A 230,686-nucleotide genomic window follows, 5' to 3' on the forward strand; every position below is an offset into this window, starting at 1 on the left:
GTTCGCCGATGCGCAGCGACTTGCCTACGCCGATCGTGACCAGTACGTTGCAGACACCGAATATGTGTCGGTGCCGGTTCTGGGTATGCTGGATTCGGACTACTTAGCATCTCGTGCCGCGCAACTCAAAGCTGGGAAAGGCTTGCCGGTGGTTGAGCCTGGTGATCCATGGGTATATGAGTCGCGGGCGGCGAGCTATTATGGCAAAGACGCCACCGAAGATATGGCGGGCACCACGCACTTTGTGGTGGTCGATGGGGATGGTAACGTGGTGTCCATGACTGCTAGTGTGGAAAGTATTTTTGGATCTGCGCGCATGGCCGGCGGCATGTTTTTGAATAATCAACTCACTGATTTTTCCTTCCAGCCGCGTGATGAGCAAGGCCAGCCAATAGCCAATCGTGTGCAGCCAGGTAAGCGACCTCGTTCCTCGATGTCGCCGACCATTGTGTTAAATCAAGCGGATGAGTTTGTTATGGCCACCGGCTCGCCAGGCGGTAATTCCATTATTGCATACACTGCCAAGACCTTGGTTGGTGTGTTGGGCTGGGGTTTGACGCCGCAACAGGCGGTTGATCTTCCAAACATGGTCGCACGCGGTAACAAAGTACGTATTGAGCGAGAGCGTGCCAGCGCCGAGTTGGTGGATGGATTGCGTGCTATGGGGCTGACCGTTGCCGAAAGTGAAGGTGAGAACTCCGGACTGTCTGTGGTGTTAAAGGATCAGAACGGCGCCCTTCACGGCGGTGTGGACCCGCGCCGTGAAGGTGTGATCGAGCGTGTGGTATTTGATCAATAAGTGAACTTACTCTGCGTCGGCAGATTCTGGAAATTGCTTAGTGAACTTCTCTTCCAGATCTTCGATGTCCGAGATCAATAGTGCCGGTATCGCAATGATGCCGGCGATGACACCGCAGGCCGCAATAAACAACACGGAATAAAACGGTCCCAGGCTTTTGGCAATAATGACCTTACCTGCCACCACGCCAGCGCCGATTGAAATCACAATCAGGTACACAGCGGCATAGCGACGAATAACCGAGTAAACGCCGAACATAACAAGTAATGCACCAACGATGCTGCCGAGATAAATTAAAAAAGTCATTGAAGAGCCTCCATGCTGTCGAACAGCGGTTTGGTTGAGTCGATGTGTTCCCAAACGAGTGGCCAGTATACCGTGAGTCCAAGTTGACAACTAGTTGACGATTCCGCGCTGGTGCAAAAATGAGAGCAGTCGTGTGCGGATTTCATTGTCCACAGTGGTGTTTGGCCACAGGGCATAATAGGGAATTGGGGTCACTTGCCAGCCTGGTAACACCTCGATCAGAATACCCTGTTCTATTGCGTTGGTCACCATCTGTGCTGGTGGCGTACATAGGCCCATACCCGCAACGCAATATTGCGTCATCGCGACCACACTATTGACGGTGAGCCGGCTTCGGCCGCGAATTGCTTGAGTCTCCCCCTCAGGACTGGTCAGAGTGCGTTCCAATGGCATCATGCCAAGTTGTACCCAGTCCCACTGTGCCAGATCGTGCGGCGATGTCGGCGCTGCTTGATTGTCAAAATATGCTTTGCTGCAAACCAGTGTGCGTGGTATCTGCCCAAGTCGGCGTGACTTCAGGCTGCTGTCTTCAAGTTGACCAGCGCGAATCGCCAGATCTACACCACGACCGATCAGGTCGGTTTGTTGATCTGAATACTCAAGGTTCAAGTATACGCTGGGATGCTGTACCAGAAAAGCCGATAAGGCCTCGTTCAATGCAGACTCCAACAATGCTGACGTGATCGAAATGGAGAGGCGGCCACGTAACTCATGCTGAGATTGGTTTATGGCGTTCAGACCTCGACTGGCTGCGTCGAGCATAATTACTGCGTGGCGATACAAGGATTCCCCCTCGGCGGTTAAGGAGAGTTTTCGAGTTGATCGGTACAGTAAGGTGGTCTGTAGCCTTTTTTCTAAGGCAGTAATGGTGTAACTCACCACAGAGGGCGATAGGTTCAGTTGCTTAGCTGCAGCACGAAAGGTGCCATGTTGAACCGTGGTGGCGAAGATTGCCATGGCACGTAAATCGTCTATCATTAGTCAAATAATTGGAACAGTAAAACCAAATTGTACTGAATAGTATTGCTAATAGCGGCACCATATACTGAGAAAACCTGAATTGTTCGTGGTGCTTGTCCATGTTTGCCAGTATTTTGTCAATGTCGTTGTTCGCCTTGCTGATGTCGGTGTCACCGGGTCCAGTGAATTTGATCGCATTGAGTACCGGCACACGAACTGGGCTACTCTCCGCAGTACCGTTCGTCTTGGGTGCGACGCTGGGGTTTACCTTGCTCTTGATCGTGGTTGGGCTTGGGTTGTATGGCTTAACCGGTGACTCGCCCGTTGTGCGGTTCATCTTATCCCTAGTCGGCGCTTCGTATTTGGTGTACTTAGGGCGTCTGATTTATGCTGCTGAGCCCGCAGCGAGTAAGCATCAGGTGGTGTCGAAAGGCTTTGTAAGCGGGGCGTTGTTGCAGTGGCTGAATCCAAAAGCATGGAGTGCGAGTGCCAGTGGTGTCGTTATGTTTGAATTAGCGGGGTCAGCATCCAAGTTGGCACTGTTTGTCGCCTTGTATGCCCCGATCTGCTTGCTGGGTATTGGTGTTTGGGCATGGCTGGGGGCGCGACTGCGACAGCGACAACTGCCTGAATCGGCGATGCTTCGGTTAAACCAAGCGCTTGGTTTATGTTTAATGGTTCTGGCCTTACTCTTGGTGATAAATCAATTACTGGAACTGTTGGGCTAATCTGATTCAGATGCTGTGACTGTTTGATTTAAGCTACTCCACTCGGCGACCAAGTTAGCGATGTCTCGAAACAATAAAACACTGTCTCTGGATGCGCCAGGGAGCTTCGATTCCCGCGCTAGGATGCCTAGATAGTTATATTCCGTATCCCAAAATGGGTAAGCGCCCCATGCGCCGGGACTGGAGTAGCGATACGGAGCCAGACAATTGAATGTCTGTGCCACGCATTCAAGCCACACACCGTACCCGTAGTGCCAGTCTTCTTGATACGACGAGCGGCTCGGGGAATTGACGATCTCTGCATTCGTCAGTCGATCAGTGAGTAGTAGCGACGTACTATTCTGATTAAGTACCTGGCCACCTGAAAGCGCCTTCAAGAACGCGAGATATTCTTCAGCCGTCCAAATCATGCCGCCGGCCAGGCGCGGGTTGGCGGTAGATGGTTTCGCATAACGTGAAGTTTGAAACAGCTGGGTTTCGGATTTAAAACGATTAAAAACAGCGTGCCAGTCCTCGACACCTAATGCCGTAATCAACATGGCGCCAGCCACTTGCATGTGCGCAGAACCGTAGTAGAACTGGGTGCCGGGTTCCCGCGGGCTGGGGTTTAGCCCAGGTATTTGTTCAACACACTCAGCGAATTGGGTGAATGGGTTGTTGATGCAGTCTGGCGCATTATTCAAGCCGGAAGTAAAGCTGAGTAGCTGACTCAGCGTAATCTCAGCAAGGTTTCCGTTGCTCGGCCAGTAGGGCAGGTAGGTTTGTGGTGTGTCTTGTAGATTGATCAGCTTGCGTTCTGCGTACCATAGCACCACGGTCGCGGTAACCAGTTTGGACGTCGATGCGGATTCTGTTTCAGTGTCTGGGCGATACTCGCCCACGCTGTGTACAAGACGGTGACCACTGGGCGCTTCCAACATGATCGTGAAGGGGGCGAGGTCACTGGCCTGGTTAAGTCGCATACGAATCTGTTGCTCTAACTCGTCACTGCTGGTGCCGCCGGACGGGTCGGTTAGCAGTAACATGAGAGTTGGTATCAGTGATTTCAGCATGGTCTGTCACCGCGGCAGCGTCGTGTATTTCTCATGATACGCAGAACCATCCTTGCATCCTGCGCAAAAAGCCGAGGCAAAAAAAAGCGCAGCCTTGATTCGCTGCGCTTTTTAGTTTCCCTATTCGGACAAAGTAGAGACCGTTTTATGCGGCAATGTCTTCCGCCGTTTCGTAGGTCATGAGGTATTCAAAGGCGGCCAACGATGCTTTTGAACCTTCGCCCATGGCGATCACGATTTGTTTGTACGGTACTGTCGTCACATCACCGCAGGCAAAGATGCCGGGCTCGGAGGTATTGCACTTCTCGTCAATAATCACTTCGCCGTACTGCGTCATGTCGACCAAATTTTTTGCAAACTGACTGTTTGGTACTAAGCCGATTTGCACGAACACACCAGCGAGGTCCAAGGAATTAACTTCTTCAGTCGCGCGATCTATGTATTCAATCGAGCTAACCTTGCCGTCGGTTGCATTGATTTGTTTGGTCGCAACGTTCTTAATAATGGTGATGTTGTCACGTTTTTCTGCTTGTTCAATCAGTACCTGATCCGCTTTAAGTTGCGGTAAAAATTCAAAAACAGTGACTGATTTGACAATCCCAGCCAGGTCGATGGCCGCCTCAATGCCGGAGTTGCCACCGCCAATGACTGCGACGTCTTTGCCTTTGAAGAACGGGCCATCACAGTGTGGGCAATAAGCAACGCCGTTACCGATGTTCTCTTTCTCTCCGGGTACACCGAGTTCTCTCCAGCGTGCGCCAGTTGCCAAAATCACGGATTTACTGGTGATCGCTTCGCCTGAAGACAGTCGAATTGTCTTAACGTGGCCTTTGTCGATGGATTTAACTCGCACGTGTTCCTTGATGGTGATTTCGTAGTCATCAAGATGTGCCTGCATATTACCAGCGAGCTCTGGTCCGGTTGTTTTGGGTACTGAGATTAGGTTCTCAATTCCCATCGTGTCTTTGACCTGACCACCCAATCGTTCAGCAACCAGTGTTACAGCCAAGCCTTTACGGGCGCTGTAAATTGCGGCTGCGACACCAGCTGGGCCACCACCGATCACGGTCACGTCTTGCAGCGGCAGTTGTGGCTCGTCACTGGCTTGTGTCATGGCCGGAAACTTTTCGATCAGTTTGTTGACCAGGTCAGCAACCTCAACTTTGCCGTTCGCAAACAATTCACCGTCAAGGTACACCGAGGGTACGCCTTGGATATCACGTTCGTCGATCAAGTTCTGGAATAATCCACCGTCGATCATCTCTGTCGTGATGTTCGGATTCAGTAGAGCAAATTGGTTGAGTGCCTGTACGACATCGGGGCAGTTGTGACAGCTCAAGCTGATAAAAACTTCAAAATGCACTTTCTCATCCAAACGCCCAATCATGGATTGCAGATTGGCGTCTAGTTTCATTGCGGTGCCTGAAGCCCACAAGATGGCCAAGATTAGCGAGTTAAATTCGTGGCCGCTGGGAATGCCTGAGAACTGGACGCCGGTATTAACATCAGTCTCGAGTGCAAAAGTGATTGGACTGCGCAGGCCAGCATCGCGCTCGTCCAGTGCCAGATTGTCGGAAACATTGGCAATCTGACTCAGAAAATCAACCAGTTCAGCACGTTTTGAGTGCTCACCAGTTTGCAACACGAACGTGACCTTATTCTGCATATTCGCGGTGTAGGTTTTCAGAGCATTTAAAATATCGTCGTTTAACATGGTCAATTCCTCGTAATTCGGTCATGTCTGGCCGGGCGCCTCGCCCGGCCAGCAAATTCGGCTGTTGCCGTTTAGATTTTGCCTACTAAATCTAATGATGGCGCCAGAGTGGCTTCACCTTCTTTCCATTTAGCAGGGCATACTTCGCCTGGATTGTTGCGGACGTATTGGGCCGCTTTTACTTTGCGCAACAGGTCATCTGCGTCACGGCCAATGCCTTCAGCAGTGATTTCCATTGCTTGGATGATGCCGTCTGGGTCAACGATGAAAGTTGCACGGTCAGCCAGACCAACGCCAGGACGCATTACTTCGAAGTTGTTGGTAATTACGCCGTTCGGGTCACCCAGCATGGTGTATTCGATTTTGCCGATCGTGTCAGACGCGTCGTGCCATGCTTTGTGTACGAAGTGCGTGTCAGTTGATACTGAATATACTTCGACATCACGGCTTTTCAATTCAGCGTATTTGTCTTGCACGTCACCCAGTTCAGTCGGGCAAACGAATGTGAAGTCGGCAGGGTAGAAGAAGAATACGGCCCATTTGCCTTCCACGTCTTTCTCGGTTACTTCGACAAACTCACCGTTTTTGAACGCTTGAGTAGTAAACGGTTTGATTTTGGTATTGATTAACGCCATTTTGATTTCTCCAAATACTGCAGTTTTAAGTTAACAATTAAATTTAATTTTTCGGATCGAATGGGGTCTGAAGCGTTTGACTCAGACGGCTTTACAGATCAGCCGGTGTGTCAGTTGCACGACCTCGAAACCGAATGGATGAGTGAATAATACGAGAAGATAAACAATTTACAAAATTGATTGATTTGATCATCATGTTCAATATTATAGATTACTGAAGTCCTTAAACAAGACGTAAACTGGTTGTCAGTGTCACATATTGGCATCACAGTCAGATAAATACGTTCAGCAACAGGTACCTTTAATATGGTCTCATTGAAGCAAATCAAATACGCCCTAGCGATCCAGAAGCATTTGCACTTTCGCAATGCCGCGGAGGAATGTGCAGTATCACAATCTGCCCTGAGTACGGCCTTGTCGGAAATGGAACGCGTTTTGGGTTTTGTAATTTTTGAGCGCGACAACAAGAAAGTGTTGGTGACACCTATTGGTGAACAATTCTTATCTAAGGCTAAAGCGATCCAATTACAAGTTGATGACCTCATGTCGTTGACCCAGTCGCGCGGGGCAGTATTAAGTCATCCAATGACGGTCGGGATAATCCCGACCATCTGTCCTTACATCCTGCCTAAGGTATTGCCTGCGTTGAGCACGCAGTACCCGGATTTTCAATTCAACGTGGTGGAAGAGCAGTCTGCTCAGCTGATTGATATGCTGCGTGATGGCGAGCTTGATGCGGCTATTCTGGCGTTGCCGTACAAAATCGACGGTTTACTGACCTTCGAGTTCTGGAAAGAAGACCTGTTTTGGATAAGTCATAGAGAGATGATCAGTCACAAGAGTGACGTGGTCACCGCCAAAGAGCTTGAGAGCAAGGGTTTGATGTTACTGAAAGATGGTCATTGTTTGAAAGACCAAGCCCTAAGCGCGTGTCGCATTGGCAGTGATAAAGCGCAAAGCCTCAGTGCTACCAGCTTGAGTACCTTGATTCAGCTGGTGATTGGCAAGGTCGGCACTACCTTAATACCCGAAATGGCCCTGGAGCAGTTGGTGGCGACGAATCCGGATCTGGTGGCCAAACGTTTGGCCGAGCCGGGCCCGCATCGGCGTATCGCTTTTGTGGTTCGACCTAACTACCCGAACTTGCACAACGTTGAAGCGCTTATGGATCTATTCAAAAAGCAACTCGCCAAAGCAGCCGAACACTAAGGTGTCGGATTGGTAACGGCTTGACGCTTGATGCGTCGTCCACCGATGATGACTTCACGAATCTCGGCCAGTTGACGGATGTCTTGAGTTGGATCACCGTCGACTAACAGCAGGTCTGCTTGTGCTCCGACGCGCATAACGCCGAACTTTGGTGACATGCTTTGAGTGAGATATTGTGCCGGGTCTGAGGTGGCGGATCGAATCACTTCGGCAGGCGACATGCCTGCGCTAACCAAGGTGTTCAATTCTCGATGCAGACTGGCACCCGGAAACACGCCCGATTGCGCGTCGCTGCCAGCGAAGAGGAGCATACCCGCTTGATGCAGGCGTGCAACATTGTCACGCCTGACATCGATGGTCGACGCCATCAATTCGCCCCAACTACGAAACGGACCAGGATCGAAATCAGCCGGCAATGGATAAAACGATGTCAGCACCGACTGGGGCACGGTTTCGCGTTCCAACTTGGTTGGCGTGATGGGACCTAAGGTGGTGCGCCCATAGCGATCAAATACTTCACTGGTTGGGATCATGGGAATGTTGTACGCCACCAGTTTACTGATTAGCTCGTCTGGGATGCGTTCTTTGTACACACCGTGTATCCACATGGCGACACCAGCGTCCGCGGCTGCGATGGCATCGCTGGTGGTGCCGATGTGCGCGACGGCACGCAAACCACGCTGCGTCGCTTGTTTGACAATCGCCGAGGACAGCTCGGTGTTTAAGCTGGCGGCATCCAGTGGAATTTGATCAATGACAATTTTGATCGCGTCGGCACCGGCACCGGCGCGGTCGTTAACGACCGCTTGCGCTTGGTTTTCATTGGCCACCGGCGACCCAATGCGAGGCTCCAGATACCAACGAATCCACCACGGGGCCAGCTCCTGAATTCGCGTACGTGGATGGCCATGAGGATGGGTGACGATGCGGCCGGCAGTGTAGATTCGTGGTCCAAGCAAGCTGCCATCGGCGGTGGCTGCGCGTCGTTCGTAAGCGTCGTCGGAAGAATCACCTGGATCAAATACTGTGGTCACACCAGCATAGAGATAGGCGCGAAGATTCGCCTCTGGGTCGGGAAACGCGAACTCCCAAGGCGGGCCGGTCGGGATATTGATATGCGCATGCATGTCGATTAGGCCTGGCAGCAAGGTTTGCCCCTGCGCTTCAATGATGCTGGCATCGATAGGTGCGGTGAGGCTGTCTGTCGTTTCGATTTGGTGAATTTTACCGTCTTTGATTAAGACGTCCTGAGCGGGTATCAATTGCAATTGGCTGGGGTAGAACACGGATACATTGCGTATCAGGATCGGTGTGTCGGCAGATGATTGAACCTGAAGTGCAACTCCGGGTGTGTTGTTGCCACACGCGGTTAGGCAAAGAGTGATGCAGAGCACCATGGCTGATCGAAACATAAGCAAATCCATAAGCGACGTTCTAGTAACAGCGATGATGTCACAAAATTTGTGTGAGATAAAAGTGCGCCTAACGCAGAGTGTTTATTTGTCGCTGGGAGCCAGTTGCCAGTTCTTGACTTCCTGATAAATAATTGCGGTCTCAATATGGGCGACTTCGGGGCGTTCCGCGAATGAATCAAGCACGAAGTCGCGTAGCGTCTCGGCGTCTTTAACCGCGATGTGTACCATAAAATCATTCGCGCCACTTAGGTGATAGACCTGCAATACCTCACTGAAACTCAGAACATAGCTTTGAAACGCTTCCAAGCCGACACGGGAATGCTGGGCTAAGCGAATTGCCACCATGGCTTGCAAGCCCAGGCCGAGCGCCGCCAGATTCACCTCCATGTGCGCGTCACGGATGTAACCGCGAGCGCGCAAATAGCGTACGCGTTCCAAGCAACTGGATGGGGCCAAATCCACTTTTTGTGCCAGGTCTTTATTGGTTATCCGTGCATTATTTCTCAACGCCGCGATTATTTCGAAGTCTATTTGGTCTATATCGCTCATTCAGGTTTTAATAGAATTTTATTCGGTGATGATCGTTTATATCAAATTATGTATATGATTGGTGCATTATCCACGAATAACAAAAATAAAATGACTGACCACCAAAACCAATTATTCAATTCAGCCAAAAAGCTGTCTCCTCGACGTAATACCACCACGGCTACGGACATCAAGCAGCTTGCCGCAGAGCAACTGGCGCACTTTAATATTGAAGTCGACGGGGAACTCGGGCGTTCATTGCTCGATGCCGTCGAACAGGTATATCAGTGCCAGGGCAACATTGAACGCATGTGGGAAGCGACCATGCAAAGCATGCAATCGCTGGATGCGACTGAGAAAACCGCCTTGTTTAATGCCAAGAAGTTCCTGTCTTTCCAGTTGGCAAAAGTGCTGGATACCCTGCAAAACCCATTTCGTGCTAGTTATCAACAATTGCAATTTAGTCAATCGACTTTAAGCGCCAAGTCCGCATACCCGGTGTTTGACAACGTCAATGCCATTTTCTCTGCCACACCGGTAATTACGCGCACCGCTACCTACATTTACGCTTGTGCGGAATGGATTGGGGATGCGTTCGAAGGCAAGGAGATGATGCTCGACATCTATTCGCGGCTGTTGAACCCAACGTCAATCTCGTTGGCAAACCATATCGTGGACCTTGAAGCCGGCCCGTATGCTAATGAGTACCTAGCCTGGAACTTTAACAGTGGCATGGCGGCAATTGACGCGACTTTATCGCACGTGTTGGGGCACGAAGACATTTTGATCGCGAGCCAGAATATTTATGGTGGGGCGCATCAATTGATCCACGACTGGTTTGCCAAGCCATCGAACTTGAATGTCGCTGTTAAGCAGTTCTCTGGTGAAGAGACTCAAGGCTTCGTTGATGCCCTAGCGGAAGTGCGCACCACCTACGCAGACCGCCTCGCGGCTGGTAAGCAAATCTACCTGTATATTGAGTCGCCCTGTAATCCGCATGGCTACGTGTTGGACGTGCCGCAACTTTGCAAGCTAGCGCACGACGCCGGGATTCGCGTTATTCTGGATGCCACCGTCGGCACGCCATTTTTGGTGCAACCGCTACAGCGTGAAGATGCTGCTGAGCGTCCCGATTTTGTGATCCACAGTTACACCAAAGATCTAACCGGTTCTGGGTCGGTGATTGCGGGCTGTGTGATCGCGCGCAACGAGGACATGTTTATTCCCAAGGGGATGCAAGGCTGGGATGACACCATGTTCTGGAACGTTTACTACGTGAAGGGGGCCTTCTTGAATGCCGATACGGCGTTTGAGGTGATGAACGGGATGCGCACGCTGGAAGTGCGAATGTTAAAAAAATGCATCACCACGCAAGTATTCGCCACGTTTATGGATTCTCACCCGTTAATTAAGGTGAACTGTAATGGTCTGTCCGGTAATAAAAATCGTGCATTGGCGGAGCGAAATCTGTTTTTAGGTTTCCCGTCTGGTCTGTTCACGGTGGATATGGGAAAAGACATACCCGAAGCTGCCTTTCAGCGATTCTTCGACAGCCTCGAGCCGGCATTCGCGCATATGATCAGCCTGGGTCAAACCAATTCCATTGTGAGTTGCCCAGGGTTAACCACGCATTCGGAGTTGAATGCGCAACAGCAGCAAGAGGCACAGATTTTTCCGACCACGATTCGGTTTGCGATGGGGATCGAGAACCCGATGGACCTGATTCGACACGTGGTGATCGCGGCGCAACTGGCAATAGACCCCGAGGTAGAAGGCTTCTCAAAACAGTTTATGTCTTTGGATGAAGCGCGTAAGATGGCGCAATCTGTGTATAACGATATGCACCAGCGTTACAGCCAAGCGGTAATGTAAACGCACGATCCAACATCCTAATTAGAAATCATTATGAGTGACTCATTTATCCAGCATCTGCAAGGTGAACTTGATGATGTGACTGCGGCAGGCCTATACAAGTCTGAACGCATTATTACCACGGCCCAGCAGGCACAGGTGGCGGTTGATAGTGGCGCAGAAGTACTGAACTTCTGTGCCAACAACTACCTTGGTCTGGCTAACCATCCAGCTTTGATCGAGGCAGCTAAAGCCGGTCTCGATGAGCACGGTTTTGGCATGGCGTCGGTGCGATTCATCTGCGGCACGCAGGATATTCACAAAACGCTTGAGCGCAAGCTGAGCGACTTTCTGGGAATGGAAGACACGATTCTGTATTCCTCCTGTTTTGATGCCAATGCGGGTTTGTTCGAAACTTTACTGGGCCCGGAAGACGCCATCATCTCGGATGCCTTGAATCATGCAAGCATTATCGACGGCGTACGTTTGTGTAAAGCGCAGCGCTATCGCTATGCGAACAATGATATGCAGGAGTTGGAAGCGCAGCTCAAAGCGGCCAACGAGGCTGGTGCGCGGTTTAAATTAATCGCCACCGACGGTGTGTTTTCGATGGACGGTGTTATCGCCAATCTAGAGGGTATCTGTGATCTTGCTGACAAATACGACGCCATGGTGATGGTGGATGATTCGCATGCGGTTGGGTTTATCGGCGAAAATGGTCGTGGCACACATGAGTATTGCGGTGTTATGCAGCGCGTGGACATTATTACCGGCACTTTGGGCAAAGCCATGGGTGGTGCTTCCGGTGGCTACACGTCCGCAAAACGTGAAGTCGTCGAGTGGCTGCGTCAGCGTTCACGTCCTTACTTATTTTCCAATTCGCTGGCACCGGCGATTGTGTCTGCCTCAATCCGCGTGCTGGATTTACTGGCCGAGAGCGGCGAGTTGCGCACCAGGCTACGAGACAACAGTGCCCACTTTCGCTCGCGAATGAGCGACGCCGGCTTCACATTGGCTGGCGCCGACCATGCGATCATTCCAGTCATGCTGGGCGACGCCAAAGTGGCGGCCGATATGGCTGCACACATGCTTGAAAAGGGAATCTATGTGGTCGGATTCTCGTTTCCGGTAGTACCAAAAGGCCAGGCGCGGATTCGAACTCAAATGTCGGCGGCCCACAGCCTGGAGCAAATTGATACCACGGTGGATGCCTTCATCGAGGTTGGTAAAGAAATGGGTGTGATCTGACATGAAAGCTTTAGCAAAACTGCATCCCAAAGAAGGGATCTGGATGACCGACGCTGAGATTCCGATGGCTGGTCCCAATGATTTGTTGATAAAGATTCGTAAGACTGCCATTTGTGGCACCGACATTCATATCTATAAATGGGATGAGTGGTCGCAGAACACGATTCCGGTGCCGATGATCGTGGGCCATGAATACGTTGGCGAAGTGGTCGGAATGGGGCAGGAAGTACGTGGTTTTAAAGTCGGTGATCGCGTTTCCGGTGAAGGCCATATTACCTGTGGTCATTGTCGTAATTGTCGGGCTGGGCGTCGCCATCTGTGTCGAAACACGGTCGGCGTTGGTGTTAATCGCCAAGGTGCGTTTGCCGAATACCTGGTGATTCCGGCGTTTAACGCGTTCAAGATTCCAGCCAATATTAGTGATCAGTTGGCGTCGATTTTTGATCCGTTTGGCAATGCAGTGCACACCGCGTTGTCGTTTAATTTGACCGGCGAAGACGTGCTGATTACCGGTGCCGGCCCGATCGGTATTATGGCGGCGGCGGTGGCTCGCCACGTTGGCGCGCGTCATGTGGTGATCACCGATGTGAATGAGTATCGACTAGAGCTTGCACGTAAGATGGGCGCGAGTCGAGCCATCAATGTGAGCAAGGAAACCATTGCGGACACCATGACCGAGCTAGGGATGACCGAAGGCTTTGATGTTGGCATGGAAATGTCCGGCGTGCCGTCTGCGTTCAAAGGCATGCTTGATCATATGAACCATGGCGGCAAAATAGCGATGCTGGGCATTCCACCCAAAGATATGGCCATTGATTGGACCAAAGTGGTCTTCAAAGGGTTGGAGATCAAGGGTGTTTATGGCCGTGAGATGTTCGAAACCTGGTACAAAATGGCCAGCCTGATTCAATCGGGATTAGATCTGACACCGATGCTGACGCACGAGTTGCCGGTAGATGACTTCCAGCAAGGGTTTGAGTTAATGGCGTCGGGGCAAACTGGCAAAGTGGTTTTAAACTGGACCTAGCTTTCAGTTTGTTGCATTTGCGCCAAATCAATAAGTATTGGCGCAAATGCATTTCAAGTGCTATGCTAGTTATAGAACGGAGGTAACCCATGCTTGATTCCTTGCCCAATGAAAATGCGGTCCTGATAAAAGCGTTTAACAACAGTTGCGCTGCCCTTGGTTTGTCGCGTGATGAAGCCAGTGCAATTTTAGGCGTTGATCGCGCCACATTAACTCGTAATAAGGAGAAGGGCTTCGATCCGCACTCGAAGACCGGGGAATTGTGTATGCAATTGGTACGAGTTTACCGCTCGTTGTACGCCATCGCTGGTGGTGATCAAGCATTTATGCGCCACTGGTTGCGCTCAGAGAATCGTGCATTGTCTGCGGCACCAGCCGCCTTGTTGAGTAATGTCGTGGGCTTGGTGCAGGTCAACATGTACCTGGATGCTATGCGCGGCAAGGTGTAGCTAACAAACTATTTCTTCTAACCAAAATCAAAAGATAGCAGGGAAGATTGATCGCATGCTGGATTCGCAGTTGTTCAATGCTGACACAGCACTAAGTACCTACCGCTCAGAGGTTTGGCGTGCGGTGGAATCGCAGGAAGACGTCGCTACGCTAAGTATCGTGGATGATCTGGCCGAACAAGCATTACTGGAGTCCTTGTTAGATGAGTATGCAAAACCGGTGTATCGCGACGGTACCGAACAAATGCACTATTTGCTTAAAACTGCCTTTCGGTATCCGCCATTACGATGGGGCTCACGCTTTGGTACGACCTTGATGCCGAGCTACTTCTACGCTAGCGAGGCGGCGAGCACGGCACTGAGTGAATGTGCGTATTATCGGTTTTTGTTTCTTGCTGACATGGCGGAACCCTACACCGAGTCGGTCCGCTCGCAATACTGCTTATTCAAGGTGTTGGCGAATACTCCCTCGGCATTGGACTTGACTTCAGCCGTGTTTGAGTCCGTGCACGATGCGCTGCGTGCGCCAGACAGTTATGGCTACTCGCAGCAAGTAGGGCGTTGGGCTTACGACAGCGGCCGCGTCGAGCTAATCCGCTATGAATCAGCACGTCGTCCGAGCGGCATCAATGTCGCTATTCATCATCCGGCTGCAATTCGTTCTCGTAAGCCTCAGTTGCAGCAGCGCTGGCTGTGTCTAACCAAACCGGATTCCGTCAGTTTTAGTTCTCGCGAATCGGACACCAGTTATTTGTTTAAACGGCGCGAGTTTAGTGATGCTCAAGGCCGCTTGCTACGCGTAACGTAGTTAACTTTGCAGGTTAATTGGTACTTTTGTCTGATTGACGTAAGTCAAGCATCTCACCTATTGTCATGCTTTTCCCAGCTAAGGTTTTGCTGGTATTCGACTATATTTAGGGAGGAGCATATGATCTCAACTCGTCTGACTCGCGGTGTAATTTACGCGGCTATTTGTTTATTTCTCGTGTTTAATGCTGTAGCTGAGTCACACGCACACAGAATAGACTTATTGTCGACAAAGTCTTTGATGTCATCCTGAACAAACGAGTGATTTTGCCATTGAATTGGTATTAATAGTTGTTGCCTCTAATGCTCCTTGCATGTAACGGGGTACGAGTTATCGAGAGTGTCACCAAAAAGCACAATGAGAGACCATCAAAATTGCAATCTTGCAATAGGATTTCGGAACCACTAGCATCTTACTGTCTTCAATAACCGAGCGTAGCGATAAGAGTTGCATTACGCTCTGCTCAATGGTTCATCTAGATTTTCATGCGTTATGCCATTAGTCAGTTCGAATCGCGGGTTGTTGAATATCGCTATTGATAATACTTCCATGTGAGAAAAAAATGTTCAATTTCCTGCGACCCCAAAAAAAAGACAAGCTGATTCTGCATGCGGGCATGCATAAAACGGGCTCATCTTCTATTCAAAGGTTTCTACATAGAAATAGGACAAGGCTTGAAAGACAAGGCTATTATTTTTTTAGTTACAACTCGAAACTTAGGCAAGTTTCAAGTGGCAATGCGTCCACGTGGGTAAAGTTTCCCGGTATACCTGGCTCCGCAAGGTTGGATTTGGGTTTTCTGACAGAAATAGACAAGAACGAATTGAGTAATGTTATTTTTTCGGCTGAAACTCTCGCATGGATATCTGATGTTAGACAATTAAAAACGCTTAGGAAAGAATTACGTCGTCGATTTAACAAGGTGGAAATCTACTTCTATATTCGTAGGCAGGATTTATTAGTTGTGAGCCATAACCAGGAAGCCTCGAAAGGGCGGCCGTCTCGAGTATTCTATGGGAACCAGTCGGTTGCTTTGCCAAAATATATGGCTGAGTTTGATGAATATCTGGACTATCATTCAAAGCTCTCAATGTGGGGTGACTTGTTTGGTGATGAAAGCATTAAAGTGAGAATCTTTGAGGAAAAAAAGCTCGTTGATGGAAATGTTGTTGCTGACTTTCTTTACGCAAGTGGCTTGGATTTAACTCCCAGGTTACTGCAGTCTAATCAGTCGCTTGGTCGAGAAAAGGTTCTGCTTTCGCACTACATGCTCGATGCGGGAGTTCCCGTGGAGGTGAGAAAGAAAGTTTTAGAGTTCATCGAAGATTCAGAACGATTAAAGCCTTCTAAACAAGAAGCTCAAGAATTTTACGCTCATTATCGTAGTTCGAATATAGCCCTGAATAACCGTTTTAATGTTTCGGAAAAAGAGTCGATTTTCTCTGATAATTTTGATTCTTATCCGGAGGTATCAGGTGACCTGTGGGATGCCAATTCTGTTGGTAGAGCTGTGTATGGATTGATAAACGTGCTTTTAGATCAGGATATTATAGACTCTCCATTGGCATAAATAGGCATCTAAAAGAACTGCGGTCTTCAGTTTGCTTATCATTGAGATATACCGCGTTCAACAAACTCATTTCTTCTGCGATTTTCGTTACCGTTAAATCCGTGCACACTGTGCGTTCATATGGAAGTTTAGATTTTTACCAAACCACTCAAGTGGAGTAGATTGTGAAGAAAATGGTCGTATTATGGGTCTTGATTTCGCCGTGCGTGATGGGTGCTAACTCTTATGAGCAATGCGTGTTGGAACGGGTTGAGAATGGGCAGGCCAAACTGACGGTGGCGGAGATCCGCAAGGTGTGCACGGAAGAACCCGATAGCTTGGGTGAACAACGAGCGAATCGGGAACTGTCCTTGTTTGGGGATGAGTTCAGTATATTGCTGCATCGCGATAATTACATTCTGCCTGTTGCATATAATAGCGAGGCTCAGGATTTGCCTGAGGGTTTTGGCGAGGCCCGTGAGTTGGACGACGAGGAGATCAAGTTCCAAATCAGCATTAAGTCAATGTTGTTAAATAACCTGCCATATAATGCCCGACTGTTTGCTGCCTATACGAATCAGAGTCACTGGCAAGCCTATAACTCCGATTACTCGAGACCGTTTCGTGAGACCAATCATCAACCCGAATTGTTGCTTGAACTTCCGTTGGAAAGAAAATATCGCGGTGTGACCTTCGATGCGCTACGGCTGGCAATTAATCATCAGTCCAATGGCCGTTCTGGGTTGGTATCCAGGAGTTGGAACCGCGCCTATGCAGAACTCTTGATGTCGACCAAGTACAGTAAGCTCGGATTGCGCTCTTGGTGGCAAATCATGGATGACGAGGACAATCCTGATATTGCTGACTACATGGGCCATTTTCAGCTGGATGGATTACGCCAGTTTGGCAAGCACCAACTGCACTGGAAGCTGCGTAACACATTAGACTCAAATGACCGTGGTGCGGTCGAACTTGGATGGAGTCGTCGAATCGGCGGTCGTGAGGACATTCGTTTGTATTTGCAATACTTTAATGGTTACGGCGAAAGTCTGATCGACTACAACCGAAAGACGGAACGAATTGGCTTGGGTTTTAAGGTTGGTGTGGAGTAAGCCATTGCCTCGTTTTGAGGTGAAAAAAAGACCCTAATTAACGGAAAATCTATTAAAAACTAGTAGCGTTTTAGAAAATCAGGATTATTATTCACGCAAGCTGAACAGTAACAAGGATTACCAACAGCGAAGGGTGTGAACAGCTTCATTTGCGCCTCGTCGTTATTGAACGCGTTTACGCTGACCAACGTTTTGTGTCCCGTGGGGCACGTTTACAGATTTTGAAAAGATGAAGAATCTCCGTTCCACTGTGCTGGCTAGCGCAGTCTTTGTTGGTTTGGGCTTTACTGTTGCGGCGTCAGCGCAGACCAAACAGTTAAATATCTACAACTGGTCTGATTATATCGCCGAAGATACGCTGGATAATTTCACCAAAGCCACTGGCATCAAGGTGACTTACGACGTGTTCGATTCGAATGAGGTGCTTGAAAGCAAGTTGTTGGCGGGTAGCACTGGCTATGATTTGGTGTTTCCGACCGCCTTGCCGTTTGCTAAGCGTCATGTGCAGGCCGGCATGTACGCGAAAGTGGATAAGTCAAAGTTACCCAATCTGAAACACTTGGATGCCGGCATTATGGCCAGTATCGCGAGCTTTGATGCTCAGAATGCGCACTTAACGCCGTATCTTTGGGGCACCACCGGGATTGGTTATAACGTCGAAAAAGTGACCAAAATTCTTGGCGAAGACATGCCGCGTGATACTTGGCGCTTGGTATTTGATCCCGAAATTGTGGCCAAGCTCGGCAGCTGCGGTGTGTCAATTATGGATGACCCGACCGAAGTGTTCGCGGCGGTGAAGGCGTATTTAGGTAAAGACAATGCGGATTTCAGTTCAGAGACGGTCAATCTGATGGCCGATACGATTGCCAAAGTTAGACCCAATATCCGTTATTTTCATAACTCGTCATACATTAATGACCTGGCGAATGGTGATTTGTGTGTTGCGCATGGGTACTCCGGGGATATGTTACAGGCCCGAGACCGTGCTAGCGAAGCCAACAATGGTCATACAATCGCGTACGCTGTGCCGCGTGAAGGTGCCGTAGTTTGGACCGATGTCATGGCAATTCCAGCTGATGCAAAAAACCTGGATGAGGCGCTGACCTTTATCAACTACATTTTGGAACCTAAGGTCATTGCAGACATTTCTAATTACGTAGCGTATGCCAATCCGAATAACGCAGCCGATGCATTGGTCGATGAAAGCATTAAATCCGACCCGGGAATTTATCCTCCGGCGGAAACTCGTGCCAAGTTATTGGTACTGGAAGTGCCACAAGGTGGGCAGGTTCGCGCCTTGAATCGTGCCTGGACCCGCGTTAAATCGGGTAAATAACATGACTCATCGCTGGTCGGGCTGGTGTGACCCGACCAGCACAGACATCGTGCCGCCACCGGCATATTCTGGTTTAATCATTTTCACGGGACAGTTTATTGGAAACGCCATTGATTGAAGTTCGAGGTTTGCGTAAAAACTTCGACGATGTGACCGCACTGAGCAATATCGACTTAAGTATCAAAGAGGGCGAATTCTTCTCCCTGCTGGGCAGCTCTGGGTGCGGAAAATCAACCTTGCTCAGAATTTTGGCTGGCTTCGAACAGCCGACCGAGGGCCGAGTCTTTATTCAAGGCAAAGATGTGACGGACTTGCCGCCATACGAACGGCCGTTGAATATGATGTTCCAATCCTATGCTTTGTTCCCCCACTTAAGCGTGTTTAACAATGTGGCGTACGGGCTGAAACGTGACCGTATTCCAAACGCGGAGATCGCCGCACGCGTTGAAGAGATTTGTCAGCTAATGCAGATATCCAAGTTGATGAACCGCAAACCACATCAGCTTTCGGGTGGTCAGCGGCAACGTGTTGCATTGGCGCGCGCGCTGGTCAAACGAGCCAAGATACTACTGTTGGATGAGCCGCTGGGTGCCTTGGATAAAAAGCTCCGAGAAGATATGCAGTTTGAACTGGTGAATCTGCAAGAATTGCTCAAGATGACCTTCGTGGTGGTAACGCACGATCAGGAAGAAGCGATGACCATGTCCAGTCGCGTGGCTTTGTTAAATGACGGTTTGATAGAGCAAGTTGATACACCTCGCCGCCTTTATGAGTACCCAGCAACACGCTATGCCGCTTCGTTTGTTGGCTTAAGCAATTTGTTTGAAGCTCGGGTCTCATCGCATCAGGACGATGTGGTCACACTGTGGTGTGACGCCTTGGAGGCTGAGCTGACCGTGCGTCACGTTCAGCCGTTGGTGCCGGATATGGTGGTGACCGTCTTGGTGCGTCCGGAAAAAGTATCGATTACCAACCCAAATGCGCAGGCTGACAACAGCGTGGTTGGGGTAATTGAAAACATTGCGTATTTAGGCGATGTCTCGATTTACTACTGTAATTTACCCAACGGGCAATCGGTCAAATTTACGCAGGCGAATGTCCAGCCAGCCGCAGAGTTGCCGTTGGACTGGGGGCAAAAAGTACGTCTCGGCTGGCGTGCCGACACCTGTAACGTGTTGGTCGCGTAAATGACCTCGTTTCGATTAGGGCAAAATGCTTGGACTGCGGTGTCGGGGCTGGTCAGGTCCCCGTGGATGGTGGCAATCTGGCCGTGGTTGTTTATCGCGATATTCTTTCTGACGCCGTTCTTGTTCGTGATCAAGATCAGTTTGTCTGAGGCTGCCTTTGCGCAGCCACCGTATTTGGACGTGGTGCGATCGGTATCGGATGGTCTGGTCGAAATTAAGCTAAATTTCGGCAGTTACCTATTGTTGTTCGATGACTCTCTGTATTTGTCGGCCATTTGGAACAGCGTCAAAACCGCGCTCATCAGCACTGCTTTGTGTGTGTTGATTGGTTATCCACTGGCTTACAGTATTGCTACCAGTCCAGCACATTGGCGCGTGCCATTGATCATGTTTGTGATGTTGCCGTTTTGGACCAGTTTTTTGATCCGGGTATACGCCTGGATGGGTATCCTCAAAACCAATGGCTTGCTAAACAATGTGTTGATGGGGCTTGGCATCGTCGACGCGCCACTGGAGATCATGCATACCCAGGTTGCGGTGTATATCGGGATTGTTTACAGCTATCTGCCGTTCTTCGTGTTACCGCTCTATGCGACCTTAGTGCGCCTGGATACCACATTACTGGAAGCCGCCGCAGACCTGGGTGCCGGGCCGGCAACGCAGTTCGTCACTGTGACGTTGCCGCAGTCGGTGCCAGGTCTCATGGCCGGTGCTATGTTGGTGTTTATTCCAGTGATGGGCGAGTTTGTGATCCCGGATCTACTGGGTGGGCCAGACACCCTGATGATCGGGAACGTCATGTGGACCGAGTTTTTCAGCAATAAAGACTGGCCAGTTGCATCGGCACTGGCGCTGGTTCTACTGACTTTGCTCATCTTGCCATTCGTATTGTTACGTTACTTCGAGCGCCGCTCAGAGCTGGAGGACCCCAATGAAGCGGTTTAAAGGTTTACGACTGGCGTGTTTGCTGTTGGGCTTCGGGTTTCTCTATTTACCGATTCTAAGCGTGATCGTTTATTCGTTTAACGAGAGCCGCTTGGTCACGGTTTGGAGTGGTTGGAGTACCAAGTGGTATGGCGCATTGCTGGAAAATCAGCAGTTGCTCGGCGCCGCATGGCTAAGCGTTAAAATTGGTGCTCTGACCGCAACCCTAGCCGTGGTGTTAGGTACATTGGCGGCGTATTCGCTAGTGCGATTTAAACACCTCAAGGGGCAGCCTCAGTTTGAGCTGAGCACGGCAGCCCCGTTGGTTATGCCTGAGATTATCATTGGTTTGGCCTCGTTACTGCTGTTTGTCTCAATGGAGAAATTGTTCGGCTGGCCAGCCGGTCGTGGGCAAACCACGATTGTGATTGCCCATACTGTATTTGCCATGGCCTACGTCACGGTGGTGGTACGCAGTCGACTGGCGCATGTGGATAGCTCTATTGAGGAAGCGGCACTCGACCTCGGCGCACGGCCGGTGACGGTGTTTTTCACCGTGACCTTACCAACCATCGCCCCAGCGATCATCGCCGGCTGGTTGCTGGCATTTACCTTGTCGATTGATGACCTGGTGGTCGCGAGCTTTACCTCAGGCCCAGGTTCGACCACCTTGCCGATGGTGGTTTACTCGAGTGTGCGCTTAGGTGTCAGCCCCGAGATAAACGCTCTGGCAACGGTGATGATTACCTTGGTTAGCGTGCTGGTTTTAATCGCCGGGCTGGTGCTGGCGCGATCGAGGGAAAAATAATGATGTACGTGGAGCAGCGAGAGCGCAGTGTGGCACTGCGCTCCTCTGATGCTTAACGTGACTTCTTGACGATCTCGCCGTTTTTCATCACAAAGTCAATCGTCTCTAGAATCGAAATATCGTCTAATGGGTTACCTTTCACGGCGACCAGGTCAGCGAAATGTCCGGGTTCCAGCGTGCCTAAGTTTTCTGTTTCACCCAGCAGATCTGCAGCGTTCACGGTTGCCGCACGAATCGCCTCCATGGCAGGCATTCCTTGATCGACCATGAGTTTGAATTCACGAGCGTTGTCGCCGTGAGCCGAAACGCCACTGTCGGTACCAAAAGCGATTTTGACGCCAGCTTCATATGCTTTGGCGAAATTCGCTTTAAGCTGCGGGCCTATTGCAGCGGCTTTGGGTCGTACAATCTCCGGAAAATAGCCATCAATCTTTGCTTTCTCGGCGACAAACTCGCCGGCTAATATGGTCGGAACCAGATACGTGCCGTGCCGTTTCATTAGCCGTCGAACTTCGTCGTCCATCAAGGTGCCGTGTTCGATACTGTTCACGCCAGCCTTGATGGCGCGCTTCATGCCTTCGCCACCGTGCGCGTGCGCCGCAACTTTGAAGCCGTAGTCCTTAGCGGTGGAGATAATTGCAGTGAGTTCATCATCCATAAACTGTGGATTCTGTCCGCTTTTTGCGGTGCTTAACACGCCGCCGGTAGCGGTTATTTTGATTAAATCTGCGCCTTCTTTATAGCGTTGTCGAACCGCTTTGCGGGCTTCAGAAACGCCGTTGACAACACCGCTCTTGGCGTGTGGATCGCCCATCAGATCGAAGCGATGTCCATTGGTCGGGTCAGCGTGACCACCCGTGGTGGCCAGCGATTTTCCCGCCGTAAATATACGCGGACCGGTGGCGATGCCTTGCGCGATCGCGCCACGCAAGGCGCGCGTCACTGTACCATCATCACCGAGGTTGCGCACACTGGTAAATCCGGCTTGTAAGGTAATGTCAGCGTAGTGTGCAGCGCGAAACGCGTAGTCTGCTGGGTTTAAGGTGAACGATTCTATGTACGAGCGTGGGTTGCTCTGCGAGGTCAGATGCACGTGCATATCGATCAAGCCTGGCAGGCAGGTGTAGGTGCTCAAATCGATGACATTGGCTGCCTTACTGGCAACATTATCGACCCTTTGAATGCGTCCGCTATTGACGGTGAAACTCCGTGGCCCGGTAAGTTTTCCAGCGACCACATCGATTGTAGCACCGCAGTTAACAATGGTGTCGGTTGCAAACAACGGCAGGCTGGAGAAAGCGAGCGCTGAACCCAGCGCGAGACGAAATGCAGCTTTTTTCATAGTTATGATTTATCGGTTTTTTTGGATTGTGCTAACCCTAGCACATGTTACCCTTGCAGTTTATCCAAAGTCGGACAGTCTGCCCTCAAAATGAATGATAACAAAGGCCTGATTTACGCGATCTGTGCGTATACATTTTGGGGGATTATTCCAATATTTTGGAAGCAGTTGGACCATGTAAGCCCCTTAGAAATTGTGATGCACCGTATGGTGTGGTCTTGTCTGATGGTGGTGGGCTACATCGTGGTGGTTGGCGAATGGCATGCATTCCGCGCCTTGTTCCGAGATAAGATGTTGTTATTACGTATCGGCGCTGCGTCCGTCCTGGTGTCTGTAAATTGGGGTATCTTTATCTGGGCGGTGAATGATGGCCGGATCGTGGAAACGTCTCTGGGCTACTTTATCAATCCCTTAATCAGCGTTCTGTTCGGTGTGTTGTTCTTTGCTGAGCGACTGCGTGCGATTCAGGTGATTTCGATAGGGTTGGCCGCGTGTGGCGTGCTGTTTTTGATCTTCGGATACGGACAAGTCCCGGTTGTGGCGTTGTCACTGGCCATCACGTTCTCACTTTATGGCGTCGTAAAGAAATCGGTATCGATTCCGGCGACCCATGGGCTTGCACTGGAAACAAGCCTGATGTTCGGGCCAGCAGCGATTTACTTAATCTATCTGCACGCCAACGGCGGTGGTGTATTTGGTTCTGACGCACTGACCAGCAGTAACTTGTTACTGGCCGGTTTATTTACCCTGGTGCCGCTGTTACTCTTCGCCGCTGCCGCCAAGCGTATCAGTATGACTGCGCTGGGTATGACCCAGTATGTTGGTCCTTTTCTACAATTGCTGATCGGTGTCATGATCTATCACGAACCGTTCGGCAGCGATCGATTCGTGGCGTTCAGTTTTGTTTGGGTAGCACTGGTGATTTATTCCATCGATCAACTGAATCATCGCCGTAAAGCGCGTCGAGCGCGCCGCATGCTGACTTAATCGCCGAGTTAATTAGCGACTCAAATACGCCATGGCTTCTTCCATGCCTTTGAGTGTTAAAGGGTACATACGATCTTCCATCAACTTACGAATAATCTGGGTCGAATGCGTGTGCTCCCAATACGCTTCTGGCGTTGGGTTTAACCACACTGCCTTGTCGTAGGTATCCGTGAAGCGCTTCAACCAGTTACTGCCAGGTTCGCGGTTCATAAAATCGATGCTGCCACCGGAGTGCGTAATCTCATAGGTTGCCATTGCTGCATCACCTACGAAAATTACTTTGTAATCACTGCCATACTTGCGCAGCACATCGTGTGTTGGTGTGACTTCATCGTAACGTAATGCGCTATTCTGCCAGAGTCCGTCGTAGATAAAGTTATGGAAGTAATAATACTCCATGTGCTTGAATTCAACGCGCGCCGCACTGAACAATTCCTCGCAAGTGCGTACGTATGGGTCCATCGAGCCGCCAACATCGAATAATAGGAGCACTTTGACTGAATTGTGACGTTCGGGCACCATTTTGATGTCGAGTAAACCAGCATTGTGCGCGGTAGAGCGAATGGTGTCGTCTAAGTCCAGCTCATCCTGCGCGCCGGTGCGGGCAAACTTGCGTAGTCGGCGCAGCGCCATTTTGATGTTGCGCGTCCCGAGCTCAATGCTGTCGTCCAGGTCTTTAAAATCGCGACGATCCCAGACCTTAACAGCACTGCGGCCACCACCTTGACCGCCAACGCGGATGCCTTCCGGATTATAGCCGCTGTTGCCAAAGGGTGATGTGCCGCCGGTGCCGATCCACTTGCTGCCGCCCTCGTGACGTTCTTTTTGCTCTTCCAGCCGTTTCTTGAAGGTGTCGATTAGCTCTTCTAGCCCACCGAGACTCTCGATCTGTGCCTTTTCTTCATCGCTGAGATTCTTGAGGAATTCGCTGCGTAGCCAGTCCTCCGGTATCAGCGCCTCGATCAGGTCATCAATTTTTTCAAGTTCGGTAAAGTGCACTTTGAACGCACGATCAAACTTATCAAAATGCTTCTCGTCCTTGACCATGCAGGTGCGGGCCAGATAGTAGAACTTTTCCATATCGGCGAACACAATGCGGTGCTCGAGTGCGGTAATTAAATCCGACAGTTCGCGAATGGTTACGGGCAGACCTTGGCGGCGCAGCGTGTCAAAGAAGTTCAGCAGCATAGTGATATTCGTCGTTAGTTGCTGGTGCTATTGATTGCGAGATTCGCGACGATGCATAAACGCCAATCGTTCCAGGAGCTGTACGTCTTGTTCGTTCTTGAGTAACGCGCCATACAATGGCGGAATCGCTTTGTGGTTGTCGCGATCCTTTAGAATGTCGTCCGGAATATCGTCGGCCATCAATAGCTTAAGCCAGTCGATCAGCTCAGACGTCGACGGCTTTTTCTTGAGTCCTGGAATAGCGCGAACTTCAAAAAAGACTTCCAGTGCTTCAGTTACCAGGTTCTTTTTGGCATTCGGGTGGTGTACTTCAATGATTTTTTCCATCGTGGCACGATCTGGAAAGTTAATGAAGTGGAAGAAGCAGCGACGTAAGAATGCATCGGGCAGCTCCTTTTCGTTATTGCTGGTGATGATGATAATTGGGCGGTGCTTGGCTTTGATGACTTCGCCAGTTTCATACACAAAAAATTCCATTTTGTCGATCTCGACCAACAAGTCATTCGGAAATTCGATGTCAGCCTTGTCGATTTCATCAATCAACAAAACAACCTGCTCATCGCTCTCGAACGCTTCCCAGAGCTTGCCCTTGTCGATGTAATTTTTGATGTTTTTAACATCAGCGTCACCCAGTTGAGAGTCACGCAGACGCGAAACTGCATCGTATTCGTACAAGCCTTGTTGCGCCTTGGTGGTGGACTTGATGTGCCATTGGATCAGGCGTTTCCCCAGTGATGCGGCAACTTCTTCCGCTAACATGGTTTTTCCGGTACCGGGTTCACCTTTAATCAAAAGCGGCTTCTGTAGAATGATGGCAGAATTAACCGCCAGGCTTAAGTCGTCGGTTGAGATATAGCTGTCGCTGCCGTTGAATTGCATGTCGTACCTTCTTCGCTGCGTTTATTGTCGTTATCAAATGGGGTTGACTGGCCGGTCATTGGTTCGAGACCAGGCGTCATCGGCCAAAAACAGTGGCACAGTATAAAGTAAATTAGTGAGCAAATTGTATGGCAAGCACCACGAAACAGCTGGGATTACTGAGTAAGCAGACGCATGTCTTGAATCTAGAGGATGCCGACATCCGTTACACGCCGGAGTTCTACTCGACCGAGGTCGCGAATACGTTGTTCGATGTGTTGCTGAATGAAACTGACTGGCAGCAGGACACGGTGCGTGTGTTTGGAAAAAAACATCTGGCGCCGCGCCTGTCACGATGGGTCGGCGATCCAGGATTAAGGTATGCGTACTCCGGACTAACGATGGAAACCGTGCCGTGGACCGACACCCTGCTTGCGATCAGGGCCGACGCCGAAGGAGCGTGTGGAGCGTCGTTCAATTCCGTGCTCCTAAACTTTTATCGTGACGGTCGTGATTCCAATGGTTGGCACAGCGATGATGAACCAGAGCTTGGTGGTCAACCACAGATTGCGTCGTTGAGTTTTGGTGCAGCGCGTGACTTCAGGCTTCGTCACAAGACCGACCCGCAACTGAAGTACACACTGGCGCTTGAAAATGGCAGTTTGTTGTTCATGTGCGGCCCGACACAAGCAAATTGGCAACACCATATTCCCAAGCGAGCCAATGCTGGTCCCCGCATCAATTTAACTTTTCGATCCATTGTCGAATAAGGTCATCGCAAATAAACGTAGTTTTTCTTGTTTACGAGCTGACCCGGCTTTTCGCTTGGCTATAATCGCGGGCTGATGAAATTCAATAAATTTTTAGCACAACGAAATTATAATTATGGATTCTATTGTTAACGAAATTCAAAAATACTCTGATGTCATCGCGCAGCACGGCTGGACTTACGCGATCAAAGTTCTTACCGCGTTACTTATTTTCTGGATTGGTAAACGCGTAGCACGTGGCCTGACAAATCTGTTGATCAAGGGCTTAGAGAAACAGGGCTTTGAACAGGAGCTGACTGGTTTTTTCGAGAGCCTAGTCTACTGGGCGTTGGTCCTGGTCGTCGTGATTGCTGCATTGGGTCAATTGGGTATCGAGACAGCCTCGTTTATCGCGGTACTTGGTGCGGCAGGTCTGGCCGTCGGGTTGGCATTGCAAGGGTCGCTGTCAAATTTTGCTGCGGGCGTGTTGATTATCATGCTGCGACCATTCCGGGTTGGCGAGGTTGTTGATATTGCTGGTGAAATAGGCACGGTGCAGAACATCAAAATTTTCACCACCGAATTGCGCACCGGTGACAACAAGTGTGTGATTATTCCAAATTCACGAGTGCTGAACAGCAATATTATTAACTATTCATCGACCGGTACTCGGCGTGTTGATATGACGTTCGGGATTGGCTATGAGGCGGATATTGACCATGCGCGGACCGTCATCAAATCCATCTTGGATGCGGATGACCGCGTGTTGGACGAACCCGCGCCTAAGATCGCCATCATGGAATTGGCCGACAGCAGTGTTAATTTTGTGGTTCGCCCCTGGGTGGCGACGGCAGATTACTGGTCAGTGCTCATGGATACCCAGGAGCAAGTTAAAAAGCGCTTCGACGCCGAAGGCATTTCTATTCCTTTTCCTCAACGCGTGGTGACTTTGCTTAAAGAGGAGCAGGCAGTTAAAGAAGACCAGGCCAGCTAGCAGGGCGTGTTTTATCGGCGCAGGACTACTTTGTTATCCTGCGCTTTTTAGAATGTCACGCACGCGCTTGCTGAACCCGTGGACGTCGCGAACAGCGGATTTTTTCATTGTCGCACGATCAACCAGGTCGACAGAGACGCCTTGAGCTAGGCTGATGGCCCGGTTTAAATAGTCTCGTTGCGTATCGCATAGCCAGTCTGCGCGGTCCAGCTGTTTAAGAAGTGCTGCGCTTTGTTGTGCTGGAAAAAGGTTTCCGCGTAATGCCACCAGCACGCCTCCGTGATCGATTGCATCCACCGCCGCAATCGGGTCATTTTGTACGAAATTGTCCAGCACAATGGTGTTCGGCGCAGCGCGCAGGCGCTCATCAAATACTAAGCGATCAGCGCTGATTTCATGCAGTGCGAATCGTTCGATCAATAGCTTCTTAACCAACGCTGAGGTGGCGTCCAGGTGTAGTTTCCAGTCGGGTAGGCGCCGCAGAATTTCCGACCAAACTTTAATGACGCTATAACTCAAGCCGTGCTGGCAACCAATGCCGGCAAAGGTCTTAGCTGGGAGCGGCGTGTTACGTGGCGTGTAGGACTCATACTCTGCTGACACAAAAAACCGCTGCTCGGTCAAGCGGTCGTCTAGTAATTCAACGAGGTCGGTGGCGTAACGCCCTTCATGCGCTAGCCAGCCAAATGCGCTGCCAGCAACTTGAAGCCCCAGCGCGCGCTGGCGTGAACCGCGTCGCATGCCGCAAACATCGAGCATGACTTCGATCTTGTCACTGCGTACCTGGCGCGCAAAGTCTGCGTCGGTGAACCCCGGTGAATGCACTACGTTAACGCCGCTATCGAACAAATCAGAGCGCGGCTTTTCATCGTGCCAATAAACAAATACCTGGTCGCCAAGCTTGGCCAAACTGGATACGGTTGGCGCGACCGTGGCGAGTAGCCAATGTTCCGGAATTTGACCAATCAAAACACCCAGGCGAAGCTTATTTTTGTCTTGAACTTGCTTTGCTGTGTAGCGGTTGTCTTTCGGAATAAAGCGTTCTTCCCAGAGTCGCATTTCTTGTCGCAATCCTTCTTCGGTCAGCGAGTCGTTAGCCACGGCGTGGTGAATATAATTACTGTGGCTCGGTGCGTGTTTGGTGCGTAATAGGCGTACGTAATCGTAGGCACGCGTGGCTTCTTCTTTATGCCCGATCTGACTCAGGCAGTCGGCAAGTTGAAAGGCGGCGCGATCATGGTCGGGTTGGTGATCCAGAGTACGGCGAAAAGTCGTGATCGCGTAATCGTAGTTCCCGACCATGCGATGCGCTAGCGCCAAGTTATACAGCCATTGACTACGTTCACCGAATTGGTCGATCAAGGACTTCAGCAGGCCGGCTGCTGCCGCAGGTTGTTTCGCTTCTAGTTGCAGGCAGGCCTGATTGTTTAAGACAAACACCGAGTGCGGATTCAATTGTGCTGCTGTTCCCCCCATCTGGCGTGCTTGTTCGAATTTTTTATTCTTAAACAGGCTGCTGAATTTAACCGCGTGCGCTGACGGGTGATCTGCATCTTGGTGGATCACTTTGTCGGTTAGGCTGACTGCTAGGTCGAACTTGCCTTCACGCAGCGCGCTGACGGCTTGTGTCATCAGCGTCTCGATCTGAGTGCTCATGCGGACGCCTCCTGTTCGAGCTTGGTGGCTACATCATCGCACCAAAGCTGCCATTTTCCGCGTAGGGCGTTGCCAAATTCGCGGCCGAATTGCGGTGTGTTCATGAGCGCCGAGTTCTGCATCCGCGTACGAAGACTTTGGCGCGCTTCCAGCGTGTTTTCGCCTAATTCGCTGAACTCGAGTACACGTTGTGCAAAGTCCGTCACACTTTTGGTGGCCATGCCGCCCAAATTGATGCGTTCAAGAATGCTGGCAGAAACACGACTGGCGTGAGTCTGGCCAACCATAGAAATCACCGGTACGCCCATCCACAGCGCTTCAAGTACGGTTGCTGTTCCATTGTAGGGTGTGGTGTCCAAGGCTAGGTCGATTTGATTGTACGCATCAAGGCGTTGTTCAATCCGCGCTTTTTCGTGATCCAAGGTGATACGATCCGATTGAATGCCGCGCTCAGCGAACTCCTTTAGAAAAAAGCGCTGTGCATTCTGACTGGCGAGTTGTGGCCGCTTGAGAACCAGTACCGAATTCGGCACAGCGTGCATCGCAGCTGCCCAGCAGTCCATGGCCAGGCTGGAGATTTTAGCGAGGTTGCCGAATGCCCCTAGTCGCACCACGCCATCGCTTGGTGTGGGCTTGATCGCTGGCGCATTGCCTGTGGGTTTGTAACACAAGAACCCGTTGCTTAGTCGAATTAATGATTCACTGTAGAAGTCGTCGGTGATACCGATTGGGTCTGCGATACGGTCGGTGACGCAGTAGTCCATGCTCTTGAGGCCGGTGGTCGATGGGTAGCCAAACCAACTCAGTTGAATGGGGGCGACGTGGCGTGAGAATACACCCAGGCGGTTACCTGTGCCATGCCCATTTAGGTCGACCAGAATATCGATCTGGTCACTGGCAATCAATTTCGACAAGGCTGGGTCACTGTTGCGTGCAATATCATGCCAATTGTCGCATTGTGTGCGGATTAGATCGGTTACCCCGTCAGTCTTTTTAGTGTCGTTATAGGCGGTAATGTGGAACTGTTTGCGATCCAGTCCCTCCAGTAAAGGAAGAATAAAACAACTCACCGAATTGGCGCACAAGTCGGAAGAGATAAAGCCAATTTTGAGCTGTCGGTTCGCATTGGCAGTGCGCCAGGTATTGCTGCCTTTCTGGTTACCAGGGTGGGCCTTTTGCACCCAGAGTTTGGTAAGCTGGAAGTTGCTTTGCGGAGTTGTCAGCTCGGAGTAGTTGCTCCAATAAATGAGTCGTTGTAGGTAGTTCGGGTTTTCTGGGTCGAGAGACGCGGCCATGGAGTAGCTGTTGTAGCCTGCCTTTACCCGGCCGGAGCGACAGTAAATACGGGCTAATTGAGCGTGTGAATTCGCGTGCGTTGGTTGCAGGTCAATAGCGCGGTTGAGCGCTTGTTCGGCTTCGTCCGAGCGGTCCGCATTGGTGAGCGCAAAAGCGTGTTCGCGATGCAGTGCCGGAACCTCCGGTGACTGAGCACACAGTTCCTGCATTATGCCGCATGCTTCGTCCGCCTGATTCTGTTCGGCGAACACCAGTGCAATATAACGGAGTTGATTATTGCGTTTGGATGTGTTGATTTTGTATTCCGTGGCCTGATTGCGAAGAGTTTCGTACAACTCATTGGCAAAGATGACGGCATCAGCACCTTGCCCCATGGCACGCAAGCAACGCAAACGGGTGGTGTCTCGCCAAGCGCTGGGTTCGGCTTGCTCAAGGCCATTTAAGGCTTGTCGATATTGGCCACGCTTAAAAAAACTTTCTATCTGACTTCGATCTTCGCGCACGCTATTTGTAGGTCCTAATGGTTCTGGGTTTGTTTTGCTATTCACAACACGGTAAAACTTGGCTGCCAATCAACTCTCTTCCCAGCCCGTCGACTGAGTTTACACATTTACTGTCCCGACTCAAGCACAGAGTGTGGCGTGCGTGTTACCAAAGGGTGTCAAAACTGTGACAAAAATTTACTGTTTACCAAGGTGCATAAAGGGCTAGGCGCGTGCCGAGATTGTCCGTAAAATCCAACCCCTGATTGTAACCCTTTTTGTTTTTGATCGCGCGAGGCCGCCATTGTTTGAACAACTTAACCCTCAGCAACGTGCAGCGGTCAAAGAGTGCGGGCGACCTATGCTGGTGCTCGCCGGTGCGGGCAGTGGTAAAACGCGCGTAATCACGTACAAAATTGCCTGGCTGTTATCTCAGATGGCGGTTGATCCTCGTAACATATACGCGGTTACCTTTACCAATAAGGCCGCCCGCGAGATGAAGGAGCGGATCACTGAACTGCTCGGTAAGGACGCAGTTAAAGGGCTGACGATCTCCACATTTCATAGTCTCGGCATGGCGATTTTGCGTGAAGAGGTCGATGCGTCAGGACGCAAACCTGGGTTCTCAATTTTCGACCCGGCGGACTCCGTATTTGTGGTTCGTGAGTTGCTGAAAGCGGATTTGGACGACGATGGCTTAGTGGAGCGTGTCCGCAATCAAATTTCCAGTTGGAAGAATGAGTTGGTGTCTCCGGATCAGGCGATGCAATTGGCGATGACAAGCCCGACCGAGGTCGCGGCAGCCAAGGTCTATACCGAGTATGAGCGGTATTTGGTGGCCTGTAATGCGGTCGATCTGGACGACCTGCTGTACTTGCCGAATGAGTTGATCCGCAAGTTCGATAATGTGCGTATTAAATGGCAAGGGCGCGTGCAGTTTTTGCTGGTGGATGAATATCAGGACACCAATGCAGCCCAATATCGCCTAGTAAAAACCTTGGTGGCTGGCTCGAAGGGCTGTGGTTTGACGGCAGTAGGCGATGACGATCAGTCGATCTACGCATGGCGTGGTGCTCAACCTGAAAACTTGTTGCAGCTTAAAACCGATTTTCCCGATCTGGAGTTGGTGAAACTGGAGCAAAATTACCGCTCAATGGGTCGAATTCTCGCGCTGGCGAACCATGTGATTCAGAACAATCCGCGCCCGTTTGAGAAGCAATTGTGGAGCGACCTGGGGTTTGGTGAACCGATCACCGTCATGCATGCGGAAAACGACGAGCGCGAAGCAGAGAAAGTGGTGGCTGGACTCATGCAGCACCGCTTTCAGAATCAGCGTCCGTATAGTGATTACGCCATTTTGTACCGCGGTAATCATCAGTCGCGCATGCTGGAGCAGAAGCTGCGTGAAATGCATATTCCATATTATTTAAGCGGTGGACTCTCGTTTTTCGACCGTTCTGAAATCAAAGATGTGATGGCCTATTTGCGGCTGGTGACCAACCCGCTGGATGATAATGCGTTTGTTCGCGCCATCAACACGCCCCGGCGCGGCATTGGTTCGGGAACGCTTGAAGCGCTGGCAGAAACTGCGCGACAGGAAAAATGCAGCTTGTATGAAGCGATTCAACGGGCCGCACTGCACAGTCATTTGTCCGCTTCACGTCAAGCGCCGCTGCGCCAGTTTGAGCATTGGCTCGATGGCATGATTCAACGGGCTGAAACGGACTCGCCAGTTGGGTTGATCAATGATTTGTTGAGCGATATCGAATACCAGGATTGGATCGTGAAGCAAAGTGCCAGCCCAGAGCAGGCTGAAATGCGTTGGCGTAATATCGAAGACCTGTTGGGCTGGGTTAAGTCGATCGCCAGCAAGGGGGAAGACAGAAAGCTGGTGGATGTGGTGTCTGTTGTCAGCCTGATGGGGATTTTGGAAAAAAACGAAGACGATACTAACGACAACGTGGTTTCTCTTATGACATTGCATGCCTCGAAAGGGCTGGAGTTCCCGCATGTGACGATTGTCGGTCTGGAAGAGGAGATTCTGCCGCACCGTACTAGTATCGAGGAAGATATGGTCGAAGAAGAACGCCGGCTTTTCTACGTCGGGATAACGCGCGCACAGCGTGAATTGGTGTTGTCGTACGCCAACCAGCGCAAACGTTACGGCGAAGTGATTGAGTGCACGCCCAGTCGATTCCTCGATGAATTGGACGAGCAACACATTATTTGGGAAGAAAAGCTGGCCAAAGATCCGGAGCGTCAGGAAGAAGTGGGGCAGACCCATTTGGCGGCGATGCGCGCCTTGCTTGGCTAAAAACGCGCAATAGTCGCGATCAAACCCGCAAAACACTTGACACATCTGGTACAATCGCGACCCAATAAATTGAAACCAAATGCTGGTTTCGATCAGGTTGAAAACTTAGGTCAAAATTCAGCGTGCAACTTGTTGTTTTTATTGTGTAGTTCGGTGCAGGTTGCGCAAAATAACATTAACTAAGCGAATAATTCCGACTTCATTAGGGTTGGACGATTTTAGGAGCTCATATGGCTGACAACCAGGTTAGCAGCGCAAATGCCGAGGGCATGAGCGTTGAAGATAAGAAAAGGCGTCGATTCCTGACTGGAATCACGGCAGGCTTTGGTGCAGTAGGTGGCGCGTTTGCGGTAACCCCATTTGTACTCAGTATGACGCCAAGTGAGCGGGCTAAAAATGCCGGTGCACCTGTTCAGCACGATTTATCCAAAATTCAATCTGGTCAGATGGTCAAGGTCGAATGGCGTGGCAAACCTGTGGTCCTGCTCAAGCGCAGCGACGAAATGATGGCCGGCCTGGATAAGGTTGTCGACAAGCTGGCTGATCCTGATTCGCTGTCCAGCAGCCAACCTGTTTATGCGCAAAACAATTCTCGATCAGACCAGTCCTCGCCAGCGTTGCTGGTCATGGAAGCGGTCTGCACACACCTCGGCTGTTCTCCTGTAGAGAAATTGGCAATAGGACCTGATCCACAAATGGGGCCAGATTCGCAAGGTGGCTTTTTCTGTCCTTGTCACGGTTCAAAATTCGACTTGGCAGGCCGAGTGTATAAAAACGTACCTGCGACGACTAATATGTCCGTACCGCCATTTGCGATTGCGGACGACATAATTACCATTGGTGAAGACGGCGGGAGGAACGCGTAATGGCTATTCATCGTCATGACAACCACAAGAGCGCTAACGCATTTATGCAATGGGTGGATGATCGTTTTCCGGCGACCAAAGTTTGGAACGAGCACCTAGCTGAATACTGGGCGGCGAAAAACTTTAATTTCTGGTATTACTTTGGCTCATTGGCAATTTTGGTGCTGGTGATTCAACTTTTAACCGGGATCTTCCTGACCATGCACTATAAGCCGGATGCGCAGTTGGCGTTTGCGTCCGTCGAGTACATCATGCGAGATGTACCCTATGGATGGTTGGTGCGGTACCTTCATTCCACCGGCGCCTCCATGTTCTTCGTGGTGGTCTACCTGCATATGTTTCGCGGTATTATCTATGGATCGCACCGTGAGCCGCGTGAATTAGTCTGGCTTATCGGTTGCGTCATTTTCGTGGCCTTGATGGCTGAAGCCTTCATGGGATACCTGTTGCCGTGGGGCAATATGTCTTACTGGGGCGCACAGGTCATTATCTCTCTATTTGATGTAATACCGTATTTTGGTCCCATTTTGACCGAATGGATTCGTGGTGACTTTGTTATTTCAGACGCGACTTTGAACCGATTCTTCGCGTTTCACGTGATTCTGTTGCCGTTGATTTTGGTTGCCTTGGTGTTTCTGCACTTGGTGGCATTGCACCACGTTGGCTCCAATAATCCGGACGGTATCGACATCTTCGAAAATCTGGATGAAAACGGCAAGCCGGTTGATGGCGTACCGTTCTTCCCACATATCGTGATTAAAGATCTGATTGGCGTGTGTGGATTCTTTATGGTGTATCTGGGTATTGTGTTCTTCTGGCCGGACTTGGGCGGTATTTTCCTCGAGAAGGATAACTTTGCACCGGCCAACCCGCTACAAACGCCACCCGACATTGTACCGTTATGGTATTTCACGCCGTTCTACTCAATTCTACGTGCGAGTACAGAAACCCTATTGGTGTTCTTTGCTTGGTCGAGCGTAGCAATTGCAATTTTAGCGGCGGCTTTCGCTAAAGTGGATCTAAAGTACAAGATCGGCTTTGTTGTTGTCGGTGCCATCGCGTGGTTTGTATTCATGAACTCGAGTGGTAAAGCCTGGGGCGTCATTCTGATGGGTTCCGCGATCGTGTGCTTTTTCTTGCTGCCATGGTTGGATCGTTCGCCAGTGAAATCCATACGCTATCGTAGCTGGCCATTCAAAGTGGCTCTGACATTGTTTTTGATCGCGTTCTTCATTCTGGGTTACTTGGGTATGAACGCGCCGACACCGGTGAAAACAATTATGGCGCAGGTTTGTACCTGCATCTACTTTGCGTTCTTCATCCTAATGCCTTGGTTCACCAGCATTGGTCAGACCAAACCAGAACCAGACCGTGTCACGTACGACGCGCACTAAGCGAGGATTCAATAATGAAGAAAATTACGATTCTGTTGATGTCGCTGACTGCGAGTCTTACGCTGAGTTCGGCAACACTGGCCGCTGGCGGCGGCAATGAAGTGAAAGACAAGGTTTATATCAATATGTCTGACAAGGCAGCATTGCAAAACGGTGCAAAATTGTTCATGAACTATTGTTTGGCTTGTCACAGCGCGCAGTACTCTCGGTATGAGCGCGTTGCCGAAGACCTGGATATTCCGTTGTATCAATTGAAGGACAATCTGATGTTCACCACCGAGAAGCCGGGTGATCTGATGAAGACCACAATGCCAGCGGAAGACGCCAAAGAGTGGTTTGGTGTTGCGCCACCGGATCTTTCTCTGGTCTCGCGCGTTCGTAAGCCAGACTGGGTATACACTTACTTGCGTGCGTTCTATCAGGACGAATCGACTCCCAGCGGCTGGAACAACTCGCTGTTTGCGAACGTTGCGATGCCACATGCGATGTACGAATTGCAAGGCGTGCAACGTCTGGTCAAAAGAGGCGTTGATGTACACGGCGAGCATGGTGAGGAAATTTCATTGGGTGCCGGTCAAAAGCTGGTCGGTGATGCAATTTTCGAGTTGCAGCACCCAGGCAAAATGACGCCTGCCGAGTTTGATAAGGCGATCGCAGATTTGACCGCATTTTTAGTCTATCTTGCCGAGCCAGCGCAACTAAAGCGCAAAACCATTGGTGTTTACACCTTGGGCTTCTTGATTATTTTGCTGTTGCTGTGCGTGTTGTTGAAGAAAGAATACTGGCGCGACATACATTAAGTCGCTCCAGATGAATGAGAAAAAACGCGGCATGGGGAAGCCTGTGCCGCGTTTTGTCCATTTAGGTTTGATCATTTTAGAGCGCCTTTTCTGGCCTATGGCCGCGCGCTCACACTGTCCATTTATTACATAGGAAAACTATCATGAGTACACTCGCAACCAGACGTTCAATTATGACGCTGTATTCTGGGACTGACTGCGTGCTGAGTCATGCCTGCCGGATTGTCGTTCGTGAGAAAGACATTGAGTGTGAAGTTGTTTACACCGATCCGTCTGACCCATGCCAGGAACTGGCAGAATTTAACCCCTACAACGAAACACCGACCTTGGTGGATCGTGATCTGGTGTTGTACGACCCATATATCATTAACGAGTATCTGGACGAGCGTTTCCCGCATCCGCCGTTGATGCCAGTTGACCCCGTGTCGCGTGCAAAACAACGTTTAATGATCATGCGTCTGAACCGTGACTGGCTGGGTTCATTCAAAGCACTCCAAGCCGATCCTAAGAACAAGGAAGCACTCAAGTTAATTCGTGATGGCTTTATCGCAATTTCGCCATTGTTCGCAGAGCAAGAGTTTGCAATGGGTGAAGAGTACTCGTTGGTTGATGTAATTCTAGCGCCGATGCTGTGGCGTCTGCCGGTATTGAACATCATGCTGCCAAAACAAGCACAGGCAGTGGATGAATACGCTGAGCGGTTGTTTGCGCGTCAGGCGTTTCAGGACAGCATGAGTGACAACGAGCGCGATCTGCGCGGATTCTAATCCAGCATCTAAACAACATGACCTCGACTAAACCGTATCTATTGCGCGCAATCTTTGATTGGGCAGAAGACAATGGTTTTACGCCACAGGTGTTGGTGAATGCCAATGCCGACGGCGTCGAGGTGCCTGAAGCGCATGTGGTCGATGGGCAAATTGTATTAAACATCAGCTCCTCGGCCATCCAACTCCACGTTATGGATAACGAATGTTTGAGTTTTTCTGCGCGGTTCAGTGGCGTGGAACAGGATATCTTTTTGCCCATTGATTCGATTCTTGCAATCTTCGCGCGTGAAAACTCGCAGGGTATCTTTTTTGAAGACAGCGAAGACGGCTTAGAACCTGACCCGGAACCAACGCCACCCAAGCGTAAAGTCTCTGCGCCAACTAAGTTAGAGCCAAAACAAAAATCTAAGCGTAGCGCTTCGCATTTAAAAATCATCAAATAGGGTTGCGGCAAACAGCTCGTTCTGTAAGAGATTGTTTCCTTTTATGCTTGAAACTGGCGAAACCATCTCAACATAGTCCTAATGAAATTTAATATCGGAGGCACCAATGCCTGAGATCAGAGGCACCACCATACTGTCGGTTCGCCGAGGTAATACTGTGGTTATCGGCGGTGACGGCCAGGTTTCCATGGGGAACACGGTTATGAAGGGTAACGCGCGCAAAGTGCGTCGTTTGCACAAAGGCAACGTGATTGCCGGTTTTGCGGGTAGCACCGCCGATGCGTTTACCTTGTTTGAATTGTTTGACGCCAAACTGGCAAAACATCAGGGTATTCTGACTAAAGCGGCTGTGGAGCTGGCTAAAGAGTGGCGTACGGATCGTATGCTACGTCGCCTCGAAGCATTGCTCTGCGTTGCTGACAAAGACGCCTCATATGTGATTTCCGGCAATGGGGACGTGATTGAGCCCGAAGGCGGCGTAATGGCCATTGGTTCCGGTGGCTCGTTCGCCGAATCTGCAGCGCGTGCGCTAACCCAGCATTCGGATCTAGATGCCCGCGAGATCGTGGAAGCGTCTTTAAACATTGCCGCGGATATCTGTGTTTACACTAACCACAACCTGACTATTGAAGAACTGGAGTTTTAGTATGAGCGAAATGACCCCACGTGAAATCGTTCAGGAGCTGGATAAACACATCATCGGCCAGGCCAATGCAAAACGTTCGGTGGCGATTGCTTTGCGTAATCGCTGGCGTCGTACTCAGGTTCAAGACGCCAGTTTGCGCGCAGAAATCACACCAAAAAATATCCTGATGATCGGCCCCACGGGTGTGGGCAAAACTGAGATCGCACGACGGCTGGCTAATCTGGCCGATGCACCGTTTTTGAAAGTCGAGGCGACTAAATTCACTGAGGTTGGTTACGTCGGTCGTGAGGTCGATTCGATCATTCGTGATCTGGCGGATATCGCGATCAAGCGTCAGCGCGAAGCCGAAATGAAGAAAATGCAACGCCGTGCGGAAGACGCGGCGGAAGACCGAGTTTTGGATATTCTTCTGCCACCAGCACGTGACGTTGGTTTTAATCCAGCCTCCGGTGCGGAGCCTTCTGATGGCGCAGCACGCCAACGCTTCCGCAAAAAACTTCGTGAAGGTGAGTTGGACGACCGAGAGATCGAAGTGGAAGTCTCGGCCAACAACATGGGCGTCGAGATCTTTGGCCCGCAAGGCATGGAGGAGCTCACCAGTCAGTTGCAAGGCATGATGAAAAACATGGGCGCAGAGAAAAAACAAGCGCGCAAAATGCCGATCAAAGAAGCGCTGAAGGTGTTAACCGAAGAAGAAGCCAGTAAGCTGGTTAACGACGAAGATATTAAGCATGCTGCGATTCAGCGTTTAGAGAATCACGGCATTGTATTTATTGATGAAATCGACAAAATTGTTGGTCGCTCAGAAGGGGGTAAAAGCCCAGATGTCTCGCGTGAGGGCGTGCAACGCGATCTATTGCCGTTGGTGGAGGGCACCACGGTGTCAACCAAGCACGGCATGATTAAAACGGATCACATTCTGTTTATTGGTTCGGGCGCATTTCAGCTCTCAAAACCCTCTGATCTGATTCCGGAACTACAGGGTCGTATGCCGATTCGGGTTGAGTTGTCGGCGCTCACGGTTGAGGATTTCAAGCGTATTCTAACCGAGCCAGACGCCTCTTTGACCGAGCAGTATCAGGCGCTGATGGCGACTGAAAACGTCACTTTGAGCTTTACCGATGACGGGATTGAGCGGATTGCAGAGCTAGCTTGGCAGGTTAATGAGAACACCGAGAATATCGGTGCTCGGCGACTCCACACCATGCTTGAACGATTGCTGGAAACGGTGTCATTTGAGGCCAGTGATCGTTCCGGCGATACCGTTTCAATTGATAAGCAATATGTAAACGATCATCTTGACGAGTTGGCTGACGACGAAGATTACGCGCGCTACATTCTGTAATACCACGCATGGTTCGTATTGCGTTTAGGGTCGACATCAATGCTATGATCGACCTATGATTTTTGCTCTGTTATTTATTGTCGCGTTCGTTGTGAGCTTGGTGGCGTATTTGCTTACCAGTCGCTGGTGGATCGGGAGTTTATTGTGTGTTGGGCTCTTTACGGTGAACGCGTTGATGGATTCTGAGGCACAGGACTATTGGCAGTTCACCCTAATATTTGGCATTCCAATCGTGTTCGTGGCGAGCATTCTCGGGCCTTATGTGGTGGAGTTGCGTCGAGGAGCTGGGCTGGAAGCCGCAATTGATGACACTGTAGAAATAGAGTCGCAGCGTGGTACCGACACGCAATCCAGCGACCACCAAAACCAACAATAATCGTAGGGGACAGCATGCCGAATATATCTGAATTTAAGGACGCTGTGATTTGGATCACGGGCGCATCATCGGGTATTGGCGAAGCGCTGGCGCTCGCGTTTGCCAACGAGGGCGCGCGCTTGGTTTTGTCGGCGCGCAATCAAGACACCTTGGAAGCCGTCAAAGCCAAGTGCGATCAACTGAGCGGCAAGCCAGAAAACAGTGTCGTGGTGCTGCTAGATGTGACCGACTCTTCGCAGATAGACAGCGCACTGAAAGACGTTATGGCGCATTTTGGCCGCGTTGATTTGCTCATTAATAACGCCGGTATCTCACAGCGCTCTCGTTGTTTGGATACCGAAATGTCGACTTATCGAACCATCTTCGATGTCGACGTGTTTGGACAAATGGAGCTTACAAAGGCGGTATTGCCGGTCATGCTTGAGCAAGGACAAGGCCATATCGCTGTAACTGCCTCGGTAGCAGGAAAAATAGGCGCGCCATTTCGAACCGGGTATTCCGCAGCTAAACACGCCATGATGGGCTTTTTCGACGCGCTGCGCACGGAAGTACACGACCAGAATATTCGCGTCACCACCATTGTGCCAGGGTATATCCAAACCAATATTTCCGCGAATGCCGTGGTCGGTGATGGTTCTAAGTTTGGTCAGCTGGATACAGACATTCGTGGTGGCATGTCGGCCACGGAGTGCGCCGAACAAATCCTACGCGGAATGCGTAAGGGAAAGCTCGAAATCCCGGTCGGTAGAGGCATGGAAATGCAGGCGCTGTGGTTGAAACGATTTTTTCCGAACCTGCTGTTTAAGCTGGCCAATAAGCAATACCAGAAAGCAGCACGTCGTGGTGGATTCAAGTTATGATTCCGCCACTCAAAATGAATTGAACTGTGGCGGTGCCAACTGGTGTGCCACGACTGTGACAGGTAAGGCCTGTAAATTGACTTATGCTTGATACCAAATGCACGTCGACGTTGGCGTTAATTGATCCCGAGTTGGCTTTAAACCTGAAAAGTATCGTGCGCGGGGTAGAAAAAGAAGGCCTGCGAGTCACACCTGACAATACCGTGGCACAAGACGGCCATCCGCGTGCGCTGGGCTCCACCTTGACGCACGACAGTATCACCACCGATTACTCCGAAGCCCTGCTCGAGTTTATAACCCCAACCAGTACAAGCATCGACAACACGATTGAGTATTTGGATCGGCTGCATAAGCTCACGTTGCAGAATATTGGGCAGCAGGTGATTTGGCCGGTGAGCATGCCGTGTAGCCTGAATGGTGATGAGAGTATTCCCATCGCCGATTATGGCACGTCGAATATTGGCCGCTTGAAGCATGTGTACCGTCAGGGTTTAGCTGTGCGCTACGGGCGAATCATGCAGTCCATCGCGGGGATTCATTATAACTTCTCACTGCCCGATAGTTTTTGGCAGGCTTATCAACAAAAGATGCAGGCCCAGTCTCTGACCTCTTCGGAATCGTTGCAAGACTTTAAATCAGCCCAGTATTTTTCGCTGATTCGTAACTTCCGCCGATACTCATGGATTCTGCATTACCTGTTTGGTGCCTCACCCGTACTCGATCAAAGTTTCCTGAATGGGCGTGAAACGCATCTTCAGAAATTTGGTGAGCGCACATTCGGATTGCCGTACGCAACCTCACTCCGCATGAGTGATTTGGGTTACCAAAACACCGCGCAGCAGGATTTGCACGTGTCATATTCGTCACTGCCGGAGTACGTAAAAACCCTGGGCGAAGCGATACACCAAAAGTATCCGCCGTACGAAAAGATTGGCGTTAAGGTTGATGGTGAATATCGTCAGTTAAACACCAATGTGCTGCAAATCGAGAATGAATATTACAGCGATATTCGCCCTAAGCGCGTCACGCATTCCGGAGAAAAGCCCATCGCTGCATTACGCGATCGTGGCGTGGAATACATCGAAGTCCGTATTCTGGACATCAATCCGTTCACCCGAGTTGGTATCTCTGCCTCGCAGATGCGTTTTATGGATGCATTCCTGCTGTATTGTCTGTTCTCACAGTGTCCTGAAGTTAGTGATAGTTGCTGCCCTGAAATTCGCGACAATCAAACCAAAGTGATTCTGGAAGGGCGCAACCCCGACCTAACCCTGCGCTGGGGCGATCACGAGATTCCGTTCAAACAGGCGGCAACCGAATTACTGTCGGCCGTGCAGGAGATTGCCGGAAAGCTAGACCAAGCACACGGTGCCGATCTACACAGTACCGCAGTGCAGGAGCAACTAGCCAAAGTCGAAAACGTGGCACTCACGCCATCCGGCCAAGTCATGCAACGAATTCAAAATGGCGAAGAGTTCCTAGAAATTGCCCGTGACCAGGCAGACCAGTTTGCTCAGCAATTTAGTGAACTCGCCGCGAATGTAGATTTTGATCAAACGCTAAACGAAATGGCAGAAACCTCATTACGCAAACAGGCCGAATTAGAACAAAGCGACACACTGAGCTTTGACGAATTTTTGGCGGCTTATAATCAGGCGTAGGGTGAATATCTGGGGCTCGATCTACGGTGCCGAGAGAGATTTTAGATAGAAGCTTGAAATGGGCGCAACACACTCTAAGTGATCTATTGGGTAGGGAGACAAAAGGCATTAGACTCAACCTGGCTATTATTTCATAGGGTTTCCTTAACTAAATTAATCAGTGGTAAACATCATCTATAAGGAGAAAAGATAAATGAGTGAACGAGACATGAGCAAACGAAGAGATTTTATTAGTGGATCGCTGGCTTTGGGAGGGGGCGCACTTGCAAGTATGGCAATAACATCTGCAGATGCTTCTACATCTCTATCAAACAACTGCATTAATGTCACAGAAGCCCCTTATAGCGCCGTAGGTGACGGTGTCGCCAACGATACTGTTGCTTTTCAATCGGCACTAGATGATGCTGGTTCTTTAGGAGGGGGTATAGTCTTTGTTCCTACGGGTTACTATCTTCTTGATGCTATCGAGGTGCCAAGAAATGTGACACTAAGAGGTGTGTTCGAGATGCCGCCAAACTGGAAAGCATCATTCACGACGGCAGAAAATGAACTTCCACAAGGTACAACATTGGTTGCTTCATCCTATACAGAAGGTGTTGATGAAGCATTTATCAGCTTAGCTCATCATAATGCTACAGTTAAAGGTTTAATTATATATTACCCGGGCCAGAGCAAAACTAACCCCGTCAATTACTCATATACTATTCGTGGGGGAACACCTCAAAATCAATCATGTGACAATTTGTCAGTTATTGATGTTCTGCTTGTTAATTCTTTTAAAGGTATCGATTTCGGTAAGTATAGGATTGGGCGGCATTTAATCCAAAGAGTCTACGGACGCCCAATCAGTGTTGGAATCTATATCGATAATTGTCAGGATACTGGTCGAATAGAAGATGTTCATTTTTGGCCTTTTTGGGCAGCCGAGCCTTCAAGTGGTGTGAACGGATACATCGCAAACAATGGTGTTGCTTTGTGGCTTAGAAAGAGTGACTGGCAAATAGTCAATAACTTTTTTTGTTTCGGCTATAAGATTGGAGTTAAGTTTGATAAGGAAGCTGAAAAAACTAATGGGAGTGGTCAAACGTATTATCTTGGTGCGCTCGGTGGTCAAGGAACAAATGGACAGTTTACTAACCTGAATATTGATGCAGCGAATATTGGAATAGAAGCAGATTATATTGCAACACAGGGCGTTACGTTATCTAACGTAAACATTGCATGCAGCAGTTTTTACGGTGCGACGACTCGCATTGCAATCACTCAACCACAGAATGCTCAATATAGAGGTCCGTTTACAATTACCAATGGTAATTTTTGGGGTGATTTTGCGACTAATATTATTTCTTTTGCGGGAACAAATCCTGGAGTCGAGCCTGGGCCTTTAAGGGTCAGTAATTGCCACTTTAATGGATGGACTGGTGTTGCCGCTATAAGTCTAGTTAGTGGTCGTGCTAGTATCCAGGGCAACTACTTTAAAGATCTAAGAGGTAAGTCGGTTTATATTGGGAGTGGTTGCGATCGTGTCATTATTATGGGTAACCACTTCGTCGGCAACCCTGTCGAAAACTATGGCTCACCTAACTTGACAATAATTGCAAATAACCTTTAAGGAATCGAATATCTCGCGTCATAAAAGTATGAAGTACTTGCTGGCGCTATATAAAAGGACATATATGAATACCTCCCTGGTCGTCAAGCAGGCTTTTAATGAGAGTGACGATTGCAGACATATATCCGGCCATGTTGACCATTGGATATCATGGCCGGCCTCATTGCGATTCGCTACCTGTTTGACTTAACACCCACACGGCTATGGATAAGCCTCTGTCCATTTCAGTTACAAACAGGTTCGATCAGTCTTTCTCAGTGTTACCTACTCAAGCAACGTTCGGTTGGTTTTTTGTTTAATCGTTGATGGTTTGTTTAATGGCTCTGCTCTACGCCGTTCGATAATGAACCGGCAATGAATCAGGCCCTTTATGCAAAACAACCCAAACCATTCTGGCTGTTTTATTGGCGATGCCAACAATAGCTTTATGCTTACCACGTCGTTCAGCGAGCTGTACTGCCCAATGACTCAAGGGGTCATTAAGTTGATTAGCCCAGCGCATCACAACACGAGCCCCATGGATGAGCAGCATACGAAGATACGTATCACCGCGTTTGCTAATTGGCCCCAGACGTACTCTTCCACCCGTTCCCGTTTGTTGTGGTACGAGCCCTAACCACGCGGCAAGTTGCCGCGCATTTTTGAACTGCACGCCCTTACCAATACTCGCATAAAGCGCAGGTGCGGTTATCGGGCCGATGCCCTTAATGCAGGTCAATGCCTTTGCAACAGGGTACTGCTCTATCAAGCTGGCAAGTATCGTTCTAAGTTGCGAATCTGTTTTGGCATGACACACCCATACTCGGCTAATAACCCACGAACCTGGTTTGCATTGTCGCGGCGTTGGTCTTTGATACGTGAACGTATCCGCAATAATGTTTGAACGTCTTGTTGTTCAACCGTTTTATGTTGTACGTCATACAAATTTGGACGAAACTCCGTCTCAGCAATAGCGAGGGCATCGGTAGCATCCGTCTTATTGCCTCGGCTGAAGGCTTTTACGTGTTGGGCTGGCACCAGCCTGACCGTAAACCCCATATCGGTGAACGTGCGGGCCCAGTGGTGAGAACCTCCACACGCTTCCATAACCAACAGCGCATTTGGGTGTTGCCTCACGGCATCAATAAACTTCGCTCTTGTGACTTTTTTGTTGAATTGAACCTTGCGTGCTTTGTTAAGGCCACAAAGCTGAAAAACAGACTTGGCAATATCAATGCCTATTAATGTAATATTACTCATGATGAATACCTTTTGTTTTGATAGACCTCCCATCCTCTTGAAACAACGTTCAGTTGTCAAAGAGGGTGGGAGGTATTCATCACAACACCCATCATAAGCGTGGCATCAGAAAACGTCACCAGTCCCAACTTTGCGGGCGAGATTAATCGAGCTGATTTGGGTAGAATCGATGCTTAAATAGCAGGGATGGGATTTTAGGCCGCAATTTCCAGATTCAAGACGATCGAATGCCTCGCATGACGCGCTACGGTCGTAGATATAGTTACCTCAGCCTAGCAGCTGGCGATGAATAACCGTCGATGGGATTCGTTGATAGTATTTGTCGGAACATGCTTGCCTGACGACGTGTTCTGAACTTCCACACATAAGCTTGTGGTTACCAAAATCTTAGTGCTAGTCACTCGCAAAGAAGCGAAGAATCTTTCGTTGCTCTCTTAATAATTAAATCAAACGATTGATTTAATTATTAAGAGAGCGTATGGTTCGCGAAATACACACATGATTGAGATTGGAGTTAAACGCGTGACCGAAAAAAAGGCTGGACCCGGTGTTGGTGAACTCGCACGAGAGAAGCTACTTCAAGCAGCGCTGGATATGTTCGGCCAACATGGCTTCGATGGTGTTTCGATTCGTCAAATCAGTGACTCTGCTGGCATGAACGTGTCTTCTATTAGCTACCATTTTGGAAGCAAAGACGGCCTGTACTGCGCCGTGGCTGACTATATAGGTGCGCAAATTATTGAGCATAGTCATGCGCCTGCCACGGCTGCTGAAGAGTTCCTTAACACACAGAGCTTGGATGCTGGTGAAGCCATGAATCACCTTCTGAGTATTGTAGAAAACATGATGCAAATCATGCTTCCAGATTCAGTTGAGACTAAGCGCTGGGCTCGATTTGTTACTCAATTTCAGTTGGGTGAGGATGCGCGAGATCATTGGCTGAGCAAAAACCCATTTCATGATTTGGTCGCAAAGTTGGTGGCGATTGTTCGCAGCGAACCCGACAAAACGCTCGAGAATGCCATTATTGCGCAGACCATATTTGGCCAAGTATTGGTGTTCAGAGTAAGCCGTATGAGCGCCAAAATGGCACTAAATATTAGTTCATTTGGGCCTGAGGAAGTCGCACAGATCAAACGAGTTGTGTTCTCAAATATTCAAAAACTATTGTCACAATAAGGGTCCTAATGAATTTTCATATTGATAGTGAACGTAAACGCTGGCTACTGGTTTGCTTGGCGATAGTTGGTTTTGGCGCGATTACGCTGTTTTTGCTGACGGTGCTCAAGAGCGAGCCGCAGCTGACGCCGATTGAGGCCCGAACGCCGGTGATAGACGCCGAGCCTTTGGTGTGGCGGAGCGGTCATTTTGAGATTTCAGCCAGTGGTCGAGTCGTGCCGGTTGCGACCGTGAAACTTCAAGCTCAGGTCTCGGGCGAGGTGGTTGAGCTGAGCGATAGCTTTAAGTCGGGCGCCTATTTTAACGCCGGCGATGCCTTATTAACCATTAACCCTGTCAGTTTGTCGGCTCGTGTAGCCGAATTGAATGCGCAGTTAGCCAGCGCCAAGGCTGATCTGGTGCTTGCTGAGGCACAATTGGCGAGGTCTAAAAAATTGGTAGAGCTAAAAGCCGCCGCGCAAGAGGAGTTAGATCAACGACAAGCCGCTTTAGGCGCCGCTCAAGCTCGGGTCGTGCAATTTGAGGCGAGTCTAAAAAGTGCTCAAACTGATCTGAGCAGGAGCGTTATTCGCGCACCATTTAATGGCCGTGTGGTCAGCGAACGTGTCAGTATAGGTGATGTGTTAGCACCGGGTGTTCAATTTGCCGACATTTACTCAACCGAGGCTTTCGAACTCTCAGTGGCTTTGGCTGAGTCAGACGCGGTTCTTCTCGAGGGTTTATTTAACGCTGAAACCGCGCACATCGCCGCAAGGGTTGAGTCTGAGTTTGGCGGAACTCGTTTTTATTGGCCGGCGGTGGTTGATCGGGTCGAAGCAGGCTTAGACAGTGCTTCGCGCACGATCGACGTGATTGTGCGCGTCGATGCGCCTGAAGCTCGCGGTCTAGCACTGCAAGAAACGGATGTTGAAGCGCCGCCGTTGTTGCCTAGTATGTTCGCGCAAGCGTTTATCCAAACGCGTGACTTTGGGCAATATATTAAAGTGAGTCGTGATAGCGTGCGCTCAGACAATACCATCTGGTTTGTGCAGGTAGACTCTCAGGGCTTCGGTGAAGTGCAGTCCGCTAGTGCTAGAACACTTAGCAATCAGCAAGAGACGGCATTTATACAACCGGCGATTGAGAGCGATGGCCAACTGTATGTATTAGGGTCAGACATCGGCGGTGTATTGCCTGGAAACCAGGTGCAGATTCGCAACCATGAACCAAGCTCAAGCGTTCCGGCAGAAGAGCCTTTAAATGCAGAAGAGCCCTCAGCGATAGAAGAGCCCTCAGCGGTGCAAGAGCCTTCAGCTACTGATGAGCCACTTACACCAAGCCGCAACCAAACACCGACCCAGTTGACCGATCAACCCGGCGCGGCCGATGTCAACCCAGACCTGCCCACTGAGCAACAGTAATGAACAGTATTATCGAATGGTTTGCACGCCATCCTGTTGCTTCAAACCTGTTGATGGGTTTTTTGTTGATCGGTGGCCTTATCAGTATGTCAAATACCTCGCAAGAGGCTTTCCCAGAATTCACGCTGGAGATAATCCAAGTCGAAGTGCCCTATGTTGGTGCTTCGCCGGACGAGATCGAAAAATCGATTATTCAGCCACTTGAGCAGCAACTCAATGGTGTTGAGGGAGTTAAGGAAGTCACCGCAAGCGCGGCAGAGGGAGTAGGGCTTGTTAAGTTAGAGTTTTCACGCACAGCTGACATTGGTCGAGCACTGAATGATGTTAAGTCGGAAGTTGATCGGATAACGGTGTTTCCGGATGACGCTGAGGAGCCGATTGTCTCGCAAGTCAGCGGTAAAACCCGTGTCGCTGAAATTGCGATCAGTGGCTCCTTGCCTGAAGCCGCGCTAAAGGAATTGGCGTATCGCATAAAAGATGATTTAGTTCTTGAGGACAACATTTCCTTGATCGAAGTCAAGCGCGCTCGGGACTACGAAATTTCGATTGAAGTATCGCGAGATAGTTTGCGCGCCTATAATCTCACCTTAGCTGATCTCTCAACTGCGATTAGACTCGAAAGTCTGGAACTACCTGGCGGGGATATCGACACCGCGAAAGAGAATATATTGATTCGCACGGTTGGCCGGAATCTAACCCGTCAAGACTTTGAAGAAATTATAGTTAGCTCATCACCCAGTGATGGGATCATTCGAGTTCGTGATATCGCGCGTGTCGTCGATGGGTTTCAAAAGCGCACTCAATTCGCTGAATTTAATGGTCAACCTGCGGTCTTTTTAGATGTGTTTCGGGTCGGTGACGAGCGCGTGTTAGATGTGATCGACAGCGCTGAAACGTATATTGATCAAAAACTAAAGCCGAGCTTGCCAGACAGTGTTGAGGTAGTGATTTGGCGTAACGATGCGGTTGAGTTGGATCAGCGTATTGACCTGTTGGTGAAGAACGCAATTCTCGGGATATTGCTGGTCGCGCTGGCGTTAACATTGTTTCTGGATCTGCGGCTGGCGTTTTGGGTGTCAGCTGGAATTGGCGTGTCATTCACCGCCGCGTTTATTCCCATGTCGCTGCTGGGCTTATCGATAAACTCGCTCTCTATGTTCGGGTTTATCTTAGCGATCGGCATCGTTGTGGATGACGCGATTGTCACCGGTGAAAACATTTTTGCTGAAGCCGAACGAGGCACGCCGCCAATGGAGGCAGCGGTCAAAGGCGCCAGTCGAGTTGCCGCGCCTGTCATATTCGCTGTCTCAACCACTGTGGCCGCATTCGTCCCCTTGTTATTGTTGCCAGGAATTTTAGGCAAGTTTCTCACTGATATTCCGGCGGTGGTTATTATTCTACTTGGTCTTTCTTTGATCGAGTCGCTATTAATTTTGCCGCATCATTTGTCGCATATCAACGTCAAAGAGCCACCTAGTAACGTGGTGTTTCGCTTCTTTGCTAAAACCAGAGACAAGGTGGATGGCGCGCTCAAACGCTTTATTGAAGGGCCGCTCGAACGTGTCTTAGATTTCACCACTAAGCACTGGTTTGTGACCATAACTGGTGCGGTCACCGTGCTGGTGTTGAGTATTGGTATTCTCGCCAACGGTTACATTAAATTTTCTTTCTTTCCACAGATTGAGGGCAACTACGTCACAGCCTCGGTTGAAATGGCAGAAGGGACGTCGCTACAGCGAACCGAGCAATTAATCGCAGAGGTTGAACAGCTTGGATTAGACGTGGCGCGCGACATGGCAACTGACAAGCAAACGGTTGAAGAACTCATGTTGGGGCAGTTGGTGCTGGTTGGGACTCAAGAAGAAGTCGGTGGACCGCCGGGATCTGGCGGATTAAACGCCGCAAAATCCAATCAAGGCTCAGTGGTCATTCAGCTTGCCGCGCCAGAAGATCGTGATTTTTCGTCATCGGAGTTTGAAACTCGGTGGCGCAAAGCTCTAGCACCGCTTCGAAGTCAGGCAAAGATTAGTGTGGCATCCAGCTTGGTGTCGCTTGGGGCGGCTGTGCAAGTTGAGGTTTCAGCGGATACCGATTCAAGTTTGCGAGAAGCGATTCGCCAGACTGAGGCTGGGTTAAATTCTATTGGTGGCGTGTTTGACGTCAGGAATGACTTCGATGCCGGTAAGCGCGAGTTTAAAATAGAGCTAAAAGACGAAGCTCGTCGTTACGGCCTTAGTTTGCAATCGTTAGCGTTGCAGGTGCGTGGCGCATTTTTTGGTGACGAAGCGCTTAGGGTGCAACGTGGGCGTGATGAGGTTCGAGTGTACGTCCGCTTACCTGAGTCTGAGCGCAGTCATATCAGCGATCTATTCGATTATCGTATTCAAGCTAGCAGTGGTGAATTTATTCCTCTGTCGCAGGTCGCAAATGTGACCGAGACACTGAGTCCGTCGACTATCAATCGACGCAATGGCCGGCGTTTAATTACGATTACGGCCGATGTTGATAATGCAATAATTAGCGGTCAGCAGGCGAATGGAGTTTTAACCGAAACCATTCTTCCAAAGATTGAAGAGGCGGTGCCAGATGTGCGCTTTGAGTTTGGTGGCGAAGCAAGAGAAATGGGTGATGTGGGGTCCGTGTTAGGTCGAAACTTCATTCTTGCCTTGTTAGCGATATTCATCTTACTGGCGATACCATTTAGGTCTTATTCGCAGCCGATAGTTGTGATGTTGGCGATTCCATTCGGCTTGGTCGGCGCGGTACTGGGCCACTTGGTGATGGACCTGTACATGGGCTTGTTGAGCATATTTGGTATCGTGGGTTTGGCTGGTGTGGTGATTAATGGCGCGCTGGTACAAGTCGACTTTGCCAATGAAATGCGCTCTCAGGGTGTGGAGTCAAGGTTGGCTTGGATTGAAGCGGGTAAGAGTCGTTTTAGGCCTATTTTCCTAACCGCGTTGACTACCTTTTTAGGGGTTGGGCCGTTGATGCTCGAGCAAAGCGTTCAAGCACAATTCTTGATTCCAATGGCGGCAAGCATTGCCTTTGGGGTGTTAATCGGTACCTTTATCCAGATGCTACTGGTGCCGGCACTGGGCAGCATGCTGGATCATTTTGCCTTAGTTCGGGAGCAAAAAAACACACAGCGAAATGCGCATAAACTGCAGGGGGATGTATGAAAACGCTAATTCGTCTTACTGGGTGGCTTGGCCTAAGCCTTGTCGTTAGTGGCTGCGCAACATTTGGCCCGCACCATTCAACGCCTGATACTGAGTCCCTGTTATCCGACGGCGTGTTGGTGGCTGATTATCAAAATAGCGAAAAGGTGCTAACCGAATGGTGGACAGCGTTTCACGATGACCGCCTATCGGAGTTGGTTAGCCAAGCCTTACAACACAATCGAGATTTAAAGGCACTCAGCTCGAATGTTAAGGCGTCCCGCGCAAATCTGAGACTCGCAAGATTAGACCGAATCCCCGCAGACCAAATAAGCGCGTCCGCCACCGAGTCTAGACAATCGGCAGCGGCCGTCGGTCAATCTGAAGCGTTTAGTGATACCGAGCTGTACTCGGTCAGTTTTGCGCCGCAATGGGATTTGGATCTATTTGGTAGGTTGTCGCGACAGATCGAAATTTCCAAGAGCAACTATGAAGCTCAATTGATGCAACTGCGCGGTTTGCAATTAATGGTAATCGGCGACGTAGCAAGCAACTATTTCCAACTCCAATCGCTGTTATCCGAACGTGATACGCTGCAACGCAATATTGGTTTACAGAAAGAAAGTCTCAGGATTGCCGAAGTATTGCTGGAGTACGGTCGAGGTATTGAAGTCGATGTTCTCAATGCACGAGCTCAGCTCCAATCGAGCCAGGCCGCTATGCCGCCTATTGACGCGTCTATCTCACAAACCCAAGCGCGATTAGCGGTATTGACAGGCCGCGCGCCAGGCGCTTTGCAGCAAGGGCTAGCTTCGATCAGTACGGCTTCTTATATCAATCACGCGCTGCCTATTGGTGAGTTATCAGAGCTGATTCGTCGCCAGCCGAGCATACGGGCAGCTGAGCGCAAATTAGCTAGCTCGGTCAGTGAAGTCGGTTTGGCCGTATCATCGATGTTTCCACAAGTGTCACTTGTAGGTTCGGTAGGTTATTCAGCACAGCAGTCGGAACAATTGTTTGAAGACAACGCGTTACAATTTTCATTTGGGCCCACCTTGTCTTGGTCATTGAGCAACCTCGTGCTGGGGAAACAGCGGATAAATGCAGCTGAGCACCGCTCACAGGCCGCGTTTGCTGAGTATGAAAACAGTGTGTTGTTCGCGCTGGAAGACCTGAATGCGGCGCTCGCAAATCAAAAAGCCGCTCGAGACCGTCAACCGTTATTGGACTCCGCGCTGAGCGATTCACGAGAGTCGGCGCGGATCGCCAAGGTACAATACGAGTTTGGCGCGTCGCCCTTGCGTGAATTAATTGATGCTGAACTTAAGTTATTGCAAGCTGAACTGGCGGCAAAACGCGGTGTGTACGAGATCATTATTGCGCAAATCTCGGTATTTAGAGCTTTAGGCGCTGGTTAAGTAAGCTCATCTATACAGAACAATTGGAACTATTCAAAGATGAACTAACTAGCGATAAATCCGGAATTGAGAGTATTGACCGAGAAGGAAGAAAAATTTAAGTAGGTGTCCACGTTTCACTAACATTCTTCCGAATTCTGCGGAACAACAACGGCGCGAGTTTTTACCCCGAGTTATTGCGGGTACTGAAGATCTAGAACAAAAAAGGCCGCTAAAAGAGCGACCATCTTCAGAAGTTTATGTCTTACTAGTTCATAGACTCGAATATGCATACCATGCTCAAGTGTTACCTCTCGTCATAGTGTTCATGTATTGCTGAGTTAAAATTTCATCCCGAATCCAAGCGGATGTTAGATCAATCAAAGCCTTTAGATCATCGATGTCTTGATCAAGCCACACTCTATCATAGTGAGTCTCATCATTTCCTAACCATACTGCGCGTTGTGCAGCTATTTTCAACTCGGTTTTAGAAATAAAATTTTGAATCACTTGGTTTAGTGTTGAGCCCTTGATTGAAGCAGTTTTCTCCCGGTCCTTACTTATACAATAGTCTTTGAGTAAAAATTCAAGAGCCTTCCTGTAGCCCACACCGCATATATCCGTAAGACCCACTTGTTCAGCAACGTTGGATTGGTTATATATTTTTACAAAACCTGGAGATATTTCTGCAATCTCTGAAGATACTGTTGGTGATTCGTACACCTTTGGCGCACAGCCTTGTAGTAGGTATGCAGCATGGGGATCTGACTTATGTTTAGATTCACGTTCGTATATGGCTATAAACATTCTTTTGCACTTAGGATTAGTGCACTGGAATGCCATATCAAGGTGCGTCTTGTTGTCTACCCAAACATCGGTGAATGTGGAAGTTGAAAGATCAATTGGCGCAATAGAATAATGACAAATGGGACAAGTGGATGGCGTCTCATTCAAAGTGTGTGTCCTACCGTTATGTGTAATGGTTTTCATCTGATGTGTTAGCTTCGCAAGTTTCTAAATTAAGTCGTAAGGCGTGTTAGGATTTTTGTGTAGTGCAGCATATTCAAGTAACTAGTTTCAACCCTATATTCCTCCTTTGGTAGAGTAAAACCCAGATAGTGTGCAGTATCATGCGAGGGTGAACTGAATAAGTATGATAAGTGCTAACTTTACAAAAAAACGAGGTGTGCAACATTTAAACCAGCTACTTCCCATCGTAGTGTGTAGTGGTCAAGTAATCTTGCCGCGGATTTAGAGGAATTCCAAAAGACAATAAAGTTGGACAGCCACTGGCTAGAGAGATGGTTCAAGTCATACATGACTGATATTTTTCTTGATTACTTGACCGCTACACAAGGATTTCTAAATTCGTTGCCTCGGATAGTGCGCATTGTTACGATGATGAATGAGCATAAGCGTTTACACCGAATCAAAGGAGGATGGCATTGATCGTTAAGACAGCAAAAAACAGCGGCTTGCGCTGTATAGTACGGTGCCCCTCTCCAGCGCATACGCACATTCACTGAATTGAGTTGTTAGTTACAATGACCAGACTCTCGCTGTGGTTCATCTTCATAACGGCTGTTTTGTGTATTGTGTTCTGTCTATTTTGGGATGGGCGCAATGCATATCGCTCGGTTGAAGAAATTGCTGCGGCACAGAGCAGTCTAGTTGAGGAAGACTGTTCGGGCCAAGAGACCATCGATCGTTGGCTTCTTCAGCAGTCCTGGTTTTACGATGAAGAATTTAGTGAACTAGCTGGAGCCTTTGGTCAGTATAGTTTCAGCCTCTATGAAAGAGACTCATCTTTAAATGAGATGATTGAGGGTGTTTTCTGCATTGACGGTAACAGGCTTAAGGTCAAATACTATGAAAGCCGCTTTGTGCCCGTAAAGGTTGATTTCTCAGAAAAGGCAATCAATTTTGGGCAGAAGTTCAAGGTAGTGGGTGAAGATTTATTCACGGTCAAAGAGCTAACCGAAAAGAGGATGCTTATTGAGTACGCCAGCGACGGTGAAACGCATGTTTTTTACAGAAAGAATTAGCAATGCAAGGTAGCAAGGGCGCTTCGCCGAGGGACTCGCTAACGCGGGTCTCAGCTAGAAGCGATAGGTTTTCATATGAAAGATGATAAAGCACAACTCTATCTTGGTGGTCCAGCGGTGCAGTACGAAGACGCACTTGTCGGTAATCGCGCGGGACTTGAAAAGCTCAAATCGGCAATTGATGAGGCTATTGAAAATGGAGAGTCTTCTGTTTCATTAGGCGATTTTATCGGGGTAAAGTGTCTTTCAGAGAAAGAGCTTAGGGAAGCACTTAAACCGGAGAATAGTACTGGTTCAAAAATCGGTTTTTGGCTAATAGGAATATGTTTTCTATTTACAGTAGTTATTGTCTGGCTCGCATCTGCGCAGTGATGTGTGTACAACTAAATCTAACATTTCAATCTGAGTGAGGATGAGCAATGGGAGCAAAGACATGGATGATTGTTTATTCAGATGATCAACCATCTAATAAATTTAAGCGCTATCCAAAACCGGATTTGGAGAAGACGATATCCCTATTGAATCGCTTATTTCCGAATGAAAAACTCGAAAAAACTGACGATGGGGATTTATCTTTTACCTGTCCTCCTAATGACATGATCTTTGCCGGACACTTTGATGGGATTTCGGTAGTGGCCGCGAAAGAGTTCGGTATAGACAACCCGTCAAAAATAGATAGGCGTTTTATATCAGAGTCTCCATTTAAAAAAGCCTACATACATGCCATGCACAGTGTTGTTGATTGGTTTGCATTTGCTAAATGGGAAGATCGTGAGCTCACCCGATCTCTTAGCCTTTCGCCCGACAGCGGAATCATAGAGGACTTCGGAGAAAAGTTTGAGTTTGAACTTCCATATTGGAAGGGCGCTCATCCAGCCATTGATCGGAGTGAAGAAGATGACGAGGAATACCCGTTCAAATTTCACCCGTTAGAGCTTGGAGAAGAATTTTTAAAGGAGTTATTTGGGTATCAATTAGAGGGCTTTGAAGGCTCGGAATTAATTGAACCCGAAAAAATTAGGCTCTATGGCTTTAAACGGCCTAAACCTTGGTGGAGGCTATGGTAAAACGTAACAAGCCGCACACTGATACGCAGCGCTATACTTAACTAGAGACCGAAGATGGAAAAAGGAGAATTAGTATTTTTCTGTGGGAAGATGGGAGCAGGAAAATCTACCAAAGCTGCTGAAGTCGCACGGGATAAGAATGCAGTGTTGCTTTCTGAGGATGAATGGCTGGAGTCGCTGTATCCGAACAAAGTTAGGTCGCTAGAGGACTATATAAAATACTCAAACCTGCTTAAGCCCCAGATTAAGAAATTGGTGCAATCAATTTTGGCCTCAGGAACAGATGTGGTAATGGACTTTCCGGCCAACACGGTTGCACAACGAGCGTGGTTTAGAGGGATTTTCTCTGAGGTAGGTGCACCGCACCGCATGATGTATCTCGATAAGCCAGATGATGTCTGCCTCGCGCAAATTGCTAAAAGACGTATTGAACAGCCCAATCGCGCTGATACGGATACAGCAGAAATGTTTGAGGCTATTACAAAGTTTTTTTCAGAGCCAAAGTCTGTAGAGGGCTTTAACATAACCACGATCGTGTAAAAGAAAGGGTAAATCTAGACAGCCAATTTGACAGAGTTAAGTGGGTGTCCAGAGTGATCCGCATAGGGGTAGCTCAGAGCAGATACTTGATCGTCTGCATGGAGCAAATTTCCGCCATAGGTCCAATTGATGAAACGTAAAAGCGGTTCCATACTTAAAAACAGTTTGTATTTACAAGAATATTTGAGGTGTGAGCTCAAATTTGAACAGCCACTTTGACGGTGTTGAGTGGTTGTCCAAAGTTCATGATAGGTGTCCAAAGTTTATGACATTTCATGAATGGTCTTTCGAAAATGGTTTGAGTCATCATCTAAAAAGAGAGAATGATCTGTTCATGGATCTAGAATCATACTTCTGTACACCTTCAATGGTATTCAGCAAGCGCCTCTAACGGGGCTAAACACTAACGCTTCGCTCGGACGCCGCAGAAGGCCCGACGCCTGCGTTAAAGGCGTTATAAGCTAAAACGATAACCGGGGTAAAAATGGAAAAATTACTTGTAGCTATTCTCGGGAATAGAAATTCTGGAAAAAGCCATACGTGGAACACTCTATTTGGAGCCACTGTAAGGACAGGAAAAGAAGAGCGCCGTCTCTACTTTAACAACTATGAGTACGTAAACGTATTTTTGGTTAGCGGATCACCGGAGGAGCGTCAAAAGTATGTGGGTGATCTTATTGCAGATACGGACCCAAGAATCGTTCTTTGCTCAACTCAGTACAAAGATGATGTGAAAACAACCTATGAGTATTTTTTAGAAAAATCATATTTTATATTTGTTCATTGGTTAAACCCCGGATATTGGGACGGAGACGATTCCTTGTTTGACTCTCTCGGGCTTACAAACTGGTTGCTATCGAAGAATTCTATGGTGGGGATTCGTAGTGGAAAAATATCAGCATCCTCAAGAGTCAATGAAATGAAGGAATTTATTTATGGGTGGGCTAAAGCCCGCAATTTGATTATCAACGAGCAAGGGTGAATTTGGACAGACACTTAGACAGAGACAAGTGTCTGTCTACATCTCAGATCAGCGGTAAATAAGGACAGCCACTCCTTATTGGTACACAGGAATGCTGGGAGAAGCATAAATTAGTTTCCTCTGGTGAGTCAGTATTGAGTGGGTGTCTATATTTCAATAATGCTGGTTTATAGTATTCTGAGCAAAAAGAGTAGTTGAAAAAGAATGGTTGTAATACTCAATAGGGAAGTAAAAAATGAGATTAGCTAAAGCCTTTATTAGAAATTTTCGTCGCCTTGAAGAGGTCGAAGTAGATTTCGAGGATTCTGAAACTGTTTTTGTCGGGCCAAATAATAGTGGGAAGACTTCGGCAACCAGTGTGTTCCGGTGTTTTTTATCTTCTAGGGATTTTAAGATTCATGATTTCTCAATTCAACGCATCTCAGAGATTGACCAATATTCACCAGAAGGCGGTATAGCTTTTCCCACCATAGAGCTTGATCTTTGGTTCGACTTTGACCCCCAAAACATCTCTTTCGGTCGCGCTTTTGCCTTGCTTTCAAGTGTCTCCATAGAAACATATGAGGTTGGCATCCGCTGCAAGTATGCAGTAGATGACATTTCTAAATTATGGACTGAATATAACACCATTTTCCCAAGTGATGATGACGGTAACCGAAAAAGGAGCCTAAGCCACTTTCTAGGCCTTGATGGTAACTTTAAAAGCCATTTTTCCGTCCAGTACTCTTCACTTTCAAGACTGGAGAGCGGTGAGGTTGAGGAAACAATACTCAAGTTTTCTGATGGCAAACGTATATTGAATTCTTTGGTGCGAGCAGACTTTGTTGATGCCCAACGAAATATGAATGATGATGAAGAAGCTAGTCGTAGCAGTAAACTCTCCACCGCGTTTGCTTCTTTCTATCGCAACAACTTAGACCAAGCTGATATTAGCGATGCGGCCATACAAATTATCGACGAGAACAACGAAAAACTCACAGAACATTACGGTGAGCATTTCGGGGAGCTTATGGATGTATTGGATGGATTGGGCGTACCTGCAGCACATGAACGCCGATTAAAAATAATTTCATCTATCAGTGCAGATGTTGCACTGCGAGGCAGTACAGACTTAGTCTACATAGATACAGTAACTGCTCATGAACTTCCCGAGGCATATAATGGCTTGGGGTTCAAAAACCTGGTGCTAATGGCGATCCAGATCCGGGATTTTCAGCTGCAGTGGTTGCAAACCCTAGAGAACCGACCATTATGCCACCTAATCTTTGTCGAAGAACCCGAGGTACATTTACACGCTCAGGTTCAACAAACATTCATCGGTAATATATGGAATATTCTTAACAATCTCGATGAAGATGGAATTGGTAGCCCACAGCTTGTTATTACAACGCATTCATCACATATTCTAAACTCTGTTGATTTTGAAAAAGTCAGGTATTTCCGACGGTGTCATCGCTCAGGAGAAGATCCTGCTGTGTCTCCAATTCTACGCGTGTCGGAGATACATAACCTAAGAGACTTTCAAGCTTCAGCAGTCGCTACGGATGACGGTGAAGTAGATGCGGTTGCTGCTCTTGATTTTTTAAAACGCTATCTAGCTCTAATCCATTGCGATCTCTTTTTCGCTGACGCCGCAATATTGATTGAAGGCACTGTGGAGCGGCTTCTTCTGCCACAGATGATCACGAAGACATCACCGAGCTTGAACATGAAGTATCTCACTACGCTAGAAGTTGGCGGAGCGTATGCTCATCGGTTCGCTGAACTAATGACCTTCCTACACATTCCCTACTTGGTTATCACCGACATAGACTCCGTTAAGCCTCCAGAAGGTGGCGGCCGAGCCAAAGCCTGCTGTGCTGTTGATACTGGTGCAGTGACTTCTAATGCTAGCCTCAAAGATATGTTCGTGGGAAAACTTTTGATCAGTGATTTCAATGAAATTCCCGCCCAGGATCAGTCGCAGACTGAACTTGATCGTTTTGTTGCTTTTCAGCAGCCTGTTGCAGTAGATTTTTTAGGCGAGAATATAACGGTTCATGGTCGAACTTTAGAGGAGACGTTCATCTATGAAAATATCCAACTCTTTGGTGAAGGAGAAGTGTTCAAAAGCGTTGTGCTCCCTGCTGTAGCCGAAGAGTTGAATCAGTCAATGTTCGAGCTCATTCGAGAATCGAGCTTCAAGAAAACCGATTTTGCACTTACAGTCCTGTCTTCTGATGATTGGCAAGTACCTTTATACATCCGTGAGGGATTGAAATGGCTTGAACAGAGGCTACAAAGCCAAGATCAGGCAATTGAGGAGGTTGTTATATGACCAAATTGCTCGAGCCGACTAAAGCAGATAAGGAAATCGAAGAATGTCTTTTGGCGGCTCAGTCTTTTTCTGTAGTAGCGGGAGCCGGTTCTGGGAAGACAACTTCACTCGTGACGGCACTAAATTTTCTTCGCGATGAATTTGGAAGTGATTTAAGGAAAAATGGTCAGAAAATCGTTTGTATTACCTATACAAAGCGAGCAACCGCTGTAATTGAGGAACGGCTCGGATTCGACGAACTTTACTTAGTTTCAACAATTCATAGTTTCCTTTGGAGTTCCATCAGCCGATTTACGAAAGATATTCGTATAGCTCTTCGTGATAACCTCATTCCAACCCATATCGCAAAAGCACGCGAAAAAGACAATGGTGGTAACTCTCAATCCGCCCAGAGAGCACGCGCTCGAGTTGCAGAATTGACGGCAGAATTAGAACTTTTAGATCAAGTTACCACGTTTAAGTACGATGAGAGCCAATTTAGCAGCTTTTCTAAAGGGCAAATCGGTCATGATGACGTAATCGACTTAGCTGCATACTTGATTTCCGAAAATCTTATTTTGCAACGTGGGCTTGGTTTCCAGTTTCCATACATTTTTGTCGATGAAGCACAGGATACCTTTGATAGTGTTATTGCTGCATTCAATACAATTTGTTCTGGTGAAGGTCTTCCGATGGTTGCCTATTTTGGCGACCCTATGCAGCAGATTTATGATAATGGAGCTGGTGTATTTGATGGGCCAGCAGGGTTCCGATCAATAGAGAAAGAAGAAAATTTTCGATCGGCTACATCAATCGTTGCGCTGACTAATAAACTTAGGACTGACATTCAGCAGACGCCCGCTGGCGAAAGCGCCTTGAATGTAGGCAGTGTGTTACTGACTTTGATTGAAACAGAAGCTCCTGCTGGGCATCGTGGAAGGTATACACCCGAACAATTAGACCAGTCTCTATCGAAGTTTGATGAAGCCCTACAATACATCGGTTGGCAGAATAATGAGAAAGCTAAAAGACTGTTCTTGGTGCGCCAGATGATTGCAAGGCGCCTTGGGTTCTCATTACTACAAAATCTATTCACAGGAGTTTATGCCTCAAACAAAGCACAAGCTGAGTATATCGATGGGAGCCATTTCTTAGTTAAGCCATTTATCAAATCGCTATGTCCTTTGATAGTGTCAAAGCAGAGCGGCAACAATAAACAGATTGTTGATCTGTTACGGGAAGAGACGCCTGCTTTCGATATATTAGGCATAAATAAAGACCGCCCTCTTAAGGAGATGCTAGAGAGGGCTAATAGTCTTGTAAACGACCTTTCCGAAATGTGGGCTGAACGTCCAATTGGAGATATCTTGAGGTATGCAAAAGAAAATCGACTTTGCGCTATTTCTGACCGTTTGGCAGCAACATTAGATAGAGAGCCAAGAGTTGAGGCTTACGATAACGCGATTCACGCTGAAGAAAAATCTGATTGGTTAGCCGACGAATTTTTATCAATGTCAACGAATGAGCTCCTCCCATATTACGGTTTCGTTTCTGACCACACGGCACTCAGTACTCAGCACGGATCAAAAGGGGAAGAATACGAAGATGTCTTAGTTGTTTTTGATGATATCGAAGCCAGCTGGAACATGTACAGCTTCAATAAGCTTCTGACGCCCGCTGCTGCTGGAGATGGCACAGAAGGTCAATTAGCACGTAGCAGGAAATTGGCATACGTTTGCTTTTCACGAGCTCGTATGAACCTTAGAATATTTCTTTTTTGTCAGGATGCAGTAGCCGCTCGTGCTGAACTTGTCGAAAGTGAGTTATTAGATAGCGAGCAGGTGCAAATATTGCCTTCGAGATGATGAATGAGGTTGGTTTGAGGGGCGCTCAAAGCAAAGTATAACAAGGTGTTGCTGAAGAAAATTCACTCGCTGGCGCTCGCAAATTTCCGCAGAGCGTGGCGTTAACCATTTAAATGAAATCATTCAATATCGAAGGTGAATCACGATAAGAAATTTTGGCATGGCCAGAACATGATTTTGATGAGCTTGTGCTTATTGATAATGACCTAGACCCCAGATTGTTATCAAGTTTTAGATGAGAAAAATTCAGATTGAACGCTAGCTAGGTTCGAAGCAAAGTAACAAGTGAACCAAAATAAATGGATGCTTTTGAGTCTGGCAAGTGTTACCAACAACGCACTCAAGACTCTCGCTTGATCGTAATATCTCGCTTTGGATACGGTATTTCTAATCCGTGGGCACGGAAGGCGGCGTGGATTTTTTTGAACATGATGTGACTGATGCGGCCGCGGTCTGCGGGTTGGGTTATCCAGCCCATGAGTTGCACGTCGATTCCGCTTTGTCCAAATCCTCGAACACGCACGCGTGGCGCTGGGTGTGCGTTGATTTCGGGTTCGTCTTCAGTCAGTTTCATGAGCATGGATTCGACTTCGTCTAAATCGGCGTCATACGCGCATTGCACGTTGAGTCGAATTCGCATGGCGGTGTGCGAGCCGCCGCTTTCATTGACGATTTTGGCGTTGCCGATGACGCCGTTGGGAACCGTGACCTCCACGTCGTCGCGTGTGAGTAAGCGTGTGCTGCGTATGCCGATGTGGGTTACTTGGCCGCGTTCACCGCTGTCGAGGATCACGTAGTCGCCGAGTTTATACGGGCGGTCAGCCAGAATGAACACACCTGAAAATAGGTTGGCTAAGGTGTCTTTGGCGGCGAAACCAACCGCGATACCGACGATACCGGCTGAGGCGAGTAATCCGACTGGATTGATTCCCCACACCATCAGCACCAGGTACGCCGACACCAGCATGATCACGATCTTGGTGGTGATGATCAGTAACGGTTCGGTGCGGATATCGAGCTTTTTGAAGCGCACCGGGTCGCGCGAGACGGTGGTAATCACCTTGCTTGAAATCACCAGCGCCATGCGTGTGAGCGCGAGTAGGATCATCGACAAGGCAATGGGTGTGATGAAGCGATACGCGCCTTCGGTGAAGCCGGTGGATTGCGTGGCGACAATTAAGCCAAACCAAATAACGATGGAAAAAATCGGTCCACGGATTTCGTAAATGATCTCGTCGTCGAGACTGCTCTTGGTTTTGGATGAGAGCTTTTCAATAGCCTGAATGACGTAGCGACGTATCAGAAAGGCGGCGGTCCAGAACACGAACAGGATCGCCAGTGCTTCAACAATGGGGTACTTTTGTACAAAGTGCCAATACGGTTGCCAGCTGCTGGGTAGCAGGTCGATAAACTGGGGGACCTGACTCACGACCTCGTTGGTGGCATCAATAGCCGGCGCGAGTGGATTTGAGTCACTGTCGACGTTATTGGTGTTTGCGTCACTCATTGATTTACTTGGCTCGTGTTCATTCACAGATGAGTTTAACCCAGACCCGTTGCGTGAAGCTTATAAATCCTGTGCTTCGATCCAGTCTTGAATTTCCTGGGTGATTTGGGTGTCAGTTTTGTCTTTCACGCTGATTTCGGGACCAAAGATGCAGCGAATCTTGCCGGGCTTAATCCACCAGCTTTTGGTGGACCAGTATTTGCCAGCGTCATGTGCAATTGGGATGATCGGCACGTTAGCGGCAATGGCTAAGCGAGCAGCGCCTTTTTTGTAGCGGCCTTTTGCGCCCCAGGGTGTGCGTGTGCCTTCTGGGAAAATCAGCACATAACGACCTTCTTTAAATTTTTCTAAGCCTTGATCGATGACTTGGTCCAGCGCGTTTTTGCTGTCGCGTCGGTCAATCGCAATCGGGCCAGTGGCGCGTAAGCCAAGGCCGAACACCGGAATGCTTAATAATTCTTTCTTTAACACCCAGGCGAGTGGTGGCAGGAACGTTTGCGTGGTGATGGTTTCCCAAGTGGAGGAGTGCGCGCAGGCTAATACGCACGGCCGCTCTGGTAAGTTTTCAAGACCTTCGATGGTGTGCGACAAGCCGCAGGTGACTTTTAACCACCAGGTCACAAAGCGTGCCCAGCCAGCAATCAGTTCTGATCGGCGTCGTGGCGGTACCAACAGCGCGATCACTGATACGAAAAAAAAGGGAACGGTTGAGAGTGCCTTACCCAAATAAAACAGGATAGAACGAAACTTAATCATGAGCTAACTGTCCGGCCAGCAATGCGTCTACGAAGCCCGCCAGGTTGTCGAATACTAAGAGATCTTCGAAGTGAGTGTCCTCGTCCTGCGTGATCTGTTTAAGCGTCTGGCGACCGTTGCCGGTTTTTACCAACACGGGTTTGGCGCCCGCGGATTGCGCGGCTTGCAGGTCTCGCAACGAGTCACCGACACTGTAGACGTCGTCAAACGACAGGTTGAGGCGATTAGCCAATTCTTCATATAAGCCCGTTTTAGGCTTGCGGCAGTTGCACTGTTCATCCGGATGGTGTGGACAAAACAAGATGCTTTGTATTTTGCCGCCGAACTGCTGTACGTAATCCACCATGCGCACGTGGATGCGCCCTAAGGTGTTGGCGGTCAGTAAACCACGACCAACACCCGATTGGTTGGTGAGCACCACCACATCCACACCGGCCTGCGATAAGCGTGCGATCGCCTCCAAACTGCCCTTGATCGGCAGCCATTCATCCGGGGACTTAATAAAATCCGCCGAATCCTGATTGATCACGCCATCGCGATCCAATATGACGAGTTTGACGCCGGGCATAACTTAATTTTGTAAGCGAGCGATATCAGCCACGTTCAGAAACAGGTTCTGAATCCGTTGCAGTACTGCTAGGCGGTTTTGTTGTTGCTGTGCATCGTCGGTCATCACCATGACCTGATCGAAAAAAGTGTCGATCGGGGTTCGAAGCTGAGCGAGTTTGGCCAGCCCGGTTTGGTAATCGCGCGCAGCAAACAATGCAGAACACTCGGTCTCCAATGCTTGTAGAACTGTGTAGAGCGCGAGTTCTGCTTCGTCCGCGAGCGCGTCAGTATTCACTTCGGTTGAGACCGGTTGCGCTTGTTTGCGCAAAATATTACTGATGCGTTTATTCGCAGCAGCCAAGTCCTGAGCTTCTTCAACCTGACTGAACGCGTGGACCGCGCTGACGCGGGCATCGAAATCAAGCGGGCTGCTCGGTCGGCACGCAAGCACTGAGTTAATCGTCGAGGTGTCGACATCTTGCGTTTGGTAGAACGCCATCAAGCGACCACGAATAAAGTCAACGATGGCTTCCTGCGTGTCGCTGTCGACCGTAAACGATTGGTGCTGTTGGTACACGTCTGCGGCTTGCGCCACCAATTCGGGCAATTCCAGCGCGAGTTCTTTTTCGATCAGAATGCGCAGAATGCTGAGTGCAGCACGACGCAAGCCGTAAGGGTCTTTGTCGCCCGTTGGGATTTCCCCAGCGGCGTAAATACCGACCAGGCTGTCGAGCTTGTCGGCCAATGCGACTGCTTGTGCTTCGCCGCTGGCAGGTAACTGATCGCCGGCAAAGCGAGGCCAGTAATGTTGTTCGATACAGTCGCCGACCAATGCGGGCTCACCATCGCGATCTGCGTAATAGTGTCCCATGATGCCTTGCAATTCGTCGAACTCGCCGACCATGTCGGATACCAGATCGGCCTTGGCTAAGTAAGCACCACGTTGCGCGACCTCGCGGTCGGCCTTGATGCTGTCAGCCAGATTGCCGGCCAATGCTTGAATGCGCGTGACTTTGTCATGCACGCTGCCAAGTTTGACGTGAAACAGCACATCTTCAAGTCGTGACACACGCTCAGCCAAGGTGGTTTTTTGGTCGGTCTGCCAAAAGAATTGCGCGTCAGATAGTCGTGCGCGCAAGACCTTTTCATTGCCGCTGCGGACTTGATCAGGATTTTTGCTGACGATATTGCTGACGGTGATAAAGCGCGGCAGCAGGTCACCATTTTGATCGGTAAGATGAAAATACTTTTGGTGATCGCGCATGGACGACACCAGGCATTCCTGCGGTACGTCTAAGAACTCAGGATCAAAACTACCCAACAGCGCGTTTGGATATTCAACCAGGCCAGTGACTTCATCCAGCAAGGCGGGATCAGGCTCGATTGTGCCATTCACGGATTTCGCCAATTCGGCAATCTGTGTAGCGATCTGCGCTTGACGCTCGCTGAACCCAGGCACGATATGCCCTTGCTCTGTGAGTAATTGTGCATAATGGTCGGCATGAGAAATTACAATCTCGCCGCTGCTGTGAAAGCGGTGGCCGCGACTGGTATTGCTAGACTGCACACCCAAGACTTCTAAATCAACGGTCGATGCGCCATGTAATAAGGTGACCCATTTAACCGGGCGCACGAATTCGGCACTGCCATCTCCCCAGCGCATGCGTTTCGGAATCGGGAGGCGTTTGATCGCTTCATCCAAAATTTCGCTCAATAGGCTATCTAACGGTTTGCCAACTTCGGTAATCGTGGCCGCCAGCCATTCGCCTTTATCCGTTGCAATACGCGTCAGTTGATCCACGGATAGGCCGCAAGATTTGGCAAAACCCTGTGCTGCTGGAGTTGGGTTACCATCGCCGTCGAAGGCGGCTTTGACCGCGGGTCCGCGGCGTTCGATTTGTTGATCGGGCTGCCCGGATGCCACGTCAGGCACACGCAGCGCCAGGCGGCGTGGTGTAGCGAAGGGTTCGGCCTGTGCTTTGGCGTCTGCATTGATGAGACCCGCTTCAAGCAATCCAGCCAGCACGCCGTCGGTAAATGCGTCAGATAGGGACTTCAGCGCCTTGGGAGGCAATTCTTCGGTGCCGATTTCAATGAGTAGCGTTTGTGTGCTCATGTTACGCCTCCGCCTTTTTCGCGCCACGCGGAAAGCCGAGGGCTTCGCGGGATTCGTAATACGCTTGTGCCACGCCTTTGGCTAGCGCTCGAATACGACCGATGTAGCGTGCTCGTTCAGTCACACTAATTGCATGGCGCGCGTCTAGAAGGTTAAAGCTGTGGGATGCTTTTAAGACTTTTTCGTAAGCTGGTAGCGGTAACTGCGCTTCCAGTAATTGTTTGCTCTCGGCTTCGCAGGCGTTGAACTGATGAAACAGCTCTTCAACGTTGGCTTGCTCGAAGTTGTATGTGGATTGCTCGACTTCGTTCTGGTGGTAAATGTCACCGTAGGTAAAGTCGTCAGTCCATTGCAGATCAAAGATGCTGTCAACGCCTTGCAGGTACATGGCAATACGCTCTAGGCCGTAAGTAATCTCACCAGTAACCGGACGGCAGTCTAGGCCGCCTACTTGTTGGAAATAGGTGAACTGCGTGACTTCCATACCATTTAGCCAAACCTCCCAACCAAGACCCCAGGCACCTAATGTTGGCGATTCCCAGTTGTCCTCAACAAATCGAATGTCGTCAGACAACATGTCGATGCCGAGTTGTTTCAGCGATTCCAGATACAGTTCTTGGATGTTGTCGGGGGACGGTTTGAGAATGACCTGGTATTGAAAATAGTGCTGCAGGCGGTTTGGGTTCTCTCCATAGCGGCCGTCGGTCGGTCGCCGGCAAGGCTGAACGTAGGCAGCGCGCATGGGCTCGGGACCAATAGCGCCGAGAAATGTGGCAGAATGGAAGGTGCCAGCGCCCATCTCCACGTCATAGGGCTGCATGAGCATGCAGCCTTGTTCAGCCCAAAAATGCTGTAAGCGTAAAATTAGATCTTGAAAGGACAATTGTTTACTCATTTGCCTTGCTCGTATTGAGCCAATTTGATTAGCTGGACATGCACGCTTATCCACACGAGTGCCCACGAAAAAAGGCGGATCGAACCGCCCGTGCATCAAGCTGGATATTATAGCGGACGGATACCAACATGCGAGTAGAGAATTTAGCTTTATCGTGCACTGAATTAGTGCGCATTGCGATCAATGCAACGTTGTTGAGCAATTTAAATGGACAATATGTCAAGCTTATGATTTGAATTCATGCCAGTGTTAACAAAAAGTTATAAAACCGTAGACAAGCGGCAAAATTTCGTTTAACTTTGCGCACAGACTGAGGTCAAGCCCAAGTCGCCTAGGAGTGAGGAGAGTGCAGTTAATAGCACGACTCAAGAAAGTAAAAAGGCTCGCAAAGAATAATAATAAGTGCGGGTCTTTTTATTTTCGTATTAGGGGTTTCTATTTATTCAACTTATAAGGACATTTGAATATCAAATATATCTCCGCTGTAGGCACGTTATTTTCGTATTAGGGGTTTCTATTTATTCAACTTATAAGGACATTTGAATATCAAATATATCTCCGCTGTAGGCACGTTATTTTCGTATTAGGGGTTTCTATTTATTCAACTTAATAAGGACATTTGAATATCAAATATATCTCCGCTGTAGGCACGTTATTTTCGTATTAGGGGTTTCTATTTATTCAACTTAATAAGGACATTTGAATATCAAATATATCTCCGCTGTGGGCACGTTATTTTCGTATTAGGGGTTTCTATTTATTCAACTTATAAGGACTTTGAATATCAAATATATCTCCGCTGTGGGCACGTTATTTTCGTGTGAAGGGCTAACCAATATTCACCTTATTAAGGACACTCGATTCCCGTTTCCTCTCTGCTGTGGGCACCTTATTTTCGTGTGAAAGGCTAGCAATTGTCGACTTGCTGACAGTTGCTTGATCGATGTTGGGTCACTACATCTTGTGCGGCTTATAACTCGTTATTGTCTCAAGTGGGATCTGGCTTAATCAATTGTATTGGTCGTACGGTTAGTGTCGGGTGCACCATTTTGGTGCGGTTGGTTCGTTTTGGTCTGCTGTTAGACTGTCTCTGCACTGAAAAGAGGCTGGGGTGCGTGTTGTAGGGAATTGTTTCACGCGTTTTTGATTATTGTTCTCATATGCTATTGCGAATCATTCGCATTTAAAATATGATCGCTGCGTGTTTAACAATTCCCCATTTAAAGCAGCATGCGATCACTTGTCTTGTTTTTAACGTCTGTGGTGTCGTTTTCGGCCACGGCGCATACCCCTTATTTAAAGCCATTTTCTTTCGAACCTATTGCCGGTGACCGCGTTACGCTAGATGCGTCGTTTGCCGAGAAATTCTTTGTGCCGGAAGCCGCATTCAATAGCGACTCCTTTGTGGTCATCACGCCTTCCGGAGAGTCCGTGGCGCCGGAGAGTAAAGTTGACCTTAAAACGCGCACGGTATTGGAACACGCCTTGCCGGAGGAAGGCACATATCGGTTTTCTACGGGCTCACGATTCGGTGCGGTGTTTCGTACCTATGAGTTGGACGGAGAGCAGCGTTCGGTGCGCGGTGACGAGGAGCCGATACCGGAAGGCGCTCAGGTCGTTGCACACTTTCAGTCAGTGACCAAAGCCGAAGCCTATGTCAGTAAAGGTGCGCCGAGTAATTCTGTATTAGCGGCACAGAATTCAGGATTGGAGGTTGTGCCGGTCTCACATCCTAACAGCTTGTTTGCGGGCGATGCCTTTGAGTTTCAGGTGTTATTCAATGGTGAGCCGATGGCGAACTTTGAACTGAATGCGCACCATGGCCGCGATCAATTTAGTGAAGACAAAGGAATAACACTCAGCACCGACGCACAAGGAAAAGCGGTGCTCACCGCGGAAAACCAAGGCGTGTACCTGATTTTTGCGCGTCATCGTGCGCCAGCACCAAGCGACGCGGCCGCGCCAACTTATAGCCATACCACCACGTTGACCGTGGAAGTTTTCTAATCCCCCTTATTGAGTGAACAGAGGTTTAATCATGACAAACAATTACCGATTACTCATTCTCGCCCCATTGCTGGGTTATGCGTTGAGCGTGAATGCAGCGCCGCACAATAAGCCGGGCGTAATTCTGGATTACGATTTAAATGCCGATGACAAGCTGTCGATGGAGGAATTCGTCGAAGCGCGACGCACACGTTTCACCAAAACCGATACCGATGGTAACGGCACGGTGGATGAAGGCGAATACGTGTATGAGTACGAAGGGCGACTACAGAAACAGTTGGAAGTTGCACGGGAAGCGCAGGTCGCGCAAACCGGTACGCGATTTAAAGCCATCAATAAAGATGAGGACGCCTACATCAGTCGCGATGAGTTTATTGCTTCCGGAAAGCGCGGATTCGACTACTTAGACGTGAATCAGGACGCGGTGATCCTGGCCACCGACGCAGATCCAGTGCGCGAGAAAGCCAATAAGGGCGATGAGAAACAACCGTTACGACGACGCTTTTCGATTGGTATGCCGTCGAGCCACAATGTCGCGGGCATGATCGCCTTGTATGACACGGATGGCGATGATCACGTGACCTACGACGAGTATCTCGCGGTTCGAGAAGCGCAATTCAAGCGTACCGATGCTGATGGAAATGGTTTGATCGACGAAAAGGAATATTTGTTTGAGTTTGAAGATCGTCTGGATGCTCAAATAGCCGATACGCACGAATCTCAAATTAAGCAAACCTATGTTCGGTTTGGTGTGTTGGATAAGGATGAAGACAAAGCCATGACCTTCAAAGAGTTTATGTTGTCCGGCGCACAGTCGTTTAATCGTTGGGACACCAACGGCGATGGTTGGGTAACGGTATCTGATCCAGCACCAGCGCCACGTCAAAAGCCGAAGAAGGACCAAGAGACAGCGAAAGCTGAAACTAACGCGGTTGCGGCTGGCCTCGCCGCCAAGGATTAACCTGGTCGGCATCTGGTTGGAGTGTGCGTGATGTTTAAATCTAGCAAATTGGTGTTTTCCCTGATCTTGACGATCACGATTAGCGCCCCAGTATTTGCGGCTGAGAAAACCGAGGTGCTTGGTCAATTTGGTGGCATGCCCGTTGAACTTGTGCTGGCAAATGGACGCGAGTTAGATGCGAACCAGCGCCAACGCTTGTCGACCGTGGTGCAGGAGTCGGATGCCGCATTGAATCAGATCGGCAGTAAGTCCGAACTTGGGCAAATAAACGCAGCTCGACACGGCGTGTTATCGACTTGGTTGTTTCAGGCTATTTCGCGTTGCGAAGCATGGCGTGAAACCACAGATGGCCGAATTAGTTGTCGTCAAGGTGCGCTGGAAACGTACTGGAAACAGCAGATTGACGAACTGGGACAGGCCCCGGACCGGCGTGAGGCGCGTCGCTTAGCGCGTGATGCCAACGAGGCGACGGTGCAATTGAATGACAATCATGCCATCGAGTTTGATGCTGCGGTTGAGTGGAACTTAGCGTCCATCGCAGCGCCAGTGATGCTGGATGCAGTTGCAAACGAAGTATCGACTTTGTTGCCGGGTCACGGGTTTACCTTAACTCATGGCGAGGCGCGAATTGCGCAAGGGATTAACCCAGAGGATGCGTGGTTGCGGTCGAAACAAACGATGGCTGGCCCTGCATTAGAGGCAGTCACCGATGGTGCTATGTATTCGTTTACGCCTTGGGAGATGCAACGAAACGTCGAGCGACGTCGATTCCCTGGTTGGATTGACGCTCGCTCCGGTTGGCCAGCGGCTAAGCATGCTTCGGTTGTGGTTGCGTCCACTGCATTGGATGCCAAGGTGTATAGCCTGTTGGCCAGTAGTGTGCCAGCGCAAACGTTGTTCGAGTCCTACGTCGAGACTGCAAGCTCGTTGTTGTTGATCGCTGAAGATGGGCGCATTCAGACGCATGGCCCGGTGTTTGCGGGCATGGCGACGCGTGCCGACTCGGTTGCGGGTCAGCTGCCCGGGTTTAGCATCGATCTCGAGATTCCAGAGATTAACGAAAGCCCTTATCACCAACCCTATGTCAGTGCCTGGATTTCAGATAAGCAGCAGAAACCGGTGCGGAATCTGTTGCTCTTGGGCGATGAAAAGCGCTGGATGCGCGAACTCAGAGTGTGGTGGCGGCGAATAGGGCGTGCCAATAGCTCAATTATTGATGGTTTAAGCGGCGCGACGCGTAAGCCCGGACACTACACGATTGCCTGGGATGGACTGGATGATTTTGGTCAGCCGGTGTCCGACCGTGAGTTGATCCTACACATTGAAGCGAGTCGTGAGCATGGCGGGCGCACCTATAAATCAATTCCCCTGCAACTCGATGCACTGCCCGCAGGCAAGGTGCTCGAACGTGATGGCGAGTTGGGGCAAATCAGCATACGTATAGAAGATGCCGCAACGACGGTATCCGCGCGTTAATTCTTATACCGACTAGATCGGGTAAGGCGAAAAACATTTTTGAAGTAAGGTTTTGCGGAGATAGCAATGAAATTATATAAACAAGTGAGTGTGTTGAGCACAGCGTTGCTCGGTGCGCAAGTTAGCACTCTGGTCAGTGCGCAGCAGGCCGATTTTGGCGAAGTGACAGAGTTGCCGAAGTTGGTGGTCGAAGAGGCGCACGAAAACAATGTGTCGCACACCATTCGAAAAATGGAAGCGTTAGAAATTCAGCGTTTGTCGATCAGTAATATTGAAGACACCACACGTTATATACCTGGTGTGCAAGTGAATGACGGTGGCAATCGTTTTGGAGATGATGGCTTTAATATTCGCGGCTTAGAAGGTGATGCCGTGGCAGTCACGGTTGATGGTGTGTCGTTGGGTGAGACTCTGAATCCACCGGATTTCGCGCCGTATGGTATGTACGGATCGACGCGCGGACAAACTGAGTTAGAGCATGTCAAAGCGGTGACGATTACCAAGGGTCCGAGTGCGGTGACCAATGGCGGCAGCGCGCTGGCTGGATCGGTGGCCTACACCACGTTGTCGGCGTCTGATCTGTTGCAAACCGTGGAAGGGAATACGTTTTTCGGCATTGAGACCGGTTTTGATTCGCGTTCGGAAGAATTAATGGTGAGTGCCAAGCTCGCCAACCGAACTGGTCGCCTGGAATCGATGCTGTTGTACACCCTGCGCGATGGCGATGAAATGAAATCGCATGATTCGGGTACTGATATCGTCGGTGCAAATCGTGGCCAGGCCGACCCATTCTCAATTGAGTCCGACGCGATTCTGGCGAAGTTCGCATACCAGCTGACCGATACACAGCGCATAGGTGTGGTGTATGACTCAGTGGATCGCACCGCCGATGGGACACCGCTTTCGCGTAATAGTTCAGAAGCGTACCCAAGCAGCTACGATAACTTCCAAACTCTGGATGAAAATAACAAGGAACGCTATGGGGTGTTTTACGAGCTAAGCAGCTTAGATAACGCGCTGTTCGATAATCTAACAGTCGCCTATGACGTGCAGGAATTGTTTAGTTCCGGTTTGACTGCGTTTGAATACTCGGCCGGTGGCGACACGTATCTACGTCAGGAAGATCGCAGTTTTACGCAGGAGTCAGATTCCTTAACCGTGGACTTCAGTAAAGGCATTGACGGTGCCGTGCCGCAAACGCTGTCATATGGTTTTGCCTGGGTAACGAAAGATGTTAGCAATGACCTGTATGACCGCCGGTTTAATGGCGTGACGGTCGATACGGGTTCCCGTGAGGGCTATCCATTTCGCGATCCAAACTGGATTCCAGACACCGAGGCGGAAACCTTCACAGTCTATGTGGGCGATGAAATTCAATTGAACGACAAGCTTGGGCTGACTGCCGGGGCCCGCTACGACTCAACCTCGTATTCGCCACGTATTAACGAGTCGTTTTCAGACACCTATGGGAGCAGTGTGAAGGATGCATCGTTCGATGCCTTCGCCGTAGAATTGATTCTCGACTATGAGTTTGTCGATGGCCATAGTTTGCTCGCGAGTGTAAGCCAGGGCTTAAAAGCGCCAACCGTTCAAGATTTGTTTCTGAATACCAACGGCAGCGCCAGTATTGTTGATTTGTACACCGGTCGTGAGTTCGTCGATCTGGATACCGTGGCGAATTCAGACCTGGAATCCGAAGAGTCTACGAGTTTTGAACTGGGCTATAAACTGGAAACCAGTAAAGCCAGTTTAACCGTGACGGGTTATCACACCGAATACAGCAACATGATCCAAAATGTGAGTTTGTTCCGAGATTATGGCGCCGAGGTAACCTCAATGGTGTGCAGTCGTTTTGGCTGTTCGACTGCCGTGGTAACAGGTGATGATTATTATCAGCCACAGAATGTCGGCGAGGTCGACGTCAACGGGATTGAAGTAGACGCCGTTTATGCCTTCACCGACAACATCTATACCAAGCTGACCTATGCGACGATTGATGGTGAATACAAGGACACCTTGGCAAATGATCACAACGTCGGCGATAAACTCGAGACCGCCGCGCCCGATTCGGCGACGCTCAGCCTGGGCTTTAATTCGCAGGAGAATGACTTTGGCATTGCACTGCATGCCGTGTGGTTCGACAAAGTGGATGTGTCAGACGATCTCAGTTTCACGTCACTTAATAACGGTTCTGGGCCTGCTTATTATCCGGACTCATACACCGTTATGGATCTGTCGGCATTCTATCGAGTCAATGACAAGCTTAGTTTGACTGCGGCAGCGTACAACCTGTTCGACAAAAACTACTTCCGCTGGGAAGTCGTTAACAGTGTTCGCAATGGCGCTGGTGGCTTTTTCGGCGGCGTGGCCGAACAAGGCTACCAGCGTTATTCAGAGCCAGGCCGGTCGTTCAGCGTGAACTTACAGTATCAGTTTTAGGTTTGGTCAATATGGTTGACCATTAGTGAAAGCCGCGCTCTGGGTGGAAGTAGAGCGCGGCTTTTTATTTGTGCGTGAGCCAACCAATACTGAATACGTAACGAACCCCAGCTTCAATTTTACTGACGGAGTGCAAGGATGTATCTGGTCGGAAAAATTTAATTCTACGAGTCTCGAAGATGGGGGCCTCGTAATTGAATACACCTTCTTCGCGGGCATTTCTGAGTACGATATTCAGCCGGTAATGCTGTCCGTCGTCTACCTCGTCTTTGTGCTCTGGAACACAACTTCCGGTAGGAAATCGCAGTAAGTAAATGTCGAATCGGATTGGCCAATGTGCGCCACCGAGGAATAGTTTATCGTACCCCGAAGCTTGTCTTCCGCCCCGCCATTTGAACAACCTACGCACTGACATTTGGTTTCGTTTATGGCTGATGCATAAACGCTACTACAACACCCGACGAGATAAATGTGATCCCGGCGCCGATGTTTAACCCTGCAACAAGGGCCGGTCTATTTTTGAACCAAGTTGAAAGCTGAGAAGAAAGTATCCCCATCAGGCTAAAGCCCGTCGCTGTTAGCAATGCAAACCAAGCGGCATAGATTACCATCTGAGTGCTGACCGGATCGAGTAATGGATTAACTAATTGAACCACGAACGCGAGCACGAATAAACCAGGTTTTGGGTTCAATGCGGTTGACAAAAAACCTATATAGAACACCGTCGTGCGCGGTCGGCGTTGCGTTGTTTCAACTGAGAACAAGCTTTTGATGCTTAGCGCCTGAATCCCGAGCCAAACAAGATGGATTGTCATAACCATTGTCATATTTTTGTATGACCATAAATGAATGTATTGGTATTACCAAAAGACATATATGGTATGACCAGAATGTATGATAGTGTTGGTCAAGTGTCAACAAACTCCCATCTGCGTAGTAAAACAATAAAAATTGTTGATGGTTTGGATGGCACTTTAAATTCCAACTAACCCTATTATTGGAGGAGCATAAAATGGAGAAAATCTACTTATTATCGAGGGCCTTTAAATCGGTAGGCTTGCTAATGTCGTTGTTGTACTTCTCAGCCGTGTCGGCGGCTGTGGTTCAACCGGTTTCTGTCACCGCGTCGTCTCATGATGGCAATGTGCCAGCAAATACCCTGGACGGCAGCCTGTCTACCCGTTGGTCTGCCAATGGAAATGGACAGTGGATTCAGTACGACTTGGGCAGCACTTATACTGTCGATAATCTCAGAATCGCGTTTTATAAAGGCAATCAACGAACCGCAAATGTCGATATTCAGTTATCGTCTAATGCGTCGTCTTGGAATACAGTGTGGTCTGGTACGCAGCCAGTATCCACCACTAGTCTGCAAAACTTTGAGTTGACCGATACATCGGCTCGGTACGTTCGTATTGTGGGTTATGGGAATACATCCAACAGCTGGAATAGTCTCACTGAAGTGGACATCTACGTCACGGGTTCCGGTTCTGGCGGTGGTGGCGGTGGTGGCGGTGGTGGCGGTGGTAACAGCGCCATCCCTCAGCTTTTGCTCAGTACCATGGACGATTCAGAAGGTGGTAGCCCAGTACAAGGAAATGCGTTGGTCTTTAATGCACTTCAGGCCCAGTACACCACACCCAATGGGAATGGGTGGCGACACGAAATGAAAATTCCGCCAGCAGACCGTTTACCGATGAATCAGACCTATGAGTTACTGCAAGCGGATTATAAAGTCGATCTCTCGGATGGTGGCAAAATGATCGTTGCGCAATATCATGCAAGCGGATTAGGCACCACCATGAAGGTCTATGTGTCGGACACCAACGAATCCGGTTTCTTTGATAGCACGCACACCAACGGCATTTTCGATGTGTATGTGCGCATGCGAAATACCAGCGGCACAGAGCTTAAATTCCCACTGGGTACGATCGAATCGGGTGATACTTTCAACCTTAGAGTCGAGAATAATTACGGAAGTTTGACGGTGAGCGCTTTAGGCACAACACAACAAATGACCGTGCAGACCAGTAGTGCCGATTACCTGAAATTCGGTAATTACTTGCAATCACAAAACCCTAACGGGAATGTCAATTGCGGTACCAAGGGTGATTCAAGTTCATTTGCCGCATGTTACAACAGCTTCAATATCAATACCGCAGTGGTCACCATGACCAACATTACTTACCAACGAATTGAATAATTGATCGTGTTAGATAAGTAGTTCGGAGGGGCAGCGCCATTGTGGTGTTGCCCTTTTTACTCGAGAGCCAAGCTACGTTAGTTGCTTTCGTAAATCGCAAAGGAGCTGCCGTGGTTCAAGGCTTCTTCGAAATACGGTTGAAACTTGACGCTATGAGGTGAGTTGAGCGACTCAATTTTGAGCTGGTTTCCCTGTAAGTCTCTAATTTGAGTAAAGCCAAATTTTGCAATTTCGATTTCCGCACTACCAAAGTCCAAGGTGGCATCTGTTTGATATAGGAAGATAATACACTTGTGTAGTTTGCCGATCTCCGAATAGCGGTACTCATACTCGGGCGAACCATCAAATACACCTTCGAAGCCGTAACAGAATACAGTGCTCATTTTTCTTAGCTCGATAATGTATCAGTTGCATCTTAGTGACGAAGTCGCTCAATCACCATCCGGCCTTGGCATTGAATAGCTTGTCGAACTCGCCGCTGACCTTGCTGACGAATCGCTCTTTTTCTTTTAGGTTGCTTTGGTTGATGTCTTTGATTGAGTTGAGTAAGAACATCACCGAGCGTGCCTGTTCCTCCGAAAATTTATCCAGTGATCGGTTCATCACTTTTTCGGGTTTCGCAATGGCATCTTCGCCATCACCAAAAATATAGATACTCGACATCAGCAAGTCTGAGGCTTCTTTTTCCGATCTACCGAGCTCGCTTTGAAACAAAGTGAGGAGTGTTTGCTTTTCATCGCTACTGATTTCACCATCGATTTTAGCAACCGAGGTTGCCAGCATGGCGGCCACTTCCAGCGGTCCCTCTAACGAAAACACCGGGTTGCCTTCATACTTTTTACGCCATGCTCTTCGGCGACGCCAGGTGAATGGATTGAGCCAGCCAATGTCGATTCCAGCGTCCGCTAAACGATTAAAAAGGACCAATATGGTGACGATCAAGCCAAGGACGCCGACGATAATGTGCATAGTAGATTTCCTGTTGCGTTGGTTAGGCGATTGGGAGCGGTCGCGCAAACACCTGATGAGTTTGCTAACACTGTTCGGTTGGAGGTTCCAGTTTCCCTCTGGTTAGAAAGTAAAACCGGTCCAATCTTAAAATATAAAAGGCGACTTCACCAAGCCTAATGCTGAATAAAAACGGCAGGAACCTTGAACGACTATGTGCGATGAGCCGGAAGTAACAAACCGCAAATTAAAAGCCGCACTCTGTAAACACAGAGCGCGGCTTTTGCCTTCCTTGGCTATGTCCTGAATTACAACTAGAGGATCAGAGAGGCGGGGTCGGTGTATTCTAACCCTTGCGCATCGGCGACGGCTTTGTAGGTCAGTTTGCCGTCGTGTACGTTGAGACCGTTCAGCAGATCTTTGTTTTGTTGCATAGCTGCTTTCCAGCCGTGGTTGGCCATCGCCAATGAGAATGGCAGGGTGGCATTGTTCAATGCATACGTTGATGTTTGTGGCACGGCACCTGGCATATTGGCAACGCAGTAGTGCACGACACCGTCCACCACGAAAGTGGGGTCTTGGTGCGTGGTGGGCTTGGACGTCTCTAGGCAGCCACCTTGGTCAATTGCCACGTCCACAACCACGGAGCCGGGTTTCATTTTACCGATGATCTCGCGGGTAATCAGTTTGGGCGCGTTAGCACCTGGTATCAAAACTGCGCCGATGACCAGATCTGATTCAATTGCGTAACGCTCAATCGATTCTGTGGTGGAGTAGACGCAGTTAGCTTTGCCTTGAAATTCGATGTCGAGTTCGCGCAATTTAGAAATCGAGCGATCCAGAATGGTTACATTAGCGCCCATGCCGCGTGCGATATAGGCCGCGTTCTGGCCAACCACACCGCCGCCAATGACCAATACTTTGGCTGGCTCGGTGCCAGGTACGCCGCCCATCAATACACCGCAGCCGCCTTGTGCGCGTTCAAGGCAGTGAGCGCCCGCTTGCGCCGCCAGGCGACCGGCAACTTCACTCATTGGCGCTAATAGTGGCAGCGTGTTGCCCGGGCCAGTGACGGTTTCATAGGCAACCGCAGTGACGCCGGATTCGAGTAATAGTTTGGTTTGTTCTGGGTCTGGTGCCAGGTGCAGATAGGTGAATAAGAGTTGTCCGCGACTCAGTTGCTTGCACTCCTGAGGCTGTGGCTCTTTCACTTTAATGATCATTTCGCTTTCGGCAAAGATGGCTTCGTTGCTGTCTGCGATTTTGGCTCCCATGGAACGATACACATCGTCGGTCAGGCCAATGCCTGCGGCAGCGCCGGTGGCAATGGTGACTTCATGCCCGTTGGCAATGAGTTCCTTTGCACTCGCGGGGCTGAGTCCTACACGGTACTCGTGATTCTTAATTTCCTTTGGCACACCGATTTTCATGCTGATTTCCTCAATTTAAGGGATGTGAGATTACTTGCTGGTAATTTTATCGACAGCGCAGGCGCTTGGTAAGCGATAAATTATCTATATTCTTCTTGAAACGACAAATATTATCGTTTTGAGAGTGCCTCATGGTGATATCATCTGATTCACCATAAATGACCAGTAATATTCAATTCTATGGAGTATTCCGACGAGCCCAATAAGCTTGATAAATACGATCGCCGTATTTTGGCAGCGTTGCAGTTAGACGGCCGAATTTCGTATACGGATTTGGGTAAAAAAGTTGGCTTGACCACCACACCCTGTATTGAGCGCGTGCGCAAACTAGAACGTGCCGGGTATATAGAGGGGTATTCCGCACGCCTGAGTGCCAAGCAATTGGATGCGGGTCTGGTGGTGTTTGTCCAAATCAGCCTAGATCGCTCAAGTAAACAAACCTTTGAGGAGTTTCGATTGGCGATTCAAAACCTGGATCATGTGCAAGAGTGTTATCTGGTAACTGGGAGTTTTGATTTTCTGGTGAAAGCGCGGGTTCGTGACATGCGGGCTTACCGAGACTTTTTGGAAGAACAATTATTGGCCGTGCCAGGTGTCTACGGTTCAACCAGTATCGCCGCAATGGAAACGGTGAAAGAAACACTGGCAATTCGGGTATAGTGCGAACTAATTTCAACCAACTTTGCAACGACGCAACAGGGCATTATGAGTATTAGCGCTTTCGATTTGTTTTCCATCGGGATTGGTCCATCCAGCTCACACACGGTCGGGCCGATGCGCGCTGCCAAGATGTTCGTGGATGGATTAGTTGACGCCGGTCAATTGCCTCAGGTGGTGCGGATTAAGGTTGAATTATTTGGGTCATTGGGTGCAACCGGTAAAGGTCACGGCTCGCCGAAAGCGGTGGTGCTTGGCCTGCTTGGTGAGACTCCAGAATCAGTGGACGTAAGCACTGCGCTGTCTCGCTATGAGCACATTAAGCAAGAGGGCACGTTGAATCTGGCGGGCTCAAAACAAATTAAGTTTGATCGCGATGCAGATCTGATTCTGCATTTTCGAAAGTCGTTGCCGACACACAGTAATGGCATGACCTTTGCCGCGTATGATGCGGAGCAAAATGAATTGCGGGCGAAAACCTACTATTCGGTCGGCGGTGGCTTTGTGGTGCCGGATGGAGTGGAGATGGTATCGCAAGACACCACCGAGTTGCGCTTCCCGTTTGGTTCGGCAGCGGATTTATTGGCCTTGTGTGATGAGCACCAAATGTCGATCTCAGACCTAATGCTGGAGAACGAACAAGCTTGGCGTAGTCCGCAAGAGATTGAAGCACAGCTATTGGCGATTTGGTCGGTGATGCAAGAATGTGTTAACACCGGTCTGCACAACCAGGGCGTGTTGCCGGGTGGACTCAAAGTTCAGCGACGCGCACGAGAATTGCATCAAAAACTCTTGGCTGCACCAGAGCGTTCGTTATCGGATCCGCTCGCGGTGTTGGACTGGGTGACCTTGTACGCGTTGGCAGTCAACGAAGAGAATGCTGCTGGTGGGCGGGTCGTGACCGCGCCAACGAACGGTGCCGCCGGAATTATTCCAGCGGTTCTACATTACTACACGCGTTTTACACACGGTGCGAATGAGCGTGGCGTAATGCGCTTTTTGCTCACGGCAGCGGCGATTGGAATCCTGTATAAACGCAATGCGTCGATCAGTGGCGCAGAAGTTGGGTGTCAAGGCGAGGTTGGTTCGGCGTGCTCTATGGCGGCTGGGGCATTGACCGAAGTGCTGGGGGGAACGCCCAGTCAAGTGGAAAACGCCGCCGAGATTGCAATGGAACACAACCTCGGATTGACCTGTGATCCGATTGGTGGATTGGTGCAAGTGCCCTGTATTGAACGTAATGCGATGGCGTCGGTAAAAGCTATCCATGCGGCGCGGATTGCACTAAAAGGGGACGGGTCGCACTATGTGTCGCTGGATAAAGTGATCAAAACGATGCGTCTAACGGGCAAGGATATGAAGGACAAATACAAGGAAACGGCACGTGGTGGCTTGGCTGTTAACGTAATCGAAGTCCCTGTCAGCGTGGTAGAGTGCTAAAATGCACCATATTGGTGCTCAATAGTTTATAATGCACCGTTTTGGTGCTATCCATGCTTTGGTGATTAAAAGCGCGTCGTCGCTTGGGCACCGTATTCATTGACGCTTCAACATATTTCAAGTTCTGGAAAGTTGGCACAATGCTTGCTCATCATTTCCTGCCCGAGCTCAGTGCACAGAGCTACAGGCAGTTTTTTCAACGGCACGTTGAAGCATGGTTGTAGATGTTAAAACGTTAAGCATTTGCAGTACCACTCACCGGCATCGGTTGTACGTCGAAGTGAGCTAGCCATGCTTCAACCGTTGGAAGCAGGCGAGAGGCGATCATTTCAACGGTGGTCAACTAATCAATTTAAACCAAAAGTTATTGAGGTAAGGAAATGTCAGTCAAAGACGTTTTAAAGCAGATTAAAGACGAAGATGTGAAGTACGTGGATTTTCGTTTTACCGACACGCGCGGCAAAGAACAACACGTTACGGTTCCGACCAGCGTAATTGATGAAGATACGTTCGAAGAAGGTAAAATGTTCGACGGTTCGTCAGTCGCTGGCTGGAAAGGAATTAATGAGTCCGACATGATTCTCATGCCAGAGGCAGAGTCTGCAGTGATTGACCCATTCTTCCAAGATAAAACTTTGAATATCCGCTGTGATATCGTTGAGCCATCCACAATGAGTGGCTATGAACGTGACCCACGTTCGATCGCGAAACGTGCGGAAGCCTATTTAAAAGAAACCGGTATCGGCGATGCGGCCTACTTTGGTCCTGAAAACGAGTTCTTCGTATTCGACGACGTGCGGTTTGCCACTGAGCCTCGTGGGGCTTTCTACGAGATCGATTCAGCCGAAGCTTTCTGGAACTCAGAGAAGCCTTATGAAGGCGGTAATATGGCGCACCGTCCAGGTTTAAAAGGCGGTTACTTCCCAGTACCACCCGTTGATTCACTGCATGATCTGCGTTCTGCGATGTGCCAATCTGCTGAGGCGATGGGTGTGCCAACCGAAGTCCATCACCACGAGGTAGCGACTGGCGGTCAATGCGAAATCGGTACTATCTTTAACACCTTGGTTCGTAAAGCCGACGAAGTACAGATTTTCAAATATGCGGTCCACAATACAGCGCATATGTTCGGCAAAACCGCGACATTTATGCCCAAGCCAATCGTTGGTGATAACGGTTCCGGTATGCACGTGCATCAATCGATCTTCAAAGATGGCGAGAACACTTTTGCTGGCGACGGCTATGGTGGTTTGAGCGAAACCGCGCTTTACTATATTGGTGGTATTTTCAAGCACGCCAAAGCAATCAACGCGTTTGCAAACGCATCGACCAATAGCTACAAGCGTTTGGTGCCTGGTTTCGAAGCGCCTGTATTGCTGGCTTACTCAGCACGCAATCGTTCCGCATCTTGCCGTATTCCTTATGTTACTAATCCAAAAGGTCGTCGTATCGAAATCCGTTTCCCGGATTCCACAGCAAACCCATATCTGGCATTCACCGCGATGTTGATGGCCGGTTTGGACGGCATCCAAAACAAGATTCATCCAGGTGAAGCTGCGGATGAGGATTTGTACGAGTTGCCTGCCGCTGAGCAAGCCAAGATTCCAACCGTCGCTGCCGGTCTGGATTACGCACTGGCTGCATTGGATGCCGATCGTGAGTTCTTGCTGGCTGGCGGTGTATTCAGTGACAGTGCGATCGACGGCTACTTGGAGTTGAAACAAGCAGAAGTTGACGCGTTGCGTATGAATACGCACCCAATTGAGTTCCAAATGTCATACAGCTGTTAAACGGTTGACCGTCCGAGAGTGCTTGTCTTATAACGAGCACTCTCGGGGTTTTAGTATAACCCTGCATTTGTCGCCTGTTCGCAGGCATGGCTGGTCCAGGGATGACCTGCTGATTGAAAAGTATTGTGGTCCAAAGTTTTACCCTGGGGTAAATTTAGATACGGATGCACCAAAATGGTGCATAGAGACATCATAACCGAGATTTAGTTCAACTTTAGTAAGGTACTGTGGATAGCAAACTTCTCATCGAGAGCCTTGAATGTGCTCTGCTGTTGATCGACCCGAATGGGTTAGTTGAGCAAGTCAACATCGCTGCGGAAACCTTGTTTTGCCAGAGTCGACGTTACCTGATCGGTACACCGGTTAGTCAGTTGATTCCGGATGAGATGGTGCAGTCTTGTCTGGAGAAATGCAGTAGTCAGAACGCCAAATTTACGCTGCGTGAGGTCGAGTTGCCGACCGCGGACGCTACCGCACTGGTCGATATGACACTGTCGTGCATTTTGGTGCCTAAGAGTACACGTTCCGCGACGTTGATGGAGATTAATTCGATCAATCGCATTTCGCGGTTCATGAAAGAAAAAAATCAATTGGAACGGCAGCAATCATTCCGTTTGATGATGCGTGGATTGGCGCATGAAATTAAGAATCCGCTTGGCGGTATTCGCGGCGCAGCGCAGCTGTTGTACCGCGAAATACAAGACCCATCACGTAAAGAATTAACCGAGATACTCATTAAAGAAGCAGACCGATTAACACGCTTGGTGGATCGTGTTATGGGTTCTCGTGAACAGCTAAAGCCGGTTCGCCTCAACATTCATGAGGTACTCGAGCATGTTGTGCATCTGGTCAGTGTGAAGCACAGCAAGCGCCTCGTTGTGAACCGCATCTATGATCCGGCCTTGCCAGAGGTCAACGTGGACCGAGAGCAGATGATTCAAGCTGTGTTGAATATCGTCGGCAATGCCATTGAAGCGCAGGAGGGCAAGCGGTTTGTCACTTTAGGGTTGATTACCAAGTTCGAGCGCTTTGTGACGATAAATCAGGTGATGCATCGACAGGCGTTAAAAATAAAGATCTGGGACGAAGGTCCAGGTGTGCAGGAAGAGATGAAAGAAATTTTGTTTGATCCGTTGATTACCGGACGACCAGAAGGCAGTGGGTTGGGGCTGTCGATTACCCAGGAGATCGTACAACGTCATAATGGGGTTGTTCAGTTAGAGGATTATCACGGAAAAACGTGTTTCTCGATTTATTTGCCGTATCCATACGAGGGGGATGACGATGCATAATATCTGGATAGTGGATGACGACTCATCGATTCGATGGGTACTGGCGCGTGCTTTACGCGCAGAAGGTTTCGAGGTGCGTGACTTTGAAGACGCAGAGAGTGCGTTGCAGGCGCTGGACAGTGCCACGCCAGATGTGTTGATGACCGACATCCGAATGCCAGGGATCAGCGGTCTCGAACTGGCGCAACAGTTGCATGAGCAGCTGCCGCACGTGCCGTGTATTGTAATGACTGCGCATACTGACCTTGACAGTGCACTGGCTTCGTATGAGAGCGGTGCCTTTGAGTATTTACCCAAACCGTTCGATTTGGATGAGGCAGTGCGACTCGTACGTCGTGCTGTGGAACCGAAAGAAGGTGCCCGGGTTGCGGATGAAGCACCGGATAAAGAAGTCGAGATCATTGGCGAGGCACCGGCGATGCAAGAGGTGTTTCGTGCGATCGGTCGTTTAGCTAAGTCCAATATTAATGTCATGATCTGCGGCCAATCGGGTACCGGTAAGGAGCTGGTGGCTAACGCGTTGCATCGTCACAGTCCACGTGCATCCAAACCATTCGTGGCAATCAACATTGCTGCAATTCCTGGCGAATTATTAGAATCCGAATTGTTCGGGCATGAAAAGGGCGCGTTTACTGGTGCGCAGGCACAGCGTAAGGGCCGCTTTGAGCAAGCCAATGGTGGCACCTTGTTTTTGGATGAAATTGGTGAGATGAGCGCCGAGCTACAAACTCGTTTGCTACGCGTACTGTCCGATAAACGTTTTTACCGGGTTGGCGGCCGTGACCTGATTTCCGTTGATGTGCGCGTGTTGGCGGCCACCAACCGTAATCTGGAAAAACAAGTGCAGGAAGGTCATTTTCGGGAGGATTTGTATCACCGCTTGAATGTTATTCGAATCGATTTGCCGGCACTGCGCGAACGAGCCGAAGATGTGCCGTTACTGTCGAAACGATTTTTGCGTGCCAGTGCCGATGAGTTGCAGGTGGATATGAAGGTGTTGTCGGACGAAGCTTTGCAGCGCATGATGGCATATGACTGGCCAGGAAATGTGCGGCAATTGGAAAACATTTGTCGGTGGATCACGGTGATGGCACCGGCGCTAAAAGTTGGTGTCGAAGATCTGCCCAAGGAAGTGCTGGGTGAGCCGGCGGAAGGACGTGCAGTCAACTGGGAGTCGGCTTTGGCAAAGGTAGTCCAACAACAATTAAACATTGGCAAGAAGGACGTACTGAGCGATTTGGTGAAGCGTTTTGAAAGCACTCTGCTGAAAGTGGCGCTGGATCACACTGGCGGTCACCGACAAAACGCAGCAAAATTGCTTGGTTGGGGTAGAAATACGCTGACCCGGAAATTGAAAGAGTTGGAAATCGAGTAAAGGCCCTCGAATTTGGCGTGATGAAGCCGGTCAAAATGGCTGCGGCGTGTGTATAATCACGCTATCTGCGCACCTACATTCTAGTTTTTATGACGTTTTTAACTCGTTTTCGATTGCACTGGATTTTTGCTTTGTTTCTGCTCGGCGTTGCGGCCAATGGACACGCACAAACTCGCTATGTTACGGATGAATTTGAGATCATGCTGCGGACGGGTCCGAGTGTTCAGAATAAAATTGTTAAAGCGCTGAAAAGTGGTACCCGACTTGAAGTACTGCGCTTGGATGCTGGTAACGGGCATAGCCAAGTACAGACCTCACGCGGCGAAATCGGGTACGTGCTCACGCGGTTTTTGAGTCAGAACCCATCTGCACGTAACCGAGTGCGCTATCTCGAGGAACAACTAGAGCAGTTGAAATCCAAGCCCGGCGAACTGCAGTCTTTGTTAGTTAACAGTCAAGAAGAGAATCAGGAGCTGATTCGCTTGAACACCGAGTTGACTGATCAATTGCAGAAAGCCACCACTGAATTAACTGAGATTCAGCGGATTTCTGGTGATTCCGTAAAGCTTGCGCAAAAGGCCGCAAAGCTTGAAACCGAAGTACAGCAACTGTTGTTGCAGCTGGACGATATTCGAATTCAGAATGAGACCTTGAAGGATCAAAGCGCCAAACGCTGGTATGTTCTCGGCGGCGGGACGGTATTCCTTGGGCTATTGTTGGGCTGGATTCTGTCGATCGCTAAACGACCACGCCGAAACTCCTGGGGAGCATAGAGCTTGCTCGAGTACGCCAATATCGTACTTCGCCTGCTTTCGATATCGCAGGTATTGCTGTTCATCTTGCTGTTGCTCTGTTCCGACAACCCTAAACGTGTGCGTGGCGTTGGTATCCTGTTGATGCTGGGTATTGTCGCCTACCTCGGCATGAGTTTAATCGACGATTACACGCCGTTGGGGAGTGATGTCTTATTCCTCTGGTATTTGTCCGCGATTACGCCCAGTCTGATGTTGTTGTTTGTGTGGTTTATATTCGAGGAAAATTGCCATCCCCCGGTTTGGGTCATTGCGCTGGTGAGTACCTCAATTCTTGCATCTTTATACTACCAGTTCACCGACATCGGCTTGCCGGGTTCGCCATGGTGGTTGCAAGCTTTAAAGACTGGAATCGCCGCAGTCGCTATCTTTGTCGTTTGGCGTGGTCGCGACAATGATCTCGTCGAAATGCGCGCTAAAATTCGCAATGTTTTTATTTTTGCGCTCACATTAATGGCGTTTATCGTTATCAGTGTTGAAGTGCTGACAAGTTTTAATCCGCCGATTGCACTTGATGTGCTGACCAGTTTGGCAATTTTTGTTTTCTCGTTCACATTGAATTACTTTGTAATTCGACTCAACCCCTCGCTCCAATTGCTGACCCCGCCGTTACCTGTGCAGCCAGCGACGGAAGATCCAATGATGCAATCATTGTTGGATAAAATGCAGCGTGAACGCCTGTACGCCGATCATGATCTACGGGTCGGCACATTGGCGAAGATCATGAATATGCCGGAATACAAATTGCGCCAAAAGATCAATCAGGAGTTGGGGTACCGTAATTTCAATCAATTTGTGAATCGGTATCGCATCGAAGAGGCCGGGGTCAAGCTGCGCGAGGATACGCGTGTGCCGGTATTGAGTATTGCATTGGACGTTGGCTTCCGGTCTATCTCTTCGTTTAACACCGCGTTCCAGGAGCATTTCGGTGTCTCGCCAACCAAATACCGCGCCGAGCTTCTTTCGAATAATTAAAAACTCTGCCGAATTTTAAAATTCAGTAGGGTTAACGAGTATTTCGGCAGAATTGCTATTCTGAAAAGAGTCAAATGCAAGCTGGTTGATTGAGTGAATGCTCAATCCGGTTTCTCACTCTTACTCCTGGTAGCACAAATGACACACACAACTAAACAACGAATTTCTGGCTTGATCTTGGCTGCATCGCTTCTTATGTCTGCGAGTGCCGGCGCGGCGGTAAAACGGACTGACAATGAGATGTTGGCTGATTGCATCGACAGTGTAAATGCTCAATACCAAAACATTGATAGCGTAAAAGCGGCCAATATCACATCACGACGTAACTTCTTCAAGGCGCGACTGCGTGTGGTTGCCAATGGTGAGCGTTCCAGCATGACCTGCGTGATCCGTGGCGACCAAGCGTTGGCGTTGAGTTGCAAAAGTGCCAACAGCTGCCCAGCCAGTGTTGTGGCGGCTAACTGATTATTGATTTATTTACTACGACCCTTGTAATAGGTCTTGGCCGAAGGTGACATCACCTTCGGCTTTTTTTTGCCAACGAGTGAGATACAGATGTCCTTCGAAAGGCAACAGGTCGGGGTAGTCGGTCTCAGTGAAACCGAGTCTGCGGTAAACCTTGAGTGCAGGCAAGTTGTGGGCGTTGACGAAAAGACTTGCCTGCCGTACGCCAAGATGAAGGCACCCAGTGCCGCACAAGTATTCGACTAGTAGCGTGATCAGCCCCCGTCCGCGATATTCGGGGTTGACAACAAGTCGAGCGAGGTGGCAGAAATTCAAGCGATTATAGAATTGCCCAAACGCGACTAGTTCGCCATCCCGGTTGGTCATGGCGATACAGTTGAGCGGTTCCAAACAGGCGTCCTTTGCGAAACTGGCGGCAGTGAAGGGGAAGCGAAAACCTGGCCCGGCCCAATTCCGGACATCCTGTTCAGTCTGGAACCAGCACATCAATGTGTCGAGCAGTCGTAGTTCGAATGGTCTACATCGAAACTGCTGCACAATGAGTTTTAACTCCCTACGTCTGGCTGTGCTGATGGACGATATCCGCCATCAAAGCAGCGTGTGCAGGTGAGTCGTTCAAGCAGGAAATATAGCGGTAGTCTTCGCCGCCAGCCTTCATAAAGTACTCCTTATTTTCACCTTCAATTTCTTCCAGCGTCTCAAGACAATCCGCACTGAAACCAGGGCAGATCATGTCCACGGATTTGATACCTTGTGCAGGCAGCGACTTAAGTGTTTCATCGCAATAAGGTTGTAGCCACTCTTGTGCGCCAAAGCGAGACTGGAATACCAACATCCATTCGTCGTCTTTGAGCGCAAGCTTTTTAGCGATAGCGAGAGCGGTTGCCTGGCATTGTTGCTGGTAGGGGTCGCCTTTGGTGATGTACTTTTTGGGCACGCCATGAAACGACATGATGAGCTTCTGTGCTCGGCCGAATGTGTCCCAGTGGGATTTGACCGAGTCCGCAATGGCTTGAATGTATGCGGGTTGGTCATAGTAATGACTTACGAACTTTAAATTCGGAACCCATCTAAATTTTTGCAGCGCCTTAGCGACCGCATCGAAGGTCGAGCCGTTGGTGCTGCCGCTGTATTGCGGGTACAGCGGAATGACAATGAGATTGTTGGTTCCGGCATTATGTAGTTTGCGTAGTTTCTCTTCAACGCTGGGCTGACCGTATCGCATGGCAATCTCAACCTGGTACTCATCGCCCAATAGCGTGGCGGTCTTATCGCCCAAGCCCTGTGTGTTGATAAGTAAAGGTGAGCCTTCTTCAGTCCATATTTCGCGATAAGTTGCGGCGCTTTTATGGGCGCGAAAATTAATGATGATCCCTTTCACCAGTATGGTGCGAAACAGGGCGGGTAGCTCGATGACTCGAGGGTCCATCAAAAACTCTGACAAGTAGTCTCGCAGCCTTGGGCAAATTGGTTTGGCGGGTGTCCCCAGATTTACTAATAGTACGCCAGTGCGTGATTGGCGATTATGCAGGTCAGATTCCTGGCCGTAATATTTCATAGCAACGATGTGGAGTCGATGAGACGGGTGATAAGCGAAATAAACGACAGTGACGGCTAGGCGTCGCCACTGACTTTCATGCCGGGACGGATATGTGTATTCGCAAAATCGACCATGCGTTTCAGCGACCGCTCTGCTTTAGTGCGTACCGATTCTTCAATACTTATCTCGTTGTCGCCAGTCTCCAATACATGCTCCAGCCGTTGTAAGTCGTTCATTTTCATCCAGGGGCATTGCGCACAACTTTTACATGTTGCGCCACTACCCGCAGTGGGAGCCGCGATAAACTCTTTGTCGGGAGAATATTCTTTCATCTTGTGAAAGATGCCATCTTCAGTGGCGACGATGAACTTCTTATTCGGCAATTCACGTGTAGCATTCAAAATCTTACTGGTTGACCCGACCACATCAGCTAGATCAACAACGCTCATCGGTGACTCAGGGTGAACTAACACTGCGGCATCGGGGTGTTGTTTTTTCATCTCCAGGAGCGCCTCAGCCTTGAACTCTTCATGGACGATACAAGAGCCCTGCCACATGATCATGTCGGCACCGGTCTCTTTCTGGATATACGAGCCGAGGAAACGGTCAGGCCCCCAGATGATTTTTTCGCCGCGATCACGAAGATAAGTACAAATCTCTAATGCAATTGAGGACGTCACAACCCAATCGGCACGCGCCTTAACTTCAGCGCTGGTGTTGGCGTACACCACCACCGTGCGGTCCGGATGTTCGTCGCAGAATGCGGAGAACTCGTCAATAGGGCAGCCGATATCGAGTGAGCACTCAGCCTCCTTGTCGAGCAGTAAAACCCGCTTGTTAGGACTCAATATCTTTGACGTCTCGGCCATGAATTTGACGCCAGCTACGATAATCGTACTGGCTTCATGTTCGTAGGCGTAACGTGCCATTTCCAGAGAGTCGGCCACCTTGCCACCGCTTTCTTCTGCAAGATCTTGCAAGTCTTCGTCAACATAATAGTGAGAAACCAGAATGGCATCCTGCTCTTTCATTAAGCGCAACAGTTTTTGCCGCAAGTCTTGTTCCGCGGTTTCGCCGAGCGCACTGTGCGTGATCGAACGGGCCTGAGCTGCGGTCAAATCAATCTCGTTTTCGAGACTCTTGGGTATGTCGATGGCTTTAGACATTACGCCCTCCAATTACAAGCGTGTTTAGACCGCGTAATCGTACCACAGCTTGTCTCATAGTCGCGTTACGAAACGGCCGGGGGAACAACGAAAAAAGCCACCGTAAAGGTGGCTTTTTCAAAGAATCGTTTAAAACCTAAAACGGCCTCGGGATTGTCAGCCCAGCTTTTTTGCCGAGTTTTTTCTTAGAGGCCTTTTTGGTGACCTTTTTAGTAGCCTTTTTCTTGGATGCTTTTTTAGTGACCTTTTTGGCAGCCTTTTTCTTAGAAGCTTTTTTGGTGACCTTTTTAGCAGCCTTTTTCTTGGATGCTTTTTTGGCTACCTTTTTAGCAGCCTTTTTCTTAGAAGCCTTTTTGGTGACCTTTTTAGCAGCCTTTTTCTTAGAAGCCTTTTTGGTGACCTTTTTAGTAGCCTTTTTCTTGGATGCTTTTTTGGTGACCTTTTTAGCAGCCTTTTTCTTAGAAGCTTTTTTGGTGACCTTTTTAGCAGCCTTTTTCTTGGGTGCTTTTTTGGTGACCTTTTTAGCAGCCTTTTTCTTGGGTGCTTTTTTGGTGACCTTTTTAGCAGCCTTTTTCTTGGATGCTTTTTTGGTGACCTTTTTAGTAGCCTTTTTCTTGGATGCTTTTTTGGCTACCTTTTTAGCAGCCTTTTTCTTGGATGCTTTTTTGGCTACCTTTTTAGCAGCCTTTTTCTTAGAAGCCTTTTTGGTGACCTTTTTAGCAGCCTTTTTCTTGGGTGCTTTTTTGGTGACCTTTTTAGCAGCCTTTTTCTTGGATGCTTTTTTGGCTACCTTTTTAGCAGCCTTTTTCTTAGCAGCCTTTTTGGCTACTTTCTTGCTGCTCTTTTTAACAGCCTTGGTTTCCTCTGCGGCAACTACCTTCTTGGCTTTCTTTTTTGTTTTCTTTGTGGCCATCTAAGATTTCTCCCATTGGCTTGAGCACGGGGCTCAAGATTGGTTGGTGTAGACCCGTAGCAATTGTGCTCAGGATACAGCTTCCGTCAAATATAGATGAAGGCAATCAAAAGTCAAGTAATGGGCTGATTCGCGCTAGTGTGCCGCGATTAGGTCGGTATAATGTCGAACTCTTGAAATTCTAAATTGTGTAGATTCTTATGTCTGAATTTTTGCTCTCATACGGAATGTTTGTCGCAAAGGTCGTTACTGGTTTGATTGCTTTGATGTTTGCTGTGGCCATCGTTGCCGGCGCTCGTAATAAAAAGGAAGATAGCTCTGAGCTCAAAGTGACCAATCTGAACGAAAAGTATCAACAACTTAAAAATGCTGTGTTGTCTGCGGTATTAGATAAAAAGCACTTTAAACAGCATTTGAAGGATGAAGCCAAAGCGGCCAAAAAGGCACAGGCCGGAAAAGGCGAGGCAAAGCCGAAGTTGTTTGTATTAGAGTTTGAAGGTGACATCCGGGCTTCTCAGGTCGAGACGCTCAGAGATGAGATTACGGCAATGTTGAGCATCGCTAAGCCGGAAGATCAGGTCCTGCTTAAGTTGGATAATTCCGGTGGTGTGGTGCACGAACATGGATTGGCTGCGTCGCAATTGCAACGCATCAAGGACGCAAAATTGGGTTTTACTGTGTCAGTCGATAAAGTGGCTGCCAGTGGCGGCTACATGATGGCGTGCGTCGCAGATAAAATTGTGTCAGCTCCTTTTGCGATTCTGGGGTCCATTGGCGTATTGGCTCAACTACCCAACTTCAATCGTATGTTGGACAAAGCAGGTATTGATTTCGAACAACATACTGCAGGCGAATACAAGCGTACGGTCACAATGTTTGGCAAGAATAGCGACAAGGAGCGAGAAAAACTGAAGCAGGAGCTACAAGACACGCATCACCTGTTTCGTGAGTTTGTCCAACGTCACCGTGAGAACCTGGATATGGACAAGGTGGCCACAGGTGAGCACTGGTATGGCACACAGGCGTTAGAGTTAAACCTAGTAGACGAATTAATCACCAGCGATGATTATCTGATTAACGCATTGGATCAGTTTGATATTTTTGAGCTGAAGATGGAGACCAAAAAGGGCATCCAGGAGAAGCTGTTGGGGGGCTTGTTTTCGAGTGTCAGTGAAGCTCGTTCCAGATTGGCGGATGCGCAGAATATTTCGAAATATCATTAAATTACAGCTGATCGTGCGGCACTCTTTGCTGGGAAAAAAATCAGCCATGCTCTAAAGTAATACTGAGGGATGACGTTATTATTTGTGTGTGTGGATAACGTCCATTCGAGAAAACTTTATATGCTGGTATACCGCCGGCTGGTATGGGTGATACACGTGGCAAGCACGAACAAACTTCTTGGAAACGAAAGTGACCGAGTGTCGATTGAAGCAGCGAAAGTTGCGACCGCGCAGATGGATGGTAAGCAAAAGCGCGTCGTACAACATAAGCACTGGATGCAAGTGATGGGCGAAGGGCAATCGACACCCGATAAAACTTACCAACGTAGCAAATCTAATTAAATTAAATTCAAAACGACCGCTGGCGGCTCCGTCGCGGTCGTTTTGTTTAGCCTTTCTAGTTCCTACTAGTTAGGAATCTTCCTTAGCGGCTTGGATGCTGCTCGCCGACGTCATTCTGATCGGCTTGATCTCGATTCCACAGCGATGTCCTCCCGGGCGCTCTATATGCGCCCCGCTTGTGTCGTTCACACAGAAACGGGTAGACTGCGGACAGTCGAAATAACTGGGGTATTGCCAGTATGAAACTGTCAACCAAAATCGAAACCTTTGTGGCGCACTTCGGCGAGATGGGTAGCCGCTGGGGATTTAATCGAACTGTCGGTCAGATGTATGCCTTGCTAATGGTCTACAGTCGACCACTGAATGCGGACGAAATAGCCGAAATGCTCAGCATCTCGCGTTCAAATGTCAGCATGGGGCTCAAGGAATTACAGTCTTGGCGCTTATTGAAGCTGACGCATTACCCCGGTGATCGTAAGGAATACTACAGCACACTGGATGACATTATCGAAGTGGCGCGTATTGTGTTGGAAGAGCGGCATAAGCGAGAAGTTGCCCCAACGCTGACCATGTTGCGCGATGAAATCATGCGTGAGCCAGCGTCGGATGAAGGTAAGTATGCGCAGGATCGTATGATCGAGATTTATGAGCTGATCGACAGCGTGTCAAAAATGGTCGACGAATTGGTGGCTTTGAGCACATCGGACCTAGGTAAGATGATGAAAATGGGCTCAACGGTTGCTGGTGTGTTTGCTTTTAAAGACAAGGTGTTGGGGCGTGGTAGAAAAGAAGGCACCGCAGCGCTAACCGATGAACTTGAGTAGAGCCGGGATGCAACGTTGTTTGCGTAGAATTCTTCTACTCCATTGCTTGGGGGGCGTAATTGTCTGCAGTATCGGTCTTAGTGTTGTCAGCGCCGCGATCGAAATAACTGACTCGCATGGCATTCACCGTTTCGAGTCACCGCCAAGCCGCGTAGTTGTCCTCAATTGGGCGCTGGCTGAAAATATGCTGGCGCTTGGTGAGGTGCCGATTGGCATGGCGGATATTGCCACTTTTCAGCAACACGCGGCGACCGTCGACGTGTCAGAGAATACGCAAGACGTTGGCACGCGGCTGAGTCCCGATTTAAAACGAATTAAGTCACTGCAACCAGACGTCATCCTTATCGGGTATTCTCAGCGCGCCTTGATGCGCCCGCTATCGAACATCGCGCCGGTGGTCTATTTTAAAAACTTTGGCAAACGTTACCAACATGCAGAAAAGTCCCGCGCGCGGTTTCTGGAGTTAGCAAAGCTCTTCGACAAAACTGCTTTGGCAGAATCACTGTTGCAGAGAGCTGAACAGGCATCGGCACAATTGCGTGCGAGCATTGATGTTTCGGATCGTCAGTTGGTGCTGAGGATCGTGGCGCCGAGTGAGCGGCATGCCGAACAGGCAGTGCTATTTGGCAGTAATTCGATGCCGTACTACGCTGCTGAACTCTTGGGCCTGTCGGTCGTCAGTGCGGTGGAGAATGACCAATACGGCACCCATGCCGTGACCTGGGCGCAACTAGCGGAGCTTGAATCCGTGATTCAAGATAGTGAGCAGAACATCATTATTTGTCCCATCTTTCTGTCTTCGTACGCTAGCCCGGTTGCGGTCGCGCGATCAAAATTTGCCCCGAATTCGACACGGCATGCACCCGAATATCAAAATGCTTTTGGTGGTGCGTTGTCGATTTACACGTTGGCGGAGGCCTTTGCACCCATTGTGCAAGCGTGTTTGTTGCAATAATAACCGGTAGCGCTCAACGGATTGGCGTTATCTAACCCTCTGACCTGCCTCGAATATTTCTCTGGGTTATTGCTGATATTGATCTTATTCACGCAAAATCATGTGTCTTCACTTGCCTAACACATTGTTTTGCTTAAAATTTCACAAATTTCTGAAATTACAGTAATAAGATAAAGCCGTTCGAAGCGGTTCTGGTTCCCAATGTTACGAAACTTATTGAAGTTGGCCTGCGCTGCCGGGCTGTTGCTGACACTCAGCGCCTGCGATTTTCTGCTCTTCGATCCCAAAGGGCCGATAGCCGCAGAGCAAATGGAGCTGATTATCCTTTCTTTTGCCGTCATGCTCATCGTAGTGATACCGGTGTTCGTGATGACCTTTGTGTTCGCCATTAAGTACCGTGCAGGCAACGACAAGGCGGACTACCGGCCACTGTGGGAGCACTCTAATTTGGTTGAGATCGTGGTCTGGTCTGTGCCGCTCGTGATTATTGTGGTACTGGGCATCATCACCTATCGCACCTCTTTCTCGCTGGACCCGCGGCAGCCGATCGCTTCCGAGCAGCAAACCATGCGAATTCAGGTTGTTGCTCTGGATTGGAAGTGGCTGTTCATTTATCCGGAACAGGAAATTGCCACTGTGAACGAACTTGCGCTGCCGGTGGATACGCCTGTGGAATTCCTGATTACCTCGGACACAGTCATGAACTCATTTTTTGTGCCGCAGCTCGGTAGCATGATTTACGCCATGGCCGGAATGGAGAATCAACTGAACCTGATTGCGGATGAAACCGGCGTGTATCGAGGTTTGTCGGCAAATTACAGTGGGTTTGGTTTCTCTGGAATGAAATTCAAAGCGCACGTTAAGACGGAAGCTGAGTTCAAGCAATGGATCGCGGAAGTGAAGCGTGCTGCTAACCCTTTAAGCGAGCAGGCTTACCAACTGCTCAGCGTCAAGAGCAAAGACCACCCGGTCGAATACTACTCCTCGGTGAATCCGCTGATGTTTAATCGAATTATTGAAAAGTACACGGGAGAGCAAAATGGCGAATAGTGCGACTATTGTGACCAACCCTGATCCAATCTGGGGCAAGTTAACCCTCGACTCGATTCCGTTTCACGACCCAATTATTCTGACCACGGCGTTGGTGGTCATTATGGTTGGTGGCGGCGTGTTTGGTGCCATTATGTACTACGGTAAGCTGCGTTATCTGTGGGATGAATGGCTGACCAGTGTCGATCATAAAAAGATCGGAATTATGTACATCATTGCGGCGTTTATCATGCTGATACGCGGCTTTTCGGATGCCCTGTTGATGCGTTCACAGCAAGCCTTGGCCGTATCTGAATCCTCTGGAGTAGGGTATCTACCGCCGGAGCACTATGACCAGATTTTTACTGCGCACGGCGTGATCATGATCTTCTTTGTGGCAATGCCATTGATCGTGGGCTTGATGAATCTGGTGGTACCGCTGCAAATTGGCGCGCGTGATGTCGCTTTTCCATTCTTGAACTCTCTGAGTTTCTGGCTCTTCGTGGTGGGGGCTATGTTGGTCAATGCCTCGCTGGTGGTGGGCGAGTTTGCGGCCACCGGCTGGTTAGCGTATCCGCCGTTATCCGGGCTTGAATACAGCCCTTGGGTCGGCGTGGATTATTGGCTGTGGGCATTGCAGATATCCGGGGTCGGAACGTTACTGAGCGGCGTTAACTTCTTCGTGACCATCATTCGCATGCGGGCGCCGGGCATGAGCCTGATGAAGATGCCAGTATTTACCTGGACCTCTTTGTGCGCCAACGTGTTGATCATTCTGGCGTTTCCAATTCTGACCGTGACCATCACCTTGTTGACCTTGGATCGGTATATTGGAACCAACTTTTTTACCAATGAGTTGGGCGGGAATCAGATGATGTACGTCAATCTGATTTGGGCCTGGGGACACCCTGAAGTGTATATTCTGATTTTGCCGGCGTTCGGCATATTCTCAGAGGTGACGGCCACTTTTTCACGCAAGCGGTTGTTTGGGTACACCTCGTTAGTGTGGGCAACGGCCTGCATCATGTTCCTGTCATTCATTGTGTGGTTGCATCACTTCTTTACGATGGGGGCTGGTGCTAGTGTGAACGCCTTCTTTGGTATCGCTACGATGGTTATTTCGATACCGACCGGGGTGAAAATTTTCAACTGGTTGTTCACCATGTACAAAGGTCGGGTCACCTTTGACTCGCCAATGTGGTGGACCTGCGCATTCCTGATTACCTTTACGATTGGGGGGATGACTGGTGTGATGCTGGCGATCCCGGCGGCCAACTTTGTGTTGCACAACAGTCTGTTTTTGGTGGCGCACTTTCACAATGTGATTATTGGCGGTGCGTTATTTGGCTACTTTGCTGGACTCACTTACTGGTTTCCGAAGGCAACGGGTTTCAAACTTAACGAGACGCTTGGTAAGTGGGCGGCAGCGCTCTGGACCATCGGTTTCTTCTTGGCATTCATGCCGTTGTACGTATTGGGTTTTATGGGCATGACACGCCGTTTGAATTATTACGACAACCCAGTCTGGAATGACTGGCTATTGGTGGCCGGTGTCGGCGCGCTGGTGATCTTGGTGGCAATCTGTGTGCAGTTCTATCAAATTTTTGCCAGTATCCGTGATCGTAAGCAAAACCTCGATGTCACCGGTGATCCTTGGGGCGGGCGAACGCTGGAGTGGGCGACGTCATCGCCACCACCGTTTTACAATTTTGCGCGCACACCTCAGGTGGTGGATCGCGATCAATTCCAATATATGAAGGACCACGACTTGGCCTTTAAGCAGCCAGCAGACTACCAGCGGATTCATATGCCGAAGAATACGTGGGCGGGCATCGTGATTGCTGTGTTGTCCGGCATCATGGGCTTCGCCATGATCTGGCACGTATGGTGGCTGGCAATTGTAAGCACCCTGGCCATGTTCGGTAGCTTCATCGTCTATACCTTCCAGAAAAACAAGGATTACTACGTTGAGGTAGACGAGGTGAAAGCCATCGAGAACGCGTACTACGCGCGCATAAAACACACATCGAAAAGTGATACACAAGGTGAGGAAACTGAAACCGAGCCGGGTGTGCCACTGTCAATGCCAGCATAGGGGTTAGTTATGTCGACGATAGAAATACAACACGAGGCGGGCTACACAGGCTTTGTGAGTGAGGAACACCACCACGATTACGCGGGTGATACCTTGCTTGGCTTCTGGATTTACATCATGAGTGACTGCATTCTGTTCGCAACCCTGTTTGCGACCTATGCGGTACTGAGCGGTAGCTTCGCAGGTGGACTCACACCAGCTGATTTATTCGACTTGAATTTTGTGGCGGTGGAAACCGGGCTCTTGCTATTCAGTAGTTTCACCTTTGGCATGGCCATGTTGGGCGCACAGCAAAAGAATATGACGCAGTTATTGCTGTGGCTGGGGATTACGTTTGCCTTGGGTGGTGGCTTCTTAAGTATGGAATTGTATGAGTTCTATCACTTTTCGCACGAAGGTGCTGGTCCGACTTCCAGCGCCTACTGGTCAGCTTTCTACGCTTTGGTGGGCACGCACGGTCTACACGTGTTCGCCGGGATGTTCTGGATGGTCATCCTGGTAATTCATATTTTGAAAGATGGTATCACCGCCGAGAATCACACGCGTTTGTCGTGTCTCAGTTTGTTTTGGCACTTTCTCGATATTATCTGGATCTGTGTATTCAGTATGGTTTATTTGATGGGGGTAATGTAATGGCGACGCAAACTCACGGTGGTGCGGCCCACGGCAGCGTTAAAGAATATGTGTGGGGCCTCATCTGGTCCATTGTGCTGACCGCAATTCCATTTGCACTGGTGATGTCCGGATCATTCAGCAATGGTCTGACACTGGCAATTATCCTGCTGTGCGCAATTGCACAGGTATTCGTGCAGCTCGTGTTCTTTCTGCATATGAATGGCGACTCCGATCAGTTGTGGAATACGACGTCGGGGGTCTTCATTGTGCTGATTGTGGCGATCGTTGTTCTTGGCTCGATTTGGATCATGCAGCACTTGAATCACAATATGTTGATGGGTCATTAAGCATGAGCGGGCAAGGGCAGGTTTCACAGCGCGCCATCAAGCTAACAGTCATCGGCGTTTTTCTGGCGCTGGGCGTGGTGGTCGGTTTGTTCTTTCTAACCGTGGACGCGGACTTTGATAACCCCAAGCGTTCATTCGCCGATCTGGGCGGTGATTTCACATTGCAGTCGACTGAGGGCCCAGTGTCCCTCCGTGATTTCCACGGCAAAGTGGTGGTTATGTATTTTGGGTTTTTGAGCTGCCCCGAGGTCTGTCCTAACTCAATGGGTGTGATCAGTACCGCGCTAAACCGTTTGTCCGAAGACCAGTTGGCGTCGACACAAGCTTTGTTGATCAGCGTTGACCCCGCACGTGACAGCGTCGATGCGTTGGCCGAGCATGCGCGGTTTTACCATCCGAATGTGATCGGTTTAACCGGCACGACGCAGAGCATCGATCAGGTCACCGAGCAATATGGCGCTTACTACAATATTTCAGAGATTGAGTCGCAACGCGAAGACTACGGCGTTGAGCATTCGTCGCGGTATTACGTGATTGATCAACGTGGAAAACTAATCACGGCAATGCGGCACAGCACTACGCCGAATGAACTTTATACACAATTATCCGAACTTCTGAGCCAAGGTTAACAGTCATGGTGTTTATCAAACAATATTATCGACCGAATCGCTACTCCGTTATGTTCGCTGGGGTTTGTGCTCTGGTGTTAACAATGGGGATCGCACGTTACGCATTTACCCCAATGATTCCGTATATGCAAGACCAAACTGGGATGTCCGAAGGCCTGGCAGGCTGGTTGGCTGGGTGGAGCTATATTGGCTATCTGGTTGGGTTGTTTATGGTTTGGTTAATGCGGGACCTGCGCTTGAAGGATTACTTTTTTCGCTATGGTTTGTTTATTGCGGTTTTTACCACGGCGATTATGGCGTTTCACGACCATCGCCTGGTGTGGTATCTGAGTCGATTCTTCGCCGGTATTTCGACCGCGTTGGGTTTCATGCTCGGAACCGGTCTCGTGTTGAAATGGTTGTTGCACAATAACCAGAAGCAGGAGATGGGTCTGCACTTCGCGGGTGTTGGGACTGGGATTGTGGTGGGTGCGATCGTGGTCGATTTTGCCGCCAACAGTCTATTTGGTGGTTTGGGCTGGCGTGGTCAGTGGCTGGCACTAGCGGGTGTGGGTGCTTTACTGTTAGTGCCCGCGTTCTTGTTGATGCCGTTTCCGGCATCGGAACAAATAGAAGAGTCGGCGCGCATCAATCGTACGGAAGAACCATCCAAGCGTTGGTTGACGTTACTGACCATCGCTTACGTCTGTGCCGGATTTAGTAACACTGTCAATATCACGTTTACTTCGCTGATTACCGAATACATTCCGTTGGAGAATCAAGGCACGCTTATGTGGTTGTTTGTCGGACTGGCGGCAGCACCAGCGCCATTTGTGTGGGATCGAATCGCGCGTAAGGTCGGGTATCTCAATGCGATTCGTGCGGCCTTTGCGGTCAATATTGCGAGTAACTTCTTGATGACTGCGTCAGTCTCCTACGCGGCTATTGTGATCAGCTCCTTGAGCTTTGGTTTCGCGTTTATGGGGATTGTTTCATTGACCTTGACTATCATCGGTAATAAGTATCGTTACCGTGCTACGCAGGTGATGGCGCAGCTAACGCTGGGCTACTGTATTGCGCAAATCATCTCGCCAATTATGGCGGGTGTGATTGCCGAACAGAGTGGCAGCTTTAATCTAGCCTTGTTTGTGGTTAGTGGGATTATGGTGCTCGGTATGCTCTGCCTAAGTTTAATGCATCGAGAGTAGCGCGTTAGAGGCCTGGTGGTGTCCAGACACCATCGGCGTTGACATCCACATAGATGGGGTTGCTAAACGCGTAAGGCGTCAGACCGGGATAGACGTCGAGGTACGCCGGAGTTGGTTCACCGCTAGCTTCCAGCGTGACAAACGCATCTTGGTCAAACTCCATGGGTATTAGCAATTTATGTTCTGTCTTGCCGGGCGTGAGATCATATTCCTCAATGGTGACCCCATTGACCTGCAATCGCACTTGGTTGAGAGGAATCCAGTCCACCGATTGGATAGTGACATCAAGTTGCGCCCGCTCAGCCTGCACGGTGCCTCCCATGCTCACGCCATTGAGTTTAACTTCTAACATTGGCCCGGTAGTGCCGTAGGCGTCTCCCCGTTTGAGGGACTTGAGGAATTCAGACTGATTGAAGTGGGGTACGCGATCATCGCTGATCTTTACCATGGTTCTGGGAACAGCGACTTGCACGTCACTGCCATGTGAATCACTGTTCGCAGTGCCAACAAGGCGATAGCCCTGTTTTACGAAAGACAGCCAGTCCTGTCGAATGGCCTGAATACGCTCTTGATAATGCTCACCACCGGGATTAATGACTTCAATCAAATCAAAGCTAAGGTCACTCAAGCCGGTGTTCTTGTCGGTTTCGATCAGCAGGTTATTCGGGGAGCTGTGGAGTGGCTGATGCGGATTATACGGATGTCCAGCACTGCCCATGTGATCGAGAAACTGGCCATGATCGACAATCTCAGACCAGTTAGAAGGTAGGGTGTCGCCGCTTAAACGCATATCCAATCGTGGGTGATTCAATTGCACGACCACCTCGGGTTCGCGCTGTTTAACATCGTGGATGATCTCGCGCCAACGTCGATTTTCATGGTTAATCATGCCGCGCCGATACGCTAACGGGTCGGGCGTATAAGGGAAAAAATTAGCATGTCCGCCGGTATAGGGGTTCAGAGCGGTCGGCAATAGGCTGGTTATCTCTGCTGCGGCGATGGCGGTTATCCTATTTGCGACACCCAAGGCCTCGATCTTGGGTTGAAAATCAACGGGAATGTCGTGCTCACTGGACACCATAACCTCACCATTTTCAGCCACGAAAGTGCGTACGCGCTCCGTTTCTGCAAAAGCATTATCATAACTGGCACCAGAGTGAACATGCAGATCGGCAGCGATGTAGCCTGGGGTCTTCAGCTGACGTTTTGGAATGGGAACAATTAGGTCCGTTGTGCTTTCGGCTCGCACCGAGATGTTCACTGATTCAAGCGAATGTTCTAAGCCGTGAACCGCGTATACTCGATAATCGCCAGGTGCAAGTTCAATATAATTTGGGTCGCTATCGACCCCGGCTAGAAATACTTGCGACACAGGCGTTGCCGTGTGGTTCTGGTCACCGTTGCGTACTGAGAAGCCGGTGTAAGTGTCGGTGAAATTCGGATCAGGCGTGCCGTTTAGGCCCTTAAATACGAGGCGCATAGGATGCCCTTGAGGCAGCCGCAATCGTGGGGCCGGCGGCAGCACCAACATCGGAATAAATTGATCGCCTTGCGCCACATTCACCGTTTTCTGCAGTCGGCGACCGGCGCTGGCAACCACGTCCAGTAGATACTGACCAGTGGGGAGCCGGAGCGAAAATTCACCGTTGGCTTGTGGGCGGACGTGGGTTATCGGGTTGCCACGTGCATCGCGCACGTGAATCGCAACATCGGGTTCGCTGACCTCTCCGCTCAACGTTGCGGCATCGCTGAACAACTGGTCAGTGATTGAGGCGACGTCGCCGTGTCGGCCAACGTAGACGATTTCTTCTGTCTCAAGTATGTCCTCGCCTAGGTCTAGCAGCAACAACTGCGGCAATTGTAGCCAGCCGATTTGGGAGCCATCGCCGATGTAAAAGGTGTCGCTGAGTACCAGCATTGCATTGGATGAGTCGTCTGCGAGCATGAAAAAAGGTACCGAATAGCGGTCTTCGCCATCAACCCGCTCGGCTTTCACCATTCGCCAACCATAGCTGATGCTCTGTACGGCATCAGGTGGGCTGGGCGTGATGATCATGTCGGCATCGCGTGCCGCCTCGGGGATTGCACTTTGCCCCCGCTCCACAAAGTCTTCATTCTGAAAGCCATTTGACCGCGCGGGGTATTGGCTGTTGAACACAAAGGGTTCCAAGGAATGCAGATTAAAGTTTAGACTGGAGTAGAACTTGAGATCCGGCGCATTATGCAATTGCTTTTGAATGTGCAACTCGGTGGGTGCTTGCGTCGACAGGGTGTAACGCGTTTGCATCTTAGCCGTGCCTTGGGTGCTGTGGACGATGACCACGGCACTGGCATCCGTCAGTTGAGTCTCGATACGCTGGGCATCCATCGGCAAGCGTCGACTGCCATTGAGCAGATCGTGAAATGACGCAAAATACTCGTCTTCACGATCACAGAAGCCGAGGTCAACCAGACTACCACCACGCGTAGAAAACTCACTCTCGTGGTGAACGTCAGAAATGATGGCGCACAAGGTGCCGTTGCTCACAAACCAGTCTCCAATGCCCCCTATGGCGTCCGGGCCCTGTCGAATCAGGCTGGCCGCATTGTCAGCGGTAATGCGTGTCACAACCAGTGGCGCGTACCTGGCTAGCTCACTGGTCAATTGGCTGCCGCTGACCTGCGGTGTATTGGTGGTCGTGGTGTGCGCATGGTCAGAGTGCGCGGACACTACACTGGCCGATAGCCAGAAGCAGGCCGTGAGGGCCTGGCGAGCACCTGCTGCCATTATGGGCTGCTTGGCAGGTCGCTGGCCTTGGTGATCACGGCTTTGCTGTACTGGTTCATATCGTTCAGAATTTGTGCCGCTTCAGTGTGGATGACTGTATTCCAGTGTTCATCGTCACCTGGTAATGGATTGTCTTTGCGTGTCTCCATCGTGACAGCGTCCAAGCCCAGCGACGCACGATAGGCATTCAAGTCTTGCAACGATTGACTCTCCTGCTGGTCGCGAGTTTCCTGGCGCTCGGCCATATTCAATGACAACTGCTTTATTTTTTTGTTTTCCATAATGCGGGCGGCGTTGCGGCGCAGTAGTGTAAATGCGGGAGAACGCTCGGTTCGCATAATATGTTTGGATTTTAAGGTCTCGAGCAGTGTGGTTGGGAACGAGCCTGCTTGGTAATCAGCCGCTTGGGTTTGCGACCACGGCAGCGCGTTATCGTACGAACGCTCACCAAATTCTGGGTCTTCTTCACCCGAATTCAACAACAGATCAGGAATCACGCCGCGATGCTGTGTGCTGCTGCCGCTGATACGGAAGAACTGGGCGTTGGTAAATTTAATTTTACTTTTTCGGTCGGTGCTGCGGTCGCGCAATGCACGCGGATACTGCACTGTGCCTTTTCCGAAAGACCGCTCACCAACGATCAGAGCTCGGCCATAATCCTGCATGGCGCCCGCGAAAATTTCTGACGCAGATGCGCTGTAACGATCAATCAGAACAACCATGGGGCCATCGTAGACAATGCGAGAGTCGGTATCGCGGTGTACTCGCCGTTGGCCGGGCTGTGAGCCGACTACCTGTACGACCGGGCCACGTTCGATGAAAAGCCCCGTCAAACTGATCGCTTCATTGAGGTAGCCTCCGCCGTTCCCGCGCAAATCGAGAATCAATCCTTCGGCGTCAGATTTTTTAACCTGTTGCAGTAAATGCTCAACGTCGCTGGTGGTGGCCACCAGTTTGCCGCCGCCACGGGCGACCTGATCTGCATTGGAGTAGAACGATGGAATACTAATCACCGCGTACTTGCGTTCCAGATTCCCGTCCGGGATTGTCACTTCGCTGAGTTTGGCAGCTTGATCTTCCAATTGCACAAGATCGCGAACCAGCTCTATTCGAACCGGTGGTGATCCGGGTGCCATGTCGCTCGGCAGAATGTCGAGTCTTACCTTGGTGCCTTTATCGCCACGGATCATTTGTACTACGTCATTCAAGCGCCAGCCGATCACATTGATCATTTCGCCGTCTTCTTGGCCGACGGCGATGATTTTGTCCTCGGCTTCTATCGCACCGCTTTTTTCCGCTGGGCCGCCTTTAAGAATTCGATTGATTACAGTGTAGTCTTCATCCGTGGTCAGTGCGGCACCAATGCCCGTCAATTGCAGAGACATGCCGATTTCGAAGTTTTCGGCGGTCACGTGCGACATATAGGTGGTGTGTGGGCCATGATCACGGGTGAATGAATTCATGTACCACTCAAACACCTCGTCGGCTTTGAGTTGAAAAATCACATCCCGTTGACGTTGGTAACGACGCTTAAGGTTGTCACGGACTTCACTGATCGGCGTTTTCGCCATCAGCTGTTGCATGGTGTCGTTCTTGATACGTTTCACCCAACGCTGATCGATTTCTTTTTCATTTTCCGCCCAAGTGTAGCTATCGCGATCGATGTTGAGTGTGTCGTTCTGTGTGTAATCGAAATCCTGTTCGATCAACTGCATAATCTTTTGAGTACGCGCTTCCATCTTGTGGCGGAAGACCTTAAATATATCGAACGCGACCTGCGCGTCGCGGCGCTTTAGCAGGTCATCGAGCTTATACCGGTAAGGCTCGAACTCGGCGATGTCCTGCTGGGTGAAGAAGACTTTGTTCGGGTCTAAGGTTTCCAGATACTCTTCAAAAATGCGCGCGGAGTAATTGTCATCCAGGGTCTTGGGCGCATAGTGACCAAACTGCAAAAAATACAGAGTTTTATGAATATCAAAAGCCAGGTCGGGCGTCATCTTCAATTCTGACTCAGCCACTTCCTGTACGTCGGCGTGGACCAAGGCTGGCAGCATTGCCAAAACGGCAGCACTAACCAGTGAAATGTGACGAACACCATTACTGAGTGCTTTTATCTGATTTTTTTTCAACATGAATCTTTCCAACAAACGACATTATTCTTATGGCCTCCTATTATAGAGGATGCGTGTATACGACATTTGGTTACTATTTCGAAACGGTAATCCCCCGTGTAACAATGCTCAAGTATGGTTAGCGGAACGCCCGAAGATAGCTGTGACTGGGTGCTCGGATGTGAGCTGCTCACGGCATATGTCGTACAATTACCTACACAAACCTAGTTTTACCCTTTTAGAGATCAAGATGGAACCAGAATTATTACATTTTACCCTCGTATTTTTGCTCGGCGCCGCCGTTGGCATCGTCATTATGTTATTGGTCAACAAGCTACGCAGTGGCTCAGCAGCGCCGCGAAATGTCCAGCAGGAGTTTGATAGCTACCAAGCCGAAGTCGAACATCACTTCGAAGAAACATCGAAGAAGTTCAAAAACATGACGGAACAATACCAGGAGTTGTATCAGCATCTGTCAATCGGCGCGACCTCACTTTGCCGCCCGGACAGCGTCGCAGCTGCGTTGGCGGACGCGCGTTCGCCAATGGATAAACTGGTGGACTTGTCGGATTCAGAAGAAAAATCTTCGGCTGATAAACACGTGAACGCTCAGCCTGGCGATGCGCTGGAAGATGCGGTTGTGAAACCGGTCTCAACCGCTGCGCCGACCATGGCTGACCAAAACATTAATGCCGACGTCGTAGATACGCGCGCGGATGCAGCAAAAAAGCCCGCCGTTGACGCCGAGACGAATGCACCAAAGAAACCACCGACTGGTGATAAAAAGGCCTAAGCCAGAGCCTTACGTCAGAGAAGGTGGTGATCCGCCACCTTCTCGTTCAAATCGTGGGGTACGCTCATGCGGCGTGTCACTAGCTTTGCGTGGCGATAAAAGTGATAAATTCCGCGATGCCATCCATAAGCATCTGTATTGCAATAGCCACCAGAATCATTCCCATTAGGCGCTCAATCGCGATGAGCCCGCGGTTGCGCAAAATTTTGGCCAATGGCCCAGCCGCCAATAAAATAACCCCCGTCACAAGCCATGCGGCAAACAAAGCACCAAGCCATACTGGCCACTTTTCCGGCTCACCATTCATAATCAGCAATAGCGTGGCGAGCGCAGAAGGGCCTGCTACATAGGGGATCGCCAGCGGGACAATAAATGGTTCTTCTTCATTTTTGACGTCTGTTTCGTTGGCTGGCGGAAAGATCATTTTGATGGCGATCAAAAATAGAATAATACCGCCAGTGGCTGTTAACGCAGGCTCCGAAATATGCAGTGCGGACAAAAATGCCTGACCTGAAAACAGGAATATCACCATCACCAAGAGGGCGATTAACAGCTCACGCATAATGACTTTTACACGTCTGGCCGGTTCAACATTCTTGAGTGCAGTGAGATACAGCGGGATATTTCCCAGCGGATCCATGACTAAAAATAACAACAGGGCGGCGGAGAGAAAGGTCATGATTGGTTGGCTCCTGTGATCAAAATTGGCACGTTATTGGCTCGTCTTGAAAAAAACGCAGAGTGCCACGATGCTGACAGGAGTACAAGCTTTCCCGGCGTTGCCGGACTCCGGCTCGATCTATCTCAGTTGTCCGTTTGGCTGAGAGAATCGATACCCGAGCAGCATCGGTGGCTCGGGTATCGATTTAGCATGAAGGTTGAACTACCAGCCGCACTGACGGCCTTGGTTTTGCTCTTTCAGGTAGGCATTTAGCGGAGCGAAGTAATCGATGATCGCACTACCGTCCATCTTGCGTTGTCCAGTCAGCGCTTCCATAGCATCCGGCCATGGCTTGCTCTGCCCCATAGCCAGCATGTCGCCAAGCGCTTTACCTGCATCTTTGTTTCCGTAGATCGAGCATTCATGCAGCGGGCCAGTGTGTCCGGCCTTTTCGCACAGCGCCTTGTGGAACTGGAATTGCATGATGAACGACAGGAAGTAACGCGTATATGGCGTGTTGCCAGGGATGTGGTACTTTGCACCAGCGTCAAAGTCTGCCTCGGTACGTTCAACCGGTGCGGCGATGCCCTGATACTCGGTACGTAATTCCCACCAGCCCTTATTGTAGTCTTCTGGTGCGATTTCACCTGAAAATACTTTCCAGCGCCACTCGTCGATCATTTTGCCAAATGGTAGAAAGGCAATTTTTTCGAGTGCCAACTTCATCTGTTTGTTGAGGGTTGCCTCTGGGCTTTCTTCAACCTTATCTATAAGACCTTTCGCCTGCAAATAGCTCGGTGTCATCGATAGTTGTATCGTATCGCCAATGGCTTCGTGGAAACCGTCATGTGCACCGCCTTTAAAGATCGGTGGCAAATCTTTATACATCAGATAGTAGTAGATATGCCCCAGCTCGTGATGCAGGGTGCCGAATTGCTCTTCGGTGATTTCGACGCATTGTTTGATCCGTGGATCGTTGCCGTTGTCGAGGTCCCAGGCGCTGGCGTGACAGACGACGTTACGGTCGCGCGGCTTCTTGATCAGCGAGTTCTCATAGAAGCTTTCTGGCAGTGCGGGCAGACCTAATGAGGTAAAAAAACCCTCGGCTGTTTGCACCATGCGTTTTTCATCGTAGTTTTGTTCGTTGAGCGCTTTGGTGACATCCAAGGATGCGACGCCCGCATGAGGCTCCATAATCGGGTAAATGTTTTCCCAGGTCTGTGACCACATGTTACCGAGCAAATGGGCCGGAATGGGTTTATCCAGTGGTACTTTATCGGCACCATACTGTTCACTCAATTTAGCGCGAACGTGACAGTGCAGTTCATCATAAAACGGCTTAACCTGATCCCATAGGCGGCGTGCTTCGACTGTAAATTCGCTGGGGCTCATGTCGTAATTGGATTTCCACGCGTCGGCTAAATCCGCGTAGCCAGAGTCTTTTGCGCCCTGATTTGCGAGTTCGACGAAGCGTTGATACTGCTCGCGGTAGGCAGGCGACACTGTACGCCAGCCGCGCCATACGTCGAGCAGTTCGTCATAGTCACGCGATTCAGCCAGCACTTTCTCCAGTTCCTGAAGTTCACGACATTCACCTGCTTCATTGCAGTAACTGCCAGAACCGTACGCGCCTTCCATCTCTGTCAAAACTTGTGCGAGTTCAGCGCGTAATTGCGCATCGTTGGGGGCGGGCGCCGCAGAACCACGTAGCATTAACTCGATGGCTCGGGCAGTGGTTGGGTCCATTTTTTGCCCCTTATACTGCTTGGCTTGATTAAACACTTTACTCTCGAATTCGAGTGAGCGTTCGCCAGCTTTGGCGGCCAGCACACCTGTGTCTTTGGTAATATAGGTGCTGCGAACCCAATAGGCGGCTTCGATTTCCTTGGCCAGTTCTTGACCTTCTTTCTGTACTCGTTCGACAAAATCTTTAGCAGATTCTGGTTTGTGGTCGTCCGCCAGCACGGGCGCGCTGCTCAGGCAGGCCGCGATGGCAACACCGATAGATAGTTTATTTAACATGGTTTTCTCCTAGCTGTTTTGAGCGTTGGCTTGCTGAACTTCAGTCTCCCAGTTCTTGGAAAACAGGCTAAGCAGTAGGATAACCGCCCCGATGGCGACGCTGAACAACACAATTTGCATGTACAATCCGGGCATTTCAGACACGTTTTCTGGGTCAAAGTTGCCGGCGAAGATGCCCGCAATGATGTTGCCGATTGAGTAGGTCAGAACAAACACGCCCATCATTTGTCCAAGGTAGCGTTTTGGTGATAATTTGGACACTGCGCTTAAGGCAATCGGGCTAATAATGAGTTCGCCACAGGTATGCAAGAAGTAGGTTAGGATCAGCCAGAATGCGGCCGCTTTCATGCCGGTAGCGGCGATTTGGGCGGCGTAGTACATGGCAATAAATCCGCTGGCCATAATGATCAAACCAATCGCACATTTAATGCCATAGGCTGGCGACACCATGCGCTGGCCGAGTTTGATCCACATGGCGGCAAAGAACGGTGAGAGCAGGATGATGAAGGTTGAGTTTGCGGACTGGAACCAAGCGGTGGGAATTTCAGTCAAGCCAAACAAGCCTAATGAGTCGGTGGCGCGATCAGTGTAGTCGCGAGCGAACAGGTTCAATGTGGAACCGGCTTGTTCGAAACCCGACCAGAAACAGGCCGACGCGATACACACGAGTAGCAGGGCCAACATGCCTTTTTTCTCAACGGAGTTAAGATTTCCGCCGAAGTAGATCGCACCAAAATAAATGATAAAAACCGCGGTGAAAACCACAGCCACGTACTGCGACAATGAAACCGGGTTGATCTTTAATAAGCCGGTCATCGTCGCCAGTGTCACAGCTGCCAAGCCGATAATAAACGCAGCAATGGTGGCCCAAGAGCGTTTGTTACCGTTGTCCGATAATGGTTGGATTGGCGCTGCGCCAACGCCATTCAATGCACCAACGGTCTTTCGGAACTGAATCAAGCCGACACCCATACCGACAGCTGCTGCGCCAAATGCCCAGTGCGCGCCGAAGCCTTCAGCTTCGTAGAAATAACCGCATACGGTGTAGCCAATTAGCGATCCGATATTGATACCCATGTAATAGATCGCATAGCCACTGTCGCGGCGGTTATCCGTTGCGCTGTATAGCTGTCCGACTAATGCACCAATATTAGGCTTCAACAACCCAGTGCCAAGAACCACGAGAATAAGTCCGATGAAGAATGTCTGGTTGTTCGGTATTGCTAACACAATGTGTCCACACATGATGATGATACCGCCGTACCAAACGGCGCGTTGACTGCCGATCAGGCGATCAGCCATCCAACCTCCGGGGAGGCCCATAAAATAGACCGACGCGGTGTACAAGCCGTAGATCGCAGTGGCGACGGCTGTTGTAAGTGCTAATCCGCCTTCGTTAATTGAGGCCGTTAGGAACAGTACTAATAGGCCGCGCATGCCGTAATAACTCATGCGTTCCCACATTTCAGTGAAGAATAAAGTTTTCAGTCCACGCGGGTGGCCAAAGAACGAGGTATCCATTGTGTTTGAGTCTGGGCTCAAGGCACCTTCGGTAGTTTGATTCATAGGTTTACCTAATTTTGTATTTATATATTTATGGCTCGGCGGGTTACGAAGATTCGTGGAGCTCAACGCCGCACAGAGCTTGATTAAAAGTTTAATTAGCTCGGCCACTTTGCCGCATAAATGCAGCAGATAGGGCTGCAGAAGCATGAAAATATCATACTTTGATTTTTTTTCCGCCTATCTCAGATCAACACCTTGAATGTGAGTTGCATTGTGAAAGGTTGGCGGGTATCGCTTTGCAGTCGCGATTCGACGAGGGATTGGCGTCGATTGATGCTGCGGTTTGTAAATACCAAGTGATGATTATGCGGCATGACTGGAACGCATTCGGGGCGTGCCAATGCTGATAAAAATTCTCAGTATTGTTAACGGTTTGCGTGTCATTTTAGCGTTGAGTGTTGGTCAAAAATCCGCTTCTATAACGCTCTGTATCACACGCATAATGGCATCGTCCTGAGCGCCTGACGACGACGCGCGTCTTAGAAAATCGCTGGGAATTTAGGGTGGAGCAGGATATACGGTTATTGTCATTAATGCCGCATAATATTCTTTATTTATGGGGATAATCGCAGGACATGCTGGGCGGCTTAATGAATTTAGATAAGTGTGCGATTTTAGCAACGCAATTTGAAGTGAAAAATCGTTCGTTTGATCGCCCGCTCGCCGAATTTTCTTTTTTTATACAATGGTTTAGGTGTAAAAGATTGGGCTTGGATTAGGTGCCACCCAGGGTGTGGCGTAATAGACACAGGTTAGCACTTCGAATGCGTGATTTACCACAAATCATATATTGTCTTCTTATCCGGTCTGTAATAAGCTGGTAACAAATTAAGGGTGACCAGTGCTTCCACGAGTGTACGTCTCCTTAGTTATTCAGCCACCCGAGTGCGCAATGTTGTGCAGACTCGGGTTTGTGTGTTCTGACCCAATTATCAACGCGAGAATTACTTGTTCCCAATCCTACGTTCTGATCCATTGTGTTCGTGCATGCGCGGCTGTGTCCAAAAGTCTTACATAAACCTTAATAGAGGAAAGAGTGTATGAATTACAATAACCCTTTTAGAAAAAGTGCGATTGCGCTAGCGGTAAGTTCTGCAAGCGTATTAGCGAGTGGCTTCAGCGGCTCAGCTTTCGCGCAAGAAGAAGACGTGGCTGATGCGGCTCAACTTGAAGTTGTTACCGTAACTGGTTCGCGCATTCGTCGTCCAGATTTAGATGGTGCTAGCCCAGTTACTGTCATCAACCGTCAAGAGTTGCTTGAAACTGGTATCACTGACATCGGTGATCTGATTCAAAGCATGCCTTCAATGTCAGGTTCACCAATCGGCACAACTACCAACAACGGTGGTAACGGTGCGGTATTGATTGACCTGCGTGGTTTGGGTACTGCGCGTACTCTGACTCTGGTCAACGGTCAACGTATGGTAGATGGTGGTGATTTCCAAACTATCCCATCGTCGATGATCGAGCGTGTTGAAATCCTGAAAGACGGTGCATCAGCGGTATACGGTGCAGACGCGGTATCAGGCGTAGTAAACATCATCACCCGTAAAGATTTCGAAGGTGTTGAGCTGTCTGCGCAAGTTGCAGAGTGGCAAGATACTGAAGGTGCTGGCCAAACTACGTTTGGTTTCATCGCTGGTAACGCCTTTGACGGCGGTAACTTCGTTTTCGGTGCTGAGCACGTAACACAAGACGAAGCTTACCAAGCAGATACTCCTTGGGAGTACATGAAAGATTCTTACTACATCTATCCAGAAGGTTGTGAGAATAATCTGCTTGAGCCATACCCAACTGGTTGTTTCCGCATTGGTTCTTCGCGTATCCCTGAAGGTCGTTTTGGCTTCTTGTCACAAGGTACTTTCACCACGGCTAGCGTTGCAGAAGCACCATACCAAGCTGCTTTGATGACGCCATTCGATGGTCGTAACTACAACTACGCACCAGTCAACTACATGCAAACGCCGTATGAGCGTACTAACATTTTTGCTGAAGCCAACTTTGATTTGACCGATTCAGTTCGTTTCAAAACTGAGTTGCGCGGTAACTTCCGTGAATCAGCGCAAGAGTTGGCACCATTGCCATACGCGACTGGCCCAACAGGTGATCCAGGCTACCGTGGTAACTTCAACGGCACAGCGTACAATGGTGTTTCTGAGCAGAACTACTACTTGCGTCAAGCGGTTGACCGTTACAATGCGGCAACCGGTGCTGGCCTAGTTTATGAGCCAGTGGTTGATGTGCGTCGTCGTCAAATTGAAACGACTCGTCGTTTTGAGCAAGAAATCACTCAGTTCCAATTCGTTACTGCACTGGAAGGTGAGTTCAACGACATGAACTGGAGTGTTTTCATGAACCAAGGTTACCGTGTTCGTGATGACGTTGACTATGGTCAATTCTCAGGCAACCGTTTGTCCAATGCATTAGGCCCATCGGCTGACTTGGATGGCGATGGACGCCCAGAATGTTACGGCAACGTAAATGACCCAAGCACCTTAATTCAAGGCTGTGTGCCATTGAATCTGTTTGGTGGCGGTACTGTGGTTCGTAACACTGGTGAAATCACTGGTACGTCTCTGACTCAAGACATGGTTGATTACGTGTCTGTTGACTTGGTTGATCAGTACAAAAACCGTCAAACTGTGATTGGTGCTGATATCGCCGGTTCCATGTTTGAACTACCTGCTGGTGAAGTTGGTTGGGCTGTTGGTTACCAATACTGGGATCAAAGCTTCTCATATACACCAGACTCAGCGAAAGCTTTGGGTGCGGCCACCGGTAACGTTGGTGCAGGAACTAATGGTGATCTGACCAGTAACTCAGTATTTGCTGAGGTATCGGTTCCTCTACTAGATAACGGCACGCAAAACTTGTACATCGACGCGGGCGTTCGTTACGACGATTACGATGCGTTTGATGCTGAAACAACGTGGCAAGCAAAAATCAACTTCCAAGTATTGGATGATGTGAAATTGCGTGCGACTGCGGGTTCAGTATACCGTGCTCCTACCATCAGCAACCTGTTTGGTGGTTTGGTTGACAGCTTCCCAACTGCGAATGACCCATGTTCATTGTCTGGTAGCGCTGCTATCGCTCCAGGTTGTGCGCAAGTTGCACCGCAAACGGATTCTCAGCTGCGTTCGAATGTTGGTGGTAACCCAAATCTACGTCCTGAATCTGGTGAAACATTCACCGCAGGTGTAGTTTGGACTCCAAACTTTGAGAACAGCGATTTGTCAATCACGTTGGACTACTGGGACATCACACTGGATGACGGTATTTCAAGCTTGGGTGCACAAGCCATTCTGGATGACTGTTATGTTAACCTGAACCAAGATGCGTGCTTATTGGTAACACGTAACCCAGACTACTCTGTTGGTTTGATCTTGGATGCGCCTTTGAACCTGACCGAAGAAACAGCGAAAGGTATCGACTTCGAAGCGCGTTATAACTTCAGCACTGACATCGGTCAGTTCGAAGCATCGTTCTTGTTGGCGCACACGCTTGAGCGTGGCTTCCGTCCTACAGCGAATGATCCAATTGATGATTTTGCCGGACGTTACACACTGGGCGAAGCTTTTGCTGAGAACAAGTTCAATGCACGTCTACAATGGAGCCGCAACGACCTGTCTATTGGCTGGTTGGGTGAGTACATTGGCAAGTTAGAAGCTGATACCAACTGTAACTGTGGTGTAGGTAACCGCCCAGATGGTTCATACGTACAAGACATCGATGCGCAAATGTATCATGACTTGGTTGTGAACTACACGGTAGGCGACACTGGTTTAAGTGTTGCTGGCGGTGTCACTAACTTGACTGACGAAGAGCCACCTTACATTGACTCAGGCTTCAACGGTAACACTGACCCAGCGACATACCGTCTGTTCGGTCGTGGTTACTACCTGCGTCTAAACTGGAAGTTCTAATCAGTTGACCAAAATCTAGAATAATTAGAGTAATGATTAAGGGCTGCCAATTGGCAGCCCTTTTTTTCTGTTTAGTGAGTAACGTTTGGGTCACTCGATTGACGTCGAAATGATCGCCGTCATACTCTAGTTCATTCGGCGCACTTTATGCTGCCCACAGAGAATCTTGTTCTACCAGTTCTAGCAGTGATGTAGATTGCGCTACTAGGGAATCGGCAAGAACGTTGTCTACGGTGTCATTATCGTAGAGCCTTTGCGCGTCCAATTGCCATTTCAGCGCAAAATGACGGGCCGCTTCTCGTGGCGTTAGCGCGACGTCCTCGGCGGCAAAGTGTACAAGTTCGTTGGAGTTCGCGAACCAGATTGTTTGAGTGTGACTGGTAGAAGTTCGGACCTTGCCGATCATGATAGAGAAAGGAAAAATCCAGCTTGGTTTCGCTTCCGCGATTTGACTCTCGATGACGTTACGAGCAGCCAAAGTGTGAACCGATTGAGCCAAGGTTTTGTTTACCCAGTCGGTTATCTCAGGTTTGTCGCTAATTGATTTCATGATTTAATTCTTTACCGCAGTAAGTGCCCATGCAAGTGGGCGATTGGTGTCATTTGGCATTAGAGGACCGGCTTGCTGTAACGTTAAGCCTTGTCCGTGAAGGCGTTCGCAAAGACGATGAAACTGTGCTTCATCGATTGCTGCATCCAACATGGATTGCATTCTGACGCTGTACGCGTCTGCCTCGCGTTGCATCGCGTCTAACCAGTTGTTAAGTTCGCTAGCGTCGTAGTTGAGGAAGCTTGCGTGGATCTTGCCAGTGGTCAGGTACAAGTGCTCGAGAAAATCAGCCGCAACAAGGTCACCACCTTGCTGAACCGCGTTTTCAATACTGCGCATTGCAGGCTGTAAATCGGCACCGGCTTGATCATAAGCGCGTCGGTCGTTGCCATCGGCGGCAGCGAACCCGGCGTTAAAAAAAGCTTGTGCGAGCGGTAAGAATCGCGATTCTTTAAGCGTGGTCAACAGTGCTAGATTGCGTCGGCATTCGCCTGCAATGCTTCCGCCCGTGTAGTGTAGTAAAACGCGTAGTGTGCCTTGTGGCGCGAGGGTTCGGACTGCCTCGTCAAACGCCCTTTGACCAGCATACTCGATTCCAAACTGACTGAGCACGACGTCGAATTGGCCATCGTCAAACTGTGTGTCCGCGGCATCGCCGAGCACAGTTTTCACGTCAGTAAAGCGCTCACCGATATGTTGGATCGCCGCTTCCGATGAATCCAAACACGTCACCGCAATCTGTTCGCTTTGCGGGCTGTTACGCAGCATGTCGATTAATGCGCCATGTCCACTGGCTAAATCAAGTAATTGCAGTGGCATTGGTTTGTTTACGAGTTCTGAGAAGAAGGTATACCAGTATGTTTGGATACTTGGGTGGTTGGCGCCGCTGTCTGAAAAAGCATGTGCGGAGTCAGAGTTCTGCCAAAAAGTGTCCCAGCTGGAGATCTGCTGGGTAGAGTTATCAGTGGTCATGGGCTTAGATAAATAGCGCTGTTCGGTACCCGTGTTATGTTACCATTTCACACCGATTCAGATCAGATCTTTGCGATGAATAACCACGTAAATTCTTTGAGTAAGGCAGCGCGTCAAGCGGCGATGAATCGAGATTGGAGCGCGGTGATGCAGTACGCTGGCCAGATTCTCAATGTCGAACCTAATTCCCCCGAGGGACTCTTTTTGCGCGGACTTTCTAGCCGCGCACAGGGTCATGCTGACGCCGCGATCAGCGCGCTGCAGGCGGCGTTCTCACAGGACCCGGCCCGTTACGACGCAGCGGTTGAGTTGGCCGCGATCTATTCACTACAACGCCAAAATAGCAAGGCAGCCGACTTGTTAGAGCGGGTCGTCCCCTTGCTAAATAACAGTCCCAGATATTTGGATTTGGCCGGCACGGTTTACACCGAGATCGGTCTAATAGATAAAGCGTATCCATTGTTTGTGAAAGCCGCTGAGATTCAACCCGGTATCGATGTCTTTGAAGCAAACCTGGCGACCTGCAGTGTCTATCTTGGTAAGATCGACGAGGGCATCGCACTGTATGAAAGCTTGCTGCAACGCAACCCGTCACATCGCAAGAACCATTATCAATTATCACGTCTGAGAAAGGCAGAGAATGAGACGCATATTGCGCAGATGCAGGACCTTTTGCTGGATCCTAACGTGGACCCGCGGCGAAATGTGCCGCTTTTATTTGCAATCGCAAAGGAGCTCGAAGATCTCCAGCGATGGCCAGAGAGCTTTACCTATTATCAACGCGGTTGCGACGCGATTTCGCAACAACTAAGCTATCGCGTCGAAGATGATGTTGCGTTGATTGATCAACTTATCGAGACCTGCTCTGAGCAGTGGGTAGCAGATCAGAATTTAGCGCACGATAAGGCCGAACCAACGCCGATTTTTATTGTGGGTTTGCCGAGAACTGGCACCACACTGGTTGAACGCATCATCTCTAGTCATAGCGAAGTTGAAAGCCTCGGTGAAACCCTATTTTTGCCACGCATCTTACAGTCACTGGGTTCGCAAGTCGGTGGCAAGCCCTTATCCGCTCAGACTATTAGAGATCTTGGAAAAAAAGACTTGAGTGGCTTACCGGGTGCGTACTTGAATCAAGTCGGGTATCGATTGCAGGGAGCACCCATGTTTATAGAAAAATTGCCCTTCAATTTTCTTTATGCTGGGTTTGTTGCTAAAACCTGGCCCCATGCAAAGTTTGTACATCTAGTTCGTCAACCCATGGATGCGTGTTTTTCGATGTACAAGCAAGTTTTTACCGGCGCTTACCCGTACTCGTATCGGCTGGCGGATTTAGGGCGCTATTACGTGGCGTATGATCGTCTGCGTCAGCATTGGCAGCGGGTTCTCGGTGATCGTTTTATCGAGGTGGAATATGAAGCGCTGGTTACCGACCAAGCGGCGCAAACGACTGACTTGTTGCGTAGCTTGTCGCTCGAGTACGAACCTCAATGCCTACAGTTTGAACGTAACCAAGCGCCAAGCGCGACAGCGAGCTCGGTGCAGGTGCGAAGTGGCGTCCACTCGGGGTCTGTGAATAAATGGCGACGATACGAAGCCGAGTTAGCCCCCTTACGCGCAGTGCTTGAGGCAAACGGCATAACGGTTGGTTGATGCGTGTGAATCAAGTCTCTGTGCTAGAGCTGAGTCGGCGTGCGCGTCTAGCCGTAAGTCAACGTCACTGGGCTGCTGTCGAAACGGCCGCCAACTCTATTTTGCGCATCGACGAGCATAGCGCAGAAGGGTGGTTCTTATCTGGTTTGTATCAACAGTCGCAACGGCAGCTGGGTGCGGCTATGCATGCTTTCGAATACGCTTGGCAGTTAGCGCCGGAGCGCTATGATGCGGCGATCGAATTGGCAGGTTTGAAGCGACAACAATTACACCATGCGGAAGCGGTCCAGATCCTGCAACAAGTTGGTCCATTGTGCCACCAGAGCTCGTTATACAGTCATAAAGCTGCGCAGATTTACACCCGTCTGGGTTTGCATGAAAGCGCAAATCCATTTTACCGACGAGCGGTTGCGATTCAGCCTGACGCGGCGTCGTTAAAAGCCAGTTTGGCCACCAATACCACACTGCTAGGCAACATCGATGAAGCTCGTTTGCTGTTAAACGACCTACTGCACCGTTACCCCAAACATCAGCGCCATCACTGGGAACTAGCTGCACTGAGGTCCGCCCAGGACGATCATCATTTACGGCAGATGCAGCAGCTTCTTGAGGCTTCTGATGAGCCGGACGAACGTAATATATTTTTACTGTACGCAATTGGCAAAGAGTCCGAAGACCTCGAACGTTGGGAATCCGCCTTTGATTGTTATCAACGTGCCGGTGCGGCAGCAGTGAGACTGGCCAGCGCGTCGGGTTATCAGATCGGTCAAGATACGGCACCCTTGGATGCGCTTCCTTCACTCTGTAGTCGAGACTGGTGTGCGCAACATGTCACATCGAGCGCTTCGAAAGACAATGAGCTAACCCCGATTTTTGTGGTTGGATTGCCGCGGACCGGCACTACCTTGGTCGAACGTATTTTGAGTAGCCACTCGAATGTGGATAGCGCTGACGAGACCTTCTTTTTGCCAATTGCACTACGTCAGGCTATTCAATCGACAGACTACACCAACCCGGATTTGACCGTTGCTGATCTGACCCGCGTGGCTGAAACCTCGCTCAGAGAGGTGGCAAAAACGTACAGTGATCTAGTTCGATATCGACTCGATGGAGCGCAATATTTCGTCGATAAATACCCGCTCAACTTTAAAAACCTTGGGTTTATCTGTGCGGCATTTCCGAACGCAAAAATTGTTTTGCTTGATCGACATCCGATGGATGCGTGTTTCGCATTATTTAAACAGCCGTATTTCAACTTTGCATATCGTTTGGATCATCTAGCGGATTATTACCTTGCTTATGATCGGTTAAGACGCCATTGGCTCGCGAGTTTAGGAGAACGGATAACGTCAGTGAACTACGAGGCACTCGTGACAGAACCGCAGCGAGAAATTGCCCGGCTGTTGGATAAACTTGAGTTGCCGATTGAGCAGGCTTGCTTCGATTTTCACACCAACCAGTCCGCGAGTGCAACCGCTAGCTCAGTGCAAGTCAGAGAGGCAATGCACCGTCGCTCGGTGCAGAAGTGGGTCAATTGGGAGCGCCAGCTGGCGCCATTGAGTGCATCTCTATTGGCCGCCGGTGTATCAGTCTAGTTGAGCCCAAATGTCACGAATCGGATTACGCAGATAAAGTCAGCAACGAATTATGAAATTAACCCCCTCGCAAACCGAAATTGCTATTCCGAATTTATTATTCGATCCTGAGTTCTATGTTTTTGATATTGAACCGTTGGCAGGTCGATATAAGTTTTTGATGATGTCGGAAGAGAACTTGCGGTTGTGTCCATTCATTGATATTCGTGCCGAACCGCTTGCGCAAGCGAGTTTCTATCTGGATGCCGGTCAGGTGGAATCGTTGGAGGCGAACCACGATATGGTTCGACCAGCAGTTCACTACATCTTTCATCATGCGTTCGTATGCTCGACCTTAATGGCGCGTGGTTTGGATCAGTTGCCTCAATTCATTAGCTTGAAGGAGCCGTGGATTTTGCGGCGATTGGCAGACATTAAGCGATCTGATCATGCCGGTGAGCTTGCTCAGGGTGAGCGGTGGCGAACGATGTTTTTAACCGCTAACCGATTATTAGCTAAGCGTTATCGATCAGGCCATAATGTGGTGGTAAAGGCTACCAATGTATCGAATAATCTCATCTCCGATACGCTCGATTATCTCCCCGCGAGCAAGATTGTGTATATGTACTCAGGGTTGAAAGACTTTTTGGTCTCGAACCTAAAGAAGCCCGCAGAAACACGCGAAAAAATGCCATGGTTACTACAGCAGTTCTTAAAAGATGCTGACTTTAGTTTGCTTCTAGGCCGCATACAGCCCGTCAACCAACTCACTTTTTTGCAGGTGTGCGCGTTGATTTGGTTAACCAATATGTCGGTAATTGAGCAGCACCTGCGTGGTGCAAACGGTCGTCGAATTCTGTTACTGGAGATGACTGACTTTTTACTGCAGACCCCGGAAACATTAGCTCAGATGGTTAAGCATTTTGAGCAACCGGTAGCGTCGGCTGAGTTGCAAGCGCTCGCGCAATCAGACACTTTTCAACGTGATGCGAAAAACAGTGAGGCCAAGTATTCTGCCGAGCAAAAGCGGATCGAGAAACAAGCGCTACTGGACGCATACGGTGGTCAAATCGACGCCGTAATGGACTGGTCTGCGCCCCTGGTTGCATTGCTTTCGCTCGATACCTACGCCAAGCTTGATTAACGTCTCAATCCAGATCTGGCCGCGCAATTGCAGGATCAGATCTGAGCCAGCCAGTGATTGAATAGCGGTTTGCGTTCACAAAGGGGGCCACGGGCGAGACGCTGTGCAGAACTGGGACTCGAAACAGTGTCATGGTATTAAACCCCGGATACCAAGTCTCAGACGCATTCTCATTTGGTCCATTAAAAAAATTGGTGCCGCCGCCCCAGTTTGGAGACCAGTGAGGACAGAAGTTAAATACGACGGCATACTTTCGCTGTCCGCTTGGGTTGGCTTCGCGTTTATCACCAAAGTCATCGTGTATATTTAAAAAATGCCCTTTTTGATAACACGTCGCGCTTGGATTCATTTTCACTAAGCTTTTATCTTTAGTAAGTGCTCGGGCATAGTTCAAAAATTCGCTGCTGTTTAAGAACGTTGCTATTTGGTACAACATCGCCTGTTCATCAAGTTGTTGGCGTAAGATGGCATTGATGATGGGATAAAATTTATAGATAAATTGATATTCGTCAGACGCGCGTGAATACACGTCTTGATAAATCGCTGACTCCTCCTGCTCACTGAGTGTCTCAAGCTCAAAGGCATCCAGTGCATGCGCAGTCCCGGCTTCACCACTGTATGCTAAGTGCCAAGGGGTCTCGTGCTGGAGAGTTCGGTGGATAGCGTTGGCAGCCTCTTCAGTAAACAGGTTAGGCACCCGTACTCTACCTGTGTTTTCGAGTTGCGTAACGTGGCTGGGGTCGAGCTCAGGGCGCTGTAGTGCAAGGCGTGGCATATTTGATCGAGAGCAAACTAATTCAACGCCGCATTTTCGCACGCTTTTTGTTGAGCGTAAAATGGGAAAAAACTGAACTTTTTGCGCAGGAAACAGTGAATTGCAACGTTAAACTAATACACAAGCAATTAATTAAGGAGTTTATCCATGAAAAAATTTAATGTCGTAAGTGTCCTAGCTGGCCTGTCGGTTGCTCTGACTGGGCCAACGTTTGCACAAGAACAAGCCGCTGAAGATTTTCCAGACGGTCCTCCGCGACATCATGAGTTGAAGCATCACAAAAAGAAGCGTGATCGTATGCATGAGTACATGATGAAGAAGGTGGATACCAATGAAGATGGTCAGATCGATTTGTCTGAGTATCTCGCCAACGCTGAGCAACGCTTCAAAAACATGGATCTCAATGGCGATGGCTATGTAACTCGTGAGGAACAAAAAGAAGCCGGGAAGATCATGCGTGAGAAACACCGTGAAATGCGAGAGAAAATGCGCGCTGAACGAAAAGCAGCGCGTAAGGCAGCTGAAGGCGACAGCGAATAATCGGTCTGTTTGAATGTCGGCGTACGCCCAATTTGATGATCGGCGTTTGTTTGAGCTGATTCGGTCGGGTAACCATGATGCATTTACGCAATTGGTTACCCGCTACACGGACCAGTTTTTCGCGCTGGCTTATCGAACGCTGGGGAGCGTGGAAGACGCACGAGATGTCGTACAGCAAGCGTTTGTAAACTTGTGGGTCCGACCGCATATGTGGCGACCGGACAAAGCCAAGTTCACAACCTGGTTTTATCGTGTGATTCTTAACGCGTGTCACGACCAACTTCGTCGCGGCGCTAAAACCGCGACGGTCGAGCCGGCTGAATTCGATCGCGCCGTGGGTGAGACGTTTATGGAGTCGCACTCAGCAACGAAGGATGTAGCTGACACGGTTGCAGAGCGTCAACATACGGAATGGCAACGTCATTCCTTACGCCGTTGGATCGCTGAGCTGCCGAGTGCGCAACGTGATGCGCTCACGCTTGTGGTGCAATCTGAACTGCCTCAGCGAGAAGCCGCCGAGGTTCTTGGGGTCAGCGTTAAAGCGCTCGAGTCCTTATTGATCCGCGCCAAGCGAAACCTAGCGCAGCAGTTGGCCGTGGAACAATCTAAGCAGCGTAGAGATAGCCCATTGCTGCGTAATATATTGAGTCAATAACGGGGGGCGTATGAGCGAGTCAAACTCTACCATTGAAATGTTAATCAAGCAGAGCAGTCAGGATGTGCCTGATGCAGCATCGCTGCAAATGCAAATACTTGAACGCACGCGTCATCTGCCTCAGAGCGTACCTCGCCAGTTGGAGCAGCCCAGTGCTAAGGCACGCAAATCTACGGTTCGTCGTTGGTGGAATCCATTGCTGGCCACGACAGCCGTGACGGTATTGGCGATTGGGGTCTTGGGTGATCGCCAGGATTGGTATCGCGACGTGCCATCAGTACACATGACTGCGGTAAACGACACCGGTGACGCATATCAGCTGGAGTTGCAAGAGCTTCTGATTCTGGAAGATGATCGCTTGTTTGCCCAGTTGTGAGCTCGGTCTTGGCCTAGCGTTTGGGGGTGAAGACTAATCTGCCAGGGTTGTTTTCGAGTCGATAATCGTATTCTTGAGCAAGCGCGCTGAGTACGTCGGTTCCGAGCAGGCCGTCATAGTGCTCAAGGTCAATTTCGGCGACTAACACACGGTTCAAGGTAAACTGGCCCAAGGTTATTTGATTCAGAGAGTAAACTGAAGCCTGGCGCTGCCCGTTGGCCGTAGCCAACCAAATTTTTTGCCCGGTAGGGGGTAAGTTCAGGGCACGAATCGTTGCTTTGCTAAGTGCGGTAATCGAGGCCCCGGTGTCGAGCAGCAGAGTAGTTGGTTGTTGATTGAGTGACACGCGCACCAGCATACTTGACCCTTGAATTTCCAGCGGAACCTCGACTTCATCATTGCGAGCTTGGTCGCTTGACTTGCGTTCAATTGTGTCGAGCGCGTGCTCGGCAATGGCACCAAAATCGGGGTCGTAACGTAATTCCTCATACAACAGACGGGCTCGATTCAGGTCGCCTAAATGCAGGTTGGCGTGCGCCAATTCCAAACGAAATCGAGTAACGCCGGGATGCAAATCTACCAACTGCTGATACAACAGCTGGATGCCCGAGAGATCTCCGTTACGTTCTAATTCGTTGCGCAGATAGGCGCTGGTGCGCACTAACGCAGAGAAAGCCGCTTCTTGAGCATCCGGCTCGACCTCGAGCTGGCTTAAGCGAAGGTATGCCTTATGTGCCTCGTGCCAGTGGCGATCACGTTCGGCGTGTCGCGCATAGGCTTGCCAGCTTAGGTTGTCGTCAAATAACTCAGCGGTGAGGGCCAGCCGATCCAGAGCGTTGGGTTGGGTAACATCGATGGCCAACAATTGTTGTTTAATCGCATTGAGTTCAGAACTGGAGAGTGCCGAATAGTGTGATAAAACATAGTTTTTGATCTGTGCCAGGTTGCCGTCTGATAACCAGGTTCGAATATTGGAGTGTTGGATTGGTAACGGATCGTGATTATCGTCTGTTTCAGGCAACGTCACCACCGGTGTGGCACGGTGTGGCATCGGCACTTGGCCATTCGGGGTCAGCAACTCTTTATTGTGAGTCTGCGATTTCGTTTTCGAATCCAGTGTCGGCCGATCGCATGCTCCGAGCATACTTAAACAGGTCAGCAGGTAGATAGTCGGCAGCGTACGTTTCATGACGCGACGATAACATAAACAAATAGTGATCATGTTGTTTGTTAGGTGGTCACCGTGTGAGCGGATTGGTACTATCTGCTGCAGTATCATTTCGGTCCCCCATACAAAATTTGGAGTATTTCATGTTGAACGAAGTCTTTATCGTCAGTGCCGTGCGCACGGCAATCGGTAGTTTTGGTGGCAGTTTGAAGGGAGTGTCGCCCGCGGACTTAGGCGCTCACGTAAGTCGTGAAGCCGTAAAGCGCGCTGGTGTGGACATCAATTCAATCGGCTCCAATGTCGTCGGGCATGTCATGCGGACCGATGTTAAAGATGCCTATATGGCACGACGTGTGGCGCTGCAGGCTGAGTTGCCAATCCATACGCAATCGCTCACCCTGAACCGTTTGTGCGGTTCGGGCTTGGAGGCAGTCACATTTGCAGCCCAACAACTGCAACTGGGTGAAGTCGGTGTTGCCGTTGCCGGTGGTACGGAGTCGATGAGTTCCGCCGCGCATCTATTGACGACCAACCGCTGGGGGCAACGGATGGGCGATGGCACGATTCAAGATGAATTGACGGGCGGTTTGACCGACCCGTTTGGTGTGGGGCACATGGGGATTACTGCTGAAAATCTGGCAGAGAAATACGTGATATCTCGAGAAGAGCAAGACGCGTTTGCGCTTGCGTCACAGCACCGTGCGATCGCTGCCATTGAGGCCGGTCATTTTGCGTCTCAAATCACACCGTATGAAATCGCCACGCGCAAAGGCTCTGTGGTCTTCGACACCGATGAGGATCCGAGGGCGGACACCACGGCTGAGCGACTGGGGAGCTTGCGAGCAGTGTTCAAAGACGGAGGTTCAGTCACCGCGGGCAATGCATCTGGTATCAACGACGGCGCAGCAATGGTCGTGCTTGCAACGCAGGAGCAGGTGACACAGCAGCGTTTGAAGCCGATGGCGCGCGTGGTGTCCTATGGCCGCTGTGGGGTGCCAAACGAAATCATGGGGATTGGCCCTGTCGGCGCAACTAAGATGGCTTTATCGCGGGCGGGTTTGTCGGTAGCTGACTTGGATGTGATTGAATCCAACGAAGCATTTGCTGCACAGGCGTTGTCGGTGGCCAAAGAGCTTGATTTCCCAGCAGACAAAACCAATCCGAATGGGGGTGCAATAGCTTTGGGTCATCCAGTTGGGGCCAGCGGCGCCGTGATTCTGACAAAGCTTATTTACGAGCTTCATCGAGTCGGTGGCAAATATGGTTTGGCGACATTGTGTATTGGTGGTGGCCAAGGCATCGCGATGATCGTTGAGGCAGTTTAAGCTGATTTAAGCACCAAGGTTAGGGCCGCGATTTGGCGTGACTGGTTGCACTTGCTCATCAGAAAGCTCACAATTCGCGTATGAGTAATCGCCCTCCTATTACAGCTCGTAATCCGCGCGTGGATCTGTTGCGCGGATGGCTCATTTTGTTGGTGATTGTTGGGCATATTGTGCTTGGCTCAGTGCATGAACAGTTTGTGCGCTACGCGATTTATGCGTTCCATATGCCGCTGTTTATTGGACTGACGGGTTATCTACTCAACCCCGATAAACTGGCCAGCAGTTCATTGATCGCCGTCGGTGCGCGATACTGGTGGCGAGTCGGATTGCCATTTTTAATTGCCTTTGCTTGCTTCACCGGAATCCTGCTTTTGCATGCGCAACAGGAAGGGCGCTTTAGTTCAAGCTTGGTGTTGGGTTATCTGGTTACGCCTTATTATCACCTCTGGTTTGTCCCAACGCTGATTCTGTGGGTGTTTGGGTTTTGGTTGGCGCTCAAACTGCGTTTTCCATTGATCTTAGCGCTGCTGGGCAGCGTGTTTATCACCGCAGTCTGGAGTATGTTCGCTGGTGTTTCGCTGCCCCATATCGTCGCGCTGTTGGTGAGCAAAAAAGTTGTCTACTTTTTCAGTTTCTTCTTGTTGGGTGCATGGCTGCGTACAGACGCGGGTGTGCGCTGGTTGCGGTCTATGACGGTGATTAACGCGATTCCACCGGCCATTATCTTGATCAGCGCTGCGGTCTATCTGATGCATATCGGGCCTGAGAAGTCGGTGCTTAAGGGTGGTGCGTGGTTAATGATGAATTGTGTGTTGATTTTGGTCAGCATCAAGTGGATTCAAACACGTCTGTCGGCCAAAGCGAACAAGACTGTGCGGCGTGGTTTGATGAGTAATACGCTGGTCGCCATGGGGCGAGTGTCGCTGCCGATTTACTTGTGGCATGTGGTGCCGATGTTTCTCCTCAAGGGCTGGGATATTCACCAGACTCAGCCTTGGATCTATTATCTAGTTAGCGTCGTAGGCGCGAGCTTGATTGTCGCAGCCTTGCTAAAGATGGAAGGCAAAAACCGGCTGATGGATCGGCTTGTCTATGGTATTTAACGGGTCTGATAGGCAGTACAACTAGGCATAAAAAAAGCGCTTCGGTTTAGGGCCGAAGCGCTTAAAACAAACTAAATAGTGTAGGGGTGGGGTATATTTAGCTTGGTTTTCAAATGAAAAACAACATGTCTCAGCGGCTCGTTCATTCCGCGTCGACGTCTCCTTTATACCAAAAAAAAACCAACTTCACACGACTAATTTACACCTGTAACGAAATTTTAATAAATTTGACGCCAAATCAAGACAGTTTTTCGTTGCAATTGAGGCTGTCAGACGTAGTCAATCTGCAAAATCACATAGTGAACAGGCTTGTCGGCAATATTGATGCTGATTTCATCGTCGACTTGTTTTTTTAGCAGAGATTTAGCCAGCGGTGAATCGATACTGATATCGCCAGCAGCAGTGTTTGTTTCGTCTGGACCGACGATTCGGTACTGATGCAGCTTACCTTGCTCATCTTCGAGCTCGACACGCGCGCCAAAGAATATCCTGCTGTGATCCCCGACCTGAGATACCACTTGCAGGTCTGGCATCCGTTTTTGCAAATAGCGTATGCGTCGATCGATGCCTGCCTGCTCTTTCTTGCGGTAGATGTACTCTGCATTCTCGCTACGGTCGCCCTCCGCGGCAGCAGCGGCGAGCGCGTCGTTCACGATACGGCGTTTGGCCCAGAGCGCTTTAATTTCTTTCTCTAATGCCGCATAACCTTCTGGGGTTATGATGGCGGTTGATCGAGGTTGGGGTGGTCGCCAGCGACTCATAATTCTCCTTGAATACAGTGCGTGCAAGCGGCATACTCGTGCTCCGATGAGCGCACTGAAACACTATCAATAATACGGATCATTATGATAAACCGTGCGGAAGATATTTTAAAACATACCTTTGGGTACGCGGCCTTTCGTGGGTCGCAACGTGAGATCATTAATACGGTGCTTTCTGGGCACGATGCATTGGTGTTAATGCCAACCGGTGGTGGAAAGTCTCTGTGTTATCAAATTCCCGGTTTGGTCCGCCCTGGGATGGCCATCGTGGTATCGCCGCTAATCGCGTTGATGCAGGATCAGGTGTCCGCATTACAACAACTGGGCATCCGTGCCGCCTATCTCAATTCAATGTTGTCTCGCGAAGAGGCAGGTCTAACACTGCGTGCGATACATGACCAGGAGTTAGATGTGTTGTATATAGCCCCCGAGCGACTATTGCAGGATGCTACCTTAGATCGTTTGGTTAATATCCCTATTTCGTTGATCGCGATTGATGAAGCGCATTGTGTCTCGCAGTGGGGGCATGATTTTCGTGCAGACTATCTGGGGCTAAATGTGCTGCGTCACGCATTTCCCGGTGTGCCACGAGTGGCGCTGACCGCGACCGCTGATCAACGCTCACGCGATGAAATTGTTGCGCGGTTGGACCTTTATCAACCTGAAGTGTTTGTCAGTAGTTTTGATCGTCCTAATATTCGTTATGTCGTGAAGGGGAAAGGCGACGCTAAAGCGCAGTTACTGGCGTTTTTACAGGACTTTAAATCTCAGGCTGGGATTGTCTATTGTATGTCGCGCAACCGAGTGGATGGCATTGCGGCCTGGCTGGCTGGGCGCGGGTTCAAGGCGCTGCCCTACCACGCTGGTTTAAGCGCCGAGGAGCGTCAAGCCCATCAGCAGCGTTTTCTGCGCGAAGAGGGTGTGATCATGGTGGCGACCATTGCTTTTGGGATGGGCATTGATAAACCGGATGTGCGTTTTGTAGCGCATTTGGATCTGCCCAAAAGTCTGGAAGCGTACTACCAGGAGACGGGTCGTGCGGGTCGAGATGGCCAACCCAGCGTCGCTTGGATGGTGTACGGTCTACAGGATGTGGTGCGGATCGGCAAGATGGTTCAGGATTCGTCAGCCAATGAGCAGTTTAAACGTATTGAGCGTGCGAAGATTGACAGCTTGTTGGCGTGGTGTGAATCAACCACCTGCCGGCGTCGCGCATTGCTACGGTATTTTGGTGAGGAAAGTGATACCGCATGTGGAAACTGCGATGTGTGTATGAATCCCCCCAAAACTTGGGATGCCACGGAAGCGGCGCAGAAACTGTTGTCCAATATCTATCGCACAGGCCAGCGGTTTGGAGCCGGGCACGTCATTGATGTGCTGCGTGGTAAGAAGACCGACAAAGTGGCGCAGTTTGGTCACCACAGCCTCAGTACGTTTGGTATTGGGGTGGATCTGGGCGATCAACAGTGGCGTTCGATCATTCGCCAACTCTTGGTTCAGGGGTATTTGAGCGTGAACGAACAAGCCTATGGTGCAATCCAGTTGACCGAAAAAGCCCGCGCGCTGTTGCGCGGAGAAGTGGCGCTGTTCTTGCGTCAGGATGCCATGAACGTCAAACCCAATCGACCCCGTCGTGCGTCAACACAGGTGGCCGTTGCTGACAATGATTTGTGGGAGGCCCTGAAGGCGTGTCGAAAAGAGCTGGCCGACGCATTGGGGGTGCCGCCATTTCATGTGTTCCACGATGCCACGTTGATGGAGATGATGGAATATCGACCGGCCGATGACCAGGAGCTGCTATCGATCAATGGTGTGGGTCAGGTGAAGCTGGAAAAATTTGGTCGGGACTTTTTAGAGGTTATTGCCGAATTCACTTAGACACACTAAAAGTTGACCACTTCGCCAATTGAAAACCGCTCTCTGAGTTGTGCTGCTTTGCGGCGGGTTTCTTCAACTGCCTCGCGTTCAGATGCGTCATGCATGGCTTCTAATAGGTCCGAAAAGTGACTACGCATGGCACGCCGGGCTTCCGATGCGTTGCCATCGGCAATCGCGTCGTAAATTGCGGTGTGGTCGGCAATGCGGGTACTGGCGTCTGCCGCACACACAGACTGATGGGCATGGTGAATGTAGTCGATGTTTTCCTGAATGTCCCAGAGGTACTGGATCTGCTTCATGATCACACGGTTGTGCGTTGCTTCTGCAATCACCTTGTGAAACCGTCGGTCGGCACCGGACGACGAGATGTCTTCGACGCCTTCGGCCTCAAGGTCGTTTAATGCAGCAGCGAGTTCCTTCAGTTCATCTTCGGAGATCATTCTGGCGGCCAAGGCGGCAGCTTCGCCTTCGATCAGAACTCGGGCTTCCAGCAATTCAAACGCACTGATTCCGCGGCTGAAATCATCGTTGGTTGGGTTGTTATCCAATACGTAAACACCAGAGTTTGGTTTCACAGCAACTTTTTCTTTTGCTTCAAGGGCAATAATCGCTTCACGTATGGTAGGTCGACTGACATTGAAACGTTCAGACAATTCGCGTTCAGTCGGTAACCGACTGCCCACCGGAAACTCCCCTGATTGGATCAGGCTAGAGATTTCTTTGAATACAGAGAGATAAAGTCGTTTTTTATTGGCCATAGCATCCGCAACCGGTCGAAACTCAATTCGCTAACTATAGCACCAACTTTCTCTTTGTAAGACAATTTCTTTCAAATTCCACGGTTTTTGTTTGACATTATGGCTAATAGATCGGTGAAGAGGGCGGTCTGCTGATCAGTGAAAGTCACCTAAGAGATTGATATTGTTTAGTAATATTCGATCAAGCTCATTGTAAGACGATATTGTCATACTATATATTCGACAATCGTGTGGATATTGGTTGTAATTGTTTTAATATTTTGTCAGTATTATTTGTGCTATCGGAGGATGGCATGTAAGACAAAATTACAACAACGAGAATAATACAATGACATCAAACACGAGGAGAGTCGCACAGCCGGGATGTGGGTTGTGGACTAAAAAGACGGTGGTCGCGAGTGCGATCACGGCTATGCTTGGGGTTTCTCAAGTCACCACATCATTTGCGCAATCCGATTCGGCACAGAATGGAGAAAAGGTAATAGAGGAAGTTGTCGTAACCGGTATTCGAGGTTCGCTGCGTGGCGCGTTGGAAGAAAAGCGTCAGTCCGACAATTTAGTCGAAGTTATTCGTGCTGAAGATATCGGTAAATTGCCTGACCAAAATTTAGCCGAGGTGCTCGAGAATGTCACCGGTATTCAAATTACCCGTGAGGCGGGTGTTGGTACGGGCGTTCAGATTCGTGGTACCAATGCAAATCGAACCGAAATCAATGGCGTTTCAACGGTTGGTTCCGGTTCCGGTCGCAGCGGGATTGATTTCGAAGACGTTTCCGCCGCGATTATCGCAGCCGTGGAAGTCACTAAAGCCCCTGAGGCTAAAACGATCGAAGGGTCTGTTGGCGGCACCATTAATCTGCGTACCATCCGTCCTTTGGAATTACAAGAGCCGCTTGCTGTTGTTCGCGTTCAGGGTGAAAACAGTAGTCTTTCCACGGACAGCACCTTTACGCCGCGTTTGTCTGGCACTTATGGTACTAACTGGGAGAATGACGCGGGTAGCTGGGGTATCGTGGCCAGTGCGAGTTATTCTGAACAGGACGTAACGGCATTTCGCCCTCGTGCTGACCGAGATAACTTGGTTGCTGCTGACAGTGGTGCAGCCAGCGCGCAAAGTTTTGACTTTATGCCGATCCAATTCCTAATCCAGGATTACGACAACCTCGAGTATGAAACGACCAACTTCGCTGGAACCCTGGAATGGGCACCCAACGACGATGTGAAGTTTTATCTCGATGCGATTATTAATGACCAGGAACGCCTGCAAGAGAGCTCACGCATTCAAGCGTCCGGGATCTCTGATCTGCGTAATGTCGCCGCGCCAGCCACGTTTGAAACCGTTAATTTTGGTTCTCTTGAAGGGTCTAATGGCGTACAGAATCTTGGTTCGATTCAAGCTGCATTGACTGGCATCATTCCAATTGAAGAAGGGGGTGGTGACGGAAATCTGCGGTTCTCCGGCGATACGGGTTCGCGTATTTCCGAGAGTGAAATATTCCGTTTAGGTACGGACTGGCACATAACTGATCGACTAACGGCAAAGTTTGAGCTGTCGACGTCCAGCAATGATACATCCACGCCAAGTTTTAATACGACACTTAACTTTATCAACCCGAACGCGCCAACTAACTCGTCGAACGAGAATGGCACGCCGTTCGTTTATGATTTGACTGGTGGTTCGCTGACTTGGGGCATTGCACAAAATGCCGAAGGGGGACCTTCAACCGCGCAATTGCTTGATCCGGCGAATGTTGTCCTGCGGGATGTTCAACAATCGCAAAATCGAGCAGAGAATGCGGAAGATGCATTTCGAACTGATTTTACTCTTGACCTAGATTGGTCCGGAATAACATCACTAGACTTCGGGTTTCGACGCAATGAAACGTCCAGTTTGCGTGACCAGATCACCTCAAGTGTGGGTCTGAGATCGTTGGATGATGCGCCACGAGGAAATCTGTTTTCCAGTGTCCTGACTGCAGGGCCTAATAATTTCAACGAGGCGGATGGCCGTGAGTTGTATGTGCCGGATTTTCTGGTGATTGACCCTGAACTGGTTAACTCAGACCCGCAAGCCGTGCTCGCAGTATTGAACTCTGCTATTGCGGCCAACAATGCGATTACCGGTTCGGACCGAGAGCCGATCAGCTCACCAACATCCAGTACCAGCGCGTTCTTCGATATTGAAGAAGAGACGAATGCCTTGTATGCGCAGGCGAATTTCGAAGCGGGTATCTTCCGTGGTAACGTGGGTGTTCGATATCTTGAGACCGATATCACGTCTAATGCCTTTGCGGAGTTAAATGGTGTGGTGTCGCCCACATCGTCAACGAGCTCGTACGACTTTGTGTTGCCTAGAATTAATCTGGCAGCCAATGTGCGTGACGACTTGGTTGTGCGTGCCGGCTGGGGTAAAGACATTCGTCGACCAAATTTTGATGATTTATCATCGGCGTTTACTTTCAGCACCAGCCCAAATCCGGCGGTGGAGTTAGGAAATCCGGCCTTGGAGCCAGAAGAGGTCACTTCGTTTGATGTCTCAGCTGAATGGTATTTTGCACCATCAAGTGTGTTCAGTGTTGGCTATTTCAACAAGAAACGTACCGGTCTGTTCGTACGCAACGAGGAAAGCCCGTTCGAGGATCCAGTCACTGGCTTTCGAGATATCACTGCCCCGTGTGAGCAAGGTGGGATTTTCAATCCGATCGCGGATATCAATGTGTTTGGCCCGGTTGGTGTGGGTGTATGTGTGCCCTCATCGCAAACAATTAACGGCGCCGGTGAAACCACGCAAGATGGTTTCGAATTCGCGTTTCAATACGACTTGGCTGATTTTGAAGACCAACTTGGTTGGGCGTCTGGCTTTGGTGTGATCGCGAACTACACCATCCAAGAGTTCAGCGGCGGTGACTCTTATCTGAGTGCGACCAGTCGTGCGAGCGATGTGTTTGAATCGCTGGGCAACACTGATGTAGATCTACGTGCACAATTGATTGACCTATCTGAAAACTCGTACAACTTTACGCTCTACTACGAGAAGTACGGTTTATCGGCCAGAATGCGCTATACATGGCGTGAAGCATACCGATCAGAGGATTTTGGTAGCACTTCGAGCTTTCCATGGGGCTTTCCAGTGGTGCAAGAAGATCGTGGTCAGTTGAACGCCAGCATTAGTTATGATGTCAACGAGAACCTAAATGTCGGTATAGAGGCAGTCAATCTGACCGAGGAAGAAGTGACGCAGTCGTGTGTGAATGAGGGTGCACTTTTGTGCTTTCAAGGCTTAACGGATCGTCGGATTACCATCGGTGCTACGTATCGATTTTGATCTCGTGATGTGAGCCTGAGCAAAAGGGTGCTGTTGTCATGGTGGCACCCTTTTGCTTTTTTACGGCGAGCAAACAAGTAAGTCCAGGTTTTAGTTAAACATCGAGAGTCCACGTGAAGAAAATTACATTCGCAATTATTGTTTTGCTTGCGCTATCCACAAGCCCGGTGATTGCAGAAACGAAGTTGGTAGACGACATCGCTGCGTACCAAGTCGCACTCAATGAGGTGCAGCCAGGCGATACTATTCTGCTCAAGAACGGAGAATGGGCTGATTTTGAGATCCTGTTTGAAGCGCTAGGCACGGCCGACAAACCCATACGGTTGGCGGCACAGACACCAGGTAAAGTGTTTATCACTGGTCAGTCAAATCTGCGATTGGCGGGTGAATACCTCGAAGTTTCGGGGTTGGTTTTCAAGAATGGTTACACGCCAACGAGCAGTGTAATCGCCTTTCGCCGAGACGAACAACACGTGGCAAACAATTCACGCGTTACCGCTACGGTGATTGATGGATTTAATAATCCTGAACGGTATGAAAACGAGAGTTGGGTAATGCTGTATGGCAAGCACAATCGTTTTGATCATAATCACCTTGTGGGTAAAAGCACTCGTGGTGTGACTTTGGCAGTCCGGCTCAATTCTGCGGCCAGTCAGCAAAACCACCATCGTATTGATCACAACTACTTTGGTCCGCGCCCGATTTTAGGTTCCAATGGTGGTGAAACACTGCGGATCGGAACCAGCCACTATTCACTGACTGAATCGAACACGGTCGTGGAGAACAACTACTTTGATCGATGTGATGGTGAGTTAGAGATCATCTCAAACAAAGCGGGCGGTAATAAATTCATTGGTAATGTATTTTACCAATCGCGAGGCACGCTGACGATGCGCCATGGCAACGACACCTTGGTAGAAAAGAATGTGTTTCTTGGCAACGGTGCAGATCATACCGGCGGTATTCGCGTTATCAATAAGCGCCAAACCGTACGAAACAACTATTTACAAGACCTTAAAGGTTATCGCTTCGGCGGCGCGTTAGTGGTGATGAACGGGGTGCCGAATTCAAAGATAAATCGGTATCACCAGGTGGAAGATTCCGTGATCGAGAACAACACCTTTGTGAACTCAGATCACATTCAAATTGCCGCAGGCAGCGATTTTGAACGCACAGCTGTGCCGGTGCGGACAGGGTTCAAGAATAATTTGATTTATGTGGAGTCAGAACAAGACCCATTTACCATCTACGATGATGTCAGTGGCATCACTTGGGAAAACAATTTGATCAATACTGCGGTTGATCAGCGATTGGCTGATGGATTCGTTGTTCGACAAATTAATCCAGCGGCTGCGGCGAACGGGCTGCAATACCCGAAGGGCGAAGACGGTAGCACGCAGACCTATGGTGTCAGTCGTGATCTAACCGTGTTAGATAAGTCGCAAACTGGAGTGGACTGGTATCCAAAGCTTACTCAAAAACCACGATTCGATCATGGTGCGACACATCAGGTACGCCCCGGGCTGGATACGTTGGCAACCGCTGCGCGAAATGCCAGTGATGGGGATGTGTTGTTGCTTTCAGAGGGTGAGTATCAGATTAGTCGCATTATCCATTTAGATAAGGCGATTACGGTTCAAGCGCAAGCGCCGGGTAATGTGACGATCCGCTACGAGCGTGCGGCGCTATTTGAACTGGGCGAAGGCGGCAGCCTTAAACTGGATGGTGTTCGCATATCTGGGAGCGCGGCCCCTGATAGCGCAGGAAACAGCGTAGTGCGAACGCAACGCCGGTCGATGCTCAATAACTATGAGTTGGTTGTACAGAACAGCGAGGTTGTTGATTTAAACGTGAATCACTCATTTAATTTTCTCACTGTCGCTAAAGGTACATTCGCACAACGTATTCGCCTGGCAAACTCTCGTTTTAGCAATGTCACCGGCGCGATATTGGGACTGGATCACGAGTACGAAGACTTCGGGATCTACAACGCCGAGTACGTGACTATTGATAACGTCGTGTTCGACACAATCGACGGCGATGTGGTCGATTATTATCGTGGAGGTACGGATGAAAGCACCTTTGGGCCGCACTTTACCATGACTCAATCAACCTTAAACAAGGTGGGCACCGGAAAACGCAATAAGTCAGCGAGCTCAGTTCTGTTGCATGGTGTCCAAGTTGCTCACTTGCAAGACAATAAGGTCATAGAGAGTGCACCGATCACAATTAACCACACGGTTGGTGAGCCAGTTACTAAGTTGATCGATAACCGGTTTGTCGCCACGCCAAAAACACAGATCCGTGAGCTATACAGCGATCAGATTGATACGGCTGAGTTGCGTGGCAATGTCTATCAATCTGGTGAGTAGGGGGTGGTTGTGAGTAAATTTAAAATCATAGCTTTGGTTGCTTGGCTCGTCGTGAGCTTCCTGGGCGCGGGCAGTTTGGCGTTGGCCGGCCCACACCCAGGACTCACGATGTCCGCACAAGAAGTAGTTGCGATGCGTTCGCAGCTGCATACCGTGCCAAAAGCAAAGCAGGCCTTTGACGATCTACAGGTTAAGACCGACACCAGCATTGAGCTGGGTGTTATTGTGCCTAAACCGGTTGATGCCGGAGGCGGGTATACGCACGAGCAGCATAAACGCAATTACCAACTTATGTTGGACGCTGGATTGTTGTATCAACTTTCTGGAAAGAAACGTTACGCCAACTATGTTCGTGATGTGTTACTTGCCTATGCAGAACTCTACCCGACGCTTCCACTGCATCCAAAGCAGAAGGAGCAGTCGCCGGGTAAACTGTTTTGGCAAAGTTTGAACGAGGCTGTTTGGTTGGTGCATACCATCCAGGCCTACGACCTCGTGGTGGGTGCGCTGACGGAAGCTGAGCGTAACTTGATCGAATCGTCATTGCTTCGTCCAGTGGCCAACTTTTTATCCGAGGGCCAACCAGACACATTCAACAAGATTCACAATCATGGTACTTGGGCCGCTGCCGCTGTGGGGATGACCGGCTACGTACTGGATGACCAGCACTTGGTAGATCAAGCGCTTTTCGGGCTGGATAAATCAGGCAAAGCTGGATTTATCGCGCAGATAGAACAATTGTTTTCCCCCGATGGTTATTACACCGAAGGCCCTTATTATCAGCGTTATGCCTTGATGCCATTCGTGCTATTTGCACGAGCAATTGAGGTTAATGAACCGCAGCGCGCAATCTTTGAGGCATCCGATGGGGCGATTTTAAAGGCGATTGAAACCGCCGTTCAGCTTAGTTACAACGGCCTGTTCTTTGGTATCAATGATGCAATCAAAGACAAAGGAATTGACACCATCGAATTGGTGCACGGTATTGCTATTGCCTTTGAGGTCACGGGCGACACGCAATTGTTGGATATCGCAAAACAGCAGAACCACATTTTGTTGACCGGTTATGGGTTTTCGGTAGCCAAGGCATTGCATGAAGGTCGGGACACGCCGTTCGATTTTCGCAGTTTGCAATTACGTGATGGTCAAGATGGGCAGCAAGGCGCTTTGAGTATCTTTCGCCATGGGCAGGGTAGTAAGCACCAGGCTTTGGTGGTCAAAAACACATCCCAAGGTATGGGGCACGGTCATTTCGATAAATTACACTGGCTGTATTTTGATAATGGCAACGAAATCATTAGTGACTATGGTGCGGCCCGGTTTTTAAACATCGAAGCCAAATACGGTGGGCATTATTTACCAGAGAACAATGCTTGGGCCAAGCAAACGGTGGCGCACAATACCGTGGTTGTTGATGAGCAAAGCCACTTCAATGGTGACTGGCGAGTTGGTCAGCAGCATGCGCCCAATATCCGATTTTTTGCCGCGCAAGATGGCATTCAAATCACCTCAGCTGAGATCGCCGCTGCGTACCCCACAACGACTTTACGTCGCACGATGGCCATGCTTGAGTTGGAGGGGCTCACACATCCTCTGATTCTTGACGTATTTAAGGTCAATAGCGTACGGGCCCATCAATACGACCTGCCGCTTCATTACCAAGGCCAGTTAATTTCGCACACACTTAAATTACAGGGCGCCAAGCAAGCTCTGAGTCCTTTGGGCGAGCAGCATGGGTATCAGTATTTGTGGGATCGCGCTCGCGCCGCGTTCCCGGCGGGTTTAGCGCAGCTAACTTGGCTCAATGATGGGCGGTTTTACACCTACAGTACGGTGGGTGGAACAGACCAGCAGATGTTGTTTGCGATGTTGGGTGCAAATGATCCTCAGTTCAATTTGCGTGACCAGCACGCGCTTATTCATCGAGTGAATTCAGCGCATGATCATGTCTTTGTGTCGGTGCTGGAGACACATGGCGAATACAACGGACGAGCAGAGTACACCGTTGGTGCGCAGTCCAATGTAGTGGGCTTAGCGGTACGTGAACTCGATAAGTACACCGAGGTGACCATTAACTTGGTCAACGGTCATCAAGCCACCTTGCTCTATACCGAACAAGGCGACGAAAACACACAGCATCAATTGGACAGTGCCGGTGGACAAGTGCAGTGGCAAGGGCACTTTGTGGTGCTTAAATCGCAGTCTAAACAGAGTGAACAATGAACAGGAAAAGTAATCAAAGCCCCAGTTTTGTGGTTGCCAGCGAGCAACCCGTAGAGCAGGTCGCGGATGGTATCAAGCGTCAGTTTTTGGGTTATGGTCCCGAACTCATGGCGGTCAAAGTCTGGTTTGATGAGGGTGCAATCGGTTATCAGCATCATCATCCCCACACTCAGGTCAGTTACGTTGAAAGCGGCGAATTTGAGGCCACTATCGATGGACAAACAACGCGGCTCAAAGCCGGTGATTCCTTCTATGTCGCCCCCAATCAAATGCACGGCGCGGTATGTCTAAAGGCCGGTGTGTTAATTGATATTTTCAGCCCACACCGAGAAGACTTTCTGGAGGAAACCCAATCGTGACCATTCGCAATCTACGTTGGTGGGTTATCGCACTCATTGCGCTCGCCACCATCATTAACTACATCGATCGGCAATCACTGAATGTGCTGTGGCCGGAAATATCAGCGTCTTTGTACCCGGATAAAAGCGACGACGAACGCAAAGAGATTTATGCTCTTATTTCGGTGGTATTTGTGTTTGCCTACGCGTTCGGCCAGGCAATATTTGGTCGGATTTTTGACTGGGTTGGAACGCGTATCGGTTTCGCTTTGTCGATTGGAATATGGTCTATTGCCACCGCTCTGCACGCATTTGCGCGCGGTGTACTGAGTTTTAGTATTTTTCGCGCTATTTTGGGTGTGGCTGAAGCGGGTAACTGGCCAGGTGCAACCAAAGGCAATGCAGAATGGTTCCCAACCAAGGAGCGGGCATTAGCGCAGGGGATCTTCAACTCTGGTGCTGCCATTGGTGGGATTGTGTCGATTCCGTTGATCGCTTTTTTATCCGTGTACTTCAGTTGGAAAGCGATTTTTGTCATCGTGGGCGCAACGGGTCTGTTATGGCTAATCCCTTGGCTGGTGTTGGTAAAAGCACCGCCAAAAAACCACCCGTGGATCAGTGACGAAGAGCGCAATTATATTCTCAGTGGACAGGTTAACCAGGACCGAAATGGCGATGGTGAGTTTGATGAGGGTTACAACCCATCAACTAAAGAACTGTTGTCTCACAAACAAAGTTGGGGTGTCATTATTGCGTCCGCGGCTATCGATCCGATTTGGTGGTTGTTTGTATTCTGGATTCCGATCTATCTGTCTGAGGTTTATGGCATGGATGTCAAGACCATCGGGATATACGGCTGGGTGCCTTACGTTGGCGCAATGTTGGGCGCCTGGTTCGGCGGCTTGTTGGCGCAGAATCGAATCAAGGCGGGCTGGTCAATCGACGCAACACGCAAGCTGGCGATTACGCTTGGATGTCTGATTATGCTACCGACGCTATTGGCTATGGCAAACCCGGGATCGCCCGTGACTGCCGTTTTGCTAATGGCTGTGATCCTGTTTGGTTTTCAGACTGCAATCGGTAACGTACAAACGCTGCCGAGTGATTTCTTCGGTGGTAAAACCGTCGGCACGCTGGCAGGTATTGCTGGCATGGCGGCCAAGCTAGGCGCGGTTGCGCTGACCTCGTTGGTGCCGTGGTTGACCTCAGGCGGTAACTATACGCCGGCGTTTGTGATCGGCGCGGCGTTGGCGTTAATTGCAGTCGCTAGTGTTTGGCTACTCTGCCCCAAGATCGAACCACTCAAACCGGAAGCTTAAGCTTCTGTTCCTCTAAAACTAAAAATTTGAAGTAAGAACAATGAAACTGGAAAACAAAGTAATTCTTGTCACTGGCGGTGTCCGTGATATTGGTCGCGAAGTGTCTAAGAAACTGGCGGCCGAAGGTGCGAAACTGGCTATCAATTATTTTGGTAGCGAAGCACAAGCAGCAAGTCTGCGAACCGAACTCGCGGCCATGGGAGCGCATGCGATCATTTTAAAAGGTGATATGACCAGTGCAGCCGACGTGGAAGCTTTGGTATCGCAAGCGGTTGCGGAACTGGGGGGTAAGATCGACGGCTTAGTAAACGTCGTTGGCGGCCTGGTCGAGAGAAAGACTCTGGACGAAATGGATCTGGATTTTTTCGAGCACGTTATCAAGCTGAACACTACCTCGACGTTTCTGACATTCAAGGCGGCGGTGCCTCACATGTCAGCCGGCGCGTCTATCGTGAATCTCGCGTCACAAGCTGGGCGCGATGGTGGCGGCCCCGGTGCCTCCGCGTACGCCACATCCAAAGGTGCAGTGATGACATTTACTCGCTCTATGGCTAAAGAATTGGGACCGCAAGGCATTCGTGTTAACGCCCTATGTCCGGGTATGATCAGCACTACATTTCATGACACGTTCACCAATGATAACGTGCGTTCAAATGTGGCTAACGGCACGCCGTTGCGACGTGAGGGACGTCCCGAAGAAGTGGCAGACACAGTGAGCTATTTGCTCTCTGACGAGGCGTCATTTCTGACCGGCGTTAATTTGGACATCAATGGCGGATTACTTTTCTCTTAAGAGATTATCCAGCGAAACCTAATGCAGTCGAGTAAGAAGTGATGTCAGTTTCAATTGCAGTGATTGGCGAGTGTATGCTCGAGTTGTCCCACACCAACGGCGCAGAATGTGAGCATGCTGTGCCGTTGATGATGCGTTACGGGGGGGACACAATTAACACTTCGGTTTATCTGGCGCGGAATCACGTTGATGTTGCGTATGTGACCGGCTTGAGTGACGACATAATGAGCGACTGGTTGTTAAGCCAGTGGCAGGGCGAGGGCATCGATTGCGCATTGGTACAACGTCTACCGGGTTCAGTGCCTGCCATGTATATGATTAATGTGGATGAGCAGGGTGAACGCTCTTTTTTGTACTGGCGAAAGAACTCACCGGCGAGCCGAATATTTGATAGTTCCGACGCCGTCAACTTGCTCTTCGAGTCGCTGCGGCAATTTGACTATGTATATGTTTCGGGCATTAGTTTGGCAATTCTGCCGGCAGCAGGTTTAGCCAATTTGTTTACCTTGTTATCCGATTATCAGAATCAGGGTGGACGAATTATTTTTGATGGTAACTATCGTCCGCGTTTGTGGGACAGCGTGGCCGAGGCCCAAGCCGCGTATCAGAGAATGTATTCCATCACGCACATTGCGCTTCCAACATTAGAAGACGAGTCAGCCTTGTTCGGGTATGAATCAGAACAACAATTGATGTCTGTGCTTGGGGACAGTGGGGTAGCAGAAATTGTTATCAAGATGGGTGGCGATGGGTGTCTGGCGCAAGTCGATGGCGCCACGCATTATGTTGATGCCGAACTTGTTGAGCCAGTGGATACGACGGCGGCGGGTGATTCATTCAATGCTGGGTATTTGGCCGCACGCTTGCGAGGAGAGCCGGCGGTGACTGCATGCCGAGCTGGTCATGCCCTGGCGGCAAAAGTCATTCAGCATCGTGGCGCAATCATCCCTATGGAGTCCTTGTCTGGATCATCAATCGCCGAAGTAGGTTGCCACTAACGCGTGTCACTCGAGGTTTGAGTGACTAGCGGTGCGCCCGGTTCAATCTTTGTGGGTGACACACACTAAAGAGTCGGTACAATGCACTTCATTAGTTGCATTGAGCCGCCCGGTTTGATGTGGGAGTGAATGATCAACCTCAAGGGTGCGCATGCAAACCGGTATCTATGTTTCTTTAGCGATTTATTTTGTGGCGATGTTAGGCATCGGGTTTTATGCTTACCGATCCACAAATAATGATGTCTCAGGTTTTATGTTGGGTGGTCGAAGTTTGAGTCCGTCAGTCACCGCGTTGTCAGCGGGTGCATCCGACATGAGTGGCTGGATGCTGATGGGCTTGCCCGGTGCAATGTATGTGTCCGGGCTAAGCAGTGCTTGGATCGCTATTGGCCTAATTATTGGTGCCTGGCTCAACTATTTGCTCGTTGCCCCCAGACTCCGTGTGTATACCGAGTTGGCGGGTGATTCGGTGACTATTCCACAATTTTTCGAACAACGTTTTGCGGATAACAGCCGCTTAATTCGTCTGGTTTGCGCGCTTGTCATCATCGTTTTTTTTGCAATCTATACGACGTCTGGTGTGGTGGCCGGCGGAAAACTATTCGAAACATCGTTCGGGATGAGCTATTACACTGGTGTGTGGGTCACCGCCGGTGTGGTAGTCGCGTACAGCGCTTTTGGTGGATTCTTGGCCGTCAGTACCACGGACTTTGTCCAGGGCTGCATTATGTTTGTGGCGCTGGTGTTGGTACCGATCGTAGCGCTTATGCAGTTGGGGGGCGTAGCCCCTACCAAAGCCGAAATACTGGCGATTGATCCGAATATGCTGTCCTTGGGTGGCGCGTCGATACTGGCAATCATCTCTGCTGCTAGTTGGGGGCTTGGCTACTTTGGTCAGCCGCATATTATCGTGCGTTTTATGGCGATTCGTTCAGTTAAGGAAATGAAGACCGCGCGGCGAATCGGAATGAGTTGGATGATCGTGACCCTCATCGGAGCAACCATGGTGGGGTTAGTTGGGGTCGCGTATGTCTCGGCCACCGGTGCGACGCTTAATGACCCCGAAGCGGTATTTATTTTTCTGTCCACGACTTTGTTTCATCCATTAATCAGTGGATTTCTGTTGGCGGCGATTCTGGCCGCGATCATGAGTACGATTTCGTCCCAGTTACTAGTGACCTCGAGTTCTCTGACCGAGGATTTATATAAAACCTTTTGTCGACGTAACGCCGAGTCCGGGGAACTGGTGCTGGTTGGTCGGCTCGCGGTGGTCGCAGTGGCGTTATTGGCAATCGGTCTGGCGCAAAACCGCGACAACAGTATTTTGAGTCTGGTTAGTAATGCTTGGGCAGGTTTTGGTTCTGCATTTGGACCGGTGGTGCTTATTGGTTTGTTTTGGAAGCGCATGACACGCGCGGGGGCACTGGCGGGTATTGTGGTTGGCGCGGTGACCGTGCTGGTTTGGATATACGGTCCGTTCACCTATCAAGGTCAGGCACTCAGCTCGTTGATGTTTGAACTGGTGCCCGGCTTTATTCTGGCGTCGTTAGCCATCGTCGTCGTTAGTGTGTTAAGCCCTGAACCGCCCATTCAATTACAGCAATTGCATGCGCAAATGGAAGCCAAACTTGATGCAGATTTGCGTTCCTAAGATTAGAATAGGCGTAACGTAGATACGGAGACTGCCGTGACTAACTCTTCCCGAGAGCCGCACAAGCGACATCGAAAACTGGACCGGATTGATCGTGCGATTCTTCAGGCATTGCAGACTGACGGACGTATGTCTAACGTGGCGTTAGCCGAGAAAGTCCACCTAAGCCCGAGCCCCTGTTTGGAACGGGTCAAGCGATTAGAAGCCGCAGGTTATATCTCAGGCTATACCGCGCGACTGGACCCGGATTTACTGGGTTACGGCAAAGTTGCCTTCATTCAAGTAACCTTAGAGAAGACCACCGAGGATGTATTTCTGGATTTCAAAAATCAGGTTATGGAGAGTGCTTTTGTGTCTGAATGCCATATGGTCGCCGGCGGTTACGACTATTTATTAAAAGTACGATTTGATGACATGGAAAACTACCGTACCGTGTTACAACAGATCGTGCACTTGCCTGGGGTAGCTCAGACGCACACCTATATGGTGATAGAGCAAGTCAAGAACGTGACCGATGTGCCGTTGGACTGAGCACATCGCTCAGCGAGGGCTACTCAGTTAGATTGAATAGCTGTGTGTTGCCGCCACGTGCGACCAGGTTGTCGGTTTTAGTGCGTTCAGCGATAAAGTAGCTTAGATAATTATCAAGCCGCGACGTCTGTACAACCCCATCATCAAACTCGACCAGTGCTGTGATTGGGCCCGGTCTTTTTGCCAACTCTTTCCTAGCAGCGACACGGACCGGATTTGTGGTGTGGCAGACTGCAAACTTAACGTGTGATACGTGCAGCAAAGCAGTTAAAGGCGCGTCGAGCATGAGCTGCAGCGTGTTATCCGGCAGGCTGGTTTGCAACGCAGCGTGGAGCGTGATGGCGAGTGTACGACCTGCTGGCGACTCAGCGTGTAACAGAACCGAGTTTCCAGCAGCCAGTACGATATGGGTGATGCTGCTGAGCGAGGTCAGCGACTCATTGCCGTGGATCAGTATTAGACCTACTCCGCGCGCATGAATCGATAAAATGTTCTCTTCGCCCGTCGGTCCGGGCAGTTCGATCTCACGCTGAGAATGCGTGCACAGATAGTCAAGTGCGGGACTGACAGCCTCACTCCACTGCGGTTGGTTGCGGCTTAGCGCATCGCGTAATCGCGCACCACGAGCGCTCATATCCAGTTTTGCCCACTGTCGGTAACCCGTAACTGCCGAGGTGAGTTGTTTGTTATTATTGCTATCAAGCGAACCGGTGCTGAGTTCTTCTACCTTATGCTCCAAATTATTTTGTATTGGCAATAATGGTGATTGGAACCGGTGCAGATAGTTTGGGCCGCCGGCTTTGGGTCCAGTGCCAGACAGGCCTTGCCCACCAAAGGGGTTGACTCCAACCACGGCGCCAATGATGTTACGGTTGATGTAGGTATTGCCAGCGTGTGTATTGCGGTAGATATACTGCGCCATCGCACTGATTCGGCTGTGTACTCCCAGCGTGAGTGCGTAGCCAGTGGCGTTGATTTGTTCGATAACGGTGGGCAGTTCGTTTATGTTGTAGCGAATGATATGCAGTACTGGGCCGAATACCTCGCGCGTAAGTTGGCTGAGATCATCGATTTCGAACACCTGAGGTGTGAAATAGGTACCAGTGTTGAGTACTTCAATGCTGACAGGCACAGTTAGGTGGCGTTTCGCGCGAGGCGCGATATAGTCAATGTGTTTGGCCAATGTGGCGGCAGCGCGCTGGTCGATCACAGGCCCAACGTCGGATTGAATCTGGTCAGGTGAACCAACAGTCACGGTGTGCAATGCGCCTTCCAACATGCCGATCACTTTATCAGCGACGACGTCTTGTACGAACAGTACTCGCAGGGCCGAACAGCGTTGGCCTGCGCTATGGAATGCAGAGGAGATTACCGCATCGACTACTTGTTCTGGCAATGCCGTCGAGTCCACGATCATACAGTTCTGACCACCGGTTTCGGCGATCAAGGGAATGGTCGGCCCTGAGCGGTTCGCGATGACCTGGTTGATGCGTTGTGCAGTCTCAGTCGAGCCGGTAAAGGCGATGCCCTGAATGCGTGGATCCGCATTTACTAGATTCCCCACCACGGCGCCTTCGCCTAGAACGAGCTGTACTGCCTCGACCGGACAGCCGGCTTCCAGCAGCAACTCGATTGCGCGCACCGCAACGAGCGGCGTTTGTTCCGCTGGTTTGGCCAGCACACAGTTGCCAGCGACCAGCGCAGCGGCGAGCTGTCCGATAAAAATGGCTAGTGGGAAATTCCATGGGCTGATACAGAAAAATACGCCGCGACCGCGCGCTACGGAATGACCGGCGCTACCGGTGGTGGCTTGCAAGGCATAGTAGCGACAGAAGTCGACCGCTTCGCGGACCTCGGAGACACAGTCTGCTATTGTCCGCCCAGCTTCGAGGTTGATAATTGCCATCAACTCGAGCATGTTGGTTTCCAGTAGCTCGGCGGTCTTATTGAGTATCGCAGCGCGGGCCTCAGGCGAGGTCGAAGACCACGTGTTAGTGTAGTCATAGGCAGTCTGAAGTGCGAGTTCAATGTCCTCTGTCGAGGCATAACTGCTCTCACCGATAACGTGCGATACGCGTGCAGGGTTGAAGATTCTGACTGCGGTTCCGGGTCGTTGCCTGCCAACGATGATCGAATGCGCGGCCATTGGCGACTGAGCGCGTTTTTCGATTTCGGCTGTAATGGTTGTGAGTGTCGGTTCGTCATCTAGGTCGAGTCCACGGGCATTGGGGCGTGGTTCGCCGGCCGCATGGAAGATATTCACCGGTAACGGGATTTTGCTGTGGCGATACGTGCCACGATCGGCGACTTCGTCGTATATGTCCCGCACCAACTCGGATGCGGGCGTCTCGTTGTCTAGGAACCGGTTGACAAACGAGCTGTTGGCACCATTCTCGAGTAGACGTCGGACCAGGTACGGCAGTAAGTCCTCATGCTCACCAATGGGTGCGTACACGCGCAGTGAAATATCTTTAGCACTGGTCAGCTTGCGCAAATGTTTGTACATCAGCTCGCCCATGCCATGCAGTCGCTGAAACTCGAATTCAGTGTTCTCCAAGTGCAGTGCAATCTTTAACACCGCCATTGCGGTATACGCATTGTGGGTCGCAAACTGTGGATAAATCGCACCAGGTGCCCCCAACAGGTGTTGTGCGCAGTTTAAATAACAGATGTCGGTATTTACTTTGCGCGTAAAAACCGGGTAGTCGCTTAAACCATGTTCTTGCGCGTGTTTAATTTCTGCATCCCAGTAGGCACCTTTGACTAGGCGAACCATCAAACGGCGATTTGTTGTCTGGCCGAGGGCAATTAGCCACTGCGCTACGGCGGGCGCGCGCTTCTGATAAGCCTGCATCACAAAGCCAAGACCATCCCAGTTTTGGAGGTCGGGATGGCGACAAAGCGCTTCAAATATGTCGAGAGACAGTTCTAGTCGTGCGGCCTCTTCGGCATCGATACTTAGGCCGATGTTATAGTGCTTGGCTTTGCGACAAAGCTCGGTGATCCGGGGCAAGAGTTCCCGCATTACCGTGTCGGCATGTGATACATGGTACTGCGGATGCAATGCAGAGAGTTTTACTGATACGCCATCGGCGCAGTACACGTCTGATTGGGTGTTCAGCTTGCCGACCCGCTCCAAAGAGTCTGCGTAGGATTGATAGTAGCGCGCTGCGTCCTGGCGGGTTCGCGCTGCTTCGCCGAGCATATCAAACGAGAAGCGTGTGTTGGCATCGTTCTGTTTGGTGCCTTTGCGTATGCCTTCTTCTATGCTGCGGCCAAGTACGTACTGACCACCCATGATGCGCATGGCCTGATGGATGGCTCTGCGAACGACCGGTTCACTGAGGTTTGCGGTGAGACGTTTCACCCAGCTGCCGGGTTGTTGGGTGATCTCTTCGTCAAGAAAAACCAATTTACCGGTGAGGATCATGCCCCAGGTGGCTGCATTTACAAACACGGATTCGGACTGTCCACTGTGACTGCGCCAGTCGCCAGAACTGATTTTCTCTGCAATGAGGCGGTCGGCAGTGGTGCTGTCGGGCACACGTAATAACGCCTCAGCCAAGCACATCAGCGCAACCCCTTCTTGGTTAGATAGTCCGAACTCCTGCAAGAACGAGTCGAGCAGGGTTTGGCTACGTGTGTCTTCGCGGCAGGCCTGCACGAGTGTTTGTGCCTCGGCTGTCAGTGCTTCGCGCTCATGGCCGGGTAGGGATGGTTTGGCAATTAGTCCGCTGACGAATTGATCTTCATCGACATGCTTTGTCTGTGTAATTGCGGTGCGTAACTCAGTCAACGACGATGGGTTCGAAGAGTAGGTTCGTGTTGTGTTCATTGCCAGTAACCGGTTCTATAACGTGGTATAAAATGCGAATTTTTGCCGAAGTCACTAGCAAATATGTTTTCAAAATCGAACTTTTTGCGATATTAATTGGCTGGAAATGGCTGTTTTCCTAGTGAAAAATTCGATTTGTATTGGTGTTTAGTTTGTCGTCACGGAGTAGGCAGGTCGAAATTGTGTGTGTTCAGTGCCGTGGTGACGGCATTCCGTACAACCTCAAATTCCTCGCTGGTGTAGGTTTGCGTAGGCAAATTTCCCCACACGGGCGCAGGCCACGCCGGATCGCTGGTATAGCGCACCACGACGTGCATATGCAGTTGTGACACGAGATTGCCAAGCGCGCCGATATTGAGCTTGTCTCCAGCAAATGTTTGCTTCACGGCCTGGGATAGGGTGGTAGTCTCATGCCAAAGTTGTTGCTGTTCCTTTGCGTTGAGTTGATACACCTCGTGGATCCCAGCGCGTTTTGGAATCAGTACGAACCACGGCAGGGTCGCGTTGTTCATCAGTCGGATTTCACACAAACTCAGGTCACAAAGATAGAGTGTGTCTTGCGCCAGTTGTGGGTGTAGTTCAAACATGGATTTGCTGTATCTCTTTTTCAAGTTGTCAGATTCGTCTTGCCAGTACGTGAGATAGCACACATACAGGGTAGAGGGAGTATACTCTGGTCATGAACAAACTTGACGAATTAGACCATCAGCTCACTGAGTCCAAACTGCCGCCAGTGCATCAATGGCGACCCGAAAAGGTAGGCAGGATCGACATTCACATCGATGCGCAGGGTGTCTGGTTTCACGAGGGCGGCGTGATCGCTCGCCCGCGTCTGGTGCGATTGTTTGCCAGTATACTGTGGCACGAAGCGTCACAGTACTTTCTGGTGACGCCGGTTGAGAAGCTTGCAATTGAGGTGGAGGACGTCCCATTTGTGGTGCAGAAGGTTGCCTGCGATAGTGATGTCTGGACTGCGGAAACCAACGTCGGGGATGTGTGTCGGATTGGTATCGAGCATCCCGTGGCGCTACGGCAATATCAAGGCGTGTGGATTCCGTACGTGCGAGTCCGGTATGACCTGTGGGCACGCTTGAGTCGCGCCTGTTATCAGCATTGGGTGGATGTCGCAGTTGCTAAGGTTGGGGATGCTTACAAGGACGGTGAAACTTTGTCGTTGTCCAGTCAGGGTGTGGTTTTCCCGGTCGCAAGATAGTTAGCTCGGTGGTGCCCGTGCAGAATGCCATCAAGTCCACATCGAAATCCAATCAGCTGCCTGCCAAATTCAGCCCACGAGACTGTTGATCCAGAACAGCTTCTTTGATGCGCAGATAGCTCGCAAAACGCGGCGCCTGAATGTCGCCGCTTTCCACTGCCGCCAGAACAGCGCAGCCGGGTTCAGATTCATGTTTACAGTCACGGAAACGACAATGTCCAATTAGTTCAGCGATTTCGACGAAGCCATGTTGTAGTTGCAGTGGATCGATGTGCCACAAGCTAAAATCGCGAATGCCGGGTGAATCGATAAGTCGACCGCCTGCAGGTAAATGCAAAAGTTTGGCTTTAGTGGTGGTGTGCGTGCCTTCACGCGTGGTCTCCGACAGATCCCCGATGGCCAAATTGGCGGAGGGTAGTAAGGCATTAATCAGCGAAGATTTACCAACACCAGATTGCCCGACCACGATACTGGTGTGTTGATCGATCAACTCAGGCAATGCATCCAGTTGGGGTGTTTGATGGCGGGAACTTACAATCTTTACCGCCGGATAATCGAGTCGACGATACACGTCGAGCAGTGTTTCAAACTGAGCCTCATTCGAGGTCGAGATTAAGTCTGCCTTATTTAATACAATGACCGCGCGTACGTTCATCAATTCGGCCGCGACCAGGTATCGGTCAATCAAATTTGCCTGCGGTGCTGGCTCACAAGCGATCACGATGAGCATCTGGTCGATATTAGCGGCCACGGGTTTGAGTTTACCGAAATTGTCGGGTCGCTCCAAAATGCTGCTGCGGTCCAGTCGCGACACGATGACGCCCGTCAGATCCGAACCTGCACGCCAAATGACCTTGTCGCCTGCAACGATCGATCCCAGGTTGGTACGCGTTGTGCATTGATGAACTTTGCCTAGATCGTCACCTTCCAGTGCTTCGACCTCAAAGTGCTTGCTGTACCGACAAATAACCAGCCCTTGCTGTTCGCTACTGAGTTCGCCGGATTGGTTCTTGCGAGACAGATCGCGCGTTTTATTGAATGAGCGAGCCGTGCGTTCAGACTGGTTTTTTTCCGCCTGCCATTGTTGGCGGCGGTTTAGCTTGCGACGACTCATAGTGAATTCGAATGGTAAACCAGATTGAGTTTTTCGGAGCGACTGAGGCGTTTGAGCTGATGTTCTCGCTGACTCGCGGCAGATCGTGACTCGCACGGTTCTGCGTAGGCGAGTTTTACGGGGCGTCGGGCGCGGGTATAACGGGCGGCTTTATGTGCGCAATGGTTGTGTTCATTCACACGTCGCTCTAGGTCTGTGGTGATGCCTGTATACAGGCTGTCATCGGCGCAGTAGAGCATGTAAACAAACCAGCTCATCAGCGATTTAAGCAAGATTTTGGCATTGTACGACTATCATCAGCAGGTCCTTATCAGGCATTATTGGATTTCGTGTTGTGGGGGAATGGGTGAAACCCGCCTGGATTCTCTGATTGATCTCGAAACATGCCGATTATTATAGGCGAAAGTCAGGTTTTCGTGAAAAAAAAGCAAAATCGTTCAGTTGCTAGCGTAAAAAACACTTTTTGATTAACAAAAAAAGTGTAATGATGTATGTTATAGGGTCTAAACAATATTAATAACAATAATTTAAGCTCGTTATTTGTGAAACTTGCTTAGATTGATTGGGGTCGCGGTTTAGGACTTGATCGTTTTTTTAACGGTCCCCAATCAAGCCTTTTGCAGTAAACAAAATTTCACGAGCTTGGTTTTGACCTCCTGGTTGGGTCAGACAACTCATATTTGATCAGAGTACTTGTATGTCAGAAAGCTCTAAAAAACCGCCAGCGAAGAATCCCCGTGTGATGGTTATCGATGACAGTAATACGATTCGTATGACTGCCGAAACCATTCTCAAGAAAGAAGGCTACGAGGTGTTCACCGCCACCAATGGCTTTGAGGCGATGTCGGTTATCACTGATACGCGCCCGGATATTATCTTCGTCGACATCATGATGCCGCGTCTGGATGGCTATCAAACATGTAAGTTGATTAAAAACAACAGCTACTTCCGCAACACTCCGGTTATCATGTTGTCTAGTAAAGACAGTTTGTTTGATCGTGCTCGTGGTCGAGTGGCTGGATCAGAGCAGCACATTAACAAGCCGTTTACTAAGAGTGAGCTGCTTGAGGCGATCAATCGCTATGTATAAAACCCAGGATACGCAATCTTCGAAAACTGATAGAACACAAACGAAATAAGAGCTTATGTCTACTAAAACTATTCTCGTTGTTGACGATTCCAAGACCGACTTCCTTTATGTGAAAAACATTCTTGATCATGGTGGTTACAAGGTGGCGTATGCGCCGTCCGGTGCCGACGGAATTCAGATGTCTAAAGATCTCAAGCCCGACCTCATTTTGATGGATGTGGTCATGCCGGAGATGAATGGCTTTCAGGCCACGCGTGCGATATCGCGCGAGCTAGAAACCGCCGATATTCCGATTTTGATGCTGAGCTCCAAATCACAACAAACTGACAAGGTTTGGGCTGAGCGTCAAGGCGCAACGGACTACTTGGTGAAGCCGGCAAACCCTAAGTTGTTATTGAGCAAAATAAAATCGCTTTTGAACTAATCAGCAAGTTACATGACCCAAATGCAAGAGAATGCTCCTTATGAAGTTCTGAATACCATGCGCTCCGAAGCGATCGCTTTGGCAGCACAGGGACTCACTTATTCGACTCAGTCAGCCGGCGTCAAAAATATCGCGTACGTGATAAACGGAATCAACTTCTATTGCGACGCAACCGATGTGAAAGAAGTCTCTGTGTGTGAAAATTTGATGGTTGTGCCGCAGACCAAGGCTTGGATGCGCGGGCTAATTAATTCCAAAGGCGTTTTATATTCAGTCACCGACCTTTCGCTATTTGCAGGTTATGGCCGTGCAATTCAGGCCAAGAAAGGTCACCTTCTGTTGCTTGCGGATGATGCCGTGCAGAGCAGTTTGCTGGTTAATCGTGTCATTGGTTTTCGCTATTTTAATGACTCCGACCAAATGTCCGACCTAGAAGAAAAACAAGAGGTTCTGGACGGATTGAGCGCATTTGTTGATAAAGGGTTTCGCACTGATGGGCAAGACTGGTTTCGTTTAGACGTACGAGCCTTGCTGGCATCAGAGCAATTTCGGGAGGTCCAGTAAATACTGGGCTTTATCATTTTATTGGGTAGTAGCAGCAAAGATACATGAACAGGCCGCCGTACGAAAAGAGTGGCAAAGGTAATAGGTGGAAAAATGAGTGATCCAAATAAGCATGTTGATAACGACATCCTCGACCTCGATAACATCATCGACGACGACAGTGATTTGGCCAGTCTTTATGACGACGCTGAGTTGACTGATCTGGATGGGTTTGATGATCTCGAGCCCGAGGAGGCTGCACCAGCGGCCGTCGCTGACAAATCGTCAAATGAGCGACTTTGGATGATTTTAACCTTGCTGGCTTTTGGTCTGGCGCTGTTGTCTACGCTGATTCTGTCGCCTGCAATTTCGTCCCAGAAGCAGCGCGCTAATCAAGTGTCCGAAGTTGTTAACAAAATCAATTTAACCACAACATCTGCATCCCAGGCGCTGTCCGAGGTTGGTGGACGATACGCGCCGCTGAAAAGCAACATCGACGAAACTGAAGAGGCAATCAATGCTCTGGTTGCGCCAAATGGTTTATCCGAGAAAATCGCTGATGGCATATTTGGCAACGCAGCGGTAAATGGCGCGGTCACTGAGCAGTGGAACGCATACAAATCAGCCACTACACAATTCCTAACCAATGAAAACGACGTGCAAGAAGTCAAGCAACGTTTGTTAGCGTTGACGGGTCGCTTAACGCAAGTGGTCGGCGACTCAGTAGGCTTCGTAGAGGCGGTAGCACGTGAAGGGCGTAACAAATCCACCGGCGCCTCGAAAGATAAATACCTCTTCTTGACTTCAGAGGCCTCCAATCTCAATGGTATTCTCGGGCGTTTGTCCACCACGCTGCGTGGCTACTTTCTGCCTGATTCAAACCTGCCGCAATTGGCTGATGCACAAAACGGCTTGATGGTTCGTTTACAAGAAACCCTAAATCGAATTGTGAGTAACTCTTCCACCGTTGTTGCCACCGCGGCTGAGCCTTTGCGTGCGCAGTATGCTGATTTGGAAACACGTGTTTTGGAAATTGGCGATCGTGCGACGGCGTTAAGCGAATCGCGCGCAGCATTGCAGTCGGTACGAGATCAAGGCGCGGCACTTGCACAGGCGGTACAGTCAGCCAGTAATCAAGGGTTAACGGCACGCTTGAGTCAGTTAGCAACATTGCTGCCACTTTTATTGGCCGCGTTTGGCGTGTTCAGTCTGTGGCGTTACAGTCAAGCGCAATCCAAAGAATTGGTCGCACACGATGCGGGCTTGGAAGAAACCTTAGCGGATCAACAAGAATCGATTCTGAAATTGCTCGATGAAATGAGCGCACTGGCGGATGGTGACCTGACGGTCGAAGCCGAGGTGACTGACCAGATTACGGGTGCGATCGCTGACTCGGTGAACTTCGCGGTGATTGAGATGCGTGAGCTGGTGTCGCAGATTAACCGAGCTTCCATTCAAGTGGCGAACGAATCAGAGCTGGCGGTAAGTAACGCGCAGGCGGTATCGCAATCAAACATGACCCAGGCGGAACAGATCTCCGCGGCGGCGGCGTTGATGCAGGAAGTGACTGCTGGTATGCGCCAAATGTCAGAACAAGCGAACAGTTCATCTGACATGGCGTCCGATTCACTGAAAGCGGCGGAGCAAGGCGCACAGGCGGTACGCGATACGATTACTGGCATGGAAAACATGCGAGAGCAGATTCAAGATACGTCGAAACGCATCAAGCGACTGGGTGAGAGTTCGCAGCGCATTGGAGACATCGTCGCGCTGATTGATGACATTGCTGAACAAACGAACATTTTGTCGCTCAATGCGGCGATCCAAGCATCGATGGCTGGTGAAGCCGGTCGCGGTTTCGCGGTTGTATCGGATGAGGTACAAAGTCTGGCGGAACGATCGACTGAAGCGACAAAGAAAATTGCCGAGCTGGTAACGACCATTCAGAACGATACCAACGACGCTGTTTTATCGATGGAAAAAGCAACCCAACAAGTGGTCAGCGGTACCAAGGTTGCCGACTCCGCAGGTAAGGCTCTGGCTGAAATTGAGAACATGTCGCAGCAATTGTCGAAACTGGTACAGGGCATCTCAGCGGGTTCTAACAAGCAAGCTGAAACAGTAACCCGTGTATCAGAGCAAGTAACACAAGTGAGTGATTCTTCAACTGAAACGTCGCGCAAAGCACAGGAGTCGGCGAACTCGATTGCAAAACTGTTAGAACTGGCGAAAGATTTGGAGACTTCTGTATCGCGATTCAAACTACCAGCGAACTAACTGAAGCACGTTCAGATAATTAGATTCAGAAAATGAACGAACACTGAGACCGGATATGTCAATCTATTCGAACATAGATCTTGAAACCTTTAAGTGGGTAAAAGGTGAAGTTGAGCTGACGCTCGATAGTGCAAATAAAGAGCTGCAGCAGTTCGTGACGAGTGATGATAAGTCGAAGTTATTCGGCTTAAGCAATCATCTGCATCAAGTGGTGGGCTCGTTGCAGATGCTGGAGATGAAGTCGCTTTCTTCCTTGATTATGGAAAGCGAGTTGTTGGTCGAGGACTTTACTTCGGACGACACTTCGGTCGGCAAGTCGACTTTTGTGGTCTTATTGGAGGGCAGCTTCAGCGCTTTGAAAGCGGCCTTTGCTCGCTTTGAGAAGGGCTTGCCTGAAAATCCGACAGATGTGGTTGAGCTGATTAACCAAATTAGGTCGGTGCGCGGACTTGAAGGCATCGAAATTTCGTCATTGTTTAATCCAATGATCGAGATATTCCCTGAGATTGACTCCAAAAACGCGCTCAAAGACAAAGATTACATTGAGCGTGCTAAATCGCTGCGTGCGCACTACCAGTCCTTCTTGTTGCAATGGCTGCGAGGGGTAGACGAAACCGCCATCGACAAGATGAAGATGGTAATGGAAAAGCTGCTGCAAATGAGTACGTTCAGTACGGTTGCTCGTCTGTGGTGGGTAGCTTCTGCGTATGCGGACTATGTGAAGCACAACGACATCGGCAATAAGGCCGTGCACGTGCGTATTTTTCGTCAAATTGATGACCGCTTCCGTGATCTGGAAACGCAGGGTGAGTCTGCGCTGGTGCGTGACTCTGGTGAAGAGCTGGTTAAGATCATGTTGTTCTACACGGGGGTGGGTGAAAAACGCACTGAGCGCATGGATGAAATCGTCGATGCGTTTAAGCTGCAGGAATATTTCCCCGCACTCAAGATTCAGACTGAGCCGATCAGCTACGACGCGCTGGAAGCCAGTTTAGAGAAAATCAAGACTAATAAGGAATTGCCATTACCAATTATTCGTCAGCTGGTCAGTGCTTTCTTTGAGAAAGAGCAGGAAGACACCAGTGGTTTGGATGAAATTCTGGAGCAGCTCGAGATTGTTGAGAAGACATTTGAGCGCGAAGAAATTGGAATCGTTAACGAAGTTTTGATTGCTGCCACCGACGTGGTGCGAGGTATTCGTTCTGGCTTGGTTGAGGCTAATGAGGACACGGGTTTCCATTTGGCATCTGGCTTGATGTTTGTTGAAAACAGTGTCGCCAATCCAAGTGAGATCGATCCGAACTGGTTGCAAAACGGTCAACTTAAAAAGAATGCGCTTGAAGCCCTAGGTAACCAAGAAGAGTTAACCGAGGCGATGGATGGCACGCATCTAACCGGCAGCGAGCGTAAAGCCTTATTGGATGTGGTTGGCAGCGAGGTTGAAGAAAATCTAAAAGAGATTGAAACTAATCTGGAAAAATTTGCCCGCGAACCGGAAAAACGTGATGTTTTATCGGGTATTGATGGCAAGATCCGTCAAGTTCGTGGCGCACTACAGGTCCTAGGTGAGCAAAAGGTTGGTCTGTTGCTTAAAATGGCGGAAGAGCAGTTTATTGGTCTTGAGGCCGGTACAACTGAGTCGACTCCGGAGTTGATCGAAGCGTTGGCGATTTCCATTGGTACGATGGAAGAGTATGTCAAAGGTTTGCAGAACAACCGTTCAGGCATGGACTATATTCTGGATCGAAGCATTACCGATCTGGAAGTCGCGATTGGTAAAAAGGTGTCGCGAGGCGACGTCGAGGACCTGCTGGATACGGCGTCTGATTCGTTGTTTTCTTGGCTTACCAATCAGTCTGATTTCGACCTATTCACGAATCTGAAATCCAGTTTGCGCGACCTGACCATCTTGGCGAAGAAAACCAAGTTGACCGGTGTCGAGCACCTAGTCCGTGAACAAGATCGGTTGGTCGATGTTATTTCTCAAGAACCTGCGTTCTTAACCGACAATATCACCAATAATCTACAAAACAATATGGCCAGTATCACTGAGCAAATTATTGATTTGTATGGCACCGAAGAAACACAGGAAGAGATCGAGCAGGACGCAGAACTCGCTTACAAAAAGTCCGCCATCGAGGCGCAGGACGACGATGATGTTCGATTCTTCGATGATATGGACATCAATGAGCTTGGCGATGACATTCCCGACGAGTCAGAGCCGAAGCTCTCGTCGACTGAAATCGGTAAACAGCACGCGGTGCAACAGAATGATGCGCCACAGGTCGATGAAACCATTTTCGAGGTATTTCTGGAGGAGAGCGTTGAGGTGCTCACCGAAGCAAATATCCAGTTCAAGTTATGTGAGTCGGATTTGGCCGATCGCACGGCAATTCGTGAGCTGCGACGTGCATTCCACACGCTAAAAGGTAGCTCACGTATGGTGGGTTTGAACGATGTAGGCGAGGTTGCGTGGTTCAGTGAATCGTTATTTAATTATGTTCTGGATACAGATAAGCCGCTTTCACCTGAAATTCTTGCCTTCGCGCGCGAAGCGATTAGTGAATTTGAACAGCAGGTCGAAGAAAAATACGCTAACCAGCATCTGTTAGACACCGCGGCGTGGGGTGCCAAAACTGAGCACGTATTGCGCGTCATTGAAGGCAAAGAAGCACCGGAAGAGGCAGCGCCGGAACCAGAAGCCCCTGCGCTGGCACCCGTAACGGATAGTAAACCGGCCACGGAGGCTGTTATTGAATCTAAGGTAACGCCAACGGTGGCGGAACCCAAAGTAGACGCGCCGCAGCCTGAGCCTGAGCCTGAGCCTGAAGAGGAGGCTGAGGAAATCGAGTTGGAAGGTGAAGAAGTTTCTGTGTTGGAAGTTGACTCTGTGATGTCGCTTGATGCGATCGAGGAAACCGATGACAGCACGGATTCGGTGGAAACGCCATCGAGCACGAAAATCGATGCCAGCCAATTCTCGTTGGCTGATATCGAACCGGAACAAGAACAATTTAGCAGTGAAGGCGAGTACGAAGCGCCGTCAGATGAAGAGCTCGCTGATATTCTTGAAATGAGCTCAGAGAGCAGTGTTATTGAGTTTGCAAGTGAGTTGATGCTGGAAGAAGACTCAGTTATTGAGCTGAGTGATGAAGACAGTTTTGCAATGGAAGGCGATGACGATTCGATTGAGCCAGAGAGTCAATCGTTTTCTATTATCGACAATGCAGAAATGCGAACAATCTTCTCACAGGAAGCGACCATCAAGCTGGATAAAATTGATGAGCTTCTTGAAAAGAAACCGCTGCACGTCGTTGAAGACGATCAGCTCTCCATTGCGTTGCATACCTTACTCGGAAATGCTCGAACTCTAGGTTTGCAGGACTTAGCCAAGGCTTACAACACCGCAGAACACCTATGTCAATTAAAGGTCGAGAGCGGTAACGAGATCAATGATCATGAGCGCGCAACGTTAAGTGAACTGGTTGCTGAAACACGCCGCGGTATCGTGGCAGCAAGTGATCAGTCACCGTATTACAGTTGGAATCCGCAAGCGTGGGCGTCGTTGCAGGAAAATCTTGACAAGGCGTATAAGGCAGAGCAAAACAGCAGTTTTTACAAGCCTCAGAAACCTCAAGCGCCCATAGCCGCTGAGGAAGTCGAAGAGCTCGAGTTGGATGCAGGGTCGATCGACGTATCAATGACTGATACCGAAGCGGTAGAGCCATCCATTACGTTGGAATCCGAACCGGAATCGATCGAACTCGAAACCTCTAGCAATGAAATTGAATTGCCCGAAGGTGACACGCTGGAGTTTAATCTGGTGGATCTCGATGACGTGGCAACAGAAACGGATCAGTTAGATGAATCCGTCGAACTTGTTGATTTTGATGTTGAGCCCCGCTCCACCGACCGCGTTGCGTCAGCTTTCGACGGGATGAACGATCTGGGTGATTTACTCGACGATGGTGATGGTAACCAGTTGTCAGATATCGAGCTCAATGAGAGTGACGATCTGCATGAACTTGAGGCATCTTTGTCTGCATTTAAGGCTGAAACGCCGAAAGTGAAAAGCGAGGACACGCCAACGGATGCAGACAGCCTGATTCCTGATGATCTGACTGATTTGCTGGAAGATGACGTGCTTGCGGTTGACACCGAAGAAGTTATCATCGAAGAGCCAGAGCCAGAGCCAGAGCCAGAGCCAGAGCCAGAGCCAGAGCCAGAGCCAGAGCCAGAGCCAGAGCCAGAGCCAGAGCCAGAGCCAGAACCGGAGCCAGAACCGGAGCCAGAAGAAGAATTTGAGGACGAAGAAGAAGATGAGTTGGCGCGTGAGCTGCGTGGCATCTTCATCGAAGAAGTCCGAAGCCTGCATCATGAGCTCGATGACGAAGTCGCGCGCTTATCGAATATGGGTGAAATGGGTCCTGCCATGGCCAACGTACTGCGTCATTTGCATACCATTAAGGGTAGTGCACTGATGGCCGAAGCCAATGTGCTTGGAGAGTTAACGCACCAGACCGAGACCTTCTTGGAAACGAACTTTATTCGCAGCGAAGAAGATCTACGCGAAGTTCGCAAGACGCTTGAAATGTATGTCGATGTACTTGATTACGCGGCTGACTGTTATGGGCAACGTAAAGTATTCCGAGTGCCGGCAGATATGTTGCAACGTTTGGGCATTGAGGCCGAAGAGAAACCGGCCGCGGAAGTGCCCTCAACGAAAGAGCAGGTCGACGTAGAACAAGAGCCAGAGTCTGTACAAGAACCAGAGTCTGTACAAGAACCAGAGCCTGTACAAGAACCAGAGCCTGTACAAGAACCAGAGCCTGTACAAGAACCAGAGCCTGTACAAGAACCAGAGCCTGTACAAGAACCAGAGCCTGTACAAGAATCAGAGCCTGTACAAGAATCAGAGCCTGTACAAGAATCAGAGCCTGTACAAGAATCAGAGCCTGTACAAGAATCAGAGCCTGTACAAGAATCAGAGCCTGTACAAGAACCAGAGTCTGTACAAGAACCAGAGTCTGTACAAGAACCAGAGTCTGTACAAGAACCAGAGTCTGTACAAGAACCAGAGGTTACTGAAGTCCCGCTTGATGTAACAAGTGAGACGGAACCTGCTGCGCAAATTGACGCAGCGGAGCCCGTCGTTGAGATTATTGAGGAAGCGCCGTCAGAAGACGTGAGTGCAGAGATTGTTGAAGCAGAGCCAACATCAGTGCCGGTTACGCCGCAAACACCTCTCAAGCCAACTGTGCCTGATTCCGTTCCAACCTCAGAACCTGAATTAGCGCCATTGGATATTGGCGAGGAGCTAGCGGGCGTTACGGCGCAGATGAGTTCTATTCAGGCGGACTGGAAGTCTGCTCGCGGCTGGGAGAAAGTCCAACCACGGATGCGTGAACAATTCACAGCATTGCAAACTCTGATCGATTCAGAACAAGCAACTTTGGGTGACATCGCTGGCTTGGTGAATCGCGCGTCGGCCTATGTGGATGAACTAAATCCGACGTCTGCAACCGAATACAAACATGCCAAAGCACTATTGGAAGAAGCCTATGACGTAATTGTCAGTGGCGCCAATGCGCTGGCATCTGGGAAATCGATTGATAGCTATGCCAATTTAATGGAGCAGTTATCGGCTGACAAAGCGTCGACAGCGAGTGTGACCGCCGCTGCGCATGACCCGCTTGCTGGGGCGTCAAAAGTCGAAGCCTCAATTTTTGTACCGGGCGGCAGTGAAATCAGTGCTGAAGAAAAACAGGACCTTGATCGTCGTGAAAAAGCGGCACGTGATCGCGCGGCCGCACTGCGTATCCGTACCGAAACGCTCGATAGCTTAACCAACTATGTTGGTGATGCCAGCATGAATCGATCGCAAATGCGTGAGGATGTGTTGACGATTAAGTCTGTGGTGGAGGAGTTGTACTCAAACGTACAGCGCTTCGGACAACAGCTGCGCGAACTCGAAATTGAGGCAGATAGTCGCATTACGTCGCGCACCAATGAGTCCGTGGTATCCGGCCGCAGTGACGAATTCGACCCATTGGAGTTAGATCGCTATACGAAGCTTCAGCAATTGTCGCGTGGTCTAGCTGAAAACTTGGATGAATTGGGCAATATCCAAACTTCACTGAGTAATTTCGTTTATAAAGCGGAAACCTCGTTGCAAAAGCAAGAGCGATTAAACCGTGAATTACAAGACGAGATTATGCAGGTGCGGCTGGTATCCTTCGGCGGTATCGGCCCACAATTACGCCAAGTTGTACGGCGGACTTCTCGTGAACTTAAGAAAGACGTGGACCTTGAGATCGTAGGTGCCGATGTGCGACTCGACAAAACCATTTTGGATGGTGTTGTTCCGGCTCTTGAGCACATGTTACGGAACTCAGTTGATCACGGTATTGAAGTGCCTGAGAAGCGTAAGCAAGCAGGTAAATCAGCCGCCGGTAAGATTACGGTTGAATGTCGCCAGGTTGCTCGTGAAATTGTGATTTCAGTGCGCGACGACGGTGTTGGCCTGAATCTCGACAAAATTCGAAAGAAAGCAATCGAAGACAAGTTGCTGACGGAAGACCAGCCACTGAACCCAGAAGATATGCTGATGTATATCTCACAAAGTGGTTTTAGTACGGCGTCCAAACTGACTCAAATTTCAGGGCGTGGTGTTGGCATGGACGTGGTGCAGTCGACGTTGCGTCGGATGAGTGGCTCGATTGCATACGACATCGAAAATGAGCAAGTTGGGTCGCACTTTATGATCCGTTTGCCGATCTCTCTGGCGGTTTCCAGTGCCATGTTTGTTGAGTCTGGTGGGGAAACCTTTGCGGTGTCGGCACGAACTATTGAGCGTGTCATCAAGGTCGAGGCCGAGGAGCTTATTGCACACCTCAAGGCTGAAAAGCCAAGCATTGAAATCAATGAACATCGTTATGCTCTAATCGATTTGGCAGATTACCTGGGCTATGACTCCAAACTGCCAATGTTGACGGGCAAGTTGTCAGTGATACTGGTGAATGCGGGTGTTCAAAATATCGCGGTGATCGTAGAACAGTTATTCGACACACAAGAAATCGTGGTTAAGAATCTGGGTGATCACTTAGGTCGAATCCCGATTTTCGCTGGCGCAACGATTCGAGCAAATGGTGCAGTCGTGCTCATGCTGGATCTGGTTGGTATCTCATACTACGAATCTTTTGTGTCGATTCCAGATCAGTCTGCGAATGTGTCACAAACTATCCCAACTGTGATGGTCGTCGATGATTCACTAACCGTGCGCAAGTCTGCTGAACGTGACATTACCGGTCTGGGAATCAACTCGGTGTTGGCAAAAGACGGTCTAGATGCGCAAGTTCAGCTGCGACAAGAAGCGCCAGATATGATCCTGTTGGATATCGAAATGCCTCGAATGGATGGTTTTGAGTTGCTGGAATGGGTGAAGTCCACACCCGGGCTGAAAGATGTGCCGGTCGTGATGATTTCATCGCGCGCGACTGAGAAATACATCGATAAAGCAACCGCACTTGGTTGTAGCGCCTTCTTGGGTAAACCATACCTGCTTGAAAATCTGGTGCAATTATTTAACCAGTATCTCAAGCTGGACGCGCCAATCGAGCTTGACAAGAAGTAATCCTGAGCAAACTTACGATAACGATAAAAAACCGAAAGTGACACACTAATGAGTTCGCAAAGTCTTGATTGTTACATTATCCCGTCTGAACCCAAACCGATTCTGTTACCAGTGGAGTGTGTCGCTGAAGTGGTCGCTCAGCCGGTGATCGATAAGTTAGAAAAAGCGCCAGCTAAATGGATGCAAGGACACGTTAACTGGAAAGGTCAACGGCTTCCGGTGATGTCTTATGCCGGGTTGCTGGGTACCGCGAGTGACGGTAAAGAGCGTCCCGATCCGCACTTGGTGGTTCTAAACCCGATTCCGAATGCGGCACGAAAAGCCTACTCATCGCTCCTTTGCTTCGGCGATATCAAGCGCGTGACTGTGGAACCAAATTTGGAGTTCGGTGCGCCGCCCCAAGGTGGTGATCGTCGATATGTGGAAGCGGTAATTAAGCTTGGTGACAAGGAGTTTGTCGTGCCAAAATTGACTGCATTGAGTGTGGCGTTCGCCTATTTTTAGTTGTCGCAGGTGTGCTTACTCCCGGCGACGACTGATCTCCAAGGCGTGCGAACTGCTTTGCGGTGCAAAAATAGTCAATATTTGACGTCCTTGTAAGGCAAGTAAAACCAAATTTGATATATTACGCGCTTCAACGGTGCGGCCTCACATGCTGTGCACGATTTAGGGCATTTATCGGTGTCATCACGGCGTATTCGCCACTTGCAACAACTGCTAAACAAGGGTTTTCTTAATGTCATCCACGAACCGTCAACAACTCGCTAACGCCATCCGTGTACTCAGTGCGGATGCGGTACAACAAGCTAAATCCGGTCATCCCGGCGCGCCAATGGGAATGGCAGATATTGCTGAAGTTCTTTGGAACGATTTTCTGGTGCATAACCCAGCGAACCCAAAGTGGGTTAACCGCGACCGCTTTGTGATGTCAAATGGGCATGGTTCTATGCTGGTGTATTCTCTGTTACATCTGTCTGGCTACGATGTCAGTGCAGACGATCTGAAAAACTTTCGCCAATTGCATTCCAAGACGCCGGGTCATCCAGAATTAGGTTACACGCCAGGTGTTGAAACAACCACCGGGCCGCTGGGTCAGGGGATTGCGAATGCGGTCGGCATGGCGATTGCGGAGCGTACCTTGGCGGCGGAATTTAACACCGACGCGCACGCCGTAGTCGATCATCACACCTACGTATTCATGGGCGACGGTTGTCTGATGGAGGGCATATCACACGAGGCCGCGTCGTTGGCTGGCACGCTGGGGCTAGGAAAATTGATCGTGTTCTGGGATGACAATGGTATCTCAATTGATGGTGAAGTCGAGGGTTGGTTTACTGATGACACGCCTGCGCGTTTTGAAGCGTATGGTTGGCAAGTTGTTCCTGGTGTTGATGGTCATGACCCTGAGGCTCTGGTAGCTGCGATCAAGCAAGCTAAGGTTGAAACTAGCAAGCCAACCTTGATTTGTTGTAAAACGGTCATCGGTAAAGGTTCACCAAACAAAGAAGGAACTGAAAGTTGTCATGGTGCACCATTGGGTGACGAAGAAGTTGCTTTAGTGCGTGAACGGCTCGGTTGGGACGCGGCTCCGTTTGAGGTGCCTGCTGAGATTCAAAAAGCCTGGAGTGCCGTCGAAAAAGGCGCTAAGGCCGAAGCGGATTGGCAGTCTATGTATGACGAATACGTTAAGGCCAATCCGGCCCAAGCCGCGGAATTTGAGCGCAGAATGCGCGGTGATCTGCCTGCTGATTGGACAGAAAAAACAACCGAGCTTCTGACACAAGTGGATGCCGCGCAAGCCACCATGGCAACACGAAAAGCCAGTTTGCAGTCACTCAATCAGTTGGGGCCATTGTTGCCGGAATTGATTGGTGGCTCAGCTGACTTGGCTGGTTCAAACTACACTATCTGGAACGACTCTCAGCCGATCAGTAAGTCCGATGCCAAGGGCAACTATGTGTACTACGGGGTGCGTGAATTCGCGATGTCTGCGATCAGCAATGGCATCGCGCTGCACGGCGGTTTTAGAACATACGCTGGCACGTTTCTAGTGTTTGCGGATTACATGCGCAATGGTATGCGGATGTCTGCGTTGATGAAACAACCAGTGACTTACGTGTTAACACATGATTCGATTGGTTTGGGTGAAGATGGTCCTACCCATCAGCCAGTAGAGCATGTTGCTAGTTTGCGTTTGATCCCGAATATGTCGGTTTGGCGTCCATGTGATGCTGTTGAGTCATTTGTCGCGTGGCGTTTGGCTGCCGAGTCAGACGACAAGCCCACTAGTCTGATTTTGTCACGCCAGAATCTGCCGCATCAAGTGCGTAGCACGGATCAATTGGCCGATATTGAGAAGGGCGGTTATGTGTTGTTCGACAGCGCTGAGACGCCGGAACTTATTTTGATTGCGACTGGCTCCGAAGTGGCGCTGGCCATGGATGCAGCGAAGAAATTGAGCGAAGAAGGCAGAGCAGTGCGCGTGGTTTCCATGCCATCCACTGACTATTTCGATGCCCAGGATGCTGAGTATAAAGAGCAGGTGTTACCAAGTAGCGTGACTAAGCGAGTCGCTTTGGAGGCTGGTATTGCTGATTATTGGTACAAATACGTCGGCATGCACGGTGCGGTTGTTGGTATGACCAGCTTCGGAGAATCAGCGCCAGCGAATCAGCTATTCGACTATTTTGGTTTTAACGTTGACAACGTGCTCGATGTGATTCGCGGATTAGACTAGCAAGACGGTCACTGATTCTCAAATTGATAGAAAAGGCGATTCATCGGCACGATGAGAGGTACATGATGCAAGGACATAAAAAGTTTAAACGAATGCAGGACATGGATTTACAAGGTAAGCGCGTGTTGATCCGCCAGGATTTGAATGTGCCCATGGCCAATGGCGCAATCAGTAATGATGCCCGAATACAGGCTTCCTTACCGACCATTAAGCTGGCTCTGGAGAAAGGCGCGGCTGTGCTTATTATGTCGCATCTGGGACGACCAACTGAAGGTCAATTTGAATCAATATACTCGTTAAAGCCAGTGGCTGATCGGTTATCTGAAGCACTTGGTTTGACCGTCAATGTTGCGACGGACTGGCTGCAAGGTGTTGACGTGACACCTGGCCAAGTGGTGTTGTGCGAGAACGTGCGTTTTAATGTCGGTGAAAAAGCTAACAATGAGGCACTGGCAAAAACGATGGCCGCCTTGTGCGATGTTTTCGTGATGGATGCCTTTGGAACCGCACACCGTGCGCAAGCGTCTACCGAAGGCGTAACGCGATTTGCGCCGACCGCTTGCGCGGGGCCATTATTAAGTAAGGAATTGGATGCGTTAGGTAAAGCGCTTGATGCACCTGCTAAGCCTGTGGTTGCAATCGTAGGTGGTTCGAAGGTGTCGACCAAACTAACCGTGCTCGACGCGCTCTCGAAACAGGTGGATCAGTTGATTGTGGGCGGTGGTATTGCCAACACATTCATCGCTGCGGCCGGACATCCAATCGGACAATCGTTGGTTGAGATGGATTTGATTGAAGAAGCGAATCGATTAACCGAAAAAGCGCGCGCGACTGATGGTGATATTCCGGTACCAACCGATGTTGTTTGTGGTAAGGAATTCTCACCACAAGCGCAGGCCGAAACAAAATCGGTTGCCGATGTGGCGGAAGACGATATGATTTTCGATATTGGTCCGGACACCGCGACGCAATTTTCGGATCTGTTGAAAAACGCAGGTACCATCGTCTGGAATGGTCCGGTTGGTGTGTTTGAGTTCGACCAGTTTGGTGCTGGCACCGAAGCATTGGCTAGGGCGATTGCGGAATCATCCGCTTTTTCAATTGCGGGTGGTGGTGACACGGTCGCAGCCATTGAAAAATACGGCGTCGCCGATCAAATTTCGTATATCTCAACCGGTGGCGGTGCATTCCTTGAGTTTTTAGAAGGAAAGCCGTTGCCCGCAGTGGTTGCACTTGAGGCGCGCGCAGAAGGGTAATCGAGTTGCGCTGACATGAGTGGCTTTTCACCGATCGTCGGCGGTATGCCAAGAATTCTGATTCTCGGCTCGATGCCGGGGGTAAAATCGCTTGATGCAGTGGAATACTACGCGCATCCTCAGAATGCATTTTGGTGGATAATGTCGCAACTTTTCGGGCTGAATCTAACCGCGGACTACCATCAGCGGTGTCAGGGACTCATTGGTGCCGGAGTCGCCGTTTGGGACGTCTTATATGATTGTGAGCGCCCCGGCAGTCTCGACAGCAACATCGTTCGTGGCACTGAGCAGGTGAATGATTTTGCGGATTTTTTCTCCGCGTGGCCGAGTATTGATGTGGTGGGATTTAACGGGCAGATGGCCGAAAAGTTGTTCGTGCGCCATTGTCAGCAAATTCGAACGCGAGCTTCCGCCCTGCGTTTTGTTACGCTGCCTTCGACTAGCCCGGCGAATGCGCGACAAGACCGTGCTGCCAAGTTAGCACGCTGGCGTAGTCACTTACTCGAGCGTTGAGGCGTGTTTCAACCCGCCAACTTCGTCCTTTTTATAACCATTACGCCACCACAATGACACAACAAGATCGTTTTTGGGAATCAAAGTCCTTGTTCGACATGACGTCTGAGGAATGGGAGTCCGTGTGTGACGGATGTGGAAAATGCTGTCTGTCGCAGCTCGAGGACGAGGTATCTGGAGAGCTGGTGTTCACAGATGTGGCGTGTGATTTGTTTGATGCCAATTCTTGTCAGTGCACCGACTATAATAATCGTTCGGTGCGTGTACCGCAGTGCGTTACTATGAATGCGGAGAATGTGGAAAGCGCCGCTGAGTTCGCGCCACCATCCTGCTCATATCGCCTGCTATTGGAGGGCAAGCCTCTGCCTGATTGGCATCACCTTGTGACCGGTTCAAGGAACACTATTCATGTCCGTGCTTGTTCAGCTCAGAATCGTGTGCGATTCCTCCGCGAAGTGCGAGAAGATGAACTCGAGAATTATATCGTGGATTGGCCTTTGAATTGTGAATGAATCGCAATGGCTGACAGAGGCTAACGTTGGTGTATACTGTGTTCAGAATTTTTTTTTCGACTGATCGGGAGTGAATTTTGTGATAGCAGCACGTTGGTATTGGGTGGGCTTGTTGGGTAGTGGCGCTCTGTTAGCCATCGCATACTTTTACTTTCAATTAGAACTGGGTTTGCCACCATGCCCACTTTGCATGTTTCAGCGTGCTTGTTTGGTTGGGGTTGCTTTCTTCTGCTTGTTGGGCTTGATTTTCAAACCAAAAAAAATTGGTTCCAAACTACTGGCATTTGGTGGCCTTGTCAGTTCTGCGACTGGTTTGGCAATCGCCGGCCGGCAAGTCTGGTTGCAGAACCTGCCAGCCGATCAGGTGCCGGAATGCGGCCCCGATCTTGAGTTTATGCTCGAAGCATTTCCATTGATGCAGACTATTGAAACGGTGTTGTCTGGCAGTGGTGAGTGTGCTGAAATTCAGTGGCAGCTGCTGGGTCTGAGCATGCCAGCATGGATGGTCTTGGTATTTTCGGTCATGGTCATTATTTGCCTCAAACTGTTGTTTATCAAAGAGCGTAATTATTTCTCGGGCGCATTGGGGCGTTAGTTCGTGCCCTGACAGTCATGATTGCATTAACCGGCTGCGCGATCCATTGTCGATTTGCCCGTGTATTAAATACCGCGTGGGTCGTTTGCCATGTCGATAACTTAACCTATAATCAAGCCATACCATAATAATCGCCCGTTCTACGTCGGCGGAGTCGCTGGCCATAGAAAGAGATTCGCACAGGTGCATGCATGTCAAAAAAACCTCAATTCGGACGCACTAACCCAACTCTGACAAAGTTAAGCCGCGTAATAGCTGCGTCTATAGGACTGTTTGGCGTTACGCTCGGCGATGCGTATGGTCAGCAGATAGCATTACTGGATTCCGGTGTAGACCCTACACGAGGGTTCAATATCGCACCGGGTTTCAACTACTACGAAAACACGGACGATACTTCCGACGTTTCAGATCGTGAAGGTGAAGGGCATGGTACGGTGTCGGTGCGTGTTGCCTCCGAAGCTTTTTCTGGTGAAATTGTGCCATTTGTCGTTACCGACGGTGATCTTACCCGTGCGAATGAAGCGCAGGTCCGTGTTGCCCGTGATAATGCGTTAGCGGACATTCTAGGTCGTAGCAATATCCGAGTGGTCGGATTCACTTGGGGCACTGAAGGTGTGAGTGGTGCGGCTGCACCGCTGATGTCAGACTTGTCTCGAGGTGGCAAAGTCATTGCAATTCTGGCTGGGAATGAGTTTGGTGCCCAGCCTAATGCGTTGTCAACTGCCAGCTTTAACCTGCCTGGCGTGGTCATTGTGGGCGCGACAGACGCCGACGGTGTGCTGTTGCCGGAATCCAATCGCGCGGGCAACACGGCTGAACGTTATGTCGCGGCCATCGGTCTACCCAATGCTGGCGCCACGCGCGGCGGTACATCTTGGGCAACCGCGCGTATTTCGGGAATTGCGGGTGCGGTATTTTTACAGAATCCGAATTTGACTGCCGATGAAGTGGTGGACGTGATTTTACAGTCCGCGGAAGATCGCGGGGCACAAGGGACTGATCCTGTGTACGGTCGCGGTGTCATTTTGTCGGCTGAACAGGTATTGAATAATGTTATCGGGCCGATTGAGGTGCCAACTGAACCCGAGACGCCACCGGTAACGCCGCCGAGCTCCGGCGGTGGCGGCGGCGGTGGTGGTGCCGCCATCCTATTGGTTGGCGGCGCGCTTGCGGGAGCTATTCTGCTAGCGAAAAAGTCCTCGACTAAGCTTGAGAAAACGCTGGTACTAGACTCTTATGGCCGAAGTTTTCAGCTCGACCTGAACGACCATGTAGAGATCAATGATGGTGCCTTACATCTCTCACAGTTTTTTAATGCCATGCAACATAAGTCCATTCATACTGGCTTTGAGGTGCCCGGGATGAAGACTCAAGTGGCGTTTTCAGCAACGGCACTTGCAGACCCTCGTATTGATTTCATAGAGTATTTTGCCAGCCCTGGTGATCGTGGCATCGAGCCGGTCAATACTAATCTATCAGTCGCTATGACCAGCAAGCTGAGCTCTGCGTTATCAATGAATGCCGCTTACCAGGTCGACCCCAGTCGTGAACTCGGCGCAGTCGGTGAGTTGGAGCTCCATGAAGAGTTTGGCACCACGAGTTTCCTCAGTGGTGCGGCCTTTGATTCGGTGTTATCGGGGTTTGCTAACCAGGCCAATACGCTGAGTTTCCAGTATCAGCAAGCTGATGCAAGCACCAGTTATCAGCTTGGCTTTGTCTCCGTGGATCAACCCAGTTCATATCAGCAACAGTCTCTCTCAACCATTTTGCAGGCCTCACACGCGTTTTCTGATCGAGGTGGTATTGCGTTGAAGTTTGGTCAGATTGAAGAGCGTGGCAGCGTGCTTGGCGGTGGTGCATCGGGCGTGCTTGGTGTTGAGACAGCAACGACGTATGCATTGGATTTGTCAGGCAATATTAAGTTGATTGACGGTGTATCGCTGGTGGCGAACTATGGTGTAGGTCGTACCGAGGTAGAATCCGCCGACAAGAGTTTATTGAAGGATTTTTCGACCTTAAGCAGTGACTGGTACAGCATAGGTCTGATTGGTAACAACGTGTTTCGTGCCAAGGACCAGCTCGGTTTAGCCTGGTCGCAACCAATCAAAATTCAGTCTGGTGCAGTGAATTACTCGGTGCCCGACACTCGATTATCGAATGGCGATATCGGATTTAATACTGAGCGCATTAATTTGTCTGATACCAGTGCGACTGAACGTAACCTTGAAGCTTATTATCGCACGATGCTAAGTGATAAGTGGGAGCTAGGTGGGTTCGTGTCGTATCGGCAAAACCCAAATCACGTCAGTGGTTTGGGTGATGACACAATTGTGATGGCAACCTTGCGACTGTGGCAGTAAGCCGCAGCCAGCTGTCATCACCGCAGATCAATTTACTCAAGCAGAGATCAGCGCTGAATCGCTGAGTTTAAGTGTGTTTCCGAGCGCCATTCTCTAGGTGTTGGTGTTACAATGCGCCGTTTAATCTGCATTGCATGGGCGTGTGTGCCTCGTGAAACTCTACAATACCGAAACCAAAAGCAAATTAGACTTCGAACCACTGGACCCAAACCACGTTAAGGTTTATGTGTGTGGCCCAACCGTCTACAATTATTGTCATATCGGTAATTTTAGACCGCCGGTTGTGTTTGACGTCTTGGTTCGTGTCCTACGTAAGTCTTACCCCAAGGTAACGTACGTACGCAATATTACGGATATTGATGACAAAATTAATGCTGCAGCAGAGCAGCAAGGTGTGTCTATTTCGGACATCACCACGCGGTTTACTGAGGCCTTCCATGAAGACTTGCTTGCTGTTGGTGTGTTGCCACCCGATGTTGAGCCCAAGGTTACTACTCACATTGCCGAAATCCATAAGGAAATTCAAGCGCTTATAGATCGTGGTCATGCTTACGTTGAGCAGGGTCATGTGCTGTTCAGTGTTGGTTCGTTCGCGGAGTACGGTCAGCTTTCCAAGCGTGACCCGGAAGAACTGTTGGCGGGCGCACGGATTGATGTCGCTGCGTATAAACGCGATGCGGGTGACTTTGTTTTGTGGAAGCCGTCTAGCGATGATCAGCCTGGCTGGGACAGTCCCTGGGGGCGCGGTCGACCGGGCTGGCATATAGAATGTACTGCTATGGCGGCAGCGCATCTTGGTGACACCATTGATATTCATGGTGGTGGCCATGACCTGATTTTTCCGCATCATGAGAATGAGCGAGCGCAGTCCATGTGCGCGCATGACGCGCCTTTCGTTCGGTACTGGATGCATAATGGCTTCGTTAACGTCAACCAAGAGAAGATGTCAAAGTCCGTCGGGAACGTCTTGTGGTTACGAGATTTGTTGAAAGACTATGCAGGCGAAGCGATTCGCTATGTGTTGTTGGCTGCGCATTATCGTGCGCCGTTAGACTGGAGTGACGACGTCATTGAGCAAGCGAAAAACAGTTTGGACCGCCTGTATGGTGCACTGCGCAAACTGGTGGATGTCGACGTGGGTGAGTCTGTCGGTGCACAAGCGCCCGAAGCATTTTTGGCCGCATTGCACGATGATTTGAATACGCCTCGCGCACTGGCCGAATTGTTTGCATTGGCGAAACAAGCCAATACAGCAGAATCTCTGGTTGAAAAACAGCGACTCAAGCAATCGATGTTAGCCGCGGGTGAGTACCTTGGTTTGTTGCAGCAAGACCCAGAGGCGTGGTTCGCTGGTAAGACGAGTGAACTGGACGCGCAGTTTATCGATGCATTGGTGGCTGAACGTACCCAGGCTAAAGAAGACAAGAACTGGGCCCGCGCGGATGAAATTCGCGACGAATTAAGTCAGCGCAATGTGGTGCTGGAGGATGGTGCTGACGGCACTATCTGGCGAGTGGAAGATTAATATGGCGTCAATTACTGAAATACAACAAGAGCTGATCGATGAATTTTCCATGTTTGACGACTGGATGGCGCGCTACGAGTACGTGATCGATCTCGGACGTCAGCTCGCAGATTTTCCGGAAGAATGGAAAACTGAAGACAATAAGATCAAAGGCTGTCAGTCGCAAGTGTGGCTGAACATGCAAATGCAGGGCGGTAAACTGCATATCGATGGCACCAGTGACGCCGCGATTGTGTCTGGTTTAGTGGCCATCGTTTTACGAGTGTATTCGGACCAGTCGCCGGACGATATTCTGGCCGCAAAGCCGGATTTTATTAAAGAAATCGGATTCAATGACCATCTGAGTCCAACCCGCAGTAATGGTTTGCATTCCATGCTTCGAACCATCTATCAGCGCGCGGGCGCGCATCTCAGCGAATCCTGAAACTCGATAGCAAGACCAGTGAATCAACCAGTACAATAATTGCCGAACCTCAGACCGGCGCACGCCGAACGTTTTCTCATGCAACAAGAATATAACCCTCAATCTATCGAAGTCGCGGTTCAGAAATCCTGGGCCGATCGTGATGTGTACCGCGCTGAAGAAAACAGCGATAAGGAAAAATTTTACTGCCTTGAGATGTTTCCGTACCCCTCGGGTAAACTGCATATGGGGCACGTGCGCAACTACACCATAGGTGATGTGATCAGTCGTTACCAGCGTATGCTGGGTAAAAACGTCTTACACCCAATGGGCTGGGACGCATTTGGGTTGCCAGCTGAGAATGCCGCGATCCAAAACAAGACTGCGCCAGCAGCTTGGACTGAGCAAAATATCGCCAATATGCGCGAGCAGTTGAAGCGGCTGGGTTTTAGTTACGACTGGAACCGAGAGTTCGCGACCTGCGAGCCGGATTACTACCGTTGGGAACAATGGTTTTTCACTAAGTTATACGAGCGTGGCTTGGTCTACAAGAAAGAGTCTGAAGTTAACTGGGATCCGGTTGATCAGACGGTGCTGGCCAACGAGCAGGTGATTGATGGCCGAGGATGGCGTTCCGGCGCCCTGGTTGAAAAGAAGAAAATCCCTCAGTGGTTTATCAAAATTACTGATTACGCCGAAGAGTTGCTGGCAAGCCTGGATACATTGGATGGTTGGCCAGACGCGGTCAAAACAATGCAGCGCAATTGGATTGGTAAGTCGGTTGGCGCCGAGATCGAGTTCAAGATCGAAGGGGAAGCACCATTGCGTGTATTTACCACACGTCCAGACACGATTTTTGGTGTCACTTACGTCGCGGTGGCGGCGGATCATCCATTAGCTATCCAGGCCGCTGAGTCATCAGCGAGCGTTGCTGAGTTTCGCCGTGAATGCGCTCAGTCCTCGACCGCAGAGGCGGATATCGAAACCATGGAGAAGCGTGGCATTGATCTTGGCATCAGCGCGCAGCATCCGGTTACCGGCGAGCCAGTGCCGGTTTGGTGTGCTAACTTTGTGTTGATGAGTTATGGGACCGGTGCCGTCATGGCGGTGCCTGGCCACGATCAGCGCGATTACGAATTTGCCAGCAAGTATGGCATCGAGATCAAGCCGGTGATCGAACCGCTGGAAGGTGAATTGGATATTAGTTCACAGGCGTTTACTGAACACGGACGCCTGATTAACTCCGGTCAGTTCGATGGTCTTGAATCGGGTGCGGCAAAGTCCGCGATTACGGCGTGGTTGGTTGAGCGTTCATTAGGTGAGGAGCGGATTAACTATCGTTTGCGCGACTGGGGCGTGTCACGTCAGCGCTATTGGGGTTGTCCAATCCCATTTGTCTACGACGCTGAGGGCAATGCTTCACCTGCCCAAAACTTTCCGGTAACTTTACCGACGGATGTGGTGATGGACGGCGTTGGGTCGCCGATTAAGAAGATGTCGTCGTTTATCGACACCGTGCACCCATTGACTGGCGAGCCCGCTATACGTGAGACTGACACTTTCGACACGTTCTTCGAGTCATCCTGGTATTACGCACGCTATTGCTGTCCGGACTTGGATACCGCCATGCTAGATGAGCGTGCCGACCATTGGTTGCCAGTTGATCAGTATGTCGGTGGTATCGAGCATGCCGTTATGCACCTGCTGTACGCGCGTTTCTTTCACAAGCTGATGCGCGACGTGGGGCTGATTAATTCTGATGAGCCGTTTACACGTCTTCTCACGCAGGGAATGGTGACAGCCGAAACGTATTATCGGATCGACGACGATGGCAAACGCACGTTCTTCAACCCGGCGGATGTCGAGTTGCAAACCGATGATAAAGGCAAGGTATTTGCAGCCGTCTCAAAGAGTGATGGTCAACCGGTGGAAATCGGTGGCGTTGAGAAGATGTCTAAGTCGAAGAACAATGGGGTTGACCCTCAAAGTATGATCGACAAATACGGTGCAGACACAGTGCGCCTATTTACTATGTTCGCGGCACCGCCAGACCAATCTCTCGAGTGGAACGATGATGCCATCGCGGGTGGTTCACGTTTCTTGCGTCGTGTATGGAATTGGTTTTATAAACATCAAGATGTATTGACTGCACAAAGACTGTCGCCTGTTGCCGAGCTTGACAATGCGAATGCTGCGACCAAAGCTCTGCGCTTGATCACGCATACCATTATTAAACGCGTTTTGTTTGACTACGAGCGTCAGCAATACAACACGGTAGTCGCTGCTGCCATGGAGCTGATGAACGCGCTGGAAAAGGCAGAGTGGTCTGAGATGGGTGTGCATGGCAATCTCGTGTTGGCCGAAGCGGCACACGCGTTGGTGAAAATTCTGGCTCCGGTAACGCCGCACCTGTGTGACTATTTGTGGTCACAATATGGCAACCAGAACTGGCTTTTCGACGACGAATTTCTGGTACTCGATGAATCTGCGTTGGTGCAGGATGAAATCACATACGTCGTGCAAGTCAATGGTAAGCTCCGTGGCAAAATTTCAGTCCCCGCTGATTTGGGCAAGGCAGAAATCGAGCATCGTGCCCAGGAAGATGAAAATGTGGCCCGCTTTCTGACCGATGTGACGGTTCGAAAAGTAATTGTGGTGCCGAACAAGCTGGTTAATATTGTGGCAAATTAATGCCGCAGTGGTGTCTGCATGCGCTAGAATTGGCGACATGCCGTCATCGGAATATGAGAATAATAAGGTCAAACTATGTTGAACTTTCAGCCCGTTAAACAATCACACACAGCACTGCGTTTCGCCAGTGTGATGCTTGTTCTGCTCACAATGACTGCGTGTGGCTTTCATTTGCGCGGAAATATCCCGTTAGCTGACAGCCTGAAAAACATGTATGTGATGGCACCGGACGGTACGTTTAAGGATCAGTTGGAAGAGGTGCTGACCAGTGCTGGTGCTGAGTTGGCGACCAACAAGGCCAGCGCAGACGTGATTTTGAATATTTCTTCTGCCTCTTCTAAGCGGACTGTCGGTACCATTGATGAACGTGGTAAAGCCAATAGCTACAACCTGATATTTAAAGTGGTATATACGCTTGATGACCCGGAAGGTGAGGCTATTCGAGCGCGAACAGTGATTAGTGAATTCCGCCGGTATGCCTTTGAGCCTGAGCTGGTATTGGAGTCTGAGTCGGAAGAAGCAGAGTTGTTGGGCGATATGGAGCAGGATGCTGCGTTACGCATCGTGCGTCAGCTTTCGACCATCACTGACTATGAGTCTAAGTAATGTTGAGTTTATGCCATGCGCGTGTCAACTGATGAGCTGGCTGCGCGACTAAGTTCCAATCAGTCATCATTGCCAGCAATGCTGTTGCTCAATGGCAACGAAGCATTGCTCATTGAGGAAGCGCTGGATCAAGCGCGAGAAGTGTTGAAGTCGCTGGGTTTCTCCGAACGGATCAAGTATCAGGCAGAAGCAGGGTTTGACTGGGCGCAGATAACCGGTGCCGGACAAGCCATGTCGTTGTTTGCAGAGCGTCGCATTATTGAGCTGCGGGTACCAAAATCGCTGGGTACCGCAGGTACCAAAGCGCTGTCAGAATTTTGTGAGTTACCAACCTCCGATGATATTTTGATTGTGCAAATGCCCGCGCTGGATAAGCGGCAGCGTAATGCTAAATGGTTTAAGGCCGTTGAGTCGAAAGGATGGGTGGTTGATGGCCCTGAGATTTCAGCCCAGCAATTTCCAATGTGGCTCAAAAAACGTTTGCAAAGCCGTTCCCTGCGAGTGGAAAACGGCGTGATTGAACTCATGTCCGCACAGCTAGAAGGTAACGTGATGGCGGCGGCGCAGGAAGTGGATAAGTTACAAGTGTTAGCGCCCGACGGTGCCGTCACAATCAAGTTGGTCAACGACAGTCTGGCTGATCAAGCACAATTTGACGTCTATGCGTTGGCCGATGCCAGTCTGGCCGGTGATCTAACGCGCGTAATGCGTATAAAGCAGCGTCTGCAATCCGAAGGCGTGGAGCCGGTGATCGTGGTGTGGGCACTGGTGCGTGACATACGGCTATTGTGCGCGTTGGCAGCCGGTATTGCTGGTGGCCAACAGCGGGCTATGCTATTCAAACAACACCGCGTGTGGCGAAATCGCGAGGCCATCGTGAATGCCGCACTGCAGCGATTGAATGCAAACCAGTGTTACGAATTGCTGGAACGTGCGGCTCACTTGGATCAAACAGTCAAGGGCCAGCGCTATGTCGACATCGGCGATACTTGGTTTCAGATTGAAACCTTGTGTGCCGGGTTGTGTGGTATGGCCGAGATCGCGTAGCAACGAAACTAAGCAAACTAAGCAAATCAAGTATATTGAGAGACAGTGTGAACGTAACTGACTACATGCAGCAGGTGGGCCAACAGGCGCGTAAGGCGGCCTCAGAGATGGCGGTAGCGACCTGTGCTCATAAAGATGCCGCACTGCGACACATCGCAGACCAGATAGAAGCGTCTTCGGCAGAACTCACACAGGCGAATGCCTTGGATTTAGACGCTGCCGAAACCCGCGGTCTGGATAGCGCGATGCTGGACAGGTTGCGTCTGACACCCGAGCGTATTGCAGCGATGGCCGAGGGTTGTCGTCAGGTGGCTGAGTTGCCGGACCCAGTTGGTGAAATCAGTGATATGTCGTATCGTCCAAGCGGTATTCAAGTGGGCAAAATGCGGGTGCCGCTCGGTGTAATTGGAATTATTTATGAGTCGCGCCCAAATGTGACTGTGGATGCGGCCATTTTGTGTATCAAGTCTGGTAACGCGACGGTATTGCGCGGTGGCTCAGAAGCGGCGCACTCAAATCAGGCAATCGCTAGCTGTATTGCAAAAGGTATGCACGCAGCAGGTTTGCCGACCCAAGCCGTACAAATCCTGAAAACCACGGATCGTGACGCGGTTGGATTGATGATCCGCATGCCCGAGTATGTCGATGTAATCGTACCGCGCGGCGGCAAAGGCTTGATCGAGCGAATTAGTCGCGAAGCCACGGTTCCAGTCATCAAGCATTTGGATGGAATCTGTCATGTCTATGTCGATGCCGATGCCGACTTAGCCAAGGCTAAATCAATTGCCTTCAACGCTAAGACACACCGTTATGGTGTGTGCAATGCAATGGAAACCCTGCTGGTGCATCAGCAAGTCGCGGCGCAATTTTTACCTGATCTGTGCGCTCAATATCTGACGCACGGAGTGGAGCTGCGCGGATGTGATCTAACACGTGAACTCGTCAATGATGATCGTCTGTTAGCGGCGACCGATCAGGACTGGGGAACTGAATACCTGGCTGCGGTTCTGTCCATCAAAGTGGTGGCGGATTTCGCCTCAGCGATCGAGCACATCACTACCTACAGTTCAGCGCATACGGAAAGTATCATTACTGAAAATTACACTACCGCACGACAATTCCTGCGTACAGTCGACTCCAGTTCCGTGATGGTGAACGCGTCAACCCGATTTGCCGATGGTTTCGAATACGGGCTGGGCGCTGAGATTGGAATCAGTACGGACAAACTGCACGCGCGCGGGCCGGTGGGATTGCAAGGCCTTACCTCGGAGAAGTACATTGTCTTCGGTGATGGCCATATACGAGTTTGAATGACCTCCGCAATCGGCGTTTTTGGGGGTACGTTCGACCCCATTCATTTGGGGCATCTACAGGCCGTCACTGAGGCTGCGGATGTGTTAGGTTTAGAGCGCGTGCACTGGGTGTTAAGTGCACGGCCGCCACACAAGAACAGCGTCTCCGCCAGCATCGCTCACCGTTTCGCCATGCTGCAACTCGCATTGGCCGATAAGGTCGGCTTTGTGGCCGATGATCGTGAGATACGTCGCGCTGAAAAATCCTATACCATCGATACCGTGGCGTCTTTTGTTGCGGAGTATCCGAACGTGCGTCTGGTGTTGATTATCGGTGCGGACAGCTTGTCGGGCTTACCCAGTTGGTCTCGTTACGAGACGCTGGTCGAGCAAGTGAGTTGGGTTGTTTTGCAACGGCCAGGTTATGCAGTCTCCGTGCCAGATGAGCTGCAGGCGCGGGTGGTTGAGAACCCATCTGATCTGGTGCGCCGAGAGCCCGGCCACCTCTGGCTCTATGAAGACAGTAATATCGATATCTCATCTACTGAAATACGTACTGCGCTCAGCACGGGGCATGAGAAACTTGCGCAGGAATATCTGCCAAGCAGCGTTTTAAACTATATTCGCACCAAGCAACTGTATAAAATACCGGGTATGAATCCAGAACAAATTAAAGATCAAGTGGTTGATGCCCTTGAAAACGTAAAAGGCCAGGACATTAAAGTCATCGATATCGCAGATATATCGGATTTTGCTGATTTTATGATTGTGGTCAGTGGCACCTCGGACACACATGTTAAAGCCTTGGCGCGCGAAGCCTCAGACAGTCTTCGTAAGCAGGGTGTTAAACCATTAAATGAAGATGGTGCTGACGTTGGTGAATGGGTATTAGTCGACTTCGGTGACGTGGTCTTGCATGTAATGCGACCGGAGGTGCGTCAGTACTACGATCTTGAGAAACTGTGGGACGAAGACGTCCGTGCGTTGGTAAAACAGCATCGCGCACGGGAAGAAGAATAGCGAGCGCCCAACACCGGGATCCAGATCGTGCGAATCAAGCTATTAGCCGTTGGCACACGAATGCCCTCATGGGTGGTGCAAGGGTACCAAGAGTACGCACAGCGAATGCCGCCGATCTGTCAGTTGGAGCTGCAGGAAATTACCGCCAAAAAACGGGGTAAGAATGCCGATACCGCACGCATTCTTCGTGATGAAGCTGAACTTCTCAAGTCGGCTGTGCCTGACAACGCGATAACAATAGCGCTGGATCGGCGAGGCAAACACATTGACACAGAAAACCTGGCGCGCCATATGCAACAATGGATTGATGAGAGTCAGGACGTCGCCATTTTGATTGGCGGTCCAGAGGGTATCGATGCCAACTTTTTGAATAACGTGCCACTTAAATGGTCGTTGTCAGCGATGACGTTCGCGCACCCGGTGGTTCGGGTTATGTTGGCCGAACAGCTGTACCGCGCGTGGAGCATCAACGCCAATCTGCCTTACCACCGAGGGGATTGATTCTATGCCTGAGTTGATACTGGCTTCTGGTTCACCACGTCGACGGGAGATGCTTACCCAGATGGGTGTCGATTTTACTGTGCAGGTACCCGATATCGATGAGTCACGTCGCGCGGATGAGTTGGCAGAAGACTACGTTACCCGTTTGGCACGCGAGAAAGCGCGCGCTGTAGCCGCGTCTCAGGCACACAACGAAGCGGTAATACTGGCGGCTGACACCGTTGTCGTGCAGGGTGAACGAATTTTTGGTAAACCGCGTGATTTTGCGCACGCACAGCAAATATGGCACAGCTTGAGCGCGACTAAACATCAGGTAATGACGGCGGTGTGCCTGCTGGTTCATGATAGACTGAACGTCAAGCTGGGGCTTACGGATGTTGAGTTTGCCACGATCACGGAGCGACAGATGCAGGCCTACTGGTCCAGTAATGAGCCGCAGGATAAGGCTGGTGCGTATGCCATACAGGGTTTGGCATCGGCCTGGGTGAAAGTAATTCACGGTAGCTATAGTAATGTTGTGGGTTTACCTCTGCGAGAGGTGAATGAGTTATTAAGCGCTGTAGAGATGAACTGGCTTTAGTTGGTGCATGTGCGTCCAATCGAAAAGCCGCAGACTGAGTAGGTGTTGAGTTCCAGTGGCGAGCAAAGAAGAAATACTGATCAATGTTACGCCGCAAGAGACACGGGTTGCGGTGGTGGAAAACGGGGTTTTGCAGGAACTGCACATCGAACGCACCTTGTCGCGTGGACTGGTCGGTAGTATTTATAAAGGAAGAGTCGTTCGAGTATTACCGGGTATGCAAGCCGCCTTTGTGGACATTGGTCTGGAGAAGAACGGTTTTTTGCACGCCGCCGATATCGCTCGCAGTGATCCGGTCTTCAGCGGACAGCCCGCGCGGGAAGTTCCACCGATTCAGGAATTGGTGCATGAGGGCAAGCATGTTTATGTGCAGGTATTAAAAGACCCTATTGGCAGTAAAGGTGCGCGACTGACCACTGAACTGAGCATGCCATCACGAAACCTGGTGTATTTACCGAACGGCGCTGAGATTGGCATCTCGCAGAAGATTGACAGCGTCGAGGAGCGTGAGCGATTGCACGAAATCGTACAGCGTCAGATAGAGCAACATGAGCTGACTGGTGGGTTTATTATCCGCACTCTGGCCGAGTCTGTTACCGAAGAAGATATCGCAAATGATATGCTGTTTCAGCGACGGCTCTGGCTGCATGTAAGCGGCCGAATGCAAGACGCTGCGCCAGCCACGCTGATCCACGCGGATGTGCCATTGTCGATCCGTACCATGCGTGATTTGGTGCATGATAGCCTAGAGAAAATTCGCATTGATTCTCGTGAGAGTTACGAGAAAGCACGTGATTTCGCGCGTGATTTTATGCCGGAGTTGGTCGACAAGCTGGAGTATTATCCTGGTGAGCAGCCCTTATTCGGCCTGTATTCTATTGAAGCCGAGATCGAGAAAGCAATGCACCGCAAAGTCATGCTTAAATCGGGTGGGGATCTCATTGTTGATCAAACCGAGGCGATGACGACGATTGATGTGAATACCGGCTCATATGTTGGTCGTCATAATCAAGAAGAAACACTGTTTAAGACCAACCTTGAAGCCGCTACTGAGATCGCACACCAAATGCGCCTGCGTAATTTGGGTGGGATTATTATTGTCGATTTTATCGATATGCAGAGCCAGAACCATAAGAAGCAAGTACTGGCAGCGCTGGAGTCAGCCTTTGCAAAAGACCGAGTGAAAATCAAAATTACTGATATCTCACCTTTGGGCTTGGTCGAAATAACCCGAAAGCGCACGCGTGAAAGTCTAGAGCAAATTCTCTGTGAGGCTTGCCCAACCTGTCAGGGTCGAGGGACGGTAAAAACAGTGCAAACAGTGTGTTATGAGATTCTGCGTGAAATTTTGCGCGAGGATCGCCAATATAAGGCGCAGTCCTACACTATTGTGGCGGCACCATCGGTAATCGATCTTTTGCTGGACGAGGAAGCGAGCAGTTTGGCCGATTTGCAAGAGTTCATTGATCGCCCCATCAGTTTGCGCGCCGACCCTCTGTGCAATCAACAGGAATACGATATCGCACTGGCATGACCGAGCAAGCAGCAAACAAGCGTTGGCGCAGCCTGAAACTGGTACGCAATCTTGTATTGCTGATGGCCGTCATGTATCTGTGTTTCTGGGGCAGTCTGGCGGTGTATTTCAGTTTTGCTGAAACACATAAAGATGCACTCCAATCGCAATTGAGTTCGATGTTCGACCGGCCGGTGAGTATTAGATCGGTGCGCACTCAGTGGCAAGGCATGTCGCCACATATTCAGATTCAAGGACTGCTGGTGGCAGGCGATACTGAGGCTCAACCGGCTCTGGCATTTGAGTCATTGTCCGCCTCGGTTCAGCCTTTATCATTGCTTCGATTCTGGCCAAAATTTGATGAGTTTGCATTGGAGAAACCGGTGCTTGAGGTTGTGACTCACGAAGACGGTCAAATTCAGATCGCAGGTGTGTTGCTGTCTAAACAGAATAGTGGACGGGCCACGCCAGAGCGTTTGCTGCGGTGGATGTTGGACCAGCCTGCAGCGGCTTGGCACAGTGGTGAGATCGTCTGGGTCCGAGCTAGTGGTGAACTAAAGCGCTATCGTGATATTTCATTTGTCTATCAGCGCGAACAGCAATTACGGACGATTTCCGCAACGCTGACCAGTGACCGAGGCCCCTTAGCTTTCAAGGCAACCAGTCAGGGTGACCTCTTGGCCGACGACTTGTGGGATGCTTCGCTTGAGGTCTTAGGTGATCAACAAACCCGCATCGTTCGGTCTCAGGATTTATCGTTGACGGTGGAAGATGGTCAGGGTCGGCTGCTATTGAAAGAGTTAGAAGTAGTCCGTGTTCGAGAGTTTCTTAGGTTGTTGGGCCTACGTCGTGACGCACGTTGGATCTTTGATGCTGATCTGAATGGTGTGCTCCATGACGTGGAATTTACTTTTTCTGGCCCACTGCTGGCGATGGAGAATTGGACGCTGTCGGCCGCCGCATCCGGGGTTGGTTTCAATGCAATCGACCCGATTCCCGGCATGAACAATTTGCGTGGAGAGCTCAATGCCTCTGCCGACGGTGGTGTGTTCGAATTTACCGCGGAGGATGCGCGCTTTGAATGGCCTAAAATTTACAACCGTGTGGTGCCGATCGAAACCGCGTCTGGTGAGTTCACCTGGCGAATCAATGACGACGATACGGTAACCATTGGGCTGATCGAAGGTCAGTTGACCGATGGTGTTGCTTCTATTTCAGACTTAAATGCCACCTGCCGCCTAGAGCGAGGCATTGAAACGGTGACCAGTTTTGGTCAATTGTTCAAAGTCGAGTCGGTGCGTGAACTGAGTTTTGAAGATGGTCTGATTGTGAACACGCCAGACAGTCTAAGCGAACGTCCGTTGATGGTGAACGCTAATGCGGAGTTCGCGTTTAATGATTTGAGTCGGTTCGTGGATTACCTGCCAAACGATTCACGTGTAGACAAATTTCGAGAATGGTCAGAGTCTGCATTCGTGCGTGGTGAGATTTTTAATGGTCGCGCTAGCTACCGAGGAGAGTTGACCCGCAATGCCTTGATCGTTGGCAAGGCGCAGTTTGAAGCATCTGCTGACTTTGATAATGCGGAAGTCGATTATGGTTTCCAGCGTGATTGGCCAGCCGCTAAACAAGGGCGTGGTAAAGCGACAATTCGCAATCAGCTGCTGACCATCGTGCCCGATGCGCTTCAGCTCAATGGCGAGGCCGTGACCGATGGTCAATTACAGATTGCACGCTTGTTCGAGCCGACTCGTGCATTACTGGTTCACGGCAAAACTCAGACCTCATTGCGTAAAGGCATGGACTTTCTGTTCAAGGGGCCATTGATTAGTCCCGAGAGTCGTCCCGATACCCTGCCGGTGGAGGTGACTGGTGGCACTGTGGATATCGATGTTGCGGTTGAAATTCCGCTTGATGATATGGATAGCACTTCCGTTCGTGGAACAGCCGTGGTCCGTAATGGTAGCGGCGTGTTACCCGAAGGCGTGCCGCTGACGAAAGTGAATGGGGCAGTGTCGTTCACTGAACGCAGTGTAACTTCGGAGAATGTACGTGCTCGGTTTCTGGGGGGAGATACCTATGGTCGTTTGGTAACCGTCCGTGAGGCTCAGCCGCCGGTGATGAAGTTGATAGCGCGTGGCGAGGCCGACGTGACCTCCCTCGAACCTTGGGTTGGTGAACATATCCTTACCTGGCTGGATGGTGTGGCGGACTGGCAGGGAGATCTGTTGATCGATGGCCCGAGTTTGCAAATTAATGGTCAGTCTGAACTCTTGGGTGTGGCAGTGTCTGCGCCGGCACCACTGGCGAAGGCCGCCGATGAAGTTGCCAACCTGGCGCTGTCGATGACCATCGGTGATGATGATGTGTTGCCAAACTTAGCACTTAACTACAATGATGATGTCGCTGTGCGGATGCAGGGTGCAAAACCCATTGCCAGCAGCGGGACTGGATCCTCGTTGTTTGACCGGTCTCTTATTAGCATCGGCACTGGCCCTGCTCGGCAACTCAAGCCCGGTATCAACTTTGTTATCGACGATGATGGCGTTAACCTTGATGACTGGTTGACCGCAGTGATTGATCTGGCCAGCCACACGCCAAAGCAAGAAAGTAACAATACTGACTTCCTTGATGCTATGCGCTCGATTGAGATTCGCTCTGCCAACCCGGTATTGCTGGGGCGCGAATTCGGCAACCTGGCTGTCTCTGCGGCATCGGTGGATGGATTTAAATGGGTTGGAACCCTAGATGGAGACAACATTCGAGGCACCATGACGATGCGGCCGCGCGACCGGATCGGACAGTATGAGTTCGACCTGTCTGAGTTCCATCTCGTGGATGCACCCGAGGATGACACACCGGCGACGGCCATAGACTACACATTACAACCAAGTGCCTATCCGAGTATTACGCTGAATGTAGATGCGCTGAAGGTGACTGGTAAGAATCTGGGTTCCTTACGATTTCGCGGGCGTCCGAAAGACGATCAATGGCTGACAGAGGAGTTTGTTGTCACGCAAAATGGGATTCGAACCGAAGCGCGCGGTGGTTGGCGCAATAATGCCGCCGACGGATCAGTCACTTCATTCGATTTTAATACGTCGATTGAAGAGGCTGAAGGCGCGCTTACCGACATGGATTTTGATGGCGTGATTAAACGCGGCACCGGCACACTGAAAGGAAATATCAATTGGATTGGTGCGCCACATGAATTCGATTACGCACGACTCAACGGTGAGTTTGATTTGTCCGTGCGCGACGGAGAACTAATCCAAGTCGAGCCGGGGTCCGGTAAGTTGCTAGGGTTGTTGAATTTCAATGCCATCGCTCGCCGGCTCATTTTTGATTTTCGCGATGTGTTCGCGTCAGGTTTGAAGTTTGACCGCATGCGTTACAACGGTTTGTTGGCTGAAGGTGAAGCGATTTTCCGTGAGGCTTATATTTTTTCCCCAGCTGTGTTTGTGAGTATGGAAGGCAAACTCGACCTAGATGAAGAGCTCATCGATATGGAAGTTCATTTATCGCCCGAGTTGGGCGGTAATCTTACGTTGTTAAGTGCGTTGGCTAACCCGACGGCCGGTGCCGTGGTGTTTTTAACGCAGCGTATTTTTAAAGACGAAATGCGAGAATCCAGTTTTAAAAGTTACCGCGCACTGGGTACTTGGCAGGATTTTGAGATGGTTGAAATCAAAGATGGGCCAGTGACGCCGGATTCTGCACCCGTTTCCGATGTGGATTCACCAACCCCACCAACAACGGATGCTTCAGGTCGGCAACCCAGCGAGTCTTTGGCTAGGACACCCGAACCCGAGCCGGAGTCGTGAGTTCGACCTCAATCAAGGCGGGCTGTTTGCAGATGAACTCCGGTCCGGATGTGGCTGAGAACCTTGCATTCATCACCGCCAGCCTGCGCGCCGAGCCTGACCTGGATCTGCTTCTATTGCCAGAGAACGCAGTGCAAATGCCTGCGACCCGCGATCACCAATATGTTGAGCCTGCGACCGGTGGTGAAGTCCAGAGAGCCTTGAGTCGATTGGCGGCTGATACCGGCACGGCTATTGTGCTCGGGGCGCTGGCAGTGCTGGTCGAGCCCAACCCAAAGCCCTTCGCGCGGAGTCTTCTGTTTGACCAACAAGGGCGACTCTGTCATACCTATGACAAGTTACACCTGTTTGATGTTGATACCGGCGATAGCAGACAACATCGCTATCGTGAGTCGGAAACTTATCAGGCGGGGCCACTGACTCAGGCGCAAGCGAGCCCCAAAGCGCTCACAATCGGTGATTTATCGGTGCAGCTCGGCTTGAGCATTTGCTATGATCTGCGCTTCCCAGAGATGTACCGTGCACTGGTGCAGCGTGGCGCACAGATCCTGTGCGTGCCAGCGGCGTTCACATACGAGACAGGCCAGGCTCATTGGGCTACCTTGCTGCGCGCTCGTGCGATCGAAAATCAGGTGTATGTATTGGCAGCAGCGCAACACGGAATACACGCTAATGGCCGTCAAACCTGGGGCCACAGTATGATCGTCGACCCGTGGGGCGAGGTGATTGTGCAACAAAATACTGGCCAGGGCTTGGTTTCTGCCACACTTGACCTCACAAAGATAGAATCACTCAAAGCAAGCTTCCCGGTGCAACAACACCGCCGGCTCTAATCAAATAAACGAGTATGAAACAAGATCATTTTGGAACTGCTCAGGCAACATTGCTTGAGCCCACCGGCTTGTCCGCGTCCGACCTGGATGCGGTGATGCAGAAGTTAACTGGTGTGGGCGGGTGTGATTTCGCCGATATGTATTTTCAATACGCAAAACAAGAGAGCTGGTCGCTGGATGAAGGCGTGGTTAAGACTGGCAGCTTTACCATCGATCAAGGTGTTGGTTTGCGCACCGTGTGTGGTGAAAAAACCGCATTCGCCTACAGTGAGGATCTGCATGCGCCTGCGATTTTGGCGGCCGCCGATGTGGTGCAAGCCATTGGTCGTCAAGGCGGTGGTACACAAGCACCTCGGGCTTGGCGGCCGCGTACGCCGCGTGCATTGTATCCGCAGCAGGATCCAATCGCTGGTTTAGGCGATGCAGAAAAGGTCGCTATTCTTGAGGCAGCCGACCGAGCAGCCCGCGGCCATGATCCACGCGTAGTCGAAGTCATGGCGAGCTTGGCTGGGGTTTACGAAGTGGTATTGATTGTCACCAGTGACGGACGTCAGGTGCCGGATGTTAGACCGCTTATTCGCTTAAATGTGTCGGTGATTGTTGAACAAGATGGTAAGCGAGAACGTGGGTCCATGGGGGGTGGCGGTCGTTTTGGGTTTGATTATTTTGATCATTCAACCATTGAGCACTACGCGCATGAAGCAGTGCGACAAGCACTGGTGAGTCTCGAAGCGATCGATTCACCGGCTGGCACGATGCCCGTGGTGTTGGGGCCTGGCTGGCCTGGCATTCTGTTGCATGAGGCGGTTGGTCACGGATTGGAAGGTGACTTTAACCGCAAAGGCACATCCGCGTTCTCCGGTCGAATTGGGCAGCGTGTCGCAAGCGAGCTCTGTACGGTGGTCGATGATGGCACCATTGCTGAGCGCCGGGGTTCGCTGAGTGTCGATGATGAGGGTAACGAAACCCAGAACACAGTGCTGATTGAAAAAGGCATTCTCAAAGGCTATATGCAAGATGAACACAATGCACGATTGATGGGCATGAGCGTTACAGGCAATGGTCGTCGCGAGAGTTTCGCGCACTTGCCAATGCCGCGCATGACCAATACCTACATGCACAACGGCGAGCACGACCCAGAGGAGATAATTCGCAGTGTCAAGAAGGGCTTATACGCAGTGAACTTTGGTGGCGGTCAGGTCGACATTACATCCGGCAAGTTCGTGTTCTCATCCAGTGAGGCGTACTTGATCGAAGACGGTAAAATTACCGCGCCTGTAAAGGGGGCTACGCTTATCGGCAATGGGCCGGAAGCGATGCAAACCATTAGTATGGTGGGCAATGATATGAGTTTGGACTCCGGCGTGGGCGTGTGTGGTAAAGATGGTCAGAGCGTTCCCGTTGGTGTTGGGCAGCCGACCCTGAAGATGGATGCTTTAACTGTTGGAGGTGTACAGCTATGAGTGCGCAAATGACTGCTAATAAGGCATCAGAAGCAGCGGGCATTGATTTGGTGCGCGCGGCGCAGATCGCACTAGATTATGCTGCCAAATGCGGCGTGGATGAGTCAGAAGTATCTTTGCATCACGGTACTGGTGTGTCGGTGACCACACGTCAACAAGATCTGGAAACGGTTGAGAAGCACAATGATGCGCAAATTGTTGTGAGTGTGTACCGTGATCATAAGACAGGGTCGGCGAGCAGTGCTGATCTGAGTGAGGCCGGAATTCAGGCCGCGGTCGACGCGGCTGTGTCGATAGCACGATTTACTGGGTCTGATCCGTGCTTGGGCTTGGCGGATGCTGATCGGATGGCAACCCATGCAATCGATCTCGATCTGTATCACCCGTGGCAGTTAGATGTGGCGAAGATGACAGACATCGCCCTCAAGTGTGAGGCTGCGGCGCTCGCTGCTGATGCTGCGATCACCAATAGTGAAGGGGCCACAGTGAACTCGTATTCAGGTAATACGGTGTATGCTAACTCACATGGGTTTATCAGTAATACGGCCGGTAGTCAGCATAGTATTTCGTGCTCAGTAATCGGTCAGCGCGAGTCTGCTATGCAGCGCGATTATTGGTATGACAGTAATCGCAACCCGAGCTTGTTGCAGGCCGCCGATGAAATTGGTCGTACCGCTGCCAGACGTACTGTCTCACGCTTAGGGGCGCGTCAAATAGACTCGCGTCAGGCGCCCGTTATGTTTGATCCGATGACGGCTAAGAGCCTATTTAGTCACCTAATCAGTGCACTCAAGGGTGGCGCTATCTATAAAAAAGCCAGCTTTATGCTGGACCGTGTTGAGCAACAGATTCTGCCGGACTTTATTCATGTTGCCGAGCATCCGCACGAGCTTGGTGCGGCGGGCAGCGCCTATCATGATAGTGAAGGCGTTGCCACGCCGGAAAAGCGGGTGTTGGTTGATCAAGGTGTGTTGCAAGGGTATGTGCTTGGGTCATACACGGCGCGTAAGCTGGGCATGGCATCCACCGCAAACGCCGGTGGTGTACGAAATCTGAAAATCAGTAATACCGGGCACAGTTTCGAACAGCTGCTCGGTGAACTGGGGACGGGTCTGTTGGTGACCGAGCTAATTGGTTCAGGTATCAACATGGTGACGGGCGATTATTCGCGTGGTGCTGCGGGCTTCTGGGTGGAAAACGGCGTGATACAGTATCCGGTCGAAGAAATCACCATCGCCGGTAATCTGTTGCAGATGTATCAACAGATTGTTGCTGCCGGTGCTGACTACGACCGCCGTGGAAACACCGAATGTGGCTCTATCGTTATTGAAAGTATGACGATCGCCGGAAGTTAGCGGTATAATGCGCGCCGCCTGGTTTTAAGTGAGGTTGATTTACCTTAATCCATTTTAAGAGTTACGAGTACGAGCCTTATGCCAATCTATCAATATCGGTGTGCCGAATGTGGTCACAGTCTGGAAGCACTGCAAAAAATGAGTGATCCTAAACTGACGGATTGTCCGGCATGTGACGCCCCTGCGTTAACCAAGCAAGTTACCGCCGCTGCATTCAAATTGAAGGGCACCGGCTGGTATGAAACTGATTTTAAAAACAGCGGTAAGCCTAAAGTAGCAGGTCAATCTGCGAAGACGGAGCCCACTTCTAAGCAGGGCTCTGAGTCGAGTAGCAGTCAGGCTGTCGGCGGAGAGTCAGCTTAGTATGCAGCGAATTCGGCGTTACTTTATAGCGGGTCTTCTGGTTTGGTTGCCATTGGTTGCCACGTATGTAGTGCTGTCGTTTTCAATCCGGTTGATCGACCGAAGCTTGCTGTTGTTACCACCGTCTTTACGCCCAGAGAATCTGATCGGATTTCAAATTCCCGGTCTCGGTGTGATTTTGACGCTGGTGCTAGTGCTGTTGACTGGGCTGATCGTGGCCAATTTCTTTGGCCGTAAACTGGTATCCGCTTGGGAATCGTTGTTATCGAGAATTCCTTTGGTCAGGACCGTGTATGGTGCGGTCAAACAGGTCACCGCTAGCCTGTTCTCGGATGCCAGTCAGTCATTTCGTGAGGTTGTGCTGGTCGAGTATCCGCGGCGTGGTTTATGGATGTTGGCTTTTGTCACTGGTGATACTCCGAAAAAATTTCAGCAGGTTGTTGGTCAGGACTTGATTAATATTTATGTACCAACAACGCCAAACCCAACGTCGGGCTTTTATATCATGGTACCGCCATCGGAAGTACGTCGATTGAGTGTGCCGGTTGAAGTCGGGCTTAAGATGATTTTGTCGGCGGGTGTCGTCAACCCGCTGGATGATCCGGTCGAAGCAAAAAAATTGGCCGCTGAACTAGAACGTAAATCCGCCAAGCTGGCAGCAAAAAAAGAACGAGAGAAGCATGAAAGCACTTCGTAGTCACCGATGTGGCCAAATAAATGAATCCCTGATTGACAATATCATCACCGTTTCTGGTTGGGCGCAGCGTCGCCGTGACCATGGTGGGGTTATTTTTATTGACCTGCGTGATGCATCGGGTCTGTTGCAGGTGGTGGTTGACCCGGATGCGAAAGAAGCGTTCGAAATTGCTGATACCGTGCGCAATGAGCACGTCCTACGCATCACCGCTAAGGTGCGTGCCCGACCTGAAGGAACAACCAATAGCGATATGCCGACGGGTATGGTAGAGGTGTATGCCACTGAAATCGAAGTATTAAATCGCTCAGAACCGATCCCATTCCAACTGGATGAAGAAGACGTTAGTGAAGCGGTGCGTCTGAAGTATCGATACTTGGATCTGCGCCGTGAAAATATGCAACGGATTTTCCGCTTACGTAGTCAGGTGACGAAATTCTTCCGGGATTTCTTGGAAGCGGAGCATTTTGTCGATATTGAAACGCCGATTCTGACCAAGTCCACACCGGAAGGGGCTCGCGACTACCTGGTACCAAGTCGTGTACACGCTGGTGAGTTTTTTGCGTTACCGCAGTCACCACAATTGTTCAAGCAGCTGTTAATGGTGGCAGGGTTTGAACGTTATTACCAAATTGCTCGCTGTTTTCGCGACGAAGATCTTCGCGCTGATCGTCAACCTGAGTTCACCCAGCTGGATATCGAAACTTCGTTCATGAATGAAGAAGAGATCATGGCCATGATGGAAACCATGATTCGCGATTTGTTCAAACAGGCGTTGGATGTCGATTTACCTGCTCAATTCCCGCGTATGACGTACGCGCAGGCCGTTGAACAATATGGTATCGACCGTCCGGACCTGCGTAATCCGTTGCAGTTGGTATCGGTCACTGACCTAGTTAAAAATGAAGAGTTCAAGGTTTTCTCAGGACCGGCTAACTCGCAAGAAGGCCGAGTTGCGGCACTGCGCGTGCCCAAAGGCGCATCGCGTCTTAGCCGCAAAGAAATTGATAACTACGCCGACTATATCGCGAACTACGGTGCCAAAGGCCTAGCCTACATCAAAGTAAACGATCTGGCCGCCGGGCGTGATGGCCTACAATCTCCCATCGTCAAGAATTTGTCAGATGACGCACTTGAGAGCATGATGCGCCGTGTTGGTGCTGAAGACGGTGACCTGGTGTTCTTCGGTTCCGATTCAGCGAAAATCGTGAACGATTCACTGGCCGCTTTGCGCAACAAACTTGGTGAAGATCTGAAGTTAATTAAAGGGGCATGGGCGCCGATGTGGGTTGTGGACTTCCCGATGTTTGAAAAGGACACCCAGAGTGGTAACTGGACCTCACTGCATCACCCGTTCACCGCACCGAAAACTGATCAGATCGACACGCTGTCCTCAGACCCAGGTTCAGTGTTATCTCGGGCATACGATATGGTCCTCAATGGCACTGAAATCGGCGGTGGCTCGATTCGAATTCATCAGTCAGAGGTTCAGAAACGAGCATTCACAGCGCTGGGTATTGACGATGCCGAAGCAGAGGAAAAATTCGGCTTTCTGTTGGATGCGTTACGTTATGGTGCCCCTCCGCATGGCGGGATTGCCTTTGGAGTGGATCGAATTGTTGCGATGATGTCTGGCGTGGAGTCGATTCGTGATGTGATTGCGTTCCCGAAAACGCAAAAGGCATCCTGTCTGTTGACCGATGCGCCAAGCGGCGTAGACAAGACTCAGTTACGCGACTTGCACATTCGACTGAGTGCGTCGGCGCAAAGCGCACAGAGCGAGAATTAATTTGACTTATTGGTCGTCGATGGTCGCTGAGTCAGAGGCGCTTTCGGCGGCCGCCACTGCGAGCTGCTAATGCAATTCCCTGCCGAGCTTGGCCTTCAGGCAGACGCCGATCTTCGTCACTACAACACCTTGGGCGTGCCAGCACGCGCTCGCTATCTCACCGTGGTAAATTCAACGACGCTGCTCACGCAAGCGTTGCAGTTTGCGCATGAGGCCAACCTAGCCGTCTTGGTGCTGGGTCAAGGCAGCAATACGGTGTTGACTCGAGACTTTGACGGATTGGTAATCCACAACCAATTACGTGGTGTCGATGTAATTCAGGAGACCGATTCGTATGTCGAGTTGCGCGTTGCTGCTGGGGAGAACTGGCATCAGTTTGTGTCGTTCGCGGTCACTAAACACTGGTACGGTGTAGAAAATCTTGCGCTAATTCCGGGTCTTGTTGGTGCGGCACCGATTCAGAATATTGGTGCCTACGGCGTGGAAGTTAAAGACGTTATTACGGCCGTAGAATATGTGGATCGGACTACATTGGCAATCCAGACCCTGTCAAACGATGCATGCCAGTTCGCTTATCGTGATAGCGTTTTCAAAAACGCCCTATGTGATGCCACGGTGATAACCGCCGTGCAGATTCGCCTGAATAAACGCGCAGCGCTTAATTTGGACTATCCCGCGTTGGCAGACCAAGCCGGCAAGCAGCCAAGTTTAGAGTCCGTGTTTGACGCGGTGTGTCGAATTCGCACGCAGAAGTTGCCGGATCCGGCTGCGATACCAAACGCAGGCAGTTTTTTTAAAAACCCAGTAGTGACAACAGAACACCACCAGCGGCTAAAATCACAATTCCCGGACCTTATCGGTTTTGCTACAGACGATGGATACAAGCTGGCTGCCGGTTGGCTTATTGATCAAGCTGGATGGAAGAATAAGGAAATCTCAGGTGTGCGTGTTCATCGGCAACAAGCATTGGTGGTCATCAATCCGTCAAACCGGTCCGGTGCCGATGTGATGGCGCTTGCAGCTGCGATCCAGCAGGACATAGTGCGTATTTACGATGTTCAACTGGAAGTTGAACCAAGAATCTATTGAAATCGAAGCGGTTTCGGATGTACGCTGATAGGGAAGCAGCGACACCAGCCTCACCACCGCTAGGGTAGATTTAAGTACGCACAGCCTGCTGTGCCAAACGTCTACTCGTTGCAACGTGCCGATTGCAGCCAAACATTAACTAAAAGTAAGCTTGGAAGTGGCTTCTTCTCCGGTCAGTTAAATATTCAGGAGCTAGTAACTCGTAGATCGCGCATACCCATGACTCATAGATTTCGTCGAATCGCTAATCAGCCGTTCTCGGTGGTGCAACTGGCATATGCCAAGTGCCGCGTTAACCTATTGCTGCTCAGTTTTCTGAGCGTCTGCAGCGCCGACGTGTTAGCGCAACCGCCAGCACAGACTGCTGGCTGGCAGATTGACGTCCCTCAAGAACAATCGAATCAAAGCCAGCAAGCGCCAGAGCAGCGTGCCGAAGCACCAGTTAATGAATCCGCCCCAATCGCAAAGTCCGACGATCAAATAACGCAAGAGCAAATGTCAGTCTGGGAGGATACTGACGAGGAGGAGTTTAAGGCCATAGCAGAGAGTGAAAGCGAACCGCAGGCAAAACAAGAATTCCCCGTGCGGCCGATACTGGACCTCGAGCCAGAGCTAAGGATCAGTTTAGAAACAATTTTTGCACGCATTGTTGAACTTCAGGAAACCGAGGACGCATTCAGTGCCAATCTTGGGGAAGCTTATCTGACTTACGGTCAGGCGTTGGTACGCGCGGGCCGCTTGCAGGAAGCGCGTAAAATGCTTGCGAATGCGTTGCACATTACGAAAATAAATAATGGTGTTAACAGTATCGAACAACGGCCAGTCCTGGCGAGCATGTTTGAACTGGCTATCGCACAGGAAAACCTCGAGGTCTCGCAAGAATTAGTCGAACGTATCCTGTGGCTCGAAAACAATGCAATGGACCGCCGTGACTTGGATGATTTTTCATTTCCATTTTTGGTCCGGCTCGGAAACAGTTACCTGGATCGGTATCTGTATCGACCAATTAAAAGTGCCACTGCATTGCATCAGCTCGAGCAGGCGCAGCGTTTTCTGACCCACGCTGTAAAGCGTTATGGAGATCGACCGTTGAACCAACTTTACATGCCGTATGGCGAATTAGCACTGGTGCACTTAATCAAAAGTAAATTTAAGAAGGATGTTGAGCGGACTTGGTATCCGAGTAATGACCGTCGCGCCAACGAGTTGCTGCGACGTGGCGTCTCAGACCTGCCTGATTTTAAGCCAATTGGTAACGCCTACGGTCGCGCGGAACAGCAACTGTTTTCGTATCTTACAAAATCTTTGGAAGAGAATGAACTTGAACACACCGTTAAGGCATTCATTAGTCTAGGCGATCTGAATTTGCTATTTAACTATCGAACCACCGCATCTCAGTACTATGAGAAAGCTTGGGAGTCAGCGCAGGCACTACCCGCGGGACACGCGCTACTGGAAAAATTTCAGCAGCCGACGGCACTCCCAGATTTCTTTTATGCCATGCAGCGCGAAGATGTGGAAGGCAAGTTAGCGACCGTGCTGGTGCCTCTGACCTTTGCGCTAGATAAGTACGGAAAAGTGGAGAATTTTACCGATGACACCGATGCAAGCACGTCACCCAAACTAATCAGTCGCGCTAAGCGAACGGCACGACGCATGGTATTTCGGCCCGCCATTGAGCGCGGCAAAATGATGCCAGTTGAGCAAGTGTCTTATGAGGTAAAGGTCAAAGTGCCGCGAGACGAGGTCAATCAAGGTTAACCCTGTAACTGATTTGGAGGACGTGTGAAGAAAAAACAACTTGTCTCTGCCTGTCGACGCAGCGTGCGTCTTCTGTTGTTTGTAGCCGTCAGTATCATGCTGGTCTCCTGTGTCCAGCCGGTTGGCGGCCCCAGTGGCCCTAGTGGGCCGTCGCTACCGTTGCCAATGCCTCCCTCTGGTGGCGGTGCCGGATTGCCTTCACCGCCATCCTTACCACAGCCTCCGAGCCCCAGTGGCAAACCATCTAGTCCTTCGTCGCCGTCCAAACCCAGTACAGAATCTGGTGAGAGTGGAGAGAGTCAGAGTGACGCTGATAAAGCCTCGGACGCGGAGTCAGACAGCGATTCCGAAGAGTCTGCAGACAATGACGCAGAGTCCGGCACGCCCCCTGAGTGGGAAGATGATGAAGAAGGATCTGGGCAAGATGATGAAGCGCAGGATGCCCCAAGCTTTGAAGAACCTGAACAACCCAGTCAAGGCGCGGAATATCAACAACCAACCTTTGAAGATCAGGGCGGTTTAACCGACGAAGAGTTAGAAGCACTCGAGCGCGAGTTGGAAGAGACCATGGGTGAATTTGACGATGAAATCGCTCGTGAGAAAGAATATGCCGAAGATCGCGCAAATGAGAACACCGACGATCAGCTTGGTGGCATCGGCGAGTTCGAAGAGTACGATGAGCAGGAAGATGGTCGATCAAAACAGCGCGCACCGAGTCCGAGTGCAGCCTCCAGCAGCCAGCAGGAGTCAGCCAGTGGCGCAGATTCGCAAAGTGCTGGTGGGGAGTCGTCTGACGTCGGCGAAGCACGTGAGTCCAACAGTAGCGAACAAGCCACGGCTGAAGGGGAGCCCACTGAACCGTCGGAAGATCAGCAAGCTGATCTCCGTAGGAATGACGACATTGTCGCGCGCCAAATTCGCGAAGCGGCCGAACGGGAGACCGATCCAGAGTTGAAAAAGAAACTGTGGGAAGAGTATTACAACTACAAACGTCAATAGTGGAGGGTCTGATGCTACAGCACGTTGTTAACGAGCCGTGGACGCGCATGCGTGTCGGGTTGCGGGGTCTTGCTTGGCTTTGCCTAACAGGGCTGCTGTCTGCGTGCTCTACCTTTGAGTATCATGAAACCAAAGAAGTCAAAATTAAAAAACTGACGGAACAACAGGAAGAAACTATTGATGAACAAGCGCTGCTCGACGTCGGCATTGTTCTGTTTGACCCGGGTATTGTGGATTTGGACGAGGACATACTCGCGTACTCCAGTGTCCGGCAGAGTGAATCAGTGTGGTTCACCAACCAACTCAAGCAGACTTTGGAGCAGAGTAATGCCTGGGGTCTGATCCGTGCTTTACCGAAAGCGGGCTTGCCAATGGACGTCACGGTGACAGGCGAGTTAATCGAGTCCAATGGTGAGGAGATTGAACTGCAAATTCGGGCCACTGACAGTACCGGTGCGGAGTGGTTTAGGCGCAACTATCAACAACGTGCCAGTGCGTATGCGTATCACCCTGAGGTAAAACTTCCGGGCGATCCATTTCAGGCGACGTTTAATCAGATAGCAAATGATTTGTACGCGTATCAGGCTAGTTTGAGTCTTACTGCACGGCGTAATATTCGGAGTGTCTCGAGCGTGTTGTTCGCGCGTGATTTTGTGCCGAATGCGTTTGAGGAATATGTGCAGGAAGATCCTGAGTCCGGCACCGTGAGCCTGTTGAGGCTACCTGCGGATTCAGACCCAATGATGCAGCGAGTCGATCGCATTCGTGCACGAAATGATTTGTTTATTGATGTGATTCAAGACTATTACCGGGCATTTAATCGCACGATGGAAGCGCCGTATCAGGAGTGGCGAAAGTTCAGCTATCGTGAAGTCGTGTACGCGCGCCAGTTGGCGGAGCAGGCGCGCAAAGAAAAAATCGCTGGTCTGGCAGTGATGGCTGGCGGACTGGTCGCTGCAGTGGAGGGCGATCGGGGAATCACACGTGGCGCAGGACACATCGGGATACTATCCGGTGCTCAAATATTTATTAATAGTTTTAAAAAACGCGAACAATCGCTAGTGCACGCAGAAGCACTGCGTGAGCTGGGTACTTCACTGGCCTCGGAGCTAGAGCCCAGTGTGGTGGATTTGCAGGACCGGAGTATTACATTGTCAGGCACGGTAGATGACCAATTCACTGAATGGCGTCGTATCTTGCAACAAATGTTTGTGTTGGAACAGGGCGAAACTGACCCGACCTCGGAGGCATTGCGCTGATTCATGTCTGACCAGGGTCTGCCTCACACTGAATCCCGAGCGGTGCAAAAAATATCGCCGCAGGTATTTTCTGCGCCTGCGCCGGATGTGCCGCCAACTCGTTCAACCCCGGATGAGTCACACCACGAACGTGCATGGTGGCAATCGGAGTTCAATCTTATGCTAGTGGTATTTGGCCTGCTGGCCGTCGCCGCGTTTAGTTTCGTGGTGCTCGCACCGCCACCGGCTGTTACGACGCCGCTCAAGTCGGGTGTCGTGAGCGAGGCTGCGGAGCCTGCGACAACTTTAGTTGACACTGAAGCACCCTGGAACGATGCACAACGCGCGCAAGCGCGAACCGACTCGCAGGAGATTTTGGCTGACATACTTGCGCTACAGAAGGAACTCACAACACAAACCGTAACCGAATGGGCTCCTGATCGGTTTGAAACCGCCCTGGCTATGGCCGCCACTGGCGACGAGTACTACAAAGCGCAGAACTTTCAAGCGGCAATCACTGCGTACCGGAATTCACTGAGTGAGTTAGAGAACATACGTGCTTTGATCCCCGATGTGATCGCCAGCAAACTCGCCACCGCCCAAGCTGCGGTGCGTGAAGGTAAGGCGGATCTCGCGCGGCAACTCTATCAGTCCGTATTGTTGTTGGAGGCCAACAATATTTTAGCACTGACCGGTTTAGACCGCGTCGCAACACTCAACGAGGTGGTGGAGAAAGTGCAGAGCGCCAAGCGCTATGAAACACGATTCAAAACCACGGATGCCATCGTTGATTTACAACAGGCAGAACAGTTTTATGCCGAAGCGCTGGCGCTGGATGCGCGTTTTCAGCGCGCGATATCAGGGCAGGCTGCGGTACAGGCATTGATTCGAGATAAGCAATTTCGTGACGCCATGGGCGACGGTTTCACTGCCTTGTTCGCGAATCAGTTTTCTCGTGCTCGGGCGGGTTTTTCGGCAGCGCTGAAACTTCGCCCTGACGACCCGGTCGCAAAGTCAGCCTATCAGCAGGCGCTGGCATCCGACACGCGTTCGTCGCTGGCGTCCATGTTGCAAGCAGCTAAGCAGTTTGAACGTCGTGAGCAGTGGTCGAATGCGGTGAGTAATTATCAAGCAGTGTTGCAGCGGGACCCCAACCAGGTGGCAGCGAAACTTGGTTTGATCCGGGCCGGCGCGCGGGCTGAATTGAGTGCCAGTATCGATGCCGCATTGCAAGACCCGCTGGCGTTGAGCCGGGACGCACCGATGCAACGCGCTCAAGCAATACTTGCCGATGCGCGTGCGGTTAAGAATCCTGGGCCTCAGTTGCGCGCGCAAATCGCGCGTTTGGATAAGGCCATACAGGCCGTAGATGTGACGATCAAAGTCGCCTTAACCTCTGATTCAGCCACTCGGGTTACGCTGACTAAGACGGGCGCGAGCAGCCTGGAACTGGGCGCGTTTGCACGCAAAAATTTGGCTCTGAAGCCAGGTCGCTATGAGCTGACCGGTGTGCGCCTTGGGTATCAGGATGTGCGACGTGAGATTGAGTTGCGACCGACCGATGATGATATTCAAACGTTTGCGATTGCGTGTACCAAACCGGTTGGTGCATTGTCGACGGCAAGTGGTGATTAGATGACCAAGCAGCCGGATCTCAATAAACTGAAAATCTCGCCAACGGCGTATCAAGCACCCGGTGCCGCTTCACGCGAGCCGCGATTTCGTATTACCGTTACGCACATCGCCTTGCTGGCAATAGCGGGTTTCATTCTGGCATTTATCGCGTTTATCACCCTAGCGAAGAGTATTGAGATTCGCGCTGTCAGTGCCGACTTGAAAGACCCACAGCGCATGGTTTGGCAACCTGCGGATGTGCATATTGCTAGTTGGCTAAAATTGCCTTTGGGTAACCGTGTGTTGGTGTTGCCAGGTGCTTATGAGGTTAGGATTGATGCTGACGGCTTTGTTCCTCTTAGTCAGTCAATTTCTGTCGCGGGCGATCGTCACCAGCAGATGGATATAGTCATTCAGCGTTTGCCAGGGAATTTAGAAATCCACTTGCCGGACGCACTTCGCGCCGATGTGTTTTTGGATGGTGAGCTGGCAGCGACATTGCCGGATCTGGTTCGTGACATTCCTGCCGGTACTCATGAAATTCGTGTTGATGCGCCGTTGTATCGAGCCAAAACACAGCGCGTGCTGATCCGAGGTAAAGGTGAAACTCAAATAATGTCTGTCAAGCTCGAGCCCGCGTGGGCCGAATACCAGTTCAGTAGTCAGCCAGCAGGCGCAGATATCGTGATTGATGGCGAGGTGGTCGGGCAAACACCAATGTCGGTTAGACTTGAAGAAGGATCTCGTGAGTTGCTAATTCGGGCTGCAAAATCCAAGCCATTCAGCGACACTTTGAATGTCGTCGCGCGGCAGGATCTGGTTGTCCCAACCGTGGCACTGGAACCAGCCGATGGTGAGCTTGCGTTACAGAGCAAACCCGCGGGCGCCGCTGTCATCGTCAATGAAGAGTATCGAGGCACCACGCCATTGACCCTAAATTTACTACCCAACGACGCGCATCGGGTACAAGTCTATAAAGCCGGATACAAACTCGCAGATGAAACATTGAACCTGGCGCCAGCAGAGAGTCAATCCAAAGAATTTTCGCTTCAGGCCGATCTGATTTCTGTGCAATTCAGTATTCAGCCGAATGATGCCCAAGTGATTATTGATGGTCAGCCTCGTGGTCGCGGCTCACAAACTATCTCACTCAATTCTCTACCACACCGCGTGCAGGTGACAAAGCCTGGGTACGTCACTCAATCCATTGAGATTGTACCAACACGCCAAAACAGACAGATTGTTAGTGTGAATCTGTTGACCGAAGAGCAGCACTATTGGGCACAAATTCCAAACAGTTACACGAATAAACTGGGGCATGAAATGGTCTTGTTCCGCAATCTTGGCGAAGTGCAAATGGGGTCTTCTCGAAGAGAAAATGGTCGTCGTGCCAATGAGGTTGTCTATACCGCAGAGTTGACCAAACCCTTTTTCGTGGCTAAGCACGAGACCACAAATAAACAGTTCAGAGTGTTCAAGAAAACGCACAATGCTGGAAACTTCAAGCAAAAAAGCCTAGATGCCCATCGTGCACCGGCGGTTAATATTTCCTGGCAGGAAGCGGCGCTGTACTGCAATTGGTTGAGCCAGATCGAGGGTTTAGACCCGTTTTATACCACCCAGTCGGGGTTCGTCGCTGGGATGAATAAAGACGCGAATGGTTACCGTTTACTGACCGAGGTAGAGTGGGCTTGGCTAGCGCGCAACATCGATGATAGCGTGTTGGTGTACCCTTGGGGAAACAGCACAATGCCTGCTAGCAAGGTAGGGAATTTCGCGGATGAGCAAGCGGCAGAGCTGTTGGCGTTCACCTTATCGGATTATGACGATGGTTTTCGTGGCCCCAGTCCTGTTGGTCGTTTCCCACCGAATCACCGTGGTCTTTTTGACATGGCGGGGAATGTATCCGAATGGGTTAATGATTGGTATAGCGCTAAGGGTAATACCGACGTGGGAAAAGGCGTATTGCGTGATCCGCTTGGGCCTGAAATTGGCGAGTTTCATGTTGTTCGTGGTGCCAGCTGGGCCAAAGGGCATCTGCCTCAATTACGTTTGGCATATCGCGATTACGGCGCAAAGGGAGAGCATGATGTTGGTTTTCGGGTTGCGCGTTATGCAGGATTGAATAAGCAAAAATAACATGGTTAAACACACACTCTTTTTCCTCCTTATGGTTTGGTGTGCCACCGCCTTGGCACAAATACCAAGCAATGATTCCGACTTACCAGCGTCTGATTCGTCAGCCGACACGGCAACCGACACAGCCGGTGATGCAGCGGAGCGTGAGCGCGAACTAGCGCGCCAAGAAGAAGCACGAGCGCGTGAAGCCGCCAAAAAGCGGGACGACAATTACGTGCCGTCCGAAGAAATCAGCGATGATCTACCGGCACCGTTTCCGGTCGACATTTAGATCACACGAGACTAACAATAACAAACTAGCCCATGATGAAATTTCAAAAGTCTGAATTCTTTTACCAGTTGGTAGCCCTCGTGTTGTCGTTTTTGGTAGTCCATACGGTGTATGTCGGTTTGGTACGTCCCAACGCCGATGCCGTGCTCGAGGCAGAACGTCAAGCGATTGCAGCACAGCAGGAGTCGGGCGAAACCGTGACGATTGAACGGTCGGCCTGGGTGGTCCTTAAAGACTACGAACAGGAAGCCTGTTTTATTTTGATGTTCTGGGTGATGGCGATCATGGGCTTGAAGGCGCAGGCGGTTGGTGCCCAGCGTAAACTGTTAAGTCAGTCTTTAGTGAAAATCGAAGAAGGGCGACGGGTCTTGCCTGAGGATGCGCGTAAACTTGCGCGGCCTTTGGAAGCCTTACCACAGCCCGAGCGGGGGTTTCTGTTGCCGCGTGCGTTACGAGCGGCATTGAACCGTTATGGTTCCACCGGCTCGGTGGCGGACGTGTCGAGCGTGGTGCGCGACCTGTGTGATACGGAAGCCGATCGATTGGATTCCGAGTTATCAATGGTGCGCTATATCACTTGGGCGATACCGTCTATTGGCTTTATTGGTACGGTACGCGGGATTGGGACGGCGCTGGGCAACGCACACGAAGCGGTAGCTGGCAACATTGCGGCGGTCACCGCCAGTCTGGGTGTGGCATTCAACTCCACCTTCGTGGCGTTGTTGATCAGTATTGTAATCATGTTTCTGACTCATCAGATTACCTTGATGCAAGAACGGATGGTGATGGAAACACAGGATTACTGTGACGACAATTTAATCCGACATATGCAGAGCTAGGGCCCGAGAGACAACGAAATGCAAAAACTATTTCATATCAACGATAACCGCTTACAACTGCAAAGTGATCGTGTGGTGGATCTTGGTCAGGGCTACGCTTGGCTTAAGGGAGACCAGGTATTGTTTGATGAGCGGGATGATATGTCGCCAGTGCGTGCCTGCCGATTGACCCCACAAGAGATTAATAATCGTTATTGGCAATTATGCGATCAAAGTGCGATTCCAGCCAACGATGCTGGTATGCGGCATACAGCTGATTTGATCTGGAAGCATTTGACGACTTTGCATCAGGCCCACGACTTAGACGAGGTCACGCTGGTGGTCCCGTCGCATTACCACGAAACTAATTTGCAGTTATTGCTGGGTATTGCTCAGTCGTGCGGGGTTGGTGTTAAAGCCATGGTGAACAAAGCGGTGTTGGCGCTGTGCGGGAAAACCGACGGACCGGGTATGTATCGCCACATAGATGTTCAACTGCATCAGACCGTTATTTCACACCTGCAAGCGGTGGATGGGAATCTGCTGCTGACGTCGGTGGATGTGATCTCGGATGTGGGCATGCACCTGATTCAGGAGGCCTTGTTACAAGGGCTGCAGACGCGTTTTATCCAAAGCGATCGTTTTGACCCTCTACATAATGCGCAGACGGAACAACAGTTATTTGATCAGCTTGCTGACATCGCAATACAGGTCGGCGGTGCTGGCAAAGCCAATGTTGCTTTGGATCACCAAGGGCAATTGCATGCAACGAGCATTGAGGCTCAGGAATGGGATGCCTTGTTGGCACCGTTCATGCAGCGTGTACTTACCGTTGCAAGTCAGGCGGACGCGGTGTCGGTGTTCGTGGACTTAAATGGAATGTTTGAGCACGCTGTGCCAACGATGCTCCTAGAGTCTGGCGTGCGCGTGGTGAAAAAACTACCCGCCATACCACGAGCGCTGCAATCGCTGACCCGCGATGATGAACCTAGTTATTTAGCCGAGTTGCCATGCCGCGTTGCAGATGCAGGTACCTCATCTTCGGCTGCAGATACAAGGGCCCCCTCGCGTGACGTGACACATGAGGCGACCGACGTGACGCATATCCTGTCCGCTGGTTGTGCGATACCGATGCACCGTGCGCACGTCGCTGCAAAGTCAAACGCATTGATCGTGCGCCAAGGTGAACCAAATGTGGCGCAGCTACTGGCGCAAGGTTCATTGTCGATTTTGAATGATGAGGCGCGCAAGGAATTGCGTCCGAATGATCGGCTTGGCTCGAATCTGGCGGATGGCGTGTTAACTGCTATTCGTGTGCTGGAGTAACGAGAGACAGTTCGTATGGCGCGCAAAAAGATCCGAAACACGTCTACCTTTAGTTTGTCCTTTTTGGACATCATGTCTTGTGGTCTGGGGGCAGCGGTGTTGATTTTCCTGTTATTGAAGCATGTTGTTGACGCACCGGTGACCATGCAAGATCCTCAAGTGATGTCTGAGATTAGCTTGCTGGAGGAGGAGATCTTGGCGGGTGAGAAAGACCTGGTTCGGATTCGCAACACCATGAGTGACACCAGCGATGAGTCGGTGATCGCCCAAGGTTTGGCGCGTCGTATTCAAGATGACATTGATAAACTACAGGCTGAGATCGAAGAAATTCAGCCAGAGTCGGATAACAATGTGCCAGGGCTCAAGGCCAAGATTGCACGTTTGGCACGTCAGAAACGTGCCCTAGAAGCTGAAATACCAGCGGGTAATAAAGCCTATGAATTTACCGGCGATGGTGAGCGCCAGTACCTGACTGGGGTTCGTCTCGGTGGTGAGAACGTGCTGATTCTGGTCGATGCATCAGCGAGTATGCTTGACGAAAGCATTGTTAACGTTTTACGACGTCGAAATATGCGTGATGAATTCAAACTGCAAGCGCCGAAATGGAATCGCACTTTGGCCATCACGCAATGGATTGTGGCGAATCTGCCAATGACCAGCGATTTTCAGGTGCTGGCCTTTAATGACGATGTGAAACCCGTCTTTGGCGACCAGGTAGATAACTGGTATCAAGTGGCTGATCGTGCTTCTGTGGCCTCGGCGGTACAGGGAATGTCAACGGTGGTGCCAGAAAAAGGCACCAATCTGCACAAGGTGTTTGAAGCGGCTATGGCCATGCGCCCGAAGCCAGACAATATCTTTTTGATCACCGATGGGCTGCCAACGCAAGGTGGGGACGCGCCAACTTCAGGCAGTATCTCTGGCCGGGATCGATTGCGAGTGTTTAATGACGCGGTGGGGCTATTGAAAGGCGTGTCGGTCAATACGTTTTTGTTGCCAATGGAGGGCGACCCATACGCAGCAGCGGCATTCTGGCGCTTGGCGATTCGCAGTCGTGGTTCATTTGTGACACCAGCGAGGGATTGGCCATGAGTCGACGACGCAGACGGTCTGGTGAGGATGCTAGTATTTCGTTTTTGGACATCATCTGCTGTGGCTTTGGTGCGATAGTGTTGCTGCTGGTCATCGTGAAGCCAAGTCAACCGGTGGTGCTTGAGGAATCCCTGGTCCAAGACAAAGGGCAGGTTCGAGCGTTGCAGGAGCGTTTATTCGAGATTCGCGGGCAGGTAAAATTTTTAGAAACCGAGCTGAATGCGAAACACGAACAGTTGGGCAAAGATCAGCGTCGCGTCGCGATTTTGCGAGGCGAATTGGAGCAATTGGTTGCCATGCGCGCCAGCATTGATGATGGTGGTGCCGATACTGCGACGCAGGTTGAAGACCTGCAGATCGCGTTGCAATCGTTGACACGAGAGATGCAACGCTTGCTAAAAGGGCGCAAGCGAATTAACGAATACGTAGCTGGTGTGCCGGTCGACTCTGAATACATCATTTTTATTATTGACAGCTCAGGCAGTATGACCACCAGCGCCTGGCCAAAGCTGGTGCGCGAGGTGCAGAATACCCTAGCAATCTACCCAAAAGTAAAAGGCATTCAAATCATGAATAATGAGGGTATCTATATGTTTCCTCAATATCGTGGTCGCTTTATGGAGGATTCACCGACGCGTCGCCGTGACATTATCCGCAAATTGGTTAATTGGTCGGCTTTCAGTGCGTCGACGCCGGTCGGTGGTATTACTACGGCGATTAAACAACACTACGATAAAGACAAGAAAATTAGCTTGTACGTGATGGGTGATGACTATCAGGGGCGATCTGTTCAGCGTGTGGTGAAGATCGTAGAACAATTGAATCAGCGCAATAAGCAAGGCGAAACACTGGTACGTATTCACAGCGTAGGCTTCCCAGTTTTGGTCGGCACATCAACAGGTGTCAATAGCTCGGCAACTCGATATGCTAACCTAATGCGACAGTTGGCCGAACACAATAACGGTACATTTATAGGTCTGAATGATGTTAGGTAAGTCTCTACAGCTGCAACGATGGTATTCGATTTCGACGCTGCTCATGCTCATCGCATTGAGCGGCTGTAGCACGTCTGTGGTGGTCAAAAGTGATATTCCCAGCCCATTGGTCGAGCGATTGCCAATTAATGGTGCCATACGCTACACCGACGAATTCCGCAACTACGTCTACAGTGAAGAAGAGAAGAAGCGCACGTTGAAAAAGTTGGATTTCACCGAGGCGCAAATCACCATGTTTGATCGCATCTTTGGCAGTTTGGTAACGCTGGTGCCATTAGATGAACCTAATCGACACTTGGTGATTGAGCCGGAGATCTTAGATCTGCAGTACACCGCACCCAAAGAGACCAAGCTCAATCAATACGAAATCTGGATTAAGTATCGAATTCGTTTGGTGGATGCCAACGACAATAAAATCGCGGATTGGATTATCAAGGGTTACGGTAAGACGCCGACAGCGCTGCTTGGTTCGGCCAGTTCAGGGTTCAATGCTGCTGCCAATATTGCGCTGCGTGATGTTGGGGCTCAATTGGCTATTGGCTTTGGTCGCCAATCGAAGATCCGCGCACTTACCGGTGTCAAGCAAGTGCGGGTTCGAGACGTTGCCATTGACTCGGAATCGAGCGCGCAGCCTGCTAAATAAATCGGAGGAGAGTCCATGTCATTTGTGTCAAAATTCAAACTCAGTTTCATTATTACCATGTCATGGTTGATGATCGGCTGCACCACGATCAATGTTGACCATGTGCGATTGCGTGATGATATTGAATTGAATGCCGGTGACGCAATGGTTGTTCTTGGACGACACCAAACGGCAGAAATTCAGACTGAAGCGTCGTTGGTGGCCTGCATTGGAGGTCGTCTTACGCGTGGGACTGATAAGGTCCGGATCATTCCGGAGTCTGAGTTTGTGGATGCATTCTACCCTTGGTTTGAGGCTCGAACCGCCCCACTCCGACCTGCGAAATTAAAGAAAGTTTTGGATCAGCCGATGGTGGCTGCCAAAATCGCCGCGATGAAAATACGGTACTTCGTCTGGGTAGAGGGTTCGACCGAGCGTACCAACTCCGCTGGCAGTATGACCTGCTCAATCGGTCCCGGCGGCGGCGGGTGTTTCGGTTTTGGCACCTGGGAGGACACCAGTGACTATGAAACCACCATCTGGGATTTAAAAACTTTTTCTGAAGTTGGGCGCGTGAGCACTGAGGCCGTAGGTACTTCGTATATGCCCGCATTCGTGATTCCAATTCCCTTGCTGGCTCAGGTCGAGGGCGATGCCTGTCAAGGCATGGGTAATCAGCTGGTGCGGTTTTTCTCAGACGTAAGTGTTCAAGAGTAGAAAACAATGCTGTTGACTCAATCAAATCGCATCCGCTACTGCGTAACTTTGCTTAGTTTGGCATTCAGTATGCTATTGATACAGCCGGTGTTGGCGCAGACCAAGGAGCAACTTAAAAAGCTGGAAGAAACAACCGGTCTGAAAGGCAAAAAATTGAAGCGCCACTTGGCGATTTTGCAGCAGTCGCCACCGTATAAAGACGATGAGCTGCAAGCCTATGTGACAGAAATAGGCAACAAGATATTGGCACAGAGTGAACACGCCCATCTTCCGTATAAATTTATCGTTCGTGACACGGAAGTGGTGAACGCTTTTGTGAATGGAACGCCGTATGTGTTCGTTGAGCGTGGTTTGCTAACGCTGCTGAACTCGGAAGCAGAATTAGCCGCGGTGATGGCCCATGAGATTGGACACAATGTGGCCAAGCATTCCAAGAAGCTACAGTCAAAAAACCGCCGGGATGTGTTCCTTGCTAACCTGGCCAGTTTTTTAGTTGGTAACTCGGGGGTTGGTAATGCCATTATGGCGCAAAGTTCAGTTTCGTTGTATGAGTATAAGCGTGAAGCGGAGCTTGAGGCAGATTCCTTTGCGGCAAAGTACTTAGCGGGGGCAGGGTATGAGCCCGATCAATTAGTGAACGCGTTGGCACAGTTGCGTGATAATGCGATATTGGCGGCCACGACCACCGGCCAGCCTATGGCGCATCACGGTTTGGCGGCGTCGCATCCGCGTAATGACAAGCGAATCCGTGAGGCCATTGAAGACGCCAGTATCCTGCCACCTGGCGAAGGGTATATCGGGCGAGAAGAATATCGGGCTGCGATTGATGGGTTGGTGTATGGCCCCAATTATCGGCGCAATGCGCCAAGTGGTATGAAGCGCTACTCCAATCCAACCTTGGGCATTACTTTTGTGTATCCCGAAACCTGGAGTTTTAAGCTTAAAGGCAGCAAAGTTGTTCTAAAGGATGCGGAGAAAACCGCGCAGATGACCATTGAAATCGAGCCAACACCGGACCGAAAGCTGAGCAGTGAAGAAGCAATTAAGCTTAAGTACCCGGAAGGCTTGGTTGATCTGCAAAAGGTGCATCCCGATTCTGAACGCGATCTGGGTACCGTCGGTGCACGCCCGGCGCAGCGGGTCGCGCTGATAATGGTGGCGCGGAATACCTATCACTTTCTTGGGATTGCCAAGAACAATCAGATTAACGCAGACCAGGATCGGGCCTTCGTCGATATTATTCGTTCGTTTCGTCCGATGACACCCAAAGACCGCACCGCTGACCACGTAAAAGAGGTTTACTTTGAACGCCTTGAGCCGGGCGAGACTTTCGAATCAATGGCGAAAGGGGCCGGGTTGGATGACGTCAATGCTGAGTTAGAGTTGCGCGTTTTAAATGGCTACTACCCAGACGGCGAGGCTGAGCCGGGAACTTGGATCAAAAAACTGCGTCAGGTCAAGATCGAGCCGTGAAGCCTAATGACATGCGGAGTCGATTGCACTGTAAATCTACTTCGAACCAGCGCCCGCCAATGGTAGAATGCGCGTTTGAGTAACACCGAGCGGTAGTATCATGGCAGGACATAGTAAGTGGGCTAATATTAAGCACCGCAAAGCTGCGCAAGACGCAAAGCGTGGCAAAATCTTCACTAAACACATTCGCGAGATCACGGTTGCGGCACGTGAAGGCGGCGGCGATCCAGATGCGAATCCACGATTACGAATCGCGGTTGATAAAGCGTTAGGCGCGAATATGACACGCGACACTGTGGAACGCGCGATTAAGCGCGGTACAGGCGATTTGGAAGGGGTAAGCTACGAAGACATTCGTTACGAAGGCTATGGCCCCTGTGGTATTGCAGTGTTAGTGGAGTGTTCCACGGATAACAAAAATCGCACGGTGGCGGAAGTTCGGCATGCGTTCAGCAAATACAATGGCAATATGGGGACTGAAGGGTCGGTTGCCTATATGTTCGAAAAGCTGGGCGTGATTCTGTTGTCCGCCGGTGCCGATGAGGAAGCAGTCATGGATGTCGCACTGGAAGCTGGCGCGGAGGACATCGTCACGCATGAGGATGGCAGTATTGAGATAACCTCGCCGCCAGAGAACCACACTGCGGTTGAGAGCGCCTTGATGGACGCGTCCATTGACGTCGAATCGGCGGAAGTGGTGCAGCGTGCAGCAAATGAAATTAGTTTGAATGACGAAGACGCAGAAAAAGTAATGCGTCTGATCGATGCATTGGAAGATCTTGATGATGTGCAGGACGTGTTTACCAACGCGGACTTTCCAGATTCGATTTTCGCTGAGGCTTAGATGCCAAGTTTGCGTGGTCACGTGGCAACATACAGCAAACCGACGATCATTCTAGGAATTGATCCGGGTTCTCGTATTACTGGGATCGGTGTGATTCGCGCGCAAGGCGCTGATTTGAAATACATATATTCTGAGTCGCTGAAGTTGCCGAGCGGCGAACTGCCCGGCCGCTTACAAATGATTTATGCCCGACTGACACAGGTCATCGGTGAGACTAGTCCAGATATCGTCGCCATTGAGCGAGTTTTTCTTGCCAAAAACCCGCAGTCAGCACTGGTGTTAGGTCACGCACGTGGTGCAGCCATGTTGGCGGCGGTAAATCACGCGTTGCCGGTAATGGAATACAGTGCCACAGAGATAAAGAAAACCGTGGTTGGGCGGGGTCGTGCCGACAAAGCTCAAGTACAGCATATGATGCGCGTGCTTTTGGGCTTGCGAGTTGCGCCGGGTGAAGATGCTTCTGATGCGCTGGCCGCCGCGGTTTGCCACGCACACCATCAACAATTGAACACCGCTTTGCGGCACGCGGAGTAAAACCCTATGATTGCCTGGTTACAAGGTCAACTGATAGAAAAACAGGCTCCCGAGGTAGTGCTAAACGTGCAGGGCGTGGGCTACGAACTCGAAGCGCCAATGTCCACATTTTACGATTTGCCTGACGTTGGCGAAACCGTGACCTTGTTCGTGCATATGGTGGTGCGCGAGGATGCGCAGCTATTGTTTGGTTTTTCTAAACGGCAGCAACGTGAAATGTTTCGTAGTTTGATCAAAGTGAACGGTGTGGGGCCTAAAGTCGCGCTCGCCGTGTTGTCCACATTGAGTGCTCAAGAACTGGTTCTGGCCATGGCGAATGACGATGTCACCCAGCTTTGCAAAGTCCCTGGTATTGGCAAGAAAACCGCGCAGCGTCTGCTGGTCGAAATGAAAGACCGTTTGGCCAAAGAGTTTGGTGATATCTCGGTTTCGGGCGACACCGGCGCACCGGCCACCAGTCAGCGCCACGATGCGATTGCAGCACTCGTGTCGCTCGGTTATAAAAACACCGACGCCAGTCGCGTGGTTAAAGCCTTGCCGGATGATCTCAGCAGTGAGGAGTACATTCGCCGAGCTCTACGTGATTTGTCCGGTAATATTTTGCAGAACTGATGATGGACGACAACCCAATTAATCCGGAAATTCAGCTAGGCGATGACGACGTGGTCGACCGTGCCTTGCGTCCGGAATATCTGGCTGATTTTGTTGGTCAGCCAAAACTCAAAGAGCAGTTGTCTATCTTTATCCAGGCCGCTCGCAGTCGTAAAGAGGCGTTGGATCACGTATTGCTCTTTGGTCCGCCTGGGCTGGGTAAAACCACGCTATCGAACATCATCGCGCGCGAACTGAACACGCGAATTCGTCAAACATCGGGGCCGGTGTTAGAACGCGCCGGTGATCTGGCTGCCGTGTTGACCAATCTTGAGCCGCACGACGTGCTATTTATCGACGAAATCCATCGTTTGAGTCCGGTAGTTGAAGAAATATTGTATCCGGCCATGGAAGATTTTGAGCTGGATATTGTGATTGGTGAGGGGCCAGCCGCGCGCACCGTTAAACTGTCGTTGCCGCCATTCACCTTGATCGGGGCTACCACTCGCGCGGGTCTGCTGACCTCACCATTGCGAGACCGCTTTGGCATTGTGCAACGGCTTGAGTATTACGACACAAAAGATCTTGCACGCATCGTGCAACGTTCTTCAGACATTCTCGGTGTGCCAACCGAACCGGATGGTGTGCAGACTATTGCCGACCGTGCGCGAGGCACACCCAGAATCGCGAATCGGTTACTCCGTCGGGTGCGTGATTATGCCGAAGTAAAAGGCGATGGCACGTTAACCGAAGTGATGGCTCGTGCTGCGTTGGATATGATGGAAGTCGATCCGCAGGGTTTGGACTGGATGGATCGGCAATTGTTAACCTCAATTATGGAAAAATTCGACGGTGGGCCGGTCGGCATCGATAGTCTGGCTGCCGCCATAGGTGAGGAACGCGGCACCATTGAAGACGTCATCGAGCCGTTCTTGATTCAACAAGGGTTTATGATGCGCACGCCCCGTGGTCGAGTGGTGACCGCTCGAACCTGGCGTTATTTTGGGTTGCAGGCGCCAGCGTCGACGGAGACCAATAAAAGTCCACAAGCCGGTTTGTTTGAACGTGAATGATTCGGCCTCTGAGTTTGAGTTACCGCTACGCGTGTACTACGAGGACACCGACGCCGGTGGTGTGGTGTATCACGCCAACTACTTGAACTTTATGGAGCGTTGTCGTTGCGAGTGGCTGGAATATCTTGGTTTTGATGTCGCGAAAATGCAACAGAACGATGGGGTGATGTTCGTGGTCCGTCAGGCTGAAATCGACTTTGATGTGCCTGCCCGTCTGTTTGATCAACTACGGGTCACCGCCCGCGCATTGCATGTGGGTAAGGTTAAACTGGTAGTGGAGCAGAAAATCTATAATCACGAGAAATTACTGTGTAAAGCGATCATAAAGTTAGCGACTTTGAACAGCGCTTCGTTTAAATTAACCGCCATGCCAGCAGCGTTGCAGAGTGCGCTGACACGGTAATATCATCTGCCGCCACAACGTCGTCGGCAAAAAATCTTAGTTTGACTGGCTCAGCGAGACCCGCTGAGCATGCAATAATAGTTGTGTGGTCAGAGTCCATTCGGACCGCACCGGGTTACTGTGAGGACGCTTGAATGGATATAGAAAACCAGGGTTTAACAACGGAAGCGCTTGGCAACGACGCGTCTAACTTAGCCGTTAACGCGGCGACACAAGACAGTATGTCGATCCTGCACCTTATTTCTGAGGCCAGCTTAACCGTGCAACTGGTTATGCTGATGCTGTTTTTGGCGTCGCTGGTTTCTTGGTCAATTATCTTTTCGAAGTTTATGCAGTTGCGGCGCGAACGTCGTCTGACTGCGCAATTTGAACGTGAGTTCTGGTCGGGTGGCAGCATGCAGTCCCTGTACAACCAGTGGGGCGCTGAGACCAAGCGCGCATCTGGAATGTCGGAGATATTTGTCGCTGGCTACCGTGAGTATCAACGCCTCAGTGAGCGGGGGTTTGCCAATAATAATGATCTTTTGGATGCCGTGCAGCGCGCCATGCGGGTTGAACTGAGTCGTGAGATTGACCATCTTGAATCGCAAATTCCCTTTTTGGCCACGGTCGGCTCGACCAGTCCGTATGTTGGCTTGTTTGGCACGGTTTGGGGCATTATGAACTCGTTCCGTGCCTTAGGCATGTCGACCAAGCAAGCCACGGTGTCGAGTGTGGCACCCGGTATTGCCGAGGCCTTGATTGCGACAGCAATGGGTTTGTTTGCGGCCATTCCCGCAGTCATTGCTTATAACCGATTTTCGTATCACGTTGAAAAATTGGTCGGTCAGTACGAGATATTTATGGAAGAATTTATCAGTATTGTTAACCGTCAATTAACCATCGATGACGATTAGTCAGCGCGGTCACAATGAACAGTTATCGAAACCGTAAACGCAAGCCTATTGCCGAAATCAATGTAGTGCCCTACATCGACGTGATGTTGGTGTTGTTGATTATTTTCATGGTAACGGCACCGCTATTAACGGAAGGTGTCAAAGTCGATTTACCGCAGACCGAAGCCAACCCGATAGAACCGAACCCGGACGCACCCGAACCGGTGATTGTGTCGGTGGATGCGGATGGGCAGCTGTATATCGACGACCAAAAGAAAACCGGCGAAGAAGTCTTGCGCTACGCCACGGCGGTGTACCGTATGAAGCCGCAAACCGACTTCCTCGTGCGTGGCGCAAAGCAAGCCATGTACGATGACATAATTCAGGCCATGGTCATACTCAAGCAAGCAGGCGTAGAAACTGTCAGCTTGGTGACCGAGCCAATGCAAGATAAATAGTGGGCAAGTAAAACGCGATGAGTGATCGACGTAAACGAGTTGGGGTTACCAATAAAATGGTGGCGTATATCGCTGCCGGCGTGATTCACCTGGTGGTGATCGGTTTGGTGGTGTTTAATTACAGCTTTAAACAAGAAGTTGAAAAGGTTGAGGCGTTTGATGCGGAAAAGATATCCACAGTGAATGCCAGTGTGATTGATGACCGCAAACTTGAAGAGCAGATGGACGCGATCAAGGAAAAAGATCGGCAAAAAAAAGAGCAGGAACGTCGTGAACGCGAGCGTTTAGAAAAATTAAAGCGAGATGCGCAGCAAGAACAGGAGCGCATCAAGGAGCTGCAAGAAAAGAAAAAGCAAGAGCAAGAAGCCACCCAAGAGCTCGAAGCGCAGCGTAAAGCCATTGCCTTAAAGAAGAAGCAAGAAGAGGAAGCGGAAAAGAAACGCCAGGAAGAGTTAAAAAAGAAACGGGCTGAAGAAGAGAAACTACGTAGGCTAGAAGAAGCCAAGCGTCAACGAGAGCTGGCCGAAAAACGAAAACGTGATGCCGCAGAAAAAGCGCGCCGTGAGCAGGAAGAAGCGGATCGGCAACGTCTTGTCGACCAGTTAGAAGCTGAAGAGCGTGCGGCAAAACAACAAGAAGCGGATCGTCGTGCTGGCGAGCGTACCGCCACCGTGGTGAGTAAATTTTTCGCTGACATCCAACGTAAAGTCGAAGCCAAAAGAACGATTGACCCCAGTTTTGAGACCTGGCGTAAGAGTGTCGTGCGGGTTACAGTGTCTCCATCTGGTCGGGTCGAATCTGTACGTACGATAGAATCAAGCGGGTCTCCGCAGTATGACCAAGCCGCTGAGGCTGGTGTTTATGCTGCCAGCCCGGTTCCAATGCCGGACGCAAACCAGTTTCCGGATGCAGTTAAGAGATTGGAAAATTTTGAATTAATCATGAAGCACCCGAACGCGAGATAACAATGTTAAACGTGGTAAAAAAAGTAGTTTCTGCTCGACTATGGATTGGTATGGCACTGGTACTTGTGTTTGCACAGTCGGCGCATGCACAGATTCTTCGAGGGGAAGTTGGTGGTACTGTGCGCGGCATCCCCATCGCAATCGTGCCATTTAAAGTCATTGATGGGCGTGAACTAGCGCACAAAATTCACGAAGTGGTTGCGTTTGATTTGAATGCATCCGGTAAATTCGAAGCGATTCCATCCGATCGTTTCCCCAGCTTACCATCGCGCTTTGAAGAAGTGAGTTTTAAAGACTGGCGCTTTGTCAATGCTGAGATTTTGGTGATCGGAGAAGTTTGGGTGCTCGACAATGACACCTACGAAGTTCAGTTCCGTATGTTTGATGTCGCGCGCGAGCGTGAAGTTGGTAACGGCAAGCGAATTCGAAATTTAAAACCATCGGACTTACGTAAAGCGGCGCACGTGGTATCGGATTCAGTCTATGAGGCGTTTACAAATAGTACCGGGGCGTATCAATCTCGTATTGCATATGTGGACCGAACTGAGGTAGAGTACCAGCGATTCCAGTACCGCTTGATGGTCGCCGATTGGGATGGGTATGGCGCCGTTGAAGTGTACAAGTCTTGGCAGCCTTTACTGTCGCCGAGCTGGTCTCCAGACGGGTCTAAACTAGCATTTGTTTCTTATGCTGATCGTGGGCCGATCGTCCAGATGATCGAACTCGCGACTGGAAAAGCGCAGACGATCGCGGACTTCAAAGGTGTGAATGCAGCACCTGCGTGGTCGCCGGATGGAAGTAAAATTGCCTATTCGACATCGCGCCATGGTAGTCCAGATATTTACGTCTATGATATTGCGAGTGGACAACACGAACGTGCAACGACGCACTGGGGTATCGACACCGAACCCGCATGGTCACCTCGAGGTGATAGCTTACTGTTTACTTCAAACCGAGGCCGCAAGCCGCAAATATACAGTTACAGTTTGAATGACCAGTCGGTTTCTCGAATGACTTTCGAAGGCGACGAGAATGCCAATGCGTCTTTTGACCCGCAGGGCCGAAATCTCACCATGGTCCATGAAGGCGGACAGATAGTGGTAATGCGTGAGGAAGACGGTCGTATGACGTGGTTGACCAATTCGAAATATGATGAAAGTCCTAGTTTTTCTCCGAATGGAGACATGGTATTGTATAAGACGGAGCAGGGCTACGAGCCAGCTTTAGTCGTGGCCTCATCAGATGGTCGCGTGCGAACAAGGTTAGATTTAGTAAGTGGTGACGTGCGTGAGCCGGCGTGGTCACCATTACGCAAGTAAAATAACACGGCAAAATAACAAATCATTCTTGGAGTGAACTATGAATCGTAAACTAGGTCTGCTTTTGACCATCGTGCTGGCCCTCACTGTGTCTGCTTGTACTGGCAAGAAAGATACAGCCGCGACCGATACCACCACCACAACTCCGGTTGACGTGGACACAAGTAGTCAAACTGTATTCGGAACATCTTACACAGCAGACGAATTGCGTAACCGTTTTGGCATCGAAGGCGATCCGCTGAACTACAAAGTATTGTATTTTGAATATAACAGCTCTGTCATCGACGAGCGTTCGCAAATCATCGCCAAGCGTCATGCTCAATATCTGGGCGGCAACGGTGGCGCACGTGTGACTTTGGAAGGTCATGCTGATGAGCGCGGTACGCGTGATTACAACCTGGCATTGGGCGAGCGTCGTGCGCAAGCGGTTGCTGAGTTCATGAACGCCGAAGGTGCACAAAGTCAAATCCAAACAATCTCATACGGTGAAGAGCGTCCTGCTGACCCTGCGCACACGGAAGCAGCGTGGCAGCAAAATCGTCGCGTTGAGATTAAATACTAATTAACTTTAGCTCACCTTAGGGTGAGCAGGCAGTGCTAAGGGATTAGAGTGTTCTACGTCCCTTAGCCTGTTTTGTGGTTTTTTAGGTAGATCATTTATGCGAAGAGTTAAAACGTTATTAAAATTGGTCGGGGTAGCACTGTGTGTTGCCCCGATTTTGTCTGTAGCGCATGCCCAGCAAAATGCACCGCAGGCTAATCTGTTGTTGGAAATCCAGCAATTGCGTCTCGAAATTGCTGAGCTGCGCGACATGGTGGAGCGGCAACAGTTTCAATTACGTAAGCTACAACGCAGTCAAGGCCAATCTGCAGCACAGTCATCAACCGGGGCGCCGATTAATCGCCAAGCCCCGATCAATCAGACTGACAGTCCGTCTATGGTCGGACCAGAATTCGGTACAGCTAATGTGCCGTCGCCGAGCATGAGAACAGGCGAAGCAGCGGGCGTTGACTATCGGAGCGTCGATGCTGATGCTGATTATCCGTCTGAGGAATTGGATACCGGTGGCGTGAACCAATCCCCATCCGCGGTCGATGATGGCGAGTTCGCACAACCGAGCTACTCTACCGGAACCAGTGCGTATCCTCCGGTTGTCGATCGCAGTATTGGAACGAATACGGTACCGCAAACATCTCAAAGTGTCGTTCCACAACTAGGCGCTGCCGGGCAAACAGACGACCAAAACTGGCAGGCTAGTCCCAACAGACAGAACCCGAACAATCAAGGGTTGAACAACAGACCGCGCCCGAGCGTGTATCAGCAGACACAGCCGAACCCCGTTTATCAAACCCCGCGTTCTGATCAGTCATTGCCGAGTGCTACTGCGCAGTCCGGAGGCGGTGTGATCGCGATTCCACAGGAGGCGAGTAATCGAGAGTCTGAATATGGGCGCGACTACCGACCTGTCGATACCACTGCAAGTAACTCAAGTGACGCTGGCATCTCATCCGTTATGAGTGAGAGTGACTATTACAGCCAGGGTTTTGATTTGATGAAGCAGTCGAAATTTGATGAGGCGGTCACGGTCTTTGAAAAACAATTAGAGGTGTACCCGAAAGGGGATTCCGCTGACGATGCGCATTATTGGATTGCCGAGGCGATGTACGTTAGTCGTAACTTGGATGTCGCCAAGCAACACCTGCATACGCTGATCCAGGACTATCCCCAAAGTCGTCGTGTTCCAGATGCCATGCTCAAAAAAGCGTACATTGAGCAGCAGCTGGGAAATAAAATCGAGGCACGCATATTGTTTCAAGAGATTGTAAACTTCTTTCCGAAATCGGATGCTGCGATTGCCGCCAAAAACCGGTTGGCAGACAGTAACTAAACAACACCAGACACCCAAGGGCTCCTTCTGGAGCCTTTTATTTTTGTGACCATCCGCATAACTGAAATTTTTTACTCCATTCAAGGCGAGTCGGCAACCATTGGTTACCCGACCGTTTTCGTGCGCCTAACCGGTTGTCCAATGCGTTGTACTTATTGTGATACTGCTTATGCATTTCATGGTGGACAGAAGCAGAGTTTGGATGACATCCTAGCGCAGATCACCGCGTATCCAGCAAAACATGTGTGTGTTACTGGTGGTGAGCCGTTGGCACAACCAGCGTGTCACGATCTTCTGACAGCCTTGTGCGATCTTGATTACACGGTGTCTCTAGAAACTGGCGGCGCGATGGATATTAGTCAGGTCGATCCGAGGGTGTATGTGGTATTGGATATTAAAACGCCCGCTTCTGGTGAAGAGCCAAACAATAAGTATGGCAATTTAGATCACATCAAGCCCACTGATTGTCTTAAATTTGTGATCTGCGGCGAGCAGGACTTTAACTGGTCAAAAGCCTTTGTGGCGGAGCATGACCTCAGTAGTCGTTGTGACGTATTTTTTTCACCGTCCGCAGAGCAACTGTCGGCAACTGAATTAGCAGACTGGATTGTGCGCGACCGATTGCCGGTACGCATGCAGGTGCAACTACATAAAATTTTATGGAACGACGCCGCGGGCCGTTGAGCCGCAAGGGTATTGAGAGAATAGAAGTATGAGTAAAAAAGCAGTGGTTCTCGTTTCTGGTGGTCTGGACTCAGCGACAGTGTTGGCAATGGCCAAAGACCAAGGTTATACGTGCTACGCACTCAGCATGGATTATGGCCAACGCCATCGTATTGAACTTGATCGCGCACGAAAAGTGGCCCTGGCCAACGGTGCCGCGGAACACCGCGTAGTGCGTATCGATATTGGTAATTTTGGCGGTTCCGCGTTAACTGATCAGGATCTCGCAGTCCCGACACAAGCGTCAACCGAAATACCAATCACCTACGTGCCAGCACGCAACACGGTCTTCTTGTCCGTGGCGTTGGGTTGGGCTGAAGTGCTTGGTGCACAAGCAATATTCATCGGCGCAAACGCAGTCGACTACTCCGGCTACCCGGATTGCCGTCCAGAGTACATTGCAGCGTTTCAAGCAATGGCAAACCTGGCTACCAAAACCGGTGTTAACGGTGAGACGATTCGCATTGAAGCGCCGATCATAGATCTGACTAAGGCAGACATCATCAAAGCCGGAACAACATTGGGTGTGGACTACTCACATACCATCTCTTGCTATAATCCGCGTACCGACGGAAAAGTGTGCGGGGAGTGTGATTCCTGTCGTATACGCGCCGCTGGATTTGCCGCAACCGGTGTGCCGGATCCTGCGCTCATCTAAGGATTCAGTCACTCTTCACATTGAGGCAATATAATCCGTTTGTTGTTTTGTGCGTTAGTCTTACGCGCTGATTATTAAAACCCTGGTTTTCAGGCAAAATAGCCAAAAGAATATGCTAAAAGGGGTTGACCGAACCAGTCGAAGACAAGATAATCACGCCTCACTTTTTCGCTGTCCTAGTCAGCGGCAAGTGGTACAGCGTAAATCAGAAAGCATTGATTCAACGCTGAGTATTTTGAGAGGGGCCGTTAGCTCAGTTGGTAGAGCATCTGACTTTTAATCAGGTGGTCGCGCGTTCGAATCGCGCACGGCCCACCACTCAAATACCCATGACCGCCGACTGGCGGTTTTTTTGTGTCTGTTGGAATTTGTTCAGAGCGATGGGGCCGAGGTTGTCAGCGCGCGGAGTAGGTCCGCATGCCACTTCCGTGTTGGAGGGCGGGCTATTTTTCGTAATAGTAACTGAATACAGGTACCGAAATAGGGATTGCGGTATTTTTAGACAGGCCACAGCGGTCCGAGAGGGCGACGTAATGTACGCCGTTTGCAGTCAAAAGCTTGGCTGAATCAAAGCCGATCTTGCCGATCGTATGGTTAGGAACTGAAGTGCTATGTGAGCGTCCACGTACAGTACGACAGAAGCGCAGAGAGATTAAGCTGAGTGTGGCAGTGAAGTTACCAATCCGTTAGTGTACTAAGTGCCAAGTTGTAAGCTTGGCACACGTATCTGATTTTACCTCTCTAGCGACTTTGGTATCTCAATGGGAGCGGGTTCAGTTATATCCGGCGTATTGAAACTAAGTGAGGGATCACTCAACAAAACCCAGTTATAGACCGTAGCTTGATGGCCTAGCCCCTGTGCATGAGTGGTACGTTTGGCCTCCAGCGTAGCTTCACCGATGCTTTTGCCTTTAACCGTCATATTGTGCAGTACCTGGCGGGCAAAGTTCTCGTTGTCAATTGGTTTGCTCAATAGTGCCGGTGCCAGTAGTGCGACTGCACCAGCGGCGTTATCCACCAGCAGCAATTCGGCGAGCGATTTGGTATACGGCGTTTCGTAGTATGTTGTATAGCATGCTAGGGGCATCATGATGCTGGGTTTTTGCGTATTTGTCAGTAGATCGGCTACCGCTGCGTTCATCAAACTTTGTTTGCCCCAGGTGTTGGGAGAGCCGTGTCCATTGAAAATGGTTAAGGCATGGCCATCGTTAATAGAGTCGGCTATTCGTTGGCGCGTCGTGCCGAGAAGTGTCGATTGGTCATAGGCGGGATCGCCAACGTAGTCGTCCATGTGAATTCGTTCGATGCTGGTCCAGGGCTGAGATACTGTGCCAAGCGATTGCAGCAGTCGTTCGCTGGAGGGCGTGAAATGATTCAGTGCTTCGGCTTGCTCGGCGATAGAAAGCACCGATAGCGAGTCTTTGAGACTGCCTTCAGCATGCCAAGCCAACGTTTTATCGACAATGTGTTTGAGTTGAGTTTGGTCTTTTACTGGCCACCGACCGATAGCACGGTCTGGCGCACCGTCAAAGTCGAAGTCAACAAACGGAACAGCAGTGGGGATCTGTCGGGATAAATTTTTACCTTCTCTATAAAAACTCGGTATCAAATTCAACGGCGCATCGTTTGCGGCATTGTTATGGTTAAAACCGCGATAGTTGTAGGTATGATTGCCAACCAGTAAGACGTACTGGAATGGCGATTCGAGCGCTTGCGTTTGCAGATACTTCTGAATGGCGATGGGCAGTGGTTGTCCGTCACTATATAGGTCAAAAATGTCTTGAGAACTGACGATTTTGGTGCGCCGTCCCATTACTGATTGTGCTGCGACAAATCGATCCAGGTCTGGCCCAATCAATGACGGGTGCGCAATGACAACGTAATCAATCTCATCCAGTGCCATGCTTTTTGCTGTGGGGGTCACCGCGAGATTGATCGCTGAGACGTGCTTGAACCCATTGGTCGCTGCGATCCAAATCCCGGGGGTCACACCCTGTTGAATTTTGGGTGGAACGTTTACCAAGATAGCGTCATTTGCTATCCGCCGGACGCCGAGTTGTGAAAAGTTCCCGCTGGTGTCGAACCCAAAGGCTTGAGGACGAGACCCTGACGGTATGGTTACTTGTTGTAATTCATGCCCTGGTTGTGCCCGCAGAACTAGTGAATCATCAAGCATGGTGGATGGCTGTTGGAACGACACCGAGGCGTCGATAAAGTAAGCAGCGTCCAGGTTGAGTCCATTGTCGGGTATGAGTTCGAATTCGACCGTATTCTCGCCTGGCGTAAACTGGTCCACTACGTCGATCTCAATATTGATGGGGTTGAAGCCGTCGGCAAAACCCTCATGCACGGGTTCCGGGTGTAGGTTTCGATTGACGTATATTTTGTAGTGGTGGTGAGGTTCGGGTTCGCCGTCACCATCGACATCGATCCCGGGAAAGTCAATTCCGCCTAATAAATTAAGCTTGAGTTGAGCAGCTTGCGCCGTCAGGACTGTTTCTGGAATTGAAAAATTGATCAGTTTGCGACCGGTCTGACGATAGGCTTGTATTGGGCTGTCGTACCAAGGCTGGTTCCCAGGCAGTATGAATGAATAGAGTTTGGGTTCGCCGACCAGCAGCGTGGTGGTCATCTGAGCTGACGCATTGGCCAGATCGCGCCTTTTGGGTGCGCGTGTTTTCTTTATCGGAATAGCGTTGTCAGGATCGAGGGATATTTTGTACACCGCTTGGTCTACATAGCGAGCGTTTTCGGGATCAACTGGTTTGGCATAAAAAATTATGCTTGAACCAGGTCCAAATTTCTTAGAGTTTTTCGATCGGGTGATAGAGCGAGGAACGCCGACATTATTGCGTGTCACGGCAATTTTACGTCGCGGCACACCGGTCAGGTCTAAGCCGGCGTCAAGCAATTCTTGATGCGAAATTTGGTACACACCTTCGCCTTGCGTGGAGACTAAGAATGGTTCAAAGTGAGTTTGCCGGTTTCTGCGGGATTTGCCTTTATTCTGACGCCATTTACCGTTCAAGAGCGAGAATCCAGCGTTGCGCATTGAGCGCGCGAAAGTTTGACGTTGGCCGGTCCAGTCGACGACGGCTGGAATGGTCTCTTCGCCATATTGCTCGCCAATGTCGAAGGGTCCAAAGAACTCTTCTTCGCCTGCTGAAGAAACCGAGGAGATACCAACTGCGGTAATCTCACCATCAAACTGTGTGAGATCGAATTTGTGCCGGTAATTTTGCGGGCTGGTGGAGTCGAATTGTCGGCTCGCTATCAGTGCTGGGTTAAGTTGAACCCAGTCTGAATTGATTTGTCCCCAGAGGTCAAATCCTAGATTGAAGGCTTCGGTAGCAGTTTGCCATCGAGCCACTAAATACTTTCCGCGTTGTTGTGACGTGAATTGGCTCAGGACCACAGGCACTGTGGTTAAATCCAGACACATGCCGGATGAAATGATTGTGCCGGTGTCTTGGCCGGCATTGTCGGTCACGTCGATGCGCCACACGCCAGCCGGAGCCTGACCGTTAAACGCGCTGAGACTACCATTGGGGCTATGTGTGCCGGTGATCGTCGGGACTGCACCGGCACACTGGTTTTCGATCGCCGTTGCAGCACCATCATCCAAGGTGGCATTGATGTTGTTTCCGGAACAGCCATACGTAGCCGGTGGGCGTCCTGGGCGGTCAATTAATGTGACTGTGGTGCCCAGAGGGCTAATCAAACGTACGATCAAGTCGCCGACATAGGTATGGTTTATTTGTGCTAGAAAATTTAGGTCTGTGATGTTGTTCGTGTAGGCTGGCGGGACCGTAATAAAGACGGAAGCAGTTGCCCCTGGCGTGGCTGAACCGCTTCCGTCCGGGATGGCGGTATTCGGGCTGGTTGAGCAAATCATGGCGGCGCTTTGGCCGGCGAAACACGCGGCCATAGAAGCCAAAATCATGACAGTAGCAGTTTTGATGCGTAAACACGCGCACGACTTGAGCACTCGTAGCAGTGCAGAGATAAAGACCATGTCTCCCCCGGTTATTTTCGGTACCCAGACCCACATCCAGTGTAGCAAATGTCGAATTTATTTGACACTTACTGTGAGACGATAGGTTTATCAACCTTCAAGACAACAGGGCTCTCAGTACAGGCAACACCGACGTGCTTGAAAAATTAGGCGATGACGGTGCGCATTTCAATTCTTTCTTAATTCTTAGTTGCGCATTATTACGCGGTGTAGCGGTGTACACGCGCGCAGCATACTGCTCAGTCATAGGACTTGAAATCTTACAATTTGCCACTATGTTTTAAGCTCGGCATGTCTTGCCACACGTATTCCGATCGACCCTTATTCTACTTGCTAGCATGATTGATTTTCTTGCGACGTTTATCGCTTTTTTTGCGGTCATAGACCCTATTGGCACCATCCCGGTATTTGTTGCCGTCACGTCACAATACGACGTCAAAACCAAGCGACGAATCGCCAGGATGGCGAGCTTAGTGGCTGCGACAATTCTGATCTTCTTTATCGTGGTTGGGGAGTACATCTTGAAAGCATTGTCGATTCCTTTACCGGCATTTCAGATTTCCGGCGGTATCGTGCTGTTTCTATTCGCACTGACCATGATTTTTGGTGAAAGTAAGCCGGACGAAGAAATTAAATTGTTGCAAGAAGACCATCGCGAAACGGCTATCTTTCCACTTGCCGTTCCTTCTATCGCGAGCCCAGGCGCCATGTTGGCGGCTGTGTTGCTGACTGAAAATTCCCGCTTTAGTGTATGGGAGCAAGCGCAGACAGCATCCATGATGTTGGCCGTGGTATTGATTGCTTACGTGTTGATGCGTTTGGCTGGCAGCATTACCAAATTGATTGGCACCAGCGGGGCGAGCGTGGTGAGTCGAATTATGGGCTTGATACTGTCTGCTATTGCAACCACGAATATTTTGACGGGCCTTGCCGAATATTATAAGCCGTTGTAATTGAGCATTAATTATTCGGATACTAAACAAATGTAAACGGAAATTTGATGGTATGCTTTTACCTCCCTACGACTCACTGCGACGTTAGAAATTAGTGTCGTAATCATAAAGACATGGAGGTATCCCTTTGCGCAAATCTATAAAATTTTCTTTGGCTTTCCTAATTTGTTTTTTAGGCGGGCAACATGCTTATGCACAGACCTTTCTTGAATCAAACAAACAAGTTTGCATTTTTTTGAACACGGAGCAGAAGTGCCCGATAATCGTTAACTGGAATTATGACGGCAATGATGAAGCCTGTGTTTACCTAGAAGGTCAAAGTGTGCCTTTAACATGTGAAAAAGGCGTGCGTTTTACCTTTTCAGATACACCGGTCAATGGGGTAGTCAAGCTCGAGTTGCGAGTTGGCGCAAGTAACAATTACCCGACCACGGTGCAATCGTTGACACTTATCGGATTGGAGAACGGCGCATCGCCAGAAGTTGGTGCGGCTGAAAGGGTTAAGCTTGATTACGTAAAAAAGCACGGGTTGGGTACTGGTGTAAGTACAGCATCTTGGGATGGTAAGTTATTTTTCTATGGGCAAGGGAATATAACATGTGATCAAGGGCAGAAGAAGGCCTTCATGGTAAGGGTGTTTCGGCACAAAAGACTGGCAATAGATCAAGGCAAAGTGGATTTTCAAGATCCAGATCTTTTTTCCGCCCGGCATAAAGTGGCATGTCCCGAGGACCTCCATGTGGAGAATGTTGGTACGAAGATGTCTGTGTACCCGCATCCTAGTTTGAAAAAAAACCCGTACAAGTCCAATGCAAGCGGGTCCGCTGATCCAAATGGTACGCATATGACTTATCTCTTTTATGCCATCATGAGTACACCAAGATACGGGGTTAACGACGAAGATGGGAGTCAAGATGAGAGTCAACACTATCTGAATGCTAATACAAATCAGAAGAAAACGATTCTAGGCAAATTCAGGGGTCAGGTTATCGTACAAGACCCCGACACAGAGCATGCTTCAATCGCATCAGCCACGCATTTGTCCCCCGCGGCTGCTTTAAAAATTCAAAGCAGAGCCAATACCTCTGACCCATATATATATGGCTATGAGCACTCCGTGTCGCTCGATGGGAGCCTGATTGTTTACAGTGGCAACCCCTATCCCGCGGTGCGGCCTGGTTACGGAGGGATGATTTCTTACGTCTATAGTAAAAACCAGTTCATAGACGATACATGGTCCGTGCCGGAAAACTTGGCGGATATGTACACCGCGCACGGCGCTGGGTCAGCGAATGAGTCGCTGTTTAGTGGCAACCAGCGCTTCTCTGAGCGGTTTCCGATCGCGGCTCAGCCTATCGAGGACTACGCCGGTAACGTGGCACCAACATTGTTTGGTGCATACCCTTGGGTGAGTTTCGATGCGTCAGAAGTCGTATTTTCATCGGTACCGAATTTTTTTGGTGCGCGTCGACAAGGTACACTGATGGTCGGTGAACGAACGGGTTGGATTCTCACGCATGTGGATGGGGATACGAACTTGGTGCGCGGCAACCCACTTGTCTCGGGTTATCCACCTAAACCCAGATTTAATACAGCGCCCAAGTCTGACGAAGACATTGCTTTAGACATTGCTACACGCGAGGCTTACAGAGAACTGACGATTCCATCTCTAGGTGGTACTGAGACAATTCAGTCAGCCTATCAACAGGTATTGTTAGCGCCCGTTGGCTTGTTCGGGTCAAGTTGGTCGCCATTTGCGGAAGAAGTGAATTCAGTTTTACCGCTTAACCGAAATAAAAACTCGTATGGTTTTTTTGTGACTGGTGGAAATAAGTACGTCGAAATGCCGTTGATCGACAACTTTGATGATCTGCTGATTTACTACCCCATGAATGAACCAATTGGATTCAATGAGACTGATATCGACTACTTTGTCGAAGGGCTTGAGCTTGGTCAGCTTAGACGTAGCGTCAACACAAGGCATTTTAATGAGTATGTCGTGTCGGAGACAGCGGATTATTCTAAGTTTCATCATACCGGTACGTTCACTGGTTTTGTTGATCCGCTACAGAGCGCGCAAGAGACACCAATTGGCTATCCATTCGAAATTAATGATGTGGTTGATACTTGGGCAGCAACTTGGGAGACAACTAAAGAATTAAAAGATGGGCAAGACGGATACTTTGGGAATGCCGTCACGATGAAGAAAGGGTCACGAGTGGAAACCACGCTGAAGCCTCAAGCTCGGCAGCAACTGTTAGACGCTCAGGAGTTTACCATTGCATACTGGTTGAGCAGGGGTGGTGCTCTGTTGCCGACTCAAGAACCAGACTCACCTATCACGGGGATCAGCGGTTTGTTTCTCCATTGGATGTATGGCGATACCCTCACCTTTCGGCTTTTCACTTCTGACCATCCGTTCAGTTCTCTTGGGAGTGCGCATTCTCACTCGGTCGTTATGACCGAGCCATGGAATCATTTTGCGTTCACCTACAAGGCACAGGTTCTGTCTTTGTATTTAAACGGGGAGCTAGTTAAGTCCGTCAACATCAGTGGAAGCTTGGCTGAACCAAATTCCATGATAGCCACGTTTGGTCCAGGTGGTTCAGACTCCGTAACGATAACGCAATTGCAGATGGACGAAGTGTATTTGTATTCTCGCGCCTTGGAGGCGGACGAGGTGGAGCGGTTGGCTGGAATCAAGAGAGTCCCAACTACGAATAGTGGCATACAAACCGCAAGCCAGTTTTCCGATCTAGCACAGGAGTTCACAAGTTTGCCTAGTGGAGAAGATCAAGCAATTCGTGATCTGGGCGAAGCCTTATTCAACTCGCCACTGTTGTCAGCAAATTTGTCGATGAGTTGTGCCTCGTGTCATAAGCCTGCAGAGGGGTTTGGCGATGGTGATGTTGACAATGATGGTATAGATGATGCTGTTTCGCAGCCATTTCCTGGTGGTCAACTTTCGCGGAACACGCCGCCTCTGATGAATCTCCTATTTGGTAACCACTTTTTCTTTGACGGCAGAGCAGCGTCACTCGAAGAGCAAGTTCTGCACCCAATATTGAGTGAAAATGAGTTAGGAAATCACCTTGATCCTTCTGCGGTTTTGGCGCGCATCATGACACCGCCGGCAAATCAAAATGGTCCCGCTTTCGAGGAGTTTAACCCGGAGTTTCTGAGTATCTTTGGGCGGGATGTGAACTATACAGATTTGTCTCTAGTGTTGGCGAGGTACATCCGGGGAATTCAGACGCAAACGCCGGTGCTGCCACTCACTGCGGAACAACAGCGTGGTAAAGAGGTATTCTTTGGTCATGCAAATTGTGTGGCCTGCCATGCTGGGCCGAACTTTTCCGATAATCAGTTTCACGACATTGGCTTAACCGACACTGACTCTGGGTTGGGTGGTGTGTCAAAACAGCCGTCAGACGTGGGTAAATTTAAAACCCCGTCCCTGTGGAACGTGGAGTTGACCGCGCCGTATTTTCATAATGGCAGCGCGCAAACACTCGACGACGTTGTCCAACACTATAATCTGGGTCTAAGAGGAGCAAATACATCGGCTTTTATCCGACCGTTAAAATTGAACGCTCAGCAAAGATCGGATCTTGTCGCCTACCTGCGGTCATTGCAGACGCCGATTGATGCCCACTAGCAGACGCTAGACCGGCATACGAGTGACAAGGTGCTTTGGAACACCTTGTCACTCCTTACATTTTAGCTATTGCGAAAAACTAGAACGATCCGCTGGTGCCGGTTGCTGCGGCGCTCAATGCGTTGTTAGCACCGTTTTGCCATTCAACGCCGCCGCCGGATTCGAGTCGTTTGATGCACTTCCATTCCATGGCCTGGTTATCGGGCAGGGTGATCGTGCCACTCCAAGTTGGGTAGGCGGTCGGGTCCAGCTTGATTGCGTTGCTCGGATTCCAGCTGCCAAGCTGACTACTGCTGCCGACCACGTAGACGCTGGTGCCGAAGTTGGTGTATCCATTCTGACATGTGAAATTAACTTGTCGGTCACTGCCACCAATCACACCACCGAGTTTGGCGTCTTTATGGATCGCTAGGGCGCTGTTGCGTGTGGTCAGATTAACGTTGATTTGCCCGCCGCTCACGGTCACGGTGTTACCGGTGCAATTGCCATTAACAAACTCACCGCTCAGTATGTCGCAGTAGTCACCGTCTGGCATGCCAGTGGTTAATTGCTGATTCAGCGCAAATGACTCGTGGTTGATGGCGATGAACCCGTGACCGTTACGACCAAAGGCGATTTGGTTGCCGCCGTTATCCCACCAGTGTGTCTGAGGCTGATTCGCGGTCGCTTTACGGAATGCCACCATATTGGCAATACCGGCCCAACGATGCTCGCAAACCCAACCTTCGGTGCCGCCTCGGTTGGGCCCATAGGGCGCGTCACATCCGCCGGTTGGCGAATTAGTGGGCACATTGGGACGGCTGACTGATCGATCTTCATTGCCATAGAAGTAGTAACTCGACATGACTTTTGGGTAGCCGTATGGTTGAGCTAATTGGTAAACCTCAGCAATATAGTTCAGCCCAGCCTCGTCATTGAAGTCCACCACCCCAAAGCGACCGTCGCCGCGTTGATCGTCGTGGTTGGAAACAAAGATCACTGCCTTGTCGCTGGGGAGCATGCCCCAGGCGGGCGTGCCGATAGTTTGCAGGTCCGAAAGTTTACCGTTTTGGCCGAAGGAGGGTTCGTATAAGCCTTGAAATTTTTTACCCAGATTTTCTGCCCATTGAAACTCGGTGACGTCACCGATACCGATGTATTCGGTCGCTGCGATCGCTTCTTGGCCAGGATTTTTATCAATCACTTCCTGAAAAATATACACTGGTGTAGTGGTGCCGGTGATTGGGTTTAGGCGTGACACAATATTTTGGATATCGGCCGGTTCCATGTGTTTGGCTGCATCAATACGATAGCCCTTAACGCCCATGGCCGTCAGTCCGTTCAAAAAGTCAACGATGCGCGAACGAACGTTTTCAGAGCCGGTTCTCAAGTCATCCAAACCAACTAGATCGCAGTGACGAACATTGTAGGCGTTATTTGAATAATCACTACCGCTGATCTCAGGTTTGCCGCAGTTATTAAAGTCACTGTTGGTATAAGGGATCGCAGGGTAATTATTCTGCGTGGCAAATCGGCCCATGCTGCTGGCTATTCCGTTTCCACCATCGCCTGCCATATGATTAATAACTGCATCAACATAGACGTCAACGCCGGCCTGATTGCACGCGGTGACCATATCGCGAAATTGCTGTTCGGTGCCGCTACGTGTGTTACCGAGCGAGTAACTCATTGGCTGATAGCGCAACCACCAAGCATCCTCGTCTACGGCATTGTAGTCTTTTGAAACGTGCTCCTGCGGTGGTGGTACCTGTACCGCTTTGTAGCCTTTCGGGCCTAGGTATTCGGTGCATTCTCGCCCGATATCGGTCCAGTTCCACTCGAATAAATGCACAAAGGTGTCACCATTCGATTGTGCGTTGGCGTTTAGGCAAATGGTCGACATGGCCGCCAAGGTGAGTGCGTTGCGTAGCCAATGCGGCTTGGTGTAGGGTGTATTCAAGGCTTGCTCCTGATTTGTATCTCTGGTGGTTATGGCGGTCATAACTCTAGACTATGTTTGGGGTGCTTGGCGTCGATTGCATACGTATTCAATTCGCTATTTGCCTATGAATACGTATGCAGATAAATACAAATGACGTTTAAAAACAGATGCTTGCCTAAATAGATGCGTCATCGAACCGTGCCTACTTGGGCCGTAGATAACCATTTTTTACATAATTTTTACATGCTTCTTAAATTTGTCTGACCAGCCAGAACCTGATTTTTAATACGCTGTGGATAACTTAAACAGCCTACTCAATGAAGGAGTACGAACATGGTAAAACGAACAATGACTTTGATCGCAGGCTTGCTGGTCGCGATGATGGCAAGTCTCTACAGCGACATTAGCACCGCCAAGCGTGCAGTGAATATCAGTTACAATGATCAGGAGGTAGTCGTCAAAAGTGGCTTGGCCACGCCCGTAATGGAAGCGGGTCGCACGCAAAATGCCTACTTGCGGGTATCGCTCACTGGGTATGAAATGTCCGAGAGCATAGAGCGCCCACCGTTGAACGTGGCAATTGTGCTGGACGAGTCTAGTTCGATGAGCGGCGAGAAAATAGCGCGTGCCAAAGAAGCCGCGATCCTAGCGGTGAGTAAATTGTCGGCCAACGATGTGGTATCGATAGTGACTTATAATAGTACGGTGAACGTTCTCGTACCGGCCACGCGGGTTACCAACAAGTCACGGCTTTACGACGCAATTGAAACTATCCGGGCCAACGGCAGCACGGCGCTATTCGCAGGCACCAGCAAGGGCGCGTTTGAAGTGCGAAAGTTTTTGGACCGAGAGCGCGTTAATCGCGTGGTGCTGCTGTCCGATGGTATGGCAAACGTGGGACCAGATTCACCGTCGGCGTTGGGGCAGCTAGGTCGCTCTTTGGCGAAAGAGGGGATGAGTGTCTCGACGATTGGACTCGGTCTGGGTTACAACGAAGACTTGATGACACAGCTGGCGAATTATAGCGACGGTAATCACCAGTTTGTGGAAAACTCTGCTGACCTAGCGCGCGTATTTGATCGTGAGTTCGGCGATGCGATGTCCGTGGTGGCACAGAATGTCGAAATTGAAATTGTGTGTGATGAAGGTGTGCGCCCGATCCGGATCATTGGACGCGACGGTACTATTATTGGAAACCGGGTCGTCACGACGGTAAATCAACTTTACAGTGCGCAACAGAACTATGTGGTGTTGGAGGTTGAAGTTCCTGCCAGTGACGCTGGAGTGAAACGCAAAGTCGCCGATGTCCGAGTCAAATATAATAATATGGCGTTGCAAAAAACCATGACGGCGAAGAACCAGATCGAAGCCAGTTTCACGGCATCGGAACAACGCGTTAAGGAGTCAATTGACCGCAGTGCGTACGAAGCGGCAATCGAACAGGTAGCGAATGTCGAAGCTCGAAGGGCAGTTGAGCTGCGGGATCGTGGTGACGTTGTCGGCGCACAAAAGGCTTTGCGTTCCAATGCGCAATTATTGGACGAAGCGGCGGACCTGATTCAATCACCTAAATTGGAACGTCAATCACAGGAATCGCTGGAGGAATCTGAGGTGGTTAGTGAAGATGACTGGAATAAAAATCGTAAGATTTTAAAAGAGCGAACCTACAAGCGGTCGAAACAACAGCCCTATTCGAGTCGCTCGGGATCGCCGAACTGAGCCTGGGGTGCGTGTGCTACTATTTCGTGTTCTGGTAGCCCACGTGCCGTGGTGTAAATGAAACGTCGATTCCCCATACTGCTGATTCTATTTGTGTGCCTGCCGCTGGCTGCTTTGATGTGTCTGGGCGGGCGATTGTATCAACAGGAGCGGGTAGTCAGGGCGCATCAGGCACAGTCATTGGCGGATGCGCGATTGCTTGAAGCGCAAGGCGTGATCGATGATTACTTTAAACAGTTGCAACAAGAGTCGTACGCCAGTCTGCAATTTTTGGATTTGAGCGTCGGTCTAGATGCCGCAAAGATCGCGTTGATTCGCGCACTGGTTCAGTCTGACCCAATGCTCGATCAGGTCTTCATCCTGCGTGCAAACGGTGATCGACTATTTCCACCTCAAACGAACCAAGCGTCGTTGAGCGAGCGTGAGTTTATTCAACAAACACAGCGATTATGGCAAGACCCGAGTTTGTTTTACGCCAAATTCAAAGAATCTGAAGAGGTATCCGCCAACCACAATCAACGGCAGCGTTACTCGCGCGCTGCGGAATTAGCCGATGTATTGGATGAGTTTGCGAACCGAGACGAAGCCGGTATGCCATCAAAGGCGTCGGTGCCAGCCGCAATCGCCAAGCAAAAAGTGCAGGAACAAGGTTGGACCACCTGGGATATTGGCACAGAGACACAGACGTTTTATTGGTTTCGCGATGCGCGTGAACACTTGATTGGGCAGAAGCTGTCAAACGCGTTCTGGTTGTCTGAGTTGATCAATGTGTTGCCGGATCGGCGCGAAGCGTTACGTTTGGGTCGGGCTCGTGTGAAACTGTTCGACCGCCAGCAGAATGTTGTGTATCAGTGGGGTCAATACGAGGTTCCAAATGATCAGGAAGCGATATCGCAGCGACTCTTGCCGTATCCGTTGGATGGCTGGCGATTGGCGTATTACGCGCCAAGCACGGGATTTACCAGTGCGCTACAGAGCCTGGTGTTCTACGCCACTTTACTGGTGTTGGGGATGGCGGTGGCCGTGATCGGGTTTTATCTCCTACGTGAATTGCGACGCGACATACGGCAAGCGGAGCAGCGTGTCACCTTTGTGAATCAGGTGTCACACGAATTGAAAACGCCACTCACCAATATCTGCATGTATACCGAAATGCTGGACTCTGAACTAAGCGACGATGCGCAGCCAGATCGTGACCGTTTACAGAAATTCAGTGGCGTGGTGCGCGCAGAGAGTCAACGTCTGGCGCGTTTAATCAACAATGTCCTAAGCTTTTCACGTGCGAGACAACA

188 protein-coding genes, 1 tRNA gene and 1 pseudogene (2 of these 190 only partly in view) are annotated in these 230,686 nt (G+C 50.2%); 145 read left to right on the forward strand and 45 right to left on the reverse strand.

Annotated features, from left to right (window positions below):
- Window positions 1-799 carry the 3' end of a gamma-glutamyltransferase family protein gene (locus IE055_RS10345; RefSeq protein WP_229794243.1) on the forward strand. 965 nt of this gene lie to the left of the window's left edge, so only the last 799 of its 1,764 coding nucleotides appear in the window; the start codon falls outside the window, past its left edge; the stop codon is at window positions 797-799.
- Window positions 800-805: 6 nt separating this feature from the next.
- Here the strand turns inward: IE055_RS10345 and IE055_RS10350 are convergent, their stop codons facing one another.
- Together IE055_RS10350 and IE055_RS10355 are read right to left on the reverse strand one after the other, a co-directional pair.
- Window positions 806-1,105 carry a hypothetical protein gene (locus tag IE055_RS10350; RefSeq protein ID WP_189400550.1) on the reverse strand — a complete coding sequence of 100 codons (300 nt, stop codon included), beginning with the start codon at window positions 1,103-1,105 and terminating at the stop codon, window positions 806-808.
- Between the two features lie 90 nt (window positions 1,106-1,195).
- Entirely contained in the window at window positions 1,196-2,083 is an 888-nt protein-coding gene (locus IE055_RS10355; RefSeq protein WP_189400552.1) for a LysR family transcriptional regulator, read from the reverse strand.
- A gap of 101 nt (window positions 2,084-2,184) precedes the next feature.
- Between IE055_RS10355 and IE055_RS10360 the strand changes: the two genes are divergently transcribed.
- Window positions 2,185-2,793, forward strand: coding sequence for a LysE family translocator (locus IE055_RS10360; RefSeq protein WP_189400553.1), 609 nt, complete (start codon window positions 2,185-2,187; stop codon window positions 2,791-2,793).
- Here the strand turns inward: IE055_RS10360 and IE055_RS10365 are convergent.
- From IE055_RS10365 to ahpC, 3 genes are all read right to left on the reverse strand, one after another.
- Window positions 2,790-3,845 carry a serine hydrolase domain-containing protein gene (locus IE055_RS10365; RefSeq protein ID WP_189400555.1) on the reverse strand — a complete coding sequence of 352 codons (1,056 nt, stop codon included), beginning with the start codon at window positions 3,843-3,845 and terminating at the stop codon, window positions 2,790-2,792. The genes IE055_RS10360 and IE055_RS10365 overlap by 4 nt on opposite strands.
- 145 nt (window positions 3,846-3,990) lie before the next feature.
- The gene (gene ahpF, locus IE055_RS10370) at window positions 3,991-5,559 is read right to left on the reverse strand and encodes an alkyl hydroperoxide reductase subunit F (RefSeq protein WP_189400556.1); all 1,569 of its coding nucleotides are present in this window, start codon (window positions 5,557-5,559) and stop codon (window positions 3,991-3,993) included.
- Between the two features lie 71 nt (window positions 5,560-5,630).
- Window positions 5,631-6,194, reverse strand: a complete 564-nt coding sequence (gene ahpC / locus IE055_RS10375; protein WP_189400558.1) for an alkyl hydroperoxide reductase subunit C — start codon at window positions 6,192-6,194, stop codon at window positions 5,631-5,633.
- Between the two features lie 306 nt (window positions 6,195-6,500).
- Between ahpC and IE055_RS10380 the strand changes: the two genes are divergently transcribed.
- Window positions 6,501-7,403 carry a hydrogen peroxide-inducible genes activator gene (locus IE055_RS10380; protein ID WP_189400561.1) on the forward strand — a complete coding sequence of 301 codons (903 nt, stop codon included), beginning with the start codon at window positions 6,501-6,503 and terminating at the stop codon, window positions 7,401-7,403.
- On the opposite strand, the gene IE055_RS10385 is transcribed toward IE055_RS10380, so the two are convergent.
- Window positions 7,400-8,815 (reverse strand): amidohydrolase family protein, encoded by a 1,416-nt coding sequence (locus IE055_RS10385; protein WP_189400562.1) that lies wholly within the window; start codon window positions 8,813-8,815, stop codon window positions 7,400-7,402. The two genes, IE055_RS10380 and IE055_RS10385, sit on opposite strands and share 4 nt — an antisense overlap.
- 84 nt (window positions 8,816-8,899) lie before the next feature.
- Complete coding sequence (locus IE055_RS10390) at window positions 8,900-9,367, reverse strand: Lrp/AsnC family transcriptional regulator (RefSeq protein ID WP_189400565.1); 468 nt, start codon at window positions 9,365-9,367, stop codon at window positions 8,900-8,902.
- Window positions 9,368-9,457: 90 nt separating this feature from the next.
- Between IE055_RS10390 and IE055_RS10395 the strand changes: the two genes are divergently transcribed.
- The 11 genes from IE055_RS10395 (at window position 9,458) to IE055_RS10445 (ending at window position 21,645) form a co-directional block, all read left to right on the forward strand.
- A complete protein-coding gene (locus tag IE055_RS10395; RefSeq protein ID WP_189400567.1) occupies window positions 9,458-11,218 on the forward strand; it encodes a trans-sulfuration enzyme family protein in 1,761 nt (586 codons plus the stop codon).
- Between the two features lie 33 nt (window positions 11,219-11,251).
- Window positions 11,252-12,445 carry a glycine C-acetyltransferase gene (locus IE055_RS10400; protein WP_189400568.1) on the forward strand — a complete coding sequence of 398 codons (1,194 nt, stop codon included), beginning with the start codon at window positions 11,252-11,254 and terminating at the stop codon, window positions 12,443-12,445.
- A gap of 1 nt (window position 12,446) precedes the next feature.
- Window positions 12,447-13,472: an L-threonine 3-dehydrogenase gene (gene tdh, locus IE055_RS10405; protein ID WP_189400570.1), complete on the forward strand. Its 1,026-nt coding sequence runs from the start codon at window positions 12,447-12,449 to the stop codon at window positions 13,470-13,472.
- Window positions 13,473-13,561: 89 nt separating this feature from the next.
- On the forward strand, window positions 13,562-13,921 hold the full coding sequence (locus tag IE055_RS10410) for an antitoxin Xre/MbcA/ParS toxin-binding domain-containing protein (RefSeq protein WP_189400572.1): 360 nt from the start codon (window positions 13,562-13,564) through the stop codon (window positions 13,919-13,921).
- Between the two features lie 55 nt (window positions 13,922-13,976).
- Complete coding sequence (locus IE055_RS10415) at window positions 13,977-14,729, forward strand: RES family NAD+ phosphorylase (RefSeq protein ID WP_189400574.1); 753 nt, start codon at window positions 13,977-13,979, stop codon at window positions 14,727-14,729.
- Between the two features lie 823 nt (window positions 14,730-15,552).
- Window positions 15,553-16,299, forward strand: a complete 747-nt coding sequence (locus tag IE055_RS10420; RefSeq protein WP_189400575.1) for a hypothetical protein — start codon at window positions 15,553-15,555, stop codon at window positions 16,297-16,299.
- A gap of 173 nt (window positions 16,300-16,472) precedes the next feature.
- Window positions 16,473-17,390, forward strand: coding sequence for a phospholipase A (locus tag IE055_RS10425; RefSeq protein ID WP_229794265.1), 918 nt, complete (start codon window positions 16,473-16,475; stop codon window positions 17,388-17,390).
- Window positions 17,391-17,619: 229 nt separating this feature from the next.
- A complete protein-coding gene (locus tag IE055_RS10430) occupies window positions 17,620-18,726 on the forward strand; it encodes an extracellular solute-binding protein (protein WP_189400579.1) in 1,107 nt (368 codons plus the stop codon).
- Between the two features lie 110 nt (window positions 18,727-18,836).
- Window positions 18,837-19,913: an ABC transporter ATP-binding protein gene (locus IE055_RS10435; RefSeq protein ID WP_229794244.1), complete on the forward strand. Its 1,077-nt coding sequence runs from the start codon at window positions 18,837-18,839 to the stop codon at window positions 19,911-19,913.
- A complete protein-coding gene (locus IE055_RS10440; protein ID WP_229794245.1) occupies window positions 19,914-20,858 on the forward strand; it encodes an ABC transporter permease subunit in 945 nt (314 codons plus the stop codon).
- On the forward strand, window positions 20,845-21,645 hold the full coding sequence (locus IE055_RS10445; protein ID WP_189400583.1) for an ABC transporter permease subunit: 801 nt from the start codon (window positions 20,845-20,847) through the stop codon (window positions 21,643-21,645). Before IE055_RS10440 ends, IE055_RS10445 begins: the two co-directional genes overlap by 14 nt.
- A 52-nt stretch (window positions 21,646-21,697) precedes the next feature.
- On the opposite strand, the gene IE055_RS10450 is transcribed toward IE055_RS10445, so the two are convergent.
- Window positions 21,698-22,987, reverse strand: coding sequence for a metal-dependent hydrolase family protein (locus IE055_RS10450; protein ID WP_189400585.1), 1,290 nt, complete (start codon window positions 22,985-22,987; stop codon window positions 21,698-21,700).
- A gap of 90 nt (window positions 22,988-23,077) precedes the next feature.
- Here IE055_RS10450 and rarD point away from each other — a divergent pair, with 90 nt between their 5' ends.
- Window positions 23,078-23,974, forward strand: coding sequence for an EamA family transporter RarD (rarD, locus tag IE055_RS10455; RefSeq protein ID WP_189400587.1), 897 nt, complete (start codon window positions 23,078-23,080; stop codon window positions 23,972-23,974).
- A 12-nt stretch (window positions 23,975-23,986) separates the two neighbouring features.
- On the opposite strand, the gene IE055_RS10460 is transcribed toward rarD, so the two are convergent.
- Entirely contained in the window at window positions 23,987-25,162 is a 1,176-nt protein-coding gene (locus tag IE055_RS10460; RefSeq protein ID WP_189400589.1) for a vWA domain-containing protein, read from the reverse strand.
- 27 nt (window positions 25,163-25,189) lie between these two features.
- A complete protein-coding gene (locus IE055_RS10465; RefSeq protein WP_189400591.1) occupies window positions 25,190-26,041 on the reverse strand; it encodes an AAA family ATPase in 852 nt (283 codons plus the stop codon).
- 128 nt (window positions 26,042-26,169) lie between these two features.
- Between IE055_RS10465 and IE055_RS10470 the strand changes: the two genes are divergently transcribed.
- Together IE055_RS10470 and IE055_RS10475 are read left to right on the forward strand one after the other, a co-directional pair.
- Window positions 26,170-26,790: an alpha-ketoglutarate-dependent dioxygenase AlkB family protein gene (locus tag IE055_RS10470; protein WP_189400593.1), complete on the forward strand. Its 621-nt coding sequence runs from the start codon at window positions 26,170-26,172 to the stop codon at window positions 26,788-26,790.
- A gap of 115 nt (window positions 26,791-26,905) precedes the next feature.
- A complete protein-coding gene (locus IE055_RS10475) occupies window positions 26,906-27,763 on the forward strand; it encodes a mechanosensitive ion channel family protein (RefSeq protein ID WP_189400595.1) in 858 nt (285 codons plus the stop codon).
- Between the two features lie 33 nt (window positions 27,764-27,796).
- Here the strand turns inward: IE055_RS10475 and IE055_RS10480 are convergent, their stop codons facing one another.
- The gene (locus IE055_RS10480) at window positions 27,797-29,419 is read right to left on the reverse strand and encodes a tetratricopeptide repeat protein (protein WP_189400598.1); all 1,623 of its coding nucleotides are present in this window, start codon (window positions 29,417-29,419) and stop codon (window positions 27,797-27,799) included.
- On the reverse strand, window positions 29,416-31,263 hold the full coding sequence (locus IE055_RS10485; RefSeq protein WP_189400599.1) for an O-linked N-acetylglucosamine transferase, SPINDLY family protein: 1,848 nt from the start codon (window positions 31,261-31,263) through the stop codon (window positions 29,416-29,418). The genes IE055_RS10480 and IE055_RS10485 overlap by 4 nt, the downstream gene beginning before the upstream one ends.
- Window positions 31,264-31,501: 238 nt before the next feature.
- On the opposite strand from IE055_RS10485, the gene IE055_RS10490 reads away from it, so the two are divergent.
- The 12 genes from IE055_RS10490 to IE055_RS10545 all read left to right on the forward strand — a co-directional run bounded on the left by IE055_RS10490 (window position 31,502) and on the right by IE055_RS10545 (window position 44,284).
- Window positions 31,502-33,511 carry a UvrD-helicase domain-containing protein gene (locus tag IE055_RS10490; protein WP_189400601.1) on the forward strand — a complete coding sequence of 670 codons (2,010 nt, stop codon included), beginning with the start codon at window positions 31,502-31,504 and terminating at the stop codon, window positions 33,509-33,511.
- Between the two features lie 269 nt (window positions 33,512-33,780).
- Window positions 33,781-34,377 (forward strand): ubiquinol-cytochrome c reductase iron-sulfur subunit, encoded by a 597-nt coding sequence (gene petA, locus IE055_RS10495; RefSeq protein ID WP_189401205.1) that lies wholly within the window; start codon window positions 33,781-33,783, stop codon window positions 34,375-34,377.
- Window positions 34,377-35,771 (forward strand): cytochrome b, encoded by a 1,395-nt coding sequence (locus IE055_RS10500; RefSeq protein WP_229794247.1) that lies wholly within the window; start codon window positions 34,377-34,379, stop codon window positions 35,769-35,771. Before petA ends, IE055_RS10500 begins: the two co-directional genes overlap by 1 nt.
- 14 nt (window positions 35,772-35,785) lie before the next feature.
- Window positions 35,786-36,571, forward strand: a complete 786-nt coding sequence (locus IE055_RS10505; RefSeq protein ID WP_189400603.1) for a cytochrome c1 — start codon at window positions 35,786-35,788, stop codon at window positions 36,569-36,571.
- Window positions 36,572-36,714: 143 nt separating this feature from the next.
- Window positions 36,715-37,338: a glutathione S-transferase N-terminal domain-containing protein gene (locus IE055_RS10510; protein ID WP_189400605.1), complete on the forward strand. Its 624-nt coding sequence runs from the start codon at window positions 36,715-36,717 to the stop codon at window positions 37,336-37,338.
- Window positions 37,339-37,355: 17 nt separating this feature from the next.
- Window positions 37,356-37,784, forward strand: a complete 429-nt coding sequence (locus tag IE055_RS10515) for a ClpXP protease specificity-enhancing factor (protein ID WP_189400607.1) — start codon at window positions 37,356-37,358, stop codon at window positions 37,782-37,784.
- A 106-nt stretch (window positions 37,785-37,890) separates the two neighbouring features.
- On the forward strand, window positions 37,891-38,430 hold the full coding sequence (gene hslV, locus IE055_RS10520; protein ID WP_189400608.1) for an ATP-dependent protease subunit HslV: 540 nt from the start codon (window positions 37,891-37,893) through the stop codon (window positions 38,428-38,430).
- 1 nt (window position 38,431) lies between these two features.
- Entirely contained in the window at window positions 38,432-39,775 is a 1,344-nt protein-coding gene (gene hslU, locus IE055_RS10525) for an ATP-dependent protease ATPase subunit HslU (protein ID WP_189400610.1), read from the forward strand.
- A gap of 55 nt (window positions 39,776-39,830) precedes the next feature.
- The gene (locus IE055_RS10530; protein ID WP_189400612.1) at window positions 39,831-40,151 is read left to right on the forward strand and encodes a hypothetical protein; all 321 of its coding nucleotides are present in this window, start codon (window positions 39,831-39,833) and stop codon (window positions 40,149-40,151) included.
- A gap of 14 nt (window positions 40,152-40,165) precedes the next feature.
- The gene (locus IE055_RS10535) at window positions 40,166-41,011 is read left to right on the forward strand and encodes an SDR family oxidoreductase (protein WP_189400613.1); all 846 of its coding nucleotides are present in this window, start codon (window positions 40,166-40,168) and stop codon (window positions 41,009-41,011) included.
- 83 nt (window positions 41,012-41,094) lie between these two features.
- A complete protein-coding gene (gene gshA / locus IE055_RS10540; RefSeq protein WP_189400614.1) occupies window positions 41,095-42,672 on the forward strand; it encodes a glutamate--cysteine ligase in 1,578 nt (525 codons plus the stop codon).
- Window positions 42,673-42,865: 193 nt separating this feature from the next.
- The gene (locus IE055_RS10545; protein ID WP_189400616.1) at window positions 42,866-44,284 is read left to right on the forward strand and encodes a glycosyl hydrolase family 28-related protein; all 1,419 of its coding nucleotides are present in this window, start codon (window positions 42,866-42,868) and stop codon (window positions 44,282-44,284) included.
- Between the two features lie 328 nt (window positions 44,285-44,612).
- Here the strand turns inward: IE055_RS10545 and IE055_RS10550 are convergent.
- Window positions 44,613-45,523: pseudogene (locus IE055_RS10550) on the reverse strand (IS110 family RNA-guided transposase).
- A 522-nt stretch (window positions 45,524-46,045) separates the two neighbouring features.
- Here IE055_RS10550 and IE055_RS10555 point away from each other — a divergent pair.
- From IE055_RS10555 to IE055_RS10570, 4 genes are read left to right on the forward strand one after another with little or no spacing between them, the layout of a single operon-like run.
- Window positions 46,046-46,702 carry a CerR family C-terminal domain-containing protein gene (locus tag IE055_RS10555; RefSeq protein WP_189400618.1) on the forward strand — a complete coding sequence of 219 codons (657 nt, stop codon included), beginning with the start codon at window positions 46,046-46,048 and terminating at the stop codon, window positions 46,700-46,702.
- An 8-nt stretch (window positions 46,703-46,710) separates the two neighbouring features.
- Window positions 46,711-48,102, forward strand: a complete 1,392-nt coding sequence (locus IE055_RS10560; RefSeq protein ID WP_189400620.1) for an efflux RND transporter periplasmic adaptor subunit — start codon at window positions 46,711-46,713, stop codon at window positions 48,100-48,102.
- Window positions 48,102-51,284, forward strand: a complete 3,183-nt coding sequence (locus IE055_RS10565; RefSeq protein WP_189400622.1) for an efflux RND transporter permease subunit — start codon at window positions 48,102-48,104, stop codon at window positions 51,282-51,284. Before IE055_RS10560 ends, IE055_RS10565 begins: the two co-directional genes overlap by 1 nt.
- The gene (locus IE055_RS10570; protein ID WP_189400623.1) at window positions 51,281-52,681 is read left to right on the forward strand and encodes an efflux transporter outer membrane subunit; all 1,401 of its coding nucleotides are present in this window, start codon (window positions 51,281-51,283) and stop codon (window positions 52,679-52,681) included. Before IE055_RS10565 ends, IE055_RS10570 begins: the two co-directional genes overlap by 4 nt.
- 279 nt (window positions 52,682-52,960) lie before the next feature.
- On the opposite strand, the gene IE055_RS10575 is transcribed toward IE055_RS10570, so the two are convergent.
- Entirely contained in the window at window positions 52,961-53,614 is a 654-nt protein-coding gene (locus IE055_RS10575) for a DUF4145 domain-containing protein (RefSeq protein WP_189400625.1), read from the reverse strand.
- Window positions 53,615-54,204: 590 nt separating this feature from the next.
- Here IE055_RS10575 and IE055_RS10580 point away from each other — a divergent pair.
- The 7 genes from IE055_RS10580 to IE055_RS10610 all read left to right on the forward strand — a co-directional run bounded on the left by IE055_RS10580 (window position 54,205) and on the right by IE055_RS10610 (window position 61,455).
- The gene (locus IE055_RS10580; protein ID WP_189400627.1) at window positions 54,205-54,705 is read left to right on the forward strand and encodes a hypothetical protein; all 501 of its coding nucleotides are present in this window, start codon (window positions 54,205-54,207) and stop codon (window positions 54,703-54,705) included.
- Between the two features lie 75 nt (window positions 54,706-54,780).
- Window positions 54,781-55,077 (forward strand): hypothetical protein, encoded by a 297-nt coding sequence (locus IE055_RS10585; RefSeq protein ID WP_189400629.1) that lies wholly within the window; start codon window positions 54,781-54,783, stop codon window positions 55,075-55,077.
- A gap of 47 nt (window positions 55,078-55,124) precedes the next feature.
- The gene (locus IE055_RS10590; RefSeq protein WP_189400631.1) at window positions 55,125-55,772 is read left to right on the forward strand and encodes a DUF6928 family protein; all 648 of its coding nucleotides are present in this window, start codon (window positions 55,125-55,127) and stop codon (window positions 55,770-55,772) included.
- 54 nt (window positions 55,773-55,826) lie between these two features.
- Complete coding sequence (locus tag IE055_RS10595; protein WP_189400633.1) at window positions 55,827-56,312, forward strand: P-loop nucleotide/nucleoside kinase family protein; 486 nt, start codon at window positions 55,827-55,829, stop codon at window positions 56,310-56,312.
- Window positions 56,313-56,796: 484 nt separating this feature from the next.
- Entirely contained in the window at window positions 56,797-57,294 is a 498-nt protein-coding gene (locus IE055_RS10600) for a P-loop NTPase family protein (RefSeq protein WP_189400635.1), read from the forward strand.
- 235 nt (window positions 57,295-57,529) lie between these two features.
- Complete coding sequence (locus tag IE055_RS10605) at window positions 57,530-59,611, forward strand: ATP-dependent nuclease (protein WP_189400637.1); 2,082 nt, start codon at window positions 57,530-57,532, stop codon at window positions 59,609-59,611.
- On the forward strand, window positions 59,608-61,455 hold the full coding sequence (locus tag IE055_RS10610) for a UvrD-helicase domain-containing protein (protein WP_189400639.1): 1,848 nt from the start codon (window positions 59,608-59,610) through the stop codon (window positions 61,453-61,455). Before IE055_RS10605 ends, IE055_RS10610 begins: the two co-directional genes overlap by 4 nt.
- A gap of 340 nt (window positions 61,456-61,795) precedes the next feature.
- Here IE055_RS10610 and IE055_RS10615 read toward each other — a convergent pair whose 3' ends face one another.
- Genes IE055_RS10615 through glyQ form a run of 5 tightly spaced genes read right to left on the reverse strand, consistent with a single transcriptional unit; the run spans window position 61,796 to window position 67,278 of the window.
- Window positions 61,796-62,962: a mechanosensitive ion channel family protein gene (locus tag IE055_RS10615; protein WP_189400641.1), complete on the reverse strand. Its 1,167-nt coding sequence runs from the start codon at window positions 62,960-62,962 to the stop codon at window positions 61,796-61,798.
- Window positions 62,963-63,022: 60 nt separating this feature from the next.
- A complete protein-coding gene (locus IE055_RS10620; protein WP_189400643.1) occupies window positions 63,023-63,718 on the reverse strand; it encodes a lysophospholipid acyltransferase family protein in 696 nt (231 codons plus the stop codon).
- On the reverse strand, window positions 63,711-64,286 hold the full coding sequence (gmhB, locus tag IE055_RS10625) for a D-glycero-beta-D-manno-heptose 1,7-bisphosphate 7-phosphatase (protein ID WP_189400645.1): 576 nt from the start codon (window positions 64,284-64,286) through the stop codon (window positions 63,711-63,713). Before gmhB ends, IE055_RS10620 begins: the two co-directional genes overlap by 8 nt.
- 3 nt (window positions 64,287-64,289) lie before the next feature.
- Window positions 64,290-66,383, reverse strand: a complete 2,094-nt coding sequence (gene glyS / locus IE055_RS10630; protein WP_189400647.1) for a glycine--tRNA ligase subunit beta — start codon at window positions 66,381-66,383, stop codon at window positions 64,290-64,292.
- 1 nt (window position 66,384) lies between these two features.
- Window positions 66,385-67,278 (reverse strand): glycine--tRNA ligase subunit alpha, encoded by an 894-nt coding sequence (glyQ, locus tag IE055_RS10635; RefSeq protein ID WP_189400650.1) that lies wholly within the window; start codon window positions 67,276-67,278, stop codon window positions 66,385-66,387.
- A 1,230-nt stretch (window positions 67,279-68,508) separates the two neighbouring features.
- Between glyQ and IE055_RS10640 the strand changes: the two genes are divergently transcribed.
- The 4 genes from IE055_RS10640 to IE055_RS10655 all read left to right on the forward strand — a co-directional run bounded on the left by IE055_RS10640 (window position 68,509) and on the right by IE055_RS10655 (window position 74,161).
- Complete coding sequence (locus IE055_RS10640) at window positions 68,509-69,285, forward strand: DUF4198 domain-containing protein (RefSeq protein ID WP_189400652.1); 777 nt, start codon at window positions 68,509-68,511, stop codon at window positions 69,283-69,285.
- 31 nt (window positions 69,286-69,316) lie between these two features.
- Window positions 69,317-70,246 (forward strand): calcium-binding protein, encoded by a 930-nt coding sequence (locus IE055_RS10645; RefSeq protein WP_189400654.1) that lies wholly within the window; start codon window positions 69,317-69,319, stop codon window positions 70,244-70,246.
- A 30-nt stretch (window positions 70,247-70,276) separates the two neighbouring features.
- Window positions 70,277-71,722, forward strand: coding sequence for a DUF2271 domain-containing protein (locus tag IE055_RS10650; RefSeq protein ID WP_189400656.1), 1,446 nt, complete (start codon window positions 70,277-70,279; stop codon window positions 71,720-71,722).
- 66 nt (window positions 71,723-71,788) lie between these two features.
- Complete coding sequence (locus tag IE055_RS10655) at window positions 71,789-74,161, forward strand: TonB-dependent hemoglobin/transferrin/lactoferrin family receptor (protein ID WP_189400657.1); 2,373 nt, start codon at window positions 71,789-71,791, stop codon at window positions 74,159-74,161.
- A 64-nt stretch (window positions 74,162-74,225) separates the two neighbouring features.
- On the opposite strand, the gene IE055_RS10660 is transcribed toward IE055_RS10655, so the two are convergent.
- Both IE055_RS10660 and IE055_RS10665 read right to left on the reverse strand, forming a co-directional pair.
- The gene (locus IE055_RS10660) at window positions 74,226-74,576 is read right to left on the reverse strand and encodes a 2OG-Fe(II) oxygenase (protein ID WP_189400659.1); all 351 of its coding nucleotides are present in this window, start codon (window positions 74,574-74,576) and stop codon (window positions 74,226-74,228) included.
- A 10-nt stretch (window positions 74,577-74,586) separates the two neighbouring features.
- Window positions 74,587-74,976, reverse strand: coding sequence for a LysE family translocator (locus IE055_RS10665; protein ID WP_229794248.1), 390 nt, complete (start codon window positions 74,974-74,976; stop codon window positions 74,587-74,589).
- A 197-nt stretch (window positions 74,977-75,173) separates the two neighbouring features.
- Between IE055_RS10665 and IE055_RS10670 the strand changes: the two genes are divergently transcribed.
- A complete protein-coding gene (locus IE055_RS10670) occupies window positions 75,174-76,364 on the forward strand; it encodes a discoidin domain-containing protein (RefSeq protein ID WP_189400663.1) in 1,191 nt (396 codons plus the stop codon).
- Between the two features lie 77 nt (window positions 76,365-76,441).
- On the opposite strand, the gene IE055_RS10675 is transcribed toward IE055_RS10670, so the two are convergent.
- The 3 genes from IE055_RS10675 to ald form a co-directional block, all read right to left on the reverse strand.
- On the reverse strand, window positions 76,442-76,747 hold the full coding sequence (locus tag IE055_RS10675) for a hypothetical protein (RefSeq protein ID WP_189400682.1): 306 nt from the start codon (window positions 76,745-76,747) through the stop codon (window positions 76,442-76,444).
- Window positions 76,748-76,799: 52 nt separating this feature from the next.
- A complete protein-coding gene (locus IE055_RS10680; RefSeq protein WP_189400684.1) occupies window positions 76,800-77,333 on the reverse strand; it encodes a TerB family tellurite resistance protein in 534 nt (177 codons plus the stop codon).
- Window positions 77,334-77,626: 293 nt separating this feature from the next.
- Window positions 77,627-78,742, reverse strand: coding sequence for an alanine dehydrogenase (ald, locus tag IE055_RS10685; RefSeq protein ID WP_189400687.1), 1,116 nt, complete (start codon window positions 78,740-78,742; stop codon window positions 77,627-77,629).
- Window positions 78,743-78,922: 180 nt separating this feature from the next.
- Between ald and IE055_RS10690 the strand changes: the two genes are divergently transcribed.
- From IE055_RS10690 to IE055_RS10725, 8 genes are all read left to right on the forward strand, one after another.
- The gene (locus tag IE055_RS10690; protein ID WP_189400689.1) at window positions 78,923-79,402 is read left to right on the forward strand and encodes an Lrp/AsnC ligand binding domain-containing protein; all 480 of its coding nucleotides are present in this window, start codon (window positions 78,923-78,925) and stop codon (window positions 79,400-79,402) included.
- A 45-nt stretch (window positions 79,403-79,447) separates the two neighbouring features.
- The gene (locus IE055_RS10695; RefSeq protein ID WP_189400690.1) at window positions 79,448-80,839 is read left to right on the forward strand and encodes an L-serine ammonia-lyase; all 1,392 of its coding nucleotides are present in this window, start codon (window positions 79,448-79,450) and stop codon (window positions 80,837-80,839) included.
- Window positions 80,840-81,219: 380 nt separating this feature from the next.
- A complete protein-coding gene (gene glnA, locus IE055_RS10700; protein WP_189400692.1) occupies window positions 81,220-82,629 on the forward strand; it encodes a type I glutamate--ammonia ligase in 1,410 nt (469 codons plus the stop codon).
- Window positions 82,630-82,856: 227 nt separating this feature from the next.
- Entirely contained in the window at window positions 82,857-83,921 is a 1,065-nt protein-coding gene (gene glnL, locus IE055_RS10705) for a nitrogen regulation protein NR(II) (RefSeq protein WP_189400694.1), read from the forward strand.
- A complete protein-coding gene (gene ntrC / locus IE055_RS10710; protein WP_268244541.1) occupies window positions 83,914-85,296 on the forward strand; it encodes a nitrogen regulation protein NR(I) in 1,383 nt (460 codons plus the stop codon). The genes glnL and ntrC overlap by 8 nt, the downstream gene beginning before the upstream one ends.
- 89 nt (window positions 85,297-85,385) lie before the next feature.
- Window positions 85,386-86,069 carry a TIGR04211 family SH3 domain-containing protein gene (locus IE055_RS10715; protein ID WP_189400698.1) on the forward strand — a complete coding sequence of 228 codons (684 nt, stop codon included), beginning with the start codon at window positions 85,386-85,388 and terminating at the stop codon, window positions 86,067-86,069.
- 3 nt (window positions 86,070-86,072) lie between these two features.
- Complete coding sequence (locus tag IE055_RS10720; protein ID WP_189400700.1) at window positions 86,073-87,083, forward strand: AraC family transcriptional regulator; 1,011 nt, start codon at window positions 86,073-86,075, stop codon at window positions 87,081-87,083.
- A gap of 138 nt (window positions 87,084-87,221) precedes the next feature.
- On the forward strand, window positions 87,222-87,548 hold the full coding sequence (locus IE055_RS10725; RefSeq protein ID WP_189400703.1) for a hypothetical protein: 327 nt from the start codon (window positions 87,222-87,224) through the stop codon (window positions 87,546-87,548).
- 15 nt (window positions 87,549-87,563) lie between these two features.
- On the opposite strand, the gene IE055_RS10730 is transcribed toward IE055_RS10725, so the two are convergent.
- From IE055_RS10730 to IE055_RS10745, 4 genes are all read right to left on the reverse strand, one after another.
- Complete coding sequence (locus IE055_RS10730; protein ID WP_189400705.1) at window positions 87,564-88,085, reverse strand: GNAT family N-acetyltransferase; 522 nt, start codon at window positions 88,083-88,085, stop codon at window positions 87,564-87,566.
- A gap of 16 nt (window positions 88,086-88,101) precedes the next feature.
- A complete protein-coding gene (gene hemH / locus IE055_RS10735) occupies window positions 88,102-89,106 on the reverse strand; it encodes a ferrochelatase (RefSeq protein WP_189400707.1) in 1,005 nt (334 codons plus the stop codon).
- Between the two features lie 56 nt (window positions 89,107-89,162).
- The gene (gene nadA / locus IE055_RS10740) at window positions 89,163-90,254 is read right to left on the reverse strand and encodes a quinolinate synthase NadA (protein WP_189400709.1); all 1,092 of its coding nucleotides are present in this window, start codon (window positions 90,252-90,254) and stop codon (window positions 89,163-89,165) included.
- A 136-nt stretch (window positions 90,255-90,390) separates the two neighbouring features.
- A complete protein-coding gene (locus IE055_RS10745; protein ID WP_189400711.1) occupies window positions 90,391-91,167 on the reverse strand; it encodes a hypothetical protein in 777 nt (258 codons plus the stop codon).
- A gap of 200 nt (window positions 91,168-91,367) precedes the next feature.
- Here IE055_RS10745 and sohB point away from each other — a divergent pair, with 200 nt between their 5' ends.
- From sohB to IE055_RS10795, 10 genes are all read left to right on the forward strand, one after another.
- The gene (gene sohB / locus IE055_RS10750) at window positions 91,368-92,390 is read left to right on the forward strand and encodes a protease SohB (RefSeq protein WP_189400713.1); all 1,023 of its coding nucleotides are present in this window, start codon (window positions 91,368-91,370) and stop codon (window positions 92,388-92,390) included.
- A 156-nt stretch (window positions 92,391-92,546) separates the two neighbouring features.
- Window positions 92,547-92,732, forward strand: a complete 186-nt coding sequence (locus IE055_RS10755; RefSeq protein ID WP_189400715.1) for a hypothetical protein — start codon at window positions 92,547-92,549, stop codon at window positions 92,730-92,732.
- A gap of 239 nt (window positions 92,733-92,971) precedes the next feature.
- On the forward strand, window positions 92,972-93,556 hold the full coding sequence (locus tag IE055_RS10760; RefSeq protein WP_189400717.1) for a GbsR/MarR family transcriptional regulator: 585 nt from the start codon (window positions 92,972-92,974) through the stop codon (window positions 93,554-93,556).
- Between the two features lie 19 nt (window positions 93,557-93,575).
- A complete protein-coding gene (locus tag IE055_RS10765) occupies window positions 93,576-94,511 on the forward strand; it encodes an ABC transporter substrate-binding protein (RefSeq protein ID WP_189400719.1) in 936 nt (311 codons plus the stop codon).
- Window positions 94,512-94,712: 201 nt separating this feature from the next.
- Window positions 94,713-95,561, forward strand: a complete 849-nt coding sequence (gene cyoA, locus IE055_RS10770) for a ubiquinol oxidase subunit II (RefSeq protein ID WP_189400721.1) — start codon at window positions 94,713-94,715, stop codon at window positions 95,559-95,561.
- Window positions 95,551-97,635 carry a cytochrome o ubiquinol oxidase subunit I gene (cyoB, locus tag IE055_RS10775; protein WP_189400723.1) on the forward strand — a complete coding sequence of 695 codons (2,085 nt, stop codon included), beginning with the start codon at window positions 95,551-95,553 and terminating at the stop codon, window positions 97,633-97,635. The genes cyoA and cyoB overlap by 11 nt, the downstream gene beginning before the upstream one ends.
- A 9-nt stretch (window positions 97,636-97,644) precedes the next feature.
- Window positions 97,645-98,268, forward strand: a complete 624-nt coding sequence (cyoC, locus tag IE055_RS10780) for a cytochrome o ubiquinol oxidase subunit III (RefSeq protein ID WP_189400725.1) — start codon at window positions 97,645-97,647, stop codon at window positions 98,266-98,268.
- Window positions 98,268-98,597 (forward strand): cytochrome o ubiquinol oxidase subunit IV, encoded by a 330-nt coding sequence (cyoD, locus tag IE055_RS10785; RefSeq protein WP_189400727.1) that lies wholly within the window; start codon window positions 98,268-98,270, stop codon window positions 98,595-98,597. Before cyoC ends, cyoD begins: the two co-directional genes overlap by 1 nt.
- 2 nt (window positions 98,598-98,599) lie before the next feature.
- Window positions 98,600-99,226 (forward strand): SCO family protein, encoded by a 627-nt coding sequence (locus IE055_RS10790; RefSeq protein ID WP_189400728.1) that lies wholly within the window; start codon window positions 98,600-98,602, stop codon window positions 99,224-99,226.
- A 5-nt stretch (window positions 99,227-99,231) separates the two neighbouring features.
- Window positions 99,232-100,413 carry a YbfB/YjiJ family MFS transporter gene (locus IE055_RS10795; RefSeq protein WP_189400730.1) on the forward strand — a complete coding sequence of 394 codons (1,182 nt, stop codon included), beginning with the start codon at window positions 99,232-99,234 and terminating at the stop codon, window positions 100,411-100,413.
- Window positions 100,414-100,417: 4 nt separating this feature from the next.
- Here the strand turns inward: IE055_RS10795 and IE055_RS10800 are convergent, their stop codons facing one another.
- Both IE055_RS10800 and IE055_RS10805 read right to left on the reverse strand, forming a co-directional pair.
- Window positions 100,418-103,180: a CehA/McbA family metallohydrolase gene (locus tag IE055_RS10800; protein WP_189400731.1), complete on the reverse strand. Its 2,763-nt coding sequence runs from the start codon at window positions 103,178-103,180 to the stop codon at window positions 100,418-100,420.
- A complete protein-coding gene (locus IE055_RS10805; RefSeq protein WP_189400733.1) occupies window positions 103,180-105,312 on the reverse strand; it encodes a carboxy terminal-processing peptidase in 2,133 nt (710 codons plus the stop codon). Before IE055_RS10805 ends, IE055_RS10800 begins: the two co-directional genes overlap by 1 nt.
- Window positions 105,313-105,541: 229 nt before the next feature.
- Between IE055_RS10805 and IE055_RS10810 the strand changes: the two genes are divergently transcribed.
- Window positions 105,542-106,084, forward strand: a complete 543-nt coding sequence (locus IE055_RS10810) for a Z-ring associated ZapG family protein (protein ID WP_189400735.1) — start codon at window positions 105,542-105,544, stop codon at window positions 106,082-106,084.
- Between the two features lie 79 nt (window positions 106,085-106,163).
- Here the strand turns inward: IE055_RS10810 and IE055_RS10815 are convergent, their stop codons facing one another.
- From IE055_RS10815 to IE055_RS10825, 3 genes are all read right to left on the reverse strand, one after another.
- Window positions 106,164-106,763: a MarC family protein gene (locus IE055_RS10815; RefSeq protein WP_229794249.1), complete on the reverse strand. Its 600-nt coding sequence runs from the start codon at window positions 106,761-106,763 to the stop codon at window positions 106,164-106,166.
- 204 nt (window positions 106,764-106,967) lie between these two features.
- The gene (locus IE055_RS10820; RefSeq protein ID WP_189400737.1) at window positions 106,968-108,767 is read right to left on the reverse strand and encodes a M2 family metallopeptidase; all 1,800 of its coding nucleotides are present in this window, start codon (window positions 108,765-108,767) and stop codon (window positions 106,968-106,970) included.
- A gap of 9 nt (window positions 108,768-108,776) precedes the next feature.
- Entirely contained in the window at window positions 108,777-110,333 is a 1,557-nt protein-coding gene (locus IE055_RS10825) for a peptide MFS transporter (protein ID WP_189400739.1), read from the reverse strand.
- 1,040 nt (window positions 110,334-111,373) lie between these two features.
- Between IE055_RS10825 and IE055_RS10830 the strand changes: the two genes are divergently transcribed.
- Window positions 111,374-114,259, forward strand: a complete 2,886-nt coding sequence (locus IE055_RS10830) for a TonB-dependent receptor domain-containing protein (protein ID WP_189400741.1) — start codon at window positions 111,374-111,376, stop codon at window positions 114,257-114,259.
- Between the two features lie 145 nt (window positions 114,260-114,404).
- Here IE055_RS10830 and IE055_RS10835 read toward each other — a convergent pair whose 3' ends face one another.
- Together IE055_RS10835 and IE055_RS10840 are read right to left on the reverse strand one after the other, a co-directional pair.
- Complete coding sequence (locus tag IE055_RS10835; RefSeq protein ID WP_189400742.1) at window positions 114,405-114,809, reverse strand: DUF4826 family protein; 405 nt, start codon at window positions 114,807-114,809, stop codon at window positions 114,405-114,407.
- Window positions 114,810-114,812: 3 nt separating this feature from the next.
- Window positions 114,813-115,781 (reverse strand): class I SAM-dependent methyltransferase, encoded by a 969-nt coding sequence (locus tag IE055_RS10840; protein ID WP_189400744.1) that lies wholly within the window; start codon window positions 115,779-115,781, stop codon window positions 114,813-114,815.
- Window positions 115,782-115,856: 75 nt separating this feature from the next.
- Here IE055_RS10840 and IE055_RS10845 point away from each other — a divergent pair, with 75 nt between their 5' ends.
- From IE055_RS10845 to IE055_RS10855, 3 genes are read left to right on the forward strand one after another with little or no spacing between them, the layout of a single operon-like run.
- Window positions 115,857-117,434 carry a tetratricopeptide repeat-containing sulfotransferase family protein gene (locus tag IE055_RS10845; protein ID WP_189400746.1) on the forward strand — a complete coding sequence of 526 codons (1,578 nt, stop codon included), beginning with the start codon at window positions 115,857-115,859 and terminating at the stop codon, window positions 117,432-117,434.
- Window positions 117,435-117,439: 5 nt separating this feature from the next.
- A complete protein-coding gene (locus tag IE055_RS10850) occupies window positions 117,440-119,029 on the forward strand; it encodes a tetratricopeptide repeat-containing sulfotransferase family protein (protein WP_189400748.1) in 1,590 nt (529 codons plus the stop codon).
- A gap of 52 nt (window positions 119,030-119,081) precedes the next feature.
- A complete protein-coding gene (locus IE055_RS10855) occupies window positions 119,082-120,152 on the forward strand; it encodes a hypothetical protein (protein WP_189400750.1) in 1,071 nt (356 codons plus the stop codon).
- Between the two features lie 4 nt (window positions 120,153-120,156).
- Here the strand turns inward: IE055_RS10855 and IE055_RS10860 are convergent, their stop codons facing one another.
- Window positions 120,157-120,849 carry a 2OG-Fe(II) oxygenase gene (locus IE055_RS10860; protein WP_189400752.1) on the reverse strand — a complete coding sequence of 231 codons (693 nt, stop codon included), beginning with the start codon at window positions 120,847-120,849 and terminating at the stop codon, window positions 120,157-120,159.
- 225 nt (window positions 120,850-121,074) lie between these two features.
- Here IE055_RS10860 and IE055_RS10865 point away from each other — a divergent pair, with 225 nt between their 5' ends.
- The 3 genes from IE055_RS10865 to IE055_RS10875 are packed head-to-tail and all read left to right on the forward strand — an operon-like array spanning window position 121,075 to window position 122,498.
- Window positions 121,075-121,467, forward strand: a complete 393-nt coding sequence (locus IE055_RS10865; protein ID WP_189400754.1) for an EF-hand domain-containing protein — start codon at window positions 121,075-121,077, stop codon at window positions 121,465-121,467.
- A 13-nt stretch (window positions 121,468-121,480) separates the two neighbouring features.
- Entirely contained in the window at window positions 121,481-122,122 is a 642-nt protein-coding gene (locus tag IE055_RS10870; RefSeq protein WP_189400756.1) for a sigma-70 family RNA polymerase sigma factor, read from the forward strand.
- A 10-nt stretch (window positions 122,123-122,132) separates the two neighbouring features.
- Window positions 122,133-122,498, forward strand: coding sequence for a hypothetical protein (locus IE055_RS10875; protein ID WP_189400758.1), 366 nt, complete (start codon window positions 122,133-122,135; stop codon window positions 122,496-122,498).
- A 13-nt stretch (window positions 122,499-122,511) separates the two neighbouring features.
- Here the strand turns inward: IE055_RS10875 and IE055_RS10880 are convergent, their stop codons facing one another.
- Window positions 122,512-123,687, reverse strand: coding sequence for a retropepsin-like aspartic protease (locus IE055_RS10880; protein WP_189400761.1), 1,176 nt, complete (start codon window positions 123,685-123,687; stop codon window positions 122,512-122,514).
- A gap of 122 nt (window positions 123,688-123,809) precedes the next feature.
- Here IE055_RS10880 and bktB point away from each other — a divergent pair, with 122 nt between their 5' ends.
- Together bktB and IE055_RS10890 are read left to right on the forward strand one after the other, a co-directional pair.
- Window positions 123,810-124,991, forward strand: coding sequence for a beta-ketothiolase BktB (bktB, locus tag IE055_RS10885; protein ID WP_189400770.1), 1,182 nt, complete (start codon window positions 123,810-123,812; stop codon window positions 124,989-124,991).
- A gap of 80 nt (window positions 124,992-125,071) precedes the next feature.
- A complete protein-coding gene (locus tag IE055_RS10890; protein ID WP_189400772.1) occupies window positions 125,072-126,094 on the forward strand; it encodes an acyltransferase family protein in 1,023 nt (340 codons plus the stop codon).
- A gap of 269 nt (window positions 126,095-126,363) precedes the next feature.
- Here IE055_RS10890 and IE055_RS10895 read toward each other — a convergent pair whose 3' ends face one another.
- Window positions 126,364-126,855 carry a GreA/GreB family elongation factor gene (locus IE055_RS10895; RefSeq protein WP_189400774.1) on the reverse strand — a complete coding sequence of 164 codons (492 nt, stop codon included), beginning with the start codon at window positions 126,853-126,855 and terminating at the stop codon, window positions 126,364-126,366.
- A gap of 84 nt (window positions 126,856-126,939) precedes the next feature.
- Here IE055_RS10895 and recQ point away from each other — a divergent pair, with 84 nt between their 5' ends.
- Complete coding sequence (recQ, locus tag IE055_RS10900; protein WP_189400776.1) at window positions 126,940-128,733, forward strand: DNA helicase RecQ; 1,794 nt, start codon at window positions 126,940-126,942, stop codon at window positions 128,731-128,733.
- 5 nt (window positions 128,734-128,738) lie between these two features.
- Here the strand turns inward: recQ and IE055_RS10905 are convergent, their stop codons facing one another.
- The gene (locus IE055_RS10905) at window positions 128,739-129,491 is read right to left on the reverse strand and encodes a FadR/GntR family transcriptional regulator (protein ID WP_189400778.1); all 753 of its coding nucleotides are present in this window, start codon (window positions 129,489-129,491) and stop codon (window positions 128,739-128,741) included.
- 412 nt (window positions 129,492-129,903) lie between these two features.
- On the opposite strand from IE055_RS10905, the gene IE055_RS10910 reads away from it, so the two are divergent.
- From IE055_RS10910 to IE055_RS10950, 9 genes are all read left to right on the forward strand, one after another.
- Window positions 129,904-132,816 carry a TonB-dependent receptor gene (locus tag IE055_RS10910; RefSeq protein ID WP_189401214.1) on the forward strand — a complete coding sequence of 971 codons (2,913 nt, stop codon included), beginning with the start codon at window positions 129,904-129,906 and terminating at the stop codon, window positions 132,814-132,816.
- Between the two features lie 113 nt (window positions 132,817-132,929).
- Window positions 132,930-135,188 carry a polysaccharide lyase 6 family protein gene (locus IE055_RS10915; protein WP_189400780.1) on the forward strand — a complete coding sequence of 753 codons (2,259 nt, stop codon included), beginning with the start codon at window positions 132,930-132,932 and terminating at the stop codon, window positions 135,186-135,188.
- A 9-nt stretch (window positions 135,189-135,197) separates the two neighbouring features.
- Complete coding sequence (locus tag IE055_RS10920; RefSeq protein ID WP_189400782.1) at window positions 135,198-137,411, forward strand: heparinase II/III domain-containing protein; 2,214 nt, start codon at window positions 135,198-135,200, stop codon at window positions 137,409-137,411.
- Entirely contained in the window at window positions 137,408-137,770 is a 363-nt protein-coding gene (locus tag IE055_RS10925; protein ID WP_189400784.1) for a cupin domain-containing protein, read from the forward strand. Before IE055_RS10920 ends, IE055_RS10925 begins: the two co-directional genes overlap by 4 nt.
- A complete protein-coding gene (locus IE055_RS10930; RefSeq protein ID WP_189400785.1) occupies window positions 137,767-139,068 on the forward strand; it encodes an MFS transporter in 1,302 nt (433 codons plus the stop codon). The genes IE055_RS10925 and IE055_RS10930 overlap by 4 nt, the downstream gene beginning before the upstream one ends.
- Before the next feature lie 40 nt (window positions 139,069-139,108).
- On the forward strand, window positions 139,109-139,861 hold the full coding sequence (locus IE055_RS10935; RefSeq protein ID WP_189400787.1) for an SDR family NAD(P)-dependent oxidoreductase: 753 nt from the start codon (window positions 139,109-139,111) through the stop codon (window positions 139,859-139,861).
- A gap of 41 nt (window positions 139,862-139,902) precedes the next feature.
- Entirely contained in the window at window positions 139,903-140,859 is a 957-nt protein-coding gene (locus IE055_RS10940; protein WP_189400789.1) for a sugar kinase, read from the forward strand.
- A 151-nt stretch (window positions 140,860-141,010) separates the two neighbouring features.
- Window positions 141,011-142,510: a sodium/proline symporter PutP gene (gene putP, locus IE055_RS10945; RefSeq protein WP_189400791.1), complete on the forward strand. Its 1,500-nt coding sequence runs from the start codon at window positions 141,011-141,013 to the stop codon at window positions 142,508-142,510.
- A 36-nt stretch (window positions 142,511-142,546) separates the two neighbouring features.
- Window positions 142,547-143,041 carry an Lrp/AsnC ligand binding domain-containing protein gene (locus tag IE055_RS10950; protein WP_189400794.1) on the forward strand — a complete coding sequence of 165 codons (495 nt, stop codon included), beginning with the start codon at window positions 142,547-142,549 and terminating at the stop codon, window positions 143,039-143,041.
- Window positions 143,042-143,060: 19 nt separating this feature from the next.
- Here the strand turns inward: IE055_RS10950 and putA are convergent, their stop codons facing one another.
- Both putA and IE055_RS10960 read right to left on the reverse strand, forming a co-directional pair.
- Window positions 143,061-146,876 (reverse strand): bifunctional proline dehydrogenase/L-glutamate gamma-semialdehyde dehydrogenase PutA, encoded by a 3,816-nt coding sequence (gene putA, locus IE055_RS10955; RefSeq protein ID WP_189400797.1) that lies wholly within the window; start codon window positions 146,874-146,876, stop codon window positions 143,061-143,063.
- 158 nt (window positions 146,877-147,034) lie between these two features.
- Entirely contained in the window at window positions 147,035-147,463 is a 429-nt protein-coding gene (locus IE055_RS10960) for an HIT domain-containing protein (protein WP_189400800.1), read from the reverse strand.
- 92 nt (window positions 147,464-147,555) lie between these two features.
- Between IE055_RS10960 and IE055_RS10965 the strand changes: the two genes are divergently transcribed.
- A complete protein-coding gene (locus tag IE055_RS10965) occupies window positions 147,556-148,089 on the forward strand; it encodes a DUF1285 domain-containing protein (RefSeq protein WP_189400803.1) in 534 nt (177 codons plus the stop codon).
- A gap of 52 nt (window positions 148,090-148,141) precedes the next feature.
- Here the strand turns inward: IE055_RS10965 and rsgA are convergent, their stop codons facing one another.
- Window positions 148,142-149,203 carry a small ribosomal subunit biogenesis GTPase RsgA gene (gene rsgA, locus IE055_RS10970; RefSeq protein WP_189400806.1) on the reverse strand — a complete coding sequence of 354 codons (1,062 nt, stop codon included), beginning with the start codon at window positions 149,201-149,203 and terminating at the stop codon, window positions 148,142-148,144.
- Window positions 149,200-149,460 carry a GIY-YIG nuclease family protein gene (locus tag IE055_RS18090; protein WP_189400809.1) on the reverse strand — a complete coding sequence of 87 codons (261 nt, stop codon included), beginning with the start codon at window positions 149,458-149,460 and terminating at the stop codon, window positions 149,200-149,202. The genes rsgA and IE055_RS18090 overlap by 4 nt, the downstream gene beginning before the upstream one ends.
- Before the next feature lie 440 nt (window positions 149,461-149,900).
- Between IE055_RS18090 and IE055_RS10980 the strand changes: the two genes are divergently transcribed.
- From IE055_RS10980 to IE055_RS11260, 57 genes are all read left to right on the forward strand, one after another.
- Window positions 149,901-150,293, forward strand: coding sequence for a response regulator (locus IE055_RS10980; RefSeq protein ID WP_189400812.1), 393 nt, complete (start codon window positions 149,901-149,903; stop codon window positions 150,291-150,293).
- A 55-nt stretch (window positions 150,294-150,348) separates the two neighbouring features.
- Complete coding sequence (locus IE055_RS10985; RefSeq protein WP_189400815.1) at window positions 150,349-150,717, forward strand: response regulator; 369 nt, start codon at window positions 150,349-150,351, stop codon at window positions 150,715-150,717.
- Window positions 150,718-150,729: 12 nt separating this feature from the next.
- On the forward strand, window positions 150,730-151,281 hold the full coding sequence (locus tag IE055_RS10990; protein WP_189400818.1) for a chemotaxis protein CheW: 552 nt from the start codon (window positions 150,730-150,732) through the stop codon (window positions 151,279-151,281).
- A gap of 93 nt (window positions 151,282-151,374) precedes the next feature.
- A complete protein-coding gene (locus IE055_RS10995) occupies window positions 151,375-153,537 on the forward strand; it encodes a methyl-accepting chemotaxis protein (protein WP_189400821.1) in 2,163 nt (720 codons plus the stop codon).
- A 55-nt stretch (window positions 153,538-153,592) separates the two neighbouring features.
- Window positions 153,593-161,170, forward strand: a complete 7,578-nt coding sequence (locus tag IE055_RS11000; RefSeq protein ID WP_189400824.1) for a hybrid sensor histidine kinase/response regulator — start codon at window positions 153,593-153,595, stop codon at window positions 161,168-161,170.
- 48 nt (window positions 161,171-161,218) lie between these two features.
- Complete coding sequence (locus IE055_RS11005) at window positions 161,219-161,674, forward strand: chemotaxis protein CheW (RefSeq protein WP_189400827.1); 456 nt, start codon at window positions 161,219-161,221, stop codon at window positions 161,672-161,674.
- 232 nt (window positions 161,675-161,906) lie between these two features.
- Complete coding sequence (gene tkt, locus IE055_RS11010; RefSeq protein ID WP_189400830.1) at window positions 161,907-163,907, forward strand: transketolase; 2,001 nt, start codon at window positions 161,907-161,909, stop codon at window positions 163,905-163,907.
- Window positions 163,908-163,972: 65 nt separating this feature from the next.
- A complete protein-coding gene (locus tag IE055_RS11015) occupies window positions 163,973-165,163 on the forward strand; it encodes a phosphoglycerate kinase (RefSeq protein ID WP_189400833.1) in 1,191 nt (396 codons plus the stop codon).
- A gap of 15 nt (window positions 165,164-165,178) precedes the next feature.
- Entirely contained in the window at window positions 165,179-165,676 is a 498-nt protein-coding gene (locus tag IE055_RS11020) for a DNA-deoxyinosine glycosylase (RefSeq protein ID WP_189400834.1), read from the forward strand.
- Between the two features lie 53 nt (window positions 165,677-165,729).
- On the forward strand, window positions 165,730-166,188 hold the full coding sequence (locus IE055_RS11025; protein WP_189400836.1) for a YcgN family cysteine cluster protein: 459 nt from the start codon (window positions 165,730-165,732) through the stop codon (window positions 166,186-166,188).
- Window positions 166,189-166,267: 79 nt separating this feature from the next.
- A complete protein-coding gene (locus IE055_RS11030; protein ID WP_229794251.1) occupies window positions 166,268-166,783 on the forward strand; it encodes a disulfide bond formation protein B in 516 nt (171 codons plus the stop codon).
- 191 nt (window positions 166,784-166,974) lie between these two features.
- Window positions 166,975-169,143, forward strand: a complete 2,169-nt coding sequence (locus IE055_RS11035) for a S8 family serine peptidase (RefSeq protein WP_189400840.1) — start codon at window positions 166,975-166,977, stop codon at window positions 169,141-169,143.
- A 151-nt stretch (window positions 169,144-169,294) separates the two neighbouring features.
- Window positions 169,295-170,668, forward strand: coding sequence for a cysteine--tRNA ligase (gene cysS / locus IE055_RS11040; RefSeq protein WP_189400842.1), 1,374 nt, complete (start codon window positions 169,295-169,297; stop codon window positions 170,666-170,668).
- A gap of 1 nt (window position 170,669) precedes the next feature.
- Window positions 170,670-171,092 carry a SufE family protein gene (locus tag IE055_RS11045; RefSeq protein WP_189400844.1) on the forward strand — a complete coding sequence of 141 codons (423 nt, stop codon included), beginning with the start codon at window positions 170,670-170,672 and terminating at the stop codon, window positions 171,090-171,092.
- A gap of 78 nt (window positions 171,093-171,170) precedes the next feature.
- Window positions 171,171-173,762, forward strand: a complete 2,592-nt coding sequence (gene leuS / locus IE055_RS11050; RefSeq protein ID WP_189400847.1) for a leucine--tRNA ligase — start codon at window positions 171,171-171,173, stop codon at window positions 173,760-173,762.
- Between the two features lie 75 nt (window positions 173,763-173,837).
- Complete coding sequence (locus IE055_RS11055) at window positions 173,838-174,368, forward strand: LPS-assembly lipoprotein LptE (RefSeq protein WP_189400852.1); 531 nt, start codon at window positions 173,838-173,840, stop codon at window positions 174,366-174,368.
- A gap of 15 nt (window positions 174,369-174,383) precedes the next feature.
- Window positions 174,384-175,415 (forward strand): DNA polymerase III subunit delta, encoded by a 1,032-nt coding sequence (gene holA, locus IE055_RS11060; RefSeq protein WP_189400855.1) that lies wholly within the window; start codon window positions 174,384-174,386, stop codon window positions 175,413-175,415.
- A 47-nt stretch (window positions 175,416-175,462) separates the two neighbouring features.
- Window positions 175,463-176,725 carry a glutamate-5-semialdehyde dehydrogenase gene (locus tag IE055_RS11065; RefSeq protein ID WP_189400858.1) on the forward strand — a complete coding sequence of 421 codons (1,263 nt, stop codon included), beginning with the start codon at window positions 175,463-175,465 and terminating at the stop codon, window positions 176,723-176,725.
- Window positions 176,726-177,727, forward strand: coding sequence for a nicotinate-nucleotide adenylyltransferase (gene nadD, locus IE055_RS11070; protein ID WP_189400860.1), 1,002 nt, complete (start codon window positions 176,726-176,728; stop codon window positions 177,725-177,727).
- Window positions 177,728-177,754: 27 nt separating this feature from the next.
- Complete coding sequence (gene rlmH, locus IE055_RS11075) at window positions 177,755-178,228, forward strand: 23S rRNA (pseudouridine(1915)-N(3))-methyltransferase RlmH (RefSeq protein ID WP_189400863.1); 474 nt, start codon at window positions 177,755-177,757, stop codon at window positions 178,226-178,228.
- 4 nt (window positions 178,229-178,232) lie between these two features.
- Complete coding sequence (locus tag IE055_RS11080) at window positions 178,233-178,808, forward strand: Maf family protein (protein WP_189400865.1); 576 nt, start codon at window positions 178,233-178,235, stop codon at window positions 178,806-178,808.
- Between the two features lie 55 nt (window positions 178,809-178,863).
- Window positions 178,864-180,342: a ribonuclease G gene (gene rng / locus IE055_RS11085; RefSeq protein WP_189400868.1), complete on the forward strand. Its 1,479-nt coding sequence runs from the start codon at window positions 178,864-178,866 to the stop codon at window positions 180,340-180,342.
- Entirely contained in the window at window positions 180,339-184,145 is a 3,807-nt protein-coding gene (locus IE055_RS11090) for a YhdP family phospholipid transporter (RefSeq protein WP_189400871.1), read from the forward strand. Before rng ends, IE055_RS11090 begins: the two co-directional genes overlap by 4 nt.
- Entirely contained in the window at window positions 184,142-184,978 is an 837-nt protein-coding gene (locus tag IE055_RS11095; RefSeq protein ID WP_229794253.1) for a carbon-nitrogen hydrolase family protein, read from the forward strand. The genes IE055_RS11090 and IE055_RS11095 overlap by 4 nt, the downstream gene beginning before the upstream one ends.
- 14 nt (window positions 184,979-184,992) lie before the next feature.
- The gene (gene tldD, locus IE055_RS11100) at window positions 184,993-186,441 is read left to right on the forward strand and encodes a metalloprotease TldD (RefSeq protein WP_189400874.1); all 1,449 of its coding nucleotides are present in this window, start codon (window positions 184,993-184,995) and stop codon (window positions 186,439-186,441) included.
- Window positions 186,442-186,449: 8 nt separating this feature from the next.
- The gene (gene pmbA, locus IE055_RS11105; protein WP_189400878.1) at window positions 186,450-187,796 is read left to right on the forward strand and encodes a metalloprotease PmbA; all 1,347 of its coding nucleotides are present in this window, start codon (window positions 186,450-186,452) and stop codon (window positions 187,794-187,796) included.
- Between the two features lie 78 nt (window positions 187,797-187,874).
- On the forward strand, window positions 187,875-188,159 hold the full coding sequence (locus IE055_RS11110) for an FmdB family zinc ribbon protein (RefSeq protein ID WP_189400881.1): 285 nt from the start codon (window positions 187,875-187,877) through the stop codon (window positions 188,157-188,159).
- 1 nt (window position 188,160) lies between these two features.
- A complete protein-coding gene (locus IE055_RS11115) occupies window positions 188,161-188,856 on the forward strand; it encodes a DUF502 domain-containing protein (protein ID WP_189400884.1) in 696 nt (231 codons plus the stop codon).
- Window positions 188,840-190,642, forward strand: a complete 1,803-nt coding sequence (gene aspS, locus IE055_RS11120) for an aspartate--tRNA ligase (protein WP_189400887.1) — start codon at window positions 188,840-188,842, stop codon at window positions 190,640-190,642. Before IE055_RS11115 ends, aspS begins: the two co-directional genes overlap by 17 nt.
- Window positions 190,643-190,711: 69 nt before the next feature.
- On the forward strand, window positions 190,712-191,731 hold the full coding sequence (gene murB, locus IE055_RS11125) for a UDP-N-acetylmuramate dehydrogenase (protein WP_189400890.1): 1,020 nt from the start codon (window positions 190,712-190,714) through the stop codon (window positions 191,729-191,731).
- A gap of 219 nt (window positions 191,732-191,950) precedes the next feature.
- On the forward strand, window positions 191,951-193,492 hold the full coding sequence (locus IE055_RS11130) for an energy transducer TonB (RefSeq protein WP_189400892.1): 1,542 nt from the start codon (window positions 191,951-191,953) through the stop codon (window positions 193,490-193,492).
- A gap of 24 nt (window positions 193,493-193,516) precedes the next feature.
- A complete protein-coding gene (locus IE055_RS11135) occupies window positions 193,517-194,491 on the forward strand; it encodes a hypothetical protein (protein ID WP_189400895.1) in 975 nt (324 codons plus the stop codon).
- Window positions 194,492-194,502: 11 nt separating this feature from the next.
- Window positions 194,503-195,750: a hypothetical protein gene (locus IE055_RS11140; protein ID WP_189400898.1), complete on the forward strand. Its 1,248-nt coding sequence runs from the start codon at window positions 194,503-194,505 to the stop codon at window positions 195,748-195,750.
- Between the two features lie 42 nt (window positions 195,751-195,792).
- Window positions 195,793-197,364 carry a tetratricopeptide repeat protein gene (locus IE055_RS11145; RefSeq protein WP_229794254.1) on the forward strand — a complete coding sequence of 524 codons (1,572 nt, stop codon included), beginning with the start codon at window positions 195,793-195,795 and terminating at the stop codon, window positions 197,362-197,364.
- Window positions 197,365-199,482, forward strand: coding sequence for a PEGA domain-containing protein (locus tag IE055_RS11150; protein ID WP_189400904.1), 2,118 nt, complete (start codon window positions 197,365-197,367; stop codon window positions 199,480-199,482).
- 1 nt (window position 199,483) lies between these two features.
- A complete protein-coding gene (locus IE055_RS11155; protein ID WP_189400907.1) occupies window positions 199,484-199,753 on the forward strand; it encodes a hypothetical protein in 270 nt (89 codons plus the stop codon).
- Window positions 199,754-199,785: 32 nt separating this feature from the next.
- Window positions 199,786-200,592, forward strand: coding sequence for a MotA/TolQ/ExbB proton channel family protein (locus IE055_RS11160; protein WP_229794255.1), 807 nt, complete (start codon window positions 199,786-199,788; stop codon window positions 200,590-200,592).
- A gap of 18 nt (window positions 200,593-200,610) precedes the next feature.
- Window positions 200,611-201,897 carry a hypothetical protein gene (locus tag IE055_RS11165; protein WP_189400910.1) on the forward strand — a complete coding sequence of 429 codons (1,287 nt, stop codon included), beginning with the start codon at window positions 200,611-200,613 and terminating at the stop codon, window positions 201,895-201,897.
- Window positions 201,898-201,912: 15 nt separating this feature from the next.
- Entirely contained in the window at window positions 201,913-202,989 is a 1,077-nt protein-coding gene (locus IE055_RS11170) for a VWA domain-containing protein (RefSeq protein ID WP_189400912.1), read from the forward strand.
- Window positions 202,986-203,984 carry a VWA domain-containing protein gene (locus IE055_RS11175; protein WP_189400915.1) on the forward strand — a complete coding sequence of 333 codons (999 nt, stop codon included), beginning with the start codon at window positions 202,986-202,988 and terminating at the stop codon, window positions 203,982-203,984. Before IE055_RS11170 ends, IE055_RS11175 begins: the two co-directional genes overlap by 4 nt.
- A complete protein-coding gene (locus IE055_RS11180; protein WP_229794256.1) occupies window positions 203,971-204,627 on the forward strand; it encodes a hypothetical protein in 657 nt (218 codons plus the stop codon). The genes IE055_RS11175 and IE055_RS11180 overlap by 14 nt, the downstream gene beginning before the upstream one ends.
- A 15-nt stretch (window positions 204,628-204,642) precedes the next feature.
- Complete coding sequence (locus IE055_RS11185) at window positions 204,643-205,323, forward strand: hypothetical protein (RefSeq protein ID WP_189400920.1); 681 nt, start codon at window positions 204,643-204,645, stop codon at window positions 205,321-205,323.
- A 69-nt stretch (window positions 205,324-205,392) separates the two neighbouring features.
- The gene (locus IE055_RS11190; protein WP_189400922.1) at window positions 205,393-206,796 is read left to right on the forward strand and encodes a M48 family metalloprotease; all 1,404 of its coding nucleotides are present in this window, start codon (window positions 205,393-205,395) and stop codon (window positions 206,794-206,796) included.
- A gap of 100 nt (window positions 206,797-206,896) precedes the next feature.
- Window positions 206,897-207,640: a YebC/PmpR family DNA-binding transcriptional regulator gene (locus IE055_RS11195; RefSeq protein WP_189400926.1), complete on the forward strand. Its 744-nt coding sequence runs from the start codon at window positions 206,897-206,899 to the stop codon at window positions 207,638-207,640.
- Window positions 207,641-208,174 (forward strand): crossover junction endodeoxyribonuclease RuvC, encoded by a 534-nt coding sequence (gene ruvC, locus IE055_RS11200; protein WP_189400929.1) that lies wholly within the window; start codon window positions 207,641-207,643, stop codon window positions 208,172-208,174.
- Window positions 208,175-208,180: 6 nt separating this feature from the next.
- Window positions 208,181-208,786: a Holliday junction branch migration protein RuvA gene (gene ruvA, locus IE055_RS11205; RefSeq protein ID WP_189400932.1), complete on the forward strand. Its 606-nt coding sequence runs from the start codon at window positions 208,181-208,183 to the stop codon at window positions 208,784-208,786.
- Window positions 208,786-209,838, forward strand: a complete 1,053-nt coding sequence (gene ruvB / locus IE055_RS11210; protein ID WP_189400935.1) for a Holliday junction branch migration DNA helicase RuvB — start codon at window positions 208,786-208,788, stop codon at window positions 209,836-209,838. Before ruvA ends, ruvB begins: the two co-directional genes overlap by 1 nt.
- Window positions 209,831-210,241 carry a tol-pal system-associated acyl-CoA thioesterase gene (ybgC, locus tag IE055_RS11215; protein ID WP_189400938.1) on the forward strand — a complete coding sequence of 137 codons (411 nt, stop codon included), beginning with the start codon at window positions 209,831-209,833 and terminating at the stop codon, window positions 210,239-210,241. Before ruvB ends, ybgC begins: the two co-directional genes overlap by 8 nt.
- A 221-nt stretch (window positions 210,242-210,462) precedes the next feature.
- Window positions 210,463-211,137 carry a protein TolQ gene (tolQ, locus tag IE055_RS11220; protein ID WP_189401222.1) on the forward strand — a complete coding sequence of 225 codons (675 nt, stop codon included), beginning with the start codon at window positions 210,463-210,465 and terminating at the stop codon, window positions 211,135-211,137.
- Between the two features lie 14 nt (window positions 211,138-211,151).
- The gene (tolR, locus tag IE055_RS11225; RefSeq protein WP_189400941.1) at window positions 211,152-211,574 is read left to right on the forward strand and encodes a protein TolR; all 423 of its coding nucleotides are present in this window, start codon (window positions 211,152-211,154) and stop codon (window positions 211,572-211,574) included.
- Window positions 211,575-211,591: 17 nt separating this feature from the next.
- The gene (gene tolA / locus IE055_RS11230) at window positions 211,592-212,539 is read left to right on the forward strand and encodes a cell envelope integrity protein TolA (protein WP_189400944.1); all 948 of its coding nucleotides are present in this window, start codon (window positions 211,592-211,594) and stop codon (window positions 212,537-212,539) included.
- A 2-nt stretch (window positions 212,540-212,541) separates the two neighbouring features.
- Entirely contained in the window at window positions 212,542-213,858 is a 1,317-nt protein-coding gene (gene tolB / locus IE055_RS11235) for a Tol-Pal system beta propeller repeat protein TolB (RefSeq protein WP_189400947.1), read from the forward strand.
- 40 nt (window positions 213,859-213,898) lie between these two features.
- Window positions 213,899-214,420, forward strand: coding sequence for a peptidoglycan-associated lipoprotein Pal (gene pal / locus IE055_RS11240; RefSeq protein WP_189400950.1), 522 nt, complete (start codon window positions 213,899-213,901; stop codon window positions 214,418-214,420).
- 97 nt (window positions 214,421-214,517) lie between these two features.
- Window positions 214,518-215,747: a tol-pal system protein YbgF gene (gene ybgF / locus IE055_RS11245; protein WP_189400953.1), complete on the forward strand. Its 1,230-nt coding sequence runs from the start codon at window positions 214,518-214,520 to the stop codon at window positions 215,745-215,747.
- A 45-nt stretch (window positions 215,748-215,792) separates the two neighbouring features.
- Entirely contained in the window at window positions 215,793-216,431 is a 639-nt protein-coding gene (queE, locus tag IE055_RS11250; protein WP_189400956.1) for a 7-carboxy-7-deazaguanine synthase QueE, read from the forward strand.
- Between the two features lie 28 nt (window positions 216,432-216,459).
- Window positions 216,460-217,128, forward strand: coding sequence for a 7-cyano-7-deazaguanine synthase QueC (gene queC, locus IE055_RS11255; RefSeq protein WP_189400959.1), 669 nt, complete (start codon window positions 216,460-216,462; stop codon window positions 217,126-217,128).
- A gap of 242 nt (window positions 217,129-217,370) precedes the next feature.
- A tRNA-Lys gene (locus IE055_RS11260) sits at window positions 217,371-217,446 on the forward strand.
- 415 nt (window positions 217,447-217,861) lie between these two features.
- Here the strand turns inward: IE055_RS11260 and IE055_RS11265 are convergent.
- Window positions 217,862-221,071, reverse strand: coding sequence for a C25 family cysteine peptidase (locus tag IE055_RS11265; protein WP_189400962.1), 3,210 nt, complete (start codon window positions 221,069-221,071; stop codon window positions 217,862-217,864).
- A 410-nt stretch (window positions 221,072-221,481) separates the two neighbouring features.
- On the opposite strand from IE055_RS11265, the gene IE055_RS11270 reads away from it, so the two are divergent.
- Window positions 221,482-222,096: a MarC family protein gene (locus tag IE055_RS11270; protein WP_189400964.1), complete on the forward strand. Its 615-nt coding sequence runs from the start codon at window positions 221,482-221,484 to the stop codon at window positions 222,094-222,096.
- Window positions 222,097-222,223: 127 nt separating this feature from the next.
- Entirely contained in the window at window positions 222,224-225,754 is a 3,531-nt protein-coding gene (locus IE055_RS11275) for a cytochrome c peroxidase (protein ID WP_189400967.1), read from the forward strand.
- 79 nt (window positions 225,755-225,833) lie between these two features.
- Here IE055_RS11275 and IE055_RS11280 read toward each other — a convergent pair whose 3' ends face one another.
- Complete coding sequence (locus IE055_RS11280) at window positions 225,834-227,735, reverse strand: carbohydrate-binding module family 20 domain-containing protein (protein WP_189400971.1); 1,902 nt, start codon at window positions 227,733-227,735, stop codon at window positions 225,834-225,836.
- A gap of 273 nt (window positions 227,736-228,008) precedes the next feature.
- On the opposite strand from IE055_RS11280, the gene IE055_RS11285 reads away from it, so the two are divergent.
- A complete protein-coding gene (locus IE055_RS11285; RefSeq protein ID WP_189400973.1) occupies window positions 228,009-229,394 on the forward strand; it encodes a vWA domain-containing protein in 1,386 nt (461 codons plus the stop codon).
- 57 nt (window positions 229,395-229,451) lie between these two features.
- Window positions 229,452-230,686, forward strand: the 5' portion of a protein-coding gene (locus IE055_RS11290) for a sensor histidine kinase (protein ID WP_189400978.1). The gene runs 484 nt beyond the window's last position; the window shows 1,235 of its 1,719 coding nt (coding positions 1-1,235); it begins with the start codon at window positions 229,452-229,454; the stop codon falls past the right edge of the window.

The organism is Arenicella chitinivorans, from assembly GCF_014651515.1.
GTDB lineage: Bacteria > Pseudomonadota > Gammaproteobacteria > Arenicellales > Arenicellaceae > Arenicella > Arenicella chitinivorans.

Bases quoted from the DNA above. Each gene is read 5' to 3' on its own strand.
- cyoA (WP_189400721.1), top strand. From the start codon at position 94,713: ATGTTACGAAACTTATTGAAGTTGGCCTGCGCTGCCGGGCTGTTGCTG.
- putA (WP_189400797.1), bottom strand. From the start codon at position 146,876: ATGAACACAACACGAACCTACTCTTCGAACCCATCGTCGTTGACTGAG.
- IE055_RS11090 (WP_189400871.1), top strand. From the start codon at position 180,339: ATGACCGAGCAAGCAGCAAACAAGCGTTGGCGCAGCCTGAAACTGGTA.
- glnA (WP_189400692.1), top strand. From the start codon at position 81,220: ATGTCAGTCAAAGACGTTTTAAAGCAGATTAAAGACGAAGATGTGAAG.
- nadA (WP_189400709.1), bottom strand. From the start codon at position 90,254: ATGTCTAAAGCCATCGACATACCCAAGAGTCTCGAAAACGAGATTGAT.
- IE055_RS10925 (WP_189400784.1), top strand. From the start codon at position 137,408: ATGAACAGGAAAAGTAATCAAAGCCCCAGTTTTGTGGTTGCCAGCGAG.
- IE055_RS11285 (WP_189400973.1), top strand. From the start codon at position 228,009: ATGGTAAAACGAACAATGACTTTGATCGCAGGCTTGCTGGTCGCGATG.
- IE055_RS10880 (WP_189400761.1), bottom strand. From the start codon at position 123,687: ATGAAACGTACGCTGCCGACTATCTACCTGCTGACCTGTTTAAGTATG.
- IE055_RS10980 (WP_189400812.1), top strand. From the start codon at position 149,901: ATGTCAGAAAGCTCTAAAAAACCGCCAGCGAAGAATCCCCGTGTGATG.
- IE055_RS11115 (WP_189400884.1), top strand. From the start codon at position 188,161: ATGCAGCGAATTCGGCGTTACTTTATAGCGGGTCTTCTGGTTTGGTTG.
- IE055_RS10470 (WP_189400593.1), top strand. From the start codon at position 26,170: ATGGCAAGCACCACGAAACAGCTGGGATTACTGAGTAAGCAGACGCAT.
- IE055_RS10500 (WP_229794247.1), top strand. From the start codon at position 34,377: ATGGCTATTCATCGTCATGACAACCACAAGAGCGCTAACGCATTTATG.
- IE055_RS10530 (WP_189400612.1), top strand. From the start codon at position 39,831: ATGATTTTTGCTCTGTTATTTATTGTCGCGTTCGTTGTGAGCTTGGTG.
- IE055_RS10830 (WP_189400741.1), top strand. From the start codon at position 111,374: ATGAATTACAATAACCCTTTTAGAAAAAGTGCGATTGCGCTAGCGGTA.
- IE055_RS10690 (WP_189400689.1), top strand. From the start codon at position 78,923: ATGGAGTATTCCGACGAGCCCAATAAGCTTGATAAATACGATCGCCGT.
- ybgF (WP_189400953.1), top strand. From the start codon at position 214,518: ATGCGAAGAGTTAAAACGTTATTAAAATTGGTCGGGGTAGCACTGTGT.
- IE055_RS10560 (WP_189400620.1), top strand. From the start codon at position 46,711: ATGAATTTTCATATTGATAGTGAACGTAAACGCTGGCTACTGGTTTGC.
- IE055_RS10650 (WP_189400656.1), top strand. From the start codon at position 70,277: ATGTTTAAATCTAGCAAATTGGTGTTTTCCCTGATCTTGACGATCACG.
- IE055_RS10995 (WP_189400821.1), top strand. From the start codon at position 151,375: ATGAGTGATCCAAATAAGCATGTTGATAACGACATCCTCGACCTCGAT.
- IE055_RS11015 (WP_189400833.1), top strand. From the start codon at position 163,973: ATGCAAGGACATAAAAAGTTTAAACGAATGCAGGACATGGATTTACAA.
- ntrC (WP_268244541.1), top strand. From the start codon at position 83,914: ATGCATAATATCTGGATAGTGGATGACGACTCATCGATTCGATGGGTA.
- hslV (WP_189400608.1), top strand. From the start codon at position 37,891: ATGCCTGAGATCAGAGGCACCACCATACTGTCGGTTCGCCGAGGTAAT.
- IE055_RS11160 (WP_229794255.1), top strand. From the start codon at position 199,786: ATGATGAAATTTCAAAAGTCTGAATTCTTTTACCAGTTGGTAGCCCTC.
- IE055_RS11270 (WP_189400964.1), top strand. From the start codon at position 221,482: ATGATTGATTTTCTTGCGACGTTTATCGCTTTTTTTGCGGTCATAGAC.
- IE055_RS10440 (WP_229794245.1), top strand. From the start codon at position 19,914: ATGACCTCGTTTCGATTAGGGCAAAATGCTTGGACTGCGGTGTCGGGG.
- IE055_RS11140 (WP_189400898.1), top strand. From the start codon at position 194,503: ATGCTACAGCACGTTGTTAACGAGCCGTGGACGCGCATGCGTGTCGGG.
- IE055_RS11000 (WP_189400824.1), top strand. From the start codon at position 153,593: ATGTCAATCTATTCGAACATAGATCTTGAAACCTTTAAGTGGGTAAAA.
- IE055_RS10645 (WP_189400654.1), top strand. From the start codon at position 69,317: ATGACAAACAATTACCGATTACTCATTCTCGCCCCATTGCTGGGTTAT.
- holA (WP_189400855.1), top strand. From the start codon at position 174,384: ATGCGCGTGTCAACTGATGAGCTGGCTGCGCGACTAAGTTCCAATCAG.
- IE055_RS10910 (WP_189401214.1), top strand. From the start codon at position 129,904: ATGCTTGGGGTTTCTCAAGTCACCACATCATTTGCGCAATCCGATTCG.
- IE055_RS10590 (WP_189400631.1), top strand. From the start codon at position 55,125: ATGGGAGCAAAGACATGGATGATTGTTTATTCAGATGATCAACCATCT.
- IE055_RS10510 (WP_189400605.1), top strand. From the start codon at position 36,715: ATGAGTACACTCGCAACCAGACGTTCAATTATGACGCTGTATTCTGGG.
- cyoB (WP_189400723.1), top strand. From the start codon at position 95,551: ATGGCGAATAGTGCGACTATTGTGACCAACCCTGATCCAATCTGGGGC.
- IE055_RS10365 (WP_189400555.1), bottom strand. From the start codon at position 3,845: ATGCTGAAATCACTGATACCAACTCTCATGTTACTGCTAACCGACCCG.
- IE055_RS11195 (WP_189400926.1), top strand. From the start codon at position 206,897: ATGGCAGGACATAGTAAGTGGGCTAATATTAAGCACCGCAAAGCTGCG.
- IE055_RS10840 (WP_189400744.1), bottom strand. From the start codon at position 115,781: ATGACCACTGATAACTCTACCCAGCAGATCTCCAGCTGGGACACTTTT.
- IE055_RS10940 (WP_189400789.1), top strand. From the start codon at position 139,903: ATGTCAGTTTCAATTGCAGTGATTGGCGAGTGTATGCTCGAGTTGTCC.
- IE055_RS11005 (WP_189400827.1), top strand. From the start codon at position 161,219: ATGAGTTCGCAAAGTCTTGATTGTTACATTATCCCGTCTGAACCCAAA.
- IE055_RS11150 (WP_189400904.1), top strand. From the start codon at position 197,365: ATGACCAAGCAGCCGGATCTCAATAAACTGAAAATCTCGCCAACGGCG.
- IE055_RS10545 (WP_189400616.1), top strand. From the start codon at position 42,866: ATGAGTGAACGAGACATGAGCAAACGAAGAGATTTTATTAGTGGATCG.
- IE055_RS11130 (WP_189400892.1), top strand. From the start codon at position 191,951: ATGACTCATAGATTTCGTCGAATCGCTAATCAGCCGTTCTCGGTGGTG.
- queC (WP_189400959.1), top strand. From the start codon at position 216,460: ATGAGTAAAAAAGCAGTGGTTCTCGTTTCTGGTGGTCTGGACTCAGCG.
- IE055_RS10385 (WP_189400562.1), bottom strand. From the start codon at position 8,815: ATGTTTCGATCAGCCATGGTGCTCTGCATCACTCTTTGCCTAACCGCG.
- IE055_RS10835 (WP_189400742.1), bottom strand. From the start codon at position 114,809: ATGAAATCAATTAGCGACAAACCTGAGATAACCGACTGGGTAAACAAA.
- nadD (WP_189400860.1), top strand. From the start codon at position 176,726: ATGACCTCCGCAATCGGCGTTTTTGGGGGTACGTTCGACCCCATTCAT.
- IE055_RS10805 (WP_189400733.1), bottom strand. From the start codon at position 105,312: ATGTTGAAAAAAAATCAGATAAAAGCACTCAGTAATGGTGTTCGTCAC.
- petA (WP_189401205.1), top strand. From the start codon at position 33,781: ATGAGCGTTGAAGATAAGAAAAGGCGTCGATTCCTGACTGGAATCACG.
- IE055_RS11110 (WP_189400881.1), top strand. From the start codon at position 187,875: ATGCCAATCTATCAATATCGGTGTGCCGAATGTGGTCACAGTCTGGAA.
- IE055_RS11170 (WP_189400912.1), top strand. From the start codon at position 201,913: ATGGCGCGCAAAAAGATCCGAAACACGTCTACCTTTAGTTTGTCCTTT.
- tolR (WP_189400941.1), top strand. From the start codon at position 211,152: ATGAACAGTTATCGAAACCGTAAACGCAAGCCTATTGCCGAAATCAAT.
- leuS (WP_189400847.1), top strand. From the start codon at position 171,171: ATGCAACAAGAATATAACCCTCAATCTATCGAAGTCGCGGTTCAGAAA.
- IE055_RS10855 (WP_189400750.1), top strand. From the start codon at position 119,082: ATGAAATTAACCCCCTCGCAAACCGAAATTGCTATTCCGAATTTATTA.
- IE055_RS10480 (WP_189400598.1), bottom strand. From the start codon at position 29,419: ATGAGCACTCAGATCGAGACGCTGATGACACAAGCCGTCAGCGCGCTG.
- IE055_RS10605 (WP_189400637.1), top strand. From the start codon at position 57,530: ATGAGATTAGCTAAAGCCTTTATTAGAAATTTTCGTCGCCTTGAAGAG.
- IE055_RS10350 (WP_189400550.1), bottom strand. From the start codon at position 1,105: ATGACTTTTTTAATTTATCTCGGCAGCATCGTTGGTGCATTACTTGTT.
- IE055_RS10595 (WP_189400633.1), top strand. From the start codon at position 55,827: ATGGAAAAAGGAGAATTAGTATTTTTCTGTGGGAAGATGGGAGCAGGA.
- rarD (WP_189400587.1), top strand. From the start codon at position 23,078: ATGAATGATAACAAAGGCCTGATTTACGCGATCTGTGCGTATACATTT.
- IE055_RS10620 (WP_189400643.1), bottom strand. From the start codon at position 63,718: ATGATTAAGTTTCGTTCTATCCTGTTTTATTTGGGTAAGGCACTCTCA.
- IE055_RS10395 (WP_189400567.1), top strand. From the start codon at position 9,458: ATGACTGACCACCAAAACCAATTATTCAATTCAGCCAAAAAGCTGTCT.
- IE055_RS10865 (WP_189400754.1), top strand. From the start codon at position 121,075: ATGAAAAAATTTAATGTCGTAAGTGTCCTAGCTGGCCTGTCGGTTGCT.
- IE055_RS10450 (WP_189400585.1), bottom strand. From the start codon at position 22,987: ATGAAAAAAGCTGCATTTCGTCTCGCGCTGGGTTCAGCGCTCGCTTTC.
- IE055_RS10870 (WP_189400756.1), top strand. From the start codon at position 121,481: ATGTCGGCGTACGCCCAATTTGATGATCGGCGTTTGTTTGAGCTGATT.
- IE055_RS11025 (WP_189400836.1), top strand. From the start codon at position 165,730: ATGACACAACAAGATCGTTTTTGGGAATCAAAGTCCTTGTTCGACATG.
- IE055_RS10890 (WP_189400772.1), top strand. From the start codon at position 125,072: ATGAGTAATCGCCCTCCTATTACAGCTCGTAATCCGCGCGTGGATCTG.
- cyoC (WP_189400725.1), top strand. From the start codon at position 97,645: ATGTCGACGATAGAAATACAACACGAGGCGGGCTACACAGGCTTTGTG.
- IE055_RS10695 (WP_189400690.1), top strand. From the start codon at position 79,448: ATGAGTATTAGCGCTTTCGATTTGTTTTCCATCGGGATTGGTCCATCC.
- IE055_RS10810 (WP_189400735.1), top strand. From the start codon at position 105,542: ATGGAACCAGAATTATTACATTTTACCCTCGTATTTTTGCTCGGCGCC.
- IE055_RS10745 (WP_189400711.1), bottom strand. From the start codon at position 91,167: ATGGCCACAAAGAAAACAAAAAAGAAAGCCAAGAAGGTAGTTGCCGCA.
- IE055_RS11265 (WP_189400962.1), bottom strand. From the start codon at position 221,071: ATGATTTTGGCTTCTATGGCCGCGTGTTTCGCCGGCCAAAGCGCCGCC.
- IE055_RS11185 (WP_189400920.1), top strand. From the start codon at position 204,643: ATGTCATTTGTGTCAAAATTCAAACTCAGTTTCATTATTACCATGTCA.
- IE055_RS10515 (WP_189400607.1), top strand. From the start codon at position 37,356: ATGACCTCGACTAAACCGTATCTATTGCGCGCAATCTTTGATTGGGCA.
- IE055_RS10875 (WP_189400758.1), top strand. From the start codon at position 122,133: ATGAGCGAGTCAAACTCTACCATTGAAATGTTAATCAAGCAGAGCAGT.
- IE055_RS10390 (WP_189400565.1), bottom strand. From the start codon at position 9,367: ATGAGCGATATAGACCAAATAGACTTCGAAATAATCGCGGCGTTGAGA.
- ruvC (WP_189400929.1), top strand. From the start codon at position 207,641: ATGCCAAGTTTGCGTGGTCACGTGGCAACATACAGCAAACCGACGATC.
- IE055_RS10990 (WP_189400818.1), top strand. From the start codon at position 150,730: ATGACCCAAATGCAAGAGAATGCTCCTTATGAAGTTCTGAATACCATG.
- IE055_RS10715 (WP_189400698.1), top strand. From the start codon at position 85,386: ATGACGTTTTTAACTCGTTTTCGATTGCACTGGATTTTTGCTTTGTTT.
- IE055_RS11175 (WP_189400915.1), top strand. From the start codon at position 202,986: ATGAGTCGACGACGCAGACGGTCTGGTGAGGATGCTAGTATTTCGTTT.
- IE055_RS10535 (WP_189400613.1), top strand. From the start codon at position 40,166: ATGCCGAATATATCTGAATTTAAGGACGCTGTGATTTGGATCACGGGC.
- IE055_RS10760 (WP_189400717.1), top strand. From the start codon at position 92,972: ATGAAACTGTCAACCAAAATCGAAACCTTTGTGGCGCACTTCGGCGAG.
- IE055_RS10610 (WP_189400639.1), top strand. From the start codon at position 59,608: ATGACCAAATTGCTCGAGCCGACTAAAGCAGATAAGGAAATCGAAGAA.
- IE055_RS10565 (WP_189400622.1), top strand. From the start codon at position 48,102: ATGAACAGTATTATCGAATGGTTTGCACGCCATCCTGTTGCTTCAAAC.
- IE055_RS10400 (WP_189400568.1), top strand. From the start codon at position 11,252: ATGAGTGACTCATTTATCCAGCATCTGCAAGGTGAACTTGATGATGTG.
- IE055_RS10895 (WP_189400774.1), bottom strand. From the start codon at position 126,855: ATGAGTCGCTGGCGACCACCCCAACCTCGATCAACCGCCATCATAACC.
- IE055_RS11190 (WP_189400922.1), top strand. From the start codon at position 205,393: ATGCTATTGATACAGCCGGTGTTGGCGCAGACCAAGGAGCAACTTAAA.
- pal (WP_189400950.1), top strand. From the start codon at position 213,899: ATGAATCGTAAACTAGGTCTGCTTTTGACCATCGTGCTGGCCCTCACT.
- IE055_RS10640 (WP_189400652.1), top strand. From the start codon at position 68,509: ATGCGATCACTTGTCTTGTTTTTAACGTCTGTGGTGTCGTTTTCGGCC.
- bktB (WP_189400770.1), top strand. From the start codon at position 123,810: ATGTTGAACGAAGTCTTTATCGTCAGTGCCGTGCGCACGGCAATCGGT.
- hemH (WP_189400707.1), bottom strand. From the start codon at position 89,106: ATGAAATATTACGGCCAGGAATCTGACCTGCATAATCGCCAATCACGC.
- IE055_RS10845 (WP_189400746.1), top strand. From the start codon at position 115,857: ATGAATAACCACGTAAATTCTTTGAGTAAGGCAGCGCGTCAAGCGGCG.
- tolQ (WP_189401222.1), top strand. From the start codon at position 210,463: ATGTCGATCCTGCACCTTATTTCTGAGGCCAGCTTAACCGTGCAACTG.
- ahpC (WP_189400558.1), bottom strand. From the start codon at position 6,194: ATGGCGTTAATCAATACCAAAATCAAACCGTTTACTACTCAAGCGTTC.
- IE055_RS10425 (WP_229794265.1), top strand. From the start codon at position 16,473: ATGGTCGTATTATGGGTCTTGATTTCGCCGTGCGTGATGGGTGCTAAC.
- IE055_RS10905 (WP_189400778.1), bottom strand. From the start codon at position 129,491: ATGGCCAATAAAAAACGACTTTATCTCTCTGTATTCAAAGAAATCTCT.
- IE055_RS10460 (WP_189400589.1), bottom strand. From the start codon at position 25,162: ATGCTGCTGAACTTCTTTGACACGCTGCGCCGCCAAGGTCTGCCCGTA.
- ald (WP_189400687.1), bottom strand. From the start codon at position 78,742: ATGAAAATCGGTGTGCCAAAGGAAATTAAGAATCACGAGTACCGTGTA.
- IE055_RS10965 (WP_189400803.1), top strand. From the start codon at position 147,556: ATGAACAAACTTGACGAATTAGACCATCAGCTCACTGAGTCCAAACTG.
- IE055_RS10465 (WP_189400591.1), bottom strand. From the start codon at position 26,041: ATGCAATTCAACGGCAGCGACAGCTATATCTCAACCGACGACTTAAGC.
- IE055_RS10475 (WP_189400595.1), top strand. From the start codon at position 26,906: ATGGATTCTATTGTTAACGAAATTCAAAAATACTCTGATGTCATCGCG.
- IE055_RS10680 (WP_189400684.1), bottom strand. From the start codon at position 77,333: ATGCACATTATCGTCGGCGTCCTTGGCTTGATCGTCACCATATTGGTC.
- IE055_RS11155 (WP_189400907.1), top strand. From the start codon at position 199,484: ATGGTTAAACACACACTCTTTTTCCTCCTTATGGTTTGGTGTGCCACC.
- IE055_RS10820 (WP_189400737.1), bottom strand. From the start codon at position 108,767: ATGTTAAATAAACTATCTATCGGTGTTGCCATCGCGGCCTGCCTGAGC.
- IE055_RS11020 (WP_189400834.1), top strand. From the start codon at position 165,179: ATGAGTGGCTTTTCACCGATCGTCGGCGGTATGCCAAGAATTCTGATT.
- tdh (WP_189400570.1), top strand. From the start codon at position 12,447: ATGAAAGCTTTAGCAAAACTGCATCCCAAAGAAGGGATCTGGATGACC.
- IE055_RS11165 (WP_189400910.1), top strand. From the start codon at position 200,611: ATGCAAAAACTATTTCATATCAACGATAACCGCTTACAACTGCAAAGT.
- IE055_RS10665 (WP_229794248.1), bottom strand. From the start codon at position 74,976: ATGACAATCCATCTTGTTTGGCTCGGGATTCAGGCGCTAAGCATCAAA.
- IE055_RS10660 (WP_189400659.1), bottom strand. From the start codon at position 74,576: ATGTCAGTGCGTAGGTTGTTCAAATGGCGGGGCGGAAGACAAGCTTCG.
- ruvB (WP_189400935.1), top strand. From the start codon at position 208,786: ATGATGGACGACAACCCAATTAATCCGGAAATTCAGCTAGGCGATGAC.
- ruvA (WP_189400932.1), top strand. From the start codon at position 208,181: ATGATTGCCTGGTTACAAGGTCAACTGATAGAAAAACAGGCTCCCGAG.
- IE055_RS10580 (WP_189400627.1), top strand. From the start codon at position 54,205: ATGACCAGACTCTCGCTGTGGTTCATCTTCATAACGGCTGTTTTGTGT.
- putP (WP_189400791.1), top strand. From the start codon at position 141,011: ATGCAAACCGGTATCTATGTTTCTTTAGCGATTTATTTTGTGGCGATG.
- IE055_RS10985 (WP_189400815.1), top strand. From the start codon at position 150,349: ATGTCTACTAAAACTATTCTCGTTGTTGACGATTCCAAGACCGACTTC.
- IE055_RS11035 (WP_189400840.1), top strand. From the start codon at position 166,975: ATGTCAAAAAAACCTCAATTCGGACGCACTAACCCAACTCTGACAAAG.
- IE055_RS10445 (WP_189400583.1), top strand. From the start codon at position 20,845: ATGAAGCGGTTTAAAGGTTTACGACTGGCGTGTTTGCTGTTGGGCTTC.
- recQ (WP_189400776.1), top strand. From the start codon at position 126,940: ATGATAAACCGTGCGGAAGATATTTTAAAACATACCTTTGGGTACGCG.
- IE055_RS10725 (WP_189400703.1), top strand. From the start codon at position 87,222: ATGACACACACAACTAAACAACGAATTTCTGGCTTGATCTTGGCTGCA.
- glyQ (WP_189400650.1), bottom strand. From the start codon at position 67,278: ATGAGTAAACAATTGTCCTTTCAAGATCTAATTTTACGCTTACAGCAT.
- pmbA (WP_189400878.1), top strand. From the start codon at position 186,450: ATGACTGCTAATAAGGCATCAGAAGCAGCGGGCATTGATTTGGTGCGC.
- tldD (WP_189400874.1), top strand. From the start codon at position 184,993: ATGAAACAAGATCATTTTGGAACTGCTCAGGCAACATTGCTTGAGCCC.
- IE055_RS10380 (WP_189400561.1), top strand. From the start codon at position 6,501: ATGGTCTCATTGAAGCAAATCAAATACGCCCTAGCGATCCAGAAGCAT.
- IE055_RS10360 (WP_189400553.1), top strand. From the start codon at position 2,185: ATGTTTGCCAGTATTTTGTCAATGTCGTTGTTCGCCTTGCTGATGTCG.
- IE055_RS10505 (WP_189400603.1), top strand. From the start codon at position 35,786: ATGAAGAAAATTACGATTCTGTTGATGTCGCTGACTGCGAGTCTTACG.
- IE055_RS10935 (WP_189400787.1), top strand. From the start codon at position 139,109: ATGAAACTGGAAAACAAAGTAATTCTTGTCACTGGCGGTGTCCGTGAT.
- IE055_RS10430 (WP_189400579.1), top strand. From the start codon at position 17,620: ATGAAGAATCTCCGTTCCACTGTGCTGGCTAGCGCAGTCTTTGTTGGT.
- murB (WP_189400890.1), top strand. From the start codon at position 190,712: ATGCAATTCCCTGCCGAGCTTGGCCTTCAGGCAGACGCCGATCTTCGT.
- IE055_RS18090 (WP_189400809.1), bottom strand. From the start codon at position 149,460: ATGAGCTGGTTTGTTTACATGCTCTACTGCGCCGATGACAGCCTGTAT.
- IE055_RS10825 (WP_189400739.1), bottom strand. From the start codon at position 110,333: ATGAATCAAACTACCGAAGGTGCCTTGAGCCCAGACTCAAACACAATG.
- IE055_RS10585 (WP_189400629.1), top strand. From the start codon at position 54,781: ATGAAAGATGATAAAGCACAACTCTATCTTGGTGGTCCAGCGGTGCAG.
- tkt (WP_189400830.1), top strand. From the start codon at position 161,907: ATGTCATCCACGAACCGTCAACAACTCGCTAACGCCATCCGTGTACTC.
- IE055_RS10800 (WP_189400731.1), bottom strand. From the start codon at position 103,180: ATGGCAGCAGGTGCTCGCCAGGCCCTCACGGCCTGCTTCTGGCTATCG.
- IE055_RS10615 (WP_189400641.1), bottom strand. From the start codon at position 62,962: ATGAGTGACGCAAACACCAATAACGTCGACAGTGACTCAAATCCACTC.
- IE055_RS10790 (WP_189400728.1), top strand. From the start codon at position 98,600: ATGAGCGGGCAAGGGCAGGTTTCACAGCGCGCCATCAAGCTAACAGTC.
- IE055_RS11280 (WP_189400971.1), bottom strand. From the start codon at position 227,735: ATGACCGCCATAACCACCAGAGATACAAATCAGGAGCAAGCCTTGAAT.
- gshA (WP_189400614.1), top strand. From the start codon at position 41,095: ATGCTTGATACCAAATGCACGTCGACGTTGGCGTTAATTGATCCCGAG.
- IE055_RS10655 (WP_189400657.1), top strand. From the start codon at position 71,789: ATGAAATTATATAAACAAGTGAGTGTGTTGAGCACAGCGTTGCTCGGT.
- tolA (WP_189400944.1), top strand. From the start codon at position 211,592: ATGAGTGATCGACGTAAACGAGTTGGGGTTACCAATAAAATGGTGGCG.
- IE055_RS11080 (WP_189400865.1), top strand. From the start codon at position 178,233: ATGCCTGAGTTGATACTGGCTTCTGGTTCACCACGTCGACGGGAGATG.
- IE055_RS10570 (WP_189400623.1), top strand. From the start codon at position 51,281: ATGAAAACGCTAATTCGTCTTACTGGGTGGCTTGGCCTAAGCCTTGTC.
- IE055_RS10795 (WP_189400730.1), top strand. From the start codon at position 99,232: ATGGTGTTTATCAAACAATATTATCGACCGAATCGCTACTCCGTTATG.
- gmhB (WP_189400645.1), bottom strand. From the start codon at position 64,286: ATGCCCGGCGTCAAACTCGTCATATTGGATCGCGATGGCGTGATCAAT.
- IE055_RS10415 (WP_189400574.1), top strand. From the start codon at position 13,977: ATGCTGGATTCGCAGTTGTTCAATGCTGACACAGCACTAAGTACCTAC.
- IE055_RS11180 (WP_229794256.1), top strand. From the start codon at position 203,971: ATGATGTTAGGTAAGTCTCTACAGCTGCAACGATGGTATTCGATTTCG.
- ahpF (WP_189400556.1), bottom strand. From the start codon at position 5,559: ATGTTAAACGACGATATTTTAAATGCTCTGAAAACCTACACCGCGAAT.
- IE055_RS10670 (WP_189400663.1), top strand. From the start codon at position 75,174: ATGGAGAAAATCTACTTATTATCGAGGGCCTTTAAATCGGTAGGCTTG.
- glyS (WP_189400647.1), bottom strand. From the start codon at position 66,383: ATGAGCACACAAACGCTACTCATTGAAATCGGCACCGAAGAATTGCCT.
- aspS (WP_189400887.1), top strand. From the start codon at position 188,840: ATGAAAGCACTTCGTAGTCACCGATGTGGCCAAATAAATGAATCCCTG.
- cyoD (WP_189400727.1), top strand. From the start codon at position 98,268: ATGGCGACGCAAACTCACGGTGGTGCGGCCCACGGCAGCGTTAAAGAA.
- hslU (WP_189400610.1), top strand. From the start codon at position 38,432: ATGAGCGAAATGACCCCACGTGAAATCGTTCAGGAGCTGGATAAACAC.
- tolB (WP_189400947.1), top strand. From the start codon at position 212,542: ATGTTAAACGTGGTAAAAAAAGTAGTTTCTGCTCGACTATGGATTGGT.
- IE055_RS10675 (WP_189400682.1), bottom strand. From the start codon at position 76,747: ATGAGCACTGTATTCTGTTACGGCTTCGAAGGTGTATTTGATGGTTCG.
- IE055_RS10600 (WP_189400635.1), top strand. From the start codon at position 56,797: ATGGAAAAATTACTTGTAGCTATTCTCGGGAATAGAAATTCTGGAAAA.
- IE055_RS10815 (WP_229794249.1), bottom strand. From the start codon at position 106,763: ATGACCTTTCTCTCCGCCGCCCTGTTGTTATTTTTAGTCATGGATCCG.
- rsgA (WP_189400806.1), bottom strand. From the start codon at position 149,203: ATGAGTCGTCGCAAGCTAAACCGCCGCCAACAATGGCAGGCGGAAAAA.
- IE055_RS10355 (WP_189400552.1), bottom strand. From the start codon at position 2,083: ATGATAGACGATTTACGTGCCATGGCAATCTTCGCCACCACGGTTCAA.
- sohB (WP_189400713.1), top strand. From the start codon at position 91,368: ATGTCTGAATTTTTGCTCTCATACGGAATGTTTGTCGCAAAGGTCGTT.
- IE055_RS10410 (WP_189400572.1), top strand. From the start codon at position 13,562: ATGCTTGATTCCTTGCCCAATGAAAATGCGGTCCTGATAAAAGCGTTT.
- IE055_RS11055 (WP_189400852.1), top strand. From the start codon at position 173,838: ATGTTGAACTTTCAGCCCGTTAAACAATCACACACAGCACTGCGTTTC.
- IE055_RS10960 (WP_189400800.1), bottom strand. From the start codon at position 147,463: ATGTTTGAACTACACCCACAACTGGCGCAAGACACACTCTATCTTTGT.
- IE055_RS11045 (WP_189400844.1), top strand. From the start codon at position 170,670: ATGGCGTCAATTACTGAAATACAACAAGAGCTGATCGATGAATTTTCC.